The following is a 211,900-nucleotide window of genomic DNA, read 5'->3' as shown; positions in this document are numbered from 1 at the left end:
TAACGTGTTGTGCTATTAAAAACATAAAGTGTGTTTGATCTTTGAAATTTTGAGACCATTTTTAAAATTGATAAACTGGAGTAAGGAGGTTGCCGATAGCTTGGAAGTCAACCTGGCAGCTAATCCTGTAAATGATTTAGCGTAGTTTCTTCGCAAATGGAATTGATCACATAACTGTGCAAATACCGTTTCTACCATCTGTCGTTTCGACCGGTTCTTCTTGGGATACTTTCTGTAGTTATGCTGATTGACTCGAAAAGGAACGTTTAACTTAACCTGGTAATGATCAAACAAATCCATTTGAACCGTTTTAGAGATATAGGCACGATCACCTAACATTACTTTCTGTTCAGGTAAAGCATCCAGATCCTTCAGGAAGTTGATATCATGGATATTGGCTTTGGTGATACCGGCCTGCTGAATAACACCGTTATCATAGATGATCAGATGTAATTTGTAGCCAATATACCAACTTCTGTTTATGGCACTGTAAGCTTTAGCCGGTGCGGTTTCAAAATCCTGTTTAAAGGATCGGAAGGACTTTTCCCTTACCATCTTTATTACAGGAACCGGGATACTGTCCACGATCATTGTCTGACTCAGATGTTCCAAATGCTGTCCTACATGGCCTTGTACACGTTCGATAACCGCTGTCAGACGTCTGCGACGACGGTTAAAACGGCTTCGATCAATCAGGTGGGGAAACTGGTCAGCATAATCGGTCTTCAACTTACTCCAGAGTAAATTTTCGGAATCAATGCCCAGGGCTTCCATACAACAAGAAAGTGCAACGATCTGTAAATCGTTCATCTTGGGTGCAACTGGATAGAATTGAAAATTGTTCCGACTATTTACTTCTTTTTCAAAGAGCTCTTTGCAAATGCTGTAGAATTTCCTGAAATTCGTGCGGATGTTGTGCATCTATCGTTCTGGTTTGTGTGGTTACTTACCAGGACGATTGCACAACATTTTTTATTTCATTGAGCTACATATATTTATTGTTAAAATACAACTTGCCTTTTTAATAGCACAACACGTTAATAATTAATAATTAATAATTTCTGTAACACAAGTGTCTCACGAAACACTACTCCTACGATTATTAATTGTTAATTCTTAATTATTAATTATTTTTCCCGCATGCACATTCCGCCGCTTATTACAGACCTGGCTTTAATACTGGCTGCTGCCGCCATTACTACGCTTATTTTCAAAAGACTGCGGCAACCGCTGGTACTGGGCTACATTGTAGCCGGCCTGCTGGTGGGGCCGCATGTGTCCCTGATCCCTACCGTTACAGACGAACATAATATCCAGACCTGGTCCGAGATAGGCGTGATCTTCCTGCTGTTCAGCCTGGGCCTGGAGTTCAGTTTCAAGAAGCTCATGAAAGTAGGTGGCGCCGCTTCCATTACCGCCGTAATAGAAGTGGTCATTATGCTCCTGCTGGGATACGCGGCCGGCCGCCTGCTGGGCTGGTCGGCCATGGACAGTATTTTCCTGGGCGGCATCCTTTCCGTTTCCTCCACTACCATTATCATCCGCGCGTTTGACGAGCTGGGAGTAAAAGGCCAGCAGTTTGCCGGCCTGGTGTTCGGCATACTGGTGGTGGAAGACCTGGTGGCCATCGTGCTGCTGGTGCTGCTTTCCACGCTGGCTGCCAGCCGCGAGTTTGCCGGTATGGAAATGCTGGGCTCCATCGTAAAGCTGCTGTTCTTTCTCATCGTATGGTTTGTGGCGGGCATTTTTTTCCTGCCCACTTTATTGCAGCGTACACGTAAGCTCATGAACGAGGAAACGCTGCTGGTCACCTCCATCGGGCTTTGCCTGGGCATGGTGGTGCTGGCCACGCAGGCCGGCTTTTCCCCCGCGCTGGGCGCTTTTGTAATGGGCTCCATACTGGCGGAAACCACGCAGGCCGAGAAAATTGAGCACCTGGTAAAACCGGTGAAAGAGCTGTTCGGCGCTGTATTCTTCGTATCCGTAGGCATGCTGATAGACCCCGCCATGATCCTGCGTTATATAGGGCCGGTGGTCATTATTACGGTCATTACTATTGTCGGCAAATTGCTGAGCACCACTATTGGCGCCTTGACGGCCGGGCAGCCCTTAAAACCTTCCGTGCAGGCCGGTATGAGCCTGGCGCAGATAGGGGAATTCTCTTTTATCATTGCCACCCTGGGGCTTACGCTGAAGGTGACCAGCGGTTTCCTGTACCCTGTGGCGGTGGCCGTGTCTGCCGTTACTACTTTTACAACGCCCTACCTCATCCGTTTATCCGAGCCGGTCTACAACCGTATAGCTGCCATGCTGCCGCATAAGTGGAAAACCACGCTGAACCGCTACAGTGCGGCCACCCAGACCATTGCCGTGGTGAGTGACTGGAAGCAGTTGCTGCGCTCGTATTTTATCAATATCGTGCTGTTCTCCGTGATCATTATCGCTATTGTGCTGTTATTGGCTTATTACGTGCTGCCAATGGTAAATGCCACCCCTGAAGACAGCAACTGGATGAGGATCGCCACGGCGCTGGTAACGCTTATCGTGTTATCTCCCTTCCTGTGGGCGCTGGCCTTCCGGGGTGTGAGCAGCCAGGAGTCCGCCAATATCTGGCAGCAGAAGAAGTACCGCGGCCCGCTGCTGCTGCTGCGCTTATTACGTATAATCGTAGCCGTGTTCTTTATCGGCTTTTCCGTGGAGCAGTTCTTTTCCACCGCGGTGGCCCTGCTGGTAACCCTGGGCATACTGGCCCTGCTGCTGCTTTTCCGCCGCAGGCTGCAGGATTTCTACAGCAAGATAGAGGAACGTTTTTTCTCCAATTTCAATGAAAGGGAAACCCGCGTGGGCAGCATCAACAAGCAGGTGCTGGCGCCCTGGGATGCCCACCTGGCCGTAATAGAGATACAGCCGGTGTCGCCGGCCATTGGTAAAAGCCTGCAGGAGCTGGCTTTGCGGGAAAGGTTCGGGGCCAATATCGTGCTGATCCGGCGGGGCGACCAGCAATACGCGGCTCCCGGGAAAGACGAGCGCCTGTATCCCGGCGATGTAGTGACCGTAATTGGTACGGATGAGCAGATCAGCCGGCTGTTCCGCTTCCTGGAGGAGGCAGACGGCAGCCGCGCGGATAAAATGATGCCCGCGCACGATATCGTGCTGCGCCGCTATCTTATTAAAAAGGAAATGCCCCTGTACAATAAAAGTATCCGCGAAGCCGGCATCCGCGAGCAGACCCAGGGTATGATACTGGGCATAGAGCGCAGCGGTCAGCGCATTCTCAACCCGGAGTCCACCACCATATTACAGGAAGGCGACATCATTTGGGTGGCTGGCAGCGACAAAAGGCTGGCCGCCTTCTTTAAGAAAGCGCAGGATTAAAAAAAGAAAGTCCCCCCGTTGGTACCTATTGGTCTATTGATACCTTAGCTCGGTAGTTTCCTGCGGACCGTTTGCGCCATACCGGGCAGTGATGCTCACGGGATAATCCGCCGCATTGTACGTATAGGTATACGTGTTGGTCAACCGGCTGTCGGTGCCGGCATGGCTGAGTTGCTCCGTCAATATGTTATTGGCCGATAAAAAGGCCGGCAGTATATCGGTAATGTAGCACAGGCCGGCTACCTGCTTCTGCGGGTTCGGCTGCTGGTCATACGTGTAGGTGACCGTAGAGCTTAGCGTGAAGTTGCCGCCAGCCGCCATGCGGCCGTAGTTGTCCATCCTGCTCACGTTCCCTGCATCGTTCCAGGTATAGGCCTGGTAATTATGGCTCTCAAACACGCCTTCCGCGTTGCGGTTGTAAAAATAGCGGGCGCTGATCCGGCCCTGGTTATCGTACACCAGGGAATCATAGCCCTGCACATCTTCGTCCCGGTAGTAATTGATCCTGGCAATGCGCTGCTGGTCCTGCGTATATACGAATGAGGAGAAGATGCGGCCGTCGCTGCTGTTCTCCTCGTCGGTAGCCAGCGTGCGCACCAGGCGTCCCTGCTCGTATACCGGTATCCGTACATCCATATACGCGCCCTCATCTGTCCGCTGTATCCGGGTGAGCCGGCTCACGGCATGCTGCCCGTTATAGGCAATGCGCATGGTGCTGGCATGGCTGTTGATGGATGCAAGGAAAGGACGTTCATTAGCCGGATCGCTGCTGCGGAAGGCGGTGAGCGCGGCAAAAGCAAGGGTGGCTGTAAATGTTACGGCCACGGTAAAGCTGGAAGTTTTCATAGGCATAAACGGTTAATAAGAAATGGTTAAAAGGAATATGGAATAGTTAGTGCTTCAAAAATAACATAAGGAAGCTGATTTTGTATAACATTTTTGTTGTATGTGTGTTGTTTGACAATTGAACATTACTCCCGGCAGGGCGTTATATTATTCGGGTTGAATTACTTATGCCAGCTCCTTATACCGTCTGCTCATCTTTTAAAATCATCATCATGCAAGGAAAGTCATATATGCTTATCGTAGCGCTCACAGGTCTTATCCTGCTGTTTGCATGCACCAGCACCACCCACATTACCGGCGCCTGGAAGAACCCGGAAGTAAAGCCGGCCGCCCAGGGCTATGACAACATTTTTGTAGCCGCCATGAGCCGGAACGTGAATGTGCGCACCCAGGTGGAGAATGCGCTGGCAGCGGCGCTGAGCACCTACGATAAGCGAACGCTGAAGAGCATAGATTACTTTGCGCCCAGGTTCCAGGAAACCCTGCCCTCCCGGGAAGCCATGCTGCAGAAGATCCGTACTGCAGGCGCCGACGCCATCCTCACCACCTCGCTGATCGACAAGCAGAGCGAGACCCGCTATGTGCCTGGTACCGCCGGCTACGCGCCCGTGCCGGCCTTCGGGTGGTACCGGGGATTTTATGCCTACTATGCCCACTGGTATCCCGTGATGTACTCGCCGGGATATTACGTCACCGACAAGACCTACTTCATTGAAACCAATCTCTATGATGCGGACAGCGAACAACTGCTGTGGTCCGCACAAACGGAAACCGTGAATCCCGGCAGCCTGGACCGCTTCCTGCAGGACTACCCCGAGGCGGTATTAACACAGATGAAGCGCGACGGCCTGCTCCGCTAGCAGCCCGGCTAACGTAAGCATTTGGAACAGTTTATGTATCTGCATAATGAAAACCACTGCTTATGTATACCCTGGGTATTAATGCCGCCTTCCACGATTCTGCCGCCTGTATTGTAAAGGACGGCCGCTTGCTGGCCGCCGTGGAAGACGAGCGCTTCACGCATATCAAGCACGGCAAGAGGCCCCTGCCTTTTTCCGCTTACGAGCTGCCTTATCACGCTATTGATTACTGTTTGAAAACAGCCGGCATACAGTTGAAGGACGTGGACCAGGTGGCCTATTCCTTTGACCCGTATATCCTGCTGGGCGGACGCAATACCCTGGAAGACCGCATCACCCTGCCTTTGGAGCCTTCCGCGCACAAGGTGCCGGAAAAGTGGATGTCGCCCTGGGACCCGCTGTTCCTTTCTTCCATTGTGAATGCGCCCCGACAATTGGTGGACGGTTATCCACACCATTTGCAGCAGCGCTTCAAAGGCGCTTCCTTTCAAAAGGAACAATGGCATTTTGTAGAGCATCACCTCTGCCATGCCGCCAGCGCCTTTCTGCCTTCGCCTTATGAACAGGCCGCTGTGCTGACCATTGACGGGCGGGGAGAAAAAGCCACTACTACCTTTAACCTGGGTACGGGCAACAACATGGAGCGCATTACGCAGGTGGATATGCCGCACTCGCTGGGCCTGCTGTATGAGCAGGTGACCACCTACCTGGGCTTCCTGCACTCTTCTGATGAATACAAGGTAATGGCCCTGGCTTCTTATGGCAAGCCGGTGTTTGCAGATGATTTTCGGGAAATGATACAGTTGCCGGACAATGGTCATTACACCATCAGCAACGAGCGGTTCACCGCCCGCTTCGGCCCTGCCCGGGAGCGCGGTACGCCTTTTACGCAGCATCATTTCAATATTGCGCATTCCCTGCAGGTGGTGCTGCAGGAGCGGGTGCTGGAGCTGGCGCAATGGCTGCAGCAGCAAACGCAGGCGGAAAACCTTTGCTTTGCCGGCGGCGTGGCGCTGAACTGCGTGCTGAATGCCGCCATCAGGGATGCCGGTATCTTCCGGAACATCTGGGTGCAGCCGGCCGCCGGCGATGCAGGCACCGCGCTGGGCGCAGCCCTGTGGATAGATGCGCAGCAGCGGCCGGGAGCAGGCCGCCGCTTTCAGATGGACCATGCCTACTGGGGGCCGGATTATGATGATGCCGAAATAGCGCGCTTCCTGGACTGGGCCAAGGTGCCTTACCGCCGTATGCAGGATGTAGCCGGCGAAACTGCCACCCTGCTGGCGGAAAACAGGATCATCGGCTGGTTCCAGGGACGCATGGAATTTGGTCCGCGCGCCCTGGGCAGCCGATCCATACTGGCGTCTCCCATATCGGCCGATATGCAGGCCCGGCTGAACGAGGTAAAGGACCGGGAGGACTTTCGCCCCGTAGCGCCCGTAGTGCTGGAAGAAGCGGCGCCGGACTGGTTTGAGCAGGCGGATTATTCTCCCTTTATGCTGTTCGTATACAAGGTAAAGCCGGATAAAAAAGCGCGCATCCCCGCCGTATGCCATGTGGACGGCACTGCGCGCATACAGACCATCAACCGGCAGCAGCATCCCCGTTATTATGACCTGCTGAAGGCATTTGAAGAACGCACCGGGGTGCCGGTGCTGATCAATACCTCCTTTAACACGCTGGGAAAACCGATCGTATGCACGCCGCGCGATGCGCTGGAATGCTTCTGGTCATCGCCTTTTGACGCGCTGGTCATTGGCAGTTTCCTGGTGGAAAAAAAACAAGGTGCTTCAATCTGACCTGTTATGGAAAAGAAAATAACCATCGTAATCCCCACTTTTTGCAGACCGCTGTTGCTGACGGAGTGCCTGAAATCGCTGGCCAGGCAACAGTTTGACCGGGAGGCCTTTGAAGTGATCGTGGTCAGCGACGGCCCGGACCTGCTCACCAAGCAGGTAGTGGTGTCCTGGAAGCACACCGGTTTGCTGGACGTGGTATATATACCGCTGCCCCGGAAGAAAGGTCCGGCTGCCGCGCGCAATGCCGGCTGGAAAGTGGCTGCGGGCCGATTGGTGGCGTTCACCGACGATGACTGCCTGCCGGACCCCATGTGGCTGCAGAACATATGGGAAGCCTGGCAGGGGGAGGAGCTGATGGCCTACAGCGGCCGGATCATTGTGCCCGTGCCCGTGCGGCCTACGGATTATGAATGGAACATCGCCCAGTTGGAGAAGGCCCGCTTTGTAACGGCCAACTGTGTTTGCACCCGGCCGGCACTGGAAAGGGCAGGCGGTTTTGACGAGCGCTTTGAGCTGGCCTGGCGGGAGGACAGCGACCTGGAGTTCCGTTTCCTGCAGCAGCAGGTGCCTATTCAATACCTGCCGGAAGCCATCGTGGTGCACCCCGTGCGCGAGGCCACCTGGGGCGTAAGCCTGCGGGAGCAGCGCAAGGCCATGTTCAATGCGCTGCTGTACAAGAAATTTCCCCGCCTCTTCCGCAATAACATCAAGCAGCGCCCCATCTGGAGCTATTACGTGATGATCATTTGTTTTATGGTAATGATAGCCGCTATCGTGCTGCAGGCCGGCATGGTAGCCTGGATCGCTTTTGCCGCCTGGCTGTTGCTGCTGGCCGGGTTTATCTGGAAGCGGCTCATGCATACCTCCCGCGCCTGGCCGCATGTCATGGAAATGATCGTCACTTCCATGCTTATTCCTTTCCTGTCTGTTTACTGGAACCTGTACGGAGCCTGGCGTTACCGGGTGCTGTACCTGTGACCCGGCGTCATGGACTGCAGCAGGGCAATGGCCTCCTGCACAATGTACTCCGGCCTGGCGGGCGGCAGCTCTTCATTGCGGTATTGATTGTACACGTAGCGGATCACTTCATTTTTACTTCTCAACTGCGGGGCCACATCAAAATACAATACTTTGCCCGGCACTTTCCAGGGCGTATGCTGCGGGTTGGTAAGCGCGTATAGTACCAGCACGGGCGTGCCGGTGGCGGCGGCAATGTGCACGGTGCCGGTATTCACGGAGATCACCAGCGCGCTGTGCCGCACCAGGGTAATGAATTCCGGCAGGGAAAACAGCCCTGCGCCTACGCACACGCCGCTGTTCCTGCCAATGCCGTGCCGGATGCGCAAGGCCTGGGCGCGTTCTGCAGCAGTGCCGGTGAGCAGCAATTGCATATCTGTCTTTTGCAGCAGCGCTTTGGCCACATCTATCCATTGCTGCATGGGGTACTGGCGCCTGGCGTCGCTCACGCCGGTATGAAGAATGATCCAGGGCCTGTCCGGCGCCAGGTGGCATTCCGCCAGCTTGTTTTGTACAACCGGCCACAGCTCTTCCCGCACTTCCAGCACCAGCTTGTCCGATGCGGCGGTGGCGCCCAGTTGCGCTACCAGGTCCAGGTCGCGGCGTACCTGGTGGCGGATAAAATCATAAGGCTCTTTTTCGGGTACCCAGTGCGTAAGCAGGTGGTAGGGATTTTCGCGGCAGTAGGCCAGCCTTAACGGTATGCCGGCCATATAGGCCAGCATAATGGAGGGCTGCGGGTTCTGGCTGTATACGGTAAATATAACGGCGGCATCATAAGCGCCCCGGCGTAGCCGTTCCACCACCTCGTTAAAAGCGTCCAGCGCTGCCGGCGCTGCATTGTTCTGCACCCAGGGCGCATCAAACACCAGGGTCTCGTCAATATCCGGTATGCTGGAAGTCACTGCGGCGCCCATAGAAGAGGTGAGCACCGTGATATGGCACTGGAAAGTATTTTTCAGCGCGCGGATAGCGGGTGAGCTCATGATCAGGTCACCCATATTGTCCAGCCGTATGCATAAGATCCGGTTCATGTCCAGCTATGCAAGTTTTAAGACCGGCTTGGTATGGATACGGCGTATGATCATGGAAGTAGACCGGCCCGGCAGCAGGGGCAGCAGCACTACCTCGCCGCCCAGTTGTTCCACCAGCCCGGCTTCCGGCAGGCTGTCCTTGGTATAGTCGCCGCCTTTGGCAAATACATGCGGCTGGATCACCTGTATCAGTGGTATCGGTGTATCGTCTATCTCGCTGCCAAAGGGAATAATATGGTTCACTGCTTCCAGCGCCGCCAGCACCTCTACCCGGTCCGGCAAATGATTGATGGGCCGGTCGCTGCCTTTGATCCGGCTGATACTTTCGTCGGTATTGATGCCTACCATCAGGATGTGCCCCAGTTCCCGGGCGCGGCCCAGGTAGCTCACATGCCCGCTGTGCAGGATATCGAAGCAGCCGTTGGTGAATACGATCTTTTTACCCTGTGCTTTGTACATGCCGGTCAGGTGCTGCAACAGCGGGAGATCGGTGAGGTACTTATCATGCACGGAAAGGGATGCATGCAGCTCTTGCCAGGTGCAGCAGGCGGTGCTGCTTTTGCCAATGGCTACGGCTGCGGCGGTGGCGGACAGTTCTGCTGCGGCCGGTATATCGGCGCCGGCCAGGCAGGCCAGTGTAAAAGTGCTGATGTAGGCATCGCCTGCGCCGGCTACATTGGGATGCATTACCGGTTGCGCGCCGCAGCAGTAAGCCGGCTGGTTGCCGGTAAATATCACTGCGCCTTCTTCATCCAGCGTTACCGCGGTAATAGCGGCGCCGGTGCGGGCATACAGCTCCGCGCCCAGGTTGCTGATCTGCTGCGCCCGGCAATGGTGCTGCACATGCAGCCCCAGCAACTGCACCGCTTCCTGGTAATTGGGCTTCACCAGGGAAGGGGAGAGGCTCTTAAAGCATTCCAGGCGTTTGGAATCCACTGCCAGGAATTTCTTGTGCTGCCGGTTCAGTGTTTGCAGGGCGCTGATAACCGCCGGTGTGATCACGCCTTTGCCATAGTCGGCAATGAGAATGGCGTCATGCCGGGGAAATTCCCGTTGCAGCAGGCGGATGAAAGCCCGTTCGGTTTCCCGCCCTACCGGTGTTTCTGTGCCGCTGTCATAGCGGGTCAGCAACTGGTTGCCGGCCATTACCCGGGTCTTTACAATGGTGCTCCGGTCCGGGCATTGCAATATCCTGCTCTGGATGCCGGCCGTTTCCAGCAGCGATGTGGCGCGGGCGCCGTCTTCATCCTGTCCGCTTACGCTGCAGAAGGTGACATTGGCCCCGAGGTGCCTTACATTCATGGCCGTGTTGGCTCCGCCACCGGGCACGGTGGTCCTGGTACTGATATCCACTACCGGCACCGGCGCTTCCGGTGTAAGCCGGGTGCTGGCGCCTTTAAGGTATACATCCAGCACCAGGTCCCCGATCACCAGGATGGTGGGCTGCAGGAATTTTGTGATCAGCTCTTTATGCATGGTTTCTTGTTTAATTAATAATGAATAAATAAGAATTAATAATATCCGCTACACAGGTGCTTTATTGAAACCGCAGTGTTCCGTGTATTATTCATTATTAATTATTAATTCTTAATTATTAACTGAGCCGCTTCTACCAGGCCTTCTGCTATGAACAGCGGACGCCGGTAACGGTTAATGAGCCACTCTGTTTCATTTCCATTATCCAGCAGTACGGTACGGCAGCCTGCACGGTTACCGGCTTCTACGTCGTGAAGGATATCTCCTATCATCCATGACTGGTCCAGGTCAATGCCCAGTATGCCGGCCGCTTTCAGCAACATACCCGGCTTGGGTTTGCGGCAACTGCAATCAATAGCATACTGTTTTACGGAGCCATCCGGGTGATGGGGGCAGTAGAAAAATCCATCCAGCCTTATATCATTCCAGCGCAGCAGGCCGGTGATCCTGTCTATCACCCGCTGCATATCCTTATCCCCGAAATACCCGTGCGCAATGCCTGCCTGGTTGGAAATAACCACCAGCGCGTAGCCGTGCGCATACAGCAGTTGCAGCGCTTCCGCCGCCCCGGGGGTCAGCGTTATCTGCGCCGGGTCTGCATTGTAGGGTACGTTCGGGATCAGGGTACCGTCTTTATCTATGAAAACTGCTTTCCTCATGAATGGTCTTTAGAGTGTCATACTACCGCCAACGGATATATGATTATCGGCAATGGCTTTTTCATATAACCGGCTCATTAGCTGGGCTACCCGCTGCCAGGTAAACAGTGCATTCACCCGCTTGATGGCGTTCTTTCCCATTTGTTCCAGTACCGGCCTGCGCTGCATTAGTCCGCTGATACCGGCTGCCAGGGCTTCCGGGTCCTGCGGCGGTACCAGCAGCCCGGTTTTCCCGTCCTGCACGCTGTATTTGATGCCGCCTACATTTGCGCCTATTACCGGTGTGCCGCAGGCCATGGCCTCCAGCGGCGTAATGCCGAAAGGCTCATACCAGGGAGTGGTAATAAAAAGATCGGCGGCGGCATAATAATATTTCAGCTCGTCGCGTCCTTTACGGCCGGCAAAGGTAACGGAGGCCTGTACGCCCAGGTCCCTGGCCAGTTGTTTCAGCCGCGCTATCTCCGGGTTAAAGCCCTGTTCGCAAACATCCGTTTCGCCGCCTACGATGATCAGGCGTACGCGGGTGCCGGTATATTTCAACCTGGGCAAAGCCTGTATTACATTGTCCACTCCCTTGCGCGGCACCATCCGTCCCAATTGCAGCAATATGGTGTCATCCTGCGGCAGCTTCAGCTTCATGCGGGCCAGGCGCTGGTCCACCGGGTACAGCTCTTCCGGGTTTACGCCGCAGGGCACCACGCGTATTTTATCAGGCGGCGCCTGGTAGTATTGGATCAGGTCGTCCCGGTCCTGTGGGCATTCCGCAATAATATAATCCGCCTGGCGGATGGCGGCATGCTCAATCTCCAGCCGCTCCGGCGGAAACTTGTCCTGCGCGCCCTGGTGAATTCTGCGGATATGCCCCAATGCATGAAAGGTCACCACAAAAGGAATGTGCAGGATGGCCTTCAGTTCCATCGCCACCTGGGCAGACATGAAGAAGTTTGCGTGGATCAGCTCGTAGGAGATGTCCTGTTCCCGGATAAAGGCCAGCATGTTATCACGGAAGGCAGCCATGAAAGGCAGCAGTTGTTCCTTGGGCAGACATTGTACCGGGCCAGCCTCAATATGCACCACCCGTACACCTTTTCTCCATTCCACGCACTGCGGCAGTTGCGGATGTTCCCAGCGGGTGAAGATATCCACCTCGTATCCTTTTTTGGTAAGCTGATAAGCCAGCTCGCCTACATATACATTCTGCCCGCCGGTATCTATACCGCCCAGCGCTGCAATGGGCGATGCATGATCACTGATAAATGCTACTCTCGTTTTCATAATACATACAAGGTTATGGTTAATGATGGCTGCTACAGGCTCGGTGCATGACTACAGCATTCTCTGTTTTAGCACTACTTCAAGAATAGCACCAAACGCTTTTGTTTGTATATCAGCCATGAGAGCGGCGCCTGCCGGCACCTGCATAGCAGCGCTTTTATAAAGGGTTTACACAGAGACATTTAGCCGTACCGGCGTAAGTAAAAGATCAATTACATTATTGATGAATTTATTACTCACTGCGGATAAGCTACCACAGTCAACCGTCAACGTTCTGCATAAAAAAAAGGCACAGTAGTAAACTGTGCCTTAATGATGCCGCCGTACAAATGCTACGGTACGGTCAGCGGGGAATAGCAGTAGTGTCCATCATGGAAGTGTCCCTGCTGCTCCGGTTGTAGGAGGTGTCCCTCATTTTTTTCCATTTCTTTTTCTGCGCCTTGTGATGCTTGCTGGTGTCCTGCTGGAAAGCAGGGGTGCCATGGCTGTTGACGGTACGGCTTGCGATATTGCCCTGGGCAACCAGGAAAGTACAGATGGCGATAGACAGTCCCAGGATGGTAAGGTGATTTTTCATGGTTTTACATTTACAAATGTCTACACCAAAATCCTGCTCTTTTTACGCAGAAGATGGTGGGGGAGCGCGTTGCAATTTAACTCGGTGATATACATAGGGTTGTCGGAAAGTGCAGTTGGCAGCGGGTTTTATGAGCTAAGCCAGGTTGTGGATTTTTAAACACGGATTGTAAACAAGCTCCCCATTTCCAGGAATGCTGACCCTGTTTACAACCCGTGCCGGTAGTCAGATACGGCGGCCGGGGCCGCCTGGCAGGTTACTGATCATCCTGCTTTTTGTTTTTCCCGGATGCGGGGTCCCATTCAATGTTATCAGCCTCTTCATCCGTCAGGTGATTTTCTTCCAGGTCCGTTTCGTCCAGTACCGGTTCATCGTCCTCTTCCATTTCAGGTGTCCGTTGCGCCTTTGCTTTTTCTTCATCATTAGGGCGCTGGAAATTCCTGGCCGTGGGGTTGGTGCCACCGGCCTGCCCTGCATTGGGTTTCTCTTTCTTGCTTTGCATAACATTTGGTTTTAATGGTGAATATTGTTTACTCCCCTTTCATGCTGTCCTTATTTTTCCGGTAAGGCCACACAATATATATGATCACCACTAACAGAAGGATGCCCAGCACAACAAAAGAAGTCAACATAACAGCATTGTTTTGGTTATGATCTTAACCACAAGCATCAGGCCATTTAAATTAGCTGCCAGCCGGCAGCCAGCAGCCAGCAGCTATCCTTGTTATTCATGGACAATATTATTATCTTCCTTTTTCATAAAGGGGGCAATATCTATGATCCGCAAAAAGGAAGGCTTTGAAGGCCAGCAGTCCATTGTGCTGCCCAGGGTAGCCATCAGCAACTGCATGGCGCATGAGCTGGTAAAGCAGTTGTACGTTACCGATATCGGGTATTACCCGAAAGCACGCTTTCACTACCGGCAACGTACACACGGTGTTTCACAATATATACTTATCTATTGCATAGAAGGGAAGGGCTGGCTGCAACTGGGCGGGGAGAAATGGGCGGTGCGCCCGAACGAGTTCCTGCTGATACCGGCACGGGAACCGCATGTGTACGGGGCGGACCAGGAGCATCCCTGGACCATCTACTGGATGCATTTTACCGGCCTGCTGTCCAACCACTTTGCCGGCCTGCTTACCCAGGGGCACAGGCGCCATGTGCAGGCGTTGCCTTACCGCGAAGACCGCATCCGGCTGTTCGATCTCATGTACCAGCACCTGGAGCGGGGCTACGGTACAGATAACATGACCTTTGTAAACCTTTGCCTGTGGCAGTGGCTCAATTCCTTTGCTTTTGGCGATAAGCTCGAACCGGTGGGCAATGCGCCCAAGGATGCGGTGGACGAATCCATCAGCTATATGAAGAACAACATCCACCGCACCCTGCGCCTGGCCGATATTGCCGCCTGTGTGCACCTGTCCGCCTCCCATTATTCCAACCTGTTCCGGAAACGGACCGGCTTTGCGCCGATCGAATATTTTAACCTCCTGAAAATACAGGTGGCCTGCCAGTACCTGCAGTTCACCAACCTGCGCATACAGGAAATAGCCGGCAAAATAGGCATAGAGGATCCTTATTATTTCTCCCGCCTTTTCAGCCATATCATGGGCATGTCGCCCAATGCGTACCGCAAGCGCAAGATGATGAAGGAAGGCGGCAGCGTAGGATCATAAGATTGTCCATTAAATGAAAAAGAATCTCTATTGTCAGCACCATGGGGTATAGTGTAATTTAGCAGCGTTATGAAAAACGAACGGTACAATCATACCTACCTCTTTGCCATCTCAATGATCTCCGCCATGGGTGGTTTCCTGTTTGGTTACGACTGGGTGGTGATAGGCGGGGCCAAGCCTTTTTACGAGCGTTATTTCGGCATTACCGATGCGCCGGCCGCACAGGGCTGGGCCATGAGCTGCGCGCTGGCCGGCTGCCTGGCCGGGGCGGCCATTTCCGGGATGCTCAGCGACCGTTACGGCCGCAAGAAGCTGCTGATGCTGTCAGCCTTGCTGTTCCTGGTATCTGCCGCCGGCACGGGCGCCGCTCATTCCTTTAACGGCTTCATCGTGTACCGCATCATTGGCGGTGTGGGCATAGGGCTGGCGTCCAACCTTTCGCCCATGTACATTGCGGAGGTAACGCCGGCGCACCTGCGGGGCAAATACGTGTCCATCAACCAGCTCACACTGGTAATAGGCATACTGGCCGCCCAGCTCTTTAACTGGTGGATAGCGGAGCCGGTGCCGGCCGGCGCTGCCGATGACTTTATCCTGCGCTCCTGGAACGGGCAAACCGGCTGGCGCGTTATGTTCTGGGCAGAGCTGGCGCCCTCGGTCCTGTTCCTGCTACTACTTTGCTGGCTGCCGGAAAGCCCGCGCTGGCTGGCTACCCGGCAGCATATGGACCGGGCCTGGCAGGTGCTGGCCAGGATCGGCGGGGAGGCGCATGCGCGGAGGGAGCTGCCGGCTATTGCCCAAACTGCGGATACCGACGGCGGTGTGCACTGGCGGCAACTGGTGCAGCCCGGCGTATCGCGCATACTGGTACTGGGCGTTATCATTGCGGCTTTCCAGCAGTGGTGCGGCATCAACGTCATATTCAACTATGCGGAGGAGGTGTTTGCAGCAGCCGGTTACGGCGTATCCGATATTCTTTTCAACATCGTGATCACCGGCAGCGTAAACCTGGTATTTACCCTGGTGGCCATGTACACCGTGGACCGTTGGGGGCGGCGCGCATTGATGCTGGTGGGCGCCGGCGGGCTGGCATTGATCTATGCTGTTATGGGCGCCCTGTATTATATGCATTTCAGCGGCTGGCCCTTGTTGCTGCTGGTGGTGCTGGCCATTGCCTGCTACGCCATGTCGCTGGCGCCGGTCACCTGGGTGGTACTGTCGGAGATCTTTCCCAACCGGCTCCGGGGCGGCATGATGGCCATTGCCACGCTTTCACTCTGGGCCGCCAGCTTCGGGCTTACCTATACCTTCCCCTTGCTGAACAGCGCACTGGGTGCATCCGGCACCTTCTGGGGATATGGCCTGGTATGCATTGCCGGCCTGATATTTATACGGCGCTACCTGCCGGAAACAAAGGGAAAGACCCTGGAGGAAATAGAGCAGGAGATTGTGCCGGCAGGAAAGGAAAATGTAAAATTTCAAATGTAAAATGATAGATGTAAAAGTTTATAGACATGCTTTCATGGGACTTTGCTGTCTTACTTGCACATATCACCAGCTTTTACATTTTACATTTGGAATTTTACATCTATCATTCTCCTTTATTAACCGTTTAATCAGATAAACTCAGATCATCATGGAAGTTAAAGCCTGGCAGCAGGCCGTCCGTATTCCTACTTACGGGATCGGGCAGCCTGAAAAGCATCCTGTGTTCCTGGAAAAAAGAGTGTACCAGGGCAGCAGCGGCGCCGTATACCCGTACCCGGTAGTAGAGAAAATACTGGATGAAAAGACCGACCAGGAATGGCAGGCGGTATTCCTGGAAAATGATTACCTGCTGATCATGATACTGCCCCAACTGGGCGGCCGTATACAAAAGGCGTATGACAAGGTGCGGCAACGGCATTTCGTGTACTGTAACCAGGTGATAAAACCTGCGCTGGTAGGCCTTACCGGCCCCTGGATATCAGGCGGCATAGAATTTAACTGGCCCCAGCACCACCGCCCCGGCACTTATGAGCCGGTGGACTGGACCATCGAGCATTTCCCGGATGGCAGCGTTACCGTATGGTGCAGTGAGCTGGAACGCATGTTCCGTACCAAGGGCATGGCCGGTTTCACGTTGCACCCGGATAAGGCCTACCTGGAAATAAAGGTGCAGTTGTACAACCGCACCCCGCTGCCCCAAACCTTTCTCTGGTGGGCCAACCCCGCCGTGCATGTAAACGAGCATTACCAGTCCGTGTTCCCGCCGGATGTGCATGCCGTGTTCGATCATGGCAAGCGGGACGTATCCCGTTTCCCGGTAGCTACCGGCACTTACTATAAGGTGGATTATTCCGCCGGCGTGGATATTTCCCGCTACCGCAATATACCCGTGCCTACTTCCTACATGGCCATTACCTCCGGTTATGATTTTGTAGGCGGCTATGAGCACGATACCCGGGCGGGGCTGCTGCACGTGGCCAATCATCACGTATCGCCTGGTAAGAAGCAATGGACCTGGGGCAACAGCGATTTCGGACAGGCCTGGGACCGCAACCTCACGGATGCCGACGGCCCTTATATAGAGCTGATGTGCGGGGTGTATACGGACAACCAGCCGGATTTTTCCTGGCTCATGCCTTACGAGGAAAAGAGTTTCCGGCAGTATTTTATGCCTTACAGCCAGGTGGGCTTGGTGAAGAATGCCAGCAGGGACCTGGTGCTGAACCTTGAATTCAGCGGCGATATAGCGACGCTGAAGCTCTATGCTACCGGCCGTTTCCCGCAAAGCCGCGCTGTGCTGTATTACCAGGACCGGGAAATATGGGACCGTATCATGGACCTGGCGCCGGCAGGCTACGAAGAGATGCAGGTACCCCTGCCGCAGGCCGGGCGCCCAACGGACTACCGCATCAGCATATACGACGCAAAAGGGAAGCCCATGCTGTCCTGGCAGCCCGCACCGGAAACGGTGCAGCCTATGCCGCAGCCGGCCCGCGCCGCCCGCGCCCCGGAAGAGATCGCGCATATCGAGCAGTTGTACCTGACCGGCCTGCACCTGGAGCAGTACCGGCATGCCACCTACGATCCCGTGGTTTACTACCGGGAAGGGCTGCGCCGCGATCCCGGGGACGTGCGCTGCAACAACGCCCTGGGCAAGTGGTACCTGCGCCGCCTGCTGCTGCAGGACGCGGAAAGCTGTTTCCGCAGCGCCATCGATACGCTGACCGGCCGCAACCCAAACCCTTACGACGGGGAGCCATACTATAACCTGGGCCTGTGCCTGCGCTGGCAGCAGCGCATACCGGAAGCCTATGCGGCTTTTCACAAAGCCGTATGGAATGCCGCCTGGCAGGCCGCCGGCTATTATCAACTGGCGCTTATCTCTGCCTTGCAGGAGCATTGGGATACTGCGCTGGAGGAAGCTACCCGCTCCCTGCATGCCAACTGGCACCACCACAAAACCCGCCACCTGCTGGTAGCCGTGCTGCGCAGGCAGGGCAATGCTGCCGCTGCACTGGAATGGGCGGATGCCTCCCTGCAGTTGGATCGCTTCAATGCCGGGGCGCATTACGAAAAATACCTGCTGACAGGTTCGGAAGAGGTGCTGCAGGAATGGAAAACCCTGCTGCGCGGTAATATTCATAATTACATGGAGTACGCGCTGGACTACCAGGCGGCCGGTATGTACCCGGAAGCCCTGCAGTTGTTGCAAACGGGTATTGACCAGCAAACGCAGGTATACCCGCTGGCCTGGTACTTCATGGCCGCCTTTGCCTGGGAAGCCGGGGACGGGCCGGCAGCGCAACGCTACTGGGAAGCGGCCGCCAAAGCCGCGCCGGACTATTGCTTTCCGCACCAGCAGGAAGCCGCCCTGGCCCTGCAACTGGCCCTGCAGCAGCACCCGGAAGATGCACGGGCGCCTTATTACCTGGGCAATTACTGGTACCATTACCGGCAATACGACCAGGCGATGGCCTGCTGGGAACGGTCGCGGGAACTGGATGGCAGCCTCTCTACGGTGCACCGCAACCTGGCGCTGGCCCTGTTCAATAAAAAGCAGCAGCCGGCGGCCGCAGCCGCCAGCCTGGAGAAAGCCTTTGCACTGGATGAGACCGACGCCCGCATTCTCATGGAGCTGGACCAGTTGTACAAGCGCCTGAACAAGCCGGCCGCCGAACGGCTGGCGCTGCTGGAAAAATACCCGGCCCTGGTGCAGGACAGGGACGACCTGTACCTGGAAAAGATCACCCTGTACAACCTGCTGGGTAGGCACACTGATGCCTACACGCTGCTAATGCAGCGTAATTTCCATCCCTGGGAAGGGGGAGAAGGCAAGGTGACCTTCCAATATGTATACAGCCTGCTGGCCATGGCCAAAGCGGCTATTAACACTGCTGAATATACGAAAGCGCTGGAACTGCTGGAGCAGGCCAGGCACTACCCGCATAACCTGGGTGAAGGCAAGCTGCATGGTGCGCAGGAAAATGATATTGATTACTGGAGTGGCTGCGCCTATGCCGGCCTGGGACAAACGGATGAAGCTACTGCCTGCTGGGAACGCGCTGCCACCGGCCTCTCCGTACCCTCTGCTGCCATGTATTACAATGACCAGCAGCCGGACAAGATCTTTTACCAGGGCCTGGCATTGCTGCAACTGCAGCGCACGGAGGAAGCCCGCAGCCGCTTCAATAAACTGGTGGATTACGGGGAAGCACATTTGTTTGACGAGGTAAAGATCGACTACTTTGCCGTATCCCTGCCGGACCTGCTGATTTGGGACGATGACCTGAACCGGCGCAACCGCCTGCATTGCACGTACCTGGTAGGGCTGGGGCAACTGGGGCTGGGCAAAACAGCGCCCGCCGCGCGCATGTTCGAGGAGGTGCTGGCGGCAGACCATTACCATATTGGTGCACACATACACCGGGAGATGGTAGATAAAAAAATAAAACAGGTGTCTCATTACTCATGAGACACCTGCTTTATGAGGCAAGAAGCTGGTACAACAATTAGTTTTGCAGCGTGCTTAGCCTGCTTACTTCGGATGCGGATACCGCCCGGTTATAGATCCGTACTTCGTCAATAACGCCATTGAACCAGAAGGGGTATTGTGAGTTCTCGCTTCTCCCGATGTAGACATCTGCGTTATTGGGAGTGAACACGGCTGTACGACGGAATGTTTTCTTCAAAGCGCCATTGATATAGAGCTTGGAATCCACTCCATCATATGTATAAATAACGGTATACCATTGCCCAGTTCTAACAAAAGAAGAATCTCCTACAGCGGAGCTTCCGGTTGGTGTAAATATCTTGTCACCATATGCGCCGTAGAAAATATGGATATTGGTGTCTGCAGGAGCATAACAATCGGCATTGTCAGAAAAACGCAGGCAGTAAAAGCCATCACTCCTGTCAAAGCCTTTGGTAACAATATCATTGCCATGGCACAGGCCGGGATAAAAACCGTTCACCTTTATAATCGCCATAATGGTGATATTGGCAGGGTTGAGGCCGGCATTTTGCGTTACCCGCATGTAGCTGCTGCTGCCGTTGAACAGGTAGGCGTTGTTGGCGCGGCCAAAGCGGTCGGTAGTAGGGGTAGCATTGTTGAAAACAATATGGTTGCCGTTTCCGCTGCTGTCTTTCAGCGTACCGCCGTTAAAGTTATAATAGGCGATCAGCCCTTCCTCATCATGGCAGGCGCTGTCTCTCACCGTAACGGTATCCCGGATGGTAACGGTGTCCTTGATGATAGTGGTATCCCTGATCACAATGGTGTCATTAGCATCAGTGGTACAGGAGGTCAGGGTAGTGGAGCTGGACCAGAAAAGCAGGTAAGCCACTACTGCGAAGGGCAACAATCTGAATAATTTCATACTTTGATTTTAGGTATAGCGATTCTCTTGTGAACGCGCAAAGATATGAAATTATACTACTATATGAAAATAAATATGTATTACATGAATCCCAGCTCCAGCCGGGCTTCTTCGGTCATCATGTCTTTGGTCCAGGGCGGATCAAAGGTGAGGTGTACATCCACATCGGATACGCCTTCTATGGCGCGCACTTTCTGGTCCACTTCCATCACAATGTCGCCGGCCACGGGGCAGCCCGGCGCCGTGAGGGTCATGATAATGTTGACCCTTCCTGCATCTCCGATCTTGATTTCGTATACCAGTCCCAGCTCAAAGATATTCACCGGTATTTCCGGGTCATATACGGTTCTGAGCGTGGCTTCTATCTTATCCCTGAGTGTTTGTGCTGCTTCCATGATCAGTTAGCTTGTTTGGCCATATAGGCTACTGCGTACATTTTCATCTGCTTCAGCATGCTGAGCAGCCCGTTGGAGCGGGTGGGGGACAGGTGATTGCGCAGGCCGATGGCGTCAATGAAATAAATCTCGGTTTCGGCTATTTCCTTAGGTGTATGCCCGGACAGGGCGGATATCATGAGGCTGACCAGTCCCTTGGTGATCACGGCATCGCTGTCGCCGGTAAAGAACAGTTTCCCGTCCTTCAGTTCTGTGTGCAGCCATACCCTTGACTGGCAGCCCTTGATCAGGTTATCGTCTGTTTTATATTGCTCGTCTATCAGCGGCAGTTCTTTTCCCAGTTGAATAATATATTCGTATTTATCCATCCAGTTCTCCATCAGGGAAAAGTCCGCTATCAGCTCGTCCTGTTTTTCTTTGATCGTCATGCGCGCTTGTTTATCTCAGCATGGCGGCGGCCTTGTGCACGGCTGCTACCAGCTTGTCTATATCTTCAAAGGTATTGTACATGGACAGGGACGCACGTACCGTGCCGGGTATCCCGAACAGGTCCATCAACGGCTCCGTGCAGTGGTGGCCGGTGCGCACCGCTATGCCCTGCTTGTCCAGCAGTTCGCCCAGGTCGTAGGGGTGGATATCGCCTACCAGGAAGGAAATGGAAGCGGCACGGTGGGCGGCCTGGCCTATCAGGCGCAGTCCTTCTACCTGCTGCAGGGCCTGCAGCGCATAGTCCTGCAGTTGCTCTTCCCATTGCTGTATCTTGTCAATACCTACCAGCTTTACATAGTTCAGCGCAGCTTCCAGGCCAATGGCGCCGGCCACGTGCGGGGTGCCTGCTTCAAACTTGTAAGGCAGCTCATTATAAGTGGTCCTGGCAAAGGTAACGGTCTTGATCATGTCGCCACCGCCCTGGTAGGGAGGCATCTTTTCCAGCCATTCCTGTTTGCCGTACAGCACGCCGATACCGGTAGGCCCGTAGATCTTGTGCCCGGAAAAGGCCAGGAAATCCGGCTGCAGCTCCTGCACGTCTATGGCCATATGCTGCACACCCTGCGCGGCGTCCAGCAGTACGGGTATGTTGCGGGCATGGGCCTGGGCGATGATATCCTTTACGGGATTGATGGTGCCCAGGGTATTGGACACGCAGGTAACGGCCACGATCTTCACGCGCTCGTCCAGCAGTTGGCTGAAAGCATCCATGCGCAGCTCACCGCGCTCGTTGATGGGGATCACTTTCAGCTCGGCGCCCCGCTCTTCACAGATCATTTGCCAGGGCACGATGTTGGAATGGTGCTCCATGGCGGAGATCAGCACCGCATCGCCCGGCTGCAGGAATTTGCGGCCGTAGCTGCTGGCCACCAGGTTAATGCTGTCCGTGGTGCCCTTGGTAAAAATGATCTCCTGTGTATGCTCCGCATTGAGATAGGCGGCCACCGTTTTACGGGCCAGCTCATAGGCTTCTGTAGCCTGCTGGCTCAACTGGTGCACGCCGCGGTGCACGTTGCTGTTGTAGCCGGTGTAATATTGTTCCAGCGTATCCAGCACTACCTGTGGTTTCTGGGTAGTGGCGGCATTATCAAGGTATACCAGCGGCAGGCCGTACACAGTGGCCTGCTGCAACAGCGGGAAATCCTTTCTTATACGCGCTACGTCCAACGGGGGTGCTATTGCTGATATATGGTTCATGCTTTCGTTGCATTAATAATGAATAACTGACAATTAATAATATCCGTTACACAAGTGAGCTGTGAGGGTATTATTGATACGATTATTAATTATTCATTTTTAATTATTAATTACTAATTGTTTCCCGGCTCACATATTGCTGGATCTGCTCCGTCAGGTGCTGTTGCAGGGCCGGGATATGCACCTGGTCCGTGATGTCAAAGGCAAAGGCATTTACCAGCAGCGTTCTGGCGGCTTCTGCGCCAATGCCGCGGGAGCGGAGGTAGAACAGCGATTCTTCGCTGAACTGACCTACGGTAAAGCCGTGGCTGCATTTCACATCGTCGGCGTATATTTCCAGTTGCGGCTGGGAATTGATATTGGCCTTGTCGCTCAGCAGCAGGTTGTTGTTCTGCTGGAAAGCGTTGGTCTTCTGCGCATCCTGGTGCACGTGTATGCGGCCGGTGAACACGCCGTCGGCATTGTCCAGCAGCACGCCTTTGTACAGCTCGTTGCTGTTGCAGTTGGGCACCAGGTGGTCCACAAAAGTATGATTGTCCACATGCTGCTGGCCGGTAGCCAGGTACAGGCCGTGCAAGTCTGTTTCCGTATAGCTGCCGTTCAGCGCCACGCTGAGGTTGTTGCGCACCAGGGTGGCATGGGGCAAGGTGAAGTTATAGTGATGGTAACGGCTGTAGGTTTGCTGCCTGGCGGCCGTTTGGTGCACGTGGCGGCTGTTCTCCGCCATGTTCTGCAGGTTGTAGTGCCACAGCTCCGCATTCTCCTCCAGCACGATCTCGCTCACGCCATTCACAAAGGCCACGGCATCGGGATGCAGTCCCAGGGAACTTTCAATTACGGTAGCCTGCGCGTGCGGATGCGCGATCCACAGGTGGCGGGGCTGTAGGAAGGCATGCTGCGTTACGGTATAAATATGTACGATATGCAGCGGCTTGTCCAGTACGGCGTTAGCCTTCAGTTCCAGGAAAAGCCCGTCGGCAAACAGGGCGGTGTTCAGCGCGGCAAAAGGCTGCTCCGCCAGGTGCGGGTGCTTGTCGAAAAAGGCCTGGAAACCGCTTTGCTGCACGGCATCGCTGAGTTTACTGACGGTCACGTCTTTGGCAGCGGGCAGCTCGGACAGTTCCGGCTGCAGGTGCCCGTTTACCAGCACGGCCGTATAGCAGGAGAGGCCCGGGATGAAAGCAGGCGCCACCTGGTCTGCAGTTACCGGGAACGCCTGCTGTTGCAGGATGAAAGGCTGTTCCTTCAGTATCCGTTGTATGTTGGTGTTTCGCCAGGCTTCCGTTTTCAGGTCGGGCAGCCCCAGGCTTCTGAACCTTGTCAGCGCCTCCTGACGCAGCGCGTGCAGCGCATCGTCCTTTGGCGTAAGCCCGTTACCCCCTTCCAGGATATATTGATAGAATGGTAATGTTATATCGCTGATCATTGCTTCAACTAATTAGTTAATTAATAATTAACAATTAATAATTAATAATCGTAACAGTTAAGTTTCATCGAAACACCTGTATAACGGGTATTATTCATTATTAATTATTCATTATTAATTGAATTTAAACGTTTTCGTGCACAACGGTTTCCTTCAGCCAGTCGTAGCCTTTTTCTTCCAGCTCCAGCGCCAGTTCCTTGGTGCCGGTCTTTACGATACGGCCATCGTACAGTACGTGCACAAAATCCGGCACGATGTACTCCAGCAGGCGCTGGTAGTGGGTGATGACCAGGAAGGATTTTTCCGTGCTGCGCAGCTTGTTCACACCATTGGCTACAATACGCAGCGCATCGATGTCCAGGCCGGAGTCTGTTTCATCCAGGATACCCAGTTTCGGGTCCAGCATGGCCAGTTGGAATATTTCATTCCGCTTCTTTTCACCGCCGGAGAACCCTTCGTTGAGGGAACGGTTCATCAGGTTGGCGTTGAAGTCTACCAGTTGTTGCTTTTCCTTTGTAAGCTTGAGAAATTCCTTGGCTTCCAGCGCAGGGAGCCCCTTGTAGGCCCTGATCTCGTTCAGCGCTGTTTTCAGGAAGTTGATGTTGGATACGCCGGGTATTTCCACCGGGTACTGGAAAGCCAGGAACACCCCCTCGCGGGCGCGGTCTTCCGGTGACATTTCCAGCAGGTCCTTGCCTTCAAATATCACTTCGCCCTGTGTTACGGTGTAATTTTCGCGGCCTGCCAGCACAGAAGCCAGTGAGCTTTTGCCGGAACCGTTGGGCCCCATGATGGCATGCACTTCACCTTTCGGGATCTCCAGGTCAATGCCCTTCAGTATTTCTTTTCCGTCTACTTCTGCGTGCAGATTTTTAATCGTCAGCATGATATATTAATTCTCGATTTTTTTTAATTAATAATTAATAGTGAATAATTAATAATCGCAGCAATTGTGTCACCATGAAGCACCGCTGTAGATATTATTAATTGTTAATTATTCATTATTAATTATCCCACGCTGCCTTCCAGCGTAATGGACAATAATTTTTGCGCTTCCACGGCAAATTCCATGGGTAGCTGGTTCAGTACTTCCTTGGCGTAGCCGTTCACAATGAGGGCTACTGCTTTTTCCGTATCGATACCCCGCTGGTTCAGGTAGAAGATCTGGTCTTCCCCGATCTTGGAGGTGGTGGCTTCGTGCTCTACGGTAGCGCTCTTGTTCCGGGACTCGATGTACGGGAACGTATGGGCCCCGCAGCGGTTGCCTATCAGCAGGGAGTCGCACTGGGTGAAGTTGCGGGCATTGTGTGCGCGCGGTCCCACCTGTACCAGTCCGCGGTAGGTATTATCGCCTTCGCCGGCGGAAATACCCTTGGAAATGATCCGGCTGCGGGTGTTGCGGCCCAGGTGGTGCATTTTGGTGCCGGTATCGGCGATCTGCCGGTTACGGGTCACCGCCACGGAGTAGAACTCGCCCTGGGCGTCGTCGCCCTGCAATATTACGCTGGGGTATTTCCAGGTAATGGAGGAGCCGGTTTCCACCTGTGTCCAGGATATCTTGCTGCCGTTGCCTTTGCAGATACCCCTTTTGGTCACAAAATTATAGATACCGCCTTTCCCTTCCTTGTCGCCGGGATACCAGTTCTGCACGGTTGAGTATTTTATTTCCGCGTGGTTGAGCGCTATCAGCTCCACTACGGCGGCGTGCAGTTGATTCTCGTCGCGCATGGGGGCGGTACAGCCTTCGAGGTAGCTCACATAGCTGTCGTCGTCCGCTATGATAAGGGTCCGCTCAAACTGGCCGGTGTTCTGCGCATTGATACGGAAGTAGGTGCTCAGCTCCATGGGGCAGCGCACTCCCTTGGGGATGTACACGAAAGACCCGTCGGAGAACACTGCTGCGTTCAATGCGGCAAAAATATTATCGGAATGGGGCACTACAGACCCCAGGTATTTTCTTACCAGGTCAGGATGGTGCTTTACCGCTTCCCCGAAGGAGCAGAAGATCACACCCTTCTCTGCGAGCTTTTCCCTGAAGGTGGTGGCCACGGATACGCTGTCAAAAACAGCGTCTACGGCCACGCCGGAAAGCGCTTTCTGTTCGTTGAGCGGGATGCCCAGCTTTTCAAAGGTAGCCAGCAGCTCCGGGTCTACTTCATCCAGGCTGGCCAGTTGTTTTTTCTTTTTGGGGGCGGCGTAGTAGGATACGCCCTGGAAATCAATCTCAGGCATCTTGAAATGCTGCCACCTGGGCAACTGCATTTTCTGGAATGCCTGGAATCCTTTCAGGCGCCACTCCAGCAGCCATTCCGGTTCTTCTTTTTTGGCAGAGATAAAGCGGATGGTCTCTTCGTTCAGACCAGCAGGCGCTATATCCATTTCAATATCGGTGGTAAAGCCAAACTCGTACTCCCGGTTGGCGATATCATCGATTATTTCGTTACTGTTTTTCATTCGATACTATTTACCTATTTGTCAGCTTCCTCAGAAATGGGTGCAAAGAAAGTAATATTTATGCTTACCTGTATCTGAAAACTGCTAAACACGCTTCTGAAATTATTTATACGGCAAAGCTTTCCCCGCAACTGCAGGTCCTGGTGGCATTTGGATTATTGAAGAAAAGCCCTTTGCCGTTCAGCCCGTCAGAGTAATCCAGCTCCGTGCCGTACAGGTACAGGAGGCTTTTCATCTGTACCACGATCTTCACGCCTTTATCCTCGAATACCTGGTCGCCGGTCTGCTCGTCTGCCTCAAACTTCAATACATATTCCAGGCCGGAGCATCCGCCGCCTTTCACGCCCACGCGCACAAAGGTGCCGGGAACATGATTTTCCTTTACCATCAGGTCTTTTATATATTGGCTTGCTTTTTCTGAAACGGTTATCATATCTGTTGCGCTTTTTGCTAATGTTTAATGTATTTATTCCACTACTGTTGTCCTGGCCGCTGCCAGCAACGAGATCATCTGGTCAAACTTGGTCTTGTACAGGGCTGAAAAGTCGCTGGTTTGCGGCTCGAACAGGTGGTCCTTCAGCACAGGAACGGAAAAGGGCAGTACCCAGGCCCGTAATGCTTTGGCCACTGCATCCATAGCGTTGATGCCCTGCATGGCCTGCGAGCCGTTTGCCCAGCTCACCAAAGCTACGACCTTTCCGGTTAAATACGGCCGGCCGTGGCGGCTGGTCAGCTCCAGCCAGTCCAGGCAGTTCTTCATTACCCCGGTCATGCCGCCATGGTACAGCGGGGTGAGCCATACATGCAGGTGGGCCTCGCAAAAGGCTTCGCACATGGTTTGCACGCTGGCCGGCGTTTCCTGTTTCAGCGGATCAAAGAACGGTATATCTGCATGCGCCAGGCTAAATATTCGTGGATTAAAGCCTTTTTGCCGGAATTGCTCCTCAAAATAGCCGGCTACCCGGCCGGCGGTGGCATAGGGCCTGTCGTCCATAGTGCCGTTGAATATCAAGACGTTCATCTAACTATCTAATTGTCAATGTTTTAATTGTTTGTCAGGCTATATGATCACTTGATTTGCTCACACAAAGGTCGTATAACCTTGCAACAATATTTTTTTTAGTACTACAAAATTACGAGATTTGACAATAAAACAAGTAAGGACTTGGAAAATTATATGCCAAAGATCAAAGCTGCTGCTGACCGGTTCCTGGTGCTACTGAAGACCCGGGGGCCGCAAACCGCTGCTGCCCTGGCTGCCGAGCTGGGCATTACAGCAGAAGGGGCGCGGCTGCAATTGCTGAAACTGGCAGAGGAAGGACTGGTGGTAGCTACCACCAATGCAAGGGGAGTAGGAAGACCGGTCCAGATCTGGGACCTGACGGCACAGGGCAATGCCCATTTCCCGGATACTCATGCGGAGCTGACCCTGCAGTTGATGCAGACCATCCGCCATGAGCTGGGGCCGGAGGCGCTGGACCAGATCATCGTGGCCCGGGAGCAAAAACAACTGGAAAAATACCGTACCGCGCTGGAAGGCGTGACGGATATAGCCGATAAAATAGCCCGTTTTGCCGCGCTCCGTACTGCGGAAGGTTACCTGGCGGAATGGCGGAAAGATGAGAACGGTTTCATTTTCATAGAGAACCACTGTCCCATTTGCAGCGCTGCCACCCAATGCGCCAATATCTGCGATTCAGAGCTGCGCACCTTTAATACTATTCTCGGCAACGAGGTGAAGGTGAGCCGTACGGATCATATCCTGGAAGGCTCCCGCCGCTGTGTGTACCGGATCGATTTTTTACGGCAACTGGTGTAATCTTTTTCCCCAATATCTTCACGCTTCTTTTAATACCATCCAGCACCGCAATATCCGGCAGGTGGCCCCACTCTGCGAAGCCCATTTGCAGGAACAACTGTATGCTGGGCGTGTTGTGGGCGAAAATAACGCCCATCAGGTTTTCAATGCCCAGCGCGGGGCATCTTTCCATGGCGCCTTCCAGCGCCATCCTGCCCAGGCCCTTGCCCCGGAAGTCCGGGTGCAGGTAGATGCTGATCTCCGCCGTGGCATTGTAGGCGGGGCGGCCGTAAAAATTTTGCAGGCTTACCCAGCCGGCTGTTTGACCCGCCGTTTCCACGATCCAGAGGGGCCATTTTTCCGGCGTATGCGCATGGAACCAGGGCAGCCGGCTTTCCACGCTTACCGGCGAGGTATCGGCGGTCACCATCCGCCCGGGAACGGTGGAATTGTAAATATCTACGATGGCCGGCAGGTCGGCCGGTAATGCATGGCGGAATTGAATGGACATCGGTGTAAAAGTACAAACCGCCGGACAGCAAAGCAAGGCGCTTACCTGAAGTCCCTGCCCTTGCCGTAGAAACGCTGCTCTGCTTCGCAAACATGTATCATAAAACGGCTGAATTCCCCGAAAGCGGCATACGCCGGGTCACCCGCCAGCGCTTTCATCTGCAGCATCCGTTCGGCTATCATATCTTTTACCTGCTGAATGGCTTTATCCACGCTGCAACGGGTTGTTTGCTGGATAATGGTCACGCTGTTCAGCTTGCGCTCCTCCAATTCCCGTTTGTATGTGGCCATATCATTTACCAGGCGGATGATCTCCCCCGAGATGTTCAACAGCTTTTCCGGCACTGCGGCATCACCGGCCATAAAGCAATGTATGTAGGAAAACATCAGGGGAGTGCTTACACTGACCCTGCCGTTTTCCAGGTATGATAAAAGGTCAGGGTAAAGGCCGGTTCTTTTCCAGGTAGCTTCGGCCAACATGGCGTGTATCACCTGGGCTATCATGTCTGCCAGGCGGCGGCGGGAGGGCGCATGTGCCGGCAGATCCAGGAATGGCGCCCCGAACAGCTCCCGTGTAAGCGCCCGGAGATCGCTTATAACAGCAGTCTTTTCACCCGGAAGCGGCGGCAAGCCTGAAGGCTCGTTCTCCAGCAGGTAGCCGGATATGTCCTGCAACGCTTCCAGGCTGTAATCGCCTGCGTCATACAGGTCGTCTATACCAAAGGCCCACATAATGAATTTAAAGAGGGCTTCCTGCACGCGGCTGCTTTCCCTGCCGGCAATATCCATCGTAATGGCGGCTACCGGCGCGATCCTGGCGTTATCCAGGGCAATATGCTGCTCCATCCAGCCGGTCAATGCCGCCAACAGGGGCCGGTTCATGGCCTGCTGCTCCTGCCCGGCCAGGTATCGCAGCAGCACCGCGTTGACAAGCGTATTTACAACACTATAGGGAGTGTACAGGCATTTGGCGATCCACAGCGGCCGGGTATCCATAGCCACGCCCGCAGTTTTGATGTGCAACAGGAAATCGATCCCCTTTTGCAGTTGCGCCGCTATGACCTGCCTGTTGGCAGGGGAGCGGGACAGGTGCAGCAACAGCGTCATACAGGCCAGCCCCGTTTCTTCTGCGTTGGAGCCGGCGTGCCCCCATCCGCCATCGGGGTGCTGGGTGGCCAGTACATAATTAACAGCGGCGTCCACATTCACGCTGCCGTCCTGCAGGGTGGGGTCGGTGGCGATGCTGGTAACGTAGTAGGGCGACAGGTGCCATTTGTCCGTCCACCTGCCGCTCAACGTGGTGCTTAACTGTTGCCGGGCCGTGTTTACCAGGCCGGTATTATTGCCATTGTATACCTGCAGCAAATGCAGCAGGTGGGTAGGGGAGCTTTGCGTTTCGCCGGGAAAGCAGAAAACCTCCCCGTTTCTGTAGAAATTCTCAAATACGCCTGCCCCGGTGGGCCGCTGCGCTTTCTTCAGCAGGTAATAGGTCACTGCGGTATCGTCCAGGTCGGGGAGGTCGATAACACTGCTCCACGATATGCCGCTGGCATCGTTCCATTTGTTTTGCAGGCGATCCAGTTGCTCATTGTATTCCGTTTCAAAGTAGTGTTCCAGTCCCAGCTTGGAGATGGCTTTGAGGCTCCACGCCGTTTGAAAGATATCCAGCGGGTACTGGGTGGGAATGTAATTGAACCGTTCCAGTGTCTGCTGCAGGTAAGCCAGGCAGCGGTGGTTACGGGTATGTATGTACGCAAATGCAGTAGCGGCAGGTGAGGTGAGGAAGGAGCCGCAGGTATCCTGCAGGCGGAAGGCTTTATCCCAGTCAATTTGCTCCAGCGGAAATCCTTCCAGCGAAAAAAGCAGGGTAGTGGGCTTTTCGAAAACGGCGTCAAAGCTGATCTTCTTTAGTTTCTCTTCCCTCGCTTCCAGTACCCGGTCTATCACGTGATGCCTGCTTAGCCCGACTCCCAGGTCCAGCGCCTCCTGCAACAGGGCCGGAAACAGTATCTCGAAGCCATTGGTGCCGTAAGGGTGGCCGTCCAGGAACTGCATGGAGCTGTCCAGGTACCGGGTGCCGCTCTCAATGCTGCCCTGCAGGGACATGCCCCTGCGCTGCCAGCCCTGCAGGCATACAACGGCCGCCAGTGTGCTGATTATCTGGTCGTGGTAGAATCCCCGGTCCGATCCGTTGCCCCAGCTACCATCGTTGTGCTGGTGCTGTAGCAGCCATTGCAGGCATTGCGGGAACATGGGTTGTGCAGGGTCTTCATCGGAGGAGATCCTGGCTACCCAGGCCGTGTCGTAGGCGGCAGGAGGCATGGCGCCGTTTTCCAGGTTGCGCAGGGTGTCCTTTATTTCCCCGATCAGCCGGTCTTTGAGGGTTGCGGTGTTTTGCATAGGATAATGATATGGTTCCCTGCAAAATAGCCATCCTCTCTGCAATGTGATTGCAGTAGTTGGACCGGGAGGCTACCTCCTTCTTGCAAAACGCGGTTTCCGCCGGTCCGGCAGCTCGCCCAGCAGGATCGCCCAGGGCCGCATTTCTTCAACATGCTCAAAAATGATCTTGAGCATGGCCATAATGGGAATAGCCAGGAACATGCCGGGAATGCCCCAGAGCAGGTTGCCGGTCACCACGCCGATGATGGTCACCAGGGCGTTGATCTTTACCTTGGAGCCCACAATGCGGGGCAGCAGGATATTGCTGTCCAGGAAGTGCACGATCATCAGGGCAATGCCCACCTGCAGGCTGGCCGCCGGCGTGCCCGTGGTGAGGGTCACGATCATGCTGAGAACAATGGCGGTAAAGATGCCGAGGTAAGGAATGAGATTGAAGATAGCCGCCATAATGCCCAGCAGCGTCGCGTATTTAATACCCATTATCCAGAAGATGGTGCAGTTCATCACCGCTACCACGATCATTTCTATCACCAGGCCGCTGGCATAGCTTTTAATGATAAAACGGGTCTGCCCGATCACGTCCAGCAGCTTTTCCCGGTGCCTTTCCTTGAAAAGGCCGGCCAGGAAGGCTATGAGCAATGAGCGGTACAGCAGCAGGAAAAAGGAGTACAGCAGCACAAACACCACGAATATCACGATGGAGGAAACGGCGCCCAGGGTCTGGCTCAGGAAAGTGGTGGCGGAGCCGAGGGTGCCCATCGCCAGTTGTTCCAGGTAGGCCATCTGCTTATCGGCATTTATCTGGAATTTTTCGTTTATCCATAGCTGTAGGGAATCCAGGCTTTCCAGCAGTTGGCGCTGCAGTTGCGGGAAGTCCGATATAAAAGCGCCCATTTGCGCCGCCAGTATCAGCAGCAGGGCCGACAGCGCGATCACGAAAATAAGCACGGCCACAAAAGCGGCCAGCCCCCGCGGAATACGCCATTGTTCCAGCGCCGCCGCCAGCGGTAGCAGCATGATGGCCACCAGGCTGGCAAATACCAGCGGGATGATGATGCTGGCAGCCAGGTGCGCCAGGTAAATGATCAGCACCAGCGATACCAGGCTATATGCCAGGCGTGCGTTAAAAGGCAGCTTGTTTTCGTTCATGCAGGATAAAGATTTTGTCAAAAATAACCGCTTTCCCCGTTTGTTGTTTTATTAGTTTATTAGTAGCTTGATGCATCCTACCAACGTCGTCAATGAATAAACTGTCAAACATCATGAGAAAACTGCTATACCTGTTGCCACTGGGTCTTTTGCTGCTGTCCGGCCTTCACAGCCATGCACAAACGGCCCGCCACCTGGACAGCCTGCCCGTAAGGGGCTTTTGTATTGCCGCGCCGCGGCCCGCTGCGCTGGATGCATTTATAAAGTTCATAGAAGCGGAGCTGGCGCCCCGGCATATCAATACCCTGGTGCTGCGCGTGGATTTCAACTACCAGTATGAGCGCCACCCGGAGCTGCGGGATTCCGTGGCCCTTTCCCGGCAGGAGGTGGAGAAACTGGTAAAGGCCTGCCGTGCGCACAGTATCCGTATCATACCGCAGGTAAACCTGCTGGGCCACCAGTCCTGGGCCGGCACGGTACATAACCTGCTGCGCGTGTACCCGGCCTTTGATGAAACCCCGCATGTAAAGATGCCGGCTAAATACGAGTGGCCTAACGCGGACGGGCTATACTGCAAAAGCTACTGCCCCCTGCACCCGGAAGTGCATAAAGTGGTGTTTGACCTGGTGGATGAGATCTGCGAGGCCTTTGGCGCTACGGCGTTTCATGCCGGGATGGACGAAGTGTTCTACATCGGCGATGACAAATGCCCGCGCTGCGGGGGCCGCGATAAGGCGGAGCTGTTTGCCGGCGAAGTATGGGCCCTGCGCAACCACCTGGCGCAAAAGGGACGGGAGCTGTGGATATGGGGCGACCGCCTGCTGGACGGCAAAACCACCGGCATGGGCATGTGGGAAGCCAGCATGAACAACACGCACCGCGCCATTGACATGGTGCCCAAAGATATCGTGATCTGCGACTGGCACTACGAGCGGCCGGACAAAACTCCGGTATACTTTGCCATGAAAGGGCTGCGCGTGATTACCTGCCCCTGGCGCAAGCCGCAGGTGGCGCAGCAGCAACTGGAAGACATGTACCGTTTCCGGGAAGGCGCTACCAAACAAATGAAGCCCCTGTTCCAGGGCATGATGCAAACGGTATGGTCGCCCGTGGAAGCTTTCCTGGACGAGTATTACGGCCGTACAAAAAGTGGCGCGGAATCGCAGAGCGCATGTTTTAAGGCGGTGTTTAAATAACGATCTTACACCTGTTTCATATACGGGATATAGATCTCCACCAGGCCCGGTCCCGTGAGGGAAATGAAGAAGTGGTTACCGCTCATTTTATAGATGCCTTCCCGGCAGCAGCGGTTTATAAAATCATACATGGGTACGCCCGCCGTGGTAAAGTCCAGTGGCACCTGCAGGCGGAGGTAATGGCCGCCGGCCATGCGCTTTTGTATCAGGTGCTGGAACTGGGAAGCCATCTGGATATGAATATGGGCATCCGCCTGCGGTACGCAGATGCCGGCGTACATGCTCAGCTTCTCGTAGTTGGTAACCGGTACGGCGTCCAGCGTGCCGGTAATGATCTTGCCCTGCGGCAGGTCCAGCATATCCAGCATTTTACGGAAGCGCTGCTCATGGTAGCTCATTTTCATCACCAGTTGCGCGATCGGGTCCTGCCCGTAGGAGATGAGCGTGTAGTACAGCACGGTATCGGGCAGTATCACATGCTCCGCCCGGTCAAAGCTGAAAAAGCCGCCGATGGCGCTGCCCTGCTGTGCAAAGGCCGCCGTGATCATGGCCGTCATTTCCAGGGTCCGTTTTTCATTCGGCAGCTCGTCTATCTTGCGGAAAGCGCGGGGGCTCCTGCCAAAGTGGTTGGAAAATGCCTTGGTAAACGCCGCCAGGGTGGCATAGCCGGAAAGATCGCAGATCTCCCCGATGTTATAGCCGCTGTGGCGCAGCAGGCCGGCCGCCAGTTCCAGGCGGTGGCGCTTTACATACTGCCAGTAAGGCTCGCCCATGATCTCCGCAAAAATGTGGTAGAAATACGAATAGGATATGCCCAGCCATTCAGATACGTCTTTCATACTGAACGGGTCTTTCACATGATCATCCGCATACCCCAAGCCCCGCAGGGCATACTGTTCCAACTGTTCTCTGGTAGGTGCTTTGGGCTTCATCGGTGGTGTTCTGGTTTTAATGAGGTTCCGGCAAAGGTTTTTGCTGACAAAGGCTATTATAAATATATACCTGAAATAACTTATATATTTACTTTACTAAGTAAATAAAGGTAACGTATTACAATGAAATGAGAAAAAATTGTTACATGGCAATTGAAAACTATAACTTTATACTTTTTTTCTATGATTGAACGTTATTATTATTGCATTCAATTCGGCCTCTGAAAAACCAAACTATTCTCGAATGAAAAAGATCACCTGGATACTATTGCTTTCCTTCCTGGCCCCGCTGGGTGCTTTTTCCCAGGACTGGCACGTGGGCGGTTTCGCAGGCATTACCAATTACAGCGGTGACCTTGCCCAGCAGCGGGTGGACATGCGCTATACACGCCCGGCCCTGGGCCTTATGGTAAAAAGGGACATCAACCGTTACCTGACCCTGCGCCTGGGCTTTAACTGGGGGAACATTGCCGGGGCAGACAGCACCAATGAAAGCAGGTTGCTGCAGGCCCGTAACCTCAGCTTCCGTTCCGTGATATGGGACCTGCACTTCATAGGCGAGTTCAATTTCTTTGATATTTACGAGAAAGGCTACACGCCGTACGTGTTTGCCGGCATCGCAGGCTTCAGCTTTTACCCTACCGCCAGGGATTCCATGGGCAACAAGGTGCCCCTGCGCCGCCTGGGCACAGAAGGGCAGAACCTGGCCGAGTACCCCGAGCGCACCCAGTACGGGCTGCACCAGGTGGCCATTCCCTTTGGCGCCGGCGTAAAAGCGATGCTGAACGATCGCTGGACCATGGGCATAGAGATCGGCTTCCGGAAAACCTTTACCGATTACCTGGATGATGTGAGCAAGACCTACGTGGACCAGGCCACCCTGCTGGCCGGCAGCGGGCAGCAGTCCGTGGACTTTGCCTGGCGCGGGGATGAGATACAGCCCAAGAACGGCCTTACCCCCGGCGCGTACCCGCCGGATGGCACTATCCGCGGCTCCGACAAGCGTAAGGACTGGTACGTGTTCTCCGGGCTCACGATCACTTACCGCCTGGGAAGCGGCAGCCGGTTTGGCCGGCAGAAGTTCTCCACCTGTCCAAAATATTGATTTGCAATTGTTTTTGGCATAGTATTTGTCACTTAGGGGTTCCGATAATTTCGCCCCCAACAAAGTCCACATATAAAAAATGAGATCCCGTTCACCATCTGGTTGACGGGATTTTTATTTGGCATACTCTTTGAATTATATGCGCAGAACAGGTAATGAACGAAGCGAGGACCAACAAGGCTAAGCCAATACGGGGTCTGAAACCGCGGAGATAGTAAGCACCGGAAGGCCGGCTGCGTTGGACGCTTCCCTACCTGTTTAAACGATCTTTCAATAAAAAATATCAGCCAACAAACCGAAAGCGACCATACACCTTTTAACCTTTCTCAATCGTAGCACATACCGATCTACCAACGCAACATTTCTGAAGAACTAAAACTGAACAGCATGAAACGATTATTATTACTGATGCTGCTCTTAGGGGGCATTGTATTCTCTTCCCAGGCGCAAAGAAGGGGATGGGGAGGTGATGATGGTTATTACCGTGAGCATCACGGGAGAGAGCACTACGGCAAACACAAACACAAGCCCAAACACTGGAAGCGCGGCCGCGGGTATTATCGTGATGATCACTGCCACGACAGGAGGGTAGTAGTATACGGCCGCCCGGCATACCCGGTATACGTAGCGCCGCCACCGCCGCCGGTGGTATATTATCCCAGCCGCCCGCGGGTGGTCATAGATGCGGGGATCACGATTGTACGATAGGAAAGCGTAAGCTGCTGCATGTCCGGAATGTCCTGCACCTTTAATGGTGCGGGACATTTTTTATTGACATAATTTTAAGCTTACTTTGTCTTTTCATTTGCCATGTCATACAAGCACCTAAAACATTTCATTGATACGCTGGAAAAAGCGGACGAGCTGGTACGGATCAGGACTTATGTAGACCCGAAGCTGGAGATAGCAGAGATAACCGACCGCGTGAGCAAGCTGCCCGGCGGCGGAAAAGCCCTTTTGTTCGAGAACACCGGCTATGATTTTCCCCTGCTGATCAATGCGATGGGCAGCTACCGCCGCATGTGCATGGCGCTGGGCGTGCAGGAGCTGGACGATGTAGCCGCTGAAATAGAAAGCCTGTTCAAAATGCTGTCCAAGCCCAGGGAAGGCATCCTGGACAAGCTCACCATGCTGCCCAAACTGGGCCAGTTCGCATCCTGGATGCCAAAGGTGACCGGCGGTAAAGGCGCCTGCCAGGAAGTGGTGATGCCGGCGCCGGACCTGTACAAATTGCCGGTGATGCAATGCTGGCCAAAGGACGGCGGGCCTTTTATCACCCTGCCCGTTATCCACACCAAAGATCCAATGAATGGCAGCCGCAATGTAGGCATGTACCGCATGCAGGTGTTTGACAAGGACCTGACCGGCATGCACTGGCACAAGCACAAAGTAAGCGCCAAACACTTCATGGAATACAAGAAGCTGAAAAAGCGTATGCCGGTGGCCGTTATACTGGGCGGCGACCCGGTATATACCTATTCCGCCACGGCCCCCCTGCCGGAAAATGTAGATGAATACATGCTGGCCGGCTTCCTCCGCAAGCGGAAGGTAGAGCTGGTAAAATGCCTTACCCAGCCCGAGCTGGAAGTGCCGGCAGATGCCGATTTTGTGATAGAAGGGTATGTAGACCCGGAAGAGGAACCGATCTGGGAAGGCCCCTTTGGAGATCATACCGGGTATTATTCCCTGGCCGACTGGTACCCGCGTTTTCACGTAACCTGTATCACGCACCGGAAAGACGCCGTATATCCTTCCACGATAGTAGGTATCCCGCCCCAGGAAGATGCCTGGATCGGCAAAGCCACCGAGCGCATTTTCCTGGCGCCCATAAAAATGACCCTGGTGCCGGAGATCGTGGATATGGACATGCCGGTGGAAGGCGTGTTCCATAACCTGGTGATCGCCCAGATACACAAGGACTATGCAGGGCAGGCCCAGAAGGTGATGAATGCCATGTGGGGCGCCGGCCAGATGATGTTCAACAAGATACTGGCCGTAACGGATGAAGGCACCGGCATACAGGATTACCGGCAGTTGGCGCAGTACGTGTTCCGCCACCTGAACCCCGCTACGGACATCTATTTCAGCCAGGGCCCAATGGATGTGCTGGACCATTCCTGCTCCAAAATGGGCTTCGGCGGCAAGATGTGCATAGACGGCACCCGGAAGTTCGATGAAGAGACCGACGACAGCTACGAATGGCCCGCTGTCCGCAAAGACCTGAACGTACAACAACTGGCCGCCCGCTTCCCCGAGATAAAAGGCGTGAACACCACGCTGCTGCAGCAGGACATTCCCTGCCTGCTGGTATCCGTACAAAAGAACCGGCCCCACCATGTGCGGGAGCTGAACGAACGGCTGTACGAGCTGCCGGAAATGGCCGGCATCAAGATGGTGCTGTACGTGGAGCATACCGTGGACATAACGGACCTGCCCTCCGCGCTATGGCGCTTCTGTAATAACCTGGACCCCAAGCGCGACAGCTTTGTGGTGACCCTGCCGGCCGGCGGCCCCCATGGAAAAAGAAGGGCGGGCATAGGCATGGACGGCACGCTGAAAACCCGCATCCTGGATAATTTTGAACGGGACTGGCCCAATATCATCGTGGCGGACGACGCTACCATCCGCCGGGTAGACGATAAGTGGAAAGAGCTGGGCCTGGGCCCCTTTGTAGCATCCCCCTCACTGAAATACAAACACCAGATATATGGAGAAGAAGCCGTGGTACAGCAGTAGCCTGCTGATAATACTGTTAGCATGCAGCCTGACGGTTGCCGGGCAGGTCCGGCCGGCGGACTTCCGCCACCTGGACAAGCTGGAAGGCACCTGGGTCATGCGCACTAAACTGAGCTTGATCGTGGAGCAATGGCGGAAGGTGAACGACTCCACCTTCCAGGGCCGCGCCTGGCGCATTACCGGCCGCGACAGCTCCCTGCAGGAAACCATCCAGCTCGTGCGCCGTGCAGACGGGATCTATTATATCCCCACGGTTTCCGATCAGAACAACGGGCAGCCCGTGCCGTTCAAACTGCGGGTGCTGAAACCCGTCGGCTTTGTAGCGGAGAACCCGCAGCATGATTTCCCGCAAAAGATCACCTACCGCTGGCGCGATGCGCGCCACCTGGACGCCCGCGTGGAAGGGAAAGAGGGGAAAACAACGGCGGAGCTCATATTCCAGTATGAGAAGCAGCCCTGAATTCTTTCTTTTTGCGCAAATCAATTTCCCGATTACATAAATCAACCTTATAAACCACGCTTATTTTTGTATGCACTCATGATCATAAGCCTTCAGCTTTTGACAAGCTACCATGTAGTTTAATTTGAGTTGGTCGTACAATAAAAGCCGCACCTGTTCCCGGGAGCGGCTTTCTTATTATGCGCATCCGCGCACAATTATTTGTGTATCTCCGAAGTAAAATGAAACTCGATATCCGGGTTGTTGGTCCTTTCCGTGTTCAGGTACCATTCTGACTGGGCCAGGTATACCAGGTGTCCGTCTTTGTCCTCCACGATATTGGCCTGTTTGAAGCGGATGAAATCGGCTACCTTTTGCTTGTCGCCGGTGATCCAGCAGGCCTTGTAAAAGGGCAGGGTATTGAACTGGCAGGCGGCGCCATATTCCTGCAGCAGGCGGTACTGTATCACTTCAAACTGCAGGTCGCCCACGCAGCCAATGATCTTGCGGTTGCCCCCGTGCTGGGTGAACAGTTGGGCCACGCCTTCGTCCGTCAACTGGCGGATGCCTTTTTCCAGTTGCTTGGTCTTCATCGGGTCCTTGTTCACCAGCTCCTTGAACAGTTCCGGCGAGAAGCTGGGAATGCCCGTAAAGTAAAAATGCTCGCCTTCCGTCAGCGTATCGCCTATCTTGAAGTTACCGGTATCAAAAAGGCCCACCACATCGCCGGGGTAGGCATCGTCCACCACGTTCTTTTCGCGGGCCAGGAAAGTGTAAGGGTTGCTGAAGCGCAGGTCTTTGTCCAGGCGCACATGGTGGTAGAACTTGTTGCGTTCAAAACGGCCGGAGCATACGCGCAGGAACGCAATGCGGTCGCGGTGGCGCGGGTCCAGGTTGGCGTGTATTTTAAATATAAAGCCGCTGAACTTGTCTTCCCCCACGGCAACCGGGCGGGTGCTGGCCTCCCGGTCGCGGGGCATGGGCGCTATTTCCACGAAGGTGTCCAGCAGGTCCTTTACGCCGAAGTTGTTCACGGCGCTGCCAAAGAACACGGGCGCCTGCCTGCCTTCCAGGTAGGGCTGTTTTTCAAAGGGATCGTACACGCCTTCTATCAGCTCCACGTCGTTGCGCAACTGTTCCGCGTCCTGGGTGTTGAAATGCTCGTCCACGTAGCTGCTGCCCAGGTCTTCCAGCGGCACGATGTCTTCATCCGTAGCTTTTTTATTGGGCAGGAAGGAAACAAAGCTCTTGTTGTAGAGGTTATATACGCCTTTGAAATCGGAGCCGCCGTTAATGGGCCAGCTAAGGGGCCGTACCTTGATGTTGAGCTTTTCCTCCAGCTCGTCCAGCAGGTCAAAGGGATTTTTACCGTCACGGTCCATCTTGTTCACGAAAATGATCACGGGCGTGTCGCGCATGCGGCATACTTCCATGAGCTTTTCGGTCTGCTCTTCCACCCCTTTTACGCAGTCTATTACCAGCACCACGCTGTCCACCGCGGTAAGGGTGCGGTAGGTATCCTCTGCAAAGTCCTTGTGGCCGGGGGTATCCAGCAGGTTCACCAGCGTGTCCCGGTATTCAAAGGTCATCACGGAAGTAGCCACGGAGATACCACGCTGCCGCTCTATTTCCATAAAGTCGGAGGTAGTATGTTTCTTGATCTTGTTGGATTTAACCGCACCTGCCGTCTGGATAGCGCCGCCAAAGAGCAGGAATTTCTCCGTGAGGGTGGTTTTACCGGCGTCCGGGTGGGCTATGATGGCAAATGTTTTCCTTTTGCTGATCTCGTTGTGATACTTCATGATTTTCCGAAATAGGTGCAAAAGTAGGCAAAAAACGCTGAAAGCTTAAAGCCGAAAGCATAAAGCTATTGGCGCAAGTCCTGGTCGCTCCGGTCAGCGTTCAGCTTTTTGCTTTCTGCGTTCAGCTTTCTTATATTTGTTATATGTTAGCTACCATCAAAATACTCTGGAACAGCCTGAAGATGGCGCTGCAGGAGCTGAAAGTGAACAAGCTGCGCACTTTCCTTTCGCTGCTGGGCATCACCATCGGTATTTTCTGCATCATCGCGGTGTTTACCGTTACGGACAGCATGGAAAGCAATATCCGCAGTGATGTGCAGGAGTTGGGCAGCGATGTGATCTACGTCCAGAAATGGCCCTGGGGTGGCGGTGGCGAATATCCCTGGTGGAAATACATGAACCGCCCGCAGCCGGAGTTTAAAGACCTGCGGGTGGTGCAGGATAAGGTAAAGAGCGCTTCGGCTTCGGCCTTCGCATTCTCCGCCTATAGCAAAAGAGTGGAGTACCGGGACGACTACATGGAGGGAGTGGAAATGATAGCCGTTACCCAGGAGTTTGAGCGGATACAGCAGCCGCAGATCATCGCCGGCCGCTACTTCACCGGCAACGAGGGCAGCTCCAACGTGGTGATACTGGGGGCCAACATCTGGGAAGGCCTGTTTACCAGCGCAGAAACGGCTGATGGCAAGGTGGTGCAGGTAGCCGGGCGTCCCTGCAAGATCATCGGGCTGCTGAAGAAAAAAGGGGAGAGCCTGCTGGGCGGCATCAACTATGACAATGCGGTGATCGTGCCTTACGGTTTCGGGCGTACGATCGTGGACGAGCGTCGTTTCGGCGATCCTTATATTATGGTGAAAGCCGCCAGCGGCGTAGACCTGCGGCAACTGAAAGACGAACTGAAAGGGGTGCTGCGCGCCGCGCACCGTTTGCGCCCTACCGAGGAGGACGATTTCTCCCTGAACGAGATCACGACCCTGAGCAGCAACCTGGCCGGCCTGTTTGCCGCGCTGAACATAGGGGGCGGCATCATTGCCATTTTTGCCCTCATTGTAGGCGGGTTCGGCATAGCGAATATCATGTTCGTGACCGTAAAGGAAAGGACCAATATCATCGGCCTGAAAAAGGCCATTGGCGCGCGGCGCAGCGTGATCATGATGGAGTTCCTGCTGGAGGCCATCCTGCTGTGCCTTATCGGCGGGGGACTGGGGCTGTTGTTTGTGTATACCGGTACCCTGCTGGCAGGGGGCAGCCAGAGCTTTGCCATTAGCCTGAGCGCCAAGAATGTTATCCTGGGCCTGAGCATATCGGGCATAGTAGGCATCCTGGCCGGCTTCATACCGGCTTTTACCGCCTCCAAGCTGGACCCGGTGGTCGCTATCCGCTCCAATTAATAATGAATAGTTAATAATTAATAATCGTTACATGAATGTTCCAATGAAACACAAGTCCTCTCTGTTATTAATTCTTAATTATTCATTATTAATGCTGGTTCTTTCGTGTAAGACCACCGGGCAGTCCAACGGCGGCGGCTGCCGTTACGAGGGCGTGGTGATGGATATGCGGGGACTGGATGGCTGCGGGCTGATGATCGTGCTGAGCGACAGCACGCATACGCGGTTGCAGCCGGTGGAGATGCCGGATACCAGCTTTCACCTGCAGCCCGGGCAAAGGGTGCGCGTGGGCTACACGGAGCTGCGGGACCGCATGTCTAACTGCATGGCCGGCAAACTGGTACGGATTGATTGTATCAAGGAGCAATAAAACCTCAAATGCTGTAGCTTTGCGGCATGCCTGTCAATATACTTGCCATAGAATCATCATGCGATGAAACCAGCGCCGCCGTATTAACGGACGGCCGGATACGGAGCAATTTCATCGCCAACCAGACCGTACATGAACAATACGGGGGCGTGGTGCCGGAACTGGCCTCCCGGGCGCACCAGGAGAATATTGTGCCGGTGGTGGACATGGCGCTGAAGAAAGCCGGCGTAGAACGTTCCGCACTGAGCGCTATCGCCTTTACACAGTCCCCCGGCCTCATCGGCTCCCTGCTGGTGGGCAACTGTTTTGCCAAGGCCATGGCCCTGGCGCTGAACATCCCGCTGATAGCCGTGCACCATATGCAGGCCCATGTGCTGGCCAATTTCATAGAAGACCCGAAGCCGCTGTTCCCTTTCCTCTGCCTGACCGTGTCCGGCGGGCATACGCAGATCGTGCTGTGTGAAAGCCCGCTGTCCATGAAAGTGATCGGCGAAACGCTGGACGACGCCGCCGGCGAAGCCTTTGACAAAAGCGCCAAGCTGCTGGGGCTGCCTTATCCCGGCGGACCGCTGATCGATAAATATGCGCAGGAGGGAAACCCTGCCCGTTTTAAATTCCCCGAGCCACAGATACCCGGTCTCAATTTCAGCTTCAGCGGGCTGAAGACCGCCATCCTGTATTTCCTGCAGGAGCACCGGCAGCAAGATCCCGCGTTTGTGCAGCAGCACCTGGCGGATATCTGCGCTTCTGTGCAGGAGCGGATCGTAAGTATCCTGATGCGCAAGCTGGAAAAGGCGGCCAGGGAAACCGGCATCCGGCAGGTGGCCATTGCCGGCGGCGTAAGCGCCAACTCCGGGCTGCGCAAGGCCCTGCAGCAGTATGGCGAAAAAAACGGCTGGCAATGTTACATTCCGAAATTTGAATACTGCACGGACAATGCCGCCATGATCGCCATTACCGCCTGGTACAAGTACCAGGCCGGCGAGTTTGCCGGGCTGGATGCGGTGCCCAGTGCCAGGGCAGTGTTTTGATGTGCATGTTATCTTTGCCGCATGCCTAATTCCTATTTCAGGTTCAAGCAATTTACCGTGCACCAGGACCGTAGCGCCATGAAGGTGTGCACGGATGCCTGCATACAGGGTGCGTTTACCGCGCGGTACCTGGCCGGGCGTGCCGTGCCGGTGCAGCAGGTGCTGGACATTGGCGCCGGCACCGGGCTGCTGGCCCTGATGCTGGCGCAGCAACTGCCTGCCGCCGCCATTACCGGCATAGAGCTGGATGCGGCCGCTGCCGGGCAGGCCGCGGAGAACTTTGCCGCATCGCCCTGGGCCACCCGGCTGCAGGTAACGCAAACGGATGTACGCTATATGCCGGCTGCCCGGCAGTATGACTGCATCATCACTAATCCCCCTTTTTATGAAGGCAGCCTGCAGAGCAGCAATGTCCTGCGCAACCAGGCCATGCATGCCACCACCCTGGGGTATGCGGAGCTGCTGGACGCCATTGCCACGCACCTGGCCGCCGATGGTCTTTTTTCCGTGCTGCTGCCTTATGCCGCTTTCGGCACCTTCCGCCAACTGGCGGCGGCTCCCGGCTTTTTTTCGCAGGAAATACTGGAGATCAAACAAAGCCCGCGGCATGACTATTTCCGCACCGTCGGCATTTTTAGCCGGGTCACTACCAGCCCGGTCCTGCACAGCCTTACCATCTATGATGAACATAACAGGTACACGCCGGAATTTACCGCGTTGCTGAAGGAATACTACCTGTACCTGTAAGCCGGGATCAGTTTTCCGAAACGGTGACCGCAAAGGCGCAGTTACTGCCGCCAACCGCTACCGGCACCACATTGGTGCCGAACTCGCCCGGTATGCCTGCGCCCAGGAGGGTGATGGTTTGCAGGCCCGTGCCGGTAAAGACACCGGCATTGGAGAAGAACATACCATTAACTGTAGCGGAAGTAACATCCCATTGCCCCGGCGTGGCGACCATCACTTCCAGCGTAATGGTATGGGATATCGTGAGGGGAACGCCGGAAACATAGGCGCCCAGTACCAGCACGTTGGCGCAACTGCCGTTCGTACCGCTGACCAGTGTAAAAACGGCCGGGGAGTCCAGGTTTACGCCACCGCCACCGGTGGTATCTGTACCGTTGCCGGTAGTGTCTGAAGTACCGGGAAAGGGAACTTCCAGGCTGTATTCCCTGCAGGAAAACAGCAGCAGGCATAGCAGTGCAAGTAGTATTTGGGGTTTGGCGCTGTTCATGACTTTTACATTAAGGTATAGTGGGGAAAGTACCGGTGCAAAGGTACGCTTAGCCGTGCACATAACCTTCCAGGTAGGCAAATCTTTCTGCCAGGCGTCCTTTGTCCACGATCGTGGCATTGCGGATCACCCCGCTTTGCGGCTGCAGCAGGTCCTCGAATACGTACTTCATAAGCTGGTCGCCGAAGTACTGGGAGGCGTCGCGGGGCAGCTCGTTAGGCAGGTTGCTCACGCACATCATGTCTACGGAGCCAGGCTGGTAGGGAGGCGTACGCTGCCGGCTGATGCGGTCCACGCCATATACCGGGTCTGCGATGGTAGAGTCTCCCAGGTTGCAGGGCACGGAGCCGTAGGCATCGTCTGTAATATCCGCGATCACCTGTATGCGGAAATTATCCTTGGCCAGGTCTTCCCAGGTGAACAGCGGCGGAATGCCCTCCTCCCAGTAAATCCCGTTCATGAGGATGTCGCTGGCCGTTACGTAGGGCAGGAAGCGGCACTCGTATTCCTCCGCATGAGCGTGGAAATCGTCCCGGCTGTAGGTTTTGTCCGTTCTGCGCAGGTACAGTTCCCCGGCCTTGAGCTGGGTATATACGGGATAGGCATAGCTGTTGATCAGGTATTCTTCCGGGGGGATGTACTTGATGCCCAGCATACCCATTACTTCCAGTATGCCGGCTGCTACACGGCCGGAGCCGGTCACCACGATCTTGAGCGGGGGCAGCTTGATGCCGAAGTAATGTTTGATCAGCTCCTGCAGGTCGTGGCAGGTATGCACGGGCCGGTAGGTAAAAAGCCCGGTCCTTTTCCCGTAGGTCAGCAGGCCGTTATGCGCGCCTACCACGCCTGCAAAGAAGCCGAATCCCAGGATGCGCTGTCCGTCCGCATGCACCAGGCATTCATAATCTACGAGCGTAATACCCTGGTCAATGATATGTTGCAGCATGGCCTGGTTGCCGGCCTGCTGCTTCTTGGTGTGCGAAAAGAACAGGTAGGTCTTGCCCGGTATCAGCTTTTCCCCGGGCACTTCCTTGATGCCCATCAGTATGTGGCAGTGGGAGAGGTCTTCCTGCAGGAGGATACCTGCGTTCGCATACTCCTGGTCAGTATAGCAGCGGTGGGGGGAGGGCTGCACGGTGATGCGCACACGCGGGTAGTGCTGCAGTATCCACTGGCATTGCTGGGGCGTAAAAGCCACGCGGTTGTCATGCGGGATCTTTTCTTCGCGGATAAGGCCGATGTTTATGGTGTCTGTATTTTGCATTATTCAATTTACATAATCCGTAATTATTAACTTTATGACCGTATGAATTATTTTGAGCTCCTGGGTATGCCGGTTTCCCTGCAGGTGGATACAGAATTGCTGCGGCGCCGCTATTATGCGCTGAGCCGGCAGTATCACCCCGATATGCATACGCAGGCCGGCGCGGCCGTTCAGGCGGAGATGCTGGAAAAGTCCGCCCTGCTGAACCGGGCTTTCCAGGTGTTGGGTGACGGGCAGCAGTTGCTGGCCTATGTGCTGGAGCTGAACGGGCTGCCCGAGGATACGGCGCCCTACCAGCTACCTGAACTGTTCCTGATGGAAATGATGGACATCCATGAAAAGCTGCTGGAGCTGGAGTACGACCCGGAAGAGGAGGCCATTGCGGCACTGCAGCAGCAGGTAAAGGAAATGGAGCAGGAGGTATGCGGCGAGGTAGCGGAAATGCACCGGGAATATGATGTTACAGTGTTGCCGGCACTTGCCCTGTACCGGCTGAAGGAGTGCTACTATAAGCGAAAATATTTATTGGGTATTCTGGATAAATTAGCTACATTTGCGTCCCGCATTTGAAGGGAGTCATGCTCCCGGAATGAAGCGGATTGCCCGGATGGCGGAACTGGTAGACGCGTCAGACTCAAAATCTGGTTCTCGCAAGGGAGTGCAGGTTCGATTCCTGTTCTGGGCACGATGATTATCAATAAGTTATGAAGGTCGCAATCTTGCGGCCTTTATATTTTACTAAAATTTGCCAGCAAATTTGCCAGTAAACATGAAGGCAGGAAGTAAAGAACTATTTTATAGTATAAAGTTACTTATTTTCATTGCAAGTGGAAAACTTATCCACTCAAACCTGCGTTAGAAATACGTCGAAAATCCAAACTGAAAACCTGCCAGTCTGGAAGGTGGATTACCCAAAATATCCCGCTGCCAGTTATAACGGTAATTGAAGCGGACAACGGTTTGCGCTGTTGGTCGCCAACTGATGGCCGGAACAATGGAAAATACATCATCACCAATACTGCCACCGGTAGATTTGAAGGTACCTTTATTCCAGTCTACGTATTCCAATCTTACAGCAGCGTTTAATACAGCATTTTCAAAACCAAACATTGGCTTTTTCAAAATAGGCTGTACAAAATCTATAAAGCCTCCTTGTTGCTTACGGCCAAATTGTTCAGTATAGGTGTCAGGTACATCAACATTCACCCAGGCCCACTCACCATTGATATAGGTATTGGCTTTTGCGATAGTGGTATTAAAATCTACTGCATACACATTTACTCTTCTTTTCTTATCAAGCGTTAACCCATCTTCCTGGTATTTGTTGTAAACACCGCCCATATAGGATAAGCCCAATTCTCCGATTTTTCTGTTGCGTACCGCCACCTTTCCTGTAAACAAAGGGCTACCATTAAAACTTTCCTCAAAGCGATCTTTATTTTCTTTGCTGGCAGGTAAAAAAGTTTTGTTTTCTGAATTGGCAATGATCTTATCATCAAAACCATTGGTTAAATATGCTTCATAAGCATATACCCAGTTATCTGTATATTTTTTCCCATACAATCCAAAGCCTACATTGCTCCAGGTGGCAGGAAGCATTTGCGTTGCTGAAATGGGACGGTCTACAAATTCCCATTTAGGCCCATCGTGGTTTTGATTGAATGCGCCTATAGGGTTCATTATTACACCACCCCGTACATTTAAGAGTGGTGCCAGTTCAATATCGACAGAAGCAAATTCGATATTGATCTCTTTGGTGCCATCCTCAAATTCTATTTCAGATAAAAATTTTATTCTTTTATAAATGGTGGAAGCTACAAACAAGGTTAACCGCCTCATCTGGAATTGGTGTCCTTCGCTGATGCCGTCTTCACCTAAATACTGATAATTTGCTTCTACATATCCGCCTAATGCTACCGGTAGCTTACCTACCTGTAAAAAAGGACGGTTGTATACAGCATCCATATTCAATTGTGGTTTAGTACTATCTTTTGGTACCTTCCGCAATAAAGATGGATCAATCTGCGCTATGGTGGCTGAAGTAAGTATAAGCAGCAGTATATTTATGAATATAAATTTTTTCATTTTGCTCGCAGGTCAATAAAAAGTTGGTTGTCATCAATTGTTACAGGGAAAGTGCGCAGGTCTTTATCAGCGGGGCCATTGGTAACCCGGCCGTGATTATTAAACTCGCTGCCGTGCGCCGGGCATTGCAGGAAATTGCCGGATGCCTGCAACTCTGTTCCCTGATGCGTGCAGCGCATCCATAATGCTGCATAATTATCTTCCCCAAAACGGTATACGCAAATAGGGTATTGCAATGCTTCGTTACGAACGATGATAAATGAACGATAAGCTGTTTTGCTTTTTTCCCTGAAGGCTTCTTTATCTATAGTAAGACCATCCTTTCCTAATGTACCCGTTAAATAATGGGTAGCGCTGCAGGAAGAAAAGGAAGTTGAAAGGCCAGCCATAGCAAGGCAAGTTCCGCAAGTATCTATTATAAATTCCCTCCGGTTCATTTGTAAAAAGTGTAGGTGTTTGAAATAGTTTACAATGATTCAAGAAACCTTATCAACGCGTTCTTTTCATCTGCGCTCAATTGCTGAAAGCTGGCTTTACTTTGTTGTCCCTCACCACCATGCAACAAAATAGCTTCTTCAATACTTCTGGCTCTACCATCATGCAATAAGAAATACTGTCCTCCCTGCGATTTTTTGGAAAGCCCCAGCCCCCAAAGTGCCGGTGTGCGCCACTCAGGCGTCTTTGCAGCGCCTTCCGTATAACCGTCATCCAGGCCGCTACCCATATCGTGCAGTAACAGATCCGTGTACGGATGAAATGTCCTGTCGGCTAATGCTGCAATAGAAGATGGCCCTGTTGACAATGTAGGCGTATGGCATTTTCTACAGCCAGTATTTGCAAAAACCTGTTGACCTTTATTTACGGTTGCATCGGTTCGATTGCGTTGAACAGGCGCTTTAAGCGTCTTTAGATAAAATACTACGTCCAGCACTGTTTGGTTAGAAATTTCCGGGTCTATTTCGTGGCCAGTATAGGTATCATAATGCTCGTAAGTAGAACTGATACCTATATCCTGGCTGTAGGCGTTGGCAGTCTGTTGCATGAGGTCATATACAGCAGCTTTTTTACCAAACCTGCCGATGTATTTGCCGTTTCGCTCTATTGTGCCAGGTCGTAGCGTTGTATAAACTGGTATCACTATCCAGTTTGGGCGACCGGAAATACCGTCGCCATCAGCGTCGTTCTCATCTGCCAACGAGAGCAGTGTTGCATCCGGTACAGCATCCAGCAATCCCAACCCTGTATTGGCAGGTGGTGTAAATCTGGAAAAAGTAGCCCCAGCAGGAATTTGTTCCGGCTGAAAGCCGGGCATAGCTCTTTGCTGCAATTGTGGCCCTCCCTGATGCAGGAAATGGTTACCGGTACTGTCTGTTTGTCCAAATCTTGTCAACGTTGTGAATGGATGGCCTTTCCCATCCCCGGCATGGCAAGTGCCGCAGGAAGTAGCAACAAACAAGGGGCCTAGTCCCGTTTCAGCAGTGAATATTTCGTCATTAAAAGCTATATCTCCCCTTAGGAATAACTGATGTTGCTCAGGAGTTAGACCCTCTATGGGACCATCCAGTATTTCATCATCGGCTGGGGCTTTGGGCAGCATCTTTTCACAAGCAACACCTCCTGTGATAAACAGTAGAATACCTCCCAAAACCAATATTTTGTTTCGCATAAAAATTGTAGTAGACAAGCAAAATTATTAAATTTGATTAACAAATCAATAATATTTAGACTAACCTAAATAATAAATTATAAACCCTTTTGTTATCTTGCATTAAAATCACTTAATGCCGTGCATTCATTTACCGAAGAAAATTATCTGAAAGCTATCTATAAACTACAGGAAGCAAATGGTGAAATGGTTGCCACTTCGGAGGTGGCAAAAATTTTAGCTGTTAACGCCGCGTCTGTTACAGATATGGTAAAAAAGATGGCCCAAAAGAAGCTCATCATATACCAAAAAATGAAGGGCGTAAAACTTTCTGAAAAAGGAAAGCAGGTGGCCATTGGTATTATCCGTAATCATCGGCTATGGGAGGTATTCCTGGTAGATAAATTAGGCTTCCGGTGGGATGAGGTACATGAGCTGGCAGAACAGTTGGAGCATATTCAAAGCGAAACGCTGATAAGCAAATTAGATGCTTACCTGGGACACCCTAAAACTGACCCGCATGGCGATCCTATACCGGATGCCAATGGTGTATTTGCAAAATCAAAATCGGTATTGCTTTCTTCTATGGATGCCGGCGGTCATGGTAAATTTACGGGTGTCAGCGATCATACTCCTGCCTTTTTGAGTTATCTTGATAAAATCGGACTTTCTTTAGGCGATACTATTAAAGTAATGCAGGTAGAAGAATTTGATAAAAGTTATACCCTGCAGTTGAAAACAAAGAAGGAAATAACCGTGAGCTTTAAAGTGGCGAATGGCTTGCTTATTTCTGCGTAAGGTGTTACTCGCTAAATACAGAATACGTACTAAAAACAAACCGGGCAACCTCGCGTCGCCCGGTCTTACTTTCAAAGCTAAATGTACCTAATACCCTTATTGTAAGGAATCCTGTCTGTCATTTTTCTCTTTCTGCTGTGCCAGTTTCATCCCGCATTTGGGACAAGTGCCGGGCTTCTTACTTTTTATATCCGGGTGCATGGGACAAGTATATAGCCCTACAACTTCCATTTTCATTTTCTCTTTTGGAGAAAGAAACAGATCCTTGCCACATTTAGGACATTTACCTGGTTTGTCGCTTATAACATCAGCATGTACCGGGCAAGTATATGTTTTGGTTATTTCCCTTTTCATCTGCTCTTTTTTTGAAAGCGTTAAATCCATATTGCATTTTCGGCATTTACCTGGCTTATCGCTCATTACATCCGGGTGCATGGAACAAGTGTATAGCGCTACGTGTTTAGTAGTGTCCTTCCTCCCGGCTTTTTCCTGGGCAAATGTTACAAAAGAAGTAACTACGGCGATCAGGAGGATGATTAATTTTTTCATTGTGTTTAGTATTATGTGAATTAAAAACTGGTTGTTGGATTGTTTGATTAATTTTTGGCAACCGGTGCAACAGTGGTTTCCAGCAGCCGGTTTACTTTGAATTTCTTTGCGAATCCATCATACAATGATAGCTCGGTATCGCTCCTGAACTGTGCATCCAGGAAATTTTGGAACAGGTATTTATCAGGAAACGAATGTTTCAGGTTATTGATAGTTAAAGGCATGATTTCCCCATCGCCGGTTGTGGAGTAGAAATATTTCCTTTCTATTTGTATGCCTTTACCCCGTGAAACATTCACATCCCGGTAGTAAATCCAGATATTTCCCTGTTCACTGAGGGTGTACGGTATTCTATTCCACGTGCGGACAACCTGACCGTTGTTCCGCTGATAAGCATATATTTCATTTTTAAACAGCTTTTTCTTTTCACCCATGTGATTTACTGTAATGAAATCCTTTCCAGAAAACTCATGAAACCTAATGTTGTTTTTTTCAGATGCAGTATTACTGGCGTAAGAAAGCCTGTTGTTATTAAAATCGGTATAATTAAGATAAATACCGCTTTGATTCCGTTGTGCATTAGCGTACATGCCGAATAAGCCTATCAATGCCAATGACATGAATATCTTTTTCATACATAAACTTTTTAATGTTCTCTTTTTGAAATGCGAAGTTGCAGGGGTGTTAATCCCGCAAGGTAGCAGAAATGCCTATGACCCGCTCTTGAAATGATTACGAGCAGCTCGTGGAGTAGGAAATCAAATACGGAAAACACAATTGCGGACGAACAGGGATATTTTTCCTGTTTGAGGGGGAGCATGTGTAGTCGGATGATGAGCTATTGCAAGTGTTTGAACAAAGGCAGAAGAAAAGATGTCCTTTGTTTGAGTAGTTACCGGAAATAAGGGTTTAATCAGTTTAACACTTTCATCAAAAGCTTTTTGATCTTTCTCAATTTTAATCTGCTGGTGTTCATCATGGCAACAACCATTTATCTGGTAGTTGCAGTGGCCGGTATTACCAGTTTGGGTCATACCGCAATAAGGGCAGGCATCGGATTTTTTCTTTTCATCCCCTAATCCCCATGCAACCAACCTATCCATACAATAATGGCGGTATATGCCAACTCCCACGGAGGAGGAAAGATAAACCAAGGCTAATATGGTGATTAGGAACCTTTTCATTACCTGTCTAAAAACTGCACTGTAAAAATACTACAATCTCACAAGAAAATTGTTATACAATTTCTGGCGAGATTTATAAAATTTTGACACGGTAAAAAGCCAATTATTATAAAAATCAAAATTTCATCCTTTGTATCCTTACCGCATTCAGAATCGCCAGCAGTGCCACACCCACATCAGCAAACACAGCCTCCCACATAGTTGCCAGTCCACCCGCACCCAGTGCCAGTACAATAGCCTTTACTCCAAATGCCAATCCAATATTTTGCCATACAATTCTATTGGTTGCCTTGCCAATTTTAACAGCGGTGGCTATTTTAGAAGGTTGGTCGGTTTGAATAACAACATCTGCTGTTTCTATTGCTGCATCACTGCCTAAAGCTCCCATTGCAATACCCACATCACTTAAAGCAAGTACAGGTGCGTCATTGATGCCATCGCCGGCAAAAGCAACAATCTTACTTTTATCTTCTTTGATTTGCTCTACCTTTTCCACTTTGTGTTCGGGCAGCAGGTCGCCGTAGGCATTATCAATATTCAATTGTTCTGCAATCTTATCAACTACAGCCTGCTTATCGCCGGAAAGCATAATAGATCTTATTCCCCGTTTATGTAAGTCGTCAACGGCCTGCTTGCTATCCTCTTTTATTTCATCCGCAATGGTTACATACCCGGCTAATTTATTTTCAACAGCCACTACTACAACCGTATCTGTAACATTTTTTAGTTCTTCATTTACCGGGATTTTGAGTTTATCCATCAATTTTACATTCCCTGCGAGTACTTCTTTACCATTGGCTTTTCCTTTTAATCCATGTCCTCCGATTTCTTCCAGGTCAGTGATAGTCATGTCCTTCATAGCATTACCAGCATATTCGACAATCGCCTTTGCTACCGGGTGAGTAGATTTGGATTCAAGGGCTGCTGCTAATGGTAACCATTGATCATCCGGCATGTCGTAACTTTTTACCTGCTGTACCTTAAAAACCCCTTTGGTCAAAGTTCCGGTCTTATCCATGACGACAGTATTCACTTTCGTCATCAGGTCAAGATAGTTGGAACCTTTAAATAGAATGCCGTTTTTTGAACCAGCGCCTATTCCTCCAAAATATCCCAGCGGGATAGATATTACCAATGCACAAGGGCAAGATATAACAAGGAATATCAAGGCGCGATATAGCCATTGATTGAATGCGTAATTTTCCACAAAAAAATAGGGAATAAATGTGAGCCCGATGGCAAGAAATACGACAATGGGGGTATAGACCCTTGCAAAGCGTCTGATGAATTGTTCCGTCTTTGCTTTACGGGTTGTAGCCTGCTGCACCATTGTGAGTATGCGAGCCAGCGAACTATCGCTAAACAGTTTGGTAACTTTTAACTCTATTACCTTCTCCTGGTTGATCATGCCCGCCAGCACCGTTTCTCCCTTTGAAATGGAGGAAGGCTTGCTTTCGCCCGTTAATGCCGCTGTATTAAACGAACTGCTATCGCTCAGCATTTCACCGTCTAAGGGCACTTTCTCGCCAACCCTTACCTGTATGGTATCGCCTACTTTCACATCTGTTGGCGAGACCTCTTTGTAATTCCCGTCTGCCAATACAGTTGCGGTATCCGGTCGTATATCCAACAGCGCTTTGATGCTTCTTTTAGCACGATTTACCGCTGCGTCCTGGAACAATTCTCCTACAGTATAGAATAGCATTACTGCAACTCCTTCAGGATATTCCCCTATATAAAATGCCCCAACGGTGGCAATCGTCATTAAAATAAACTCCGTAAATACATCACCTCTTACCAAGAGCCTGATACCCTTTACAGCTACAGTCCACCCAACCAATAAATAGGCAACTCCGTACCACACAAAGCGTACCCAACCCGCAAAGAATGCGGGTTTTATGTAACCGTCAGTTATAATTCCCGCAATAAGCATTACGAAACACATAATAGCCGGTAGATATACTTTCCATGCAGCACCTTCTTCGCCATGTTCATGTTCTTCAACTTTTTCATGTTTTTGTTCAACTTCCTCTTTGGGTCTAACGTCCTTTTCGTATACTATTTGCCGGACTGATTTTACTTTCAATCCTTCCTGGTTAATAGCATTTAAGAGCTGCTGCTTATCCGTTTTTGTCTGGTCAAGCTCTAAACGGATGTTGCCTGTTGCAGATACAGATACATCTGCTATACCTGGTATTTTCTTTAACTGATTTTCTCTGACGTTTGCTTCCATCATTTCCCGGATACTTTCTACTTCAATCAGCAAATGATTAAACTGCTCCGTTATTTCCGCTCCTGCTTCTTTTGCCAAATGTTCTACCCGTTCAATAGAAATTACATCAGGATCGTAATGAAAGCACAGTTGCGCCTTATTTGCTTCATTACCCGGAATTAGATGTGCTTTTTCAACACCCTTATGCTTTTGCATAACAGTAATAATCCGTTGCACACAGGCATCCCGCTCATCTGGTATTTCAGGTAGGAGCAAATCCAAATTGATCTTAATTTTTTTCATAATCATTAATTAATGAAATAAAAAATGATAATATTTATATCAAGGAAAAGTTGTATTACTTCCATGACCCAATAAAGTTTAATTGTTAATTATCAGACGTTAAAACTTAAAGGATTTATAAATTGATAAACTTCCAAGTATGGTATTGAACTTTTTTAACTCCGTTACATTTACAAATCCGTTCTCAATCAAATAATGAGGAAGGAGCCCTTTCACATTATCACGGGTTGTTGTAAAGCCATCAAGTAGCTGTACAATATAAAATAGCAACCTTACAAAAATATTATTAGGTTTTCCCCAATCAGCAATATTGAACTCACCTCCTGGCTTTAGTACCCGTAATACTTCCTTAAATGTGCGCTGTTTGTCTTTACTAGACAGGTGATGAATCATAAGGCTGCTGGTTACTACATCAAAATGATTATTGGGAAACGGGAGGGCATATGAGTAACCTTCCACTAACTTTATATCTGCTTGCTCGGCTTCTATTTTCCTTTCAGCTATGGTCAGTATTTTTAAGTCACCGTCCAGTCCCGTAACGTTAGCAAAAGGAAATTTGCTTTTCAGCATCAAAGACAATGTAGCTGTACCACAACCAATGTCTAAAATTTCCAGTGGCTTGCTTTGGGAAAAGCTACTAATAAGGTAAGACTTCCACTCCTTCTCCCTGAGGAACCGCGCGATCAGAAAGTCATAAAACTTCGTTAGCCGATTATATTTTAATGCTGGTATATAAGTCGATTGTGAAGTCATAAAATCAATTTTAATGTTCTTCTTCTTCTCCGCCTCTAGATTTAGATAACACGTAGAAAGCACCTTTTGTTATTATCTGAGCCTTTTCCGGTAATTCTTCCAAAGGAGTGATTTGTGTATATCCTAATTCAGTTACCCCAGTAACCACTTCTACTTTTTTGAACTGATAATGTTTCCCCACTTCATCCTTCTTTTCTTCTCCTTCTTCTTTAGGCTGTTCTGCCGATTTTTCTTCCAAGCCTGCCAGCATATAGATAAAATCCTTTCCTTCCGAACGAACCAACGCATCTACCGGTACAGCCGTTGTTAACTGGTTGCCTACGTCAATTAAGGCTGTTACATACATGCCGGGAATAAGTCTGTACCGGGCGGCATCCCTAATAATGGCATGAACAATAATACCTTTACTGGCATCTTCAAACGATTTGTTGATGCCATATATCTCACCATGTATCTGTTGATTATTCTGATTCGTAAGAATGAAATTGACTTTTTGACCGGTTTTTACTTTAAACAGATCTTTTTCAAATACAATCAGGTCGCAGTGAATCTCTGAATTATCAATAATTTCCATTAAAGGTTTTCCAGGTTCTGCAAATGTGCCTGTATTAATTGATATGTGACCAATGGTGCCACTAATGGGGGCAACAACCGGTATTTGTGTTACCAGTGTTCCGTTAACAACTGCTACAGGATTAATGCCTAACTGCTGCAATTGTTTTTCCAATCCTAATAGTTTTGCTTTCTCTGCATTGTAATTAGCCTGTGCCTGTTGTAATACTTTGCCAGTTCCCGCTTCTGCCTGGTTTAGTTCCTGCTGACGTTTTAATTCTTCCTGTGTAAAGGCAAAAGCATTCCTGGTGGTCAAATATTCCTGTTGCATTTTTACGAACTCCTGATTTTCTAACCAGACTACTGGTTTCCCTTTTTCAATGCTTTGGCCTTCCAGTACAGTTATCTTACGCACAATACCACCCATCAAAACATTTACATCTGCCTGGTTCTGTGGAGGTGCAGCTAACTGACCGCTTGCCTTTACTACCGCATTCAGGTTTTTTTGCTCCAGATTGCCAATCGTAATACCAACAGCTTTAAGTTGCTGTTCAGAAATCTCAACTACATCTGTATGTTCTTCTTGTCCTTCTTTTTCATTGGCTGCTACTTCAGTTTTTACTTCTTTTTTATCTGTGCTGCCGCCGCAGGAATACAATAATAAACTGCTTAGCAAAAAACAAAATGAGAAATAGACTGTTTTATATTGAAAGTGCTTCATATTAATTTCCTCCTTGCAGATAGTTTAATTGAATAATGGACTGGTTGTACTGGTTAAGCGCAGATAAATATTGTAGCCTGCTTTGAACGGCAAGACTAATGCTTTGTATAAACTCAATATACCCGATCTCTCCTTTACTGTAAGCAAACCGGGCAACCCGTATTTGTTCATCCGCTAATTTCAAACCAGTTGTTTGATAATACTCTACCGTTTGCCGGTATTTCTGATATTCCTTTAACCAGGCTCGATACTGGGTTTGAAGCTCCCTGGAAGCGTTTTGAAATTGTGTTTCCGCTACTGAAACGCCTATTTTGCTGGCATTTACCCTTGCTTTGTTTGCACCATTAAACAATGGCAGGCCGATTCCAAACTGTACTCCGCCAATTCTTGTTCCGGGAAAATAGCCCCTGTTAATCTTGGCAGGATCGAACCCGGAAATAACCAACTGATGGTTGTATCCCAGGGTAAATTCAGGAAACATTTTGGCTCTTTCAGCACGCACACCGGAGGATCTTACCTGCACCTGTTGCTGATAGTAGTCCAATACAGGATGTTCATTAAGGGATGATGTGTCTTTTTGACTAGCGGCAAAAGACAACACTGGAAGTATTGTATCGGTAATGGATATTTGTTCGTCTGTATTAAGTAATTGCTGTATAGTCAATTGATAGACCTGAAGATCAGCCAGCGCTTCTTTTTTCAGAAGCTGTACCTCCTGGTATTTGTTATCTGCAGCCATCTTTTCCAGTTTGGAGGTTTCACCTGTTTTCAGCCGAATGGCTGCTTTATCAGAAAAACTGTGGTAAATACTATCCTGAAAATCCAGCCATCGTATCTTCTCCACCCCGTACAGGTAATTATAGTAGGCTAGTTTTACTTCCCTTAGCAATCCGGCTTCGGTCAGATTGTGAAATTTATCAGCCAACCTGGTTTGTTGCAGCAAGAGATCCTTTTGCCGCTTATAGTATCCTGGCCACGCAAAACTTTGAGTGAAGCCGAGCGAATTGTCTATGTTACCGCCACTGGTAGGATCTTGCGTTAAGGTAAAATTGGTTCTTCCCGGCTCAAAGGCAGTTCGTTGCATAGCTTTATTCTGTAGTACCTCAAGCGATACGGTTTTTAACCGCAGGTTTTGTCGTTTGGCTATAGCAATAAGGCTATCAAGGTTTACAGGTTTATCTTGGGCAGAACCTGATACAGGGAAGAATAATGAGCAGCAAACTACGATTATCACGATCGTACTTACAGGTTGTATCTTCATTTTGCCGTTCTTTCCATTCTTTGAAAAAAGAATATACAGGCAGGGCAGCACAAACAAGGTAAGCAGCGTAGCTGTTATCAAGCCGCCGATCACTACCGTTGCTAATGGCTTTTGTACTTCTGCCCCGGCGCTGGTAGAAAGGGCCATTGGCAAAAAACCTAGTGATGCTACAGATGCTGTCATGATAACCGGGCGCAACCGGACTTTGGTGCCTTCCATTACCCGTTGATTGATATCCGTTATACCTTCCTGTTTTAATTGGTTAAAATAGCCAATGAGTACAATACCATTTAAGACTGCTACCCCAAACAAGGCAATGAAACCGACACCTGCAGAGATGCTGAACGGCATTCCCCGAAGCCATAACGCCACTATGCCGCCAATAGCAGATAAAGGCACCGCTGTAAAAATAAGCAACATTTGTTTTACACTACGAAAAGTAATGAACAACAGGAAAAGAATTAAAGCCAGTGCGGCAGGAACTGCAATGGATAATCGTTGCTTCGCTTCTTTCAGATTCTGAAACTGTCCACCATAGGTGATATAATAGCCTGCCGGCAATTTCAATCTTTTATCCAGGATGCTTTGAATTTCAGCTACGGTGCTTTCTACGTCCCGCCCACGAACGTTGAACCCTACATAGATCCTACGTTTTCCACCTTCACGGGACACCTGGGCTGGCGCTTCTTTAAATGAAATGCTGGCAACCTGATCCAGGGGGACTTTGTTGCCAGAGGGCAGGGGGATAAACAGGTTTTCAATGTTCATTATATTTTCCCGAAGATCGCGTTGCAGACGTACTACCATGTCAAAGCGCTTTTCACCTTCAAAAACAACACCTGCTACTTCACCGGCAAATGCGGCGCGCAGAACTCTGTTCACATCACTGATGCTTAGACCATACTGTGCCATCTTATCCCGGTTATACTCTACTACTATCTGGGGCAACCCTGTTACTCTCTCTATAAAAGGTTCTGTTACTCCCTTTACCGGTGCAATAAATTTTGCCACATTATTGGCCTGCTGGGCCAATATATCCAGATCATCTCCGTAAATCTTTACAGCAACGTCCTGCCGGATGCCGGTCATTAGTTCATTAAAGCGCATTTGCATAGGCTGGGTAATTTCAACATTCACACCTGGCAAAACGGATAGCGCTTCTTCCATCTTCTCCATCATTTCCTCTCGTGTTTTGGCGCTTGTCCATTTTTCTTTGGGCTGCATTGCTACCATCATATCTCCGCGTTCAATGGGCATTGGATCAGTAGGTATTTCTGCGCTCCCTATACGGGTAACCACTTGCTTTACTTCGGGAAACTTTTGCTTTAAAATATTTTCTGCCTTTGAGAATGATTCCACCGTCTGGCTAAGTGATGTTCCCTGCATCATAGAAATCTCCACTGTTAGATCACCTTCTTCGAGTGTAGGAATAAACTCGCCTCCCATACGGTTGAAGATGACTAAACTCATTCCAAACAGAGCTAAAGCAATTAGTACAGTGGTCACTTTCCATTTTAAAACCCCTTTCAGTACAGGTTCATAAATTCGGTGAAAGAAACTCATAATCCGGTCGGATACCGTCTTTTTATGTTCTGTCTTTTTGCTGAGAAACAAAGCGCTCATCATTGGCACATAGGTAAGCGATAAGATAAATGCGCCAAGAATTGCGAAGGCAACGGTCTGGGCCATCGGCTTAAACATCTTGCCTTCAATACCTACAAGGGCAAATAGTGGCAGGTAAACGATCAAAATGATTATTTCTCCGAACGCGGCACTGTTACGGATCTTGGAGGCAGCCTGATAAACTTCCTCATCCATTTGCTCCTTTGATAATCTAGCAACGCCTGGGAATAAATTGCTCTCTGTAATTCTGAAAATAATGGCTTCCACAATGATAACCGCACCGTCTACAATTAATCCAAAATCAATAGCCCCCAGGCTCATTAGGTTGCCAGACACATTGAATAACTGCATCATACCAAATGCAAACAGCATAGATAGCGGTATTACGGATGCCACCAATAAACCTGCTCTTAGGTTGCCTAAAAGCAGCACCAGTACCAGTATTACTATTATACCGCCTTCCACAAGATTTCTTTTCACAGTATCAATGGTGCGACCCACCAGTTCTGTACGATCAATAAATGGTTCTATAACTACTCCTTCCGGTAAGGACTTTTGTACCTGTTTCATCCTTTCTTTCACATGCTCAATCACACTGCTGAAATTTTCACCCTTTAGCATTAATGTAATGCCGGCTACCACTTCTCCTTCTCCATTACGTGTAACAGCCCCGTATCTGGTGGCGCTGCCCCATTGTACCTTTGCCACATCACGGATGAGTACAGGAATGCCATTTACACTTTTAATTACTATTTTTTCAATGTCGCCTAGAGTTTTCACTTGCCCCAGGCCCCGTATAAAGTAGGCATTGCTCCGTTGCTCAATATAGGAACCGCCGGTGTTTTCATTATTATTCTCCAGTGCTTCAAATATTTCTGTAATGGAAACATTTTGAGCATTAAGCCTTTCGTTGTCAAGGGCGACTTCGTATTGTTTTACATAACCGCCCCAGCCACTCACTTCCGCTACGCCTTCCGTGCCCGCTAACTGTGTACGAACAAGCCAGTCCTGGATGGTACGCAAATCCATAGCAGTATATTTTTTTTCATAACCAGGCTTGGTATGTATAACATACTGGTAAATTTCGCCCAAGCCGGTTGTAATGGGGGCCAAACCAGGCTCGCCCATTCCTTTAGGAATAACCCTTTCAGCTTCGGTTAGACGTTCGCTTACCTGCTGACGGGCCCAATATACATCCACCTTATCCCTGAAAACAAGAGTTATAACAGAGATACCTGAACGGGAAATAGAGCGTTTTTCAATTACATCTGCAATGTTGGCCATTGCAAGCTCTATGGGTGCTGTAATGAATTGCTCTACCTCCTGAGCGCCCAGATTAGGGGCCTGGGTGATGATCTGCACCTGGTTATTGGTAATGTCGGGCACAGCATCAATTGGCAATCGCGACAGCGATATAATACCCCAAACAACTAAAGCAAGGGTAAATATCCCAATAACGAGTTTGTTCTTTATTGAAAAATGAATGATCTTATCGAACATAATTGATTAGTGTTTTGAAACGAGCCGGTAATACTGGATGATACGAAGTATTATACCAGCAATCATTATAGCACTTAACAGTACAATAATTACTATTTTAATAATTCGTAAAGCCAACGGCTGTTTAGGGCGTTTCTGCCTTTTCTTGCCTTTTTTAGAAGTCAATTGTGACAATTAGAATATGTGCAACAATAAACGCCAAAATCGTAAAGACCTGACATACAGTTTGCAAATAAACCAGAAGATTATAGCAATTGAGGCGGTTGCCAGACAGGGAGAGATATTTCTATAATGCCGGACTGGCGGTTATCTGAATAAAGAGAAGATGTAAAGTTTGCAGGGGTGATTAATGTATAAAAACCATAATTAAGCGTAAAACCGGCGCAACAGGTACATTGGCAGAAAGGAGAACAAGTATCGGTATCCGGATGCTGTTGCACTGGAGTTTTTGTAATTTCTGTTTTTGCTTTTCTGGCCATCATGGCAGACGCAGCATCAGCACAAGGCATACAGCTCAGTGCGAGTACGATAATTGCCATTATAAAGGCCAAAAATTTCATGTGGCAAAAATACAGGATTTTGTTACAATTTTATAGAGGGATTGGCAAATAAAATGGCAATATAGTTGCATATTAAGCATATCTTGACCTAAAAGCCCCGATATTGCGGTCTTGATGTTGGGTGACCCATATAGCCATGGGAAGCACGGGGTGTACTGGAAGCCTGATTTTCAATATCACAGAACCTCATTTTGAAATTTTGCTGGTTAATGCCCGTCATATAAAGAAGGTTCATCTTCTCACAGGCAAAAAACCGGGATCACTCCCGGTTTGCTGCTTTCTCACAATGCAGGACTTCCTGGTCAGGAATCCTATCAAACTATTTCATTCCTTAATTTGTTTCCGGCTTCTTCTCTGCCAGCTTCATTCCACATTTCGGGCAGGTACCCGGTTTGCTACTTACTACATCCGGATGCATAGGACAGGTATATTTCATCACCTCCATTTTCATTTGCTCCTTTTTGGAAGGGAGCAGGGTCTTGCCGCATTTAGGACAAGTGCCCGTTTTATTGCTGATAACATCCGGATGCGCCGGACAAGCGTAAGATTTTGTTACCTCCATTTTCATCTGTTCTTTTTTGGAAAGTGTTAAATCCACACCGCATTTAGGGCACTTACCCGGCTTATTACTGGTTACATCCGGATGCATAGGGCAGCTATATACCGTTATATGCTGCGTTGTGTCCTCTCTACCGCCTTTTTGCTGGGCATATGCGGCAAACGCAGTGGTAATGGCGATCAGGAGCATGAGTAGTTTTTTCATTGTTATTATCTTTAATTGTGAATAGTGATCTTTCCTTTTTAGTTTTTAGTATTGGCTGAAATGGTTGTTGCCAGCAGATGGTTCACTTTGAATTTCTTTGCAAAACTATCGTATGTTGATAACTCTGCATCGTTCCTGAATTGAGCATCCAGGAAGTTATGGAACAGGTACTTTTCAGGAAACGAGTGTTTGAGATTACTGATTGTCAAAGGAAGTATTTCACTGTTTCCTGCTGTGGAATAGAAATACTTTCTTTCCATCTGTATTCCTTTACCCTGCGTAACATTCAGGTATCTGTAATAAATCCATATGTCTCCCTGCTCACTCAGCGTATAAGGCACCTTATTCCAGGTACGGACTACCTGGCCGTTATTACGCTGATAAGCATATATCTTGCCTTTAAACAGTCTGCTTTTTTGGCCATTGTGCTTAACGGTAATAAAGTTATTACCTGAAAATTCATGGAAACGGAGCTTATCTGTACCGGCATAAGAAAGTTTGTTGTTTCTGAAATCGGTAAAGCTCAGGTAAATACCACTCGGGTACTGCTGCGCATTGGCATACAATGCCAATAAGCCTATAAATGCCAATGACATTAATATCTTTTTCATAAAATAAGTTTTTAAATGTTGTTGTTTTGGTGTGGCGTACCGGGACGATCAATCCCTGTCAGGCAAAGAGGGAATGCCTATAGCCCGTTAACAGCATCATACGGGCACCTCGTGGGGTAAAATCAAATGCGAAAAACACAATTACGAATGAATAGGGTAACTTTTCCTGTTGCTGGGGGAGCATGCGTTGTTGGGTATACTGTAACTGCTGAAGGTACAAAGACATTATAAAATTCAACCGGAAATTGGGTAATAGCCAGCAAGTACGGTTTTGCCAGCTTAACGTTCTCATCAACCTTTTTTTGGTCTTTTTCAATTTTTATCAGTTGATGCTCATTGTGGCAGCAACCTGAAGCTTGCTTCCTGCAGTGCTCACCAGGGCTGGTTTTTCCCATTCCACAATAAGAACAGGCATCGGACATACTATTTTCATCACCTACCCCCCAGGCAACTAACCTGTTCATGCAATAATGACGGTATACATTAGCTCCGACGGAAGAGGAGAGATAAACCACCATTAATATGCTAACCAGTAACCGTTTCATTGCCTGTTAAAAATCAGTATAAAGTTACGTCAATAAGAATCAGGAATTGTTATATAATCTTCCGGAATATTTATAAAATTTTGACCTTGTTTATCGCCAACCTGCCTTGCTTCTTAAAGCCATTTTTTAATGTCTTGGAACTGATCGCATAAAGTACGAACCCCGAAATTACAGTTACCAGGCCAAAGACGGAAAATACGCGCAATAGTATATTGCTGATATTATCTCTGGACTCGTAATCCATGGTGTGCAGCATCCATAGTAAATCAAAAGTCCTCCATTTATTATTACGGAACTTTTGAACAGTGCCCCATTCACTGGCCACATATACGGTTGTGGCCGATGGATGTTCAAACGTAATAGCATAGGCTGGCAATGGGCTCTCCCTGTATTCGTGGTGCCTGCTGGTGGTAGTCAGATATTCAACGGCTGCGACCTTTGGATTACCGTTAAATCGGAGCTTTGCCACCGCTACAGCTTCATGCTCAGAAAGCGCCGGTCTTAACTGCCCAGTCTCTGCATTGACAAGGAAGATTTTCTGGTGCCCGGAATGATCATGGGAGTGGTTATTTCCAGTAGCGCCCATACTCCTGATCTGATAGTATGGCTTTCCAAGGATCTGTATTAACTGGATGGAGGTTAATGAATCAATACCTGCTATCTCCCGGATATTGTTCAGCGCCACCGTAGGTGATACCAGCGGAAGATTGGCCGGCAGTAAAGGCTCTGGTTTCTTCTGAAAATCGCCATGCACCTCATCCATATTGCTCCAGCTGAAATACAGCCCGCCAATGGTCCACAGTAAAAATTGTATCCCAAGGATAAGACCCAGATAACGATGCGCTTTGCGAATGTAGTAATGTTTACTTTTTGCCATGAAAACTATAATATAAAATTGATTGATTAGAAACGTACCAGCAATCCTCCTCCCCATTTGTATCTTGAATCATACCCACCAGATAAGGATATTTTTCTGGCAAGCATATATTCCAGGTCAAGGTGGTATTCTTTATCTGTATTGACGCGCCAGTTAAAGAACATTCTTGGCAGCAGCCATTGCTCTCCATCCAACTCAAACCTGACCCGGCCCTTTGCATTAACACGCAGGTCTGCATCAATAAAGAAAGGAAGTGTATAACGCACACCCAACACCGGCAGATCAAAATCCTGTTCAAAAGTCTGCTTACCGGTAAACAGGTTATAATATTGCTGCCTGAGTGTACTAAACCCAATGTAAGGCCGGAACCAATCACCTATGTACCTTTCATAACTCACATTGGCTTCATACTGACCATCATAGTTGGCATTTACCTCTGCCCGGAAAGCATTACGGGCGTTGATATAATTGGCCTGCAGCTCACTCATATGACTTTTGGCAGCAATACTGCCATAGAAGAACCACATTTTCTCTTCATCAATTAGTTTTTTCAGCGGGAAACTTGCCAGGGCCGTATCACGTTTGCTTCCCTCATAATGAACAATACGCGACATGCCGCTCATCATGTGATAGAGGATATGGCAATGAAAAAACCAGTCTTTATCTTCATCCGCAGCAAATTCGATAGTTACCGTGCTCATAGGCGGTACATCCAGTGTATGTTTCAAAGGAGAGTAATCTCCATTTTTATTGAGCACCCTGAAAAAGTGACCGTGCAGGTGCATGGGGTGGTTCATCATGGTGGTATTTTCTATAACAAATTGCACCACTTCTCCTCTTCTGACCAATATTTTGTCTGCTTCCGACAGCATCTTATTATTGATGGACCATACATAGCGATACATATTGCCGGTAAGTTTCAGATCCACTTTCCGTACGGGTTTATCTTTGTCAAACGCCGTTTTGCTCCTTGCCTTCAGCATATCATAATTGAACAACACAAAACCGCTTTTGTCGGGCTCCTGCATTGCATGATCCATATGCTCCATATTATGGCCGGTATCTTGTTTCATGTCCATGCCCGGCATAGTGTCTGCAGGCATATCCTCCATCTTCATCTCCCCGGAATCCTTATCCATCTTCATATCCATGTTGCCGCGATCCATGTGGTCCATATTGTCCATCTCCATTCCCTTCATGTTATGGCTCATTTTCCCAGGAAAGTTCACTGACATATCCGTCATCATTGCATCCATCTTCCATACATTGGGCCTGGGAACATCAGGCGCATACGTAGTATCCCCTTTGCCGATAAAGGCGGAAGCATGGCTGGCCACATCCTGTGATGTGGCGCGCAGTTCATAAGTACCAGCAGAAGGAACCGTTATCAAAAAGTCGTATGTTTCTGCAACACCTATCAAAATCCTGTCAATCTTAACAGGTTGCACATCTACGCCATCCGAAGCTATCAATTCCATTTTCCCTCCGGCATACTGCAGGTAGAAATAAGAAGAAGCGGAACCATTTATAACCCTCAATCGCAGCTTTTCCCCGGGTTTATACTTTGACAAGTCAAGGCGCGGGCTTCCTGCAAGCAGGAACTTATCATAATATACATCAGACATATCCATAGGTGGCATACGCTTAAATCCCCACTTCACACGTTCTCCCCACGAACGGTGCTGCAACAGCTTGTCCAGGCTTTGCGGATAGCCTTTCTTTATGGCGTACCACTCATTGTCCGGATCATTCCTTCTTAAAGTCTTTAATACACTGCCGGGTTTTTCATTGGTCCAGTCGGAAAAAAGTAACACTATATCCTTATCTGTAGCAAATATCTTTTTGCGGGGTTGTATTACAATGGGGCCATAAATGCCGATCTGTTCCTGTAGCATGGTATGCGAATGATACCAATAGGTACCGCTCTGTTTTAGCGGAAAGGTAAAAGTATAAGTAGCGCCTGGCCGGACAGGCGCCGTGGTCAGGTAAGGAACACCATCTTCCTTATTGGGGAGCAGCAGCCCATGCCAGTGGAGGGAGGTTTCATGATGCATCAGGTTGTGCACACGTATCACGGCCGTATCGCCCTCAGTAAAATACAGCGTTGGCGCCGGTATCTGCCCGTTAATGGCCATCGCATGCCTGATCTTGTTACCGGAAAAATTCGCCATGGTATCATTCACGTATAGATCATACTCAACTACACCCTTACTTTTGGCAGGGGGCATATTCATACCAGTCATATTGTGCACTGCATGCATATCCTTTTCATGCTGCGCAGAAAGGGTGACGGGGAAGATAGCTATTGCCAACAATAAGAAATATTTCATACAGTTGCAGGTTTAGTTCTTATTTCTGTCTTCTATAGAAGTTAATGTGGTGTCAATCCATTTTGTAACCAGTTCTTTCTGATCCGCTGTTAACCGCGCATCGGCATGCATCAGGCTATAGGAGTTGAGCGGCATTTCTCCTTCCATTATCTGCTCCCTCATCCCTTTCAGTTTACTACGTTGTCTTTTGGATGAGTAGGCGCCATACTCGTTAAAATTCAGTTCCTTTTTACCATCTCTGATATGGCCGGCCATAAACCATCCTGCCGGCTGTATGTTCATATACCATGGATACCGGGTGTTATTGCTATGACAATCATAACAAGCAGTCTTCAATATTGTTTGCACGTCCGGCGGCATTGGGTATAGCCTGGCAATATCATCAGGAAAACCCTGGCTGCTGCTTTGGTTTTTGGACGGGCGGATAAACTGTATTAAAGCAAAAATGATCAGCAAGGAAAGAAAAACAATTCTGGATTTTCGCATACAATAAATTAAAGCGGTACTTTCCGCAAACAAACGGATCTGTTGTCAGATAGCCGCTCATTTGCGGAAAGCGTGTTTACCATTCTATAAACAATCAACTATTGGATCACCTCCTTAGCAGTACCACAGGTAGGCATTTTACTGCCGAGATACGGATTCTTTATCTCTTTTGTTTCGCTCAACCAGAAAGCTCCTTTATTATTATTTGCCATCGGGCAATGATCATGGTATAAAGCCTGCCCGCCGCCGAATGCTTTCACCAGCGCATATACGTCTTCGCTCATCTCAACGAAGTGCTCCCGCTGATGTTCAATATTACCTTTGTTCTTACCGATATGCTCTGCATGTTCTTTCAGGTCGTCTTCATTTTCAGTATATAACTTCTGCTGCTCTGGTGTCATGGCAGATTTATCAACTTTTCCCATTGCTTCAGCCATTTCTTCTCCACCACTGGCCGCTTCAGCAGAATTATCTCCTGCCAGGCCATTTTTAATATGCAGGTAATGGTCAATAACAGGCTTTAAGGAAGCGGCCACCTTAGCATCTACGTTTGCAAACTGAGGTTTCACTTCGGCTATTGCGCTATCACCCGCAGGTGCTTCCTGTTGCATGGCTTCACCGGCCATGGCAGCAGTATCCTGCTCATGCCCTTCATGAGATTTATTGCCGCTGTTGCAGGCGGCAAAAGTAATGGTGGCAATAACTAAAGCGCCGATAATGATCTTTTTCATTTTTCTGTTTTTTGAATGTTTAAAGAAATTGGTGTTTAGGCTATTTTATTTGAATTTTACTTTACTCTTAACAACTTAGCGTTAATGGCAACAATAATGGTGCTCAGGCTCATCAGGATGGCGCCCATGGCAGGGTTGAGCATGAACCTGGGGAACAGGATACCTGCCGCCAGGGGAATGGCAATAACATTATATCCTACCGCCCAGACCAGGTTCTGGATCATCTTGCGATAAGTGGCCCTTCCAAAAGAGATCATCTGCACCACATCTTTAGGATCGCTGTTCACCAATATTATGTCTGCTGTCTCTGCTGCCACATCCGTGCCGGAGCCAATCGCTATCCCTACATCCGCCATTGCCAGTGCCGGTGCATCATTTACGCCGTCGCCGGTCATAGCCACCACTTCCCCTTTATCCTGGAACTCCTTCACCTTGCTTTGTTTTTCATGTGGCAGTACATTGGCCAGATAACCGTCCATGTTAAGTTTCCCGGCTACAGCAGCGGCCACCTGTTCATTATCGCCTGTTAAAAGAAATGACTTTATACCCATCGCTTTCAGATCGGCGATGGCTTCCGCAGCAGTTTCACGTATGCTATCTGCGAGTGTGATGATACCTGCCGGTGTATTATCTATCAATACGAAATTCACTGTATCCGTTGACTGATCTACCTCTGCCGGAATTGCAGGCGCCGGCTTACCCTCCTGCTTAAAGTAATTAGGCCCTGCAGCTACCACGCTTTTACTATTTACTGTACCGGTAACGCCAACACCCTGCATATATTTAAAATCAGTAGAAGGCCACAGTGCAAGATTCTTTTCTTTCAGCTTCCTCATTACACCATGTGCTATATGATGCTCTGAATTTTGCTGGATCGCGGCTGCATACTGCAAAATTTCATCAGCGCCGTATTGATCTGTCAGGGGAATGACCCGCTGGACTTCATGTGAGCCCTTGGTAAGTGTTCCTGTTTTATCGAAGATAATGGTGGTGAGCTTACGGGCGTTCTCAAATGCGGTACGGTTACGGATGAGTAACCCATGTACGGCAGATAAAGTGGTAGATATAGCTACCACCAGGGGAATAGCAACACCCAGGGCATGGGGACAGGAGGTGACCATTACCGTTACCATCCTTTCCAGGGCAAAGGATAGTTCCTGGCCCGCTGTGAGCCATACAATAAAGGTAATGGCCCCCACGCTGATGGAAACAATGGTCAACCATTTAGCCACCTGGTTAGCCAGGTTCTGCGTACGGGATTTGGCCCCCTGTGCAGACTGGACCATATTTATTACCTTGTTCAGATAACTGTCCTTTCCGGCGCCGGTCACCTGTACTTTCAGCGCCCCGTCGCCGTTTACTGCGCCGCCGATCACTTTAGCGTCTTTCCCTTTTTTCACCGGCACGCTTTCTCCAGTGAGCATGCTTTCATTGATATCTGAGCTGCCTTCCAGAATGATCCCATCGGCAGGGATCTTCTCTCCAGGTTTAACAAGGATCACGTCATTATTCTGTAACTCCTGTAATGGCACATCGGATATCTGCCCGTTACGCTCCACATGCACCACGGCAGGCAGTAAAGCAACCAATGATTCCAAAGCACGGGAAGCCGCCATCTGGGACTTCATCTCCAGCCAGTGGCCCAGCAGCATAATATCAATCAGGGTAGCCAGTTCCCAGAAAAAATCCATCCCCCGCAGGCCAAATACCACAGCTACGCTATAAACATAAGCAACGGTGATAGCCACAGCCACCAGTGTCATCATGCCGGGGTTCTTCCACTTCAGCTCCCTTACCAGCCCCACCAGGAACGGCCGGCCACCGTAGAAATAAATGAAGCTGCTAAAGGCAAGCAACACGTATTTATCGCCGGAGAAAGTAAACTTAAATCCCAACCATTGCTGGATCATATGTGACAACAGCAGGACCGGAATGGTGACCACCAGACATATCCAGAACCGCTTCAGAAAATTTTCCGTATGGTGACCGGCATGCTCATCATGCCCGCTCATGCTGTCATGCGCTTTATGATGCGCAGGGCCGGCCATTTTCATAGCTGTGTGATCATGGCCACCGTGCCCATGATCATGCCCGGCAGGCTTACCACTTTTGGCAGTATGCGTTTTATGCCGGTGTTCGTGATGTTCATGATGGCTGTGCTGGTCTTCCATATATAATTTTTAGGGTGACAGAAAATTCGATGATTATTGAATAGTTTCTTTCACTTCCCCGCAGGTCATCATCTTTTCCCCGAAATAAGGATTCTGTATGGCTTTGTTGCTGCTTAACCAAAAAGCGCCTTTATCATTCATGGCCATAGGGCAGAAGTCAACGTATAACTGGCCACTGCTCATTCCCGATTTCCTGATCAGGGAAATAAAATCACTGCTCAAAGCTGAAAAAGCAGTTCGCTGCTCCTCAAGATCAGCAGTAGCTGTGATCTTTGCAGCACTTTTGCCAATAGCTTCCCCACCGGTCACTTCCCTGGCGCCTGTTTCTATGGCGTTACCTGCCAACCGGGCTTCCTTCACATCTCCTTTAATGAGCGCAGCAGCCAGATGCGCATAATGCTGATACACAGCGTTCAGCTTATCATCTTTCAATTGCACAGCCGCTACCGGAGCAGCGCTTTCCTCCATGGCCATCTGATCATGTTCATTATTGCCAGTAGTATCAATGGTGCTACTATTCTTTTTCACATTACTGCAAGCTGCCAGAAAAATAAGCGCCAACACCGGAACAACAGCTACTTTCATGAATTGTTTCATTGGTTTCAGATTTTTATTGAAAATGATAAAAGGTTTAATGATCATGGCTTCACATACCCGGCATTCCTGCCATTGGGTTTGAGCCTTTTTTAAGAATGTATTCAGAATACAGTAAGTAAGCACCGGTGACTACTACTTTATCTCCTTCCTTTATTCCATCCGTAATTTCAACTGAATCAAAATCTTCCATACCGGTGCTTACCATACGCGGTTCAAATTTTCCACGGGCTTTCTCAACCCATACATGCGCACCCTTACCATCCCTGATCACAGCATCCACAGGCAGGCTTAACACATTTCCCTTACTTTTAACCGGTAACAGCACATTAGCCTGCAATCCCGGCTGCCAGCGGTTATCAGGGTTAGGTATGGCGCCGCGTACCTGTAACAACTGGCTGCCGCTTTGCAGTGCCGGATTTATAAACTGAACCGTCATGGTCTGCGGCTCATTTTCCCAACCTGCAACAATCACCTTTACCTGTTGCCCAACATGAATGGCTGATGCCTCTGCCGGATAAACATCTGCTTCCACCCAGAGCTGGTTATATCCTTCCAGGCGCATCACCGCTCCACCCTCTGCTACATACTGCCCTTCAGTTGCTGTCAGCTCCGACACCACTCCGCTGACAGTGGCCGGATAAGTAACATAAGGATCTACCTTTTGTGATTGCACCAGTTGAGCAATCTGGGCGTCGCTTTGATCATATAATACCAGCTTCTGGCGTGCAGCCTTTTCAATCTGCCTGAAGCGGGCATCCTCCGGGAACTGTTTTACCTGTGCAACGGCCAGCAGGTATTCCTGTTGCAGGGAGGCCAGTTGTTCCGAATATATTTTATATAAAGGCTGTCCTTTATTCACCTTTACGCCTGTTTCCTTTACATATAGCACCTCAATGCGGCCCGGTACCCTGCTGGAAATAACGGCCGTTCTTTCTGGGTCTGTTACCAGCCGTCCATTCAGCCGCTTAAAGTTGGATAAAGCACCAGCAGCGCCTACTGTCATAGTAGTAACGTTGGCAAGCACAATCTGGCTTTCCCCGAGGGTAAGGGCAGCCTCTTTATTGGTCTTATCGAAAGGCACCAGGTTCATACCGCATATAGGGCATGTACCCGGCTTATCCTGTACTATCTGCGGGTGCATGGAGCAGGTATAAGTTTGTTTCTTTTCACCGGCCACCTCTTTTTTTCCTGCATCCTTGCAGGCCGCCAGCAACAGTGCCGGCGCCAGCGAAGCAAACGCAACTGTCTTTAAAAAATTTTTTCTTTCCATATCGGTATTGTTGCATTTAATTATTGGTTTTAATAAAGCTCTCGCTATCCACCAGGTAATAAGCATTGGAAGCTACTTTCCATCCGTCGATATTCGTATTTACCTGTATCATATCTTTAGCCTCTACACCTGTTTCCACTGCCATGGGAACATAAACATCCTTTTCTTTCTTAAAGACAACAGATTTATTTCCCAGTCGCCAGACGGCCTTGCGCGGCAACCACCAGCCTTCTGTATAAACAACCGGCACATTGGCGGTCTGCAATTGCCCTACCTGGAAACCATGATCTCCCAGGTATACCCGTGCCAGCGTAAAGTTCAGGCCATTACGAAAAACGGGTTCTACCAGGCCAATGCTGCCGGATTGCATAGCATTCTCGTCATTATTAGGATAGAACAGCAATTTCTGGCCACGTTTGATCCTGGCCGCCAGTTGGGAGGGGAAAGCGAATTCCGCTACCAGGGCTTTGGCCTGGTAAATAGTAAAAAGTGACTGGCCTGCACTTACATACTGTCCCTCTCTAAGCAGTACAGGCGCTGCTGCCGGCGCCATAGGGGCAGGAGTAGCAGGGGCAGCCGATGCTCCTCCACTCATACTTCCCATTCCATCCCCGCCAGCTGCAGAAGAAGGCGGCATTGCGGTTGGAACCGCTGCAGGAACTGCAGCAGACTTTTCCAGGATATAGCCGTCGCTGTTACTGTAAACAGGAACGCGATACAGAACATTTCCCGTTCTCAATACCTGTTCTATCTGTGCCGGCTGCATACCCAGTAACAATAACCGCTGCTTTGCGCTTGCCAGCAGCTCATTACTGTTATGCGCTACATATAGCAGCTCCCGCTGTGCAGCAGCCAGATCAGGGGAATAGACCTCCATGATCAACTGGCCTTTCCTGACCGGCTGGTAGTTATATTTGATCAACAGCCGTTCAACACGGCCGCCCACCCGGCTGGCAATGCTGGTCTGGTTACGGGTATCGTAAGTAATAACCCCATTGACGGCAGAAGCATAAATACGGGTACCGGTTTCTGCCTGAATAGCAGGAATGGTAGCGATCACCTGCGCATTAACAGGTTTAGTTAGCATCACAATACCACTATCCAGCACCAGTTCTTTATTGCTGCCTTTTGGCACCAAGTCCATACCGCATATAGGGCATTTCCCCGGCTTATTCCGTATTATTTGCGGGTGCATAGGGCAGGTCCATAGCTCTCCGGCTTTATGTTCAGCATGCGATGCCTTATCGGTTTTACCCTTACAGGCCGTCAGAGCAGATAAAGCAATAAACAAGCCCAACAATATGCTAACGATATAATTGTTTCTCATAATCCACGATCATTTCATAAAGTTTTAATTTTTCATCCAGCACGGTGGCCTGCATCATAGTGAGCGCTTCCCAGGAATCGATCACAAAAGACAGCGCCAGTTTATTTTCCTGGTAGTTCAGAAAGTTGGCATCCAACGTTTGCCGCAGGGAAGGAATGATCTTTTTTTCCATAGCTTCAATCCGCTGCTGCATGGTTTGAATCTCATATTGCATACCATACAACATCCCCTGTGTTTCCTGCAACATGGCCGCTCTTTCCTTTTCCATGGCCTGTACATTATATTGCATAGCCTTAATACCTGATTTGTACATTTTTGAAGACCATGGCGCAATGGGAATACTAATCATACCCATGGCGCTGTATGCATTCAGCATCCCGGCATCCAGGGGGTACATGTGATCAAAGCGGATACGGAAATCAGGTTTCTTCTCCCGCTTCATACTCTCAATATTCAGCTGCATGGAGCGGATGCTTGCGTCCATCTTTGCTATATCTTTCCTGGCAGCCGCCAGGGAGGCTGTATCATAAGAAGGCGCTATCCTGAAAACCGGCTCATAAGTTGTATCTATCTCAAACTCCTGGTTACCGGGCGCATTCATCAGACTGTTGAGCCACGATCTTGCTTTTGCAATGGTTCCTTCCTGCATGCGGATCATGTTACGGTTATCCTCGATCTTTGCACTGGCTCTATACACGCCGCTCAATTGAGATTGATTGTAAGGATACCTTACTTCTTCTATTTTCTTCATTGTCACCATGATCTTCTCATTCTCCTGCAATACAGCAATACGCTGTCTGGCAATAATCCAGTTATAATAAAGGCGCTTAGCCTGCGCTTTCAGATCATTCAGCGTATCATCCCTAGTGATCATTTCTATGTTCCCCTGCGATGCGATGTACTTTTTCTTTGCATTCAGCTTGGCGGGATTCGGAATATCCTGTTCTATCTGCAGCATCAAGCTTCCTCTTTGTTCCGGCATGATCATCTGCCCCGGATAAGGCGTCATAAAAGTTCCTACCCCTACCATGGGCGCCATCCAGGCGGTAGCGGCATCTGCACTGTATTTATAGCCCTCTGCCTTCAGGCCGTATGATTGCAGCAAAACATTGTTCCGGTCAATCCTTTGCAGGATGCTGTCAAGCGGCAGCACCGGCGCCTGTTGGGCAACCAGCTTTGCCGGCGCAAACAGCATGATAAATAATATATACTTAGTGATGTACTTCATGAATCTCCAATTTTCCATACTTGCGTAGTTCATATTCTTTCGTCATTAAAAAGATGAGCGGCGTTACCAGCAAAATATGCGTAGATGAGGTAAGCACGCCACCAATCATCGGCAGCACAATAGGCTTCATCACATCTGTACCCACGCCGGTTGCCCACAGCACAGGCACCAACCCAAAGAGGGCTACGCTAACCGTCATAAGCTTGGGGCGCAAACGTTTGGCGGCACCCTGTATTACATACTGCCGTAAATCTTCTCTGGTAATGGTTGCCGAAGAATTGCCCTTTGCTTTCACCAGCTGCTGCATGGCATCATTCAGGTAGATCACCATTACAATTCCCGTTTCCACCGCAATACCAAATAGCGCAATAAAGCCCACAGCTACAGCAACAGAGAGATTCACACCCCAGAACCAGATCATATATGCGCCACCAATCAGTGCAAATGGCACTGTGATCAGGCTCAGGAAGGCTTCCCTGATGGAATGGAAGGCGAAATACAGGGAAAAGAAAATGATCACCAGCACCACAGGTGCAATCCACATCAGGGTTTGCTGGCCGCGGATCAGGTTCTCATACTGGCCGCTCCATTCCAGGTAATAACCCTGTGGCAGAATGCCTTTAGCTTTACTAATCTTGTTAATGGCCTCGCTCACCGTGCTGCCAAGGTCGCGTCCACGTACGTTGAATAACACCGCTCCACGCAGCATGGCGCTCTCAGAGGTGATCATCGGAGGCCCGTCTTCAAACTTCACATCCGCCACGGCAGATAAAGGCACTTCTCCAAAAGATGCAGACATTACAGGAATGCGTTTAATATGTTCCACACTGTTCCGGTAATCCTGTGCAAGCCGCACACTGATAGAAAAGCGCTGCCGGCCTTCAATGGTATTCCCTATGGGCGCACCGCCCAATGCAGTTTCCACGGTCTGGTTCACATCATCCACATTCAGTCCATAGCGCGCCAGGTCCTGTCTGCGTACATCAATACTCAGGTACTTACCTCCGGTAATAGGTTCTACATAAAGATCTGCAATACCAGCAGTTCCCTCCAGCACCCTTTTTACCCGTTCTGATGCGGCTGCAAGGCTGTCCAGGTTCTGGCCGTACACTTTCACACCCACATCTGTACGAATTCCTGTAGCCAGCATATTGATACGGTTAATAATGGGCTGTGTCCATCCATTCACTACACCGGGGATTTGTAATTTCGCATCCAGCTCATTGATAATATCTTTTTTGGTCTTTCCTTCCCGCCATTGTGCTTTAGGTTTCAGCATGATAATCGTTTCTATCATGCTGATAGGAGAGTTATCCGTAGCCGTGCTGGCGCGCCCGGCTTTACCCAGCACCTTATCCACTTCCGGAACGGATTTGATGATCTTGTCCTGCACCTGCAAAATCCGCTTTACTTCTGCATTGGAAACATCCGGCAGGGTTACCGGCATAAACAGGATACTTTGCTCGTCCAGCGGCGGCATAAACTCTGTTCCCAGGCTTTTCAGCAAAGGAATGGTAATGACCAATGCAATAATGTTGATGGCCAAAGTAGTTTTACGCCATTTCAACACCCCTTTTATAATGGGCTCGTACACTTTTTCCAACATCCGGTTCACAGGGTTGGCATGATCCGGCCTGAATTTCCCTTTCATAAAGAAAGAGATCAGCACCGGCGCCAATGTGATCACCAGAAGGGCATCCACGATCATTATAAAAGTTTTGGTATAGGCCAGCGGATGGAACAGCTTTCCTTCCTGCCCTGTGAGCATGAATACCGGCAGAAAAGAAGTGATGATAATAACAGTAGCAAAAAATACCCCGCGGGATACCTGTTTGCTGGATTGTTCTATGACCTTTAACCGCTCTTCCTCACTAATCCATGCAGGCGATTTCTTAAATATATTTTTTAACCAATTCATGATCTGTTTATTACAGGTTTTAAACTGTTTTCTGTGATGGCCTGAATGTCATGATCAGGTCCTTCACCTTTACATTTACACCGTCAAATACCTTTTCCGGTTCTTCCCTGGTAAGTGAAAAAACAGACGTAAAGCCATTTTCTTCAAGTAATGCATTCAACTCATCAGCGTTATACTGGCGGTATCCGTATTGGGCAAAGGGATGATGGGTGAGTGAATCCTTTGTCCTTATAGCAATCGTTAGCTCACCATTCCGTTTCAGCACCCGCTTTATCTCTGACAGCTCCTGGGATGGCTGCTCCCAGAAATAAATAGTGTTGACTGAGAAAACAATATCAAACGTGCTATCCGGGAATGGCAGCTTATCTGCACCAGCCAGATAGAATGAAGCGCTGCTATTATCAACATTGGCCTGGTTCAATCTTATCGCTTCCTCCACCATTACTTCCGAAAGGTCACAGCCGTAATATTTCAGCCCGGCAGCGCGGGTCAGCACATGGTTGCAGAAATATCCGTTACCCATACCTATCTCCAGCACTTGCTGGTTATCTAAAATATTCAACTGTTCAATAGTCCACAGGTTCAGCAATTCATTACTGATATTCATTTGCATACCCACCTTTTTACCTGCTTCACCGGATGGCCTTCTCAGTTGTTCCCCCAATTGTTTATTTTTCATGATTGCATTACTTTTTTTGCTGCTGCTGCCATAAGGCATACCGTTCAGCAAGGTGTTTATATGCATTTTCACTCATGATGATCCCGTTATCCACAATCACTCCGATAGCCAGCGCAATACCTGTTAACGACATGATATTGGAAGAAATACCGAAAGCATTCAGCAGGATAAAGCTGGCCGCGAGTGTGATCGGGATCTGTATGATGATGCTGAGGGCGCTACGCCAGTGAAAGAGGAAAATGATCACTACAACAGACACCATGATCATCTCCTCAATAAGGGTTCGCTTGATGGAGTCTATGGATTCTTTAATAAGTTCACCCCTGTCGTAGACGATATCAAATTTTACTCCCTGCGGGAATCCCCTGGCCACTTCCTGCATTTTAGCTTTCACCCTATCGATCACAGCTGCGGCATTCTCGCCGTACCGCATTACCACAATACCGCCTGCACGCTCACCCTGCCCATTCTGATCGAATACGCCCAGCCTGGTCTCCCCGGTCATCTGAACGGCGGCAACATCTGCCACCCGGATTGGTATACTGCTCTGTGTTTTAATGGAAATATTCTCTATTTCCGCTACAGACTTCAAATAGCCGGATGTTTTGATGATATAACCCATATCGCTCAGCTCAAACTTACGCCCGCCGGATTCATTGTTATTGGTACGGATAGCATTGATCACTTCCGGAACGGTGAGCCGGTAATAAAGCAGCTTATTAGGATCTACTGTGATCTGGTATTGTTTCTGAAAACCACCGAAAGATGCAATCTCGCTCACGCCTTCCACGTTCTGCAACGCAAATTTTATATACCAGTCCTGTAATGCACGCTGTTCTCCCAGGTCCATATCCGGTGCATCCAGCGTATACCAAAGTATATGCCCCACACCTGTGCCATCAGGTCCCAGTTGAGGGGCCACCCCTGTTGGCAGCGTTCTGGATATGGTGCTTAATCTTTCCAGTACCCGTTCCCGTGCCCAATAAATATCTACATTATCATTAAAGATCACATAAATGAAGCTCATCCCAAACATGGAAGTGCCACGTACGTACTTTATTTTGGGAAGCCCCTGCAGGTTAGTCACCAGCGGATAAGTGATCTGATCTTCGATCAGTTGCGGTCCCCGGCCCATCCATTCCGTAAATACGATCACCTGGTTCTCTGACAGATCAGGGATGGCATCAATGGGATTCTTATTCACAGAAAAAACGCCCCAGGCAAATAAGCCGGCTGCCATTACCAGGACAATGAACCGGTTCCGCAATGACCATTCAATAATACGATGTACCATATTTGTTCTTTTCTGTAAACAGATGCAGCTGGTATGCTGCCGCATCTGTCTTATGATCTATAAATTGCCCCGTATTACCTGTGATGTTCATGAGCCGGAGCTGTGGTACCGCCTTTACGCTCATACTGGCAACAGCCGGGCAGTTTAGCATACACTGCATCATCAGCATTTTTCTTTTCCGTATCATGCCCTGCGGCAGCTATCTTCTGCTGAATAGCATCGTTGTTAATTTTTGCAGGATCATAGGATACGGTCATTATCTTGGTCTCTACATTCCAGTCTGCTTTGGTAACACCATCAACAGTCATCGCCTTTTCAATTCTCTTCTTGCACATATTGCAGTTGCCATATACCTTGAAAGTTTCCGTTTTTGCCGATTGAGCAAATACTTCAGACATACCCAGAAAAGAGATCATTACTATTAAAAGAGATACTAACTTTTTCATTTGTATAAGATTTAAATTGATTTATTGTTTTATTACAATGCCATTGGGCTTTTTACCTACTGATATATCTTTAATTCTGGAGTGATCAGACACCTTTATAACAGACACACTGGCTGAAAGTTGATTGGTAACATAAGCCGTACCGCCATCACTGGTAAAGGCAACAGCATGCGCACCGGCGCCGGTATCAAAGACGCCGCCATGTTTCCAGGCGCCGGCAGCTGCATCCCAGGACCAATAATGCACCTTTCCGTTATCCGGATCAGTGACCCAGAGCTCTTTTGCTTTGGGATTATGAGCGGCGCTACCCGGCGTAAATCCCAGGTTTATGGTCTGTACCACAGTATTACCGGCAACATCTATCACACTGATGCTTTTACCATCCTCATTGTCCAGATACATTTTTCCATCATACCCCACCCAGGCGCCTACAGGATTAGCCCCAACAGGCAAGGTGCTGATGATAGCTTTGGTAGCAGGATCGATTACTGAAACCGTATTATCTCCCCCATTGGCCACATAAGCCCGGGTGCCATCTGCTGAGAACGTAACTTCCGCCGGCTCCATTCCTACCTGAATGGTATTTTTGAGGGTATACGTAGCAGCATCGTATACCAGCACCTTACCGCTCATCTCCATCTGGGAGGTCCATATTTCCTTACCGTCCGGCGAGAAGGCGGCATTATGGTTCATAGTGGGCACTTCCACCTCTTTAAGGATAGTGCCTTTTACGGCATCCATCACCAATACCCTGCCTTTCATATCCGGCATACCACCTGCGTGGCCTGCGCTCAGGTCTACACCGGGAACGCCAATGGCCAGGCGGGCCCAGCTGCCACTACCGGAGATAGATATATGATGTGGCCACATAATAGCGCTATTGCCGGATGTCATCAGGTCAATTGTTTCCGTAAGCATTTGCGTGTTAAGGTTGATAACGGATAAAGAATTGCTTTCACCGTTTACCACGTAAACAGCGGGATAATCGATATTCTTTTCTTCCATACCTCCCATATCATCCTCCATCATTTTGTGTTTTCTGCATGATGCAAAAGCCAATGCCAGTAATGCAAAACCGGCCATTACAAACGCATAGCGCCGGGTCAGTTTCATAAACAGGAGTTTCAAGTTTTTCAAAAAATAATCAGATAATTACGAAGAGAAAGTTACGGGCGCACAAATGTCATAAGTAATATGTAATGAGATAAAGCAATACGCCCTTCAGGTATGGGATATCAGATGCGGAAGATACAATTTAAAACATGGGGTGGTACTTTGCTACTTCGTGGAGGAGCGTTACCAGTAGGGTATGCCACTACCAGCGAAACAGGATATACCTGTGAAGATTCCGTATAAGAAACCGGCGTAGCAATAGCAGCCAGGTGCATGAAGTGAATGGCATGCTCTGTGGCTTTCTGGTCTTTTTCCAGTTTTACTGTTTTATGCTCATCCTTACAGCATTTTTTGGCGCAGTTCTTATTTTTGTCCATGCCACACTTGCTGCATTTCTTAGCTTCTCCATGCCATAGCTTTACATCTACCAGCTTTCCCATACAATAATGAATATGGAAAGTGGCGCCGGTTGACGACCCCATGTAAAGAATTGCTAATATGAGAGCAATGAATTTCTTCATACCGCAGCAAAAATAAACGTAATTCCTGATTTGATTGTTATAAAATTTTTAGCATGTTTTATATTTTAATGGTACCCTATGGTTGTTTTCGATTGATCCTCAGGCTTTAAGGAGGTATTAATGCGGTTGGGCAGGGCCGCTTTCCCGGTCCGCTGGTTCCTGCAGCTCCGGATGATTGATTCTTCCTCCTGCCAGACCTGTCCAGGCCATAGCTGCGGCTGAAAGGGCTGTGGCAATAAGTACGATTATGAGCAACCGCTTTGAATATACACCTCCTGCTTTTCGCGCTTTTAATATTGCCACGGTAGCTATGATCACCGTGATCATGGCAATAATGGTTGCCGCAAGTCCCCGCTTATGATGCTGGCTGAGCGCCCTTGCCGATGTACGGGCTTGCCCGCTGATCACATGAAGCGCAGGATCTCCGCTAAAAAAGGCTGCCAATACTCCCAAAAAAGAGAAAGCCAGCATAACCATTCCTGCCCGGGCCCAACTATCCCGCCAACGTGTAGTAAGCGCCAGGATCAGGAACACGGTTGCGAAAAGAAATCCAAGAATGGGAAGATCATTCACTGTAAGGTGGAAATGAGCCCAGAAATTATTGTGATCCATAACTACTGATTAAAATGAATATCTGGTTTTTACTTCATTTTCGGTTCACTATCCGGTGGCAATGTCTTTTTTCTCAAATGTTTTTCCTTGCTTAATTCAATTGCTGTAGCAATAAGACTGAGATGTGTGAGCGCGTGGGGAAAGTTGCCCAGCAGTTCGCCATTATAACCTATTTGTTCAGAGAACAGCCCTAAATGGTTAGCGTAACTAACCATTCTTTCAAAATACGCTGCTGCTTCATCATACATACCTGCCTTAGCAAGGCATTGTATGTACCAGAATGAGCACATAGTAAATGTTCCTTCATTGTCACTAAATCCATCCAGCCTCTTTTTATTGCCGTACCTGTAAATCAGTACTCCATGTATAAGCTCTTTTTCAAGATTTTTAACGGTTGAGTTCCAGTGCATGGAATAAGGAGAAATAAAATTCACCAGCGGCATTATCAATACGCTTGCATCAAGTGCAGCACCATTTTTATACTGCACAAAACACTGCTTCTCCTTATTCCAAAAGTTCTTATAAATATCATTAAGAATTGTATCACGGATTTCACGCCATTTTAAAACAGGATAGGGAAATGAATTATTTTCTGCAATCTTAATGGCCCTGTCAAGCGCTACCCAGCACATGATCCTCGAATAAAGAAATTCCTTTTGTTCTTTTCTGAATTCCCAGATCCCGTGATCCGGCTTTTGCCAGTTCTCTATCACAAAGTCTATCTGCCGCAGTGTATATTGCCAAAACTCAAGTGTGATGGGTCTGGCCATCTGATTGAAGATATACAGGGTATCCATCAATTCCCCGTATATATCCAGTTGGAATTGCCGGTGTGCAGCATTACCAATCCGTACCGGGGCAGTGCCTCTGTATCCTTCAAGGTGATCAAGTATCTTTTCATCAAGATCACTTTCCCCATCCACGTTGTACATGAGCTGCAACTGTTTCCGGCTGCATTGATGCATGATCCACTCCAGAAAAGCATCGGCCTCATCATAAAATCCAAGATTCAACAGCACATACATGGTAAGCGCACCATCGCGGATCCATGTATAACGGTAATCCCAATTAAGCTGTCCGCCGATTGATTCAGGCAGACTAAATGTAGGCGCCGCAATTACAGAACCATATTTGTAAGATATCAGGAGCTTAAGGGTAAGGGCAGACCTGTTTACTATTTCCAGCCAACGGCCTGTGTACTTTGATTTTGAAATCCAGCTCTTCCAAAATCCCACTGTTGCCTTATATGCCAAATTCACAAACTCTTCGATGTTGGCAGACCGCTGTTTTTTATTGTGAGTAGCCTCCAGCACAAAAAATACTGTTTCAGATTCATTAAGCACAAAATCACAACAGGCTTCAGTTTCTTTTATGGTAAGGGGAATATTGCTTAATAGCCTTAGTGGTGTTTGAAAAGAAATCTCAGGAATAAATAGCAGGTTATCATTTTCTCTTTCTATTGTATGCTTTGCCATTGCATAATTAAACACCGGCGCACATTTCATACTAAACCGGATGCTTCCACGAATACCTTTTAACTTCCGCACAACTGTACAATTAAATTCCTTTTCGTTTACCGGCATATAATCTAAAAGCTCCGCCATTCCTTCATCTGAAAAGAAATTTGTAGTTAAAACATTGGTGTCTGTTATATACCGTTGTTTGGATGTAAAACTATCGGTTGGGCATACAGAAAAATAACCTCCCTTTTCAGCATCCAGTAATTTTAAAAAAATAGTAGGAGAATCGATCCTCATGAAAGGCATATAGTCAATTGACCCTTTCAGGGAAACCAAAGCTATCGTATGCAGGTTTCCAATAATACCATAATCAGCGATTGGTTCATACATATCCTTGCGATAAATAATATCAGATGTTTAATTGCCAGAGAATAATAACTATTACGACTACCAACACTATTGTAATGATCAACCAAAATAACAGTATTGGCGATATACCATGCATGGTCAGCCATAGCGTGTAGCTTTGCTTATGAGCTAATTTTCCGAAGCCACCATATATACCTCTGTCTTCATGCACAGGTTCCCAAAGATTATTTTTCCTGTCCGGGCTTTTGGGCTCATCTGTTTGCTGGTCTTTGAATCCGGTCCTGGCTAAAATCATGTCTGCATACCAGTATGCTATTTTATCACCTATGATTGCTTTATAAGTTGGATAGCCAATAAATATTTCCCTGAGATCATGCGTAGCTGCATAAACAATGCCTCTCGCTGCTACTTCTGGCCGATAAATTTTTCCCATTGGTTTGGGCTTATTAGGCAACCTGCTTAACACCCACCCAAACTGCGTTGTATCCATTGCCGGCAATTGTACCATGCATATTTTTATATTGCTCTTATCATGGAGCAGTTCACAGCGTAAAGAATCATAAAAGCCCTGTATGCCATGTTTTGCACCACAATAGGCAGATTGTAATGGTATTCCTCTATAAGCAAGGGCTGAACCTACTAATATAATGCTGCCCTTATTCCTTGGCAACATTCTTTTCAGTGCTGACATGGTGCCATATACCTGCCCCAAATAAGTAACTTCTGTTACCCGTTTAAATTCTTCTGGAGTGATTTTCTGGAAAGGAGAAAATACGCTGTTCATGGCATTATTTATCCAAATATCAATGGCGCCAAAGTGAGTTTCCACCTTTTCTGCTGCTGCTTCTACCTGAGCGGGGTCGGCCACATCTGTTGGCACGATCAGGGCCGTACCGCCAAGGCATTCCACTTCCCGTTTTGCTCCTTCCAATCCCTCCACGCCACGGGCCAACAATGCAACTTTTGCACCTTGTTTTGCAAAGGCATGAGCAGTGGCTCTGCCGACACCAGCCGAGGCGCCAGTTATAACCACCACCTTATCTTTTAACTTTGAGCTTGCCATAGTAAGCACTACTTTCTCCTTGTTTTCTTTATAATCAGCCAGGTGAGCAATGCCAGTATTGCAATCCCTACAATTGCCCAAACCCACATCCAACCACAACAAAATGGCATCATGATTTATAGATTTTCGTCTCTTTCTTATTAAATAATAGATTGATCATAGGTTCCATACTTTTCCTTTATTTTTCCTTTTCTAATGTTCAGTGTAATTATTATTAATCCTATCACAATATCATTCCACATTGTACCGGGCTTACCTCCCTGTAAAACAAAAGGGGCAACAACCAACCATGCTCCTAAAAGAATGTTCAAAAATCTTATATAGCGGACGACTTCAGCCATTGCAATGACTGAAAAGGTAACAACCAGTGCACCCACTAAATGATCACTATCTGCTAATGTGCCCTGAAAGCCTAATGCATAAGGCGAAAACATCAGCCATATTCCAAATGCAGCGCTTAACAGCAGATTCCAGGGAACACGTACTCCCCAGGCCATTGCAGGTAAAGTTTTAGCCAGGCTTGCACCGTAATGCGGCGTGCGTTCATCTTTGTTCTCCATATCAAGTGTGCCACCAACCCAAAATGTTCGCCAGAATGATTTCCCCTCACGGACGCTGCGCTTCATAAATTGGATCATCGCCACAACCTCATCTATTGTAAAAGGAATCATAATGAGCATAATGAGAGCAGTCAAAAGACAAAGTGTACACCAAAATCCAACAGATACCGGTTGAAGTATAACAAGAACAATACTTGTTACACCCAGGGGTACCACAAGAATGAAAAAGAAAGTTACCATCCAGGGCATAGTTCGCCAGCGGGCTACTCCCCCCATCCATGCCATCAGCAATTCAAACGTATATGCCGTAGCGCCAAGTCCTGCATCAGAGATCGGCCATGATTTTGAAACCTCTGAAGTGAGGACTGCAACCGTGCCCCTGCCGAAGAAAGGCTCCCAGATATCTTTGATATAGCCCAATTGAAATGCCGCAAGGAATCGTGAAATGATCCAGCCGAGAAAAGCTGCAATAATCATTGGAGCCCTTTGGTGCCAGGTGGATGGGTTATACGACCATCCTGGCGGAATTTCCGGTCCGGGCTTCATCATTTCCATATGATGCGCCATGCCCGGCATCATAGGCACAAGCACTGAGAATGTTATGACCAGTGAACCCACCAGCGTATCAGTAACAAAGGCTATGGAAGTTGGAGCCCAAAAAATAAGCGGAGCGAATTGTAACCATACTCCTACAAAACATGCTCCCCAGCGTCCTGCGAAATCACACTGAGGCAAAAAAGCGATGGCTGCAAAAACTGCAAGCAGTATGCCGCTGATTACATCGCTCCAAATCATATATGGGCTTAAATATCCGAAAGTGAACGGGCTGCTCACCAACCATAGTCCGAGCATAATGAGCAATGAATTTGTCCAAAGCCAGGGACGGCGCATGTCCCGTGTCATTTCAGTCATATCACCGGATTTCATTTCACCCTGTCCGTGCATTGCATGCTCAGCGCCATCACCATTTTTTTTAACCAGTTGCATTCCGCACTTAGGACAATTTCCGGGTTTATCGCTTTTTACTTCCGGATGCATGGGACAGGTGTAAACCTGAGGAGCTGCCATAACATTATATTTTCAGGTTTGTTTATTAAACACTAACTCACCCTGAGAGATATCCTGGAAGATTTATCCGTATCAAACTTTATATTCAGCGTCCAGGTTCCACTCATTGAAAGATTATATCTTACGGCATAACGGCCAGGTGTATCAGTAGCTTCAACCTGGGCATCGTTTACCATAGGCATCCCAGGCATTGCCATTTCGGCCCTTACTTCAACCTTGCCTACATCCACAGGCTGATTATCCCTTGCGCTGCGGAATTCCATGTAAAGTTTTCCTGCCCCTGCCGGACAACGCCTGACTTATTTAAAATTACTATGTTATAGTTGTCAGTTGATTGTGTAGCAATGGTTTTTAATTCCCTATTACCACAGGCAGCAAGCGCGACAATGAATAGTAGAAAGGCTGTCCTTAGTGATGGAAAAAATATTTTCTGTTTCATGATTTTTCTAATTGCGTTTAACTGAATTATGATGGCTGTGCCGGTGCCTCATAAATAACATTGGTAAAACACAACATGCAGCCAATACAATAAAAATTATCCAGCTATAGTTAATTTTCACGCCAAAAAGAGGCAACAATAAAATCACCAACAGCGGTAAAATGCAGGCAATGAACATCCATATTCTACTTTTTTTCATCTTTTCCTTAGGTACGAGCTTCATGCCACATTTAGGGCAGTTCCCCGGCTGGTCACTGACCACCTCAGGGTGCATTGGACAGGTATATGTTTTTGAGTTTGCCATGACTATTCTTTTTTTAGTTTAAACAATTTAATGCTTATGGGTCGAGCCGCTTTCCTGGCCAGCCGGTTCCTGTGATTCAAGCCGGGAAGGCAACTCCAGGTGGTTTTTTTTATACCAGGCAACCGGGTCTGCTTTCAGTTTTGCAATGATTTCAGGTAATGAATCTATAAGAGAATGGTTAGGAGTCCAACCAAGCAGTTTCTTTGCGCGGCTAATATCCAATTCATAGTGGTCGTCGGCCCGGTCTATCATCCATGGCTTGATAAATGGGTCGCCAAACAGGTCCATGCTCCAGGCGCCAATTTTCGCCAACGGCTTAGGGACTTCATAAGTTTCCCAATCCTCTCCGTGTATGAGTTTTCCTATGGTTTTTTGCAACTGCTCATAACTGGGCGTTACCGGTTCGCCAATATTAATAGCAATATCATCAGGCAGATCCTTCCTTTTATTTACTGACTTTTCAATAGCATCCAGCAAATCCTCCATATGCAAAAATACATTCCCATGGGAAGTGTCACCTGAATAGAAGTGACTGGTAAACTGCCTTTCAAATATCCTTTGTATCTGATGGGAGATAGGAATGGAATGTCCCTCATCATCATAAACGCCTGCCAGCCGTAAAATAGTAGCTTTCGTTTTACCTCTTTTCTCATGAATGATCCTTTCCGTGTCAATCTTAGATTCAGGATAATCCCAGTTAGGCGCCAGTGGACAGTCTTCAGCAATCTTCTGTCCGGGGGCAGATGGTTTGTAGATTAGATTGGTGCTGGAGAATATGAATTGCGCTACATCGAAATCCTTTAATACATTTAAAAATTTCTCTGTTCCTTTAACAGTTATTTCTTCGTACAAAGGGCTTGGCTTCCCGGAAAAATCATAATATGCTGCCAGGTGAATAACGGAGGCAATATGATTACCATAACCATAACAAACCCTTTCCATTGCCTGCCTGATACTCTTTTCTGATGTAATATCAAAACATATACATTCTGCTTCTTTAGGCGGATAGGGATCGCCGGCCCTGTCCAGTCCAATCATTTGATATGCGGGGGCCAACCTGCGTATAAGTCTCGATCCGATCAGGCCGCTGCTGCCTGAAACAAGGATCACATCTTTTGGAATGGTTCGCGATGTTGAATTATCAGCGTTCATAATCCTTCTGTTTTATACCATAATCTGAAAATCATGATCTCTACATTTTCATATTCATCCTCATCAGTCCCGGATATATTCTCAGATAAACCTCCAGGCTTAATGGGTTTTTACCATACAGATCAGCCAATGTTTGATCCGGATGAAACCATATCAAATGGCCGCCCACCGCCAGAATAGTTTTTTTTACCTCCAGCACATTATAATTGAAACCAATAGTTAATGCATTAACCGGGAAGCGCCCCTCTTTGCCATATATGCTTTCATCCAGGTTTAACTCCTCCGTTGATTTTTGTATCCACTCATATCTGCTGAAAAGGGCAATCTTCCTGGTCGTATAAGCCAGTTCTGCAAGTGCGGCATTTTCTCCATCCTTTTCTTTTACTTTATTTAAAGCCCATATAGCTGTAGCATTGATAAACCGGGAGTTACCAAGCGGGTAGGTGGTAACGGCCGATGCCGTTGTCCTGTAAATATCTTCATCGGGGTGCAATACTTCCGGGCTTTTTACAAATCCATGCGATACCTGTAATGCCCAGTTAGTGGAAGGATTATAGGAAAGCCGAACACTTCGTGAATCAAAACGAACCTTATCAAAATTATACCGGTCTTCATCCGGTTCTCTCCCGGTAAAGGAAGAGGCTTCCAGCTTAAATTTATCGTATCGTACACCAAGTGTAGCCACGCCGAATGTGATATGTGTAGCATCGTTCCAGTGATGACTGATAGGTGCATCCGGGTCAGGCAGTGCTGATGGCCGGTGCATGAATGCCACTGATCCTAAAGCGGGTTCACCGGGATAGCCTATATATATAAATACATCCACTTTCTTTGAGAAGGCATACGCATAGGAAACAGATAACTCAGAAAACAGGTCGTGAGGGTGTTGTCTGTCAACCAATGGCTGCCCCTTATAGGTTTCACCGGTTTGAAATAATAATGGATATCCCGACTTACCGGCAATCGCAGCATCCAAAGAGAACATGCCACTGAAATGGAATAACCCATTTTTCCCAACCCTGCGTTGTCCCATCATCATAACCCAGTTTGGAGCATCCCAGCTTTCATCGCCTCTTACGCCTTTATCAGCTATATCCTGCTTATTATATCTTATAAAAATATTTCCATGCACCATATACATCCATTTCTTTGCATGTATCATATAACCATACATTGGTGAGGCATCGGGCAACCAGCCGGTACCGGATCCGTTGCGGTTCATAGGTAAATTCAATGAAAAAGCGTGGCTCATAGGAGCTTCCGGTTGCATATCCATCCCGTGCTGCTCATGCATTTTTTGCATAGCAGTATCTTTATCTGCCTGTTTCCCGGGCTTTGTTGTGTCTTTTCCGGGTCTATGGTGTTCATGCTGGGAAAAGGCTGGCAAGGATATTAGCAATATCCCTACCAGCGATATGAATAGTTTGTACATAATATCGGTTTTGAGCTACCTGCCTCTATGATCAAGTAACCATTTCTGCAACTCCTCAATTTCCATTTTCTGATCCACTTTTATTTTCGCGGCCAGGTTCATTGGTACCTCATCATGCCCAAAGTGCACCTCTATCTCCGCCATATCCATAGCGCTCTGGTGATGAGGGATCATTAAAGTGGCAAAATCGTTGTCAATATTTCCCGTGAATAATTCCAGATCTGCCTGCCGGGCCATTTTTTCCATAGACATCATCAGTTGCATACCCTGTTCCTCATTAATATTATGCGGCACCTTCATGTGCCCGTTGATAAATGCCTGCAGCTGTCTGATCTCCGCTGATTGCATGTCTATCATGTTCTGAGCGATACGCTTTAATGTAGTATCCTTACCACTTTTAAGCATCTCCTTTGCCATATCAATAGCCGTCTGGTGATGCATGATCATCATCATGGAAAAATCTTGGTCTATATCCTTTGTCATTTTCATCGTATCCATCATTTTATCCATTTCATGCATGATCATCATCATCCTGTCTTCATCATGTCCGATCTGTGTTTTGTCATCTTTTGAGCAGGCAATGGCTGAAAGGAACAAGCTTGTCCCAATAACAAGTTTTACAACTGATTTCATGGTAAAATTTTTTAATAGTGAATAATTAATCAATGATAAATCCGAATGGAGAATGCCAGGAAAATATTCTAACACCGGCTGACTGTATGCGGCAATAAAAAAATGACAATGATATATTGCCGGTAAGACAACACACCTTGTCATATAAAATCAAATCCGGAAATTCCTGAATTGTAGAAATAATGGTTGCTTTTGTAAAGGGGGCGCATGCGCCATATATGTAGTTATGGAAGGTTTTTGTATAGAAACCTGCACAACCGTAATGTTAAATATCAACGGGGTAAAAATAACGGAGGTATTGAAAGTGGCGAGGACATGAGAAGAAATGTGATAATCGTCAGATTTTCCGCTGCTGAGTGTAACATCCTTGCAGCACCCTTTACTGGCATCTGTGTGTTTCTTCATTCCACATATGCTGCATTCCCTATCCTCTCCGTGAAATATGCTGACGCTCTCAAGTTTTCCCATGCAATAGTGCTGATATATGGTTACTCCGCTTGTAAAACAGAGGTAGAGTAAAGCTAATATGACAGAGCATACGCGTTGCATAAGAAAACATTCACAACCTTCTGGTCATAAATATTATACCATTAATAAACAGATATGGTTTTTATCCAAAAAAACCATCTGAAGGATGGGGTTCAAGTAATTGGTAAGTAAACAATTGTAAAGGAAAGAATGTTTAGAAAAAATTCATAAATAGCAATATCATAAAAAGAAGGCAGGTAGGGGAACACTATCTACGAAATGGGGTGGAACGAATGATGAGGCTGGCATGATATAAAAAAGAATACGGGCAGCCTATGGCCGCCCGTATGATTCAGTTGAAATAGCTACGATTTAATCTGACAGTTAGGGTTAATTTTAAGTAACCACACTTTCAATCAACCCTTTAAAACTGCCAGACATGAATGTAGCAGCTAAGTTAATCAAAAACAAAGTAGGCTTACTCAGATTAGCCGAAGAATTAGGAAACGTATCCCAGGCATGCAAAATATTCGGTTATAGCCGGGATAGCTTTTACAGGTACAAAGAACTGTTCGATGAAGGAGGCGAGGCCGCCTTGCAGGAAATCAGCCGAAAGAAGCCCCTTTTAAAGAACCGGATTGAGCCTCAAATTGAGAACGCCGTTATCGCAATGGCAACCGACAATCCTGCTTATGGCCAGCTCCGGGCAAGCAATGAACTTCGCAAACAGGGTGTTTTTATTTCACCAGCAGGTGTACGATGTGTCTGGTTACGGCATGACCTGGAGACCTTTAAGAAGCGCCTGAAGGCATTGGAAACCAAGGCCGGAAAGGAAGGTCTGGTACTGACCGAAGCCCAGATTATTGCCTTGGAACGAGCCAAAGAGGAGAAAACAGCACACGGAGAGATCGAAACGCATCATCCAGGTTATTTGGGAGCGCAAGACACCTACTACGTGGGTACCATCAAAGGAGTCGGCCGGATCTACCAGCAGACTTTTATAGACACTTATACCAAGGTTGCTTTCGCCAAGCTGTATGACCGCAAAAATGCTCTTGTAGCAGCCGATATGCTTAATGACCGTATAGTACCCTTCTACGAAGAATATGGTATTCGCCTGCTGCGGGTTTTGACCGACCGAGGAACGGAATACTGCGGCGCTCGGGAGTACCATGAATACCAGCTTTATCTGGCGCTGGAGGACATTGATCACAGCAAGACCAAAGCAAGAAGCCCTCAAACCAACGGAATTTGCGAGCGATTTAACCGGACTGTCCAGGATGAGTTCTATGCCATTGCCTTCCGGAAGAAAATCTACAGTACGATGGAGGAGATGCAGACAGACCTCGACGCCTGGCTTTATGACTACAATCATAATCGTACGCACACGGGCAAATACTGCTTCGGCAGGACGCCAGGTAGTGTAAAATAAACTGTGTCAGGTTCTGATTTTCATTGTTTGGAACCCTACGCCAGGGGTAAGGGGAGCGGCGCTAGCTCCCCTGTTATAGCTGTAATTTTAGCCGGTCACCAAATATAATTGATAGCTGGGATACCGTTAAGCTCCAGTTCTGTAAGGGCTGTGTCCATTTCTTCTGGATGTTTTGGGAAGCCAGGTAAACCAACTTCAGCAAAGCCATATCGGAAGTAAAGGCCCCTTTGGTTTTAGTCACCTTGCGTACCTGCCGGTGGAACCCCTCAATGGTATTGGTGGTATAAATCAGCTTACGGATGGCTTCGGAATATTGAAAGTAGGTACTGAGATTATCCCAGTTCCGGCGCCAGGAGTCGATAACCACGGGATATTTCTTACCCCACTTTTCATCCAATTGCTCCAGTTGGTGCTCGGCCTCCTCTTTGCTCACTGCCTGGTAAACTGGCTTTAAATCGGCCATAAAGGGCTTTTGATCTTTGCTGGCTACATACCTGATGGAATTACGGATTTGGTGCACTACGCAGGTCTGCACTGCTGTAGCCGGGAATATAGTAGCGATGGCTTCGGCAAAACCTTTCAGATTATCAATGCAGGCAATGAGTATATCGGATATTCCCCGTTGCTGCAGATTAGCCAGTACACCTAGCCAGAAGTTGGCCCCTTCGCTCTCCGAGATATATATGCCCAGCAGCTCTTTGCGTCCTTCAGTATTTATACCCAGAATGTTATAAACACAGCGGTTAACGACTTTACCTTCCTCTTTGACTTTGTAGAACATGGCATCCAGCCATATAATACAGTACAGCGGTTCCAGGGGCCGGGCCTGCCATTCTTTAACCAGGGGAATGACCTTATCGGTGATGGAAGACAGTGTGGCGGCTGAGATATCCGTATCGTACATGTCCTTGATATGGGCGGAAATGTCTCGCAAACTCATACCGTGCCCATACATGCCGATGATTTTGTTCTCCAGGCTCTCGGCCAGAATAGTCTCCCGTTTTCTGATGATCTGGGGCTCAAAACTCGCCGTCCGGTCACGAGGTGTATCCAAATCAATAGTGCCATCGGCTGTTTTAAGGCGCTTGCTGGTTTTACCATTCTTCCGGTTCCCGCTGGCCCGCTGCTCCTCATCCAGATGCCCTTCTATCTCTCCATCCAAAGCAGCTTCGAGAATATCCTTCAGTAGTGGAGCAAATGCCCCATCTTTGCCAAACAAGGATTTACCAGAACGTAATTGCTCAAGGGTCTTGCGCTTAAGCGATTCATAGTCGAATTTTTCTTTCTTGTCCATAAAAAACTGTATTAAAGGTCTTGATTTTTTAACCTTTGACACAGTTTATTTTACAGTCTCGGACGCCATTCCAAACTTTTGAGGAAACCTTATCTTTAGCAAAAGAAAAACAGCTGGACGACATACCGCCAGCTGCCTAATATTTTTACCCGACTGTTAGATCAAATCGGAACTATTACAATTCAGTTTTTTATGCCAGCGCCTCTGCTTTATAACCCGCCTTTTCAATAGCCTGCTGTATTTCTTCTTTTCCTGCCTTATCTATAGCAACTGTTAATACCTTATCCGGGCTCTGCAGGTCCACTTCCCAATTGTCCTGTCCTGCTACTTCATTCAATACCGGTGTAACGGTAGCAATACAACCTGAACACTTAATGTTTGTTTTAAACTGTACTGTTTTCATTGTTTATTCGCTTTTAAAGTTAATTATTGTCTGATTGATGGTGTAAAATTACGGCGCATTCAAGACCACCGTGTTATACAATTACCTGTTGTTTTTATATAATTATTACAGATCATCAGGTAAATCTTAACTGGATTATTCCGGTTTGAATACTGGTTTTATTGCCGGACTTTCTTTATTTTTATTATACTGTAATTCCTTATTTCTCATCTAAATCCATTTTTTAACTTAAAAAATTTTCCCCTATGAAAAAAGAACCGTCAAAGAAACTCGCCCTGAGCAAAATTAAAATTGCACGCCTCACAAATAAGGAGGCAAGCCAGCTTATCGGTGGGGAGGTAACCCATACCTGTTCCATCAGGATTTGCGAGACCAATTTTACAGGCTGTTCTAACCTCCCGGGTTGCACGGGGCCAACTGTTTGCGTGGTTGAATAATTACGGATCTTTTGTTCAACATAACGGCGGTGTCCTGGTAGTCACCGCCGTTTAATATCTGTTCAATCAATTTCCACAGTTACATCACTAGTCACCGGATAGCTCTGGCAAAGCAGGACCAGCCCTGCCTCCAGATCAGCTTTTCTGAGCGCATAATTATTGATCATATTTACCTTGCCGGATGTTATCCTGGCAGCGCACCTACCACAGGTACCGGCTTTGCAGGAATACGGAAGCGGTATCCTTTCTTCCAGCGCAGCCGTCAAAATAGATTTCCCGGGCTGCACTTCCAGCAAATTGGATTGTTCATAAAAATGAAGCAGCACCTCCTGTGTATCCGTTGGAAGGGCTACATCATTACGCTCACTTTCAGGGGCAAACCATTCCATATAAATATTGTCTGCCGGCACCTGCTGAGCTTCCAGCATCTCCTTATACATATGCATTAATGCGGCCGGGCCACAGATAAAATAATGCGTAGTATCAAGGGAATCACCTACAGCCATCTTTATCAGCTTTCTGGCCGCCAGCTTGTTGATCCGGCCTTTGAAGAGCGAATCCCCCTCTGGCCTGGTGATCTCCCCTGGTTGCGAAATTGCGTAATGCACATTTACCCTGTCTTTATGCCTTATGGCCCAATCTTCAATCCGGCGCCTGAAAATGATCTCCTCTGATGTACTGCTGGAATAGATAAGGGTAACTGTGGTATCCTGCGACCGGCTAGTAACAGAACGGGCAATTGAGAACAGCGGGGTAATCCCGCTCCCTCCAGCCAGCAGTACAATATGCGAAGCTTCGTACACGCCAGATGCCGGCGTAAAAGACCCATAAGGGCCATCTACCTGCCAACGGTCAATTTTCGATGCCTGATCAACAATAAAGCAACTCATCAAACCACCAGGCACTTTTTTAACAGTAATGGAGGGGTTTTTATCCTCACCCGGTACCGAGCTTAAAGAATAGGACCGGGTAACAGGCGTACCCTCAATCAATAAGGTCACACTGATAAACTGCCCCGGCTTGTATATGAATGGTTGTCCTCCTGTATCAAACACTACCGTTACAGCATTATCCGTTTCGCGGATAATATCTGCGGTATTCCATATCTCTGAAAGCATAATTTTTATGAAATTTTACATACAGCTTTTCTTCTCTGTTTATAGACGGGCGGCTTTTAAACGTAAGCTGTTACTGACAACGCTTACAGAGCTAAGGGCCATAGCAGCGCCGGCGATCATTGGGTCTAACAGAAATCCGTTGACCGGGAAAAGTACGCCGGCAGCAACAGGAATGCCAATGATATTATAAATAAAGGCCCAGAAAAGATTTTGCTGAATAGTGCTTACTGTTTTCCGGGATAGTTTCAGCGCTTTAGGTATGCTGTTCAAGTCAGAAGTGATCAGCGTCATTTTGGCTACATCCATCGCAATGTCAGATCCTTTACCCATGGCTATGCTTACGTCTGCCTGTGCAAGGGCCTGGGAATCGTTAATGCCGTCTCCCACCATTGCCACTACCTTTCCTGCCTGCTGCAATTCTTTTACGAAGGCTGCTTTATAAGAAGGTAGCACTTCAGCTTTGTAAGATGTTATCCCTACTTCTCTTGCCACAGCAGCAGCTGTGTGCTCATTATCTCCGGTAAGCATATAAACGGCTATTCCATCTTTCTGTAAGGCTTGAATGGCCTGCCTGGATGTTTCTTTTATCTTATCAGCAATGGCAATAATCGCAAGCAACTCCTTTCCGTCTGCAAAGTAAATAACTGTTTTGGCCTGCTCCTGTAACCTGCCGGCCTGTGCGGCCAGTTGCCGGTCAACCATAGTACCATTTTCTTCCATCAACCGCTTATTACCCACAAAATAAGGCTGGCCATTATACATTCCTTTTACACCTTGTCCTGTCAGGCTTTCAAAACGCTGTAATGATACAGGCTTAACGCCGTTTTCAAATAAATGTCCTGCCACAGCTTCTGCCAGCGGGTGCTCGGACTGGTGCTCGAGGGTGTAGAGGATGGATTGCTGCAACTGGTGACCGGCTCCGCTGTTATTCCAGATAATATCTGTAACCACCGGTTTCCCTTCCGTAATGGTGCCGGTCTTATCCAGTATAACAGCATTCACTTTATGCGCCAGTTCCAGGCTTTCGGCATCCTTTATCAACATATTATTCTCAGCACCTTTTCCAACACCAACCATGATAGCAGTTGGAGTGGCCAGTCCCAGCGCACACGGACATGCAATTACCAGCACAGTTACTGAGGTCAGCAACGCATGAGTAAACGCATTATCTCCACCCAGCACCATCCAGGAGATGAACGTAAGTATGGCAATGCCTATCACCACGGGCACAAATATACCAGCTATCCTGTCCACCAGTTTTTGCACGGGCGCTTTGCTGCCCTGCGCTTCCTGCACCATTTTTATAATATGCGCCAGTAAGGTATCCGTTCCTACCTTTTCCGCTGTGAACTGAAAACTGCCTTTCTGGTTAATAGTGCCTGCAAATACAGGATCACCGGTTTTTTTGGCAACAGGTACCGGTTCACCGGTGATCATGCTTTCATCCACATAGGATTCCCCGGCGATCACGCTGCCATCTACCGGTATCTTTTCACCTGGCTTTACCAGCAGCAGGTCATTCACCTTTACGTTTGCAATAGGTATCTCCTGCGTGCTTCCGTCAGCGCCCACCAACAATACGGTTTTGGGCTGCAGGCCAATGAGTTTCTTTATTGCGGAAGATGTATTGGATTTGGCTTTCTCTTCCAGCAGCTTACCCAACGATATAAAGGCTATCACTACGGCAGCCGCCTCAAAATAAACATGAGCATGCAGGCCGCGCTGGTGCCAGAACTCCGGGTAAATTGTATTAAATGTGCTGAAAAGCCAGGCAATACCGGTGCTGAGGGCTACCAGTGTATCCATGTTGGCTTTGCGGTGTTTCGCCTGCTTCCAGGCATTGATGAAAAAACTCCGGCCAAAGAAAAATACCACCGGCGTTGCCAGCGCCATCATGATCCAGTTGCCGTAAGGCATATTCATAAAGAACATACCTATTATAACAACCGGCAGGGACAGGACAGATGACCAGATCGTTCTTTGCCTGATCTCCAGGTAATGCCTGCGCTGCGCTTCTTCCTTTACTTCTTCCTGGTTCTCCTTATCAATAACAAGGTCATAGCCGATGGAGCGGACAGCGTTTTGCAATGCTTCCGGGGTAACGCTGCTGTGATCATACTGTACCCATGCACTTTGGTTGGCGAAATTAACGCCTGCGTCTTCCACACCAGGCACAGATTTCAGCATAGATTCCACACTAACGGCACATGCAGCACAGGTCATTTCCAATACAGGAAAGGTTTCCTTAGTGCTTTCAGTCTTTCTCCTCTTTATAGGTTTTTCTTGCTGTATTGTTATAGCTGTTGACATAATTCCCGATTTTTCACAAAGCTACACCAGGTACAAGGGGTAAGTGTTACACTATTTCCTGTGAATTGTATATAATTTTAATCCTGGGAACCTGTCTTTCCGGAAAGGGATAACTTTGATTTGCGTATCTCTTTAAAATGGGATGGATTTAAACCGGTATTTGACTTGAACTGCCGGGATAGATGCGCAACACTGCTAAATCCCAGCTTGAAGGCAATATCTGACAGGTTTTCGTCAGTATAAACCAACAGTTCCTTCGCCTTTTCAATACGGTATTCCATAATATATTTTTCCAGCGTTATATCTTCTATCTCTGAAAATACACTGCTGATCATATTATAGTCTTTATGCAACCTGTTTGTCACTACATCCGAAAAACGGAAATCGGCCGGGAAATCATAACTTCCGGAATACACCTGCTCCACCAGCTCCTTAATATCACGCACAAGCTTAGTTTTTTTGTTTTCCAGCAGTGTGAAACCCAATGGCTCCAGCTTTTCCCTGATGGCTGCAATATCCGGGGCAGACAAAGCGGAAACGGTAGTGATCTCACCCAGGGTTATGTTGACGACAGGTATATTTAATTCACGAAACACTTCCCGTACTGCGAGGATACATCTCTCACAAACCATACCCTTTATGAAAATCTTATAATTACTCAGCATAAAGCCCACCTATTTGAACTTATGCAAAGTTGAAATAAGGCAGCAGTTATACTGTTATACAATTTTGGGAAAGATTTATATAATTTTCAGGGTCATACCTTGTCCAGTGGTTTGCGCTGGTTTTCCTTTGCCTGCTTGAATTGCGATGTAGTAAGCCCTGTGACCTTCCTGAACTGCTGGGAAAGATGCTGTACGCTGCTATAGCCCAGCCTGGCAGCAATCTCACCCAGGCTTAGTTCATCGTACGACAAAAGCTCTTTGGCTTTTTCAATACGTTGAAGAATAACATACTTTTCAATAGTGGTGCCTTCCACAGCAGAAAAAAGACCAGTGAGATAATGATAATCCATTTTCATCTTCTCTTCCAGTATTACAGAAAGCTTCTGGTTCAATTCCACTTCATCAACGTTATGAATAAGCTGAATGATAATATTCTTTATTTTCTCAACAGTAGTGCTCTTTTTATCATCCAGGAGATCAAATCCTAATTCCTTTAAATTACTTCTTAACTCCTGCATCTTTTCCGCTGAAGGGTTGCCAGTCAGCTCCACTTCTCCCAACTGTGTGTTTTTATAGGATAATCCAAGTTTATCAAGTTGCTGGCGTACTACAAGAATACACCGGTCGCAAACCATATTCTTTATGTAAATATCCATTGTTCTGTTTTTAAAGCGCCACTACAGCCTTTCAAATATACTTCAAAGTTTCAACCCTTGAATGCAGTTAAAGGTTTGATTCAGCACCTACAAACGTAATTTCAGACCACCATTTACTACAAAGCCATCCAATGGAGCATATATATCCCGGAACACAGGCTGGGTAACTGTGCCGGTATATATGCTATCGAAACGCGTTTGCCGGGTATCCAGGAAATTCTCAAAGTTCACAAATAATGAAAACCGCTCCCATAACCGTTCAGCCATGAACCCACATATCCAGTATGGCTTGCCGGTTGCACCATCACTGAGCGCCTGTTTACTGTAGTAGTATGCTTCCAGTCCTAACTTCCACTTCTCTTCCACTTCATACATCAGCACATTATTCAGCCGGTGACGCGCAGTAAGCGGGTTTTCTCGCTTTATGCCGTTATCGTTTAACCGGGCATCTGTAAAGGTGTAACCAATGAACAGCTTAAAATCGCCATAACTCAATTTAATATTAGTTTCCCAGCCTTTGGTATCAATAAACCCGTCTACATTCTCCAGCCTGTATAAATTATCTGGTGTACTGTTGAGTAATAAAGGATCATTGATACGGGTGTAGAAAAACAGCTGATTGATACTGAAACTTACTTTATCATCGAATAAAGGGGTTTTATAGTTAAGATCAAAGTTCACGCCGTAGGATCTCTCCAGCTTATTAGCATCCGGACTTATAGGCAGGACAGATTTATACTGTATACGTTCCGTTTCCTCTGTAAAAATTGTTGGCGTTTTATATCCCAGACCGCCGCCCAATCTGGAAGACAGCTTCGGCGATATCTTAAACAAGGCGGAAAGACGCGGCAGCAGTACAAATCCATAATCAATCACATAATCTCCGCGCAACCCACTTTCCAACTGCAGCCAGCTATTGGCCTTCCAGGTATTCTGAACAAACGCACCCATCGTATTCTGATCATAATTCCGCTTCGGAAGAGTATCTGCCTGCTTTTCCCTGAAATTATCCGTATATACATTGATACCAGCTACCCAATCCATATTCTTCCGCTGATGGCTGTAGGTGGCTTCTGTGTAGGAGGACCACTGCTGCCCATCAAACACGTAATCAGGAACTGAGATTTTCCGCTTGAAGCTGTTCATGGAATTTTTCACCGTCAGGCTGCTTCCCTCACTGAACTGATGATCAAAGGAAAACTGCGTAGAGAAGCGGTTACTCTTATTCTTCTCATAGTAGCTGTGGGTGCTGTCTCCCCGTCCTTTAATATATAGGATATCTCCACCGGTCCGGTCTTCCGTGATGAAATTCACGCCCAGGTTCATTTTAGTTTTCGGGCTGAAATACACAAACAGTTTTGGGTTGATAACATACCGCTCAAATTTTGGAATAGCTGTAAATCCGGTGCTGGAAGGGTCATAGGGCCTGTTGCTGTTCCGGGAGGCAAAGACGGTTAGCCCCACCTTGTCAAACCGCTGTCCATAAAAGCCGTTAATGTCCAAACCGCCGGCAGATGTACCATTAACCAGAAAGCGCAACTCCCGTTCCTCTGTCGGGACTTTGGATATCAGGTTTACCAACCCCGCAATGGCGCCGCCGCCGTACAGGGTGGATGCAGATCCTTTTATCACCTCTACCTGCTTCAGATCAAGCGGCGGCGTTTGCAGTAACCCTAATCCGCCTGAAAATCCGGCGTATAACGGGAAGCCGTCCTTCAGAATCTGCGTGTAGCGGCCATCAAGGCCCTGTATACGGATACTGGAATTTGCAGAAGTGGCGGACACCTGCTGCGTTTGAATACCAGTGCTCTCATTGAGCATCATCCGTATATCGCCCGGCTTCATGTTCCCTTTTTCCTCCAGTTCTTCACCGGCTATAAATTCCACACGGGTAGGAATATCCTGGATACTGCGATTACTCCGGGTAGAGGAAATAACGATCTCCTCTATTTCTTCCCCGGCATGATCCAGGAAAATAACAAGAGTATCACCGGTCAGGGGGAAAGAAATGGTATCAGTCTTCTCCTGGTATCCTACAAAACTGCAGGTAATGGCATGCCTGCCATTAGAAATCCCGTTTATAGTCACAACTCCATTATTATCAGTTTTTGCCCCCTTGCTGGTGCCGGCCAGTACAACCGTGGCTCCAATCAGCGGCTCTTTTGTATCTGCGTCTTTTATGACTGCGGTAAAAGTGTTCTGCGCCAGGCATAGCTGAGCCAGGCACAGCAGAAGTATGCTACCAAATATCTTAATCATTCTTTTGTTGATATACGCTTAAAGAAATAAATGCGAAATTGCCCGCTTTCAGCAGGCACACCAATGCTAAATGCGAATCTTCAGGATAACTGAGGGGGTTGCCAGATGGAAGTGGAAAATTCTGGAAGTGGTTGGTCTATATAATCAAAATAAATGCTCTCAAGGAGAGGAACTTCTTTCAGGTTTGCGGATTCTATACCAGGCACCACAACTCCATGGCAGGTATTGCATGAAAAGAAAGGGCTGCAAGGCAGCTCCGGTTTGTTATGGTCATCATGATCGTTGTGTTCACCACCTGCCATGGTCACCTCATCCTCACAGCAATAACCATCTCCACAGCACGGAATTGCCGAAAGCGTCAGCACGTACAATGAAAGTATGATCATGAGCCATTTCATGGGCACAAATATACTGATCATCCATTTTATATCCAATCTCATTATTTTTTAATATCGTTTGGTCAGCACGGGCAAATTTATTTAAGAATTTGCTTAAATAATAAATTTATTTATCTTCGCATTAAATAAGCATACCATGAAAGGGAATAATGTATGTATCCGGGAACAAGCCGATCCCGTACAGATAAGCAACTGCCGGGATAAAATTGCTGCTAATGAAAGGTCTTTTTCACAACTATCCGGTATTCTTTCACTATCCGGCAACGAAGTAAGATTGAAGATACTGTACCTGCTGGAGGAAGAAGGCCGCCTATGCCCCTGTGATCTGAGCGATATCCTGGGGATGAGCATACCCGCCGTATCACAGCATTTGCGTAAGCTGAAAGACGGCAGCATTATTGAAGCTGCAAGGGAAGGCCAGACTATTTACTATTCATTAAAGGAAGAACACCTGAAGGTTTTAAAACCATTTTTTAAATATATCAATTTGCAAAACTTAAAGAAACAGGCACTATGAACGCTGGTAGATTAATGGGAGCAAGCATTTTTACAGCCGTGGCAGCATCAGTTTGCTGCATTACTCCTGTACTGGCCCTGCTGGCAGGTTCCGGTAGTATTGCATCCTCCCTTTCCTGGATGGCACCAGCCAGGCCCTACATGATCGGAGCCACCGTTGCTTTATTGGGCTTTGCCTGGTATCGGCAGCTAAAACCACAGCCGACAGACGATTGCGGATGTACGGTTGCTGAAAGGCCAAGGTTTATCCAATCAAAATTATTCCTCGCGCTTATTACCGCCTTCTCTGTCCTAATGCTTACATTTCCTTATTATGCTCATATTTTCTTTCCAAAAAATGAAAAACAGGTTGTAGTAGCCAATAATTCAGACATCCAATGGGCTGAATTTAAAATCAGTGGGATGAATTGTCAGGGCTGTGAAGAAGAAGTAAAGCGTGAAGTAAACAAACTACACGGAATTGTAAAAGTCGAAGTATCCTATGATGAAGGGGCTGCCAAAGTCCGGTTTGATAAAAGCAAAACCAGTGTTCAGAAAATAACTGACGCAATCAATTTAACAGGCTATCAGGTAACCGTATCAGAACTCAAAAATTATACCGTTATGAAAAGCATAATTCTTTCCCTGCTGGCAATTTCTGCAGCCGCCACATTCCATTCCTGCTCCAGTGGGAATGCAAAAAGCGAAAGCTCAGAGGAGATCATTACATTTTATGATGTTCCACTTGTTTGCACAGCTGTTCCAGATATCGGCTGTGGCACCCGCTCAAAACCTGTTTTGCTCGAAATGGAAAAAGATCTTTCTATAAAAGAAGCCTGGCTCAACCGGGCCGGAACTATTTATGCTATAGTATGGGCAGATAAAGACAGGACAGATGAGGTCGCCAAAACCATTTTTGAGAAATACAACCTTGAATACAAGAAATTAAGCGGTCAGGAAGCAGGAAGAATAGCTCCTACCTTCCGTGAACCCGACAAATGGTATCGGGGCGCTGATGTGGATAAATTAAGCATTGAGGAAGCCGGAATAATTGCGAAAGACGCTGTAACGTTTGCCCTGGACAAGCAATTAATAACCGATAAGGAAGCAGTCACTATAAAAACCGATATTGAAAATTACCTGAAAGCAGCATTGGTAAAACCCAAGACAGCAGATGAATTGCATAGTAATGAAGTAACGAAGCAATTTACAGAGAATTTATCTGGCATTGCCGCCAAAACCATTGGAAAGGAAAGAGCCGATAAAATGACCAAACTTTACATGCAGACGAATCCCCTTGACAAAAAAGGTAAGGGTTCCTGTTGTGAAAAAAAGAATGAAAGGGATACCTGTAGCAAAAAGAAATAACTATGAACGAAACGATCATATTGCAATCTGTCATTACCTGTCCGGGTTGCGGATATAAAAAGAAAGAAACAATGCCAACAGATGCTTGTCAGTATTTTTATCGATGCGAGGAATGTAAGGTTATACTAAAGCCTCTTGCAGGCGATTGCTGCGTGTTTTGCAGCTATGGCACAGTTAAATGCCCGCCTATACAAATGAGCAAGCCCTGTTGTACCTAACAACCATTCCGGCATAGGTCGCTACAAGGCATGCTCAATGCCGCCCATAACGCCCGTCAGATGCAGAATAGCAAACAGCAGCAGCACAAGGCCAATAAGCCCCAGCAACACATATAATCCCCTGGGGTTTCCTGTTGCCGATTTACGGATGGGACCCTTCCGATGATCATTTTCCTTACAGAGTCCGTAGGGAGTCCTGCCTCATGGTTTATATACTGATATTATTACTGTAGATTGATATAAACTTTAATATAGTAATAGCATACAAATAAGAGAGCGGTACCGCTGACTATTTGTATGCTTCTCCTTAACCATGTGAATTGAGCGAATTTCGCAACCACACCTGCAAAAACACTTACAATAAGAAAAGGCAAACCTCTGCCTGCTCCGAAAAATAAGGCAAGCAGAAATCCAAAAACCGGATTAGCCTTTGCAGCAGCCACTGAAAGTAATAATAATAGCGGTGCAGCAGAGGTACCCAGGCTAAAGATTAATCCGTAAGTAAACGAATTAATAATACCAGGTTTACGTAAAGCAGCTAATTTGGCAACTTTCAATCTGGGACCGTAGAAAGCAGTTACAGCAGCTACACCGGATATTAAAGCCATTGATAAAGCCCAGTATCTGCCAAATGTTTCTGTAAGGAAAATTCCCAATTGTCCGGCCAATGCACCTAATACAGTCAGGCAAACAACAATTCCACAAAAAAAAGCAAATGCTATCATATATCCCCTGTTGGACTTTTGCACTGTATTACTACTTACAAGTCCGGCAATTCCAAGTCCTACAGGCAAAGTGCAGGGGCATACACCTGTAGATATTATTCCGGCAAGTGCCGCGATCATTAAACTGAGAAATGAACCATCAGCCAATGCCTTGCTGAACTGTTCAATAAATTGTTCTAAACTCATTGCTTTATTGCTTGCGGTTTTCCAGCAGTATAACCTTTATCATTTATGGCTTTCTGAATTTGTTCCGGTTTTATCAAATTAGGAAAGTAGGTAATAATTGCATTTCTTTTTTCAAGACTTACTTTCACATCTTTAATACCATCCAAAGATTTAACTATTTTCTTAACATTTGATTGGCAGGCACTGCATACCATCCCATCAACAGGAACTTGAATTGTTTTGGCAGCTTTAGGTTTGGTTTGTTCTTTGGGTACAGGCTTTTTTTGTTCCTGGGCACAGGAAGTAATTACAAACGCAATCAGCATAACAAAAGAACAGAATAATTTCATAACTAATGATTTCTTCGTTAACATACGCAAAGCAATTATTATAGATAGTATATTATAATTCAATTGCATTAAACCCCTCTTTCTCTAAAGCCCTTTTCAAATCTTCCTGCTTTATTTGCTCAGGATAATAATTCACCTGAACTTGTTTCTGAATTACTTTTGGTTTAACCACTTTCACACCAGGCAAGGCAGTAAGCGCAGTAGTTATTTTTTGTGCACAACCTTCACACACCATATTAGATACTTTAAATCTTGTTTCTGTCAATGCTGCGGATGCTTCCTTAATAATAGCTTCAAGCCGGAGGGTTCTGATACGAAGCGTGTTAATCAGGATTACAAAAATGCTAATGATCATTACGGCAATTGCCAATATGGGCGTTATTAAACCAACGGCCGCAAGCAGCATTCCAACGATATTAAATAATACAGCAACAATTACATTGCCGGTCATTGTTTTATAGCTTGCCTTCCCTAAAATCACAGCATTCAGTACATCAATCAATCTATCACCAATCAAAATAACACCTGCAGCTTCAATAGCAACATCGGTTCCAGCACCAATGGCTATACCAACATCTGATTGTGCTAAGGCCGGAGCATCATTTATTCCATCTCCAACCATCGCAATTTTGCAACCTTTCTTTTGCAACCCTTCTATAGCGGTTGCCTTTTCGCCAGGCAATAATTCAGCATGTACTTCATCAATTCCAAGCTGTTTTGCAATAGGCGCAGCAACCTGTTTCGCATCACCTGTCAGCATTACCGTTCTTATGCCCCGCTGCTTAATCTTTGCAATTACCTGGCTACCTGTTGGGCGTGGAGTATCCTGCAATGCAATAACCCCTATTACATTACCATCCCTGCAAAAAAGTACGGCTGTTTTACCTTCATCGCCCAAAGCGCTTATTTTCTTCCTTATATGTTCAGCAATAGCAATGTTACTTTGTTCAATAAAGGAAGGCTTTCCTGCTATTATCAGACTACCGTTTAAATTTCCGATTACCCCCTTTCCCGGTATTGCTTTGAAATTATCAATCTGCAATTTTGGTACTGCTTCCTTTTGAGCATAAAAAGTAATTGCCTGTCCTATTGGATGTTCAGATTTACTTTCCACTGCTTCTGCGATGGATAATAGTTCGGACACATTTCCATTAACGGCATCAATATCTGTTACGGTAGGTTTGCCACAAGTCAGTGTTCCGGTTTTATCAAAAACAATGGTATCAACCCTTGATAAGCCGTAAAACACCTCGCTTGCTTTTACCAAAAGGCCAATGGAAATACCTTTCCCTCCTGCAATAGCGGCCAGCATAGGTGTGGTAATTCCCAATGCACAGGGGTACCCCATAATAACAGTGGTGAGTAAAACAAGCGTAGCCTGTATATAATTTCCAGTGGCAAATGCCCATACTATAAAGGCAATTGTAGCTACAATAAAAACTACGGGCCCGTAATAATTCATTAGCTTATCTGCCAACAATTCAACCGGTGGTTTCTTTTCAGCAATCCGGCTCATTAAACTTACTATCTGGCTTAAAAAGCTATCCTGTCCGATTTTTGAAACCTTTATCCGGAGTGCCCCATCAAGGTTTAAAGTTCCTCCAATCACATTAGACCCAACTTCTTTTATAGCAGGTGTACTTTCACCTGTAAAACTGGCTTCATCAACGCTGGCGTTTCCGGATAGTACATCTCCGTCCAAAGGAATGCGTTCACCAGGACGTACTTCAACCACTTCACCTGCCGATACATCTTTGGTGAATACCTCAATTAGTTGCCCAGCTCTAAGTACCCTTGCTTTTGGGGGTTGCAGATTAATTAGCTTACGTACCGCTTCAGAAGCCTTTTTGCGGGTATCTAATTTGAAATAACCAAAGAATAAATGCAGCGACATCAGCCATGCAGCTACAGGTAAAAAGTTCTGCCAAACAGGATTATAAAGGGATAGTGCACCAATAATAAATGAACCCCATGCCCCGGTAGATAATAATACATTGGCATTAATTACCTTTTGCCTTACAGCCATGATGGTTTTGCGTAATATCGGGTATCCTACCCATAACAAGACAAAGGTGGCCACCACCAGACTAAACCAGGCCCGGTATTGTTGCGGAAGGTTGAACAGATTTAAAGGATCAACCAATAAATCTATTACAGCCGCCACCATTCCAATAGTACCGCGCTGTTTTATCAGGTTGAATATAGCTTCATCCGTTTTATACTGCTGTATTTCTGATGAAGAAACACTGTAACCTAATTTTTCTACCGCATTGGCAAGTTCTTCCCGACTCATTTTAGCAGTATCAGCTTCCACTAATACAATGCCATGTACCAGGTTCACCATCACACTTTTTATTGCCGGGTATCTTTTCAATGCCTTTTCAACACTCATGGTGCAAAAAGAACACATTAACCCGGAAACCTTCATTTGTACGCTTTCAATTGCCATAATATATCAGAATGAGATTGTTGTAATAGATTTATTGGTTACCCATACAGGATTATACTGGCTGGCCGATTCCGGCGTTTTTCAGTTCCGCTTCAGCAACACCCTTGTTTTGGCAACAATTAAGGAGAATTCCATTTACGGCAACAGCAGGGAGAGATTTAATACCATACTGCTGCGCTTTCTGAATACATTCCCTAGTGTCACAGGGTTTGGAGAGATCATAAACAATAACCTCGCAGGAGGAACAGGCCATACCCTGCACCATTTTAACAGTAGGTTGGCAAACACTGCACCCTGCAGTAAATACTTCAATAATCCGTTTGTTTCCCATGATTTTAAATTTTTATAAACCAAAGGTCAACCGGGCAGGGGGGTGTCCACCAAATTATTTTTCAGATTTTTTGGAATTTTCTTCGTTGTACCGGGCTAAGCGTTCCCCTATTTCATTGATTTCCTTTATTTTATGGGTGAGTTCACTGTCCTGGAGCAGTGGAAACTGCTCTTTTAAGATTTCAATTTTTTGGGCGTCGGGGCAATTGCCGGGGCAGGCGTTCATTACTTTGACCAATTTGAGGGCCAGGCTTTTGCGGAAAACTTCATCCAGTAGCAAGAAATGGGCTTTTTGCAGACCCTGGTCGGCGGCTTTAAACTGGTTAAGTATCTGGTCAGGGTCTTTGCCCTCCTGCAGCATATTAATAATGCCCTCTATTTGCCCCTTTATGGTAGAGAGGCGTTTTGTCAGATCCCCGGTAAGTTCTTTTGGCAGCATGTTCGGAATTATTAATTAAAAACTGCAAAGATCGGAGTACATAAGGGTGTTCTGCAAATAAATTATTGCTCAATTACTGCATGAATGAACCACCTGCAGAATAGGCGATTACTTTAAAGTTCCGTAGCCACAATATTATTAAAAGATAATCTTCAATGTCCACCCATAACGCCCGTCAGGTGCAGAATAGCAAACAGCAGCAGTACAAGGCCAATAAGCCCCAGCAACACATATAATCCCCAGGGCCTCCCCGTCGTCGATTTACGAATAGAGCCTCCCTTGCGCTGCTCATTCTCCTTACGCAGGCCATAAGGAGTTCTGCCCCATGGTTTATACACGGAGATTGTTGTGATAAAAAGCAAAACCAGCAAGGCGGCGCCGGCATCCGCTATAAGCTGGATACGTAACCCGCGATACTCGGTAATTGAGAGCGCTGTTGTTAATGCTATTTTTGCCAGGTAACTGATGGGCTGCATGTGCGCCAACAACAAGATGGCAGCAACAATAGTCAAAAAGAGCTTCACTACAATCCAATAATACCGGAACAAACCCCAGGGGGTATACAGTGATTCAATAAGCCCGGTTATCAGAGAAGCAAGGCAGAACGGAGCGATAACGAACCATCCTATTAACTCCACCATGATATAGGCGGAACGAACAACCTGCATGTTCTGGCTGGCCAGACCAGCTATGGCAACAGCTAAAAATCCGGCTATGGCGCCAAGCCAGCCCATTGAAAAAGTGATATGTGCAGTAAGTGCAAACTTCCGGAAAAAAGGAGTCAGGACCATAATTTTTGAATTTTATATAAAGTTAGTCCTTCTGATAATGCTAAAAATATATACCCTGTTAAATTTATCAGAGAGCGGCCTTCGCTATTTTTTCCATTATATGATGACTGTCCCCAAACCTGCACAGGGCATCACAATGTTGCTGCAGATCAGAAAACAGGATGTATTTGATAGGCACGTTATTCTGCCTGATGGCCGGCCGGGAGAGCTGCAGCATAACATCCTTTTCCCTGTTGTCCGGCACTATTAAATAAAATACCTCATCACCATCTGCAATGGTGTAGCTCAAATCAGACAGGCGTAAAATACCCGAATAAATACTGGTGCTTTTCTCTACTTCAAAAGCGGCTATTACATTATTAGTACCTTTTTGAAACCATAGTACATCAATAAGCTGTATTGTATTCAATACTTCGCGGTCACAGCTCATAGCAGGAAACACGGGCAGGCTCACAAAGGAAAAACTTTGCCCGTGGCAGCTTTTGGAACGGTCATTGACAGCGGAAATTACATCATATCCCAATGCTCGGCCGATCTTCAATAAATGATACTGCATCTGCGTATGCAGGCTTTCCTGCGCTTTTTCATCCTGTACTTCCTTATGCCGTTTTTCAATGGCCTTTTCCAACTTTCTTCTTTCATCTTCACTCAAATATTCGTCTGTGCCAATTACCAGTTTTTGGGCGCCGATCTCAAATAGCAATCCGGCAATGGCTCCTAAATCACTTGATAATTCTGCTCGGTGCTGGTTGTTAGCATCCATTAACACCTCCCGCAGTTTTAGATATTCGCCCCAGCTACCAAGTTTCTTTTTGTCTTTGAACAAAAAATTAAACCCGTTGATGATGGCCGTATTAAAAGGAGGGATAATGGTGGGATGCAGAAAGTAAAGGATACTGGCAACTGCCGGCCCAAGACCTTTTATTTTTAAAGCGTCCAGGCGGCTGATTTCCCGGATAATCTGTTCTTCTGTTTTGGCATTTAAACAGTTTTCCAGGAATTGACCGAAAGCCTGTTTATTGCTTTCATGCTCATAAATATCGGGAATACGCAGTTTAGGTTTCCAGTAAAAGGGATGCGCTGCTCCTTCAAATACTTGTTTCTGTTCTGTGATGCACGTAAGTACAAATTCCAGGGAGGATCCTTTAAAGTCGTTGGGAAAGCGCTTGTATTTAATGTCTTCAACCACCTGCATTACACCGCGCCGGATGGAACGGAAAGCTTTAAGCCGTTCTTCGTTGTTGATAAACCAGGTGTTGTAGACAGATTCTTTGTCTGCTTTGTATTGCCGGATAATAGGAGAGAGGGTATTATTCATACCATAAATTTATTCGCGTTGTATTACAAAAAAACCACCATAAGGTGGCTTTTCTCAATGTCTTATGCTTTATTACTTTTTCTTTTCACCTGCCAGTTTTTCCAGCAGTTCGTTCTTTTCCTTCAGCATTCGTTCATACAGCTCTATTTTTTCATCATATAACTGTACAATCTTATCAATAGGATTAAAAGTGCATTGATAATTCATTGCTGAAGCAATGGCGTTATCCTTAAAATCCGAAAAGGTATTTGAAAAAATATTAATGGCTTGTTCCTCATTAAAATTTTTAATGGCTTCAGGGTTTACATGCAGCGCTTTAGCTACCAGTTCCAATATTTGAGGGTCTATTACTTCTTTCTGTTCCAAAAGGGAAATTTTTTGTTGGTTCCAGTCGTCCCCAAGTTCAATGGCAAGGGCATCCTGTTTAATACCTAAGATTTCCCTAATCCGTTTTATGTTCCTGCCTTGATGTACTTTTTTATCAGCCATAATAGTATTTATCATATTAGCAAATATAACCAAAATCTACAAAAAGTTAAATACAGGTATTCTGTGTAAGATACAAAGATAAAATGTTGAATACAAATTCATTATAGGGTTATTTCGGGTTGATCTAAACCTTACCACATGGCAACCCATAAAAACACCAGGATACAGGGTATTGGGCTACGCAATTCATCCGATCCCTTCACCATCCTCTTAGACGCTGAACCTTATGTATTAACCGATGATGCTTTAAAAAGGCAGGTGGATGAACGCCTTCAAAGAAAACGGGAGTGGTTCTATCCCAAGCTAAAGTTTATTTCTATGGTAGACACTACACTTAAAATGCGGCTTACTTTCCGGGACGTTTCCCACGAAATGACTGTAGGCATCGAACGGGATAAACTGCACATTTCCTGCACCTGTGCCCAGCAGGTCGAAACGCTTTGCCTACATACATACAAAGCGCTGGAACGGGTAATTGGTTATCGCAGTACAGACTACTTTAAAGAGTACCGCCCCAATGGTTTGATGGAAATAGCGGCCAATCACCCAAAGTATTTTGATAGGAAAGTGATAGATCAGGGCATTGATGTTAAACCGAAACCCAATTTAGGCAGCGTGTATCAATTGGCCGATAAGATGGAAGGTATCCCGTTTAGTGAAGTACTGAAATTGCCACCGGCCCCGCCAGAACGAAAAGCGAGAGATACAGCAATTACCTATATTCTTGTAAGCCATTTCAGGAACAAGTACCTTACGTTCCTGCTGCCCTGTTTAGGCGTTCTGAACAAATCACAAGATAATATTAAGGCGTTCTATCACTTCATTAGTGGTACGGAGAAGGAATACGACCCTTTTTTAACCGATGATCAAAGAGCACTGAACAAGTTATGTTATGAAATGTGGCAGCAGGTTGAAACGCAGTCCGGTTCATTGTTAGAAGGTGAACCCGAACAGGAGCGTTCACCCGCTGGTATCTTCAGCCTGTGGGAAAAGGCAATGCCCTTGCTATTGCAACAGGAGTTTATTTACAGCTATGGTCTGTATAATAAGCGGGAATTAAAGGAGAAACCGCAAAGAGCACGGATTGACCGCATTACCCTTGTGAAAGACAGGCCGCACCTTCACTTTCAGCTTTTGGATAAAGGCCCGCTTTACCAGCTACAAATGAAAGCGGCTGTAAGGGATGGGAATATTTACAAATACAACACGGAAACAACCTTTTTCCTGGAGGAAGATAAAAAATTTTATCTGCTGGCTTCCTTACGGGATGCTGGTATGGCGGAATGGATGCGAAAAGCAGGCGGCCATATAACAATTTTTAAAGAACACTTTGGGGATTTTGAGCAGGAATGCTTAGACCAGCTCCGGGAGTGCTATGCCGTTACCACCGTCTTAGCCTATAAATAAAGCAACTTAAGTAAGCAAGTTTTTGTAAACCCAAAACTGGATTGTCATGAACATCGGAGGATACAACCACAGAATAGAATATACTACCAATGTATTTATCAATGCCGGAGCAGATACCGCAGAATTAAGGAACTGGAAGGAAAAACTGATTTCTATAGCTACACAGATACCGGACCAGGCAGATACCCTAACACCGGTTATTCAGCTTATTGTTGCGGCCATTGCACCAGCCAAAATATACATGATAAAACATGATGCCATTGAAGGAATGGAGGACGAAGCATTTATTGACCTGTTAATAGTAGTTTCTGGAAAAAGTAACACGCCATTCAAAGAGCTGGAACCCGTACTGGAAATGGCCTACCTGAAAGACCGGCGGGTTTGCTGCTCCCTTCATGGGGAAAGTAATGTAATTGAAGGTTTACGAACAGGGCATCTATTTTATTCCCTCCACTGCATTCCTGAAAATCTTGTGTATGATGATAAAGCGGCTGTATATCCGATAGCAACGCCCGTTGCTATGCAGGAAATGAAAACCCGAATACAGCAGCAATTTGCCTTAACATTTAAAAAAGCCCTCGACTTTAATAAAAGCGCTATTTTCCTGTATGAAAAGGCTCGTTCCCCAATTATTGCATTTTTATTGCACCAAGCGGTAGAACTTACTTACAGGGGCATTTTGCAATGTTTGAACGGGTATGATAAGAAAACGCATGAGATCCGTGCTTTAAAAAAACATGCCCGCCGGTGTGCCCCGCAGTTGAATAGTTTTTTTCCAGATAACACAGAAGAAGAAAAGCGGCTGCTGGATATACTAGAAAACGCTTATCTAAAGGCCCGGTACGAAGACCAGTACATTGTCACAGAAAATGACTTTTCATTGCTTTTTAAAAGAGTGATGCAGCTACAGCAGGCAGCTACGAAAATCATAGAGGAAAAGACTGCCTGAGCTTACGCTATTCATCCTGCTTTCTAATTTGGGTTAACCATCTGTCTATTTCATTCATCACATCAAGGGCATCCTTTTCCGGGTAGTATTTCTGCATATATTCTGCAAACCGGGCCTTGGTCCTTATATCCTCCCATTCCATCACCGTCAGGCTTAACATGGGCCATTTCTTTGTCTGCAGTACAAAGCCATAAAGTGAAGGTGCATAGTAATGATTGGCCACTGCTTAACCCAGCCAAGGAGAAAAAGTATCGGGTTGTAGAAAATAGTTCAAAAATAGCTCTTAAAAAAGATTATTTTCCTGCCGAATGTTGCACGATATATAGTGGATGGGTGAGATAATTGGGGTATTTATCCCTATGTTACCCAATGATCTGCCATGTGTTTTATCAGTAAATAGCAATAGGTGGCAATGACAATATATAATATCCAGCGAAGTACTACTGAATAATATTCCTTTGCATTATGCTCAGGAAAAAGCAGAAACCGCTTGTTTTGCTGGACACTTTTAGGTTGCTCAGCTATAATTTTCTTTACTTCCGTTATACCCTGGATCATAATTGCCTTCACTGGTGTTGTATCTAAAGGTGGAGAAGTTACTTTGATATTTTCCAGTTTCTTTTCAAAGTCGCCTGCTCTTTCTTCCAGCAAAGAAATTGCCCTCTTTAATTCATCAACCTGTTTTGTCAATCCTTTCTGCTGTTCAGTGAACTCATTCAAAACTAGCTCCAGGCTATCTTTTTCTATGTTACCTATACCCATAAGTCGCTGTTTAATTATTTAACAAATCTGATTTTACAAACTCCGGCCCTTCTTTTTCTTTTTGCGTTTGGCCTCTTTTAAAAGTTCGGGATTAATAGATTGCCCACCGTATTCCGGCTTCATTAAATCATACAGTAAATGATTAAGCTGCTGTGTCAGGTTAATTATTTCCTGCTGTATAAGAAACACAGGAGATTTTTCCCGCTGGGATGCCTGCCAGGTTTGCAACCGTAATTTCTGCATTGGAGTAATAGCCGGGTATTTTGTTGCTTGTTGTTGTATGGCAGTTTCAAAAACAGTTTTTTTTGCCTGTTTAGCAGCCAGCTCAGTTCCAATGTGCAGGATCTGTTCAATCTTGGATAACGAAAAACCTACTTCGCTGCCTTTTATGCGTACTTTTTTATTATCAACAAAGGCAATTCCCCGCCCCTTGATCACCTGGTAACCCAATGCTTGCATCCGCTGTTCAAAATCTTGATACCGGGTAACCTGTTCCAAGGTTCGTTGTATGTCATTCCTTAATTTCTCCCTCCGCTGGTCATGCCGGGGGATCGAGCGTTGTTCTTTAGGAAGGAATTTCCGTGGACTTAATACTTTAGTTAAGTTATATTGCTTTTCCAATCTTCGGCAAAGCGCTGCCATCCGGCGATAACTATTACTATCCTTGGCAACCTTTCCATCATACCCTACACGGTTAGCTACTATATGAATGTGAGGCTCCGGAGTATCCTTATGTAATATGATCAAATATTGATTGTCCTGTACTTCAAATTCTCTTGCACATGCCTCCCCAATCTCAATCAGTTTGTCTTTAGTGCAGGTATCATCCGGTGCAAGCCTCAGAGCAAAATGAAATACCGGATTTTCCACCCGCTTGCTTAACCTTGAAACATCCCTGAACTGTTCAGCCAACTCATATTTATTGCCAAAGCATTTGTGATACGCCAACACTTCCGCCCGGTCTTTATGCTGCAATCCATCCTGCCGGGAAAGCTTTTCTTTTTGTTCATCAGTCAATTCCAATTTGTCCTCCAGGTCATAACTGATACAGCCCAAAAAAGATTTCCCCGTATCTACATATCCAATCATTGCAAATAATTTTTGATACGGCCCGCCAGTTCCTTTAATTCTTTGCATAGCAACAGCAGGTCTGCCCGGTCAAGTGGCGTTAATACATCAGTTACACTGTTATGCTTTTTGGCAAGCTGATTTAAGTTAGCAGCCATGTGGTTGAGTGTACCAGTAAGGGCTAAAACTTCTTTAGGAAGCGTTTTTACCTTGCTGTCAATTTTTCCGTTCAACCCAAGTTGCAGTAAATATTCCGATGCAGATAAGCACGCTTTTTTGGCCTTGGCAAAAATGGTTATCTTCTCATAACTGGTACATTTGATTGGTATCCGTTGATTCTTTACAACATTCTTTTTAGGGCGACCGCCCTTGTTGTTTACAGGTTTATCCATCTGCTTCATAGTCTCTTCCTCCTGATTTTTTGAATGCGATAGCATGAAAAAAATCCCACCCCGAATGCGATAGCATGAGGGGCCAGCGTTTTGGTGCACACCAAAACATAGCTGGCTCCCTGAGCGACAAAAAAACTGCTCACCCTTCGGGCAACCTGCTTTGCCATAATACCCATTTTAGGCGTTTTTTAGAGTGTTTCTTTCTTGAGGTGGGTATTGGTATTGCCAGGTGTAATTATTCATGCTTATTGGCATTTATTTGTGATGTAGATTTATAACTGATGCTGGCGCCCTGCCTACTGGAGAGCTACCATATTTCCCCAACCTATTCAGGAACGATTCATTAAAAAACATGGGAAATTAATGGTGGACATTTTGGCAGTAAGGACAGGTTTCTTGCTGCAATAATTTTGATTATAGCGAGGCATCCCGGTTAAAAACCCTTGGATTATTTACACCATACCTGCGGATATTATCTTTTAAATCCAACCACAGGCGGATATTATAATCTGCTATTTCAAAAATGTCTGCTTCTGTAAGCTGGTAAGGGTTGATCATATTGACAATTGTTTTCTTCGGCGGCTGTTCGCCGGGCGGCTTATTTTCCTGTGTTGTTTTGCTAACATCAGTAGTAGCTTTCGCCTGCTGTAGTTGTTCTGAACAGGAGAAAATATTAGGAGCATACCCTTCTCCGATCTGCAAACTCTTACCAATAGCAAGACTGTTGCCGAATAATTTTATTTGCTTGCCACTGTTTAATATTAGTGTCCTTCTTTTAAAATCAGTCATAGTTATTTCGTTTTTTTATGTAAAGAGATAATTTTTCAAAACCGGTGGCCTCTTTGTCTGTCGCGGGCAACCTGTTTGTTCATCACGTCATCAGCTACTCCCGTTGCTCTTTTAATTGCCTGGATTTCCCGCTGTATCTGTAGAAAATTTTGGATTAGCCATTGATTGAGGTCTTTACAGCCCTGGTATAAAATGCTGCAATCCTTGTATGGGGAGTTTTCTTTTACCACCTGAGCAGTGTATTTTATACCAGCGGTATCCCTGTCTAAGTAAAGGTCAATGGTTTGATGCCTTTCCATTAAAGGCTGGCTCTTTTCAAAAAAGGACAGGGAGTTTAATACCAACAAATTAATGGGTTGCAGATTCCGGCCCTGGTAAATGGTGAGAAAAGAAAGGAAGTTAAAAAAACCCTCAAATACAGCCACCTGATTTGCTCCATGGTCAATAAAGGTTATGCCTTTGGGAGAGCTGCTGCCCTTAAAGTAAGGGTTACGCAACTCATACCCACCGGCATCATTGGGGAAACCAATGGCATAATATTGTTTACCGTGAAGCTTATACTGAACCTCCCTGCAATAAGCCTGCGCCAGTTCAACCGGTATTCTTCGCTGGCCCAGGTAATGGACGAGCGCCGGGGAAGTGATAGGGCCGGCGGAAACGCCCCGTATCTTTTTCTTTTCACCGGAAAGCGTAGTTGGATCAGCCCGGTGCGGAAGCTGGGCATCACCAGGGCCTGGTAAAGCAGGCGAAAGGTCGCGGTGAAAAGAAAGAAAAGTTTGCAATTTCTCCAAAAATTCTGGAATGGTACAGCCATGATACTGTATCCCGAAATCAATAATACTTCCCCCTTTCCCTATGCCATGATCAAACCAAAGGTTTAGTTTACGATCAACCTTGAAAGACGGCTTATTATCAACACGTCCGGGAAGGGGTGATGAATACCAAAACTCCCGGCTGTTGCTCATTTTAGGATCAGGGTAATGCCTCTGTGAAGCCAGGTAATCTGTTATGTCTATTTGTTTGGCCTCAGTAATAGTTAACTTTTTCATTCTCCCAGGGGTTTAAAGGATGGTTTGCGTTTCTGTTTCACGTATTCGAGTACCTCGGAGCGGAGAAAATATACCCGTCCGCCCTGTTTATGAAAGGGCAGGCCCCGTTTCATCCAGTCATGCAGGGTAACCAGGGAGATGCGGAAAATACCCGCTATTTCCTTGCGCGTAAGCAGGGGTTCTTGCTGCGGGTCGGCGGGCTGGGCACTTTTAATGGAAGTATTTTCCAGACATTCTTTCACTGCATCCCTGATCCACCGGCGGAAATCATTCTCATTTGGAATAAATAAAGTGTCCATAAAAAGAAGTTTTACAGACACAAATATGAGTTAGCGGGGAAAGGAAGTCAATGATGGATTAATCATGGATTTTGTAAGGAAGGAAATTCTTTAGTAAGAATGAGTTATAAATAGTAAATGAGGTTATGTAACTGGTTTACTCAAAGTAAAATTCCCTGAGTGCTTTGTCAAGGCGCTTGAATTTCTCTACGTTCAGGTCAATATTTGCTTCCGCTTCTTTAATGTCTCTTTGAATGGTGTTAGGTTGTTTGCCCATAAATTCCGGAAAGTGGAGACGTAAAACAAAAGCAAGATCCGTAGCTGAAAAGTTATCGAATAGTCTGCCCTTAATCTTCCCGTTTCTATCAGTAAACTGTAAATTCCGAAGAAGATAAAAATGCTGGATGAGCAGGGGCAGATATTTGGGATGGGTTACTGTGATACTCCCAGCCAGATATGGCTGTATCAGCTTTTCAATAACAGGGATAAGGTTTTCAGTGAAGTTTTTTACTTGATCACTTGTTTGTTCCGGGCCGGTCTGCCGGTTTTCCAGGAGTGTTCTTGCTTCCAGCTCAATATTCTGCCGGAGTAATTGTTCCTGCTGTGCCCGCTGTTCCTGGTTTTTCTCAGCTACCCAATCCAAAGCGGCCTGAAGTTTGGACCTCCGGAATCTGGAGAGTTTACGCTCCAGGCGTTCAGTAATTTCATCATGGAGGAATTTTAAAAAGTCCTTCTTGTCTTGATAAGCATCATAATGAAATGTCAAGTACCTATTAATATCATTCTTGTCATACTCAAATAGCTTATTAAAGACTTCGTTCTTATAGCGTCTTATATATGGCTCCTCCCGGAAATACAAATAGTAATCTTTCCCATAGGGGCCAATTTTATACTGGAAATAGGGAATAAACCCGCCCTTCCTGGTGGAATAAGCGGATCGAAAACCCAAATCAGCCAATATATTCCTTAGAAAGATATTGGAGAATAACCGCTCTTTTATACGCATAACTTACTGGCTATTAGGTTTAGGAAGTTAATAAAAAATACTCAAATTCAATCTCCATCCATTTTTCGTATATTTATGGTTGAATGGGAAAAGCAAATAACATATCACCAGCATCTGATCTAAAGCAAAGCGGGAAAAAAGATAAACCGAATCTTCCCCGACACCTCTTTTGGGATCAACGCTATGATGAGATAGATTGGGCAAACGGGTACGGCAGTATTATTGCGCGGGTTATTGAAAGAGGAAACAAGGAAGAGTGGGAAGAGATGGTACGTTTTTATGGTCAGCCGAAAATAATAAATGCCCTTAAAAACGAAATAAAATATCTGGCTGATTATGCCATTGAGGATGCATGTAGATATTTTAATCTTAGAAAGGAAGAATTGTTATGCTACAACAGGAAGCAGTTGAGAAGGGGACACTGGATTTGATCAAACGATTTATGGAGGATCAGCAATTCAAACCCTTTTATCTGGTAGGAGGCACAGCCCTTGCATTGAAGATCGGCCACCGAAGGTCTATTGATATAGATCTCTTTACAGAAAAATCATTTAATGCTAAAGAAATAGCAACTCATATAGAGGCATCTTATCCTGTTCAAAATCTACGTTCCATTAATAACGGGGTTTTCTGTTTTGTAAGTGGTGTCAAAGTTGATATTATTGCCCACCAGTATCCCTTACTCAATAGTATTGAAGAAGTGGAAGGCATCAGAATGCTATCATTACTCGATATTGGAGCCATGAAACTAAATGCCATCTATGGGAATGGTACAAGATTAAAAGATTATATAGACATATATTCGTTGTTGGCCTATATACCTTTGCAAGAAATACTGCAAGCTTGTGAACGAAAATACCCTGATATCGATGCTACCATGGCGAAAACTGCTCTGCTGTATCATAATGATATAGATCCCACAGAAAAAGTTGATTTTATAGGGATTGATATTAAATGGCCGGAAGTGGCTGACAGGTTAAAACAGGCTGCTGCCAATCCACGGCTTACTTTTGGCCCTTCCCAACAAACGCTGAAGTTGTTGCAAATAAAACAGCAGCGTAATATCAGGCCCGATAAAAATAAAGGGCGGGGATTGTAACATAAAATCCCAATGACCAGTACGGCTGGTCATTGGGTCAATAATGCAGCACCTAAGAAACTTTGACGGCGACTTCAGCCACTTCTATTTTTTCCGGTGGAGTGGTCTTTTTAAATGAAATGAGTTTCCCGGCAAATTCCTTTTTCACGTCTTTTTCAAAACTGTCAAGATAATTTTCTGTAGTGCTTTTATCAGCATGTCCTAATGCTTCTTGTATAAATTCGGTGCTTGCTCCAGAACGTTTCATGAAAGTGGAATATGTATGCCGGGTATAAATAGTTGTTGCTTTCCTTATGTTTAGTTCTTCACAGATCTTTGCCATCCGGTCGTTTACGAACTTAACAAACGCTTTTATAGCATAATGTTCCTCAAGTGGCGTCATTCCTAACTGCAAAATGGGAAATATGTAATTGGTAGGGGACTTGTCCTTATTACCCCAGCGATCAATAATGGCCTGTATATCTTCTGTTATATATACCGTTATCGGCTTGGGATCATTCCGGGTCGTAAGCTGTGTTTTGGCGCGTTCAAAAACAATGAACTCGCCTTGTATATTCCGATACCTCAATAAAGCCGCATCTTTGGGGTTCATCCCATTGGCGAAGAAAAAGAACAACCAATAGTCTCTGGCCTGGCTGTACTCAATATTGTCAGTATCGTAGTAGTATATTTTTGAAATATCGTCCTGCGCCAATGCCTTTTTAATATTCTTGGAAGTGGGAATTAAATACTTGCGCCGGCCAAATGGATAATTCTTTCGTGGGATCAAGTTAAATTCATCAATAGCTAAATTATAAATTGATCTCAGCGGGCGCAGGTTAATGCCTACAGTAGATTTGGAGCAATTACGATCACGCATCCATTTTTCGTATTGACGCAGATAGCCGGGTGTTACATCAACGAATTGTGCATTGCCTTGGAATTTTTTCAACGAATAGTAAGTGTTCTGATAGTTCAATGCGCTACCTATACGGCCTTCTTTAATCAAATTCTTCACATACCAGGCAAATACAACAGAAATACAGTCAGCTCTAGGATGGCTTTCCTTTAAAATAGGAAATTTTCCTTCATAGGGAGAAAAGTCAAATTCGCCACTATTGGCTTCAACGTTCTGCTGTTTTTGTTTCCGTGGTTTAAATAAAGGATTAGCAGTAATAAAATATCTCTCAAATTCATTAAAAGCAAAAGGCCTGATTTCCTTTGCAGCTGTTTCAGCAGACCTCAGCATATCCTTTAAGCTGTCACGGGCTTTCTGCAAATCGGAACTAAGGCGTGGAGCTGACAGCTTTTTAAAATCTTCTTTGCTTAAATCGTAAATGGTTTGATACCGTTGTGGAACGCTATCATGGACAACCAGAAGCTTTACGGGATAAGCACCCGTTCTTTTTTTCATTCTGCGGGTGTCCAATTCGATTGATAATGAAACTGGCATAAAACTGAATTTTTCATTTTCACAAATCCTTCCTGCACCGTCAAAATTTGCCAGTGAATTTGCCAGCAAACGGTCAGTTAAATGCCCTGTTGAAAGGGTTCAACGAAAATAGGAAAATACATTTAATTTATTGATAATTAAATAGTTAAGTTAATTTCAGTTAAGATGAGTAGAAGTGGAATTAAGCAATCTTGCGAACTCAAAATCTGGTTCTCGCAAGGGAGTGCAGGTTCGATTCCTGTTCCGGGCACGGTGATTATCAACAAGTAAAAAAGGTCGCAGTGATGCGGCCTTTTTGTTTTCCTGAAATTTACCAGCAATTTACCAGTAAAATTGAAGACAGGAAGTAAAGAGCTTATTAGCAGCGTAAAAATACATCTTTCTATCTGATCTACGGGGTAGAAGGTCGCTGGTTTGAATCCTGGAGTTTGCGGGAAGGTGGGCGAAGCGCCCAGGAACCTATTGTAATGGATAAGAAAAAAAGGGCAGGAAAAATGGTCTTCACGCCATCAGCCACATAAAGGTGGCATGTAATTCCGCCAATGTATATCATGGCCATCCCGAAGTACGCCCACTCTTTAAAAAGTGCTAAACGTGGAAGTACGAAAACCGGGGCTGCCAGAAGGGTTGCTGTTCCCAGAATATAAGGGAAATAGGCAGGGAAACCTATTTGTTCCATAAGGCGATTATAGTAGCCTTTATTGAGCCAGTTAAAACACCAGGTTGCAGCGTAAACACATTCGAATACCAGAAAGCCGGTGAAAATCCAATAGGCTATAAGACGTGCCCTCGAAATCGACAAAGGAAGTTTTTCCGGTTTGTTCATAACAATACTTTTTGTAATAATGCCTGTATGCAAGACCTAGTTAAACTTGAACACACCCAACACAAAAATAGCAAGTACCACCGCTAACTGTACGAGATAGTAAACAGTTATGTTCCTTTCTAACCTGGCAAGCGTTGCGGTTGACTTCTCTGTTGTATCCGCTGTAATAACAGCGCTCGTTTTCTTACGTTGCCGCCCGGTTACAGCGCTCATTACGATCAGTACCAGCACCAGCATCATCTTCACCCTGAACCACAATTGCTCTGCAAATGCTCCTTTTGTCTGCATTACCAGCAAAATACCGGATAATATCAGCAATGCTCCGCCAATGGCGGCAATGGGGCCAAGCTTTGCGCCGAGATCATGCACAACCAACGCCTTTGACCGGTCTGGACCATATAGTTTCCAAAAACGTCGTTCCATCATATAGCCGATCAAAACGGTGCCGCCCAGGAGCGTCAACCCGGTAATATGCACCAGTAGACTGAGAAGATAAAAATTCATTGTTTGATCATTTGATTCAGGTGTCAAGTTGAAGCTAATTTCCCGGATTGATTTATATTTGAAGGAGTAAATTTTATATTTCCGGGAAAATGCCGATTGAACTCAGGAACACACTTGACAAGCAGGTACTGTATCGTAAAGAATTTACCGGGCAGGAGTTTAATCAACCGGTTCTTTCCGAGCGCTCCTTCCAAATGAAGCTCCCTTTTGCCGATATGCAAATGGCGCAGTGGCAGTTTGATGGCATCCAAATACTCTTTAATAACTGGCACTACAATCGTCCTGCATCCATTTCACTTGAAAGCGACCATGACCTGGTAAACCTGCAATTTAATCTCAAAGGGGAAATTCAGTTGCAGTCCGGGAACTCTTCCGGGATGATAGCCATTGCAGGCAACCAGCACAACCTGCTTTATAGCAATGGTATGACTGGCGTTTTAGCTGGCAATGTGAACCAGGATTACAGCGCGTTTGTTGTTCAGTTTAACCGGGAAGCCTTTCTACGGATTGCAGTTAACGCCGGAGAAATACTGGAAAGGTTTGCAGAGAATGTGGCGGTCAAAAAAGCTGCTGTGCTGTCACCTTCGTACATGCCGATAGACCTGCGACTGCAACAAGCCATCCAATCAATACTTAACTGCCGGTACGCCCCTGGGATTAAAAAAATATTCCTCTATTCAAAAGTACTGGAAATACTTGCCCTGCAGGCGGACGCCTTCGGCCGCACCCTGCTGCGGAAGCAAACGACCCTTAAAACCGATTACGACAAGGAACGTATTCATTTTGCCCGCGAATACCTGCTGCAAAATATTGAATCGCCGCCCGGACTTCCAGAACTCGCCCGCATCGCAGGCATTAACGAGTTTAAGTTGAAACACGGCTTCCGGGAGCTATTCGATACCAGCGTTTTTAACTATCTGGCTGAAAAAAGGCTGGAGCTGGCTTGTAACTATCTGCAGGATTCCAATATGTCCATTGCTGATATTGCCCACTCGCTGGGGTATTCTTCCGTACAGCACTTTAGCATGGCTTTTAAAAAGAAATTCGGCTACCCGCCAAAGGCAGCGCGTTAGTTTACCGCTTTTTTGTTAATCAAAAATTAGCCATAGAGCACAGGAAATGATCAGCTTAGCGAACCGCATCACCGACCCGGCTGGCAGATCTTCTTTTTATAGCTACCCGGATTCATCCCCGCCGTTTTTTTAAAGAGCCGGTTGAAGTACGAAATATTCTCAAATCCCAGGCTGTAGGCAAGGTCCTTAATAGATACATCTTTCAGCAACATGACCTGCTGAGCCTTCTCTATCTTCTTTTGATTGATGTATTTTCCCGGGGTGCAGCCCATGTGTTTCCTGAACAGGCGGATAAAATGATCTTTTGTAAGGAAACATAACGCCGCCAGGTCTTCTATATTAAGGGGCTGATCGATATTAGTATGAATATGATGCAGTGTTTTTATTATCCGCTCGTCAAGATCAAGATTTTTACCGGATGCATGGACCAGGAAACGGGAAAACACCTGTTGGATGATGCCCCGGGCCTCCATTTCAAAAGCAAAGGGGGTAGTCCTGTGAAATGCTATATTATTAATAAGGGTAGAGGAGTTATCGTAAGACCGCGGATCATAAACCTGCAGCCCCCGGTCCGGGTTGATGAAGGCCAGGCGCTGTATTAGCTGGATCACCAGCGGGTCTGCCGCAACTTCCACGGGAAAGTCGACCAGGTCAAAAATGCTGGGCCGGTTGCCCATTTCTTCATAGATATGGATATAGTACAATGATAAGCTGCCCTCACATTCATACCCGTGGTGAACATAGGAAGGCGTGAGATACAAATGATCTTTCTTCAGCTCATAGGTGCCGCCTTCCCGGATGATGCTGGCCGTTCCGCTTTCAACCAGGTGTATCCTGGTAAAAGGGCTGCACACATTCTTCCAGTTCCAGTCAGCGTTATGGACCGCATGACCAACGTTCAGTAAAATGAAATCAGGGTATTGCTGCTCTTCGTTCATATACAAGGCCAATTACAGCAAATGTAGGGCCTGGATGTCGATAAAGTGCAATTTTTTGTCGATATTGGATAAAATGCGGAAAAGGGATATCCGTATTTTTAAAAGATGAAACGACGTACGTTACTCAGGGGCATGGCCGGGATGATCCCGGCTTTATGGACAGCCCGCCACGTTAATGCTGCTGCTCTTTTAGAAAACGCACTGCCTGGAGAGCAGATGATACAAGGTCCTTTTCAACCTTCCTGGCAATCCTTAAAGCAGTACCAGGTACCGGAATGGTTCCGGGACGCCAAATTCGGCATCTGGGCGCACTGGGGGCCGCAATGCCAGCCGGAACACGGCGACTGGTACGCCCGCAGCATGTACCAGGAGGGAAGCGATAGCTACAAGTATCATCTTCAGAAATATGGTCACCCATCGAAGTTTGGTTTTAAAGATGTGATCAACGAATGGAAAGCGGAGAACTGGGACCCCGACTATCTGCTTTCGCTGTACAAAAAGGCCGGCGCCAGGTATTTTGTTGCGCTGGCCAATCACCATGACAATTTTGACAATTACAACAGTAAATATCAGCCATGGAACGCCGTGAACCTGGGGCCTAAAAAAGACCTCATTGACGGTTGGGCAAAAGCCGCCCGGAAACATGAGCTGCTTTTTGGCGTTAGTGTGCACGCATCGCACGCATGGACCTGGTACGAACCTGCCCAGATGGCGGATAAGAAAGGGCCCCTTGCTGGTGTGCCTTATGATGGGAAGATCACGAAGGCTGCCGGGAAAAATACTTGGTGGAACGGGTACGACCCGCAGGACCTGTATGCGCAAAATCATCCGCTTAGCGCCAAAGCAGAAGGCTGGGATGCCTTCAACCAGCAATGGAGCTGGGGAGGCGGCGCCAGTAAGCCCAGCAAGGCCTATTGTGAGAAGTTCTTTAACCGGACCGTTGACCTGATCAACCGGTACGAACCGGATCTTTTGTATTTCGACGATACGGTGCTGCCCTTATGGCCCATCAGTGATGCCGGCCTGCGTATAGCGGCTCATTTCTATAACAGCAGCATCAAAAGGCATGGTTCGCTGCAAGCCGTGCTTAACGGTAAGATACTCAACGAAGAGCAGCGGCAATGCATGGTCTGGGATATTGAACGGGGGCAGAGCCACCAGATAGAGCCGTATGTGTGGCAAACAGACACCTGCATTGGCAGTTGGCATTACGACCGCAGGGTCTATGACAAACAAGGCTATAAGTCGGCCAAAACAGTCATTCATACGCTGGCCGACATTGTGAGTAAAAATGGCAACCTTTTGCTGAGTGTTCCCCTGCGCGGCGACGGTACGATTGATGACGCAGAGCTGGCAATTGTAGAAGGCATTGGCGCCTGGATGCAGCATAACAGCGAAGCGATATTTGGCACCCGCCCCTGGAAAATATATGGTGAAGGGCCGGCCATTGAAGAGGCGGCGCCGCTTAAAGCCCAGGGGTTCAATGAAGGTAAGGGGAAACCTTTTGGACCGGAAGACATTCGCTTTACCGCCAAGGCCGATAGCCTGTACGCCATTGTGCTGGGCACGCCGGCCGACGGAAAAGTACGCATCAAATCCCTGGCCGCCGGCAGCTCATATTATCCCACGGCCATTGCACGTACCGAATTGTTGGGCTACGGACCGGTGAATGTGGAAAGAACAGCGGAAGCGCTGGTCGTTCAGTTGCCAGATAGCCTGCCCGGCCAGGATGCGCTCTGCGTGAAGATCCTGCAGGCCTGAGGATGTTTATAATGTAGGGCCTACATGACAGCCCGCTGCGTTCTTCTTTTCCTGGAAAGGACCTTCTCTAGTTCAACCGCAAAAAACACCATTGACGAAGCGCCGCCAACCAGGAAGAATTCGTTTAGGGTCAACGCTTCAGTTTGAAAAATAGGTTGAAAGAAAGGAACATAGGTGATGGTGAACTGGAGGATAAAAGCCAGTACCACCGCGCCTAACAGCGGTTTGTTGGAAAATATGCCGGTTGCAAACAGGGACCGGTGCTCCGACCGGATGGCCAGTACATGGCCCATCTGGCATAAGCACAATACATTGAAAACAATGGTTTGCCAGTGTAGATCATTACGGATAGCCCATCCCTGAAGGGACAAGGTAATGCCTGCCATTAACATGCCTACCCAAACCATGTGAAATCCACGGCCGTTGGCAAAAACACTTTGCTGCGGCGGACGGGGCGGCCTGTTCATAATATCCTTCTCGGCTTTTTCAAACGACAGGGAAATAGCCGGCAGGCCGTCGGACACCAGGTTTATCCATAAAATATGTATTGGCAGCAACGCTACGGGCAAACCGATCATAGGGCCTAGCAGCAATGTCCATAATTCGCCGGAATTGGTGGTCATCAGGTATTTGATAAACTTCAGTATGTTGTCGTAGATCCTCCGGCCTTCCTTCACCGCCCTTACTATCGTGGAAAAATTATCATCCAGCAGGATCATATGGGCGGCTTCCTTGGAAACATCGGTTCCCGTAATCCCCATTGCTATGCCGATATTTGCCCGTTTAAGCGAAGGCGCGTCATTAACCCCGTCGCCCGTCATTGCTACGTAATGTCCTTTCTGTTGCAGCGCTTTTACGATCTGCAGTTTTTGTTCGGGAGATACCCGGGCATATACTTTTATCTTTTCCGCTTTTGCAAGAAAGCTGTCATTGTCCATCGCCGCAAGCTCCTGGCCGGTAATAACCAGGTCCTGTTCACTGCTGATAATGCCTATGCGGTGGGCAATGGTTTTCGCGGTAAGCGGATGATCGCCTGTTATCATCACCGGTACAATACCTGCTGTTTTACATTGAGATACTGCTTCCGGTACTTCTTCTCTTGGCGGATCTATAATGCCGGTTAATCCCAGGAACTGCAAACCTGTTTCATGCGTTTCACTTTCGGGATGTTCAGGAAGCGTGTCCCAGTAGCGAAAGGCGAAGCCCAGCACCCTTAAACCATCTGCCGCCATTATATCTACCTGTTCCTGCATGGATGGAAGATCGATGTCCACACATCGCTTCAATAAAATATCGGGAGCGCCCTTGGTGAAGGAGATCATTCTATTCCCGTGCTTATGAAAAGTGGTCATGAGTTTGCGGTCGGCATCAAAAGCTATTTCCGAAAGGCGGGGCCAGCCGGCTGTTTTAACATGTTGTTCAACCGCCATTTCCAGTAGAGCGATCTCCGTGCTATCCCCCTTCATATTACTATCCGCATCCATGACTGCATCATTGTTTAACGCAAATGCCTGTAGCAGCAGTTTCTCGTGTTCGTGCTGCTCAAAGGAGGGGAGGTCTTTTCTTTCATATGATTTTCCATCGAAAAAAACTTTCTCCACGTGCATTTTGTTCTTGGTAAGCGTACCTGTTTTATCGGTGCAGATATAGGTAACGGAGCCCAGGGTTTCCACTGCCGGCAATTTCCTGATAAGACTGTTGAGCCGGATCATTCTTTTGGCTGCCAGGGCCAGCGAAATCGTAATAACGGCGGGCAATGCTTCCGGGATAGCCGCAACAGCCAGGGAAATGCTTGTCATGACCATTTTGATCACTTCTTCCCCCCGCAGCCAACCGGCAACAAAGAATAAAGCGCACAGGAATAATACCAGTACCGACAGTTTTTTCCCAAATGAGATCATCCGCTGCTGCAATGGGGTAAGCGATTCCTCTTCCTGCAGCATTTTGGCGATACGCCCAAGCTCCGTTTGCATGCCGGTCGCAATCACCACCGCAGTACCCCGGCCGTACGTCACAAAAGTTCCCTTAAAGGCCAGGTTTTTCCTGTCGCCAACGGGTAAGTCATCTATTTCCAGCGGATGAACGATCTTGTCAATAGCGTGTGATTCGCCGGTCAGGGCGGCCTCTTCTATCTTCAGGTTCACCGATTCAATGATCCGTACATCAGCGGGAACAGCATTGCCGGCCTCCAGCAGGATTACGTCGCCGGGCGCCAGTGCCGTAGCGGGCATCCAGGTGCTGAGCCCATCCCGCAGCACCCTTGCCTGTGTAACCGCCATTTGCTTCAAAGCCTGCATGGCTTTTTCTGCACGGTATTCCTGGAGGAAACCGATAATAGCATTCAGGAAAATAATGATAAGGATAACAATTGTATCAGTAAGGTCCCCAATGATGCCGGATATAATGGCTGCCACCAGCAGGATCAGGATCATCACATCCTTAAACTGGCCCAGCAGCATAAGGGCTATGCTTTTCTTTTTTCCCTCCTGCAATTCGTTAGGGCCATATTGCGCCAGTCTTGCCTCGGCATCCGATGTGCTCAATCCCTGTTGTTTTGTATCCAGCAACTCAAAAGTTTCGTCTATACTTAACCTGTGCCAGTTCATTTTGATTGATTTATTCATTCATAAACACGTATGTAATGATTGCCTGGTATAAGAATAAACGGGATGGCATCAGTACTTTAGCTCAAAAGTATGCCTGTGCCACTGGCGGTATACTGACGGCGGTCATTAAACAGGGTGATTATGCTCAATGATCAGCATCCTGCTCAAACGATAAATTTCCGCCGAAAAACTGCAGCATTTTCTTTTCAATCCTTTGGGCAACACGGTTGATGTGGTCGCCTTCATAAATTTCAAAGGAGTGGGGGATGTCGTATTTGTTCAGCTCGATATCCAGCGTTTTAATACTCGCGGCAATCCCTGCGTCTTTATCTCCAGCGTCAAAACCGATGGCTTTTAGCTTCCGGATGTTATAGATATACTGGTCTAAATTATTCAGCGGACGGTTGGCATCCCATTTTTGCATCACTTGCGGCTGTAGCTTCCCATCCTTTACCGGGAGATCGAGGTAAAACGGGGGATTGGCTGGATTGGGCGACCAGGCGGCTGCGGTGGCAAAGAGCGCTTTGGTAAAGAAATCGGCTTTTTGAAATGCTGCGGTTGTCTTAATACTGTCTGCACGCAAAAAAGGCGCCGGTATAGGTTCCACGGGCATGGGAGCGGAATTCAGGCAGCAGGGACTCAATAAATATACTGCTGAGAACACATCCGGGTTCTTTTCCCCGATCCGCAATGCGCCATAGCCGCCCATAGAGTGGCCGCATATGCCCCTGCTTTCTTTTCGGGCAATGGTACGGTAATGCCCGTCCATGTAATCAACCAGCTCCCTGGCGACAAAATCTTCCCAATTGCCCGTTGTTACCGAGTTGGAATACATGCTTCCCTGGAAAAGCGTATAGGCGTCGGGCGTAACAACGATCATTTCATGGGCCGGGTCCCGTGCAAACACGGTGTCCAAAACAGGCGGTAATGTCATCCAGTGTTTTTTGAAGCCGTAAAACCTGGCGTCATCATCGGTGTAGCCATGCAGAAAGTAAACAACAGGATAATGTTTCTTTGTGTTGTTTTTATAGCTGGCGGGCAGGTAAACAGAAACATAGCGGTCCGCACTGTCACCGCTGAGATTGCCTTCCAGCAATTTGCTGTGAATTTTGATCCGCTGAACCGTTCCTTTAGCAACTTGTTTTTGCTGCGCCAGGCTTTTTAAAGGTAAGGCGGCTACTATAAAGAACAAAGCAAGGGTAAAACGAGCCATGCATTTTTTCATATGGATGCTGTTAAATGTGTGATCAAGGGTTTCCCTGAAATATACAAAAACTTCTGCTTCCAGGCGCAGGAAGCCGGCTTCTCCCAACGGCCCTTTTACCGGATGAGGCAAGCCGGGCACCGGGCGGTCCGGGATATGTACGGCGATGTGTTGGTCGGATGGCTCAATACCGCCTTAAACAGAATTTGTAGTATTGTTCCAGGGTATCAGGGGCGGTGATGATTTCCTGCTTTTCTACTCCCCATTTATGTAATAAAGCAATCGAGACATCATTATCCAGGCTCGTGGTGGCAATGATTGCTTTGTTCCAACCGGGTTGTTTGTTTTTTATGGTGTGCAGCACTTCGGACATTACTCCTCTTCTCCTTTCCGCGGGATGAACCATATACACGATCTCCAGCTCGTCCGCAGCGGTATGCTCCGTTTCTTTTAGCTCAAAATGCCCGCATAATTTATTGTCCTCGTAAATCCCCCATATCCAGCACCATCTTTTGCCGTGATCAGCATAGATGTCAAATATTTTCCTGAATAAGCTGCGTTCTTCACTTTCATCCCTGGTAAGTCCTCCGTTCATGAATCGCTGCGCCTCCTTGTCCAGGCATATTTCAATAAAGGCGTCTTCATCATGCCTTTCATAGGGTTTTAAGGTAAATCTTGTAGTTTTTATGACCGGAGGCAGCATACTATGCGAAATTTTTTAAAGATAGGTAATTCTCAACGTCTGCTCCATTAGTCAATTCACAACCTGGCGACTGCAGGCAGCCCGCACGCCTCCCCCTGCTACTGCAGCAGGAGAAGACGCCGCGGGTCAGCGGGTTACAGTTGTAGTGACAGTTACAGGTATATTATTCAGCTCCTTTAAAGGGGAATGCTTCATTCCGGACGTGCGCCTGCTCCATGAGGGCCCGCATCTTTTCCACGATCTCCGGCTGTTGGGCTGCCAGGTCGTGCTGCTCTTCCGGGTCTTTGTCCAGGCGGTACAGCTCCATGGGGCCGGCCGGCTCCCTGCTCACATTCAGTTGCACGGCTTTCCAGTTGCCCATCCTCAGGGCGCGGCGCCCGCCTTTTTCATGGAACTCCCAGTACAGGTAGGCATGCTGCTGCTGCGCGCCTACGCCGGTCAGCGCAGGCAGGAAGGAGATACCATCCGTTTGCTGCGGTACTTCCGTACCGGCCAGCGCGGCAAAGGTGGGCATAAAGTCCCAGAATGCGCCCACGTAGGAAGAGGTGACGCCGGCCTGTACCCGCCCCGGCCAGCGCACGATCATCGGCTCGCGGATACCGCCTTCGTACACATCCCGCTTGATGCCGCGGAAGGGGCCGTTGCTGTTAAAAAATGCAGGGTCGTTACCGCCTTCTTCATGCGGGCCGTTGTCGCTGGTAAATATCACGATGGTATTGCTGTCCAGTCCCAGGTCCTGCAGCTTTTGCATGACCTGTCCCACGTAGGCATCCAGCCGGCTTACCATCGCGGCATAGGTGGCATGCGGGTAAGGCTGGGGCGCGTAGCCCTTGCCGTTCCATTTGGCCGGCACGGGGCGGGCCTGCTCATGGAACGCCTGCTTATAGGCTTCCATGGCGCTGTCGCCGGCTGGTAGCTGCAATGCCGCATGCGGCATGGTGTAGGGAAGGAACAGGAAGAAAGGTTGCTCCCGGTGCGCGTCTATAAAAGCAAGCGCCTGCTCATGGATCTCCTGTGCGGAATATACATGGAAGCTGTCCGGCGTATTCGGGTAGTTCACCCGCTGATCATTATGCCAGAGGTGGTCCGGGAAAAAGTTATGCGACTGGCGCTGGCAGTTGTAACCAAAGAATTCATCAAAACCCCTTTTTACGGGATCGCCTGCAGAGCCTACAGGCCCTAATCCCCATTTGCCGAATGCGCCGGTGGCATAGCCTGCCTGCTGCAGCATGCGGGCCATAGTGGTGATGGTGTCCGGCAGCGGCCATTGCCCTTCCGGCTGTATCTCCTTGTTGCCGCGCACCGGCGTATGCCCGGTATGCAGGCCGGTCATCAGCGAGGAGCGGGAAGGCGCGCATACGGTGCTGCCCGCGTAAAACTGGGTGAAGCGCATGCCGCCGGCGGCCATCCGGTCCAGGTGCGGGGTACGGATCTTTTCCTGGCCGTAGCAGCCAAGATCGCCGTAGCCCAGGTCATCCGCCAGTATCAGTACAATGTTGGGCTTTTGCCGGGCTGCTGTTTCTTCCTGCCGGGCCTGCGATGCGCAGGAGGCGGTCCCCAAAGCGCAAAGCAACAGCCCATAGCAACAGATGTTTCTCATGTATTGAATGGTTTGTGTTTTATCAGAAATTCGGGTTCTGCGTAAGCTGATCATTCATCAGCACTTCCTGCTGCGGAATAGGGAACAGGTAGTCCCGCTGCGGGTCAAAGAACCGCACCACCCCGTTGTACGCCAGCGTATCCACCTCGTTCTCACCGTGCCGGATATACGTCATGCCCGGTATCGGTCCCTGCATCACCTCATCCGCGGCTTTCCAGCGGCGAAGGTCAAAAAGGCGCAGGCCTTCCAGGGCCAGCTCCACCATGCGCTCATGCCGCACAATGGCCCGCATTTGCGCCTGCGTCTGAGGCGCCATTACGGGCGGCAGGTTCACATCACTGCGCTGCCGCACTTTATTCAACGCATCGTATACGGTAGCATCCAGCTCGTTCAGCTCCGTTTTGGCTTCCGCGTACATCAGCAGCACATCGGCATAACGGATCAGGATGAAGTTGGTGCCGCAGTTGCGGGGATCGTTCAGGTCCTCGATGTTGATGTATTTTTTGATGCCATAGCCGGTCTTGGTACGGCGGTAATCCACTTCCACTTCATCCGCCGTACCGGAGCCGGGACGCGGATCGTAGGCTCTGCCGTTATACAGCACATCGCCGGGCACCGCATCGGAGAAAGCGGGAATGAAAACGGTATAGCCCAGGCGGGGATCACGGCCGGCATAGGGGTCCAGCGGGTTGTAAGCCGGGTCGTCCCATATGGAGTGGCCGTTCACCGTTTCAAATGCATCTACCAGGGTGCGGGTAGGGCAGATGCCTACATCCCCGTTCATTCCCCTGGGGCCGTAGTTATAGAAGAACTCTGTCGAAGCAATGTCCTTGGCATACTGCCGGTCAAAGATCACTTCCTGGTTATTTTCCGCGCCGTAGGTAAACAGTGTTGCAAACTGCGGGTACAGGTCATATACCTGCAGGTCCATTACGGCCCTGGCGGCATCGGCTGCGCGTTTCCAGCGTCCTGCATACAGCATGGCCCTTGCCTGCAGCGCCATGGCGGCTCCTTTTGTTACACGGCCTATATTATCACCGGTATAGCTGTTGGGGAGCGCACCCGCTATTTCAGTCAGCTCCCTGTCCACGAAATCCCATATCTCTTCTTTCGGTGTGCGCGTCAGCGTAGCGGCTTCCGCCACGTCCAGGGTGGCGGTCACCAGCGGTACATCGCCAAAGAGCATTACGAGGCGGGTGTAAAAATAGGCCCGCAGGAAACGCGCTTCTCCTTTCAGGCGGTCGCGCAGCTCGTCGGTAAGCGAGGGATCGCGTTCCTGCACCTGGTCCACGTTTTCCAGGAGATAGTTGGCGGCGCGAATGGCCTTGTAAGCATCGTTCCAGAGGTCCTGGAACAGGTCCATGTTCGCATTGGTCTGGCCTCTTTCAATATTGGCGGTAGTGGCCGCCGCAGAGTTGGTGGTGGCAATGTCCGAGAGCATATCCCAGTTCAGCTCACTGTTGCCTGGCAGGAAGCTGTAGATGCCGTTCGCGGCATTCACCGCGTCTTCGCGGGTTTCCCAGAAGGTGGCCCCGCTCAGCTTGTCTTTGGGATAGGTATCCAGTAGCCCTTTCTTGCAGGATGCCGCCAGGATGATCCCGGTAAGGAGTAAAGCAATATATGGTAATGACTTTTTTTGCATGATCCGGTTTTTTAGAAGTCAAGATTGAGGCCTGCTGAATAGGTCTTCACCTGCTGGTAAAAATCGCCTGCGCGGCTGGCGGGCGTTTCCGCATCCATGCCCCATTTTTTCAGGCCGGAAAAGGTGAGCAGGTTGGTGCCGCCCACGTAAAAGCGTAAGCCATCTATCCCCACCCGTTGCAGTACCTGTTTGGGAACGGTATAGCCCAACTGGAAATTCTTCAGCCGCAGGTAAGAAGCGTCCAGTACCCACCAGTCGGAGGGTTCTGTGTTCTTGTTGGCGGATTTCTGCGGGCGGGGAAAACGGGCGTCCGTATTTTCCGGTGTCCAGTAATCTTTGCCCATGGCCAGGGTAAATCCTTCCCAACTGCCGTTCTCAATAAAGGCGCCCCATACCATCATATCCTGCCGGCCTACACCCTGCCAGAGCATGGTGCAGTCAAAATTGCGCCAGCCCAGGTCAATGTTCAGCCCATAGGTCCAGTGCGGAATGCTGGAGCCCAGCACCGTCTGGTCGGAGGCGGTGATCTTGCCGTCGCCGTTGCGGTCCAGGTATTTAATGTCGCCGGGTTGGGCATCTGCGGAGAAGGTGGGATATCCCTTGTCTATATCCTCCTGCGTCAGCAGGCCGCCCGTCTGGTAGCCCCACAGCGCGTTGATCTCCTGGCCTTCGGTGATCACATAGCGGTTCTTCTCCAGGGAGTAGTAGGGACCAGTGCCGGCCAGGTCCAGCACTTCATTCTTCACATCGGAGATATTGAAGGTAAGCGCATAGCGGAAATCATTGATGTGGTTGCGGTGGGTGAGCTGCAGCTCCCAGCCGGTGTTCTGCACCCTGCCTGCGTTGGCGGCCACCGGGTCCAGGCCTACAGCGCCGGGAATGGGCAGCTCCAGCAGGATGCCTTTGGTCAGCTTCCTGTACCAGTCAAAAGTGAGGCCCAGCTTGCCGTTCAGGAAGCTCGCGTCCAGGCCGATGTTGGTCTGGGTGGTGGTTTCCCAGGTGAGGTCCTGGCTGGCGAAAACCGTTTGCAGCACGCCGGTTGCCGGCACATTATTGAACGAATAGTAGTTGCCAAAGCTGAGATTATCGAAATAGGTGTACAGCCCGATGTTCTGGTTGCCGTTCTCCCCGTAGGAGCCCCTGATCTTGAAGAGGTCTACCGTATTTTTCAGGCGGCTCCAGAATGCTTCTTCGGAGATGAGCCAGGCGGCGGAGAACGAAGGGAAGAAGGTATAACGGCTGCCTGCGGGGAAACGGGAAGAGCCGTCGTAACGCATGTTGAACTCCAGCAGGTACCGGTTACGGAAGCCGTAGCGCATGCGCCCGAAATAGGAGCGGAGCCCCCAGTCCTCGTACACGTTGTTGAGCGTGCGGTTCAGGGGATCGCCCTGTCCCAGGTCCAGCAGGTCGTTGTTATAGAAATCCCGTCCGCGGGCCAGCAGCTCATCCGCATCAAAGGATATTTCGGAATAACCGGCCAGCAGGCTGATGTCGTGTTTATCCGCCAGCAGCAGGTCGTAGGTAAGGGTATTGTTCCAGGTCTGCTGCAGGGATTTGGTCCGCTCGTTCTCCATTTCGTTGATGGCCCGGTTGCTCAGGATCACATCCGGGTCCCAGTAGTCGTGGATCTCGTAGGTGGGCCACTGTTTCAGGTCGTCATACTTTTCCACCTCAAAGGCGTACTGGGTATTGAACTTCAGCCCCCTGACAATATTCCAGCTACCCTGCAGGTTGATCACGGCATTGTCGCTGGATGATTTCGTATAGCCGGCTATGGCCGGGTCCGTATAGGCGAGCGGGTTACGCCCCTGTTTGCTGACGCCATAGGTGCCGTCCGGGTACCGGGGCACGGTGAGCTGCGAGGCGTGGATCATGTAGTGATAGATGCCGGAGCCTACCTGATTGGTGGTATAGCGGTCCTGGCGGCGCAGCTTGATGTCCGCGTTCAGGTTGATCTTTTCAGATACCCTGAAGTTGTTATTCAACCTTAGCTGGTAGCGTTGCATGTTCCGGTTCGGGTAAATGCCTTCCTGGTCCATATAGCGGGCGCTCAGCAAGGTGGTCAGTTTTTCACCGCCGCCGGACACCTGCAGGGAATGATTGTGCCAGGGCGCATTCTTGCGGATCACCTGGTTGTACCAGTCATTGGGCACCGGGTAGCGCAGGCGGTCGTCCCCGCTCACATAGTGCTGTATGTCCTCTTCGGTGTAGAGCGGGTTGCTGCCACGGTTCTCATACGCCAGGTTCTGCAGGCGCAGGTAGCTTTCCGTATCCATATGCTCCGGTTCCGCCACCAGGTTCTGCAGGTCCAGCCAGGCGTTGTAGCGCACCTTGATGTCGCCTTTCTTTGCCCGTTTGGTAGTGATCAGGATCACCCCGTTGGCGGCGCGGGAGCCGTAAATGGCGGTGGAGGCGGCATCTTTCAGTACGGAAACCGAGGCAATATCATCCGGGTTGATGTCATAGTAAGCCTGCTCCACCCCGTCTATGATGAACAGGGGTGCAGTGCTGCCCAGGGTGGTTACCCCGCGGATATTGAAGGAGGTGTTGTTGGCTCCTGGTTCGCCGCCCTGGTCCCACACGGTAAGGCCGGGCGCCATGCCCTGCAGGGAGCTTTGCAGGTTGGGCGCGTGGCGGGCTGCTACCTGGTCCGCATCGATGGTGGAAACGGCCGTGGTCAGGGATATTTTTTTCTGGGTGCCATATCCTACCACTACTACCTCATTAAGGCCACTGGTATTTTCCGGCAGGCGAACATTGATCTGCTGCCGGCCGTTTACCGGTACTTCCATGGTCTGGAAGCCCACGTAGCTGAATACCAGCGAAGCGTCTTCCGGCGCTTCCAGGGCGTAGCGGCCGTCGCCGCCGGTCACGGTTCCCCTGTCGGTACCCTTTACCTTGATGGATACGCCTACCAGCGGCGTACCGCTGCTGTCCGTTACCAGCCCGGACACGCGCATGACGCGGATGTTTTGCGATGCAGGAGCGATCACCACCACGTCATTTTCCAGTATCCGGTACTGGAGCTGCATATCCGCCAGCAGGTCGTGCAGTATGTCTTTCAGCGGTTTGTCAGATGCGTGTACGGCCACCAGCCTGTTTACCGGTACCAGGTCGTTGCTGTACAGGAACCGGAGATCGCTCTTCTTGCCGATCACGGACAATGCTTTACTGAGCGTAACATCGTTTAGGTCCAGGGTAAGCCTGACATTCCGCTGCGAATATCCTTTGGCGGCTGCCTGCAGGCAACCGGCCAGCACAAGAATAAAACACCATTTCATACAGAGCAGGACTTTGAAAAATCTTCCCCGCCGGGCAATAGGCAGCAGGGATGAAGTTTTTTTCATACATTCATGCAGTTAAAGTTTAATAATGGAAGCCTCCCGGCGTCTTCGTTCTCGCAGGAGGTTTCGTGGACTTTACGGGCGGGGAATGCTACCAACATTTCCCGCTTCTTTTTTTGCAGCGGTTATTCGCTGTTATAAAATACCGGCATAAGGCGATTGATTTTGGTGAAACATGGAATTTATTGCGTGATATAGATGGTGTCTGCCGACAGGGTATACCGGAACGGGCGGGAAAGCTGCAGCTCGTGCAGGGCCTGTTCCACGGACTCGTCGCGGAAGACGCCGGTATACCGGTAGGCCTTTACGGCGGGATCGCCGAATATGAAGTGCACATTATACCGTCTTTCCATACTGGCCGCCAGCTCCGCAAAGGACTGGTCCTGGAAAACGAGCAGCCTGCTCATCCAGGCGGTTTCGGCTACAATATGCTCTTCCGTTACCGGCACCAGCGGTTTTATTTCCAGGGCGGCGGTGTGTGCCGGCCCGGGTGTGGCGGGGACGCCCAGCAGGGAATCCGGGTTGTAATAGGTGACCTTTTCGTTTGGTTTGCGCATGATCTTTCCTTCCCCGCTGTTCTTCACTACTACTTTGAGCGCGCCTTCCAGGAGGGTGGCTTCCGTAAGGGCTTCTTCCGGGTAGGCCTTTACATTGAAGATGGTGCCCAGGTCGATGATGTCCAGGTCCCGGGTATGGATGATGAAAGGTTGCTGCTCATTATGCCGGATATCGAAATACGCTTCGCCGCGCAGGTATACTTCCCGTTCTTTTTTGCCCGTGTAGCTGACCTGGTAGCGCAGGGTGCTGCCGCCATTCAATATGATCCTGGAGCCGTCGTCCAGCCGGATAACAGCGGTATCCTGCCGGGCTACGTTCTTTTCCAGGAAGCCGGCCAGTTGGCCGTCCGTGTTGTTGCCCGGCGCCCGGAATACATAGTAGTAGATACCTGTTGCGAGTAACAGCAGCCCCGTGATAAGGGCAGCCATCAGCAACGGCTGCATACGCCGTATAACGGTATGACGGTGCGGAAGCGCTGTTGCCGCCTGGTCTGCGGCGTCCAGCCCTTGTTCCACCAGGCGTACCAGTTCCGGGGCCGGTGTTGGCGCGGCGCCGGCGCGTTGCTCCAGGATAGCCTCGTAGGCCTGTGCGGCGGCCGCTACTTCCGCTTCCTCCGCATGGTCCAGCCACTGGATAAAACGTTCGTGTTCCTCATCGGAACAGGTGCCGGCGGCAAAGCGCTGCAGGAATTCCCTGATCTCGGAATTTTTCATTTACAGATACTTTCACCTGTTAATATTTGTCTTTTACTTCGTTCACTATGTCTTGCTTTTATCTCGTTCATAAAGTTTTTTATTAGTCTCTATGAACCTCCTTCGTCGGTTTGCTTCAGTGAACGCTTCACGTTTCATTTGCCAGATGGAACCTCGCATTTGCATGTTACGTGTAAGAAACGTTTATTATGCCCGGTTTCTGCAGATATGACGGATGAACAAAAGGGAAGGACCCCTGGGAGAGAAAAAAAATTTAGTGCAGGTACGCGAAGGCGACCAGCAGGTGGATCAGCTCCGCATGTTCGCGCAGGTAGCGCCGTACGTAATGCTGGGCGGCGTATAATTGTTTTTTTACAACGGATTTGGAAATATTCAGGCGGCTGGCGATCTCGTCCAGGGAGAGCTGCTCCTCCGTATTCAGCCGGAAGATGAGCCGGCGCTTGTCCGGTAGTTGTTCCACCGCCTGGCGGGCAATATGGAAATACTGGCTGGTAAGGGTTTTGTGATCACAGTCGGCGTAGCTGGCATCGGCGCCGGCCAGCAGGTCGGCCGTTACGCGGTGGTGCAGCCGCCGGCTGCGGATATGGTCAATAACCTTGTTGCGGGCCATGCGGAAGAGGTACTGCCGGAAGGAACGGATCGCGGTGAGCTGGGCCTTCTGTTCCCAGAGCTTGACGAATATTTCCTGAATAATATCTTCGGTGGTTTCTTTGGAGCGGGTAAAGAGGTACAGGTATTGGTAGAGGTCATGCAGGCAGTCTTCATACAGCGTGCTGAAAGCCTGGCGGTTTCCCGCGGCAGCCCGTTGCAGCAATTCCCCTTCTGTATAAGCCATACGCATGTCGAAAAATTTCTGATGCAAATGAAGTATCCCCCCGGGAAAAATTTACGTTAAGAAATTGTAAACACGTTGTCGAAGGACGTGGAATTTTCAGGTTATTACCTTGATAACAGGTCGAAGATATTATTAAATGGATAAAAATCAATGGGAGGGGGGAAATTTATCACTTATATTAAGGCCATTTGACTTCCTGGCGTGGAATGAAAAATCCTTTTATGCAGTTTGGGTTTCGAATACAGATCTGAATATGGGTCTTCTCATTGAAGCCAGCATTTTTATATATTGGAACTCCTTCAACAAAAGCTCCCCTTGTAGAGTCGAAGGGGTAGGTGGCTTGTGCCTGCATGGCTTTATGAATACTTTCGATAACATAACAGTCCAGGGCCCTAAGCACCCTGTCCTTTGAGTTATTGACGCCTTTAGGGTTTTTATTCCTGGGTAATTGCTTCCCTTCTATAGCGGCAGTTTGTTCCAAAGTTTCATAGGAAATCTTCAGAGATTTGATGTATTTGGCATCCATTAAATCCAGACAGTTTCCAAGGCTTAATATAGCACCAAGTACAGAGGGGTGTTTATATTTCTTTTTGCCGGGAGGATTTTTTGCAAACTCCAGGGTCCGGTCGTAGTTATTCTGCCAAAAGTAAAATCCGCATCCTAACCAATCGTATTCATTTTCACTGGCTTTAAGCATCTTCCTCCCTGACACCACAGCATTGCGAACAGATTTTTCACAACCATGAAAACCTAATATCAATCCAGGATCAGAAGTATATAAGAAATTGGTATTTGAGGATGACATTGCAATAATTGGGGTAGCACTGGTTATTTAGCAGCAATCTTCTTTTTGGGAGCAACACGTTTGGCGGCAGCTTTTTTGGAGGGCTGGGTTTTGACAGGGACAAGCAAATCCCGAAAGCCCAAAGAATCGATGAATTCAGTAGCTTCCTCTTTAGAAGAGGTTGCTTTTCTTAGTTGTGCTAATAAAGCATTTTCAATTTGTGTTATGTATTGTCCACTTGTCATTACTCAAATATAGGGATTATTTGGATTGTAATTAAATTAGCTTATTCAAACAATCATTCAGGCAGCTCACCAGCTTTTTCCCCGCTTTCCCCTGCTCATCCAGCGCAGGGTTATAGATGGTAACGGTCATACCGCAGGCTTTGGGATGGCGCGCCAGCGTGCTGATCGCAAGTTTTGCTTCTTCCAGGGAAAGGCCGCCGGGCAGGTGGTATTCTACCGCCGGCATGATATCATCCGCCAGTACATCCGCATCAAAATGTATCCAGTAACCCTCCAGGGGAGCGGTCTCCAGGTACGCGACTGTTTGCGCCACCGCGGCAGCCATGCCGTTGGTGCGAATAAAATCAATATCAAACCGCCGGATACCGGTATCCCTGATATCCTGTGAGCCGTAAGCGGCTGCTTCCGCCATGTCCCGCTGGCCTATTTGCATGATATCGCTGTCCCGCACATAAGGCCGGCAGCCGCTTATATTGGTCAGCAGGTCCGGACCGCGGCCGGATACGATGGCAAGGTCCATATCCGCTACTTCCCCGGTAGGAGATGCCGCTGGCTGGTAAAAATCGGCATGTGCATCAATGAACGCCAGCCCGTAACGTCCGCGCTGCTTCAGGGAAAGCATGGCGCCGATCAGCACGCTGCAGTCACCACCCAGTACCAGTGCAAACTGTTGTGCCTGCAGGACAGGCTGCATGCTGTCTGCCAACGAACGGGAGAACGCTGCGATCTGTCGGCCATTCAGCAATTGGGTATGCGGGTCCCTTTCCGCGTTGTACAAATGATTCAGGGTAGGAATAACCGTATGATGACCGGGCGCGGCAAACACATCCGGCAGCAGACCGGCGTTCTGCAGGGCTGCCGGCAATTGCTCCACGCCGTTGGGTTTTAAGCCCAGGACGGAAGGAGCAGAGAGGATGTGTATGGGGTTGAATGGTGGCATTTGCTGTTCAGATGCACAATAATCATACCTCTCCCCCTAATGCCCATGCCCCGCTTCTCCCTTCTTCATTTCGGCCACTAAATAATATGCATTATTCCACGACACCTGTGCGCCGGCAGGCAAGGGGTCCACTGGTGTTATAGCCACCCAGCCTTCATGCTCCATACCCTTACGCACCGCTACCGGTTGAAAGGCCCATTCCGTTTGCCCGTTTTGCTGTCGCTGCCGGGCCACGAAAATGTAAGAACGGTTTTCTTCCTCGATGATCGCTGCTTCCGGCAGGGCCATCACCGATTCTTCCGAAGTATGTATTTTCCCGTTGATGTACATGCCGGGGATCAGCATATCCTTCTTGTTGTCGATTTCGGCATGCACGTGTACGGTCTTGGGGTTTTGCTCAAACAGTTTGCCCACGGAATAAATGGTAGCGGAAAGCTCGCTGCCGGGCGCCGAAGCGACGGTGAACGTTATGGTCTGTCCCTTGCGTACCTTGTGGGCGTCCTTTTCAAAGACCATCAGGTCCGCGTGGATATGATCCGTGTTCACCACCAGGAACATGGGCGTTTGCGGTTGCATGTACTGGCCTACCTGTACCAGCACTTTTTCAATATAACCGTCAATAGGGCTGATCACCGGTACATAGGTATAGATACTCCCGGCGCGCACTTTTTGCGCATCCAAATGCAGTTGCCGGAGCTGCGCTTCATAGCCTCTTACTTCTCCCTCCATGGCGCGGTAGTCGGCCGCTGTTTGCTGGAAATTTTTGCCCGAGCCCACTTCCGCTTCGTACAGCCGTTGTTGCCGGTCATATTCCTTTTCGAGGAATTGCAGCCGGTGCCAGGCCTTCACATAATCCGTCTGCAGCCGGGTCAGGTCCGGGTGAGAAACGGTGGCCAGTACCTGTCCCTTGTTCACTTTGTCGCCCTCGATCACGTTGATAGCCGCCACGTTGGCGCCTAAAACAGTGGTCACCGTGGCCTCGTGCTGGGGCGGCACTTCCAGTTGGCCGTTGGCTTCCACGATACCGGACATCCTGCGTTGCGGCAGGGTATCCACCCGTATGCCCAGGCGTTTGAACTGTGCGCCGGAAAGATGCACTTCGCGCATGCCTGTCCCGCTGCTGTCCTGCGCCGGCGCGGTGTGCTGGTCTTCCTGCTTACCGGCATGGGTGCTTTGCTCACGGTTGTTGCAGGCGGCCATTGTCACTGCGGCCAGGATGCCTGCGAAAAGAGAGATATATTGTTTTGTCATGATCGTTTTAGTTAGCGGTTTTCAGAAAATATTCCAGTTGGTAGCGGCTGTCCAGGTAATTGCCCAGGGCATCCCAGGCATCGGTCTCAATGCGGATGGCGTCCCGCATGTTCTGCAGGAAGGCCACATAATCTATCTCGCCTTCCCGGTAAGCGGTCATGGCGCCCTTGCGCTGTTCCCGGGCCAACGGCAGGGCCTCGTCGCGGTAGTAGGTCCAGGAGTTGCGCCATTTCAGGTACTGTTCCTGCATGCTCCTGTAGGCTGCGTACAGCTCCAGGCGGGTTTCCTGCAGGTTTTGGCCGGCAATGTTACGCTGTATCTGCGCGGACTGTTTCCTGCCCAGCTCCGGGCCAAAGAACAGCGGGAGGTGGATGCCCACCTGGTATTGATAGAAACCGGACTGCCCGGCTACCTGCTGCCGGCCGTACATACCCTGCAGCCTGGGAAGGAATTGCGCCCGCCGTTCCTTTACCGCAGCATCGGCCACGGCGATGTTTTGCCGGTAAACATCCAGCAGAGGGTGCTGCATCAGTGAGTCCGGCGTGTAAGGTAGCGGTTGATCCAGTTGATCTACGGGAATGTCCGGTATGGTAAACAGGGTATCGCTGGCCAGCCACTGGTTCAACCGTTGCAGGGCGCTGCGGTAGTCGCGGTAGGCCTGCTCTTTCTGTATCCGCACCTGCTGCGCCTGGTTGGAAGTGGCCAGGTATTCCAGCTTTGATGTAACTTCCACCTCCAGCCGGATGCGCGCGGCGCGGGTGATGCCTGCAAACAGGCTGTCCAGCTTTTCATATACCTGGTAATTGTTTTTGGCGGCATACGCCTTTGCCCAGGCCCTGCTAACTTCCCGTTCCAGCCCGATGCCGGAGAGCTGCAGCGTTTTTTCCGCCAGCGCTACTTTTTCCTTTTGCAGTTGCAGCCTGGGAGCAATGCCAAACACATCGATCTGCTGCTGCTGGATACCGATCTGTGTATAAACACCGCTGGCGCCGTTCCCGGCTTCTTCTTTGCCGGTAAAGAGCTGCGTATTTCCCAGGTCCCAGGCGGTTTTTTTAAGCGCCTCCTCGTTTTGTACCTGCAACCTGGCGGACTGCATCTTCGGGTAATGGGCCATGGCGCGCTCCCTGGCCTGCTCCAGTGTGATGGTGGGAAGGCTGTCCGGCTGCTGCTGTGCGGTTGCCGGCGCAGTGGCTGCCAGTAACCCGGCGCAGAGGAGCACTACCGGCAACGAGGGTACGTTTTTCGCTCCGTTGTTTTTATCCCGCCGCTTTTCAAGGAACGTGTACAGCACCGGTATCACCACCAGGGTGAGCAGGGTAGCGCTGATAAGCCCGCCGATCACCACCGTGGCCAGGGGACGCTGCACTTCCGCGCCGGCCGATGTGGAGAACGCCATGGGGGTGAAGCCCATAATGGCAGCCGTGGCGGTGAGCAGGATGGGCCGCAGGCGTTCCTTCGTGCCCGTTAGTATCCGTTGCCGGAGGTCCATGATGCCTTCCTGTTTCAGGGAGTTGAACCGGCTGACCAGCACCAGCCCGTTTAAAACAGCTACGCCAAACAATACAATAAAGCCCACACCGGCGGAGATGCTGAAAGGCATGTCGCGCAGGGCCAGGAAAAACACCCCGCCAATGGCGGCCAGGGGGACGGCTATGTAGATCATAAGAGATTGTGAAAATGAATGCAGTGCGAAATACAGCAGGATGAAGATCAGGAAGAGCGCAATGGGCACCACGATCTGCAGCCGCTTTTTAGCCCGTTGCAGGTTCTCGAAAGCCCCGCCGTAGGTAATGTAATAGCCGGCAGGAAGGTTCAGTTGCTCATCCAGTTTTTGCCGGATATCCTTTACGACGGACTCCACGTCGCGGCCCCGTACATTCACGCCCACGTAGGTTCTGCGGTAGGTATTGTCCCTGGAGATCTGCATGGGGCCGGGCACATAGCTGATATCCGCCACTTCCTGCAGTGGTACCTGGGTGCCGTCCGGCAGGTCCACGTACAGGGTGCGCAAGTCGCCAATGTTTTGGCGGTGCGCTTCGTCAAAGCGGATCACCAGGTCAAAGCGTTTTTCTCCTTCAAACACTACGCCGGCCACGCCCCCGGCAAATGCGGCGCTTACATAGGTGTTCAGTTTCCGGATGTCCAGGCCGTATTGCGCCAGTTTATCACGGCGGTAGTGCACCGTCATTTGCGGCAGCCCGGAGATACGCTCTGCATTTACATCGTCCGCGCCGGGAACGGTCCGGATGATCGCAGCCATCTCCTGCGCTTTGGCGGCCAGCACATCCAGGTCCTCCCCGTAAAGCTTTACGGCGATGTCTTCCCGCACGCCCTGCAGCAGCTCATTAAAGCGTAATTCCACCGGCTGGGTAAAGACCAGGTTAACCCCGGTCAGATGTTCATGCAGCAGGTCTTTTATCCGGCTGATCAGCTCCTCTTTGGTACCGGCTGACCGCCATTTGTGGTGGTCCTTCTCCAGGATCACATACATGTCTGCTACATCCATGGGCATGGGATCGGTGGGAATGTCGGCTACCCCGATACGGGCCGTTACGGTTTTTACTTCCGGGAAGCTGTCCAGCAGCAGCGTTTCTATTTTCCGGGAAACATTTATGGATTCACCCAGGCTGCTTCCCGGCCGTAGCAGCGCCTGCATGGCAATGTCGCCTTCATCCAACTGCGGGATGAACTCGCCGCCCATGCGGGAGAAAATAAAACCGGCTGCCGCCAGCAGGAGGGCCGCAATCACGATCACGGATACACGCATTTTAAGTGCGCCCCGGATCAGCGGTTGGTAGGCCCGGTTTATGCCAGCTAGTATCTTTTCACTGAGCCGGTGGATGCCATGCTCGAACCTGGCCAGCAGGTGCCGCGGGTTGCGCAGTGGTTGCATCAGCAGGGCCGACATCATGGGCACATAAGTGAGGCAAAGGATGATAGCGCCCAGCACCGCGTAACCAAAAGTAAAGGCCATGGGGCGGAACATTTTGCCTTCCACGCCGGTCAGGAACAGGATAGGGGTAAATACGATCAATATGATCAACTGCCCGAAGAAAGCGGCATTCATCATGGTGCTGCCTGCCGTATAGGCTATGTCATCCATCTCCGCCTGCGTGGAGGGCGGGCGCCCGTTCCTGATCCTTTTTTCGATCTCATGCACCGTGCCTTCCACGATGATCACCGCGCCGTCCACGATGATCCCGAAGTCAATAGCGCCAAGGCTCATGAGGTTCGCCCATACGTTGGTAGCTTTCATCAGGATAAAGGCGAATAAAAGGGAGAGGGGGATCACCGAAGCGGCCACCAGGCCACCCCGCAGGCTGCCCAGCAGCAGCACCAGCACAAAGATCACGATGAGCGCCCCTTCCGTAAGATTGTTGGTAACGGTGCTGGTAGTACGGTGAATGAGGCCGCTCTGCTCTATAAAAGGCCGCAGCTCCAGGCCTTCCGGCAGGGACTGCTGCACCGCTTCCATACGCTTTTTTATATCCTGTACCACGGCATTGGGATTGGCGCCTTTGAGCATCATCACGATGCCGCCTACCGCCTCGCGCCCGTCCTGCGTAAAGGCGCCGTAACGCACCTGGTGGCCGAAGCGTACGGCTTCCGCTACATCGCCCACCGTTACCGGGAGACCGTTCTCGTTTTTGACAACGATCTTCCGGATATCGTCCAGGGAGCGCACCAGCCCTTCCCCGCGGATAAAGCTGGCCATCCGGTTCTTTTCAATGTAAGCGCCGCCGGTGTTGACATTGTTCCTGGCCAGCGCCTCGTATACCTGGGCGATGCTTACGTCCATTGCATGCAACTTCTTCGGGTTGACGGCCACTTCGTATTGTTTAATGTAGCCACCGAATGAATTGACCTCCACCACGCCGTCCAGCAGGGTGAGCTGCCGTTTCACGATCCAGTCCTGGATGCTGCGGAGCTCCATTGGCGAGTACACCGTGTCATAGCCAGGTTTAGGCTGCAGCGTGTACTCGTAGACCTGGCCCAGGCCGGTGGAAATAGGGCCCATCACTGGGCTGCCAAACGCATCGGGAATGCTTTCCCGCAGGTCGTTCAGCTTTTCCTGCACCAGTTGCCGCGGCAGGTAGGTGCCCATCCTGTCTTCAAAAACAATGGTTACTACCGAAAGGCCGAAGCGGGAGATGGAGCGGATCTCCTCCACGCCGGGGAGGTTGCCCATGGCCTGTTCCACCGGGTAGGTGACAAACTGTTCAATATCTTCGGTGGCCAGGTTCTCTGAAACGGTGATCACCTGCACCTGGTTATTGGTAATGTCCGGTACGGAGCCCAGGTTCACCGTGTACATGGCGTATATGCCAACGCCTGTAAGCGCCAGGGTGAACAGGGCTATTATGAACTTGTTCCTTATTGAAAAGGCAATAATAGCATTGATCATACCATCAAAATGATTGGTTGTAGCAGTAAAAGGATAGTGATCGCAGCAGCGCTACGGTAAAAGGAGTGAGAGCTTAGGCGGTTAACTGGGGCGGTTGCCAGACAGGCAGGGAGATCTCTATAACATCCGCAGACAGGTCTGCGGCCTGCAAGGTTGCGCTGTTGTCCGTAAGCCGGGAAACGTTGATGAAAGCAGGGCTCAGCAGCACGCTGGCACAGCAGGCGCACTGGCAAAGGGGTGAGCAGGTATCGCTGTGCTCCCGGTCATGCTGGTGATCGGCGGCTTTCACAAATGCGGCTGCCTGCCTGCCGTTACCGGCGCTGTAAAGGCCGTCTGCGCAGGGCACGCAGCTTAACGCCAGCACCAGCATCGCCAATATGTATATTACAAAGCGCATTACGTTGCAAAAGTAAAGGCTTTTGTAACAAAATCGCGCTTTGCAGGGGCACTAAAATTTCAATGTGGTTGCATTTATGATGCCGGGTGCCCCTGCCTGCGCAAATTATACCATCCCCATCCAAACAGGATGCCGCCGGTGAGGATCAGCGGCAATAGCAGCACTGTCCAGCGTATAGGCGTTTCTTCACGGTAGTATTCCACTTTAAAACTATCCCAGTCCACGCTGGCTACCGGCTGTTCCTCAAAGATCCCGGGATAGCAGCCTAATTTGATCCTTTCATGGAAGCGCCGGGTGCTGTCCAGGAAATGCATATGATCCTGTAAGCCGGTGCGGGCTAGGTTGTTCAGTGACAACTGTGCATGCAGCGGAGGCAGCACCATGGCCATTTTGCGGCTGGCCTGCTCCCGCAGCCGTATTTTCTCCTGTAGTTTTTCCGTTTCCTGCCGGGCATCATCATCTCCCATTTGCTGCATGGCATAATACCATAACCAACTGAAGGCCTCGTCCGGCACAGGGTATTTCCGGAACTGCGGGTAGTGGGCGAAAAAGGGCGCCATGGTCACCTGCCTGTCCATATCCCATTTCTCATGATAGCCCTGCCTTTGCTTTACTACGTTACTGAGCGCTTCCGGCAGCGGGTAGGCGTTACTGATATAACTGTTGACCAATGCCGGCAGCAGTACGGTGAGCACTACCCACAATGACAGCATGGATACCGCATTGAAGCCCGAGCTTTTTTTCAGGGACACCACCAGGAAGCTGAGGGCAAACCAGCAGAGCAGGTAGCCTGTAAACAGGAGCGCTACGGCCAGCAAGGCCTGGTTAAAGGGCAAGGACAGCATGATGACAGCCAGTATCATCAGCAGGGCGACGGCGGCAAACACCGCCAGCATCCGTAGCCGCCATTTGAGCCATAGCAGGCGTAAAGGCTGCCCCGTTTGCACACGCACCAGGTTCCAGGTGCCGCCTTCCTTTTCTTCAGACAGCAGGTTGTATGTAAAAGCGATAATAAGCAGCGGGAACAGGTAAATGATCACAAAGCCCAGGTCCAGGTTGCCCAGCAACAGGTTCAGGGGATTGTGCAGGTCCGTATCATACAACTGGTTCTCCAGGTTGCGGATGGTCACGCTTTGAATGGAAGGGTTCACATCCCGCTGCCCGATGGACAGCCCGGCCAGCGGGTCTGTGGTGTTCACCAGGGAGAAATGCAGGTAGTATAATAGCAGTCCCATTTCTTTATCAAAAAAACGAACATGCTGCTGGATATGCGCCTGCTGCTGCTGCGCGGCAAAGGACACGGCCTCCTGCTGCCCGTTTAAAAAACGTTGGCCGATGAGCAGGCTCACCACGCCGGTAACAAGTATAAAGGCAAGCCCCGTAACGGCAGCCCTGGAGCGGATAAACTGTTTGAATGCAAGTGAGAACATAGCTATATACGGCATTATAACGCCCTGAATTTTTTAGTAATGATGAATAGCGCGGCGATGGGGAGCAGCAGCCAGCACACCAGCGCTGCTATGGAAAGGCGCTCGTGCCGGTACACCTGCTTTCCCTGCAGGGGTACATACCGGAAATCCTGCAGCTCCGCCCAGTGCGCATGACTGATGCTGTGCGGCTTGTCATGCGGGCCGGGCGGTTGGTTGCTGATGTATTCCATCTGCAACCGGTTCATGCGCTGCGCCAGTTGATACCGGAATTTTTCCGCCTGCTGCTGGAAATCCATGTAGGCGGCAAAGTCCGTTCCCGTTAATGCCATGGAGAAATGCTTGATGGCCAGGTAGGGATTGATGAAAGCAGCGTAACGGCCAAAGCTGTTCTGCTGCTCGTAGGTCCTTACCAGCTCCTGCTGGTGCCGCGCGTATATTTCCGCGCTGATCCTTTCTCCTTCCGCCATAATAAAGCCGCCATAATTAAAGGGCAGCTTGTGCACGCTGTCTACATTATAAGCGCGCAGTAAGGAGTCTTTAATGGCCTTGTAATGCGGATCGTCCGGGTTATGGCTGTCGCCTTCCCTGCGCAGGTCTTTTTCAACGGCTGCCTGGAAAGCGGCTTTGGACGGCGTAGGGTATTGCTGCGCGCCCAGCACCTGCGTGCCCCTGGGCAGCACGATCATGAATAACAGCCATATCCCGATGAGCGTGGTCAAAGCCCCTTTGGATGTTTTGCTCAGCGCGGACACCAGCACGGCTATTAACGCACAGATGATAAAATAGGCGAAGTACGCGAAGATCAGCAGCAGCAGACGTACGCTGTCGCCGGCCGATACCTGGAAACGGCTCAGCAGCAGCCAGCACAGCACCGTGACGAGTATGACCGGCAGGTACAGCACCAGGGCAACGCCGGTAATGCCCAGCGTTTTGCCCGCAATCAGCTCCTGCCAGCTCACGCCCTGGCACAGCAGTACTTTCAGCGTACTGTTCTCCCTTTCCGCGGATATAGAGCTGAAGCCGAGGAAGAACAAGAGCAGGGGCACCAGCAGTTGCAGTATCATGGCCACGCTGATCTCCCCGAAACGCAGCATCCCGGTGGAAAACCCGGCCTCCGAGAAATTAACGGTATTCTGCCGGTGCGCTTCCAGGAAAATGGATACGCCGGTAAAGCTCTCTATCCCAAAATCAAAGAAGCTCAGGGAATGTTTGGGCCGGAAGACCAGGTAGCCGTAATGCGCCATCCGGTGCGGGTGCTTGTCAGGGCTGTTGAGCCATTGCTCCCTTACCTGCTGCTGGTACTGCAGCCTCATATTGTGCTGGTACCGGTAGTGCTGCCAGCCGGTGAAAGCGGCAAACAGCAGCATGCCCCCGATGATAACGGTGAGCGCCAGTACGGCTTTGTTCTTTAAGGAGCTGCGCCACAATTGCAGGGCAATAATGCTTACTATTCTGAATCGCATAGCGTTGTTGTTAAAATTTACAGGTGGCGCCCAGCATTACGTTGCGCGGCGCCCCGGGAAAAAGGCGCTGGTAATTCTGCGCGCCTATCCAGTAGGTTTTGTTAGCCAGGTTGTTCACGTTCAGGGCAAGCTGCACGTTGCTTTTACCGGGCGTGTAATAGAGCGCGGCGTCCAGCAGGGTGTAGGCCGGCACCATAAAATCCCGTATGAACCAGGGCACTTTATCGCCGCTGTACTGTACGCCCAGGCCCAGGCCGAGGTCCTTCAGCAGGGGAACGGAACTGAAATTATACCGGGTCCAGAGGTTGGCGCTATGGATGGGCGTATTCTGTTTCCGTGCGCCGATCAGCGCCTTGTTGTTGTCGTTCATGATCCTGGCGTCTATATAGCTGTAGGAGGCCGTTACCTGCCAGTTGCGCTGCACAAAGCCTGTAATGTCCAGGTCCAGGCCGCGGCTTCTTTCCGCGCCGCGCGTTACCAGCAGGTCCGGGTCTGCCGGGTCGTTGGCGTTCATGAGAATATTCTTTTGATTGATCTCGTACAGGGCCAGGGTAAGCTGCAACTGGTTATCGAGCCATTCGGATTTTATACCGGCTTCTTTCAGGTCGCTGATCAATGGATCATAGTTGCTGCCTGCCGGTGCGGGCACGGGCACCAGGGTAACGGTGTTGGATTGCGGCTGGTAGCCCTGCAGGTAGGTGGCGTACACGTTCATGTTGGGTAGCAGGGCGTACACCAGGCCAATGCGCGGCAGCAGCCTGGATTGCTGCACGGTAATGGCGCGGTCTGTTTTATAGTTGGTCACATCCTGGTACCATTCCTGCCGCAGGCCCAGCAAGAGGGTAAACTGCTTCCATTTTGCCTGCTCCTGCACATACGCGGCATGCACCCGGTACAGGCCCGCCGGCAGGGCTGCTTTGGAAAACGTATATTCATTGATGTTCTTGATGGTATGCACCGGGTTTTGCAGGTCAAAATGCTCCACGTTCGGTTTGGGCATTTGTATGCCGTTCCTGGTAATGACCTGGTACTCCTGCTGGCGGGCGGGGTCATAAGTAGCGGCGGTCTGCCCGCTGGCAAGCAGGTAGCCCCTGGCCGCGTTCTGCCCGCCGCCTTCGTGCTTGTGCGTGCTGTTATGATCATAGCCGATCAGCAGCTTATGCTGCAGCGCGCCGGTGCGGGCCTGGAAATTGAAATAGCTGCTGACATTGTCCGTGTTCCAGAACTGCTGGCGCTGCACTACCTGCATGGCTGCCAGCGTAGGAATGGGCTGGTTGTTGATATCCACGGCAAAGGCGTTGGTGGTGCGGTGCTCCAGCAGGTCCTCTGTCCAGGTCTGCTTCATGTAGGCAATGTTGAAGGTAATGCCCCCGGACAGCCGGTGTGCCATGTTGCCCATTAATATCACTTCCCGTGATTTGAAATAGTCGTTGGTAGCGCCAATGTTGAAGCTGATGGGCGTGCTGAGCAGGTCCGTTTTACCGGCAATTGCCCCGAAAATGGCCTGCCCGCGGTCCAGGCGTGTATGGATGTTGCTGTAGATCATCTCCACGTTCAGCGTAGTCCTGTCATTGGGTACGTAGGTGAGGGAAGGGGAGATGAGCAGGGCTTTCTGGAACTGGAGGTCGCGGAAGCTACGTGTATCCAGGTACCCTGCGTTGAGACGGTAGAGTAATGTTCTGGATTTGTTCACCGGCCCGGTGAAGTCCAGTGTTCCCCGCATGGTGCTGAAGCTGCCCGCGCTTACGCTGATCTCTTTACGGTCGGTGGCCAGCGGCTTTTTGGTAACCAGGTTGATGCTGCCGCCGGGGTCCACGCTGGAGAATGTGGTGCTGGCCGGGCCTTTGATCACTTCTACCCGTTCAATATTGTTGGTCAGGGGCTGCGCAAAATAATACTGCCGGGTACGCATACCGTTGATAATAGTGCCTTCTTCATTCTGGCTGATGCCGCGGATGGTGAACTGGTTGTAATAACTGGCCGGGATCACGCCGCTGGTGCCCCTGAGGGCATCCGCCAGCTGGAAAGCCTGCCGGTCCGCCATCAGCTCTTTGGTCACCGTGGAAATAGACTGTGGAATGTTCCTGTTCAGCTCAGCGGTTTTGGTGGCGGCAAAGGAATAGTCGCTCTGGTAATTGCGCACCTTGCGCCCCACCACTTCGATGGATTGCAACAGCCTGGCCGTGCTGTCCGGCGCTCCGGCGGCCGCGGTATCGCGGACAATGTCCTGCGACTGCGCTGCGCTGGTAAAACAGCCCAGCGTGATCATCACCGCTATGGACCGGTACCTGTTTTGTGTGTTTGCTATTGTCACTGTTGCTATTGCTTAAATGGTTTCGAGGTACAGCTGCTGCAGCTCGTTGGCGGTAATGTTGTTCGTATCCACGGTATGCACCAGGCGTCCCTGTTTCATGATGCCGATCCGGGTGCCTACGTTCACGGCATTGAATATGTCATGCGTGGCCATGAAAATGGTTTTGCCTTCGGCAGCCAGCTCCTTGCAGAGCTGCGTAAATTCCACTGTAGCCTTGGGATCAAGGCCCGAGGTAGGCTCGTCCATCAGGATCACATCCGCCTGTTTGGCCAGCGCAATGGCGATGCCTACTTTCTGCCGCATGCCCTTGGAATAGGTGCCCAGCCGTTTACGGTGAGCAGTTGCCGGCAGGCCGGCTTTTTCCAGCAAGGCGGCCAGTGCTTCGGTACTGTAACGGGTGCCGGCCAGGCGGCTGAAGAAATCAAGATTTTCAATCCCGTCCAGGTTGCCATACAGTTGCACCACTTCCGGTATATAGGCGATGAATTGTTTGGTGCGCAGATCATTGGGCTTTACCTCCACGCCATTAATGGCGGCTTTACCGCTGCTGGCTTCCGTAAATCCCAGGAATAAATTGATGGTGGTGGTTTTGCCGGCGCCGTTCTGGCCGAGTAAACAGAATATCTCGCCCTTGTCCACAGACAGGTGAAGATCGCTTAGCGCAGCAGTACCGTTGTACTGCTTGCCAAGCCCGATAGCTTGTAATACAGACATACAATTTTTTATTGAACAGAAAGAAGAGTGGTAACAGGTATCAGCATATCACAGGGGGAGGGTCTCTGCCGGCAGATGAAAAGCAGCGGGGAGCCGGCAGGGTCAGGAAGGCGCATGCATGCAATGCAGGAAGGGCGGGCAGCAGGCTGGTAAACGCAGGTAAAGGCGTGGCATGATAGGCTGCATATTTGTGCGCGCATACCTGGCAATCGTGCCCGGCCCCTAAGCCCTTTTTAACGGAAAGGACCGGGGGCTGCTTTTCTTTCAGACAGGCTGCTGGTCCCAGGCCAAAGCCATGCGCGTGATGGTGCCACCACTGTACAGGCGTTGCTACAAATGCAAATATTGCCAGCAGTATGCTGGCTGTGAACTGCCTGTATTTCCTGATAAACGCCAATTTGTAAAATGCAATAATGTTGCAAAATTAAACGAGTTTAATAGTTATCCAAACTTTTCGGAGAAAAATGCGGGAACATGCCGCCATCCGTTTGTTATTGTAAGCCCGCTGTCAAATTGAATAATAAAAGACTTTCTTGTCTTTTATTATGACCGGAAGCATTACCTTTACAGTATGATCACAAATCGCAAACCGGTGAAAAGAAGCCCGGCGCTTGTTCCGCTGTCGCGGGACCATCATGACGGCCTGCTGCTGTGCTGGAAGATCCGGGAAGGGACCAGGAAAGCCGTTGACGCGGACCGTATCCGACGCTATGTTATCCACTGTTTTGAACGGGAGCTGGCAGCACATTTTCAGGAGGAAGAAGCGCTGGTCTTCACGGTGCTGGCTGCAGACGATCCGATGAAAAGAACAGCGCTGGCGCAGCACGAGGAGCTGCGCAGGCTGGCCGGGGAGCTGGAAAAGGCGCATGGGGGCGGGCAGGCGTACCTGGCTGCTTTTGCAGATAAGCTGGATGAACATATCCGCTACGAGGAGCGTGCATTGTTTCCCTATATCGAAGCAAAGCTGAGCGGCGAACAGTTACAGGAAATGGGCCTTGCTATAGAGGCAATGCACCGCAAGGGAACGGCCTCTGTGTGGCCGGACCCGTTCTGGGAAAAAAATTTACCTATATAAAGGATGTTTTTGTCTTTTATTAATTGTGTCAATGATGAAACAGGCTGGATGGATCAGGGTGGCTTTAATAAACCTGGCAATCGTTGCGGGGCTGGGTTTACTCCTGCGCGCTAAAATATTGTTCCCTGTACCTGTAGATTTTAAGCGCACCTTGCAGGGACACTCCCATTTTGCTTTTTCCGGCTGGATCACGCTGGCATTGCTTGCTTTGATGGTGTGCCAGCTGTTGCCGGAACAGCCTGGCAGGAAACGGGTGTACCAGTGGCTGCTGGCCGGCTTGCTGCTCACGGCTCTGGGTATGCTGGCCAGTTTCCCGGCACAGGGTTATGGCGGCTACGCCATCCTGTTCTCCACCTTGTTTATTTTCGTAACCTATGCTTTTACGATTGTTTTCCTGAAAGATTTCAGGACGACCACGCATGGCCGGGCAGTAAAACTGCTGACAGTAAGTTCCCTGGCAAGCCTCGTTATTTCTTCCGTTGGTCCTTATACCCTGGCTTACCTGATGGTCAGCGGTTCCGGAGATTTCGTGTTGTACAGGAACGCCATTTATACCTACCTGTACCTGCAGCACAGCGGCTTTTTTACCCTGGCGGTGTTTGCGCTGGCCTTTCACCTGCTGCGCCTGCCGGACCGGTATACTGTAAGGTTTGCATGGTTGCTGGTGTGCTCCGTGATACCGGCCATGTTCAGCTCCTACCTGTGGGGCGCTCCCGGGATCATGGTCCGTATGGTGGCGCTTGCGGGGAGCGTGTTATCCGTATTGAGCCTGTTCTTCTTTTGCAGCATGATGTATGCGCTGCGGCAACAGCTAAGAACGATCCCCGCCTTTGCGGCCCGCATAGGGGCCGTGGCCATGCTGGCCTTCATGCTTAAAATGCTCTTGCAGGCGCTTACGGTTATCCCGCCAGTAGGGGCGGCGGTGTTTGCCAACCGGCCGGTCGTTATCGGCTTCCTGCACCTGGTGTTACTGGCGTTTGTAACGGTGTACCTGCTGGCGCATTTTATGCAAATCGGCCTCCTGCCGGATGGGCCGGCTGCCAGGCGCGCCGTCGGTATATTCACTGGTGGGGTGGTGCTGAACGAAATTGTTTTAATGATGCAGGGGCTGGGTGTGATACTGGTGAAAAGCAGTCCCGTTATACCCTGGCTCCTGCTTGGGGCGGCTGCCTGCCTGTTCACCGGTAGCTGTCTTGTCGCTAGATCTGCACTTAATCATAAACATATAGCTCATGAAAAACGTATCTATCAACCTGGAAACAGTGGGCGGGATTGTCGCCGAGAATATCAGGAACGCGGAAGTGCTCAGGGCATTCGGCATTGATTTTTGCTGCGGTGGCCGCAAAACGCTGGAGGATGCCTGCCGCGAAAAAGCACTGGACATTGACCGGGTAAGGCAGGCGCTGGCAGCCGCTGCTGATGATGTATCCGGTATCCGGCCTGATTTCAGCGCTTTCACGCCTTCATTCCTGGCAGACTACATCGTGAATGTGCACCATGCCTATGTACGGCAGCATATTCCCGTGATCCTGGACCTGGCTGAAAAAGTGGCTGTGCGCCATGGGGCGGCACACCCTTTCCTGCATGAAATCAACAGTAAGGCAAACGAGCTGGCCCAGGAGCTGCTCACGCATATGAAAAAGGAAGAGCAGGTCCTGTTCCCGGCCATTAAGCTCCTGGACAGCGGGCACCCGCTAAAAGTCGGCTTTGCCACCATCAGCATACCTATCGAAGTAATGGAAAGCGACCATGACCTGGCTGGCGACCTGGTAAAGGATATCCGTTTGCTGTCCGGCGACTATACTGCGCCGGAAGGGGCCTGTAACAGCATGAAGCTGCTGTATCACAAGCTGGAAGCATTTGAGCATGACCTGCACCTGCACATACACCTGGAGAATAATATACTGTTCCCGAAAGCCATGCAACAGGAAAGAGCGCTGCATGCCGGCATTACAGGTTCTTCCTGTTGAATACCCTTACAGAAAGGAGCAGGGGGACGATCATCCAGCACAGCAGGCAGCTTACCGCGAAAATGCTGCCGGCGGCGGAGCCGAGGAATTTTTTGAACAGGGCGCCGGAATACCCCATCAGCACGGCCACGTCCAGTTGCAGCAGCATCAGTACCCTGGCCAGGTCTATGGGATTCAGGGTGATCGCTCCCAGCACCATTTTCTCAATGGGATATTCACCAAAGGAATAGATCAGCCCTATCAGCAAGCCGTCAAACAATAAGGAGAAGAACAGCGCCGTGATGATCGCTGCGCCGATGCCCCGGGTCTTGTCCCGGCAAAGCACGAAGATCAGCAGGGCCAGGGAGCTGAAGATCAGCGTCAGCAGCAGGCCGCTGATCACGAGTATGAGGGAGGCGGTGCCGGAAACCAGCAGCAGGAGCGGGATGCCGATGCCGGCTGCATAGGCGGCGGAAAGAGAGACCGCTACCCCCGTATATTCCGCCAGCAGCACGCTTTTCCGGTTGATGGGCTGGGACAGCAGTAGCTCCGTGAATTCTATGGAATTGAAAAAATAAATAGTGGCGAAAAGAATGGTGATGATCGGAACAAACAGCAGCGTAATATTCAGCAGGCTCAGTAATCCCTTGGATGGGTTGCCGTCCAGGTTTAGCACGCTTACCGCCAGCACTGCCAGTATGAGGGTATACACCAGGATGATCTTGTTCTTTAAAAGATCCAGTAATACGTATTTGATGATCGTTTTCATCCGTTCATATTTTGATGTTGTAGGCGCGGTTTCATACGGCATAGCTGGATGCCGGCAACTCAGTTTGCATGACCCGCGCAATGACTTTATTGAGCCTTTCTTCCCCGGTGGTGGCCTGCAGGGCTTCTACGCTTTTGTAGAACATCAGCCGACCGTCCTGCAGGTACACAATATGGCTGGCAATGCCTTCCAGGTCGCTCAGCACATGCGAGGTGATGAGCACCAGCTTTCCCCGGGAAAGCTCCTGCGCGATCTTGTCTTTCAGCAGTTCGCTGGATACCGGGTCCAGGCCGGCCGTCGGTTCGTCCAGGATGTAGATGCCGGGGGAAAATAAAAAGGCCAGGCTGGCGCTTACTTTCTGCCGGGTGCCACCGGACAGGTTGCGCATCATTTTGTGCCGTACCTTATCCAGTCCGAATCCTTTCAGCAGGTCTTCATCATACACGGTATGATCCCGGCGGATCTCCCGGATCATATTGATGACCTGTTCAATGGTCATGTTTTCAGGATAACGGCCTATCTGCGGCATGTAGCCTATGTTGGAGCGGTAGGCCCAGTCTTTTTTTACGGCCTGCCCGTTAATGCGGATCGTTCCCTTTTCCGGGATCACCAGTCCCAGTATCGATTTGATCAACGTGGTCTTTCCCGATCCGTTGGGCCCCAGCAGGGAGATGGCTTGCCCCTGCTGCATGCTCAGGCTGATATTGTCCAGTGCCTTGCACCTGCCGAATGATTTGGTCAGTTGGATTATTTCTATCATAGTTTCCATTTTTTTATCCTGGGCGCATCATCTTTTAGCTGGTCCGGGATAATGCTGGGCATCACCTTTTCCACCTGGTCCATAATATTGGTGAGAAAGCTCCTGTAAAGTATCATGGCGGCCGGTATCTTTTCCGTGATAACGGCATACACGCTTACCGGGTAATAGGGTACATCGCCTGTTCCGTCGCGGTCCAGGTCGTACCCGTCGTATTTATCCCAGTAGTTGCCCCTGAAGGTATTGAGCATCATGGTGCCATTGGTGGCTACGTCAAAGGAGTTGCCCGTAAAATTATTTTCGGTGAACAGCCCGTTGCTGCAACTGGCCTGCATCCGCATGGCCCAGCCGTTGCCGGTGAAGGTGTTGCGTTTTACTTCCAGCCGGGCGGCGCCTTCCATGTAAATGGCCACCGTGTTCTTTACAAACAGGTTGCCGGCAATGGTGCCGTCTGATATTTCTTTCAGCAGCAGGCCATAGGCGGCGTCTCCCCAGTTGTCCTTGAATACGTTCCCGTGCATGGTCACTCTTTTGGAGAACATAACGGCCACGCCTGCGCCATTCCCGGAGAAAGTGTTCCGGGTATACGCATCGTCGTTGGAGAACATGAAGTGGAGGCCATAACGCACATTGGATACGGATATATTGTCGCTGATATCGGATTGCGTAACAAACTCGAAATAGATGCCATCCCGGTGCCCGGTAATGTGATTGCCCTGTATCCGCAGGTGTCCGGATTTCCAGGCATGTATGCCGTTGCCGCTGTTCTGTTCATCCACCGCCTGCGCCTGTAGCTGGTTGTTCACCACTGTGCAGTGGTGGCTTTTCTGGAGGTAGATGCCGTAAGTGTTGTTCAGCAGCCGGTTATGCGCCACCTTTACATAACCGGCCTCCTGCACGCGGATGGCGGCCATGTCCACCAGGCTGGAGATGCCGGTGTTTTGCACCTGCAATCCCTGAATAACGGCAGAATCCGCGGTGATAATAAACAACTGGTGCCGGCCCTGCCCGTCCACCACGGGGTATTGTTCCCCCAGTATGACCACCCGTTTGTCTACGTAGATGTCATGCTCCTTGTAAATACCTTTTGACAGCAGGACCGTATCGCCCGGCCGCGCCTGGCGGATAGCGCCCTGTATGCTCCCGGCGGCGGGATGCACTTTTATGACCGTTGCAAAGGTGCGGCCGTGCAGCAGGGCAAGTATGGCCCATAGCAATATCCTGTAAGGGTGCTTCATTGGCGCAGCGTGTTCCAGTGTTGAAAATCAGTATGGAGGCTGTCCCGGTATTGTTGCGCAAGCGCCCGGCTGGCAAATGCCGCGCAGTTGCCATTCATCGGGCTGGCAAACAGTTCATGCCGCAGGAACACCGCTTTCCGGGCATCCAGCATTGCTTCGCCATTATCAAGATAATCCGCCACAAAGAGCTGCACCTGTTCATCCTGCTTTTGCATCCCGTCCATGTACTGTTGCATACACAATATGTCATCAAACTTGTAGACCCTTCCCTTGGCGGTCAGCAGCTCAGCGGAGAAGCGGCGGTCTACAATGGTCATTTTACAACTGGCGCAGGCGTCTTTGCCGTAGGAGATGGGCTCAAAAGAAGGCTGGCAAGCTGTCGTTAACAGCAGGCCCGCGCAGAGCAGTATGATTATTGGATTACGCATTTTGCCGGGATTTTTTGTATTCATAGATGGTAATGGCTACCAGTATCACCCCGGCCAGGATATAGCACCAGCCGGCCACGTGGGGCTGTGACAGCACTTCAAAATTGAGCATCTTCTTATAGCCGATCAGCGGGGGCTGGTAGGCCATCCCTGGCACCTGTATGGGCGCGTTGGGATCAAGGTTATGCCCGTAGTCATATTCCCATTTATAGAAGTCATAGAAGGAGAGGGAGGCCAGCACGAGGAAGAGCAGCGTCCAGGTGTAATAGCCGGCCCGCCTGTTCCAGGCCAGCACGCCCAATCCCATTGCAATAAATATCATCATGGCCAGCGGCATGTATATAAACTCCCTGAAATCTTCCTTGTGGATGGTCTGCATGCCGATGTAATGATTCAGCCCGTTGATCACATCCACGTCGCCTTGTATGTCATTGATCCAGATCGTCATGGTCAGGCCGCCGGGATACTGGGGCGCCGCCAGGTCTATCCGCCACATGGGGAAGAACCATAAGCTTACGAGCAGCAGTATCACCAATACGGTGCTTATCCTTCCGGTGTTTGTTAGCTTGTTCATATGCAGTAGCAGCAATGGCAGGGTGTTTCAGCCCCGCCATTGCCCGGTTTGTTATTGATTGGCGGCCACGGCTTTCATCTCGCCGGTGCCGAATTTTAAGGGAACATTACTGCCTTTGGGGGACACCCGTAAGTATCCCTGCATTTCCTGGTGCAGGGCGGAGCAGAAGTCTGTGCAGTAGTAAGGGTAGATGCCTGCTTTCTCCGGCACGAATTTCAGGGTAACGGTCTCCCCGGGCATGATCAGCAGTTCCGCGTTCGGGTTGTTCTTGATCGCAAAGCCATGCGGCACATCCCAGTCCTGCTCCAGGTTGGTAACATGAAAATAGACCTCATCGCCTACGTATACGCCTTCAATGTTATCCGGATTCAGGTGGGAGCGGATGGCGGTCATGTATATGTCCACCCGGTTGCCTTTGCGGACCACTTTCGCATTCTTTTCTCCCATGGCTACATAGGGGTGCTTGTTCTTGTTGATGTCGTATATCTTCACGCTTTTGTCTTTGATCATATCTGCCGCAATCGCCTGCGCATAGTGAGGTTCTCCCACGGTGGGGAAGTCCAGCAGCAGCTTCATTTTTTCCCCGCTGATGTCATAGAGCTGGGCAGATTGCGCCAGTTCCGGACCGGTGGGCAGGTAGCGGTCTTTCGTGATCTTGTTATAGGCGATCACGTATTTGCCCCAAGGTTTTTTGGTGTCGCCCCCCGGCACGCAAAGGTGGCCGATGGAATAATAGGTGGGCGCGCGGTCCAGCACTTCGAGGCTTTTTACATTCCATTTCACTATTTCAGAAGAAAGGAACATGGAAGTATAGGCGTTACCGTTTGCATCGAATTCCGTATGCAGGGGCCCCAGCCCAGGCTTTTGCACTTCGCCGTGCAAAACGGTATTGTACTTTAATACCGGGATACCCTGGTAGTCGCCTTCAAAATCCTTTGCATCAATCGCTTTGATGATCTTCTGGTAAGAGAATACCGGTATCAGCGCCGCCAGTTTCCCGCTGCCTACAATGTATTCCCCGCTGGGGTCCACATCGCAGCCGTGGGGGGATTTGGGGCAGGGGATCATGTACACGATGTCTTTCAGCTCGTTCGGGTCCAGTACGATCACTTCCGTTTCCGTAGTGGAAGTAGCACTTTGTTCTTCTTCGTGGAAGACGTTGTGCGCATACTGTACTTTCATTTTTTTGCCTTTCCCGGCTTTGGCATAGGCTTCGGCTTTTTGCCAGTTAATGGCCACGATAAAGTCCTTGTCCTTTTCCGAAGCATTCACTTCCAGGAGTGTATTGGCCTGCTCCGTGTTGTAGGTAGAGAAGAAGAACCAGCCGTGGGAAGGCCCTTTGCCGGCCCGGCTCAGGTCCAGGTCCATGCCGGGCAGCACTACCTGGAATGCTACATTCATACGGCCGGAATTCTTATCCACGCTGATAAAGGACACGGTGCTTTTAAAATTTTCCTTGAAGGAAGATATGGGAACATCCTGCTGTTCGCCGATAGGTACCGCAAAGCGGGTGCCCGCTACTACGTATTCCGTGTTCTCGGTGAGGTAGGGGGAGGAGTGGTTGCCGGCGCTGTTCGGCAGCTGCAGGATCTCCACCGTTTTAAAGGTGGTGAGGTCTATACGCGCCACGCGGGGCGTATTATTGGCATTGGCAAACAGCCAGCGCCCGTCCTGCTCGCCATTGGTCTGCGACAGGGTAAGGTGGTGCTGATCGTCCCAGGGTATTAGCCCGGCGGTGGTGTTCAGCATGGCTTTGGTCTCTTCACTATAACCATAGCCATTTTCCGGGAATACGGAAAAGACCGGGATGATCTTCAGCAGCCTGCCGGAAGGAAGGCCGTACACGGACACCTGCCCGTTGAAACCGCCGGATACGAAGTTGTAGAATTCATCGTATTTGCCCGGCGCTACGTAGACTTTGGAGGCCGCATCACCGCTCACCGCCGTCTCCGCCGTTTTCATTTTGCAGGACGGCAGCAGGGCAACGGCTCCAAGGGATAAGGAAAATAACAGGAACTTTTTCATGATGTATGAGTATTGTTTAGAAAGGGTCATTTAATTTTTACCATCGTTTTTACGCATGAACTCCAGGACCGCCCGGGCTTCCTCATCGCTTAAATTCTGGTTGGGCATACGTACCATGCAGATTTCCAGCATGGCCTGCGCTTCGGCGTCCTTATTGAGCATTTCATCCACGTTGGTAATGAAGTTCATGATCCATTCAGGCGTTCTCCTGTCCGTCACGCCTTTCCAGCCTGGTCCTACCAGCTTCTCCTCGCTCAGCTTATGGCAGGAGCCGCATTTCACATCATAGGTTTTTTCTCCTGCAGTTACCATTTTGGCGTCCAGGGGATGGGTGAGCGGTACGTCCGTAAACTTGCCGATGCCTTTTTTATCGTCCGCCGTACCGGCTGTTGTACCAGTTTCCCCCGCGGGTGTTGCCGCCGGGGTTTCCCTGGTGTCAGCCTGTTGCGTGCTGCCACCGCCACAGCCATATATGAATAGAATACCCGCGGTGAAAGTGATGGAAAAGAAATGTTTGTAATGCATAGATATTGGAATTTGAAAATGATGTATATCACATTTGCAGTACAAAAATCACTTTCATAATGGTCAAAAAGTATGACGACAATCATAAAAGGGAGAAAAGAGTCTTTTATTTGCCTGATTGATATCAGTTCGACGGCCGGAGTGCCGGAAATGCGTAAATTACAGGAGCAACGCACGGGTTAGTTTATCAAAAATTGTCTTATGCTGACGAGAGACATTGCTATCATTACCGTTGTTGTAATAGCCGCCCTTGCCTTACTGGTATTTTTGATCAGAAGGAATCAGAAAGACAGGAAAGAATTGCTCCCTCCCAAATCAACAGAAGAAGAAAAAGGCGACCAGCGGAGAAGGCATAGCAGGTTATAGTTTTTCTCCGTACGCTACGGATGCACAGCCGGCTCCTGCAGCCGGCCGTCCACCATTTCTATGATCCGGTCGGTCCTGTTCGCAAAATCCCGGTCGTGGGTAACAATGATGATGGTATTGTCCTGCCGGGCCAGCTCCTGCAGGATATTGCTGATAATGGCGGCATTGGTGGAATCCAGGTTGCCGGTAGGCTCGTCCGCCATAATAATATCCGGGTCGTTGATCAGGGCGCGGGCAATGGCCACTCGTTGCTGCTGGCCACCGGACAGCTTCCCGGACAGCTTGTGCGCATGTTCGTGCATCTCCATTTGCCGCAGCTTTTCCATAGCGTGTGCTTCGATGGCAGGGGTATCCAGCCGGCCCAGCTTCAGCGCAGGCAGCATCACGTTCTGCAGGGCCGTGAATTCCGGCAGCAGGAAGTGGAACTGGAATACAAACCCGATATGCTCATTCCTGAACCGGGCCAGGTTTTTTTCCGGGAGGCCGGTCACCTTTACGCCATGTATATCGATCGTGCCTTCGTAGTCGGTATCCAGGGTGGACAGCAGGTATAGCAGGGTGGATTTCCCGCAGCCGGATTTTCCCATGATGGAAACAAACTCCCCTTTTTGAATGGAGAGGGACACTTCGTGCAGCACCTGGAACCTGCTGGGTTCGTAGAAGTATTTGCTAAGCTTTTCCGCTTTCAGTATAGCTTCCTGCATAATCATGTTTTTATCCGCGTAAAATGGCTACCGGGTCTATTTTCGCCGCCTTGCGGGCAGGCAGCAGGCCGGCCAGCAGGGTGGTGAGTATACCGAACAGCGCGCCGAAAATGTAAAACCAGCCCTGGAACAGCACCGGGAAATGTGTTATGATGATGAAATCATCCTGCGGGAAGGGCACGCGGGACAAGCCGTAGGACAACAGGAAGCCCAGCAGCAGCCCCGCCATGCCGCCTATCAGCCCGATGATCAGCGACTGCGACAGGAATATCTGTATGATGTCCCTGCCGGCAAACCCCTGGGCTTTCAGGATGGCGATATCTTTCATCTTGCTGATGATGACCATGTTCATAATGTTGTAGATCCCGAATCCCGCTACGATCAGCAGGGTGATGCTCACTACATAGGTCAGCGTATCCCGTATGATATTGGAGGCTTTCAAAGAGGCGTTCACGGTTTCCCAGTCCTCGGACTTGTAGCCGTATTTTTTTCCGAAAGCGGCGGCCAGGGGTACGGCCCTGTCCAGGTCTTTCAGCTTGATGCGGATGTCGGTAATGTAATCCCGGTTCTTGCCCATCAACTGCTGCATTTTGGAGAGGCTTACATAGGCCTTGTATTCATCCACGGTAGCGATCCCGAACTTGTAGGTGCCTACCACGCGGAAGCGCATCTGCGCCTTTGAAGGCGCGGTAAGTGTCACCAGGTCGCCAGGCAGCAGGTTCAGGTCTTCAGCCAGCTTGTATCCCATGATAATGCCGTTGTCGGTAGCCAGCAGGTCTTCCGGCCGCCCGCTCACCATCTTGTCCGCCAGGCCGAACAGCCGGTCCTCTTCCCGGATGTCCACGCCTTCCAGGTTGGCGGCCCATTGCACGGGTCCGTAGTGAAAGAGCGTAAGGGCGGAGAGGTAAGGAGATACTGCCACCACCTCTTCATGTTTGCGCAGGTCCGCCACAATGCCGGGCGCATTCCGCAGGTTCAGGCTGATCTGCTTGGGACGCGGGTGGTGCACGATCACCCAGTTACGGTTGCCCGCATTAAAATACCGGCCGGCGATGGAGGCCGAGTAGTCTGTTTTAAAATCGTTGTAAATATGGATATCAGGCGTGGTGGACAGCACCAGGTCCTGCAGCAGCTTGTTCACGCCTTTCATGAAGCTGATCATGAGGATGAACATGGCAATGCCGAAGGTGACGCCCAGCATGGCGATGATGGTTTGCTTCTTCCGTGAAAGGAGATGCGTTCTGGCAATGGAAAGGTTGACCTGTAAAGACATGGCTATTGGGCTTCGGGTGAAAGAAGTACCGGGGTGGTTTCCTTTACGCCGGCCAGTACTTCTACATTCTCCAGCGTGGCAATACCGGTTCGTATGCCGATCTTCCGCTTCTCCCCGTTGTGCTGTATCCAGAGGCTGTCTGCTCCCACCAGGGCCTTCCTGGGCAATACCAGCGCATTGCTTTTGCGCTGCACGATAACGTTGGCCTCAATAGAGCTGTGGATAAAGGGTTGCACCGGAGGCACCTTGAAGGCAGCATCCGCCCGGAAGGTCTGGTCCGCTTCATTCATCACAGGATAGATATGGGTGATCAGGGCTTCATGTATGGTGGTGCCGGTAACATCCATTTGCAGCAGCACCAGCTGTCCCTTTTTTACCTTGTTGATATCCTGCTGGTCTATGGCCAGGCGGATAACGCGGTGATGGTCGCCGAGGAGGGCCACTGCTTCGCTGGTATGCACGGCTTCGCCCACCTCCTTCAGGGTTTGATATACTATTCCGTCGCAGTTGCTGCGGATGAAGTATTCCTGCAGGTCCTGCCGGGCGGCTGCCAGCTGGCTCTGCGCATTGCTATGGCTCACCTGCATCTCGTTCAGCAGGGACTGGTATTGCTGGACGGCGCGTTCCTTTTCATTAAGGGATACCTGGTAAGCGCTGTAGGCGTTGTCCAGGTTGCTCCTGGTGCCGATGTCATGGCTCCAAAGGTTTTTCCAGCGGTGGTAGTTCAGGGAGTCGTTGCGGAATTTTACCTCCGCATTCTGCAGGGCCAGGCGCAGCTCGTTCAGCAGCGGGGAACGGCCGGAAAGATTGATGGCCGCTACCTGGTAACTGTTGCTGGCTGCATGGGCGCGTTCCTTTGCGGCATCGTTGCTGATCACGTACAGCAACTGTCCTTTATGTACGCTGTCGCCGTCCTTCACGAGTTTTTGCAGGATGGTGCCGTTGCAGAGCGCAAACCGGCTGTATTCATTTTCCGCCGTGATCTTGCCGGATGCGTACACCGTTTCAATGATCTCCTTCTTTTCCGGGTACACAACGGTTTCCTGCCGGCAGGAGAGAAGCATGCCGCTGAGCACAGCGCCTGTCAGCAGCCGCCCGCGGAAGGTAGTATGGTGTAATAAAGTTTTCATTTTCCAAAACTATCACACCCGGTCCGGCAGGGGAATGACGCCGGTCACACGGCCGTATGATTACTGTCAAAAGGAGAGGGCGGCTTTTCAGCGCGGGTAATAACGCTGGTAAATGGAATCCGGCAGCAGGGAGGCGCCGTCCAGCATCTGCCGGTTCTTTTTCCGGAACCGCTCAAAGCCCCTGCGCAGTTGCGCCAGCTTGTGCTTATCCTGTACCGGCTCCAGCGACATGCCGGGTTGAATGCGGTAAAGGTCGTTCCCGATCATCATGTGGTCGCCCTGGATGAAATCGATCATGTAGTGCTTGTTCTGCATCAGGGGATAGGCGTGGCGGTTGGTGAAGGTGTAGCCGGTATCCAGCCCGCTGCCTACCCAGGCAGCCAGGGAGGGTATCTGCAGCCCGTACTGGTTTTTTAGCAGCTGCAGCATGCTGGGCGCTACGTCAAAATGCGTGGAGATAGCGGAGAACCTGGCGCTGCGAAGCAGGAGGGGAGCATAAATGATCAGCGGCACATGATAGCGGTCCAGCTTGTCGCGCATGGGGATCTCCGGCATGCGGTGATCGCCGGTGATAATAAAGATGGTGTTATGGAAATCCGGGCGTTGGGCATATGTATGAAAGAAGTATTGCAGCGCATCGTCCACGTACAGGATGCTGGCATATTGCTTTTTGAAATTCCGTGCAGCAGCCCTCCGCGCCGCGGCAAATCCGGGGGCCGAGATACGTTGCTCAACCCGCGCCAGGTAGCTTTCCTGGTTATGCACCAGGAAAGGCTCGTGTGATGCTACGGTCAGCAGTACATGGCAGTAAGGTCCGGTAGCGGGCAGCGTGGAGAAGTAGAAGTGGAACAGCTCTTTGTCGCCGTACCCCCAGCAAAGCCCCTGGTTGCCTGCAGGCAGTTTGCGGTATTCCCCCGGAAAGGCGGTAATGTCAAGTATCTCGTCAATGGCATTGCGCTCCAGGAACCCGGTCATGTTGTCGAAGGTGGCGTCACCTCCGTAGTAGAAGGCGGTATGATAGCCCTGGCGCTTCAGCAGGCTGAGCATGCTCAGGTGCGGCGGCATCCGGCTGTCCAGCTCCGTAAAGCCGGTTTTGCCAAAGGGCAGGGACGCCAGCAAAACGGGCAGGGCGGCAAAGGTGCGCCCGCTCTGGCTCAGGAAATTTTCCCAGTACAGGGAATGCCGGGACAGGGAATCCAGGAAAGGCGTAAAGCTGCCCAGGTAGGCGCTCCTGCCGGAGTAAGCGCTGCCCAGCCCCTCCACGATCACCAGCACGATATTGGGCGGGCTGCTGCCTTTGCGCAGGAACGGCGACAGCACATCGGGCGTTTCATCCAGGTGCAGGAAAGGATAGCGCTCCTCATCCGGGTATTGGAACGCAGCGGTGCTCCAGGTGGCGGGATCGTTGATGTAGTCCGCCATATGGCTGTCTGTGTACAGGTCCGTATCCGCGGGGGCCGGGAAAAAATAGTCGATGCTTTGTTTGTAGAAAAACCAGGATTTATTGTTGCTCAGGCTGTTGCCGTACTCGGAGCTGTCGCTTCGCCAGGTATGGGTGATGGCCGCCAGCCCGGCCGCTTCGCAGATAATGAACAGCGCCACCAGGCCGATGCCTGTAAGCGGCCCTGTTCTTAGCCGGGGAGGCAGTTTTACCAGGCACCAGGAGGCGACTGTCACGGTGAGCAGAATAGCCGGGATAATGGGCCATTTAATACCCGCAGCACTGATGGTCTGCCAGATATCGCGGGAGGAATAGATCCAGAGGTCGGCGCCCAGCATGGTGAGCGTGGTCAGGAAGTATTCCGACAACACCAGGTGTACCCCGCAAAGGATCGCGGCGCCTGTCGTGAATAATCTCCGGGCCAGCCGCCCGCTTCCCAGCGAGATGAAGTAGTATGCCGGGTACGCCCAGGCAGCCGCCGTCAGCAGGAAGCTGATATCCTTTACAATGCCGGTCAGCCATACTTCCCACCAGGCGGTCAGCCGCCCGTGCAGCAGCCTGCCATAGGCAATTTCCATGCATCGCATAAACAGGAAAAGTAAGCATAGTACCAGGAACCAGCCGGTAAAGTCGCTGGCCGTTCTTTTTAAATGTGCAACAGATAAGGAGATATACCTGTTACTGGCTATAGAGATATATCTTGGCATAATTGGGGGAGTACCAGTTAATCAGCGGGAAGCTACATTATACCAAAAGTATTGGTTTTTCAGAACGTGAAAAAAAATTTCATCAGGAGCGTTGCAGCAGGTCAATGATCTGCTGTTTTGCTTTTTGGGATTCAGGGAAGTTCAGCAGCATCCACGCATGGAACATTTCTTTATATTCATAATAATCTATCTCTATCCCTTTTGATGCAGCCAACTGCCTTAGCTTTCTGGCATCTGCTACCAGGATGTCCCTTGAACCGGTGAAGACCGATATTTTTCCAAGTCCTTCCAGTATGCCGTTAATAGGGCTCAACAAGTAACCGGAAGGGTCCATTTCCCCGGCGTATATCCGGCCGGCTTCCTGCAAGCCGGCTATGCCTAAAAAAGGGTCGATCTTGTTGATTTCCTTTATACCAGGATTGGAGAGGGTAATGTCCAGCCAGGGCGAAAGTAAAATGATGCGGCCAGGTTGGGGAAGGCCCTCGTGCCATAACTTTTGCGCCAGAGCCAGGGCAAAGCCGCCGCCTGCAGAGTCACCCATCAGTGTCAGGTTAGCGGGGGGAACTATTTGCGTCAGTTGTTCATAAAGGGTCATGGCCATGGCGAATGATTCTTTACAGGTATGTTCTGGGGCAAGCGGGTAATCCGGGGCGGTAATAGTACAGCCCGTTCTGCGGACGAGCTCGGCCAGGAAGGTCCAGTGAAATATTACAAAATTATTTACATAAGCCCCTCCATGCAAATAAAGGATGTGCCTGCCGCTGTCTTTCCTGTTCCGGGGGCTCAGTGTAAAAACATTATTGTCATTGATCCGGCTTTTACGCACCAGGCAGTGCCTGTGTATACGGGCTGGCGGCGTCGGACAGTTGAAAAGGCCCTGGTTGCCGGCGGCAAGCTGTTTCCTGAGAAAATCTTTTTTATTGATCAGTTTTAGCAGGGCATTCAATAACTTACTCTGGATACTGGCCACAAAAAAACGTTTGATGATGAATTACAAAAGGTACGCACAATAAACCGGTAATGATCACAAAGAATTGTTATAACAGGCCGGGCAGGTGGCTTAAAATTTGTGCTTCGCCACTTGATTATTAGATTATTAGCCATAACCCGGAAAAAATGCAGGATAAGAATGATTTCTGGCTCCGGTTGGATAATGCGGCCAAAATTTACCCGGCTATAAAAGACCGGGAGCTTACTGCCGTATTCCGGGTAGGGGTGCAGCTAAAAGAAAGGATAAAAGCCAGATCATTACTAAAAGCCGTTCACAGCATCGAAGAGCGGTTCCCTTATTACAAAGTGAAGCTGAAAGCAGGCTTTTTCTGGTACTACCTGGAACCGGAGGACCAGCCGGTTATCGTCATGGCGGACCAGGGTCTGCCCTGCCGGGCATTTGGTAAGGAGGAGCTGATGTTCAGGGTGCTGGTGAAGGAAAATACGATCAGCGTTGAATTTTCTCATATCCTTACGGACGGCACCGGCGCTTTGGAATTTCTGAAAACCCTGTTGCTGGCTTACCTGGAACAATGCGGGCTGCAGCCCCCTGCCGGCCTGCCGTTTCTGCATCCGGGCGCATCGCCCCTGGCAGAAGAGCACGAGGACGCCTATAACCGTTATTTTAAAAAAATAGATATCCGCCCTCCCCGTATACCGAAGGCATTCCACATCCCGTTCCGCTTAAGGAAAGTGCCGAGACTGGATGTGCTGACTGCCATTATACCAACGGCGGATATTATAAAGCAGGCAAAGGCACAGGGGGTAAGCCTTACTGAATACCTGGTCGCTGTGTACCTCTACTCGTTGCAGCAAGTGTATGAACAGCAAACGCCCCTCAGGAAAAGGGCTGCCCGAAAGATATTGCGTATAGAAGTGCCGGTTAATCTCCGCAGGATGTTCCCCTCCCGTACCATGCGGAACTTCTCGCTGTATGTAATGCCGGGTATTGACCTGCGCCTGGGCCATTATTCCTTTGAAGAGATCGTAAAAACGGTTTTCCACCAGATGCAGCTTGAAACAGAAAGTAAGCTTATCCGCAAAATGATTTCGCGGAATGTAGGCGGGGAAAAAAATCCCTTTGTAAGGAGGGTGCCGCTTTTTATTAAATCATTCATCCTGTCCCGGCTCTATACCCTGGGAACCAGGCAGTACAGCGGGGTAGTGACCAACCTGGGGAAAATAGACCTGGGCCCGGAAATAAACAGGATGATCGATCTATTCCTGTTTATACCGCCCCCGCCTAATGACATACTGAAGGTGAACTGCGCGGTGGCCGGGTTTGATAATAAACTGGCGCTGACCTTTGCCAACGTCACCAGCTCTAAAGCGCTGGAGAGGCAGTTCTTTACCTTTTTAACGGCGCAGGGTATTCCTGTCAGGATAGTGAAGCAATATAAACCAGATGCCCATGAACATTTGTAACAATTGCGGTGTAGAACTGGAAGATGATATGCAGTACTGCCCTCTTTGCGGGGAGCCGGTTGCCGGCGTTGGCAATGAAAAAAGGCCTGCAATCCCTGAACGGGAGATATTCGATTATCCCGGGAAGATGACGCCACCCCAGAAAAAATTTACCTGGGAGATCATTTCTATCATCCTGCTTTCCGGCACTGTTGCAACGTCTATCATTGACTTTATCATCACCCGGGGCGTCTCCTGGTCCGAATACCCGGTAGCTATCAGCGTTACTATTTTCTTCTACATCTCTTTATTTGCATTCTGGGAGCAAAGAACCGTTATGCAAATGGCAGGCGGCCTTATACTGTCTGCCTGTTTCCTGGTTGGCATTGATGCGCTTACAGGTGGCATCGGCTGGTCCGTTCAACTGGGGATACCGCTGCTTTTTGCGGCCAATGTAGTAGTGGCTGGTCTGCTCGCCGTTATCCGCCGGTCAAAGCATAAAGGCATCAATCTTATTGCCTGGGCTTTTCTGGCCGCTGCTTTGCTATGCATAGGTATAGAAGGCATATTGTCTTTTGCTGCAACAGGCGCTTTTCATTTCGGCTGGAGTATTATTGCAGCCGGCTGCGTTGTTCCGGTTGTGCTGGCGCTGCTATTCGTGCATTTCCGGCTTAGGAAAGGCCGCAGCCTGCAGAAAACATTTCATATTTAGGAAAGGCAGGGGAGCCACTTACCGGGCTATGCTGGAGAGGTAGGCGCCGGGGGTAATGCCCTCTATTTTCTTGAATACGCGGGTGAAGTAGTTTACATCATTAAAGCCGCACTGGATGCTGACGGAACGGATATCATGGCGCGCATCGGCCAGCAGGTGCTTGGCCAGCTTTACCCGTTCGGCATTGATATACTCCAGCGGGCTGATACCGCTTTGTTCCCGGAACCATTTGAAGAAAACGTTGCGGCTCAGGTAGGCCTTGCGACAGAGGGCGTCTATGGCTATTTTTTCGGAAAGGTGCTCATGAATGTAGTGCAGCACGGCATGGAAGCGGGTCTGGTTGCTGTCATGGCTGCTTTCCAAGGCTGTCTGCTGCAGGCGCTGGGTTTGTATGAGCCGTATGAGCAGCTCTTTCAGCGAGAGGTCCGCAAAGATGTTCTTGGACTTGTCGGCGCTGCTGCATACACGGATGATCTTGTTGATCAGATCGGAAATTTCCGTGTCATTGGAAAAGTGGTAGCGTGTGAAATGTAGTTGCCAGGCGCTGTCCCCGCTGCGGTGGTCGTTGTAATAATCATTCAGGTAACGGATGGTTTCCTCCACGTAGGAGGCGTCTACCGTCAGCGCGATACACTGCGTGGGATTTTGCGGGGTGGCCTCCGGGAAGTCAATGCGCATGGTCTCGTTGGCCGGGAGTATAACAGACTCGCCGGGCAGGTAGTCAAAAGCCGGGTCGTCGAACAGGTGCATTACTTTCCTGCCCCGGATCATGCTGGTGATCACAAAATCATTAAAGGTGAGCGGCACCTGGTAAGCCTGCTGGTAGCTTTCGAAAATATTCAGCTCGCAGTGCTTTAAGTTGAAGATACGCCGGTTCTCTACCAGTGTCTGGAGACTCCCCGGATGCGCCAGGGCTACCTTGTGGAGCGAGTGTTTGGTTGGCACTGTTAATTGTTAATTAAAAGTACGGAAAATCCGGGTACAATCGTGCTATAAAAAAGTACAATCGTGAGGCGTCGTTGCCCTTTTTTTACTGAAAATTAGCAGGCATAATTGTTTCATCTAAAATCCTAGCGTTATGAGTACAAAAACTGCTGCAGCTCCCGCCGCCGATATTGCGGCACGTCCTGCTTTCAAAGAAAAATACGATCACTACATAGGAGGGAAATGGGTGGCCCCGGAGAGCGGCGCCTACTTTGACAATATTTCCCCCATCGATGGCAAGGTGATCACCCAGGCGGCCCGCGGTAATGCCCGGGATATTGAAAAGGCGGTGGACGCCGCCACCGCTGCTTTTCCGGCCTGGAGCCGCACCTCTGCCGCCCAGCGCAGCAACCTGCTGCTGAAAATAGCCCAGGTAGTGGAAGATAACCTGGAGTACCTGGCCATCGTAGAGACCATTGACAACGGGAAAGCCATCCGCGAAACAAGAGCGGCCGACCTGCCGCTGGTGATCGATCACTTCCGCTATTTTGCCGGCGTGATCCGCAGCGAGGAAGGCACCGTTTCCGAGCTGGATGACACCACCGTCAGCCTTAACCTGCACGAGCCCATCGGCGTGGTAGGCCAGATCATTCCCTGGAACTTCCCGCTGCTGATGGCTACCTGGAAAATAGCACCGGCACTGGCCGCCGGCTGCTGCGTGGTGGTAAAGCCCGCCGAGCAAACACCTACGAGCATCATGTGCCTGCTGGAGCTGATAGACGGCATACTGCCGCCCGGCGTACTGAACGTGGTGACCGGTTTCGGGCCGGAGGCCGGCAAGCCCCTGGCGCAATCGCCCCGGGTGCAGAAAGTGGCCTTTACCGGTGAAACCACTACCGGCCGCCTGATCATGCAATATGCTTCCGAAAACCTGATACCGGTTACCATGGAGCTGGGCGGTAAAAGCCCCAACATCTTCTTTGCTTCCGTGATGGATGCAGATGACGAGTTCCTGGACAAGGCCGTGGAAGGCGCCGTAATGTTTGCGCTGAACCAGGGCGAAGTATGCACCTGCCCCAGCCGCATACTGGTGCAGGAAAGCATCTATAAACCCTTCATGGACCGGGTGATACAGCGTACCAAGGCCATCAAGATGGGCAACCCGCTGGACGGTTCCGTGATGATGGGCGCACAGGCTTCCGAAGACCAGTACAACAAGATCCTCAGCTACCTGGCCATCGGCAAGGAGGAAGGCGCGCAGGTGCTCGCAGGAGGAGAGGCTTTCCACCAGAACAGCGGCCTGGAGCACGGCTTCTACATCAAGCCCACCATTCTTAAAGGCCATAATAAAATGCGGGTGTTCCAGGAAGAGATATTCGGCCCGGTGACCTGTGTTACTACTTTTAAGACCGTGGACGAAGCGATTGATATTGCCAATGACACCCTGTACGGGCTGGGCGCCGGTGTATGGACCCGCGATGCCCACGAACTGTACCAGGTGCCCAGGGCTATCAAGGCCGGTCGTGTATGGGTGAACTGCTACCATGCCTACCCCGCGCATGCGCCCTTTGGCGGCTACAAGAAGTCCGGTTTTGGCAGGGAAACCCACAAAATGATGCTGAACCATTACCGGCAGACCAAGAACATGTTAATATCGTATAGTAAAAGCAAGCTGGGATTTTTCTAAGTGAAGTGAGCAAAATGTGCATGTGGGGAACGGCAACGCTGAAGTTGCTGTTCCCCTTTAATTAACAATTAAGAATTAAAAATTATTAATTAAAACGGTGCAATGGAAGTCCCCCGCATTATCGCCACAGAAAAGGCCCTGGACCTGGTAGCGCAACTGAAGGAGCTGCACGGCCCGCTGATGTTCCACCAGAGCGGCGGCTGCTGCGACGGCTCACAGCCCATGTGCTTTGTCGCCGGGGAGTTTAAGACCGGTAACAGTGATATATGCCTGGGCGAAGTGGCCGGTTGCAAATTCTACATGAGCAGCGACCAGTTCGAATACTGGAAGCATACCCAGTTGATACTGGACGTAACGCCCGGCAGGGGCAGCAGCTTTTCACTGGAAATACCGCTGGGGGTACGGTTCCTGCTCCGCTCCCGGGTGTTTACAGACGAGGAAGTGGCGGCGCTGAATACTGCACGGAATTTGCAGCAAAAGCAGTAACCAAGCCGGTACCAGTTATGGATAAAGTAAAACTGTCTGCAAACGTCATTGAAGACCTGAAGGCAAAAGCATTCAAATCCGTTATTATACAGGGGGCCACCAATCCTGCCGAGGTGAAGGATAACCCCGAAAGCCGCCTGATGGCCAGCAAGGAGCCCGCGCCGGACGAGCGTATCACCGCCCATGGCTTCCACATCGCAATAGACGACCCCGCTTTGCTGGAGGTATGCCAAAATGCCACCGTATTTATTGAAATACCGTAAACTGCCTCCCGGCAATGTTTGAATTTTACAAGTTTACGTTTGATTCAGACAAACGGGATGCCCTGTTTTTGCTTTATTTTTGTAATAAATAACAGGTAGTATCCTACATCATACTTCCTGCCTCCTGCTTCATATATCATACATCACTCATGGCAAAGACAGAAACGATCGAAGATTTTTACCGGCAGAAGCTCAACTGGATGCCGGACAACCTCCAGAAGGACATCGGCCATTTCAATGTATTCCGGTTGGAGGATTGCGTAGGGCATGGCAAAACACCGGTCCAGTATACCCGGCGTGATTATTACAAGGTAGCCCTGATGAGGGGGAAGCATATCTATCACTATGCAGACAAGAGCCTGGAAGTATCCGGCACCACGCTGATATTTTTCAATCCCAGCGTGCCGTACACTTTCCAGCCACTAACGGAGGAGCCCAGCGGTTACTTCTGCATATTCAAGGATGCTTTCTTTACCGAGCGGCTGAAAGGCGGTATCCGCGACCTGCCCATGTTCATGCCTGGCCACAAGCCTACCTATGTGCTGAACAAGACGCAGGACAAATACGTAAGCCGGATCTTTGACAAGATGCTGGAAGAAATGGGATCGGACTATGTGTATAAGTACGACCTGATCCGCAATTACATTATGGAGATGATCCATTACGCGCTGAAGATGCAGCCTTCGGAAAAGCTGTACCAGCACGCGGATGCCAATACCCGCATCACCTCCGTCTTTACCGAGCTGCTGGAACGGCAGTTCCCCATTGAGTCGCCCTCGCAGCGCTTTACCCTACGCTCTGCCCGTGATTTTGCTGAGCAACTGGCCCTGCATGTAAATCACCTGAACCGCGCTATCCGGCTCACTACGGGCAAAACGACCACGGAGCATATTTTTGAACGGCTCACCAGCGAGGCCAAAGCGCTGCTGAAGCATACAGACTGGAATATCTCCGAGATCAGCTATTGCCTGGGGTTCGAGGAACCGGCGCATTTCAACCATTTCTTTAAGAAGCAGACCAGCCTTACGCCTTCTGCTTTCAGGAATTAGGGTCATGTTGATCATAATTTCCACAGCAGACCTGTATATCATCGGTCATTTTCCCCGGCAGGACGGGACGGCAGGATGGATCTGTTTCTTTCGCAAGGATTTCCTGCCTGCCAGTACCCGGCGCCACATCAGCCGGTTGCCCGTATTCACGCCCGGCGCCGGCGGCTCCCTGTACTTCCTGGATGAGCGCCAGAACCAGGACGTAGGCAGCATTTTCCGGAAAATAAAGGAAGAAAAAGGTTCCGGCTACATATTTTCAGACGACCTGCAGCGTACCTACCTGGTAGAGCTGGTACATTTTATTACGCGGTTGCACCAGCAACATTTCCCTTCCATACTGGCCTCCTCCAACTGATCCTTTCGCCTGGCGGGCTTAGCCATAACAGTTCCGGCGGTACTAATTATCCTGGCCTGCTTTTTACATGCTAATCCATTAAACGGGTCGCTTGTGGCGGACACCAGTGTTATAATGCCGCCTTGTGCGGCCGCTTACCCATTTCACCAGTCCAATGTTATACAGTCCTGCGGTGTGCCCCTGCTGCCGGTAGGGATGCCGGTATAGCCGTGCAGGTTAGTGCGCATGCGCAGGCGGCCGGCAGTGTGGAAAATGTGTGCTGGCTGGTACAGGTTGTGGAAGAAGGTCTCGTCATTGAAGCGGGGCTGCTGCCCTACCACTTCCTGCCGGGCGGGCGCATTGACAGGTACCAACAGACCAGGCTGCTGAAGGCAGTACATCAACCTCAGCGGCAGCATGGACGAGGTCTGCAGGAGCACGGCCGGAAGCCGGAAGAACGGGCCGGTTGTGACAAGGTGGTGACCTGCCGTTTTGATGCCGGTGGAATGGCACAGTGTTGGTATTTTCCAGACCATTTCTTTGCCGCATGGCGGCTAAACCAGTAATATGTTCCTCTTAAAGCATAATACATTACAGCAAGACGATAACTACATAGTAGGCGTCGGGGCTTCGGCAGGCGGTCTCGAAGCTATTAACGAATTCTTTGACCATATCCCGGACAACGGGCATATGTCCTTTATTGTGGTGCAACACCTTTCCTCCGATTACAAAAGCCTGCTGGTAGAACTGCTGGCCAAGCATACCCACATGCCCGTGGAAGAAGCCCGCCACCGGCAGCAGGTAGAGGCCGGAAAGGTGTATGTGATCCCCAATAACAAGGAGCTGACGGTGCACAACGGCCTGCTGGTGCTGAAGAAAAAGGGCGCGGACAAAGGGCCTAACACAGCCATAGACACCCTGTTCCAGTCCCTGGCCAGGGACCAGCGCAACTATGCCGTTGCCGTGTTGCTGAGCGGCACGGGTACAGACGGCACCCGGGGCATTGCGGCCATTAAAAGCTATGGCGGCTTTGTGCTGGTGCAGGCCCCGGATACCGCCAGGTTCGACGGGATGCCCAAAAGCGCCATTGAGTCCGGCTATGCAGACCTGGTAGTGCCGCCGGCGGAAATGTACAACCAGATCGGGAATTATATTGACGGCATATTGCCATTGGAAACACCGCAATCCCGCCAGCACAATGAATTTATACAAAGCATACTCACCACCGTTTATAAAAAGACCGGCTATGATTTCCTGCAGTACAAGCAGCCTACCATCCTGCGCCGCATTGCCCGCCGCATGCAGGTAGTGAGGCAGGACAGCGTGAACGGGTATGAGCAGTTCATAAAGGCCAACGAGGAAGAACCGGGCCTGCTGGCAAAGGAATTCTTCATAGGGGTGACGGGCTTTTTCCGGGACAAGGATGCTTTTACCACCCTGTACCGCGAAGTGATCCTGAAGTTGGTGGAGAGCAAGGAGAACCATGAAACGCTGAAGGTGTGGGTGACCGCCTGCAGCACGGGGCAGGAGGCCTATACCATGGCCATACTGGTAGATATGGCGCAGCAGCAGTTGGACAAGCTGCTGGATGTAAAGATCTTTGCCACGGATATCGACAGGACCGCTATTGAAACCGCCGCTAAAGGAAAGTACCCGTACAACCAGTTGCTGGGGCTGGAGCCTAAAGTGCTGAAGGGGTATTTCACTGAGGTGGAAGACGGCATGTGCATCATACCGCGTATCCGCAAGCAGGTGGTATTTGCCGCCCACGATATTTTAAAGGACCCGCCCTTTATCCGCAATGACCTGGTTTCCTGCCGCAACCTGCTGATCTACCTGAACCCGCCTTTGCAGGAGAACGTGCTGGCCACGCTCAGCTTTGCATTGAACCCCGGTGGTTTCCTTTTCCTGGGCACCAGTGAGAACCCGGCTCCCTTAAGACGGGGTTTTGAAGAGGTAGATGATAAATGGAAGATATACCGCCGCACTGCCGACCTGCATGGATATACGCGCAAAACAGGCGCCACCCGCAGCAAAGCTGCTGTCATAGCGCCGCAGCCACTGAAGTCCCGGATAGATACCATGCTGGCGGAGGATTTCCGCAAAGTGCTGGCAGAGAGGCTGGGCTATGCTGCTATTTATATCAATGAGAACTACGAGATAAAGGAGGCGCTGGGCAATTTCCGGAAATACCTTTCCCTGCCGGACAAGCTCAGTACCCTGCAGTTCCTTAAAATGGCGCCGCCGGAGCTGTCCGGCGTGTTAAGTACCGTGCTGCGGAAATGTATCCGGGACCAGAAAAGCCAGGAAGCAAGGCACATAAAGGTACGGGCAGGCGAAATGCAACAGTTGGTGGACGTTTTCGTATATCCGCCACGGGAAACTGCCCACGGAGGTCACCTCCTGGTGGTGCTGGCAGACAGCATCGCAGAGGCGGAGCATGTGCCCGTCAGGCTGGAAGACGACAGCCTCCTGCATAAGGACCAGTACGTGCAGCAACTGGAGGATGAGCTGCGGGAAACCCGGTCCAATCTCCAGATGGCGGTGGAAGGGCTGGAAACCGCCAACGAAGAGCTGCAGAGCTCCAACGAGGAACTGCAGTCGGCCAACGAAGAGCTGCAAAGCTCCAACGAGGAGCTCCAGTCCCTGAACGAAGAGCTGCATACCCTGAACACCGAGCACCAGCTCAGGATACGGGAGCTGGTAGAGCTGAATGACGATATCAGCAACTACCTGCAAAGCTCCCTGATCGGGCAGATCTTCCTGGACCAGCACCTGCGCATACGCCGGTTCAACAAGGCGGCAACGGCGGTGATCAATATCATTGAAAGCGACATTGGCCGCCCCATAGAGCATATCACCCATCATATCCGGGCCAGCACCTTCTCCGAGGATATCCGGAAGGTGAACAGGACCGGCGCTGTGATAGAACGGGAAATTGAGCTGAGCAACGGGGCGGTTTGCCTCATCCGCATCCTGCCTTACATCCGCCAGGACAAGGTGCGCGACGGCCTGGTGATCACGCTGGTGGACGTATCCGCCACCAAGAACCTTAACAGCCTGGTAAAAAGCGTGTTCGACGCCAGCTCCAACCCCATTTTTGTATTTGAGACCGTGCGGAAGGAAGGGCAGATACTGGATTTTACCTGCACGCTGGCCAACTATACCGCCTACCGTATCATGGGTAAAGGCGTGCACGAAGGGCCGCTTTCGCTGAAGCAGGACCTGCCGGAGCTGGCCGGCGGCAGCCTGTTCCGCAAATACAGTGAGGTGGTGGGAACGGGCAACCCGGCTTCCGTGGAGATCCACTTCAGCCGGAACGGGACCAGGTACTGGTTCCAGGCCGGCATCAGCAAAAAGCAGGATGGCTTTGCCCTGTTGCTGTCTGATATTTCCAAGCGCAAGGAGGCGGAAGAGCGGCTGCGTAAAAGCTACAATGAGCTGCTGGCCGCCAAGGAATCGCTCCGGGAGCTGAATGACCAGTTGGAACAAAAGATCCGCGAACGTACCCGTGACCTGGAAGTGAGCGAAGAGCGCTTCCGGCTGGTAGCCTCGCTCACCAACGATGTGATATGGGACTGGCATTTTGCCGGCAACACGCTCTGGTGGAGTGAGAGCTATTATGAGCTTTTCGGCTTTTCCGGCGAGGACGAGGAGGTGCGCAGGCATGCTTTCCGGCTGCAGCATATCCACCCGGAAGACCTGCCGCGCGTGGAGGCCGCATTCCATTCCGTACTGCAGGGGGGCGACCCGGAATTTAAAGTGGCCTACCGCTACCGGAAGCATGACGGGGAGTATGCGCATGTGCTGGACAGGGGCACCCTGCTGACAGATGAGCAGGGCAGGCCTTACCGCATGATAGGCGCCATGGTGGATGTGACCAGCCTGGAAAAAAGCAGCCAGCAGCTTGAGCACACCAACGCCGAACTGCAGTCGCTGATACAGCAGTTCCGTTTCGTGACCGACTTCATCCCGCAAATGGTCTGGTCTGTGCGCCCGGATGGTTACGTGGACTTCTATAACCGGCAGTGGTACGAATATACCGGCCTGGATTATGAACGGTCCAAAGGCCAGGGCTGGGTGTCGGTGCTGCACCCGGAGGATGCGCCGCATGCCCTGCAATACTGGGAGCGCTGCCGGCTCACCGGGGAGACCTATGCCGTGGAATACCGCCTGCGCAGGCATGACGGCGTTTACCGCTGGTTCCTGAGCCGGGCGCAGCCCATGCACGGTGAGCAGGGCCACGTCATTAAATGGTTCGGCTCCTGTACCGATATCCATGACCAGAAAATAGCGGAAAGGCTGCTGGAAGAGAAAGTGCAGGAAAGAACACGGGAGCTGAAGCTGCTGAACAAACGGCTGGAGGCCAGCAATACGGACCTGATGCAGTTTGCCTCCGTGGCCTCGCATGACCTGAAGGAACCGCTGCGGAAGATACACCTGTTCAGCGGCCTGCTGAAAGACCAGTTCCAGCAGGAGGTAAAGGGCGGCGCCGCCTCTTATATAGACCGCATCATCGGCGCCTCAGCCCGGGCCACCAACCTGATAAACGATGTGCTGTCCTACTCCCGGCTGTCCAGCGACAACCTGTTTGAACAGGTGAACCTGGGCCAGGTGCTGCGCGATATCCTGCAGGACCTGGAGCTGGTGATCAATGAAAGCCAGGCGCAGATACAGGCCGGCAACCTGCCGGTGATCCATGCCGTACCGGGGCAGATGCGGCAGTTGTTCCAGAATATTATCACCAATTCCCTGAAATTCCATAAGCCCGGGGAGCCGCCCGTTATTACCATCACCTGCGAACTGCTGGGCAAGCCGGACAGCTACCCGGAGCTGAAGGACACCAAAGGCCATCTCTTTGAGATACGTATAAAGGACCAGGGTATTGGTTTTGACGGGAAATACGCCAAGAAGATATTCTCGCTTTTCCAGCGGCTGAACAGCAAGGAGCAATACGAGGGCACGGGTATAGGGCTGGCCATTGCCAACAAGATCGTGGAAAGGCATCACGGGCTTATCATTGCCGATGGCAGGGAGAACGAAGGCGCGGAATTCATCATTGTGCTGCCGGCAGAGCAGCCCAGGCAGCCGGATACGCCGGCCGGCGTATCGTTTATATAGGGGGGATGCGCCCGTATATAAGCCGTCTCTAAAAGACACCGGTTATCTACCAGTCAGCAATGGCTTTACAGTTGGTAAAATACCTAGCGTAACGCTATTTTCAGGGACACCCCGCTGTGCTGCGGTGCGTAAAAAGGGGAGAGGGACACCCGTTTGTCCCTGTTTTTATGCCGGTGCAGCTCCGGTACGAGGATGCCGGAGCCGGCTCCCACCAGGAAGCCGAGTATCACGTCTGTTTTAAAATGCCGGGCCGCTTTCATGCGGTAATAACCTACCAGGGAGGGCGGCACCGCGGCGGCGGTATACAGCAGCAGCCGTTTCCAGCCTTTGATCTGCCGGTAGTCCGTATACACTTTTACCAGGAAGAAGGTGGAGGTGGCGCTGAAGGACACATGGCCGCTGAAGAATGAATTGCTTTTGGCCAGCCCTATCCTTTCTTCAACCGGCAGCGCGTGGTTATAGGTGAAGGGGCGGGGCCGGCGCACGGAGAAGGCAGTGGCGAAATAGACGGTATTGTCCACCGCATGGGTGGTCAGGTACAGGGCGATCAGGTCCAGCCAGTCGCGGCGCACGTGCTTGTCCAGCGCCAGCAGCAGGGGGCTCATAATGGAAATGTTCAGGAACAGGTCCGAGTTTTTCTGCGCCTGCGCAAATCCTGCCGGGTCCCGGAATATCACGGGCCGGTCAAAACTGTTCACGTCGTCCGGGTTGAGCGTAAGCAGGTCGCTTGCTGAAAATTCAGACGCTTTGTCCAGCGCCTTAAAGCCAAAAGCAGAGCCTACTATAAAGGCGGCCCCCGCTGGTAGTTCGTATTTCAATTTTACATTATACACATCACTGCCGGTGGTATCTACCGGTATTTGTAAAGGCGGCAGGGTGGTATCCTTGGTTTGAGCGGCGCCGGCCAGGTGGCAGCAAAAGCAGGCGCATAGCAGGAACAGTGATCTTACAGTTGCAGGCATGTTGCGAATATGGACCCCAAAATAATGAAATAAAAACGGAAACAAATAACGAACTTGCGCGAGAAAAACCATGCCCGATTCCTTTTACCATCATCAGCAACACCGCCCCGGTGCTTTCCGGCCCCGGCAGGACCAACTACTGCACGAGATTCTTTAAATAATTATTAATTTTGGAGTTTTATATATATATTTATATTAATAATAATGAAAACATATTTCCGGCTGTTGTCTTTTGCTAAACCGATAGAGAAGTACGCTATTCCTTATATCCTGTGCACACTGCTGTCTGTGTTGTTCGGAGCGCTGAACCTGGCGTTGCTGGCGCCACTGCTCACCACTCTCTTTAACCAGAATGCTGCTGAGCAGGTTGTGCAAAAGCCGGAGCATTTTTATGAGGTTTTCAAGATGATGAACTATTATTCCTGGTGGATCAATAAACATTATGGGATTTACCGGACCCTGCAGTTTGCATGTTCTACGATCATTATTTCTGTATTGCTGGGTAATATTTTCCGGTATTTCTCGGAACGTATTATGGAAAACCTGCGCATACACACCCTCCTGAATCTGCGCAAGGCCGTATTTAATAATGTAATGAACCTGCACCTCGGATTCTTTAATAATGAGCGGAAAGGGGATATCATGTCTAAAATAGCTTCTGATGTACAGGTGGTGCAATATACGGTGACCGGCACCCTGCAGGTGGTTTTCAAAGAGCCGCTTACCCTGCTGAGCTACCTGGTTATGCTGTTCATCATCTCTTACAAGCTTACGCTGGCCTCCATGCTGATCATCCCGGTTTCGGCCTTCATCATATCCAAGATCGTATCACGGCTGAAGGAACAGGCCGTCGCCTCCCATGAAACCTACGGTAATATGATCAGCTACCTGGATGAAGCGCTGGCCGGCATTAAGATCATTAAATCGTTCAACGCCACGGAGTTTATCAAGGACCGTTTTAATAAAGAGAACATACGTTACTCCAATATCATCCGTGCTATGGCTAAAAGGCAACAGATGGCCTCGCCGGTGTCCGAATTCCTGGGTGTGGTGATGGTGGCGGGTATTGTGCTGTATGGCGGCTCCCTGGTGCTGGCAAACGATGGGGGGCTGGATGCTGCCGCCTTCATCGCCTATATCGCCCTGTTCTCCCAGATCATGCGCCCGGCCAAAGCCATTTCACAGTCCTTCAGCGGTATCCATTCCGGACTGGCCGCCGGGGAACGGGTGCTGGCCCTGATCGATGAAAAGCCGCTGATATCGGATGCGCCGGATGCCAGGCCTATAGAGGAGTTTAGCGAAGATATCCGCTTTGAGCAGGTATCTTTTGCGTATCATGAAAAAACTGTGTTGGACAATATCAGCCTGAGCATACCCAAGGGCAAATCCGTGGCGCTGGTAGGGCCTTCCGGCGCCGGCAAGTCCACCCTGATGGACCTGATCCCCCGGTTTATACAGCCACAGTCCGGCACCATCCGGATAGACGGCAGGAATATACAGGCATTCACAGCCGATTCCCTGCGGGCGCTGATGGGCATTGTGAACCAGGACTCTATCCTGTTCAATGATACGATATTCAATAATATCGCTTTCGGGAAGCAAGACGCCACCCCGGAAGAAGTGGAGGCGGCCGCCCGCATTGCCAATGCCGATGAATTTATTATGGCTACGGAAAAGGGCTACCAGACCAACATCGGCGACAAGGGCGTGAAGCTGTCCGGCGGCCAGCGACAACGTATCTGTATTGCCAGGGCGGTGCTGCGCAACCCGCCCATCATGCTGCTGGATGAAGCCACTTCCGCGTTGGACACCGAATCGGAAAAAATGGTGCAGGACGCGCTGAACAACCTGATGAGGAACCGGACCTCGCTGGTAATAGCGCACCGTTTAAGCACTATCCAGAACGCCGACCTCATCATTGTGCTGGAAAATGGCAGAATTGTTGAGCAGGGATCACATATGCAGTTGCTGGAAAAGGATGGCCTGTACCGGAAGCTGATCGATATGCAGACCTTCAGTGCCAACTAATGTAACAAATTAGGATATAGTACGTTGTATATAACAGGGCGGTGTGTACAGACCACTGCCTATTTCATGGCAATAAAGCACTAAATTGATGGCGAAAAGGGATTTTTCGGTGGGTATGCTGATCTCGACCTATAACTGGCCCCAGGCGCTGGAGGTTATCTTCCAAAGCATATTGCAGCAAACGCAGTTGCCGGATGAGATACTGATAGCGGACGACGGGTCCAGGGCGGATACCACACAGTTGATCAACCGGTACAGGAAGATCTTCAAGGTGCCGGTCAAGCATGCCTGGCATGAGGATGCCGGCTTCCGCAAGGGCATTATTCTGAATAAGGCGGTAAAACTGTCCACATCAGATTACATTATTGAAATTGACGGCGACATTGTACTGCACCGGCGTTTTATCGAAGACCATATCCGGGTGGCGGAACGCGGCTATTTCGTGCAGGGCTCCCGCGCCATGGTAGGGGAGGCGGCCACGCAGGAGATACTGTCCGGGAAAGGTGCCCGCCACCGCGTCGGTTTCTTTACAAGGGGCATCCGCAACCGTTTCAATGCGCTGCGCCTGCCGGTCCTGTCCTGGCTGATCCGCGCCAATCCTTATGGTTCTGATAATACGAAAGCCTGTAACCTGGCTTTCTGGAGGGAGGATTTTATTGCCATCAACGGGTATAACAATCTCTTTTTCGGCTGGGGCTCCGAGGACTGCGAGTTTGCCGCCAGGCTGATCAACGCCGGCGTGCTGAAGAAACGCCTGAAGCTGGCCGCGGTTTGTTTTCACCTGCATCATGAGTATAACTCAAAATCACAGTTTGCCGTGAACGGGCAGCGATACAGCGATACCAAGAGCAGCAAAATGGTATTTTGCCCGGACGGTTACGCGGAAGTATGATGTAGTATCAGCCATGCCAGCAAAGGGTACAGCACCCATTTCACGATCCGGTAAGTATTGGATCGGTAAAAGAAAACCTTATTAACAATACCATCGTCATGAAAACGCTCTCCTATTTTTCCCGGTTGCATACGTGATAGTTTTCCCCACAATACGCCGGTCTCATATACCAGCCGCAGTGCCGTTACATACCCTATGATCACCGGATGGGCGGTAGCGCCGCGCTTTACCGTTTGTACCGCACTTGCCACCAGCTCTATTGCCAGCACGCCTGCTGTAAAAATCAGCACAGGCCATGCCCATGCGGAGCCGGCCAGGAACAGCAGCAGCGCTGCCAACAGGGATAGCAATACCGTTTCAGGCGTGTTCAGAAAATCATAGTAAGTATACTGTGGGTTCAGCGCGCCCAGCCAACTGTTGCCTTTGCCGTAACGGAAAGGGCGCAGGAAGCTCACCTTTTCATTATTCCACCAGGGATGCACTACCCTGGCCTGTGGCAAGGTGCGATAGTTCTCAAACCCGTTACGCTCGCGTACCCGCAGGAAGAAGTCCACGTCCTCGCCGCCGCCGGATTTAGGGTATGCAGTGGAGAACCGCGTGTCGCCGATAGCGCTGCGCCGGATCATCATGTTGGCCGTAGCACCCCATGCAAAGGAGGATTTATGTTCCGCTATACCGAAGATGTCCATGGAGCCGCTGATGCCGATGGCTTTTGTGAAAAGCGACTGCGGGGGCGGTAGCTGTACCAGCCCGATGAACCCTGTAGCAGCCGGCTCCCGAATGGCTGCCTGCGCATATACCACCAGCAGGTCGTCACTTACCGCGATATCATCATCCAGGAACAGTATCCAGTCGGCATCTGTAACGTCAATACCTTTATTCCGCGTTTCCGCGGCTCCCATATTCTGCTCATTTACCAGCAGGAAAATATGCGTATGGTCCACCAGTTCCCGGATAGCGGCAGATGGCTGAATGGAAGGATTGTCAACGATCAGGTAGAACTTTACAGCGGCATCGGCAGGCCTGGGCAGGCGGAGAATGGGAAGGATGTACTTTTCTTCAAGCCGGAAGGAAGGAATGATTACATCGATACTTACTTGCATGTATTTATTTGGAACGACAAAGATAAGTACATTTATTCTATTGCAATGAAAGCGCGGTGTCTATCACCTTTTTAGCTACTGCTTTGGTGGTGAGGTGATCCAACGTATGCTGGTACAGTTTGTCTATCACTTCCTGGTAACGGTCTGCATTGAATTGCCTGGCATGCAGCAACAGCATGCCCTGTTTTACCAGCTCCCGCGGGAAGTTATGCATGGTATTGGCCGGACAGGCCTCCAACCCCGGGAAATAGGGCAGGCAATAGTTGCCGAGTATCTCGTAATGGCGCATGCAATCCCAGCCGGATTTTTTTGTGGTCAGTCCGTAATAGGACCGGTAGTAATCATCGTAATACCCTTGTTCCTCCCGGAAGGTATAGGTTTCCTTCACACCCGGTATAATGGCGCCAAACATTTGTTCTTTTTCCATCACCGGTGCGTGGCGCATCTTTTGCTCCGGGATGCTGAAGGAGATCGGGAAAGTATTTTTGACGTTGTCCGTCAGCTCTCTTTTAAAGTAAGGGAATTTTTTATGGAGCGGCAGGAGGGTGGTCTCGTCAGCGCCATCTACCAGCAGTATCTTATTGGCAGGGTATTTTTTTTTGACCAGCCGGAAGTAATCATCGCAGCGGTTAATAGCGCCATAGATCACCAGGTCGTAATACCGGTGCTTTATTTTTTGTTCGATATCCGTGCGGTCAATTTTATTGTCCCCTATCAGCCAGAAAGCCGTAAACCCTCCCCATATGGTTTTCGGGTCTACCTGCTGCTGCTGGTCTTTGTACAGGGAGACGATCTGCGTACTGTCGGTTACATCATCGCCAAATAATTCATACAACCCGTAAAAAAGCAGGTCGTTCATATAATCGCTGATGAACCCGTAGCTGGCCTTGAATATTTTCCGGTGATCCGTGACGTACAATATCTTCACTCGTTAACTTTTAATTGCTTAGTAAGGCCTTACTTTTTTGCGTTTTAATTTTAACCGGATGAATTTTGACATGGCATCCAAGCGCAGCAGTACCGGGAACAGGTGGGTGGTTTGCTGGTTGTAAAAACAGTTGTTCAACGCCTCCCGCAGGGGCCCTGTGTATTGATCCCTGGTGAACCAGAACTGACGGTGCTGCTTTTTGAACGCCTTCCAGTATACACCTCTCGGGATCAGTTGTTGGTTATAGCTGCGTGTAAGTATCCTGGCCGCTTCCAGGTAATTCTGACCGGTTTTAACGGCCCGGGTGGTAACATCCCCATTGTGATTCCTGAAATAATTCAGGGTCCGGCCGCAGACAAAAACATCTCCCATTTTACACAGCTCGATCCAGAAATACCAGTCGCCGCTGAACTTAAAATCGAGGAACTCTTCATTCACTGCTGCAAACAGCTCCTTCCTGAAAATGGCCATACTGGCATTAAAAATGGCGCACTGCAAAGAAAGAAAGCGGGGAATGAACTCCCTGCCGGGAATGATATCCGTCAACTGGGTGTAAAATGACTGCCACATGATATTCTCCTGCATATCAAAGGCAATGGACTGGCAGTAGGCAATAGCGCAATTGTCATGTTTCTCCAGCCCGGCTACCAGGTGCTTTAAAAGGGAAGACTCACAATAGTCGTCACTTTCCGCCATCCAGATATATTTTCCGCTGGCGGCCTCCACGCCTTTTTTCCATTGCCTGAACACACTAGCCCCATTCACTTCATTGTAAATGATCTTTGTTACTTTAGGATGGTCCCTGTATTGTTCTATCACTTCACGGCTGTTATCTGTAGAGCAATCATCCAGTATAATCACCTCAAAATCATCAAAGTTTTGGTTTAGTACGGATTGGATCCTCTCATCCAGGTAAGCGGCATGGTTATAGTTAGGAATGATGGCAGAAACAAGTGGAGTATGCGTCTCCAACTTAGCGTTTGTCATGAAAAACAGTAATTTTAAACCGCAAAATTACGAATCCTGCCTGACTTTATTACAGATAAATATAAATATATTTTTATCCGGAAATATTTAATAATCAGTAAAATAGAATATGTGTGGATTGCCGCATGCCTGCTTTGCCTGTCCCTGTTGGGCTCACAGTCCGACGGCATTTACGGCACCGGTAACTGGCGCTTACCTGCCTGCACCCGGCGCCGTATCAGCCCACTTTCTTCAATATGGCCACCACTTCCCTGATCTCCTTTTCGTTCAGCGATGCAAAGCCGATGCGCAGGGCATTGTGGTTATGCGAGCCGTAGCTGTAGTTGCTGCCGTCTGCCATGAACAGCCCGTGCGTGGCGGCCCTGGCGGCAATCGCCGGCAGGGGATGCTTTTTATGGAAGCGGGTCCATACCGCCATGCCGCCTGCCGGAGGCCGAAAGGTGACCAGGCCATTCAGCTCCTTTTCCATCAACTGGCAGAGCAGGTCCCGCCGCTCGTGGTACAACTTGACGGATTTTTTAAGATGGCGCTGTATGTCGCCGTTCCTGAACAGCAGGGCCAATGTTTCTTCCAGCACATTATCGCTCCGTATGTCGATCAGCCTTCGCAGCACTGATGCGTCCTGGATGAATTGCTCCGGCGCTACCATATACCCCACACGCATAAACGTAGCCAGCGATTTGGTGAGGGAGCCGATATAGATCACGTTGCCGCCATGGTCTGCGCTGGCCAGCGGCAATATAGGGCCGCTGCTGTAATGAAAATCGTAGTCATAGTCATCCTCTATCACGGGCAGGCGGTACTGGTGGATTAGCTCCAGCAGTTGCATGCGCCGGTCTGCGCTGAGCGTTACGGTAGTAGGGTGGTGGTGGTGCGGAATAATATAGAGCAGGTCCGGTTTCTTACGCTTGCAGATGCGGGCAATGGCTTCTACGTCCATCCCGTGCCCGTCCATGGGTATCCTTACCAGTTTTGCGCCCAGTTGCTGAAATGTCATATCTGCCAGGAAATAATTCGGGTCGCCTGTCAGTACCGTGGCGCCGGGCTTTAATATCATGCTGGCGGCAATGTAAATGGCCATCTGCGCGCCATGCGTCAGCAGCAGGTTATTGGGGCCTATGTTCAGTCCGCGGCTGTCCGTGAGGAATTGTACCAGCTCGTTGCGCAGGCTGAGCGGGCCGGCCGAGCTGCCGTACATGGCATACCGTTTTATGGCGGGGCTGTGGAACAGGCTGCGGTATTCGCGCACCAGGAGGTCTATGGGCGCAATGCGGTAATCGGGGAAGCCATCGTTGATCGCCAGCCGGAATTCCCCGGCTCTGGCTGCTGCGGAGGGCATAGCCCGCGGTTTCTGGTAGGCGAAGCCGGTGCTGCCGGCATAGGCGGGCAGCCGTGCGGCCGCTTTAAAAGTGCGGGGTTTTATTTCCGGCAGGCGCTGGGAAACGATCACGCCTTTGCGCGGGATGGTTTCTATCCAGTCCTGCGTAAACAGCTCCTGGTAAGCGGCTACAATGGTCTTGCGGTGCACCTGCAACAGCAGGGCCATTTCCCGGCTGCCGGGCAGCGCTGCGCCGGGCTTGATCACACCGTCGCGGATCAGGCGCACCAGGCCATTGGCGATCTGCTGGTATACCGGCATGGCAGCTTCTTTGTTAATGGTCAGCAATGTTTGAAAGGGCAGCATCTGGACTACTTGTTTTGTTATAACTGGACTATAAAGGTAGCCCAAGCGATGGATACTTTTGTGGGGTCAAACCATTAAAACAGGATATTATGTCAAGATTGAAAATGGGCAAGGTACAGCCTGCCGCCTACAAAGCCATGAACGCGCTGGACCAGTACATGGAAAATACCAGCATTGACAAGCGCCATTATGAACTGATAAAGATCCGGGCTTCGCAGATCAACGGCTGCGCCTATTGCGTGGATATGCATACCGGCGATGCGCTGAACCTGGGCATGGAGCCCCGGAAGCTCTACCTGGTGGGCGTATGGCGGGAAGCCCCCAACTTTTTTACGGAGGAAGAACAGTTGCTGCTGACCATTACAGAGGAGATCACGCTGATACACCGGCAGGGGCTGAGCGAACCGCTGTACCAGCAGGCCCTGTCGCTGTTCGGTGAGGAAAAGACCGCACAGGTGATCATGGCCATCATCACCATCAATGCCTGGAACCGTATCGGCGTATCCCTGAACATGCACCCGCCACAATAAAAATCAACGTATATGCACCAGATCAGATTTGCGCAAACAGAAAAAGAAATAGCCGCCTGCTGGGAGGTAGTGCACACCCTGCGCCCCCACCTGCAGCAGCCCGGTTTTGTACAGCAGGTAAAGGAAATGCAGGAGGAAGGGTACCACCTGCTGTACCTGGCGGAAAAGGAGCAGGTAGCGGCGTTTGCGGGTTACCGTAACCTGCACTCGTTGTTTGCCGGTAAATTCATTTACGTGGATGACCTGTGCACGCTGCCGGCCTGCCGGGGCAAAGGCTATGCCGGCGCCTTGCTGGACTATATCCACGAGCTGGCCAGGGAAACAGGTAAAGGTGAGGTGATACTGGACAGCGGTTTTCAACGGCATGACGCGCACCGCTTGTACCTGAGAAAGGGATACAAGCTGGCGGCGCATCATTTTAGTTATAAGTTGTAGATAAGCTGTACTGTAGCCTTTCCTTCCGTTACATTAAAGCATTGCAACCCGGTGTTGCAATGCTTTGTTTTTATTTGGATATTTTTCAATAAATTACATACAGAATATCCCAATACATCAGCTAAAACAAGTAGCAACAGCAGGATCGTGTAATTACCCCAAATAAATTTTCACCCCTCTTAACACACAAATCATATACCATGGGACAAAATGCAGACAAAGACCACGTAAACAAAGTCATGAATGAATCCGTGGCCGGTAAAGTGATCGTACCATCCACCCGGGAGGCCATCAGCAAACTGAACCTGGACCTGCAGATGGCGTACATTGACGCGGATGCCTATACCGCGGACCCCTACGCTATTTTGGGCCAGGTGATACAGGTGAGGAAAAAAGACGGGCAATGCCCCGCCAGCTTTAATGAAGCCGGCTACCCGGCGGAGCTAACCCCGTTCCCGGTAGCGCATAAAGTGAACGAGGCCTCCAGGCTGACCAAGCCCGTGCTGCGCAGCTCCATCATGGTGGACAAGTCGCTGGCGGCAAGCGTATCCTTCCTGAGCTACCTGTCGGCCGAGCTGAACGCGGAAACCAGTTTTTCCGTACTGGTAATGGACCAGGCTACCGGGCTGGTAGATACCAAAGACGCTAGCTGGAGAACCGGGCTGGACCAATGGAAAAAAGACAATGCAGACCTGCTGAACGACCCGGAGATCTGTTACCTGTTCGTGGTAATGGGATTCGTGCAGAAGAACATCATTCGCAAGAAATATGAAAAATACACCGGTAAGGCCCAGGGCGGCGCCTGGGGCGTAAACCTCAACGGGGAGCTGTCCACCGCCACGGAGCAGTTTGCGCTGGACATCAAGTTCGGCCTCACGCCGGCGGTGCTGAAACGCCCCTCACCGGCCGGTGTTATCGACAGCAGGGGCTTTGCGGCCACTAAAGCGGCTTTAAAGGGCGCAGCTTCCCTGGCGCCCACCGCGGATGAGATCATGTTGTTCAGCTCCATAAAAGGAGAGCTGACCATGCCCAAACGAAAAAAGAAAGCGGCCGGCAACGGGGCTAAGCTGCCGGCCTCTTTCCAGGGTTAACATACAACAGATGGCCGGCCGGCATTACCACCCTTCATTCTGCACAAGGTTGGGATTCCGGAGTGTTTCATCCACGGTAATGGGGATGATGTACATGGCATTGCGCCAGGGCCGGTCCTCTACCTTGAAACGTTCGTAACGGAAGCCGCCGGGAGCCGTATTGTCCACAATGGCCTGCAGGCCGTAAATAGCCCTTTCCGTTTGTTCGGCTATCTTCCAGCGGCGCACATCCCAGAAGCGGTGGTTCTCAAAGGCCAGCTCTATCCTCCTTTCATTTCGGATACGCTGCCGCATGTCCGGCTGGGAAAGCCCGGCGGGCAGGGGCGGCATGCCCGCGCGTGCGCGGATGGCGTTCACGTAAGTGGCGATGTCAGGATTACCGGGGTCGTACTCGTTGAGCGCTTCCGCATAGCCGAGGTAAAATTCCGCCAGCCGGAAAATAATGCCATGCACCTGCCTTACAGACGATGACTGGCTGGGTGTAATGTTCTCGTCCAGCAGCTTGCGTGCAAAGTAACCGGTGCGGGTATGGTCTACATCCGTGCTCAATGCATCTTTGCCGCCGGCAAAGGTCTCGATCTTGCGGCCTTTGAAGTCGGCATCGTTGTAAAGGATGTCCTGGTAAAAGCGTGGGTCCCGGTGTGCATAGGGTTGGGACGGGTCATAGCCGGAGGCGGGGTCCGTGACAGGAAAGCCGTTATCCATTTCATAGTCATCTACCAGGTTTTGGGTGGGCGCGCAGCCGGACCAGCCGCTGTTGCCAAAGGGGAACAGGTAACGGTCCATACCCTGGTCTGTTTCGCGCATGCGTTGAAAGATCACCTCGTTGCTGAGCAGGGTGGTGGAGGTGAACATTTGCTTGCGGGCCGCCAGGTTGGGCTCCAGGCGGTACACGGGGCCGCCGTCGCCCTGCAGGTCTATCACGGCTTTGGCAGCAGCAGCGGCCTTCCGCCACTTCTCGGGGTCGGAGGCCGTGCTGTTGCTGCTGATGTCGCCCTGGAAGCTGGTTTTGCCGGCAATGGCCCATAACGGGCTGGCGGCATACAGCAGGGCGCGGGCTTTCAGGGCCAGGCAGGCGCCTTTGGTAACGCGCCCCACCTGGGTGCTGGGATAGGATAAAGGCAGGCGTTTAAAAGCTTCATCACAGTCGGCCAGTACCTGCGCCACGCAGGAGTCGTAGGTGTTGCGGGGACGGTTCAGCGCTTCACTGTCGGTCTGGTCCATCGTTTGGGTAACGATGATCACGCCGCCGAACTGTTTGATCAGCTCTGCCAGGAACCAGGCCCTTAGAAAATACACTTCCCCGATGCGGTTCTCCAGCGTGCCGGGATTATTGGGATCGTCCGGCGTATTGTATTTCACTACGTTTTCCAGGATGGTATTGGCCTGGCGGAGGGCTACATAATTTTCGCGCCAGGTGTTGCCGATGGTAGTGGCGTTCCAGGAACCGTTGTTAAAGGTCTGGGAGGCCATCCAACTGGAGGCGTCTTTGCCCTCGTCTGTAGCGGAGCTCATGGAATAACCACCCAGGTAGGTGTAAGGGCCGCGTATGCGGGAGTACAGGTTATTCACCACCTGGTCCGTCATGGTAAAGTTGGTAAAGATGTCCTCATCCTGCTGTTGCGTGGTGGCGGCCCGGTCCAGGAAATCCTTTTTACAGGCGGTGAGTACGATAATGGTAAGTAATATGATTGCTTGTTTCATAAACATATGTTTAGTTTGGACTTTGAAGCAGGAAGTAAGAGGTATGATGATTTGCACGGGTTCCCATTTCCTGCTTCCTATTTCTTACTTCCTGCCTCAAAATTTGACATCGATGCCGAAATTCCATATCCTCTGGATCGGGTACATATCGCCCCGGCCATTGTTCACTTCCGGGTCCAGGCCAAAATCATCCAGCTTGTCCCAGGTATGCAGGTTCATACCGTTAATGTATATACGAAAATAGTTGATCCCTGCCCGCTTTATCCACCGCTTGGGCAACTGGTAGCCTATCTCCGCATTCTTGATACGGAGGTAGCTGGCGTCGCGGATCCAGAAGGTGGACAGGCGGTGATTGTTGGCGTTGGTAGTGGCGTGCAGGCGGGGATAGGTAGCCGTGGCGGCTGTTTCCGGCGTCCAGCGGCCCAGGTGGAAAGGCTTTACCTTGCCGCCCTGGAAAAATTCATAGGCCGCTTCCCCGTCCAGTGACACATCCGTATGGGCGGCGCCCTGCAGCAGTACAGACAGGTCGAAGCCCTTGTAGTTTATGCCAAAGGTAGCGCCGTACATGATCTCGGGCGTACGTGCGTAGCCGATAGCCGTTTCATCAAAGGCGGCCTGTATGTAATCATATTCCTTGCCGGTCAGTTTTTTATACTTGATATCGCCGGGGCCGTAGTTGCTGGAAAAGTTCTGCAGGGGACTGTTCGCTACGTCCTCCTGGTCACGGAAAAAGCCTTCGGCTATCAGCCCGAACCGGGTGCCTACCGGGTGGCCGGTGCGCCGCATCCAGGGGTAGGACTGGGGCACTTCATCCTGGTACACGATATTGTTGCGCGCATAGGTGAGGTTGGGCTTGATGGTATAGCTCACCTGGCCGATGGTGTTTTGATGCGTAAGCTCTATTTCAATGCCTTTGTTGTCTACAATGCCGATGTTCTGCGCCTTGATGTCCTGCCCGAATACGTCGGACAGTGTTTTACGGGGTATCAGGATCTTGCTCCTCCGCTGGCGGAACACGTCCACTGTCAGCCCCAGCCGGTCGTTCCACAGGCGGGCTTCCAGGCCCACATCCACCTGGCGGCCGCGTTCCCAGGTTACATTGGGGTTGCCGATGGCGCCCTGCGCCCAGCCGTTGGCCTGTGCAGGATTGGTGCCAAAGTAATACTGCGGCGCGCCTGACCAGGAGGTAAACCAGAGAAAACGCTCGGAGGCAGGCGGGAACTGTGAGCCGCTGGAGCGGTCATTGCCCACTTCACCGTAGGAGCCGCGTATTTTCAGGAAGTTCACCACGCGTACATTGTTCTTGAAGAACGGCTCTTCAGACAGCACCCAGCCGCCGGAAATGGAAGGGAAGAAGCCATAGCGGCTTTCCCGGGGAAAGTTCTCCGATCCCTGGTAGGAGGCGCTGAACTCCAGCAGGTATTTCAGCTTGTAGTTATAGGTGCCTCTCAGCAGCAGGGACTGGTAGGCGTAAGGTATCTGGGAGTTGAATTCCTGCAGGCGGCGGTTCCACAGCAGGATGGCGCTGGCTTCGTGGTCGTTGAACTGGCGGTTCCAGTTAAGGGTGGTCTCAAAATAGGTGTTGCGGATGGCATCGCCGCCGCCAAAGCCGCCATTGGGATCTATCTTGGTATCCTGTCCAATGGTGCGGTAGCCGGCGGGGTTACCCTGGTCATCAAACAAGGGTTGGTACACCGCATAGCTGCGGGTATAGGAAGCGCTGGGCCGGTTGGTATTATCGTAGGAGAAAGACGCTTTTACGCTGAGGTTTTTGGTAATGAAATCCAGTTTGCGGGTAAGGGCAAAGGTGCCCTGTACCGTGTTGTTATACCAGCGCCGGTAGCCTTTCTGCGACAGTTCGCCATAGATGTTGCTGGTATAGGTACCGGTGCCCCACATAGAGCCGTCGGGGTTGAAAATGGGATAGATAGGCGGCATGCGGTTGGCGAGCTGCATCACGCCGGATGCGCTGTTGTTGCCGTCCGTGCGGTCCGTTAAAATGCCCGCCAGGTCCAGGCGCGCGGTGAGGTTGGGGGAGATGTCCACGTCTACGTTGGCGCGCAGGCTATAGCGCTTCATCAGGTTGTTGGCATTGTAGCCGTCCTTGTTCTCCGTGGTATGCCGGTAATTGCCTTCCGCCACATTGTAGCCCGCGGAAATGAAGTAGCGCGCTACGTTGCCGCCGCCGCTTACATTCAGGTTGGCGCTGGCTACCTGCGAAGGCTGCATCAGGAATTTATAGTAATCGGTGTTGGGTAGCGAGCCGTTCTTATAGCCTTCCAGTTGCTCGTCTGTAAAGGGCACCTGCTGCCCGTCGTTGCGCATGGCTTCATTCAGCAGCCGCGCATAATCATAGGAGCCGAGGTAGGGCGGCAGGCGGGTAGGCTCCTGTATGCCGGCGGATGCGCGGAAGCTCACCTGCGGCGTGCCGGCCTTGCCACGGCGGGTAGTGACCAGGATGGCGCCGTTGGCCCCGCGCATGCCCAGCACTGCGGTAGCGGCGGCGTCTTTGAGGATGGTCACGCTTTCCACGTCATTGGGGTCTACATAGTCCATCGGGCGTTCCACGCCGTCCACCATTACGATCGGCGTTGCATTATTAAGCGTGGCTACGCCGCGTATGTACAGGGTGCTGCCGTCCACGCCCGGCTCCCCGCTGCGCTGCGTGGTAATGAGGCCGGGTAGCCTGCCGGCCAGCGCATTCGTGAGGTTGGACACCGGGCTTTGCACCAGCTCTTTGGTGGTGATGGAGGAAATGGCGCCGGTAACGGTGGCTTTTTTCTGCTCGCCGTACGCTACGATCACCACATCCTTCAGGCCGATGTTGGAAGGGCTGAGGGCTACGTTTACGGAGTTGGTAGCGCCGGTTTCCACTTCTTTTGTTTCAAAGCCTACATAGGAAAAGGAAAGTACCGCTTCGCCGGGCGGCACTACAATGCTGAAAGTGCCGTCGGCCTGCGTAGTGGTGCCGCGGCTGGTGCCTTTTACCTGCACGGTTACGCCGGGCAGCGGCTCATTGCTGCGGTACTCTATCACGGAGCCGATGATGGTGCGGGACTGCGCCTGCTGCCTGGCAGGCGGCGGGTTTTTGATAATGGTGTCTGCAGCCGGGCTGCGTGGCGCCGGGCGGTAAATGATAATGATATCATCCTGCTGTTTGAAGCTGAGCGGCGTGCCGGCCAGCAGCAGTTCCAGCGTTTCCTTTACCGAGCGGGTGCCTTTTTCCAGGGAAATGTTCCGGTAGCGGCGCACCTGCTCCGGCGGAAAAGCAATGCGGAAGCCGGACAGGGTTTCCACTTTCTCCAATGCGCTGCGCAGGGTTACATGGCTGAGCGCCAGCGTGATCTGCCTGGTGGCAATGTTCTGCGCGGTGCTGCTGGCCGCCCACAGCGGGGAGAGCAGCAGCATGCATACAAGTAGTAAGGTACTGATCTTCATAAGAGAACGGGCATTATGGTTTAGATGAGACAATAAACAGGGCATGCGGGCATCCGCCCGCTATTGCGTAGCTGCGCATAACGTGAATGTTTTTAGCTTTTTTTGGCAAAACCTTCCCCAGGCCCCTTTTTGAGGGCCGGTGTTACACTGTTACTTCATTGTTACGATGGTTAATTAATAATGAATAATCAAGAATCGTTGCACGGGTGTTTCATTGTGATTTTGGTCGCCTTTATTATTAATGCTTAATTGTTAATTATTAATTGGAACAGCCCTTGCCGTGGATCATCACATCGCCATCGGGCAGCAGGGTATAGGTAGCATTTCTTACGGTGCATAACACGGTCAGCACTTCCTCCAGTGATTCTGTGCCGCTGAAGGAGGCCCGGACCGGGCATTGCGCCAGCGCCGGGTTGTCAAAGCGTATATCCACTTCATAGCGTTTACTGATAGCCGTGGTAATTTGCTCAAAGGGCACGGATTCAAACACCATGTCCTCCCGCGCCCAGTTGACCTGCTCCAGCGCATTCACCGGTTTTTGCGCCAGGGTGGCGGCCAGGGTGTTGTACACCATCTGCTGGTCGGGCGTGAGCACGGCCAGCACCTGCTGCCCGTCTTCCACTTTCACCTTGCCTTTGGTAACGGATACGGTGATCTCGTTGGAGCCGGGGTAGGCTTTAATGTTAAAGGCGGTGCCGAGCACCGTGGTCTTTACGCGGCCGGTATTGATCACAAAGCGGTGTGCAGGGTCTTCGCGGATATCAAAGTAAGCTTCCCCGGAAAGCGTCACTACTCTTTCGGCGCCGCTGAAGGCAGCCGGGTATTCCAGGCGGCTGCCGGCATGCAGCACTACGGTGCTGCTGTCCGGCAGGGTGATGTGCCGGCTGTAGGCCAGCTTGTCTACCGTTTGCGGCGTTGCCTGCAGGGCTACCTGTTGCCGGCGTTGCTGCCAGCTATACCAGGTCATGCCGGATACCAGGGCGATGCCGGCTACTACAGCAGCCCAGCGGCCCATGCGCCGCCACAAGGGGTTTCGTACGGGACGCAGCGGCGCGCCGGCCGGTACGGCTGTCAGCCGCGCTCTTAGCTCCTGCAGCTTCTGCTGCGTTAACAGCATGGCCGCTTCACTGTCGGGGTCAAGCAACTGGTCCGGCCGCTCTTTGCCCAAAGCTGTGTACCAGGCGTCCAGCAGCTCCAGCTCGGCCGGCGTGCAGGCGCCTGTGCTGTATTTTTCCAAAAGCAATAACAGGTACTGAGGATCCATAAACTACTGCATAAAATAGATGTCCATATATATAAACACAATTACAATGGAGTACCGTTACTCCGGCGGGCAGAATTTCAAAAAAAAATTGATTTAATTATTAAATTTGGATAAACTGCATCACTATCAAACCATATGCCCACCATACCGATACCACATTAATAGCATTATTCAAGCAGGGTGACGAAAAAGCTTTTGATACTATTTACGAGCGGCATTTTATTCGCCTGGTGAATATCGCGCATAAAAAGACCGGCCAGTTGGAAGCGGCACAGGAGCTGGTGCAGGACCTGTTCATGGCCCTCTACCGGCAGTTGCCCGGCCTGCACGAGCATACCGTGCTGGAAAACTACCTGTTCGTAGCCCTGCGCAACCGCGTGTATAACTACCACCGGCAGCAACTGGCGCAGTTGAAAAAAGAGCAGGCCTTCATACAGGACATGCCTGCCGGCGTTCGTGACGCCGGCGGATTGCTGGAGCTGAAGGAAATGGAAATGCTGCTGCAGCACAAGATACAGGAGCTGCCTGCGCAATGCCGCACGGTTTTCCTGCTGAGCCGGGAGAACCAGTTGACCAACAAGGAGGTGGCCGAGCGGCTGAACATCTCCGTAAATACCGTGGAACAGCACATGCGCAAGGCTTTGCGGATACTGCGGTCCTCCCTGGGCAACGAGCTGGCCCTACTGCTGTGCTGGCTGATGCACCGGCCATAATTAACTAAAAAATAACCTTGATACATTCGCCGGCGGACGTTATATTTGTTATTATTACATATAGTAAAAAGTTCGAAATTGCAACAGACATTATCGCCTACAACTGTCATTGATGTAAATAGCTGGAACAGTCAGCTTTCTATGCTAAGCAAGCAATACCAGGAAGCGGATCCCTATCCGCACATTGTCCTGGAAAACTTTCTCAATCCTGCCATACTGGATGAATGCATAGAAGAGTTCAACACGCTCAACAAAGCGGATGGCTGGATCAATTACGTGCACTTCAATGAAAAGAAACGCGGCCTGAACAAGCTGGACCAGTTGCCGGACACCATCCGCCGCACCATCAACGAGCTGAACTCCCCGGAGTTCCTGGCGTTCCTGAGCGAGCTGACCGGCATTAAAAACCTGCAGAAGGATGATTTCCTGGAAGGCGGTGGCATCCATCAATCCGGCCGCGGCGGCTTCCTGAACATCCACGCTGATTTTACCGTGCACCCGCATCACCGCAACTGGCAGCGCCGGGTAAATGTGCTGGTGTACCTGAATAAGGACTGGGAAGATGAATGGGGCGGGCAACTGGAGCTGTGGGACCGTAAAATGACGGCCTGCGAAAAGAAGGTATCGCCCATTTTTAACCGCTGCGTGATCTTTAATACCGACGCGGATTCCTACCACGGTCATCCTGAACCCATGACCTGCCCGGAAGGACAGTTCAGGCGTTCCATCGCGTTATACTATTATTCCATTGAAAAAAATCCTTTCCGCAGGGCTACGCATTACAAGGCCAGGCCGGGCCAGGGCAACAAGCTGATGGTGAAGCTGGACAACGCCATGGTGGCGCTGTACACCGAAGTTAAAGGCTGGCTGGGCTCCAATGACAAGGTCGTGAGCAGCATTTTGCGGTTCTTCTCCAAAAAGAAATAGCGGCTTTAATCCTCCTTCGCAATAATGGTAGATTGCCTGGCGGCCAGCCGCCAGGTACCGTTATGCAGCGTCCATACATTGAGATAGCGCCGGGTCAGGGTTTGGCCGGCATGCGGCGCTGGCGCCACCGGTTTTACGGATTCCTGTCCCATCACCACCGCAGTATTATCCAGGAAGCGTATCTTTTCGATGCGGATATCATACAACTCATAGTCAAGCACGCCTGAACGGAAAGCGGTTTTCACTACCTGGGCGTCAGCAGCAAAGTTGCGCGGGTTGTTCACGACCAGGTCGGGCATCCAGATAGCATACAGGGTGGTGGAGTCGTGCCGCAGAATGGCCTCCCGCAAAGCATGCTCACGCTGGCGGATGAGGGTAGTGTCATGCTGGCACAGGGCCTGCAGGGAAATGAGCAGGAGCAGGCTGCTCAGTGGGGTAAATTTTGCGCTATACATATATCGATCCGGTTATCAGTTACAGGCGTATTGATATTGGGTGACTATCTTGCCGGGTATCGTGCTGGTTGTGCTGGTAGCGGAGGTAATCTTTCCTTCTCCGTCAAATTCATAATTTATATTAGTGATCTGGATAACCGAAGTAGTGCCGTCATTGTTCTTTTTTACATATTTCTGCGCTTTTACCAGGTTTTTATTTTTATATGGGCAGATACCTTGCTGGATCAGGAATAACCTGTTGATCTCGTCACCGGGTTGCCAGGGCCGGTCGGTGTAATACTCCAGTTCCAGCCATTCGCTGCCGTCCGACACGGCTGCTTTAACGGCATTACCGCCTGACCAGGTGACAAGTGTAGTTATTTCGATGCCTGCATCCGGGTTGCTGAGATTGTCATACCAGGCCTTGTACTTAAGCAGTTCACCCCGGCTGTTGTACTCGTAAGTAGTGTAGTTCCGGTTAGTAATTTTGTTAGGCTGCAGTATGTCATTATACAGTTCTTCCGTTATTTTCAGCGGTAATCCCTGATCATTCAATTCCACCAGCGTATGGCTGAACCGCCTGCTACTATAATGCAGTTCGTGTATAAATGTGTTTCCTGTATAGTTGAGGGTGTACAAACTTTTATTGTTATCGTCCAATTGAATGCTGGAAATTTTCCCTTCGCTGTTATAGCTAATGTCATAAGTAGTGGCATCCCCTCCCCGGTCCTGCACCATGGTGATGATCCGACAGTCAGATGCGGGAGGCTGTGGCGTGTCATTGTCCTCGCTGCAGCCGGGGAACAGGGCTATGCAGGTGCTGATCAATATAAGTACGGGCTTTCTCATAGTTATTCATTTAAAAGCAGTGAACGCTTATCCGCAAATTTCTCCCGAAAATGCCTGCTGATATAGTAAAAAATCGACATTGTTGCACATCTCCATATAAATGCTTATTTTAGGAATGGTTGTCTCAACGCTCATCTTATGTTTTCCCCCTGGACCATTACCAAACGGCTCCCCGCCCGGCCGCTCCGGCCTTTCATCATGGAATATTCCTTCCGGAATGTAAAAGTGCCCGCAGGTCATACGCATATACAGCATATGCCGGTATGGTGTCAAAGCACGCTTGACTTTTTCCTGGGCGAGCGCATTACGACCATTAATTGCGCCTCCGCACTGGAAGTGCCTTTTGCCAGGAGCGTGATCAGGGGATTGCGCACCCATCAGAAGCACTATATCCGGGTACAGGGCGATTTTACCGTTTTTGTAGTGAAGCTTACCCCCGGCGGACTGCATGGTTTACTGGGCATACCGGCCCATCTTTTCTGCGATGAAGTAGTGGATGGCACACTGGTGCACCGGGCGCTGTTTGCGGAAATTACAGAGCAGCTATTGCCCTGTACGGACATAGACAGTTGCGTTGCCATAGCGGAACCTTACCTGTTAAAACTGGCGCAAAAGAATGCTTACAGTATGCATGCATATGGGGCCGTGGACCTCATGACCCGGTTGATCAACACCGGTAAAGTGCCGGGGCCTATCGCCCAATTGCAGCAAAAGGTCTGTTTGTCGCAGCGGCAACTGGAGCGCAATTTCATGAAGGAGGTGGGCACCTCCCCCAAGCATTACAGCAGGATGGTGCGGTTTACCAACATGCTGTACTACAAGATGCGGCACAAGGGGATCACATGGCCTGCGCTGGCCTATGAGTTCGGGTATACAGACCAGATGCACCTTACCCGGGATTTCCGGTATTTCCTGGGCGACAGCCCTGGCAGGTTCCGGGCAGAGAACTACGCCTGTTTTGAGGAAACGCCGCCTAAATTCCTTTAGTCGGCCTTACCCGGTATTGCTCTCTTCAAAAACACGAACCCGTTCTTCCGGTACAGTTCCTTCAGCTCCGGGTTATGCTTCGTGTAATTCTCCACGCGGTCTACCTTGGTAACGAAATACACCGGTTTATCAATATCGCCGGTCAGCAGCCATTCCTCGTTGTAGGAGTTGGGGTTCTGCGGCGGTTCCTTGCGCGCGTAAAAGAAAGGCGCGTAGCTCCAGTAGCCCAGCGCATTCACATAGCAGTCTTCTCCCTGCCGTTCTTCCAGGAAGTCGATGGCTGCGCCCTGTGAGTAGCGCTCCACCTTGGGCACGATCAGCGCCGCGGCCAGGAATATCACGATGGCCGTGCCGCCAAAAAAGGTCCAGGCGGCGTGGCCGAAAGCGTGTTTTTTCAGGTACCGGAGGCCCAGCACCACGGTAAGGACCATCAGCACGCCGGCGGAGCCTTCCCAGCCGGACCAGTGCACATCCGCCATCATGTTGGCCTGTGCAAACGGGTCGTCTACATATGGTACCAGCTTTTCAATATTCATGGCAATGATGGTCACCAGCAGCAGCAGCAATGAAACAATGGCGCCAATGATGCCGGTGAACACCGCTACATATTTTTTATACGGCGCTTCCTGGCGCTCCCATTTATAAAAGGTATAGGCGGCCAGGAAAGTAACCGGGAACCAGGCCATGGAAGAGTAGTGAATGATACGGGACTGCACGATGGTGAACAGGATGGTCACCACCCAGAACAGCAGTACCATCCAGCGTTTGAAATCCCGGTCATAGCGATGGGTGAAGGGCATTTTGAAAAAGGCGGGGATCGCAAAGAGGGACGCGGGGAAACAGCCGAAGAGGATCACCACGAAGTGGTAGCCCGGGAAACCCTTCTGGCCCGCATCATGCGTGGTGAAAAGGCGGTACTGGTAGCGCAGGAATTCCGTGATGAACCAGGGACCGTTCTTGATGGTCTCGTACCCGTACCAGGTAAAGGTGACCCCGGCGGCCACCAGCAGGAACACCACCGCATGCCCCCAGCCAAAATACACCTTAAAGCGGTTGTATACCAGGTACACGCCCAGCACCAGCAGGAAGATCATCAGCGCCACCTGTCCCTTTGTCAGAACAGCCAGACCCATAAAAATGCCCGCCCATACTGCATAGTACAGCGGTTTTTTTCCCAGTCCTTCCTTATCATACCCGTTGCGTTTCCAGTGATACAGGATGAAAAAGTAAAGGGAAAGGAAAATGAAAAGGTTGAACCAGGGATCTATCAGCCCGGATTTAAAGTACATGTTGGGAAACAGCGACCCGGCGTAAGCCAGCGCCCACAGTACGCCAAAACGGTTGTCGTAGATGCGGCGCCCGCACAGGAACAGCACCAGCAGGGTCACAATGCCGCAAATGGCGTTGGGAAAGCGGGCGGCAAATTCGTTCACACCGAACATTTTCATGGCCACCGTTTGCATCCAGAAGAACATGGGCGGCTTTTCCCAGAAAGGTTTAAAATTTACATATATACGGGAATAGTCGTCCAGTTTGATCATTTCCCGGGAGCATTCCGCAAAATTTATTTCATCCCAGTCAAACAGGTGTACACGGCCCAGGAAGGGAATAAAGAGGAAGGCCGCCACCGCCACCAGCAGTATAATAGTTGTAGTTTTATTTAAATGCATATTGCCGTGTAATTATAGATATTTAACAAATATAGAGGCATATCCCTGCATTAGCAAATCCGTTAGCAAAAGATAAAGAAATGATCATCTGGAGCCGGCGGCGAATATTTTAAATAACGTTAATGTATGCACGCTTAACGATATTTCCTCATGAAAATTCATTTTTTATACCCCCCCGAATCTATCATGCTGGTGTATTTAAAAAAAGCGCTTCCCGGTACCGGGAGGTGTCATTGAAAACCCGGATCATAAATTTTTTTGTTGTACCCTGCGATTCCGAAAACCATTAAACAGGAAAAAAACTGCGGTGGCCCTATACCCGTCCCTTGTGTTCCCTGGCGCCCCTGGCAGCAAACGATGATATAGAACGATGCAAACCATTTCTACTATTGCCCTTACACTGGCGTTATGCGCCGGTGCGCGTGAGCTTTGTGCACAAACGTATACGCCGGTGAACGTCAGCGGTTTTAACCATGATGTTTTTGCGGAATCGGGTACCAATGCGGCTGCTGTTACCAGCACCGTGCTGGACCTTAGCGATAACATACTATATACCGCTGCATTTGCGGCTGCCAACGGCATACCGGGTGGCGTCCCGGACAATGGCGTCATTATGAATGGCGCACGCACCTATCAACTGGCGCCCTATACCGCCGGTAACGGCCTTTTCCTGTCTGCCGGCGGCGCTGTGCCCAATACGGTGGCTGCCGGCGTGCTGACACTTGCCACCCCGGCTACGTTCAGTAAACTGAGCCTGCTGTTATTTTCAACGGAAGGCAATAGCACGCTCACCGTTACCCTGCACTTTACAGACGGCACTACCGCAGCCGGCGGCGTACTAACCATACCGGACTGGTTTGACGGGCCCAATGCCGTGTATGCCGGTTTTGGGCGGATTACGCGCAATACCGCCCCGCCTTACGTGGTGGATGGCCTTGGCGGGAACAATCCCCGTTTTTATCGTTTTGATATAGCGCTGGCCTGCGCCAGCCAGGCTAAGCCCCTGGCATCGGTTACCATCAGCTACACATCAGGTGGAGGTAGCGCTTTCCCGCCCCGCGCGGTGGTACTGGCGCTCTCCGGTGTCGCCTATACGCCATTGGAAATAACGCCGGCCGTAAGCCCGGCTGTTTGCGGCAGCGCCAATGGCAGTATTGCACTGGATGTAAGCGGCGGCACCGCCCCGTTACGCTTTAGCTGGAATACCGTACCGGTGCAAACACAGCCGGCTGCCGTCAACCTGCCGGCCGGCAGCTACACCTGCACCATTACTGATGCCAATGGCTGCAGCGCCATCTACCAGGGCGATGTGCCGGAAGCATCGGGCGCAGTGTTAACGGCCAGCGCCAGTACGGACGCCGTGTGCGCCGGTACCGCGGCTACATTGAGCGCCGTTGCCAGCGGGGGAGTGGTGGTCAACTACCGCTGGCAGCCCGGTAATGCAGCCGGCTCCAGCGTGGTGGTATCGCCGGACACGACTACTACTTATATCGTGCAGGCGGAGGATGCTTTTGGATGCCCCCTGGCAGATACCGTGCTGCTGACCGTGCATCCCTTGCCCACCGCCGCTTTCAGCGCAGATACCCTCACCGGTTGCCCGGCGCTGCCGGTGGCCTTTACTAACCAGTCGCAGCAGGCAGACAACTGGCAGTGGGATTTTGGCGATGGAGCACGCTCCGCCGCAGAGGCGCCCCTGCACCACTATACAGCACCCGGCGTGTATACGGTTACACTGGTAGCCGGCAAGCAGCAGCAGTGCTTTGATACCCTGGAGCAGGCGGCGCTCATTGACGTACAGCCGTTGCCGGTAGCAGCCTTTGCGACAGCTCCCGGCATCAACACCCCGCTGGAATACAGCGAAGCCCTTTTCAGCTTCAGCAACCGGTCGCAGCACGCCCTTAGCTACCGCTGGGATTTTGGCGACAGCACTACTTCCGGGCAAACGGACCCTTCGCACCAATACGCGGCGCCCGGCCAGTACCGGGTAACCCTGTACGCCATGAACGGCATTGGTTGCATGGACAGCAGCAGCCAGGCCTGGCTGGTAGTGGTGCCGGACAAAGTGCTGCGCATCCCCAATGCCTTCAGTCCTAATGGCGATGGCGTTAATGACCGCTGGGAGATAGACGGGTTGCGCGCCATACCCGGATGCCGGGTGCAGGTGTTCAACCGCTGGGGGCAGCCGGTGTATGAAAGCCAGGGATATGCACGGCCCTGGGATGGCACCTGGCGCGGCAAGGCCCTTCCGGTAGGCACGTATTACTATGTTATTACCGCCAGGCCCCAGGACGGAAAGTATACGGGATGGGTGGCGCTACTGCGCTGAATAAATTAACGATCCCCTGCATTACGATTCTTAATTATTAATTCTCGAATAAATGAAACACGTTTTTACGATTGTGCTCATACTGATCCTGTTCTCCGTTCGGTCCTTTGCGCAAACCTACATGCCTGTTGGCATTTCTGGCTTTAATAACGATGTGGTGGCGGAAAGCGGCGCCAGCGCTACCGCTGTGACCACCACGGACCTGGACCTGAGCTTTTACCTGCTGTACTCCGCCTCCTTTGCGGCAGCCAACGGCATTTCCGGCGGCATGGCGGACAATGGCACCATTACCAGCGGCACCCGCACCTACCAACTGGCGCCCTATGACAGCAGCAATGCCCTGTACCTGTCCGCCTCCGCGGTAGTCGCCAACACGGATTCCACCGGTACGCTGGCGCTGGATACGCCGGCGGCTTTTAATAAAATAAGCCTGCTGCTGTTCTCCACGGAAGGAGACAGCCGGCTGGCCATTACCCTGCATTTTACGGATGGCACTACGGCTACGGGCGCATCTGTCAACATACAGGACTGGTTTGACGGTGCCAATGCCGTATACAGCAGCTTTGGCCGTATTGCGCGGCAGGCCGCCCCGCCCTATACCGTGGATGGGCTGTCCGGCGGCAATCCCCGCTTTTACAGCCTGGACATTCCCATGGCCTGCAGCAACCAGCCAAAGTTGCTGGACAGCATCACGATCCGCTATATATCCGGCACCAGTACCCTCACCAGCTCCCGGGCCGTGATCCTGGCCCTTTCCGGTGTGCCGTACACGCCGGTGGACCTGAGCGCCGATATTACGCCGGCCACCTGTAATCGTGCCGACGGCAGCATTGCACTGAGCGCCACCGGCGGCATGCCGCCCCTGTCCTTTACCTGGGCTACCGCCCCGGTGCAACTGGGAGATACGGCCCGCAACCTGCCTGCCGGTGATTATATGTGCACGATCCTGGACGCTAACGGTTGCGCTACTACGTATACCGGTACGGTGCCCGGCAAAACAGCAGCCACGCTGGCGGCCCAGGCCAGCCCGGATGCCATTTGCGCCGGGGATTCCGTAAAGCTGACCGCTGATGCCAGCGGCCCGGTAAGCAACGTAAGCTGGCAGCCCGGCGGCGGGAGCGGGGAGGAGCTGCGTGTTGCCCCGGCCGCCACCACCGCCTATACCGTGCGCGCCACGGATTCGCTGGGCTGCGAGCTATCCACTACCGTGCAGGTAACGGTAACGGATATCCCCCCTTCGCCGGTAGTGGATGGTGCAACGGCCTGCCCGGACAGCACCGTGACCCTGCTGGTGCAGAATGCCGGTGCCGCCTATACCTATCACTGGTATACCGGCGCCCAGGGCAGCGCGCCGGTAGGCGTGGGCGTTACCTATACCGTGCCGGCCGACCGCACGGACGCGATATATTTCGCGGAGGCCATCAACGGGATGTGCACCAGCCCCCGTACCGTTGTTACCATAGACTGGCTGGAGCGGGTAGCCGCCCCGGTGGTGACCGCCACGGAGATCACGCCCGGCAGCGTAACCTTTGTATGGCAGCCGGTGCCCGGTGCAACGGGCTACCAGGTGTCTGTGAACGGCGGCGCCTATACTGCGCCCAGTTCCGGCCCTGCGGGCACCCGCCACCAGGTAACGGGGCTGCCGCTTTCGGAAGGCGTGACCATCAGCGTAATGGCCCTGGGGGCGGTAGCCTGCCAGCATAGCGAACCGGCCACCGCTATGGCCAGGCTGCTGAGCCAGGACATCTTCATTCCCAATGCCTTCACTCCCAATAATGACGGCCTGAATGATATTTTCCGGGCCGAAGGCAATATCATTACCGGGCAGCAACTGCGCATATTCAACCAGTGGGGAGAGCAGATCTTTTCAACCAGCGAGGCCGGCGCAGGCTGGGACGGCACCCATAACGGCAAGGCCCAGCCCGCGGGCGTATACGTATATGCCATCCGGTTAAAGCTGGCGGACGGGAAGGAAGTGCTGCGCAAGGGCGCGGTGAACCTGATAAGATAGGGATTGGCTTTTAGCTGTGTAGCTATTAGTGCCCCCGCACTTGCTACGCAGCTATTTTTTCCGCTTCACTAAATATTACAAAAATTATTATTATTTTTCCGGCTGGAAAATTGCCGGGAGAACTGGCCCCGGTTGCCAAAAAATGCGAGCGATGTGAAGCCTATCCTATGCCTATGAGGTTGATGCTGATGTTAGTGCAATGTATTGTTTTGTTCCTGATACCTTTTTTTGTACAGGGTCAGACCGCTGCGCCATCAACAAAACCCAGGCATGAAACGGAGTACCAGATGCGGAACGGGAGCTATCTCGGTTTCGGGCAGGTATACCTGGGCATGGGAGAGATCGGCTTTAAAGTAGAGGTCACCAACCAGCAAAAGACAGAGTCCACGCTTGAATTCAGAATAGACAAACCAAAAGGAAAGATCATAGGCACACTTAAAATACCCTATACGGGGGACACTACCTATGCGTTAAAGGTACCGGCTAAGATGGGGCGATCCTACGGCACACACGACCTTTACCTGGTAGCAAAGGGAAGCGGCCAGTTCATTATTTCATCGTTTTCCTTTATCCATGTTTATTAGCACGCATCGCCAGCCTCTAACTGTACTGTGGATGCCAGGGGGCAATTTGTGCAACCGGGAAGCCGGCTGTGCAGGCATTTGCTGTGCGCATGCAGGGGCGTACCGCGCTGGTTTTGCGCAGGTATGCTATTTGTTGTGGCGCTGGTAAAAACAGCTTATGAAACGGTTATGGCTGCTGCTCCCCGCGCTGCTCACCGGCAGCATGATATCCTGCGAATCGGATGACGATATGCCGCCGCCGAAGCCCCCGGGAGCGCTGGAAGAGGTGTTCACGGACAGTGTTTACCAGCTTACCGGGGTGGCCGTTTCCGCCGATGGCCGCCTCTTCACCAATTATCCGCTGTGGTCGGATACTTACCGTTATGCCCTGGTAGAAACCCAACCTGGTAACCAGGTGGTCCCTTATCCCAACGCGGAGATGAACAACTGGCAGCCGGGGCAAAGCGGGGAGGACAAGTGGGTATGCGTGCAGGCAGTGTACATTGACGGCGCCAACAAAATGTGGGTGGTGGACCCGGCCTCGCCCGGGATGGAAGGCGTATACCAGCAGAGCTACAAGCTGGTGAAAATTGATATCGGCACCGGGCAGGTGGAACGCACCTACGAATTTGACGGCGTGGCCGGTAACAACAGTTATATTAACGATGTACGGGTGGATACCGCCAGCCGGTACGCCTACCTCACCAACTCGAATGAAGGCGGCATTTTTGTCGTGAACCTGGCTACCGGCAATATCCGCCAGGTATTGCAGGACCATTATTCCGTAAGGTCGGACCCTGCATACACCTTTACCGTGGACGGGCGGGAGCTGATGAAGAACGGGCAGCCGGTGAAGATCCATTCGGACGGTATCGCCCTTTCGCCGCGGGGCGAATGGCTGTACTACAAGCCGCTGACCGATGACAAGCTGTACCGCATCCGCACGGAATACCTGCAGAACGAGGACCTGGCATCCGCCGACCTGGAAGCGCATGTGGAGGACCTGGGGCATTTTACCACTACAGATGGGATGATCTTTGATGAAGACGGCAATCTTTACCTGGGGGATATTGAGCATTACCGCATTGTGCGCATTGACCCGGAGCTGCAGGTGACCACCCTGGTGGAAGACAGCCTGCTGATATGGCCGGACAGCTATCATATTTCAAAGGACGGCTACCTGTATATCAGTTGCTCACAGATACAAAAGCAGCCCGACTATAATAACGGCGTAGACAAGCGCACTTCTCCATACGCCATTTACCGCTTAAAGCTGTAAGCCAGCTATCGCCTGGCCCAGTCATCCATAAAACCGGCGTAGCTGTCGCCAATGGGCAGCTCCAGGGAATTGTCCAGGCTTACTTTCCGGTTCACCACGGCGGTGACCCTGGCTACGGGTATAATATAGCTGCGGTGTATGCGCCGGAACTGAGTGGGGGGGAGTTTTTCCTGCATGGCCTTCAGGGTCATCAATGTCATGACCGGCTTGCCCTGGGCCAGGTGTATTTTAATGTAATCCTGCAGCCCTTCAATGTAGATGATATCCCGCAGCGCTATTTTTACCAGCTTGTATTCGGAGCGTACAAACAGGCAGTCTTCCGGCTCCGCCGCCTGCTGCCTGTACCGGTAGTGATCCAGCGCCCGCTGTACGGTGCGGGAGAAGCGCTCAAAGCTAAGGGGCTTCAGGAGGTAATCCAGCGCCTCCAGCTCAAAACCTTCCACGGCAAATTTCCGGTGGGCGGTAATGAATATGACGATGGGCTTTTCCGCCAGGGAACGCACCAGGTCTATGCCGTTGATGTCCGGCATGTTGATGTCCACGAAAAGGAGGTCTACAGGGTGCTGCCGTAAAAATCCGGCTGCGGACACCGCATCGTCAAAGGTCTGCACCAGCCGCAGCGCGGGAAACCTGGACACGTATTCCTGTATCAGCGCCAGCGAGAGCGGTTCATCATCTATGGCAATACATTTGAGTTGCATGGTGGTTTAATTAATTCACCTGTAAGGTCAGCTCCACGGTAAAAAAGCCGTCGTCCTCCGATATATTGAGCAGGTGCCTGCCAGGGTATAAGTGCGCCAGGCGCTGCCGGGTGTTGGCGATCCCGATGCCGGTGCTTTCCTGCTGCCGCCTGTCCGCAAACAGCGGATTCCTGCTGAAGAAGCCAACGGTTCCTGCTTCTGCAAATATCCTGATAATAAGCGTAGCCGGCGCATGGTTGCTGATGCCGTATTTGAATACATTCTCAATGAACGTCATCAGGATCAGCGGTGCGATCTTTTTATGCGCCAGGTTGCCCGTCACGGAAAAATCAAGCTGCACTTTTTTGCCCAGGCGCAGGCGCTGCAGGTCAATATAGTCCCGGATGCAATCCACCTCGCTTTGCAGGGAAACAAAGTGCTCCGCCGCATCGTCCGTTACATAGCGCATAATATTGGACAGCTTCATGATGCTGTCTGCCGTATGCTCGTTACCCGTCAGCGCCAGTGTATAGATATTGTTGAGCGTATTGAAAAGGAAATGCGGGTTGATCTGCGCTTTCAGGAACGATAGCTCTGCATGTGCGTGGTCTGCTTCCGCCCGCGTGGCCCGCTGTTCCGTCAGCCGCCAGCGTTTGCTCAGCTCCACGGCCATGGCGAGGGTCACCACCATGATGAACAGGAACAGGCTGACGATATCTGTACGCCCGCCTTTTCCCGGCGCTGCGCCTTCCCGTGGAGGACCGCCTGCCGGCGGGCGGTCGCCATTGTGGGGCGGTGGCAGGTCCGGGTGCGGTGGCGGGGGGCCTTGTTCCGTACGGAATCCCGGGCGCATGCCAGCATATCCCAGTAGCTGGTCAAAAGGTTTGAGGTAGTACACCAGCGCCATCAGCAGGACGATGACTACGAACCAGGCCGCCACTTTTTTCCGGAAGAACAGCCGGGGGATCAGCAGGTAAATATTGCCATAGAAAAGCAGCATGTACACCAGCACAAAGAGCCAGTAGCGCCCGGCGCCCAGCAGGGTCCACCACTGGTCGTTGTTGCCAGGTTGCCCGCTGATGAAGAGCAGGGGCAGGCTCAGGAAGATCAGCCAGCCTGCTGTATGGATGATAATGATGGACGCGTTGTTCCGGAACATATGCAAAGAAACAGGAAATAAAAGCAGGAAAGCCGGCGGGTACCGATGTACCGCGCAAATGCACCGATAAAACGGCATTTTTATTGTTTTTACAATTTTTTTCAAGAAAAATCAAGGTTCTTTTTGTTCATTTTAATTGTATTGTTCACATTTATTCTACTGGTGTTCATGATGTTCAGTCCGTTCCTTTCTGTTATGATTATTGTTTCAATTAATTCTATTCGTATATTCGTAAAACTTTTTAGCTGTAATGCTGTTATAATTATCAGAACTGTAGATAATAACCATATTGGTGAACCATATCTCTAATATCTAAGTGTTCATTTTCCGTGTATTTGCTATTCTTATCTATCCGGTGCAGCCATGACCATTGCTAATGGTCCCATCAGGTCATGTATATTACTAAATCGCTGTTATGGAACGATTGCACCTAATGAATTTTATTTAGCCCGGCTGTTGCTGTAAGCGGTTATTGCTTATGTCATATGCACAGGTATGGAAACCTGTGTATAAAGGCCTTGTCCGTGTACGGATGATCACCTGGTCACGGTGTGCAGCACAATTTGATACGACTTGCTGGAATGTAGCAGCAGTACGGCATTGGAGCCGTACCGGGAATCCTTTTTCTGTTGGTCATCGTCGGTAGCATCTGTCGGCAACATCATGTACGCTCTATCCAATAATTAAATACAACCCATTATGAAAACCAGGACGCCACACGTTGCATTTACCTTTCCCGT

Annotated in this window: 192 protein-coding genes and 1 tRNA gene; 55 read left to right on the top strand and 138 right to left on the bottom strand. The window is 50.3% G+C overall.

Annotated elements, in window-relative coordinates; all coding sequences use genetic code 11:
* Positions 1–15 precede the first annotated feature (15 nt).
* Positions 16–921 carry an IS982 family transposase gene (locus tag LX66_RS26015; protein WP_145715802.1) on the bottom strand — a complete coding sequence of 302 codons (906 nt, stop codon included), beginning with the start codon at positions 919–921 and terminating at the stop codon, positions 16–18.
* Between the two features lie 219 nt (positions 922–1,140).
* Here LX66_RS26015 and LX66_RS26010 point away from each other — a divergent pair, with 219 nt between their 5' ends.
* On the top strand, positions 1,141–3,375 hold the full coding sequence (locus tag LX66_RS26010; RefSeq protein WP_145718958.1) for a cation:proton antiporter domain-containing protein: 2,235 nt from the start codon (positions 1,141–1,143) through the stop codon (positions 3,373–3,375).
* A 33-nt stretch (positions 3,376–3,408) separates the two neighbouring features.
* Here LX66_RS26010 and LX66_RS26005 read toward each other — a convergent pair whose 3' ends face one another.
* A complete protein-coding gene (locus LX66_RS26005) occupies positions 3,409–4,221 on the bottom strand; it encodes a hypothetical protein (protein ID WP_145718956.1) in 813 nt (270 codons plus the stop codon).
* Positions 4,222–4,433: 212 nt separating this feature from the next.
* On the opposite strand from LX66_RS26005, the gene LX66_RS26000 reads away from it, so the two are divergent.
* The 3 genes from LX66_RS26000 to LX66_RS25990 all read left to right on the top strand — a co-directional run bounded on the left by LX66_RS26000 (position 4,434) and on the right by LX66_RS25990 (position 7,858).
* Positions 4,434–5,081: a DUF4136 domain-containing protein gene (locus tag LX66_RS26000; protein WP_145718954.1), complete on the top strand. Its 648-nt coding sequence runs from the start codon at positions 4,434–4,436 to the stop codon at positions 5,079–5,081.
* 62 nt (positions 5,082–5,143) lie between these two features.
* Entirely contained in the window at positions 5,144–6,880 is a 1,737-nt protein-coding gene (locus tag LX66_RS25995; RefSeq protein ID WP_145718952.1) for a carbamoyltransferase family protein, read from the top strand.
* Between the two features lie 6 nt (positions 6,881–6,886).
* Positions 6,887–7,858, top strand: coding sequence for a glycosyltransferase family 2 protein (locus LX66_RS25990; protein WP_145718950.1), 972 nt, complete (start codon positions 6,887–6,889; stop codon positions 7,856–7,858).
* On the opposite strand, the gene LX66_RS25985 is transcribed toward LX66_RS25990, so the two are convergent.
* The 6 genes from LX66_RS25985 to LX66_RS25960 form a co-directional block, all read right to left on the bottom strand.
* Positions 7,837–8,931, bottom strand: a complete 1,095-nt coding sequence (locus LX66_RS25985; protein ID WP_145718948.1) for a glycosyltransferase family 9 protein — start codon at positions 8,929–8,931, stop codon at positions 7,837–7,839. The genes LX66_RS25990 and LX66_RS25985 overlap by 22 nt on opposite strands.
* Positions 8,932–8,937: 6 nt before the next feature.
* The gene (locus LX66_RS25980; protein ID WP_145718946.1) at positions 8,938–10,407 is read right to left on the bottom strand and encodes a PfkB family carbohydrate kinase; all 1,470 of its coding nucleotides are present in this window, start codon (positions 10,405–10,407) and stop codon (positions 8,938–8,940) included.
* Between the two features lie 104 nt (positions 10,408–10,511).
* Positions 10,512–11,066 carry a D-glycero-alpha-D-manno-heptose-1,7-bisphosphate 7-phosphatase gene (locus LX66_RS25975; RefSeq protein WP_145718944.1) on the bottom strand — a complete coding sequence of 185 codons (555 nt, stop codon included), beginning with the start codon at positions 11,064–11,066 and terminating at the stop codon, positions 10,512–10,514.
* 9 nt (positions 11,067–11,075) lie between these two features.
* A complete protein-coding gene (locus LX66_RS25970) occupies positions 11,076–12,341 on the bottom strand; it encodes a glycosyltransferase family 4 protein (protein ID WP_145718942.1) in 1,266 nt (421 codons plus the stop codon).
* Positions 12,342–12,684: 343 nt separating this feature from the next.
* A complete protein-coding gene (locus tag LX66_RS25965; protein WP_145718940.1) occupies positions 12,685–12,918 on the bottom strand; it encodes a hypothetical protein in 234 nt (77 codons plus the stop codon).
* Between the two features lie 256 nt (positions 12,919–13,174).
* A complete protein-coding gene (locus LX66_RS25960; protein ID WP_145718938.1) occupies positions 13,175–13,420 on the bottom strand; it encodes a hypothetical protein in 246 nt (81 codons plus the stop codon).
* Positions 13,421–13,694: 274 nt separating this feature from the next.
* On the opposite strand from LX66_RS25960, the gene LX66_RS25955 reads away from it, so the two are divergent.
* The 3 genes from LX66_RS25955 (at position 13,695) to LX66_RS25945 (ending at position 19,557) form a co-directional block, all read left to right on the top strand.
* Positions 13,695–14,597, top strand: coding sequence for an AraC family transcriptional regulator (locus tag LX66_RS25955; protein WP_244620516.1), 903 nt, complete (start codon positions 13,695–13,697; stop codon positions 14,595–14,597).
* 69 nt (positions 14,598–14,666) lie between these two features.
* The gene (locus LX66_RS25950; protein WP_145718936.1) at positions 14,667–16,085 is read left to right on the top strand and encodes a sugar porter family MFS transporter; all 1,419 of its coding nucleotides are present in this window, start codon (positions 14,667–14,669) and stop codon (positions 16,083–16,085) included.
* Between the two features lie 148 nt (positions 16,086–16,233).
* The gene (locus LX66_RS25945) at positions 16,234–19,557 is read left to right on the top strand and encodes a DUF5107 domain-containing protein (RefSeq protein WP_145718934.1); all 3,324 of its coding nucleotides are present in this window, start codon (positions 16,234–16,236) and stop codon (positions 19,555–19,557) included.
* A 37-nt stretch (positions 19,558–19,594) separates the two neighbouring features.
* On the opposite strand, the gene LX66_RS25940 is transcribed toward LX66_RS25945, so the two are convergent.
* The 9 genes from LX66_RS25940 to LX66_RS25900 form a co-directional block, all read right to left on the bottom strand.
* Positions 19,595–20,461, bottom strand: coding sequence for a LamG domain-containing protein (locus LX66_RS25940; RefSeq protein ID WP_145718932.1), 867 nt, complete (start codon positions 20,459–20,461; stop codon positions 19,595–19,597).
* Between the two features lie 80 nt (positions 20,462–20,541).
* Positions 20,542–20,856 (bottom strand): DUF59 domain-containing protein, encoded by a 315-nt coding sequence (locus LX66_RS25935; RefSeq protein WP_145718930.1) that lies wholly within the window; start codon positions 20,854–20,856, stop codon positions 20,542–20,544.
* Positions 20,857–20,858: 2 nt separating this feature from the next.
* On the bottom strand, positions 20,859–21,284 hold the full coding sequence (locus tag LX66_RS25930; RefSeq protein WP_145718928.1) for a SufE family protein: 426 nt from the start codon (positions 21,282–21,284) through the stop codon (positions 20,859–20,861).
* A gap of 10 nt (positions 21,285–21,294) precedes the next feature.
* Positions 21,295–22,542 carry an aminotransferase class V-fold PLP-dependent enzyme gene (locus LX66_RS25925; RefSeq protein ID WP_145718926.1) on the bottom strand — a complete coding sequence of 416 codons (1,248 nt, stop codon included), beginning with the start codon at positions 22,540–22,542 and terminating at the stop codon, positions 21,295–21,297.
* 106 nt (positions 22,543–22,648) lie between these two features.
* On the bottom strand, positions 22,649–23,968 hold the full coding sequence (gene sufD / locus LX66_RS25920) for a Fe-S cluster assembly protein SufD (protein WP_145718924.1): 1,320 nt from the start codon (positions 23,966–23,968) through the stop codon (positions 22,649–22,651).
* A 124-nt stretch (positions 23,969–24,092) separates the two neighbouring features.
* Positions 24,093–24,854: a Fe-S cluster assembly ATPase SufC gene (gene sufC, locus LX66_RS25915; RefSeq protein ID WP_145718922.1), complete on the bottom strand. Its 762-nt coding sequence runs from the start codon at positions 24,852–24,854 to the stop codon at positions 24,093–24,095.
* Positions 24,855–24,976: 122 nt separating this feature from the next.
* Positions 24,977–26,422: a Fe-S cluster assembly protein SufB gene (gene sufB / locus LX66_RS25910; protein ID WP_145718921.1), complete on the bottom strand. Its 1,446-nt coding sequence runs from the start codon at positions 26,420–26,422 to the stop codon at positions 24,977–24,979.
* A gap of 106 nt (positions 26,423–26,528) precedes the next feature.
* Entirely contained in the window at positions 26,529–26,855 is a 327-nt protein-coding gene (locus LX66_RS25905) for a HesB/IscA family protein (protein WP_145718919.1), read from the bottom strand.
* A gap of 33 nt (positions 26,856–26,888) precedes the next feature.
* Positions 26,889–27,443 (bottom strand): NADPH-dependent FMN reductase, encoded by a 555-nt coding sequence (locus LX66_RS25900; RefSeq protein ID WP_145718917.1) that lies wholly within the window; start codon positions 27,441–27,443, stop codon positions 26,889–26,891.
* A gap of 156 nt (positions 27,444–27,599) precedes the next feature.
* On the opposite strand from LX66_RS25900, the gene LX66_RS25895 reads away from it, so the two are divergent.
* Complete coding sequence (locus tag LX66_RS25895) at positions 27,600–28,241, top strand: helix-turn-helix transcriptional regulator (protein WP_145718916.1); 642 nt, start codon at positions 27,600–27,602, stop codon at positions 28,239–28,241.
* Here the strand turns inward: LX66_RS25895 and LX66_RS25890 are convergent.
* From LX66_RS25890 to LX66_RS25880, 3 genes are all read right to left on the bottom strand, one after another.
* A complete protein-coding gene (locus tag LX66_RS25890) occupies positions 28,141–28,731 on the bottom strand; it encodes a GNAT family N-acetyltransferase (protein ID WP_244620515.1) in 591 nt (196 codons plus the stop codon). The genes LX66_RS25895 and LX66_RS25890 overlap by 101 nt on opposite strands.
* Before the next feature lie 41 nt (positions 28,732–28,772).
* Entirely contained in the window at positions 28,773–31,130 is a 2,358-nt protein-coding gene (locus LX66_RS25885; RefSeq protein ID WP_145718914.1) for a terpene synthase family protein, read from the bottom strand.
* A gap of 72 nt (positions 31,131–31,202) precedes the next feature.
* Positions 31,203–32,282, bottom strand: a complete 1,080-nt coding sequence (locus tag LX66_RS25880) for an AI-2E family transporter (RefSeq protein ID WP_145718912.1) — start codon at positions 32,280–32,282, stop codon at positions 31,203–31,205.
* A gap of 113 nt (positions 32,283–32,395) precedes the next feature.
* Between LX66_RS25880 and LX66_RS25875 the strand changes: the two genes are divergently transcribed.
* Positions 32,396–33,478 (top strand): family 20 glycosylhydrolase, encoded by a 1,083-nt coding sequence (locus LX66_RS25875; RefSeq protein ID WP_170232424.1) that lies wholly within the window; start codon positions 32,396–32,398, stop codon positions 33,476–33,478.
* Positions 33,479–33,483: 5 nt separating this feature from the next.
* On the opposite strand, the gene LX66_RS25870 is transcribed toward LX66_RS25875, so the two are convergent.
* Positions 33,484–34,410 (bottom strand): helix-turn-helix transcriptional regulator, encoded by a 927-nt coding sequence (locus LX66_RS25870; protein WP_145718910.1) that lies wholly within the window; start codon positions 34,408–34,410, stop codon positions 33,484–33,486.
* A gap of 244 nt (positions 34,411–34,654) precedes the next feature.
* On the opposite strand from LX66_RS25870, the gene LX66_RS25865 reads away from it, so the two are divergent.
* The 4 genes from LX66_RS25865 (at position 34,655) to LX66_RS25850 (ending at position 38,711) form a co-directional block, all read left to right on the top strand.
* Positions 34,655–35,515 (top strand): DUF6089 family protein, encoded by an 861-nt coding sequence (locus LX66_RS25865; RefSeq protein WP_145718908.1) that lies wholly within the window; start codon positions 34,655–34,657, stop codon positions 35,513–35,515.
* Positions 35,516–35,902: 387 nt separating this feature from the next.
* Positions 35,903–36,223, top strand: a complete 321-nt coding sequence (locus LX66_RS25860) for a hypothetical protein (RefSeq protein WP_145718906.1) — start codon at positions 35,903–35,905, stop codon at positions 36,221–36,223.
* 102 nt (positions 36,224–36,325) lie between these two features.
* Positions 36,326–38,251, top strand: coding sequence for a menaquinone biosynthesis decarboxylase (locus tag LX66_RS25855; protein ID WP_145718904.1), 1,926 nt, complete (start codon positions 36,326–36,328; stop codon positions 38,249–38,251).
* A complete protein-coding gene (locus LX66_RS25850) occupies positions 38,223–38,711 on the top strand; it encodes a DUF6265 family protein (protein ID WP_145718902.1) in 489 nt (162 codons plus the stop codon). The genes LX66_RS25855 and LX66_RS25850 overlap by 29 nt, the downstream gene beginning before the upstream one ends.
* Positions 38,712–38,908: 197 nt before the next feature.
* Here the strand turns inward: LX66_RS25850 and LX66_RS25845 are convergent, their stop codons facing one another.
* Complete coding sequence (locus LX66_RS25845; protein WP_145718900.1) at positions 38,909–40,492, bottom strand: peptide chain release factor 3; 1,584 nt, start codon at positions 40,490–40,492, stop codon at positions 38,909–38,911.
* A 143-nt stretch (positions 40,493–40,635) separates the two neighbouring features.
* Between LX66_RS25845 and LX66_RS25840 the strand changes: the two genes are divergently transcribed.
* The 4 genes from LX66_RS25840 to LX66_RS25825 all read left to right on the top strand — a co-directional run bounded on the left by LX66_RS25840 (position 40,636) and on the right by LX66_RS25825 (position 44,031).
* Positions 40,636–41,883 (top strand): ABC transporter permease, encoded by a 1,248-nt coding sequence (locus LX66_RS25840; RefSeq protein ID WP_145718898.1) that lies wholly within the window; start codon positions 40,636–40,638, stop codon positions 41,881–41,883.
* Positions 41,884–41,974: 91 nt separating this feature from the next.
* A complete protein-coding gene (locus LX66_RS25835) occupies positions 41,975–42,253 on the top strand; it encodes a hypothetical protein (protein ID WP_145718896.1) in 279 nt (92 codons plus the stop codon).
* 26 nt (positions 42,254–42,279) lie between these two features.
* The gene (gene tsaD, locus LX66_RS25830; protein WP_145718894.1) at positions 42,280–43,284 is read left to right on the top strand and encodes a tRNA (adenosine(37)-N6)-threonylcarbamoyltransferase complex transferase subunit TsaD; all 1,005 of its coding nucleotides are present in this window, start codon (positions 42,280–42,282) and stop codon (positions 43,282–43,284) included.
* Between the two features lie 21 nt (positions 43,285–43,305).
* Positions 43,306–44,031 (top strand): tRNA1(Val) (adenine(37)-N6)-methyltransferase, encoded by a 726-nt coding sequence (locus tag LX66_RS25825; protein ID WP_145718892.1) that lies wholly within the window; start codon positions 43,306–43,308, stop codon positions 44,029–44,031.
* A 7-nt stretch (positions 44,032–44,038) separates the two neighbouring features.
* On the opposite strand, the gene LX66_RS25820 is transcribed toward LX66_RS25825, so the two are convergent.
* Together LX66_RS25820 and LX66_RS25815 are read right to left on the bottom strand one after the other, a co-directional pair.
* Positions 44,039–44,518, bottom strand: coding sequence for a hypothetical protein (locus LX66_RS25820; RefSeq protein WP_145718890.1), 480 nt, complete (start codon positions 44,516–44,518; stop codon positions 44,039–44,041).
* 49 nt (positions 44,519–44,567) lie between these two features.
* Positions 44,568–45,782 (bottom strand): NAD(P)-dependent oxidoreductase, encoded by a 1,215-nt coding sequence (locus LX66_RS25815; protein ID WP_145718888.1) that lies wholly within the window; start codon positions 45,780–45,782, stop codon positions 44,568–44,570.
* Positions 45,783–45,824: 42 nt separating this feature from the next.
* Here LX66_RS25815 and hscB point away from each other — a divergent pair, with 42 nt between their 5' ends.
* Together hscB and LX66_RS25805 are read left to right on the top strand one after the other, a co-directional pair.
* Positions 45,825–46,352: a Fe-S protein assembly co-chaperone HscB gene (gene hscB, locus LX66_RS25810; protein ID WP_145718886.1), complete on the top strand. Its 528-nt coding sequence runs from the start codon at positions 45,825–45,827 to the stop codon at positions 46,350–46,352.
* A gap of 31 nt (positions 46,353–46,383) precedes the next feature.
* Positions 46,384–46,467 (top strand) — tRNA-Leu (locus tag LX66_RS25805).
* Between the two features lie 170 nt (positions 46,468–46,637).
* Here LX66_RS25805 and LX66_RS25800 read toward each other — a convergent pair.
* From LX66_RS25800 to LX66_RS25790, 3 genes are read right to left on the bottom strand one after another with little or no spacing between them, the layout of a single operon-like run.
* A complete protein-coding gene (locus tag LX66_RS25800) occupies positions 46,638–47,867 on the bottom strand; it encodes a hypothetical protein (RefSeq protein WP_145718884.1) in 1,230 nt (409 codons plus the stop codon).
* Entirely contained in the window at positions 47,864–48,304 is a 441-nt protein-coding gene (locus tag LX66_RS25795) for a QcrA and Rieske domain-containing protein (protein WP_145718881.1), read from the bottom strand. Before LX66_RS25795 ends, LX66_RS25800 begins: the two co-directional genes overlap by 4 nt.
* Before the next feature lie 29 nt (positions 48,305–48,333).
* Positions 48,334–49,533 carry a di-heme oxidoredictase family protein gene (locus tag LX66_RS25790; protein WP_145718879.1) on the bottom strand — a complete coding sequence of 400 codons (1,200 nt, stop codon included), beginning with the start codon at positions 49,531–49,533 and terminating at the stop codon, positions 48,334–48,336.
* 120 nt (positions 49,534–49,653) lie between these two features.
* Between LX66_RS25790 and LX66_RS25785 the strand changes: the two genes are divergently transcribed.
* Complete coding sequence (locus LX66_RS25785; RefSeq protein WP_145718877.1) at positions 49,654–50,310, top strand: metal-dependent transcriptional regulator; 657 nt, start codon at positions 49,654–49,656, stop codon at positions 50,308–50,310.
* Between the two features lie 96 nt (positions 50,311–50,406).
* Here LX66_RS25785 and LX66_RS28415 read toward each other — a convergent pair whose 3' ends face one another.
* The 37 genes from LX66_RS28415 to LX66_RS28690 all read right to left on the bottom strand — a co-directional run bounded on the left by LX66_RS28415 (position 50,407) and on the right by LX66_RS28690 (position 90,076).
* Positions 50,407–50,859, bottom strand: coding sequence for a heavy metal-binding domain-containing protein (locus LX66_RS28415; RefSeq protein ID WP_211366567.1), 453 nt, complete (start codon positions 50,857–50,859; stop codon positions 50,407–50,409).
* A 47-nt stretch (positions 50,860–50,906) separates the two neighbouring features.
* A complete protein-coding gene (locus tag LX66_RS25775; protein ID WP_145718875.1) occupies positions 50,907–51,494 on the bottom strand; it encodes a hypothetical protein in 588 nt (195 codons plus the stop codon).
* Positions 51,495–51,617: 123 nt separating this feature from the next.
* The gene (locus LX66_RS25770) at positions 51,618–52,043 is read right to left on the bottom strand and encodes an HYC_CC_PP family protein (protein WP_407643617.1); all 426 of its coding nucleotides are present in this window, start codon (positions 52,041–52,043) and stop codon (positions 51,618–51,620) included.
* 115 nt (positions 52,044–52,158) lie between these two features.
* Entirely contained in the window at positions 52,159–54,558 is a 2,400-nt protein-coding gene (locus LX66_RS25765) for a heavy metal translocating P-type ATPase (RefSeq protein WP_244620514.1), read from the bottom strand.
* Positions 54,559–54,657: 99 nt separating this feature from the next.
* Positions 54,658–55,311, bottom strand: coding sequence for a class I SAM-dependent methyltransferase (locus tag LX66_RS25760; RefSeq protein ID WP_145718871.1), 654 nt, complete (start codon positions 55,309–55,311; stop codon positions 54,658–54,660).
* A 10-nt stretch (positions 55,312–55,321) separates the two neighbouring features.
* A complete protein-coding gene (locus tag LX66_RS25755) occupies positions 55,322–56,584 on the bottom strand; it encodes an efflux RND transporter periplasmic adaptor subunit (RefSeq protein ID WP_145718869.1) in 1,263 nt (420 codons plus the stop codon).
* 1 nt (position 56,585) lies between these two features.
* Positions 56,586–60,968, bottom strand: coding sequence for a CusA/CzcA family heavy metal efflux RND transporter (locus tag LX66_RS25750; protein WP_145718867.1), 4,383 nt, complete (start codon positions 60,966–60,968; stop codon positions 56,586–56,588).
* A gap of 245 nt (positions 60,969–61,213) precedes the next feature.
* Complete coding sequence (locus tag LX66_RS25745; protein ID WP_145718865.1) at positions 61,214–61,528, bottom strand: DUF6660 family protein; 315 nt, start codon at positions 61,526–61,528, stop codon at positions 61,214–61,216.
* A gap of 331 nt (positions 61,529–61,859) precedes the next feature.
* Complete coding sequence (locus LX66_RS28410; RefSeq protein WP_211366564.1) at positions 61,860–62,291, bottom strand: heavy metal-binding domain-containing protein; 432 nt, start codon at positions 62,289–62,291, stop codon at positions 61,860–61,862.
* 38 nt (positions 62,292–62,329) lie between these two features.
* Complete coding sequence (locus LX66_RS25735; RefSeq protein ID WP_145718863.1) at positions 62,330–62,902, bottom strand: hypothetical protein; 573 nt, start codon at positions 62,900–62,902, stop codon at positions 62,330–62,332.
* Between the two features lie 122 nt (positions 62,903–63,024).
* The gene (locus LX66_RS25730; protein ID WP_407643619.1) at positions 63,025–63,420 is read right to left on the bottom strand and encodes an HYC_CC_PP family protein; all 396 of its coding nucleotides are present in this window, start codon (positions 63,418–63,420) and stop codon (positions 63,025–63,027) included.
* Between the two features lie 97 nt (positions 63,421–63,517).
* Positions 63,518–64,324 carry a hypothetical protein gene (locus tag LX66_RS25725; RefSeq protein WP_145718859.1) on the bottom strand — a complete coding sequence of 269 codons (807 nt, stop codon included), beginning with the start codon at positions 64,322–64,324 and terminating at the stop codon, positions 63,518–63,520.
* A 26-nt stretch (positions 64,325–64,350) separates the two neighbouring features.
* On the bottom strand, positions 64,351–66,495 hold the full coding sequence (locus LX66_RS25720; RefSeq protein ID WP_262713228.1) for a multicopper oxidase domain-containing protein: 2,145 nt from the start codon (positions 66,493–66,495) through the stop codon (positions 64,351–64,353).
* Positions 66,496–66,666: 171 nt separating this feature from the next.
* Entirely contained in the window at positions 66,667–67,140 is a 474-nt protein-coding gene (locus LX66_RS25715) for a heme-binding domain-containing protein (RefSeq protein ID WP_145718855.1), read from the bottom strand.
* Between the two features lie 98 nt (positions 67,141–67,238).
* Positions 67,239–67,871, bottom strand: coding sequence for a DUF3347 domain-containing protein (locus LX66_RS25710; protein ID WP_145718853.1), 633 nt, complete (start codon positions 67,869–67,871; stop codon positions 67,239–67,241).
* A gap of 56 nt (positions 67,872–67,927) precedes the next feature.
* The gene (locus LX66_RS25705; RefSeq protein WP_211366561.1) at positions 67,928–69,925 is read right to left on the bottom strand and encodes a heavy metal translocating P-type ATPase; all 1,998 of its coding nucleotides are present in this window, start codon (positions 69,923–69,925) and stop codon (positions 67,928–67,930) included.
* 150 nt (positions 69,926–70,075) lie between these two features.
* Entirely contained in the window at positions 70,076–70,639 is a 564-nt protein-coding gene (locus tag LX66_RS25700; RefSeq protein WP_158642768.1) for a DUF3347 domain-containing protein, read from the bottom strand.
* Positions 70,640–70,688: 49 nt separating this feature from the next.
* Positions 70,689–71,909 (bottom strand): efflux RND transporter periplasmic adaptor subunit, encoded by a 1,221-nt coding sequence (locus tag LX66_RS25695; RefSeq protein WP_145718848.1) that lies wholly within the window; start codon positions 71,907–71,909, stop codon positions 70,689–70,691.
* 16 nt (positions 71,910–71,925) lie between these two features.
* Entirely contained in the window at positions 71,926–73,104 is a 1,179-nt protein-coding gene (locus LX66_RS25690) for an efflux RND transporter periplasmic adaptor subunit (RefSeq protein WP_262713226.1), read from the bottom strand.
* Positions 73,105–73,213: 109 nt separating this feature from the next.
* Positions 73,214–74,464, bottom strand: a complete 1,251-nt coding sequence (locus LX66_RS25685) for a TolC family protein (RefSeq protein ID WP_145718844.1) — start codon at positions 74,462–74,464, stop codon at positions 73,214–73,216.
* Positions 74,448–76,382, bottom strand: a complete 1,935-nt coding sequence (locus LX66_RS25680; RefSeq protein WP_211366553.1) for an efflux RND transporter permease subunit — start codon at positions 76,380–76,382, stop codon at positions 74,448–74,450. The genes LX66_RS25685 and LX66_RS25680 overlap by 17 nt, the downstream gene beginning before the upstream one ends.
* Positions 76,383–76,401: 19 nt before the next feature.
* The gene (locus tag LX66_RS25675; RefSeq protein ID WP_158642767.1) at positions 76,402–77,100 is read right to left on the bottom strand and encodes a class I SAM-dependent methyltransferase; all 699 of its coding nucleotides are present in this window, start codon (positions 77,098–77,100) and stop codon (positions 76,402–76,404) included.
* On the bottom strand, positions 77,069–78,355 hold the full coding sequence (locus tag LX66_RS25670) for an efflux RND transporter permease subunit (protein WP_145718839.1): 1,287 nt from the start codon (positions 78,353–78,355) through the stop codon (positions 77,069–77,071). Before LX66_RS25670 ends, LX66_RS25675 begins: the two co-directional genes overlap by 32 nt.
* A gap of 74 nt (positions 78,356–78,429) precedes the next feature.
* Positions 78,430–78,801: a heavy-metal-associated domain-containing protein gene (locus tag LX66_RS25665; RefSeq protein WP_145718838.1), complete on the bottom strand. Its 372-nt coding sequence runs from the start codon at positions 78,799–78,801 to the stop codon at positions 78,430–78,432.
* A gap of 21 nt (positions 78,802–78,822) precedes the next feature.
* Entirely contained in the window at positions 78,823–79,914 is a 1,092-nt protein-coding gene (locus LX66_RS25660) for a beta-propeller fold lactonase family protein (protein WP_211366550.1), read from the bottom strand.
* 122 nt (positions 79,915–80,036) lie between these two features.
* A complete protein-coding gene (locus tag LX66_RS25655) occupies positions 80,037–80,435 on the bottom strand; it encodes an HYC_CC_PP family protein (protein ID WP_158642766.1) in 399 nt (132 codons plus the stop codon).
* 117 nt (positions 80,436–80,552) lie between these two features.
* On the bottom strand, positions 80,553–81,047 hold the full coding sequence (locus LX66_RS25650) for a hypothetical protein (protein ID WP_145718835.1): 495 nt from the start codon (positions 81,045–81,047) through the stop codon (positions 80,553–80,555).
* A gap of 29 nt (positions 81,048–81,076) precedes the next feature.
* Positions 81,077–82,897: a glycoside hydrolase family 15 protein gene (locus tag LX66_RS25645; RefSeq protein ID WP_145718833.1), complete on the bottom strand. Its 1,821-nt coding sequence runs from the start codon at positions 82,895–82,897 to the stop codon at positions 81,077–81,079.
* 19 nt (positions 82,898–82,916) lie between these two features.
* On the bottom strand, positions 82,917–84,041 hold the full coding sequence (locus LX66_RS25640) for an SDR family oxidoreductase (RefSeq protein WP_244620512.1): 1,125 nt from the start codon (positions 84,039–84,041) through the stop codon (positions 82,917–82,919).
* A gap of 38 nt (positions 84,042–84,079) precedes the next feature.
* Complete coding sequence (locus LX66_RS25635; protein WP_211366547.1) at positions 84,080–85,567, bottom strand: vitamin K epoxide reductase family protein; 1,488 nt, start codon at positions 85,565–85,567, stop codon at positions 84,080–84,082.
* Between the two features lie 32 nt (positions 85,568–85,599).
* On the bottom strand, positions 85,600–85,830 hold the full coding sequence (locus LX66_RS28695) for a FixH family protein (protein ID WP_145718831.1): 231 nt from the start codon (positions 85,828–85,830) through the stop codon (positions 85,600–85,602).
* Complete coding sequence (locus LX66_RS28280) at positions 85,788–86,006, bottom strand: hypothetical protein (RefSeq protein ID WP_170232417.1); 219 nt, start codon at positions 86,004–86,006, stop codon at positions 85,788–85,790. Before LX66_RS28280 ends, LX66_RS28695 begins: the two co-directional genes overlap by 43 nt.
* A gap of 7 nt (positions 86,007–86,013) precedes the next feature.
* The gene (locus LX66_RS25620) at positions 86,014–86,310 is read right to left on the bottom strand and encodes a heavy metal-binding domain-containing protein (RefSeq protein ID WP_145718829.1); all 297 of its coding nucleotides are present in this window, start codon (positions 86,308–86,310) and stop codon (positions 86,014–86,016) included.
* Between the two features lie 27 nt (positions 86,311–86,337).
* Entirely contained in the window at positions 86,338–87,462 is a 1,125-nt protein-coding gene (locus tag LX66_RS25615; protein WP_145718827.1) for an NAD-dependent epimerase/dehydratase family protein, read from the bottom strand.
* Between the two features lie 40 nt (positions 87,463–87,502).
* The gene (locus tag LX66_RS25610; RefSeq protein ID WP_145718825.1) at positions 87,503–88,894 is read right to left on the bottom strand and encodes a hypothetical protein; all 1,392 of its coding nucleotides are present in this window, start codon (positions 88,892–88,894) and stop codon (positions 87,503–87,505) included.
* A 15-nt stretch (positions 88,895–88,909) separates the two neighbouring features.
* Positions 88,910–89,527 (bottom strand): DUF305 domain-containing protein, encoded by a 618-nt coding sequence (locus LX66_RS25605; protein WP_158642765.1) that lies wholly within the window; start codon positions 89,525–89,527, stop codon positions 88,910–88,912.
* 150 nt (positions 89,528–89,677) lie between these two features.
* Positions 89,678–90,076, bottom strand: coding sequence for an HYC_CC_PP family protein (locus LX66_RS28690; RefSeq protein ID WP_407643616.1), 399 nt, complete (start codon positions 90,074–90,076; stop codon positions 89,678–89,680).
* Between the two features lie 358 nt (positions 90,077–90,434).
* Between LX66_RS28690 and LX66_RS25600 the strand changes: the two genes are divergently transcribed.
* On the top strand, positions 90,435–91,427 hold the full coding sequence (locus LX66_RS25600; RefSeq protein WP_145718821.1) for an IS481 family transposase: 993 nt from the start codon (positions 90,435–90,437) through the stop codon (positions 91,425–91,427).
* 73 nt (positions 91,428–91,500) lie between these two features.
* On the opposite strand, the gene LX66_RS25595 is transcribed toward LX66_RS25600, so the two are convergent.
* Both LX66_RS25595 and LX66_RS25590 read right to left on the bottom strand, forming a co-directional pair.
* Positions 91,501–92,721, bottom strand: a complete 1,221-nt coding sequence (locus LX66_RS25595; RefSeq protein ID WP_145718819.1) for an IS256 family transposase — start codon at positions 92,719–92,721, stop codon at positions 91,501–91,503.
* A 190-nt stretch (positions 92,722–92,911) separates the two neighbouring features.
* On the bottom strand, positions 92,912–93,124 hold the full coding sequence (locus LX66_RS25590) for a heavy-metal-associated domain-containing protein (RefSeq protein WP_145718817.1): 213 nt from the start codon (positions 93,122–93,124) through the stop codon (positions 92,912–92,914).
* 245 nt (positions 93,125–93,369) lie between these two features.
* Between LX66_RS25590 and LX66_RS28685 the strand changes: the two genes are divergently transcribed.
* Entirely contained in the window at positions 93,370–93,561 is a 192-nt protein-coding gene (locus LX66_RS28685; protein ID WP_211366545.1) for a class I lanthipeptide, read from the top strand.
* Positions 93,562–93,623: 62 nt separating this feature from the next.
* On the opposite strand, the gene LX66_RS25585 is transcribed toward LX66_RS28685, so the two are convergent.
* The 6 genes from LX66_RS25585 to LX66_RS28680 form a co-directional block, all read right to left on the bottom strand.
* The gene (locus tag LX66_RS25585; protein ID WP_145718815.1) at positions 93,624–94,679 is read right to left on the bottom strand and encodes a ferredoxin--NADP reductase; all 1,056 of its coding nucleotides are present in this window, start codon (positions 94,677–94,679) and stop codon (positions 93,624–93,626) included.
* A 39-nt stretch (positions 94,680–94,718) separates the two neighbouring features.
* Positions 94,719–96,989, bottom strand: coding sequence for a heavy metal translocating P-type ATPase (locus LX66_RS25580; RefSeq protein ID WP_145718813.1), 2,271 nt, complete (start codon positions 96,987–96,989; stop codon positions 94,719–94,721).
* Between the two features lie 77 nt (positions 96,990–97,066).
* Positions 97,067–97,654 carry a helix-turn-helix transcriptional regulator gene (locus LX66_RS25575; protein WP_145718811.1) on the bottom strand — a complete coding sequence of 196 codons (588 nt, stop codon included), beginning with the start codon at positions 97,652–97,654 and terminating at the stop codon, positions 97,067–97,069.
* A gap of 92 nt (positions 97,655–97,746) precedes the next feature.
* Positions 97,747–98,310: a helix-turn-helix domain-containing protein gene (locus tag LX66_RS25570; RefSeq protein ID WP_145718809.1), complete on the bottom strand. Its 564-nt coding sequence runs from the start codon at positions 98,308–98,310 to the stop codon at positions 97,747–97,749.
* A gap of 87 nt (positions 98,311–98,397) precedes the next feature.
* Positions 98,398–100,569 (bottom strand): TonB-dependent receptor, encoded by a 2,172-nt coding sequence (locus LX66_RS25565; protein WP_145718807.1) that lies wholly within the window; start codon positions 100,567–100,569, stop codon positions 98,398–98,400.
* Positions 100,570–100,649: 80 nt separating this feature from the next.
* On the bottom strand, positions 100,650–100,955 hold the full coding sequence (locus tag LX66_RS28680; protein ID WP_407643618.1) for a DUF6660 family protein: 306 nt from the start codon (positions 100,953–100,955) through the stop codon (positions 100,650–100,652).
* A 148-nt stretch (positions 100,956–101,103) separates the two neighbouring features.
* Here LX66_RS28680 and LX66_RS25560 point away from each other — a divergent pair, with 148 nt between their 5' ends.
* The 3 genes from LX66_RS25560 to LX66_RS28580 are packed head-to-tail and all read left to right on the top strand — an operon-like array spanning position 101,104 to position 103,048.
* Positions 101,104–101,484 (top strand): ArsR/SmtB family transcription factor, encoded by a 381-nt coding sequence (locus tag LX66_RS25560; RefSeq protein WP_145718806.1) that lies wholly within the window; start codon positions 101,104–101,106, stop codon positions 101,482–101,484.
* Entirely contained in the window at positions 101,481–102,830 is a 1,350-nt protein-coding gene (gene merTP / locus LX66_RS25555; RefSeq protein ID WP_145718804.1) for a mercuric transport protein MerTP, read from the top strand. Before LX66_RS25560 ends, merTP begins: the two co-directional genes overlap by 4 nt.
* Positions 102,831–102,832: 2 nt before the next feature.
* The gene (locus LX66_RS28580) at positions 102,833–103,048 is read left to right on the top strand and encodes a GDCCVxC domain-containing (seleno)protein (RefSeq protein WP_145718802.1); all 216 of its coding nucleotides are present in this window, start codon (positions 102,833–102,835) and stop codon (positions 103,046–103,048) included.
* A gap of 224 nt (positions 103,049–103,272) precedes the next feature.
* Here the strand turns inward: LX66_RS28580 and LX66_RS25545 are convergent, their stop codons facing one another.
* The 8 genes from LX66_RS25545 to LX66_RS25510 all read right to left on the bottom strand — a co-directional run bounded on the left by LX66_RS25545 (position 103,273) and on the right by LX66_RS25510 (position 110,119).
* Positions 103,273–103,959: a cytochrome c biogenesis CcdA family protein gene (locus tag LX66_RS25545; RefSeq protein WP_145718800.1), complete on the bottom strand. Its 687-nt coding sequence runs from the start codon at positions 103,957–103,959 to the stop codon at positions 103,273–103,275.
* Positions 103,956–104,312 (bottom strand): heavy-metal-associated domain-containing protein, encoded by a 357-nt coding sequence (locus tag LX66_RS25540; protein WP_158642764.1) that lies wholly within the window; start codon positions 104,310–104,312, stop codon positions 103,956–103,958. The genes LX66_RS25545 and LX66_RS25540 overlap by 4 nt, the downstream gene beginning before the upstream one ends.
* A gap of 28 nt (positions 104,313–104,340) precedes the next feature.
* A complete protein-coding gene (locus tag LX66_RS25535; RefSeq protein ID WP_145718796.1) occupies positions 104,341–106,737 on the bottom strand; it encodes a heavy metal translocating P-type ATPase in 2,397 nt (798 codons plus the stop codon).
* A gap of 52 nt (positions 106,738–106,789) precedes the next feature.
* Entirely contained in the window at positions 106,790–107,068 is a 279-nt protein-coding gene (locus LX66_RS25530; protein WP_145718794.1) for a glutaredoxin, read from the bottom strand.
* A gap of 54 nt (positions 107,069–107,122) precedes the next feature.
* Positions 107,123–107,506 (bottom strand): metal-sensitive transcriptional regulator, encoded by a 384-nt coding sequence (locus LX66_RS25525; RefSeq protein ID WP_145718793.1) that lies wholly within the window; start codon positions 107,504–107,506, stop codon positions 107,123–107,125.
* Between the two features lie 152 nt (positions 107,507–107,658).
* Positions 107,659–108,297 carry a hypothetical protein gene (locus LX66_RS25520; protein ID WP_211366542.1) on the bottom strand — a complete coding sequence of 213 codons (639 nt, stop codon included), beginning with the start codon at positions 108,295–108,297 and terminating at the stop codon, positions 107,659–107,661.
* A 67-nt stretch (positions 108,298–108,364) separates the two neighbouring features.
* On the bottom strand, positions 108,365–109,615 hold the full coding sequence (locus LX66_RS25515) for a hypothetical protein (RefSeq protein WP_145718791.1): 1,251 nt from the start codon (positions 109,613–109,615) through the stop codon (positions 108,365–108,367).
* 72 nt (positions 109,616–109,687) lie between these two features.
* Complete coding sequence (locus LX66_RS25510) at positions 109,688–110,119, bottom strand: helix-turn-helix domain-containing protein (RefSeq protein WP_145718789.1); 432 nt, start codon at positions 110,117–110,119, stop codon at positions 109,688–109,690.
* Between the two features lie 123 nt (positions 110,120–110,242).
* Here LX66_RS25510 and LX66_RS25505 point away from each other — a divergent pair, with 123 nt between their 5' ends.
* Together LX66_RS25505 and LX66_RS25500 are read left to right on the top strand one after the other, a co-directional pair.
* A complete protein-coding gene (locus tag LX66_RS25505) occupies positions 110,243–111,511 on the top strand; it encodes a hypothetical protein (RefSeq protein ID WP_145718787.1) in 1,269 nt (422 codons plus the stop codon).
* Between the two features lie 46 nt (positions 111,512–111,557).
* Positions 111,558–112,460, top strand: a complete 903-nt coding sequence (locus tag LX66_RS25500) for a HEPN domain-containing protein (RefSeq protein WP_145718785.1) — start codon at positions 111,558–111,560, stop codon at positions 112,458–112,460.
* Between the two features lie 357 nt (positions 112,461–112,817).
* Here LX66_RS25500 and LX66_RS25495 read toward each other — a convergent pair whose 3' ends face one another.
* The 7 genes from LX66_RS25495 to LX66_RS25465 form a co-directional block, all read right to left on the bottom strand.
* Complete coding sequence (locus LX66_RS25495; protein WP_145718784.1) at positions 112,818–113,222, bottom strand: hypothetical protein; 405 nt, start codon at positions 113,220–113,222, stop codon at positions 112,818–112,820.
* Positions 113,223–113,255: 33 nt separating this feature from the next.
* Positions 113,256–114,359, bottom strand: a complete 1,104-nt coding sequence (locus LX66_RS25490) for a relaxase/mobilization nuclease domain-containing protein (RefSeq protein WP_244620511.1) — start codon at positions 114,357–114,359, stop codon at positions 113,256–113,258.
* Positions 114,308–114,691 (bottom strand): plasmid mobilization protein, encoded by a 384-nt coding sequence (locus LX66_RS25485; protein ID WP_145718782.1) that lies wholly within the window; start codon positions 114,689–114,691, stop codon positions 114,308–114,310. The genes LX66_RS25490 and LX66_RS25485 overlap by 52 nt, the downstream gene beginning before the upstream one ends.
* Positions 114,692–115,096: 405 nt before the next feature.
* Positions 115,097–115,471: a hypothetical protein gene (locus LX66_RS25480; protein WP_145718780.1), complete on the bottom strand. Its 375-nt coding sequence runs from the start codon at positions 115,469–115,471 to the stop codon at positions 115,097–115,099.
* A 35-nt stretch (positions 115,472–115,506) separates the two neighbouring features.
* Positions 115,507–116,520 (bottom strand): toprim domain-containing protein, encoded by a 1,014-nt coding sequence (locus LX66_RS25475; RefSeq protein WP_145718778.1) that lies wholly within the window; start codon positions 116,518–116,520, stop codon positions 115,507–115,509.
* Positions 116,517–116,819: a helix-turn-helix domain-containing protein gene (locus LX66_RS25470; protein WP_145718776.1), complete on the bottom strand. Its 303-nt coding sequence runs from the start codon at positions 116,817–116,819 to the stop codon at positions 116,517–116,519. The genes LX66_RS25475 and LX66_RS25470 overlap by 4 nt, the downstream gene beginning before the upstream one ends.
* Positions 116,820–116,955: 136 nt before the next feature.
* Complete coding sequence (locus LX66_RS25465) at positions 116,956–117,804, bottom strand: hypothetical protein (RefSeq protein WP_145718774.1); 849 nt, start codon at positions 117,802–117,804, stop codon at positions 116,956–116,958.
* Between the two features lie 83 nt (positions 117,805–117,887).
* Here LX66_RS25465 and LX66_RS25460 point away from each other — a divergent pair, with 83 nt between their 5' ends.
* Both LX66_RS25460 and LX66_RS25455 read left to right on the top strand, forming a co-directional pair.
* Positions 117,888–118,235, top strand: a complete 348-nt coding sequence (locus LX66_RS25460; protein WP_211366539.1) for a DUF6922 domain-containing protein — start codon at positions 117,888–117,890, stop codon at positions 118,233–118,235.
* On the top strand, positions 118,193–118,903 hold the full coding sequence (locus LX66_RS25455) for a nucleotidyl transferase AbiEii/AbiGii toxin family protein (RefSeq protein ID WP_145718772.1): 711 nt from the start codon (positions 118,193–118,195) through the stop codon (positions 118,901–118,903). The genes LX66_RS25460 and LX66_RS25455 overlap by 43 nt, the downstream gene beginning before the upstream one ends.
* A 52-nt stretch (positions 118,904–118,955) precedes the next feature.
* On the opposite strand, the gene LX66_RS25450 is transcribed toward LX66_RS25455, so the two are convergent.
* From LX66_RS25450 to LX66_RS25440, 3 genes are all read right to left on the bottom strand, one after another.
* Positions 118,956–120,404 carry a tyrosine-type recombinase/integrase gene (locus LX66_RS25450; RefSeq protein WP_145718770.1) on the bottom strand — a complete coding sequence of 483 codons (1,449 nt, stop codon included), beginning with the start codon at positions 120,402–120,404 and terminating at the stop codon, positions 118,956–118,958.
* Between the two features lie 322 nt (positions 120,405–120,726).
* A complete protein-coding gene (locus LX66_RS25445) occupies positions 120,727–121,161 on the bottom strand; it encodes a DoxX family protein (protein WP_145718767.1) in 435 nt (144 codons plus the stop codon).
* 36 nt (positions 121,162–121,197) lie between these two features.
* On the bottom strand, positions 121,198–121,665 hold the full coding sequence (locus LX66_RS25440) for a hypothetical protein (RefSeq protein ID WP_145718765.1): 468 nt from the start codon (positions 121,663–121,665) through the stop codon (positions 121,198–121,200).
* Positions 121,666–121,754: 89 nt separating this feature from the next.
* On the opposite strand from LX66_RS25440, the gene LX66_RS25435 reads away from it, so the two are divergent.
* Positions 121,755–122,738: a helix-turn-helix domain-containing protein gene (locus LX66_RS25435; protein ID WP_145718763.1), complete on the top strand. Its 984-nt coding sequence runs from the start codon at positions 121,755–121,757 to the stop codon at positions 122,736–122,738.
* Positions 122,739–122,806: 68 nt separating this feature from the next.
* Here LX66_RS25435 and LX66_RS25430 read toward each other — a convergent pair whose 3' ends face one another.
* A complete protein-coding gene (locus LX66_RS25430) occupies positions 122,807–123,676 on the bottom strand; it encodes a helix-turn-helix domain-containing protein (protein WP_145718761.1) in 870 nt (289 codons plus the stop codon).
* A gap of 105 nt (positions 123,677–123,781) precedes the next feature.
* On the opposite strand from LX66_RS25430, the gene LX66_RS25425 reads away from it, so the two are divergent.
* Complete coding sequence (locus LX66_RS25425) at positions 123,782–125,437, top strand: alpha-L-fucosidase (protein ID WP_145718759.1); 1,656 nt, start codon at positions 123,782–123,784, stop codon at positions 125,435–125,437.
* A 20-nt stretch (positions 125,438–125,457) separates the two neighbouring features.
* Here the strand turns inward: LX66_RS25425 and LX66_RS25420 are convergent, their stop codons facing one another.
* The 19 genes from LX66_RS25420 to LX66_RS25330 form a co-directional block, all read right to left on the bottom strand.
* A complete protein-coding gene (locus tag LX66_RS25420; RefSeq protein ID WP_145718757.1) occupies positions 125,458–128,043 on the bottom strand; it encodes a cation-translocating P-type ATPase in 2,586 nt (861 codons plus the stop codon).
* A 145-nt stretch (positions 128,044–128,188) separates the two neighbouring features.
* Positions 128,189–129,268: an alpha/beta hydrolase gene (locus tag LX66_RS25415; protein ID WP_211366536.1), complete on the bottom strand. Its 1,080-nt coding sequence runs from the start codon at positions 129,266–129,268 to the stop codon at positions 128,189–128,191.
* A 163-nt stretch (positions 129,269–129,431) separates the two neighbouring features.
* Positions 129,432–129,950, bottom strand: coding sequence for a GNAT family N-acetyltransferase (locus LX66_RS25410; protein ID WP_145718755.1), 519 nt, complete (start codon positions 129,948–129,950; stop codon positions 129,432–129,434).
* A 163-nt stretch (positions 129,951–130,113) separates the two neighbouring features.
* A complete protein-coding gene (locus tag LX66_RS25405) occupies positions 130,114–131,550 on the bottom strand; it encodes an arylsulfatase (RefSeq protein WP_145718753.1) in 1,437 nt (478 codons plus the stop codon).
* Between the two features lie 22 nt (positions 131,551–131,572).
* Positions 131,573–133,192, bottom strand: coding sequence for a RagB/SusD family nutrient uptake outer membrane protein (locus LX66_RS25400; protein WP_145718752.1), 1,620 nt, complete (start codon positions 133,190–133,192; stop codon positions 131,573–131,575).
* A gap of 11 nt (positions 133,193–133,203) precedes the next feature.
* The gene (locus LX66_RS25395; protein WP_145718750.1) at positions 133,204–136,539 is read right to left on the bottom strand and encodes a TonB-dependent receptor; all 3,336 of its coding nucleotides are present in this window, start codon (positions 136,537–136,539) and stop codon (positions 133,204–133,206) included.
* A gap of 179 nt (positions 136,540–136,718) precedes the next feature.
* Positions 136,719–137,807: a FecR family protein gene (locus tag LX66_RS25390; RefSeq protein WP_145718748.1), complete on the bottom strand. Its 1,089-nt coding sequence runs from the start codon at positions 137,805–137,807 to the stop codon at positions 136,719–136,721.
* A gap of 253 nt (positions 137,808–138,060) precedes the next feature.
* Complete coding sequence (locus LX66_RS25385) at positions 138,061–138,642, bottom strand: RNA polymerase sigma factor (RefSeq protein WP_158642763.1); 582 nt, start codon at positions 138,640–138,642, stop codon at positions 138,061–138,063.
* 178 nt (positions 138,643–138,820) lie between these two features.
* Entirely contained in the window at positions 138,821–139,447 is a 627-nt protein-coding gene (locus tag LX66_RS25380) for a hypothetical protein (RefSeq protein WP_145718744.1), read from the bottom strand.
* 23 nt (positions 139,448–139,470) lie between these two features.
* A complete protein-coding gene (locus LX66_RS25375; protein ID WP_145718742.1) occupies positions 139,471–139,671 on the bottom strand; it encodes a hypothetical protein in 201 nt (66 codons plus the stop codon).
* A 31-nt stretch (positions 139,672–139,702) separates the two neighbouring features.
* The gene (locus LX66_RS25370; RefSeq protein ID WP_145718740.1) at positions 139,703–140,611 is read right to left on the bottom strand and encodes an arginase family protein; all 909 of its coding nucleotides are present in this window, start codon (positions 140,609–140,611) and stop codon (positions 139,703–139,705) included.
* A 36-nt stretch (positions 140,612–140,647) separates the two neighbouring features.
* Positions 140,648–141,862: an efflux RND transporter periplasmic adaptor subunit gene (locus tag LX66_RS25365; protein ID WP_145718738.1), complete on the bottom strand. Its 1,215-nt coding sequence runs from the start codon at positions 141,860–141,862 to the stop codon at positions 140,648–140,650.
* A gap of 7 nt (positions 141,863–141,869) precedes the next feature.
* Positions 141,870–146,267: a CusA/CzcA family heavy metal efflux RND transporter gene (locus LX66_RS25360; protein WP_145718736.1), complete on the bottom strand. Its 4,398-nt coding sequence runs from the start codon at positions 146,265–146,267 to the stop codon at positions 141,870–141,872.
* Positions 146,268–146,340: 73 nt separating this feature from the next.
* A complete protein-coding gene (locus tag LX66_RS25355; RefSeq protein ID WP_145718734.1) occupies positions 146,341–146,664 on the bottom strand; it encodes a DUF6660 family protein in 324 nt (107 codons plus the stop codon).
* A 74-nt stretch (positions 146,665–146,738) separates the two neighbouring features.
* A complete protein-coding gene (locus LX66_RS25350; RefSeq protein WP_145718732.1) occupies positions 146,739–148,094 on the bottom strand; it encodes a DUF3526 domain-containing protein in 1,356 nt (451 codons plus the stop codon).
* Positions 148,095–148,108: 14 nt separating this feature from the next.
* A complete protein-coding gene (locus tag LX66_RS25345) occupies positions 148,109–149,557 on the bottom strand; it encodes an ABC transporter permease (protein WP_145718730.1) in 1,449 nt (482 codons plus the stop codon).
* A 10-nt stretch (positions 149,558–149,567) separates the two neighbouring features.
* On the bottom strand, positions 149,568–151,871 hold the full coding sequence (locus LX66_RS25340) for a TonB-dependent siderophore receptor (RefSeq protein WP_211366533.1): 2,304 nt from the start codon (positions 151,869–151,871) through the stop codon (positions 149,568–149,570).
* 12 nt (positions 151,872–151,883) lie between these two features.
* Positions 151,884–152,585: an ABC transporter ATP-binding protein gene (locus LX66_RS25335; RefSeq protein ID WP_145718728.1), complete on the bottom strand. Its 702-nt coding sequence runs from the start codon at positions 152,583–152,585 to the stop codon at positions 151,884–151,886.
* A 40-nt stretch (positions 152,586–152,625) separates the two neighbouring features.
* The gene (locus LX66_RS25330; protein ID WP_145718726.1) at positions 152,626–152,982 is read right to left on the bottom strand and encodes a hypothetical protein; all 357 of its coding nucleotides are present in this window, start codon (positions 152,980–152,982) and stop codon (positions 152,626–152,628) included.
* A 174-nt stretch (positions 152,983–153,156) separates the two neighbouring features.
* Here LX66_RS25330 and LX66_RS25325 point away from each other — a divergent pair, with 174 nt between their 5' ends.
* Genes LX66_RS25325 through ric form a run of 3 tightly spaced genes read left to right on the top strand, consistent with a single transcriptional unit; the run spans position 153,157 to position 155,630 of the window.
* A complete protein-coding gene (locus LX66_RS25325) occupies positions 153,157–153,660 on the top strand; it encodes a hemerythrin domain-containing protein (protein WP_145718724.1) in 504 nt (167 codons plus the stop codon).
* Positions 153,661–153,691: 31 nt separating this feature from the next.
* Complete coding sequence (locus tag LX66_RS25320; RefSeq protein ID WP_145718722.1) at positions 153,692–154,984, top strand: hypothetical protein; 1,293 nt, start codon at positions 153,692–153,694, stop codon at positions 154,982–154,984.
* Entirely contained in the window at positions 154,893–155,630 is a 738-nt protein-coding gene (gene ric, locus LX66_RS25315; RefSeq protein WP_145718720.1) for an iron-sulfur cluster repair di-iron protein, read from the top strand. Before LX66_RS25320 ends, ric begins: the two co-directional genes overlap by 92 nt.
* Here the strand turns inward: ric and LX66_RS25310 are convergent.
* Genes LX66_RS25310 through LX66_RS25280 form a run of 7 tightly spaced genes read right to left on the bottom strand, consistent with a single transcriptional unit; the run spans position 155,611 to position 161,925 of the window.
* The gene (locus LX66_RS25310; RefSeq protein ID WP_145718718.1) at positions 155,611–156,378 is read right to left on the bottom strand and encodes an ABC transporter permease subunit; all 768 of its coding nucleotides are present in this window, start codon (positions 156,376–156,378) and stop codon (positions 155,611–155,613) included. The genes ric and LX66_RS25310 overlap by 20 nt on opposite strands.
* 31 nt (positions 156,379–156,409) lie before the next feature.
* Positions 156,410–157,138 carry an ABC transporter ATP-binding protein gene (locus LX66_RS25305; protein ID WP_145718717.1) on the bottom strand — a complete coding sequence of 243 codons (729 nt, stop codon included), beginning with the start codon at positions 157,136–157,138 and terminating at the stop codon, positions 156,410–156,412.
* Entirely contained in the window at positions 157,135–158,373 is a 1,239-nt protein-coding gene (locus LX66_RS25300) for a nitrous oxide reductase family maturation protein NosD (RefSeq protein WP_145718715.1), read from the bottom strand. The genes LX66_RS25305 and LX66_RS25300 overlap by 4 nt, the downstream gene beginning before the upstream one ends.
* The gene (locus tag LX66_RS25295) at positions 158,370–158,801 is read right to left on the bottom strand and encodes a nitrous oxide reductase accessory protein NosL (RefSeq protein ID WP_158642762.1); all 432 of its coding nucleotides are present in this window, start codon (positions 158,799–158,801) and stop codon (positions 158,370–158,372) included. Before LX66_RS25295 ends, LX66_RS25300 begins: the two co-directional genes overlap by 4 nt.
* Complete coding sequence (locus LX66_RS25290; protein WP_145718711.1) at positions 158,794–159,375, bottom strand: hypothetical protein; 582 nt, start codon at positions 159,373–159,375, stop codon at positions 158,794–158,796. Before LX66_RS25290 ends, LX66_RS25295 begins: the two co-directional genes overlap by 8 nt.
* 51 nt (positions 159,376–159,426) lie before the next feature.
* Positions 159,427–161,400, bottom strand: coding sequence for a Sec-dependent nitrous-oxide reductase (gene nosZ, locus LX66_RS25285; RefSeq protein ID WP_145718709.1), 1,974 nt, complete (start codon positions 161,398–161,400; stop codon positions 159,427–159,429).
* 30 nt (positions 161,401–161,430) lie between these two features.
* Positions 161,431–161,925 (bottom strand): c-type cytochrome, encoded by a 495-nt coding sequence (locus tag LX66_RS25280; protein WP_145718707.1) that lies wholly within the window; start codon positions 161,923–161,925, stop codon positions 161,431–161,433.
* A gap of 201 nt (positions 161,926–162,126) precedes the next feature.
* Between LX66_RS25280 and LX66_RS28240 the strand changes: the two genes are divergently transcribed.
* Entirely contained in the window at positions 162,127–162,291 is a 165-nt protein-coding gene (locus LX66_RS28240) for a hypothetical protein (RefSeq protein WP_158642761.1), read from the top strand.
* A 14-nt stretch (positions 162,292–162,305) separates the two neighbouring features.
* Here LX66_RS28240 and LX66_RS25275 read toward each other — a convergent pair whose 3' ends face one another.
* The 5 genes from LX66_RS25275 to LX66_RS25255 all read right to left on the bottom strand — a co-directional run bounded on the left by LX66_RS25275 (position 162,306) and on the right by LX66_RS25255 (position 168,516).
* Positions 162,306–162,995: an ABC transporter ATP-binding protein gene (locus LX66_RS25275; RefSeq protein WP_145718705.1), complete on the bottom strand. Its 690-nt coding sequence runs from the start codon at positions 162,993–162,995 to the stop codon at positions 162,306–162,308.
* Between the two features lie 10 nt (positions 162,996–163,005).
* Entirely contained in the window at positions 163,006–164,268 is a 1,263-nt protein-coding gene (locus tag LX66_RS25270) for an ABC transporter permease (protein ID WP_145718704.1), read from the bottom strand.
* A gap of 2 nt (positions 164,269–164,270) precedes the next feature.
* Complete coding sequence (locus tag LX66_RS25265; RefSeq protein ID WP_145718703.1) at positions 164,271–165,398, bottom strand: efflux RND transporter periplasmic adaptor subunit; 1,128 nt, start codon at positions 165,396–165,398, stop codon at positions 164,271–164,273.
* A gap of 87 nt (positions 165,399–165,485) precedes the next feature.
* On the bottom strand, positions 165,486–167,546 hold the full coding sequence (locus tag LX66_RS25260) for an LTA synthase family protein (protein WP_145718701.1): 2,061 nt from the start codon (positions 167,544–167,546) through the stop codon (positions 165,486–165,488).
* 82 nt (positions 167,547–167,628) lie between these two features.
* Positions 167,629–168,516, bottom strand: a complete 888-nt coding sequence (locus tag LX66_RS25255) for an alpha/beta hydrolase (protein ID WP_158642760.1) — start codon at positions 168,514–168,516, stop codon at positions 167,629–167,631.
* Between the two features lie 146 nt (positions 168,517–168,662).
* Between LX66_RS25255 and LX66_RS25250 the strand changes: the two genes are divergently transcribed.
* On the top strand, positions 168,663–169,961 hold the full coding sequence (locus LX66_RS25250; RefSeq protein WP_145718697.1) for a hypothetical protein: 1,299 nt from the start codon (positions 168,663–168,665) through the stop codon (positions 169,959–169,961).
* Positions 169,948–170,652 (top strand): DUF6320 domain-containing protein, encoded by a 705-nt coding sequence (locus tag LX66_RS25245; RefSeq protein ID WP_158642759.1) that lies wholly within the window; start codon positions 169,948–169,950, stop codon positions 170,650–170,652. The genes LX66_RS25250 and LX66_RS25245 overlap by 14 nt, the downstream gene beginning before the upstream one ends.
* Positions 170,653–170,670: 18 nt before the next feature.
* Here the strand turns inward: LX66_RS25245 and LX66_RS25240 are convergent, their stop codons facing one another.
* Complete coding sequence (locus tag LX66_RS25240; protein ID WP_145718693.1) at positions 170,671–171,597, bottom strand: AraC family transcriptional regulator; 927 nt, start codon at positions 171,595–171,597, stop codon at positions 170,671–170,673.
* A 133-nt stretch (positions 171,598–171,730) separates the two neighbouring features.
* On the opposite strand from LX66_RS25240, the gene LX66_RS25235 reads away from it, so the two are divergent.
* The 5 genes from LX66_RS25235 (at position 171,731) to LX66_RS25215 (ending at position 175,416) form a co-directional block, all read left to right on the top strand.
* Positions 171,731–173,263, top strand: coding sequence for an aldehyde dehydrogenase family protein (locus tag LX66_RS25235; RefSeq protein ID WP_145718691.1), 1,533 nt, complete (start codon positions 171,731–171,733; stop codon positions 173,261–173,263).
* 102 nt (positions 173,264–173,365) lie between these two features.
* On the top strand, positions 173,366–173,749 hold the full coding sequence (locus tag LX66_RS25230; RefSeq protein WP_145718689.1) for a DUF779 domain-containing protein: 384 nt from the start codon (positions 173,366–173,368) through the stop codon (positions 173,747–173,749).
* A 17-nt stretch (positions 173,750–173,766) separates the two neighbouring features.
* Entirely contained in the window at positions 173,767–174,012 is a 246-nt protein-coding gene (locus tag LX66_RS25225) for a hypothetical protein (RefSeq protein ID WP_145718687.1), read from the top strand.
* 149 nt (positions 174,013–174,161) lie between these two features.
* On the top strand, positions 174,162–175,061 hold the full coding sequence (locus LX66_RS25220; protein ID WP_145718685.1) for a helix-turn-helix domain-containing protein: 900 nt from the start codon (positions 174,162–174,164) through the stop codon (positions 175,059–175,061).
* 4 nt (positions 175,062–175,065) lie between these two features.
* Entirely contained in the window at positions 175,066–175,416 is a 351-nt protein-coding gene (locus LX66_RS25215; RefSeq protein WP_145718683.1) for a hypothetical protein, read from the top strand.
* A gap of 143 nt (positions 175,417–175,559) precedes the next feature.
* On the opposite strand, the gene LX66_RS25210 is transcribed toward LX66_RS25215, so the two are convergent.
* A complete protein-coding gene (locus LX66_RS25210; RefSeq protein ID WP_145718681.1) occupies positions 175,560–175,931 on the bottom strand; it encodes a hypothetical protein in 372 nt (123 codons plus the stop codon).
* A 31-nt stretch (positions 175,932–175,962) separates the two neighbouring features.
* On the opposite strand from LX66_RS25210, the gene LX66_RS25205 reads away from it, so the two are divergent.
* A complete protein-coding gene (locus tag LX66_RS25205) occupies positions 175,963–180,516 on the top strand; it encodes a chemotaxis protein CheB (RefSeq protein ID WP_145718679.1) in 4,554 nt (1,517 codons plus the stop codon).
* An 83-nt stretch (positions 180,517–180,599) separates the two neighbouring features.
* Here LX66_RS25205 and LX66_RS25200 read toward each other — a convergent pair whose 3' ends face one another.
* A complete protein-coding gene (locus tag LX66_RS25200; RefSeq protein ID WP_158642758.1) occupies positions 180,600–181,478 on the bottom strand; it encodes a phosphatase PAP2 family protein in 879 nt (292 codons plus the stop codon).
* A 204-nt stretch (positions 181,479–181,682) separates the two neighbouring features.
* Here LX66_RS25200 and LX66_RS25195 point away from each other — a divergent pair, with 204 nt between their 5' ends.
* A complete protein-coding gene (locus LX66_RS25195) occupies positions 181,683–183,506 on the top strand; it encodes an ABC transporter ATP-binding protein (protein WP_145718675.1) in 1,824 nt (607 codons plus the stop codon).
* Positions 183,507–183,594: 88 nt separating this feature from the next.
* Positions 183,595–184,398 carry a glycosyltransferase family 2 protein gene (locus LX66_RS25190; protein WP_145718673.1) on the top strand — a complete coding sequence of 268 codons (804 nt, stop codon included), beginning with the start codon at positions 183,595–183,597 and terminating at the stop codon, positions 184,396–184,398.
* Here LX66_RS25190 and LX66_RS25185 read toward each other — a convergent pair.
* The 4 genes from LX66_RS25185 to LX66_RS25170 all read right to left on the bottom strand — a co-directional run bounded on the left by LX66_RS25185 (position 184,383) and on the right by LX66_RS25170 (position 189,100).
* Positions 184,383–185,501: a glycosyltransferase family 2 protein gene (locus LX66_RS25185; protein ID WP_145718671.1), complete on the bottom strand. Its 1,119-nt coding sequence runs from the start codon at positions 185,499–185,501 to the stop codon at positions 184,383–184,385. The two genes, LX66_RS25190 and LX66_RS25185, sit on opposite strands and share 16 nt — an antisense overlap.
* 37 nt (positions 185,502–185,538) lie before the next feature.
* The gene (locus LX66_RS25180; protein ID WP_145718669.1) at positions 185,539–186,429 is read right to left on the bottom strand and encodes a calponin homology domain-containing protein; all 891 of its coding nucleotides are present in this window, start codon (positions 186,427–186,429) and stop codon (positions 185,539–185,541) included.
* 18 nt (positions 186,430–186,447) lie between these two features.
* On the bottom strand, positions 186,448–187,416 hold the full coding sequence (locus LX66_RS25175) for a glycosyltransferase family 2 protein (RefSeq protein ID WP_145718667.1): 969 nt from the start codon (positions 187,414–187,416) through the stop codon (positions 186,448–186,450).
* A 217-nt stretch (positions 187,417–187,633) separates the two neighbouring features.
* On the bottom strand, positions 187,634–189,100 hold the full coding sequence (locus LX66_RS25170; RefSeq protein ID WP_145718665.1) for an aminotransferase-like domain-containing protein: 1,467 nt from the start codon (positions 189,098–189,100) through the stop codon (positions 187,634–187,636).
* Between the two features lie 89 nt (positions 189,101–189,189).
* On the opposite strand from LX66_RS25170, the gene LX66_RS25165 reads away from it, so the two are divergent.
* The 3 genes from LX66_RS25165 to LX66_RS25155 all read left to right on the top strand — a co-directional run bounded on the left by LX66_RS25165 (position 189,190) and on the right by LX66_RS25155 (position 191,156).
* A complete protein-coding gene (locus LX66_RS25165) occupies positions 189,190–189,630 on the top strand; it encodes a carboxymuconolactone decarboxylase family protein (protein ID WP_211366530.1) in 441 nt (146 codons plus the stop codon).
* Between the two features lie 12 nt (positions 189,631–189,642).
* Complete coding sequence (locus LX66_RS25160; protein WP_145718661.1) at positions 189,643–190,065, top strand: GNAT family N-acetyltransferase; 423 nt, start codon at positions 189,643–189,645, stop codon at positions 190,063–190,065.
* A 200-nt stretch (positions 190,066–190,265) separates the two neighbouring features.
* Positions 190,266–191,156: a hypothetical protein gene (locus LX66_RS25155; RefSeq protein WP_145718659.1), complete on the top strand. Its 891-nt coding sequence runs from the start codon at positions 190,266–190,268 to the stop codon at positions 191,154–191,156.
* A gap of 24 nt (positions 191,157–191,180) precedes the next feature.
* Here LX66_RS25155 and LX66_RS25150 read toward each other — a convergent pair whose 3' ends face one another.
* From LX66_RS25150 to LX66_RS25140, 3 genes are all read right to left on the bottom strand, one after another.
* Complete coding sequence (locus LX66_RS25150; RefSeq protein WP_158642757.1) at positions 191,181–192,860, bottom strand: RagB/SusD family nutrient uptake outer membrane protein; 1,680 nt, start codon at positions 192,858–192,860, stop codon at positions 191,181–191,183.
* Positions 192,861–192,956: 96 nt separating this feature from the next.
* The gene (locus LX66_RS25145; protein WP_158642756.1) at positions 192,957–196,298 is read right to left on the bottom strand and encodes a TonB-dependent receptor; all 3,342 of its coding nucleotides are present in this window, start codon (positions 196,296–196,298) and stop codon (positions 192,957–192,959) included.
* Between the two features lie 259 nt (positions 196,299–196,557).
* A complete protein-coding gene (locus LX66_RS25140) occupies positions 196,558–197,562 on the bottom strand; it encodes a FecR domain-containing protein (RefSeq protein ID WP_145718651.1) in 1,005 nt (334 codons plus the stop codon).
* A gap of 104 nt (positions 197,563–197,666) precedes the next feature.
* On the opposite strand from LX66_RS25140, the gene LX66_RS25135 reads away from it, so the two are divergent.
* Together LX66_RS25135 and LX66_RS25130 are read left to right on the top strand one after the other, a co-directional pair.
* Positions 197,667–198,275 carry an RNA polymerase sigma factor gene (locus tag LX66_RS25135; RefSeq protein WP_145718649.1) on the top strand — a complete coding sequence of 203 codons (609 nt, stop codon included), beginning with the start codon at positions 197,667–197,669 and terminating at the stop codon, positions 198,273–198,275.
* A gap of 78 nt (positions 198,276–198,353) precedes the next feature.
* Positions 198,354–199,202, top strand: coding sequence for a 2OG-Fe(II) oxygenase (locus LX66_RS25130; protein WP_244620510.1), 849 nt, complete (start codon positions 198,354–198,356; stop codon positions 199,200–199,202).
* A 5-nt stretch (positions 199,203–199,207) separates the two neighbouring features.
* On the opposite strand, the gene LX66_RS25125 is transcribed toward LX66_RS25130, so the two are convergent.
* On the bottom strand, positions 199,208–199,657 hold the full coding sequence (locus LX66_RS25125; protein WP_145718647.1) for a nuclear transport factor 2 family protein: 450 nt from the start codon (positions 199,655–199,657) through the stop codon (positions 199,208–199,210).
* Between the two features lie 15 nt (positions 199,658–199,672).
* On the bottom strand, positions 199,673–200,485 hold the full coding sequence (locus tag LX66_RS25120; RefSeq protein WP_145718645.1) for a hypothetical protein: 813 nt from the start codon (positions 200,483–200,485) through the stop codon (positions 199,673–199,675).
* Positions 200,486–200,623: 138 nt separating this feature from the next.
* Between LX66_RS25120 and LX66_RS25115 the strand changes: the two genes are divergently transcribed.
* Entirely contained in the window at positions 200,624–201,472 is an 849-nt protein-coding gene (locus LX66_RS25115; protein ID WP_145718643.1) for a helix-turn-helix domain-containing protein, read from the top strand.
* On the opposite strand, the gene LX66_RS25110 is transcribed toward LX66_RS25115, so the two are convergent.
* Complete coding sequence (locus LX66_RS25110; RefSeq protein WP_145718641.1) at positions 201,469–203,142, bottom strand: ArnT family glycosyltransferase; 1,674 nt, start codon at positions 203,140–203,142, stop codon at positions 201,469–201,471. The two genes, LX66_RS25115 and LX66_RS25110, sit on opposite strands and share 4 nt — an antisense overlap.
* Positions 203,143–203,512: 370 nt before the next feature.
* Here LX66_RS25110 and LX66_RS25105 point away from each other — a divergent pair, with 370 nt between their 5' ends.
* The 4 genes from LX66_RS25105 to LX66_RS25090 all read left to right on the top strand — a co-directional run bounded on the left by LX66_RS25105 (position 203,513) and on the right by LX66_RS25090 (position 209,321).
* On the top strand, positions 203,513–205,468 hold the full coding sequence (locus LX66_RS25105) for a PKD domain-containing protein (RefSeq protein WP_145718639.1): 1,956 nt from the start codon (positions 203,513–203,515) through the stop codon (positions 205,466–205,468).
* 52 nt (positions 205,469–205,520) lie between these two features.
* Entirely contained in the window at positions 205,521–207,479 is a 1,959-nt protein-coding gene (locus tag LX66_RS25100) for a T9SS type B sorting domain-containing protein (protein WP_145718637.1), read from the top strand.
* Positions 207,480–207,766: 287 nt separating this feature from the next.
* Positions 207,767–208,063 (top strand): carbohydrate-binding protein, encoded by a 297-nt coding sequence (locus tag LX66_RS25095; RefSeq protein WP_158642755.1) that lies wholly within the window; start codon positions 207,767–207,769, stop codon positions 208,061–208,063.
* A gap of 157 nt (positions 208,064–208,220) precedes the next feature.
* The gene (locus LX66_RS25090) at positions 208,221–209,321 is read left to right on the top strand and encodes an L-dopachrome tautomerase-related protein (RefSeq protein WP_145718633.1); all 1,101 of its coding nucleotides are present in this window, start codon (positions 208,221–208,223) and stop codon (positions 209,319–209,321) included.
* 5 nt (positions 209,322–209,326) lie between these two features.
* Here the strand turns inward: LX66_RS25090 and LX66_RS25085 are convergent, their stop codons facing one another.
* The 3 genes from LX66_RS25085 to LX66_RS28550 all read right to left on the bottom strand — a co-directional run bounded on the left by LX66_RS25085 (position 209,327) and on the right by LX66_RS28550 (position 211,825).
* Positions 209,327–210,022, bottom strand: a complete 696-nt coding sequence (locus tag LX66_RS25085; RefSeq protein ID WP_145718631.1) for a LytR/AlgR family response regulator transcription factor — start codon at positions 210,020–210,022, stop codon at positions 209,327–209,329.
* Positions 210,023–210,032: 10 nt separating this feature from the next.
* Entirely contained in the window at positions 210,033–211,160 is a 1,128-nt protein-coding gene (locus tag LX66_RS25080; RefSeq protein ID WP_145718629.1) for a sensor histidine kinase, read from the bottom strand.
* 536 nt (positions 211,161–211,696) lie between these two features.
* A complete protein-coding gene (locus LX66_RS28550) occupies positions 211,697–211,825 on the bottom strand; it encodes a hypothetical protein (RefSeq protein WP_262713225.1) in 129 nt (42 codons plus the stop codon).
* Positions 211,826–211,900 lie beyond the last annotated feature (75 nt).

Source organism: Chitinophaga japonensis, assembly GCF_007830125.1.
GTDB classification, from domain to species: domain Bacteria; phylum Bacteroidota; class Bacteroidia; order Chitinophagales; family Chitinophagaceae; genus Chitinophaga; species Chitinophaga japonensis.
Note: the sequence above shows the minus strand (reverse complement) of the source record. Positions and strands in the feature narration are given on the sequence as shown.

What these genes read in the sequence shown, in the direction of transcription:
- LX66_RS26015 (WP_145715802.1), bottom strand. Translation starts at nt 921, where the DNA reads ATGCACAACATCCGCACGAATTTCAGGAAATTCTACAGCATTTGCAAA.
- LX66_RS26010 (WP_145718958.1), top strand. Translation starts at nt 1,141, where the DNA reads ATGCACATTCCGCCGCTTATTACAGACCTGGCTTTAATACTGGCTGCT.
- LX66_RS26005 (WP_145718956.1), bottom strand. Translation starts at nt 4,221, where the DNA reads ATGAAAACTTCCAGCTTTACCGTGGCCGTAACATTTACAGCCACCCTT.
- LX66_RS26000 (WP_145718954.1), top strand. Translation starts at nt 4,434, where the DNA reads ATGCAAGGAAAGTCATATATGCTTATCGTAGCGCTCACAGGTCTTATC.
- LX66_RS25995 (WP_145718952.1), top strand. Translation starts at nt 5,144, where the DNA reads ATGTATACCCTGGGTATTAATGCCGCCTTCCACGATTCTGCCGCCTGT.
- LX66_RS25990 (WP_145718950.1), top strand. Translation starts at nt 6,887, where the DNA reads ATGGAAAAGAAAATAACCATCGTAATCCCCACTTTTTGCAGACCGCTG.
- LX66_RS25985 (WP_145718948.1), bottom strand. Translation starts at nt 8,931, where the DNA reads ATGAACCGGATCTTATGCATACGGCTGGACAATATGGGTGACCTGATC.
- LX66_RS25980 (WP_145718946.1), bottom strand. Translation starts at nt 10,407, where the DNA reads ATGCATAAAGAGCTGATCACAAAATTCCTGCAGCCCACCATCCTGGTG.
- LX66_RS25975 (WP_145718944.1), bottom strand. Translation starts at nt 11,066, where the DNA reads ATGAGGAAAGCAGTTTTCATAGATAAAGACGGTACCCTGATCCCGAAC.
- LX66_RS25970 (WP_145718942.1), bottom strand. Translation starts at nt 12,341, where the DNA reads ATGAAAACGAGAGTAGCATTTATCAGTGATCATGCATCGCCCATTGCA.
- LX66_RS25965 (WP_145718940.1), bottom strand. Translation starts at nt 12,918, where the DNA reads ATGAAAAATCACCTTACCATCCTGGGACTGTCTATCGCCATCTGTACT.
- LX66_RS25960 (WP_145718938.1), bottom strand. Translation starts at nt 13,420, where the DNA reads ATGCAAAGCAAGAAAGAGAAACCCAATGCAGGGCAGGCCGGTGGCACC.
- LX66_RS25955 (WP_244620516.1), top strand. Translation starts at nt 13,695, where the DNA reads ATGATCCGCAAAAAGGAAGGCTTTGAAGGCCAGCAGTCCATTGTGCTG.
- LX66_RS25950 (WP_145718936.1), top strand. Translation starts at nt 14,667, where the DNA reads ATGAAAAACGAACGGTACAATCATACCTACCTCTTTGCCATCTCAATG.
- LX66_RS25945 (WP_145718934.1), top strand. Translation starts at nt 16,234, where the DNA reads ATGGAAGTTAAAGCCTGGCAGCAGGCCGTCCGTATTCCTACTTACGGG.
- LX66_RS25940 (WP_145718932.1), bottom strand. Translation starts at nt 20,461, where the DNA reads ATGAAATTATTCAGATTGTTGCCCTTCGCAGTAGTGGCTTACCTGCTT.
- LX66_RS25935 (WP_145718930.1), bottom strand. Translation starts at nt 20,856, where the DNA reads ATGGAAGCAGCACAAACACTCAGGGATAAGATAGAAGCCACGCTCAGA.
- LX66_RS25930 (WP_145718928.1), bottom strand. Translation starts at nt 21,284, where the DNA reads ATGACGATCAAAGAAAAACAGGACGAGCTGATAGCGGACTTTTCCCTG.
- LX66_RS25925 (WP_145718926.1), bottom strand. Translation starts at nt 22,542, where the DNA reads ATGAACCATATATCAGCAATAGCACCCCCGTTGGACGTAGCGCGTATA.
- sufD (WP_145718924.1), bottom strand. Translation starts at nt 23,968, where the DNA reads ATGATCAGCGATATAACATTACCATTCTATCAATATATCCTGGAAGGG.
- sufC (WP_145718922.1), bottom strand. Translation starts at nt 24,854, where the DNA reads ATGCTGACGATTAAAAATCTGCACGCAGAAGTAGACGGAAAAGAAATA.
- sufB (WP_145718921.1), bottom strand. Translation starts at nt 26,422, where the DNA reads ATGAAAAACAGTAACGAAATAATCGATGATATCGCCAACCGGGAGTAC.
- LX66_RS25905 (WP_145718919.1), bottom strand. Translation starts at nt 26,855, where the DNA reads ATGATAACCGTTTCAGAAAAAGCAAGCCAATATATAAAAGACCTGATG.
- LX66_RS25900 (WP_145718917.1), bottom strand. Translation starts at nt 27,443, where the DNA reads ATGAACGTCTTGATATTCAACGGCACTATGGACGACAGGCCCTATGCC.
- LX66_RS25895 (WP_145718916.1), top strand. Translation starts at nt 27,600, where the DNA reads ATGCCAAAGATCAAAGCTGCTGCTGACCGGTTCCTGGTGCTACTGAAG.
- LX66_RS25890 (WP_244620515.1), bottom strand. Translation starts at nt 28,731, where the DNA reads ATGTCCATTCAATTCCGCCATGCATTACCGGCCGACCTGCCGGCCATC.
- LX66_RS25885 (WP_145718914.1), bottom strand. Translation starts at nt 31,130, where the DNA reads ATGCAAAACACCGCAACCCTCAAAGACCGGCTGATCGGGGAAATAAAG.
- LX66_RS25880 (WP_145718912.1), bottom strand. Translation starts at nt 32,282, where the DNA reads ATGAACGAAAACAAGCTGCCTTTTAACGCACGCCTGGCATATAGCCTG.
- LX66_RS25875 (WP_170232424.1), top strand. Translation starts at nt 32,396, where the DNA reads ATGAGAAAACTGCTATACCTGTTGCCACTGGGTCTTTTGCTGCTGTCC.
- LX66_RS25870 (WP_145718910.1), bottom strand. Translation starts at nt 34,410, where the DNA reads ATGAAGCCCAAAGCACCTACCAGAGAACAGTTGGAACAGTATGCCCTG.
- LX66_RS25865 (WP_145718908.1), top strand. Translation starts at nt 34,655, where the DNA reads ATGAAAAAGATCACCTGGATACTATTGCTTTCCTTCCTGGCCCCGCTG.
- LX66_RS25860 (WP_145718906.1), top strand. Translation starts at nt 35,903, where the DNA reads ATGAAACGATTATTATTACTGATGCTGCTCTTAGGGGGCATTGTATTC.
- LX66_RS25855 (WP_145718904.1), top strand. Translation starts at nt 36,326, where the DNA reads ATGTCATACAAGCACCTAAAACATTTCATTGATACGCTGGAAAAAGCG.
- LX66_RS25850 (WP_145718902.1), top strand. Translation starts at nt 38,223, where the DNA reads ATGGAGAAGAAGCCGTGGTACAGCAGTAGCCTGCTGATAATACTGTTA.
- LX66_RS25845 (WP_145718900.1), bottom strand. Translation starts at nt 40,492, where the DNA reads ATGAAGTATCACAACGAGATCAGCAAAAGGAAAACATTTGCCATCATA.
- LX66_RS25840 (WP_145718898.1), top strand. Translation starts at nt 40,636, where the DNA reads ATGTTAGCTACCATCAAAATACTCTGGAACAGCCTGAAGATGGCGCTG.
- LX66_RS25835 (WP_145718896.1), top strand. Translation starts at nt 41,975, where the DNA reads ATGCTGGTTCTTTCGTGTAAGACCACCGGGCAGTCCAACGGCGGCGGC.
- tsaD (WP_145718894.1), top strand. Translation starts at nt 42,280, where the DNA reads ATGCCTGTCAATATACTTGCCATAGAATCATCATGCGATGAAACCAGC.
- LX66_RS25825 (WP_145718892.1), top strand. Translation starts at nt 43,306, where the DNA reads ATGCCTAATTCCTATTTCAGGTTCAAGCAATTTACCGTGCACCAGGAC.
- LX66_RS25820 (WP_145718890.1), bottom strand. Translation starts at nt 44,518, where the DNA reads ATGAACAGCGCCAAACCCCAAATACTACTTGCACTGCTATGCCTGCTG.
- LX66_RS25815 (WP_145718888.1), bottom strand. Translation starts at nt 45,782, where the DNA reads ATGCAAAATACAGACACCATAAACATCGGCCTTATCCGCGAAGAAAAG.
- hscB (WP_145718886.1), top strand. Translation starts at nt 45,825, where the DNA reads ATGAATTATTTTGAGCTCCTGGGTATGCCGGTTTCCCTGCAGGTGGAT.
- LX66_RS25800 (WP_145718884.1), bottom strand. Translation starts at nt 47,867, where the DNA reads ATGAAAAAATTTATATTCATAAATATACTGCTGCTTATACTTACTTCA.
- LX66_RS25795 (WP_145718881.1), bottom strand. Translation starts at nt 48,304, where the DNA reads ATGAACCGGAGGGAATTTATAATAGATACTTGCGGAACTTGCCTTGCT.
- LX66_RS25790 (WP_145718879.1), bottom strand. Translation starts at nt 49,533, where the DNA reads ATGCGAAACAAAATATTGGTTTTGGGAGGTATTCTACTGTTTATCACA.
- LX66_RS28415 (WP_211366567.1), bottom strand. Translation starts at nt 50,859, where the DNA reads ATGAAAAAATTAATCATCCTCCTGATCGCCGTAGTTACTTCTTTTGTA.
- LX66_RS25775 (WP_145718875.1), bottom strand. Translation starts at nt 51,494, where the DNA reads ATGAAAAAGATATTCATGTCATTGGCATTGATAGGCTTATTCGGCATG.
- LX66_RS25770 (WP_407643617.1), bottom strand. Translation starts at nt 52,043, where the DNA reads ATGAAAAGGTTCCTAATCACCATATTAGCCTTGGTTTATCTTTCCTCC.
- LX66_RS25765 (WP_244620514.1), bottom strand. Translation starts at nt 54,558, where the DNA reads ATGAAAAAAATTAAGATCAATTTGGATTTGCTCCTACCTGAAATACCA.
- LX66_RS25760 (WP_145718871.1), bottom strand. Translation starts at nt 55,311, where the DNA reads ATGACTTCACAATCGACTTATATACCAGCATTAAAATATAATCGGCTA.
- LX66_RS25755 (WP_145718869.1), bottom strand. Translation starts at nt 56,584, where the DNA reads ATGAAGCACTTTCAATATAAAACAGTCTATTTCTCATTTTGTTTTTTG.
- LX66_RS25750 (WP_145718867.1), bottom strand. Translation starts at nt 60,968, where the DNA reads ATGTTCGATAAGATCATTCATTTTTCAATAAAGAACAAACTCGTTATT.
- LX66_RS25745 (WP_145718865.1), bottom strand. Translation starts at nt 61,528, where the DNA reads ATGAAATTTTTGGCCTTTATAATGGCAATTATCGTACTCGCACTGAGC.
- LX66_RS28410 (WP_211366564.1), bottom strand. Translation starts at nt 62,291, where the DNA reads ATGAAAAAACTACTCATGCTCCTGATCGCCATTACCACTGCGTTTGCC.
- LX66_RS25735 (WP_145718863.1), bottom strand. Translation starts at nt 62,902, where the DNA reads ATGAAAAAGATATTAATGTCATTGGCATTTATAGGCTTATTGGCATTG.
- LX66_RS25730 (WP_407643619.1), bottom strand. Translation starts at nt 63,420, where the DNA reads ATGGTGGTTTATCTCTCCTCTTCCGTCGGAGCTAATGTATACCGTCAT.
- LX66_RS25725 (WP_145718859.1), bottom strand. Translation starts at nt 64,324, where the DNA reads ATGGCAAAAAGTAAACATTACTACATTCGCAAAGCGCATCGTTATCTG.
- LX66_RS25720 (WP_262713228.1), bottom strand. Translation starts at nt 66,495, where the DNA reads ATGGCGAATTTTTCCGGTAACAAGATCAGGCATGCGATGGCCATTAAC.
- LX66_RS25715 (WP_145718855.1), bottom strand. Translation starts at nt 67,140, where the DNA reads ATGCGAAAATCCAGAATTGTTTTTCTTTCCTTGCTGATCATTTTTGCT.
- LX66_RS25710 (WP_145718853.1), bottom strand. Translation starts at nt 67,871, where the DNA reads ATGAAAAAGATCATTATCGGCGCTTTAGTTATTGCCACCATTACTTTT.
- LX66_RS25705 (WP_211366561.1), bottom strand. Translation starts at nt 69,925, where the DNA reads ATGAAAATGGCCGGCCCTGCGCATCATAAAGCGCATGACAGCATGAGC.
- LX66_RS25700 (WP_158642768.1), bottom strand. Translation starts at nt 70,639, where the DNA reads ATGAAACAATTCATGAAAGTAGCTGTTGTTCCGGTGTTGGCGCTTATT.
- LX66_RS25695 (WP_145718848.1), bottom strand. Translation starts at nt 71,909, where the DNA reads ATGGAAAGAAAAAATTTTTTAAAGACAGTTGCGTTTGCTTCGCTGGCG.
- LX66_RS25690 (WP_262713226.1), bottom strand. Translation starts at nt 73,104, where the DNA reads ATGCACCCGCAAATAATACGGAATAAGCCGGGGAAATGCCCTATATGC.
- LX66_RS25685 (WP_145718844.1), bottom strand. Translation starts at nt 74,464, where the DNA reads ATGAAGTACATCACTAAGTATATATTATTTATCATGCTGTTTGCGCCG.
- LX66_RS25680 (WP_211366553.1), bottom strand. Translation starts at nt 76,382, where the DNA reads ATGAATTGGTTAAAAAATATATTTAAGAAATCGCCTGCATGGATTAGT.
- LX66_RS25675 (WP_158642767.1), bottom strand. Translation starts at nt 77,100, where the DNA reads ATGCCTTATGGCAGCAGCAGCAAAAAAAGTAATGCAATCATGAAAAAT.
- LX66_RS25670 (WP_145718839.1), bottom strand. Translation starts at nt 78,355, where the DNA reads ATGGTACATCGTATTATTGAATGGTCATTGCGGAACCGGTTCATTGTC.
- LX66_RS25665 (WP_145718838.1), bottom strand. Translation starts at nt 78,801, where the DNA reads ATGAAAAAGTTAGTATCTCTTTTAATAGTAATGATCTCTTTTCTGGGT.
- LX66_RS25660 (WP_211366550.1), bottom strand. Translation starts at nt 79,914, where the DNA reads ATGAAACTGACCCGGCGCTATGCGTTTGTAATGGCCGGTTTTGCATTA.
- LX66_RS25655 (WP_158642766.1), bottom strand. Translation starts at nt 80,435, where the DNA reads ATGAAGAAATTCATTGCTCTCATATTAGCAATTCTTTACATGGGGTCG.
- LX66_RS25650 (WP_145718835.1), bottom strand. Translation starts at nt 81,047, where the DNA reads ATGGATCACAATAATTTCTGGGCTCATTTCCACCTTACAGTGAATGAT.
- LX66_RS25645 (WP_145718833.1), bottom strand. Translation starts at nt 82,897, where the DNA reads ATGTATGAACCAATCGCTGATTATGGTATTATTGGAAACCTGCATACG.
- LX66_RS25635 (WP_211366547.1), bottom strand. Translation starts at nt 85,567, where the DNA reads ATGGCAGCTCCTCAGGTTTACACCTGTCCCATGCATCCGGAAGTAAAA.
- LX66_RS28695 (WP_145718831.1), bottom strand. Translation starts at nt 85,830, where the DNA reads ATGGAATTCCGCAGCGCAAGGGATAATCAGCCTGTGGATGTAGGCAAG.
- LX66_RS28280 (WP_170232417.1), bottom strand. Translation starts at nt 86,006, where the DNA reads ATGAAACAGAAAATATTTTTTCCATCACTAAGGACAGCCTTTCTACTA.
- LX66_RS25620 (WP_145718829.1), bottom strand. Translation starts at nt 86,310, where the DNA reads ATGGCAAACTCAAAAACATATACCTGTCCAATGCACCCTGAGGTGGTC.
- LX66_RS25615 (WP_145718827.1), bottom strand. Translation starts at nt 87,462, where the DNA reads ATGAACGCTGATAATTCAACATCGCGAACCATTCCAAAAGATGTGATC.
- LX66_RS25610 (WP_145718825.1), bottom strand. Translation starts at nt 88,894, where the DNA reads ATGTACAAACTATTCATATCGCTGGTAGGGATATTGCTAATATCCTTG.
- LX66_RS25605 (WP_158642765.1), bottom strand. Translation starts at nt 89,527, where the DNA reads ATGAAATCAGTTGTAAAACTTGTTATTGGGACAAGCTTGTTCCTTTCA.
- LX66_RS28690 (WP_407643616.1), bottom strand. Translation starts at nt 90,076, where the DNA reads ATGCAACGCGTATGCTCTGTCATATTAGCTTTACTCTACCTCTGTTTT.
- LX66_RS25600 (WP_145718821.1), top strand. Translation starts at nt 90,435, where the DNA reads ATGAATGTAGCAGCTAAGTTAATCAAAAACAAAGTAGGCTTACTCAGA.
- LX66_RS25595 (WP_145718819.1), bottom strand. Translation starts at nt 92,721, where the DNA reads ATGGACAAGAAAGAAAAATTCGACTATGAATCGCTTAAGCGCAAGACC.
- LX66_RS25590 (WP_145718817.1), bottom strand. Translation starts at nt 93,124, where the DNA reads ATGAAAACAGTACAGTTTAAAACAAACATTAAGTGTTCAGGTTGTATT.
- LX66_RS28685 (WP_211366545.1), top strand. Translation starts at nt 93,370, where the DNA reads ATGAAAAAAGAACCGTCAAAGAAACTCGCCCTGAGCAAAATTAAAATT.
- LX66_RS25585 (WP_145718815.1), bottom strand. Translation starts at nt 94,679, where the DNA reads ATGCTTTCAGAGATATGGAATACCGCAGATATTATCCGCGAAACGGAT.
- LX66_RS25580 (WP_145718813.1), bottom strand. Translation starts at nt 96,989, where the DNA reads ATGTCAACAGCTATAACAATACAGCAAGAAAAACCTATAAAGAGGAGA.
- LX66_RS25575 (WP_145718811.1), bottom strand. Translation starts at nt 97,654, where the DNA reads ATGCTGAGTAATTATAAGATTTTCATAAAGGGTATGGTTTGTGAGAGA.
- LX66_RS25570 (WP_145718809.1), bottom strand. Translation starts at nt 98,310, where the DNA reads ATGGATATTTACATAAAGAATATGGTTTGCGACCGGTGTATTCTTGTA.
- LX66_RS25565 (WP_145718807.1), bottom strand. Translation starts at nt 100,569, where the DNA reads ATGATTAAGATATTTGGTAGCATACTTCTGCTGTGCCTGGCTCAGCTA.
- LX66_RS28680 (WP_407643618.1), bottom strand. Translation starts at nt 100,955, where the DNA reads ATGATCATACTTTCATTGTACGTGCTGACGCTTTCGGCAATTCCGTGC.
- LX66_RS25560 (WP_145718806.1), top strand. Translation starts at nt 101,104, where the DNA reads ATGAAAGGGAATAATGTATGTATCCGGGAACAAGCCGATCCCGTACAG.
- merTP (WP_145718804.1), top strand. Translation starts at nt 101,481, where the DNA reads ATGAACGCTGGTAGATTAATGGGAGCAAGCATTTTTACAGCCGTGGCA.
- LX66_RS28580 (WP_145718802.1), top strand. Translation starts at nt 102,833, where the DNA reads ATGAACGAAACGATCATATTGCAATCTGTCATTACCTGTCCGGGTTGC.
- LX66_RS25545 (WP_145718800.1), bottom strand. Translation starts at nt 103,959, where the DNA reads ATGAGTTTAGAACAATTTATTGAACAGTTCAGCAAGGCATTGGCTGAT.
- LX66_RS25540 (WP_158642764.1), bottom strand. Translation starts at nt 104,312, where the DNA reads ATGTTAACGAAGAAATCATTAGTTATGAAATTATTCTGTTCTTTTGTT.
- LX66_RS25535 (WP_145718796.1), bottom strand. Translation starts at nt 106,737, where the DNA reads ATGGCAATTGAAAGCGTACAAATGAAGGTTTCCGGGTTAATGTGTTCT.
- LX66_RS25530 (WP_145718794.1), bottom strand. Translation starts at nt 107,068, where the DNA reads ATGGGAAACAAACGGATTATTGAAGTATTTACTGCAGGGTGCAGTGTT.
- LX66_RS25525 (WP_145718793.1), bottom strand. Translation starts at nt 107,506, where the DNA reads ATGCTGCCAAAAGAACTTACCGGGGATCTGACAAAACGCCTCTCTACC.
- LX66_RS25520 (WP_211366542.1), bottom strand. Translation starts at nt 108,297, where the DNA reads ATGGTCCTGACTCCTTTTTTCCGGAAGTTTGCACTTACTGCACATATC.
- LX66_RS25515 (WP_145718791.1), bottom strand. Translation starts at nt 109,615, where the DNA reads ATGAATAATACCCTCTCTCCTATTATCCGGCAATACAAAGCAGACAAA.
- LX66_RS25510 (WP_145718789.1), bottom strand. Translation starts at nt 110,119, where the DNA reads ATGATAAATACTATTATGGCTGATAAAAAAGTACATCAAGGCAGGAAC.
- LX66_RS25505 (WP_145718787.1), top strand. Translation starts at nt 110,243, where the DNA reads ATGGCAACCCATAAAAACACCAGGATACAGGGTATTGGGCTACGCAAT.
- LX66_RS25500 (WP_145718785.1), top strand. Translation starts at nt 111,558, where the DNA reads ATGAACATCGGAGGATACAACCACAGAATAGAATATACTACCAATGTA.
- LX66_RS25495 (WP_145718784.1), bottom strand. Translation starts at nt 113,222, where the DNA reads ATGGGTATAGGTAACATAGAAAAAGATAGCCTGGAGCTAGTTTTGAAT.
- LX66_RS25490 (WP_244620511.1), bottom strand. Translation starts at nt 114,359, where the DNA reads ATGCAAAGAATTAAAGGAACTGGCGGGCCGTATCAAAAATTATTTGCA.
- LX66_RS25485 (WP_145718782.1), bottom strand. Translation starts at nt 114,691, where the DNA reads ATGAAGCAGATGGATAAACCTGTAAACAACAAGGGCGGTCGCCCTAAA.
- LX66_RS25480 (WP_145718780.1), bottom strand. Translation starts at nt 115,471, where the DNA reads ATGACTGATTTTAAAAGAAGGACACTAATATTAAACAGTGGCAAGCAA.
- LX66_RS25475 (WP_145718778.1), bottom strand. Translation starts at nt 116,520, where the DNA reads ATGAAAAAGTTAACTATTACTGAGGCCAAACAAATAGACATAACAGAT.
- LX66_RS25470 (WP_145718776.1), bottom strand. Translation starts at nt 116,819, where the DNA reads ATGGACACTTTATTTATTCCAAATGAGAATGATTTCCGCCGGTGGATC.
- LX66_RS25465 (WP_145718774.1), bottom strand. Translation starts at nt 117,804, where the DNA reads ATGCGTATAAAAGAGCGGTTATTCTCCAATATCTTTCTAAGGAATATA.
- LX66_RS25460 (WP_211366539.1), top strand. Translation starts at nt 117,888, where the DNA reads ATGGGAAAAGCAAATAACATATCACCAGCATCTGATCTAAAGCAAAGC.
- LX66_RS25455 (WP_145718772.1), top strand. Translation starts at nt 118,193, where the DNA reads ATGCTACAACAGGAAGCAGTTGAGAAGGGGACACTGGATTTGATCAAA.
- LX66_RS25445 (WP_145718767.1), bottom strand. Translation starts at nt 121,161, where the DNA reads ATGAACAAACCGGAAAAACTTCCTTTGTCGATTTCGAGGGCACGTCTT.
- LX66_RS25440 (WP_145718765.1), bottom strand. Translation starts at nt 121,665, where the DNA reads ATGAATTTTTATCTTCTCAGTCTACTGGTGCATATTACCGGGTTGACG.
- LX66_RS25435 (WP_145718763.1), top strand. Translation starts at nt 121,755, where the DNA reads ATGCCGATTGAACTCAGGAACACACTTGACAAGCAGGTACTGTATCGT.
- LX66_RS25430 (WP_145718761.1), bottom strand. Translation starts at nt 123,676, where the DNA reads ATGAACGAAGAGCAGCAATACCCTGATTTCATTTTACTGAACGTTGGT.
- LX66_RS25425 (WP_145718759.1), top strand. Translation starts at nt 123,782, where the DNA reads ATGAAACGACGTACGTTACTCAGGGGCATGGCCGGGATGATCCCGGCT.
- LX66_RS25420 (WP_145718757.1), bottom strand. Translation starts at nt 128,043, where the DNA reads ATGAACTGGCACAGGTTAAGTATAGACGAAACTTTTGAGTTGCTGGAT.
- LX66_RS25415 (WP_211366536.1), bottom strand. Translation starts at nt 129,268, where the DNA reads ATGAAAAAATGCATGGCTCGTTTTACCCTTGCTTTGTTCTTTATAGTA.
- LX66_RS25410 (WP_145718755.1), bottom strand. Translation starts at nt 129,950, where the DNA reads ATGCTGCCTCCGGTCATAAAAACTACAAGATTTACCTTAAAACCCTAT.
- LX66_RS25405 (WP_145718753.1), bottom strand. Translation starts at nt 131,550, where the DNA reads ATGAGAAACATCTGTTGCTATGGGCTGTTGCTTTGCGCTTTGGGGACC.
- LX66_RS25400 (WP_145718752.1), bottom strand. Translation starts at nt 133,192, where the DNA reads ATGCAAAAAAAGTCATTACCATATATTGCTTTACTCCTTACCGGGATC.
- LX66_RS25395 (WP_145718750.1), bottom strand. Translation starts at nt 136,539, where the DNA reads ATGAAAAAAACTTCATCCCTGCTGCCTATTGCCCGGCGGGGAAGATTT.
- LX66_RS25390 (WP_145718748.1), bottom strand. Translation starts at nt 137,807, where the DNA reads ATGAAAAATTCCGAGATCAGGGAATTCCTGCAGCGCTTTGCCGCCGGC.
- LX66_RS25385 (WP_158642763.1), bottom strand. Translation starts at nt 138,642, where the DNA reads ATGGCTTATACAGAAGGGGAATTGCTGCAACGGGCTGCCGCGGGAAAC.
- LX66_RS25380 (WP_145718744.1), bottom strand. Translation starts at nt 139,447, where the DNA reads ATGTCATCCTCAAATACCAATTTCTTATATACTTCTGATCCTGGATTG.
- LX66_RS25375 (WP_145718742.1), bottom strand. Translation starts at nt 139,671, where the DNA reads ATGACAAGTGGACAATACATAACACAAATTGAAAATGCTTTATTAGCA.
- LX66_RS25370 (WP_145718740.1), bottom strand. Translation starts at nt 140,611, where the DNA reads ATGCCACCATTCAACCCCATACACATCCTCTCTGCTCCTTCCGTCCTG.
- LX66_RS25365 (WP_145718738.1), bottom strand. Translation starts at nt 141,862, where the DNA reads ATGACAAAACAATATATCTCTCTTTTCGCAGGCATCCTGGCCGCAGTG.
- LX66_RS25360 (WP_145718736.1), bottom strand. Translation starts at nt 146,267, where the DNA reads ATGATCAATGCTATTATTGCCTTTTCAATAAGGAACAAGTTCATAATA.
- LX66_RS25355 (WP_145718734.1), bottom strand. Translation starts at nt 146,664, where the DNA reads ATGCGCTTTGTAATATACATATTGGCGATGCTGGTGCTGGCGTTAAGC.
- LX66_RS25350 (WP_145718732.1), bottom strand. Translation starts at nt 148,094, where the DNA reads ATGTTCTCACTTGCATTCAAACAGTTTATCCGCTCCAGGGCTGCCGTT.
- LX66_RS25345 (WP_145718730.1), bottom strand. Translation starts at nt 149,557, where the DNA reads ATGCGATTCAGAATAGTAAGCATTATTGCCCTGCAATTGTGGCGCAGC.
- LX66_RS25335 (WP_145718728.1), bottom strand. Translation starts at nt 152,585, where the DNA reads ATGTCTGTATTACAAGCTATCGGGCTTGGCAAGCAGTACAACGGTACT.
- LX66_RS25325 (WP_145718724.1), top strand. Translation starts at nt 153,157, where the DNA reads ATGATCACAAATCGCAAACCGGTGAAAAGAAGCCCGGCGCTTGTTCCG.
- LX66_RS25320 (WP_145718722.1), top strand. Translation starts at nt 153,692, where the DNA reads ATGATGAAACAGGCTGGATGGATCAGGGTGGCTTTAATAAACCTGGCA.
- ric (WP_145718720.1), top strand. Translation starts at nt 154,893, where the DNA reads ATGAAAAACGTATCTATCAACCTGGAAACAGTGGGCGGGATTGTCGCC.
- LX66_RS25310 (WP_145718718.1), bottom strand. Translation starts at nt 156,378, where the DNA reads ATGAAAACGATCATCAAATACGTATTACTGGATCTTTTAAAGAACAAG.
- LX66_RS25305 (WP_145718717.1), bottom strand. Translation starts at nt 157,138, where the DNA reads ATGATAGAAATAATCCAACTGACCAAATCATTCGGCAGGTGCAAGGCA.
- LX66_RS25300 (WP_145718715.1), bottom strand. Translation starts at nt 158,373, where the DNA reads ATGAAGCACCCTTACAGGATATTGCTATGGGCCATACTTGCCCTGCTG.
- LX66_RS25295 (WP_158642762.1), bottom strand. Translation starts at nt 158,801, where the DNA reads ATGCGTAATCCAATAATCATACTGCTCTGCGCGGGCCTGCTGTTAACG.
- LX66_RS25290 (WP_145718711.1), bottom strand. Translation starts at nt 159,375, where the DNA reads ATGAACAAGCTAACAAACACCGGAAGGATAAGCACCGTATTGGTGATA.
- nosZ (WP_145718709.1), bottom strand. Translation starts at nt 161,400, where the DNA reads ATGAAAAAGTTCCTGTTATTTTCCTTATCCCTTGGAGCCGTTGCCCTG.
- LX66_RS25280 (WP_145718707.1), bottom strand. Translation starts at nt 161,925, where the DNA reads ATGCATTACAAACATTTCTTTTCCATCACTTTCACCGCGGGTATTCTA.
- LX66_RS28240 (WP_158642761.1), top strand. Translation starts at nt 162,127, where the DNA reads ATGCTGACGAGAGACATTGCTATCATTACCGTTGTTGTAATAGCCGCC.
- LX66_RS25275 (WP_145718705.1), bottom strand. Translation starts at nt 162,995, where the DNA reads ATGCAGGAAGCTATACTGAAAGCGGAAAAGCTTAGCAAATACTTCTAC.
- LX66_RS25270 (WP_145718704.1), bottom strand. Translation starts at nt 164,268, where the DNA reads ATGTCTTTACAGGTCAACCTTTCCATTGCCAGAACGCATCTCCTTTCA.
- LX66_RS25265 (WP_145718703.1), bottom strand. Translation starts at nt 165,398, where the DNA reads ATGAAAACTTTATTACACCATACTACCTTCCGCGGGCGGCTGCTGACA.
- LX66_RS25260 (WP_145718701.1), bottom strand. Translation starts at nt 167,546, where the DNA reads ATGCCAAGATATATCTCTATAGCCAGTAACAGGTATATCTCCTTATCT.
- LX66_RS25250 (WP_145718697.1), top strand. Translation starts at nt 168,663, where the DNA reads ATGCAGGATAAGAATGATTTCTGGCTCCGGTTGGATAATGCGGCCAAA.
- LX66_RS25245 (WP_158642759.1), top strand. Translation starts at nt 169,948, where the DNA reads ATGAACATTTGTAACAATTGCGGTGTAGAACTGGAAGATGATATGCAG.
- LX66_RS25235 (WP_145718691.1), top strand. Translation starts at nt 171,731, where the DNA reads ATGAGTACAAAAACTGCTGCAGCTCCCGCCGCCGATATTGCGGCACGT.
- LX66_RS25230 (WP_145718689.1), top strand. Translation starts at nt 173,366, where the DNA reads ATGGAAGTCCCCCGCATTATCGCCACAGAAAAGGCCCTGGACCTGGTA.
- LX66_RS25225 (WP_145718687.1), top strand. Translation starts at nt 173,767, where the DNA reads ATGGATAAAGTAAAACTGTCTGCAAACGTCATTGAAGACCTGAAGGCA.
- LX66_RS25220 (WP_145718685.1), top strand. Translation starts at nt 174,162, where the DNA reads ATGGCAAAGACAGAAACGATCGAAGATTTTTACCGGCAGAAGCTCAAC.
- LX66_RS25215 (WP_145718683.1), top strand. Translation starts at nt 175,066, where the DNA reads ATGTTGATCATAATTTCCACAGCAGACCTGTATATCATCGGTCATTTT.
- LX66_RS25210 (WP_145718681.1), bottom strand. Translation starts at nt 175,931, where the DNA reads ATGGTCTGGAAAATACCAACACTGTGCCATTCCACCGGCATCAAAACG.
- LX66_RS25205 (WP_145718679.1), top strand. Translation starts at nt 175,963, where the DNA reads ATGTTCCTCTTAAAGCATAATACATTACAGCAAGACGATAACTACATA.
- LX66_RS25200 (WP_158642758.1), bottom strand. Translation starts at nt 181,478, where the DNA reads ATGCCTGCAACTGTAAGATCACTGTTCCTGCTATGCGCCTGCTTTTGC.
- LX66_RS25195 (WP_145718675.1), top strand. Translation starts at nt 181,683, where the DNA reads ATGAAAACATATTTCCGGCTGTTGTCTTTTGCTAAACCGATAGAGAAG.
- LX66_RS25190 (WP_145718673.1), top strand. Translation starts at nt 183,595, where the DNA reads ATGGCGAAAAGGGATTTTTCGGTGGGTATGCTGATCTCGACCTATAAC.
- LX66_RS25185 (WP_145718671.1), bottom strand. Translation starts at nt 185,501, where the DNA reads ATGCAAGTAAGTATCGATGTAATCATTCCTTCCTTCCGGCTTGAAGAA.
- LX66_RS25175 (WP_145718667.1), bottom strand. Translation starts at nt 187,416, where the DNA reads ATGACAAACGCTAAGTTGGAGACGCATACTCCACTTGTTTCTGCCATC.
- LX66_RS25170 (WP_145718665.1), bottom strand. Translation starts at nt 189,100, where the DNA reads ATGCTGCCCTTTCAAACATTGCTGACCATTAACAAAGAAGCTGCCATG.
- LX66_RS25165 (WP_211366530.1), top strand. Translation starts at nt 189,190, where the DNA reads ATGTCAAGATTGAAAATGGGCAAGGTACAGCCTGCCGCCTACAAAGCC.
- LX66_RS25160 (WP_145718661.1), top strand. Translation starts at nt 189,643, where the DNA reads ATGCACCAGATCAGATTTGCGCAAACAGAAAAAGAAATAGCCGCCTGC.
- LX66_RS25155 (WP_145718659.1), top strand. Translation starts at nt 190,266, where the DNA reads ATGGGACAAAATGCAGACAAAGACCACGTAAACAAAGTCATGAATGAA.
- LX66_RS25150 (WP_158642757.1), bottom strand. Translation starts at nt 192,860, where the DNA reads ATGAAACAAGCAATCATATTACTTACCATTATCGTACTCACCGCCTGT.
- LX66_RS25145 (WP_158642756.1), bottom strand. Translation starts at nt 196,298, where the DNA reads ATGAAGATCAGTACCTTACTACTTGTATGCATGCTGCTGCTCTCCCCG.
- LX66_RS25140 (WP_145718651.1), bottom strand. Translation starts at nt 197,562, where the DNA reads ATGGATCCTCAGTACCTGTTATTGCTTTTGGAAAAATACAGCACAGGC.
- LX66_RS25125 (WP_145718647.1), bottom strand. Translation starts at nt 199,657, where the DNA reads ATGTATAGCGCAAAATTTACCCCACTGAGCAGCCTGCTCCTGCTCATT.
- LX66_RS25120 (WP_145718645.1), bottom strand. Translation starts at nt 200,485, where the DNA reads ATGAGAAAGCCCGTACTTATATTGATCAGCACCTGCATAGCCCTGTTC.
- LX66_RS25115 (WP_145718643.1), top strand. Translation starts at nt 200,624, where the DNA reads ATGTTTTCCCCCTGGACCATTACCAAACGGCTCCCCGCCCGGCCGCTC.
- LX66_RS25110 (WP_145718641.1), bottom strand. Translation starts at nt 203,142, where the DNA reads ATGCATTTAAATAAAACTACAACTATTATACTGCTGGTGGCGGTGGCG.
- LX66_RS25105 (WP_145718639.1), top strand. Translation starts at nt 203,513, where the DNA reads ATGCAAACCATTTCTACTATTGCCCTTACACTGGCGTTATGCGCCGGT.
- LX66_RS25100 (WP_145718637.1), top strand. Translation starts at nt 205,521, where the DNA reads ATGAAACACGTTTTTACGATTGTGCTCATACTGATCCTGTTCTCCGTT.
- LX66_RS25095 (WP_158642755.1), top strand. Translation starts at nt 207,767, where the DNA reads ATGCGGAACGGGAGCTATCTCGGTTTCGGGCAGGTATACCTGGGCATG.
- LX66_RS25090 (WP_145718633.1), top strand. Translation starts at nt 208,221, where the DNA reads ATGAAACGGTTATGGCTGCTGCTCCCCGCGCTGCTCACCGGCAGCATG.
- LX66_RS25085 (WP_145718631.1), bottom strand. Translation starts at nt 210,022, where the DNA reads ATGCAACTCAAATGTATTGCCATAGATGATGAACCGCTCTCGCTGGCG.
- LX66_RS25080 (WP_145718629.1), bottom strand. Translation starts at nt 211,160, where the DNA reads ATGTTCCGGAACAACGCGTCCATCATTATCATCCATACAGCAGGCTGG.
- LX66_RS28550 (WP_262713225.1), bottom strand. Translation starts at nt 211,825, where the DNA reads ATGATGTTGCCGACAGATGCTACCGACGATGACCAACAGAAAAAGGAT.